The 227221-nt window shown below is 76.0% G+C and carries 206 protein-coding genes, 5 tRNA genes and 6 pseudogenes; 80 read left to right on the plus strand and 137 right to left on the minus strand.

What is annotated here, in order from left to right; genetic code table 11:
- Nucleotides 1–485: pseudogene (pxpA, locus tag WDV86_RS05335) on the minus strand (5-oxoprolinase subunit PxpA); the annotation flags it as partial.
- Nucleotides 482–1768: a hypothetical protein gene (locus tag WDV86_RS05340; RefSeq protein WP_339566564.1), complete on the minus strand. Its 1287-nt coding sequence runs from the start codon at nucleotides 1766–1768 to the stop codon at nucleotides 482–484. The pseudogene pxpA and the gene WDV86_RS05340, both read right to left, overlap by 4 nt.
- Nucleotides 1769–2070: 302 nt before the next feature.
- On the opposite strand from WDV86_RS05340, the gene WDV86_RS05345 reads away from it, so the two are divergent.
- Nucleotides 2071–2688, plus strand: coding sequence for a class I SAM-dependent methyltransferase (locus WDV86_RS05345; protein WP_339566565.1), 618 nt, complete (start codon nucleotides 2071–2073; stop codon nucleotides 2686–2688).
- 44 nt (nucleotides 2689–2732) lie between these two features.
- On the opposite strand, the gene WDV86_RS05350 is transcribed toward WDV86_RS05345, so the two are convergent.
- The 6 genes from WDV86_RS05350 to WDV86_RS05375 all read right to left on the minus strand — a co-directional run bounded on the left by WDV86_RS05350 (nucleotide 2733) and on the right by WDV86_RS05375 (nucleotide 4617).
- Nucleotides 2733–3185 (minus strand): MaoC family dehydratase, encoded by a 453-nt coding sequence (locus WDV86_RS05350; protein WP_339566566.1) that lies wholly within the window; start codon nucleotides 3183–3185, stop codon nucleotides 2733–2735.
- Nucleotides 3182–3682 carry an FAS1-like dehydratase domain-containing protein gene (locus tag WDV86_RS05355; protein WP_339566567.1) on the minus strand — a complete coding sequence of 167 codons (501 nt, stop codon included), beginning with the start codon at nucleotides 3680–3682 and terminating at the stop codon, nucleotides 3182–3184. Before WDV86_RS05355 ends, WDV86_RS05350 begins: the two co-directional genes overlap by 4 nt.
- A gap of 175 nt (nucleotides 3683–3857) precedes the next feature.
- A complete protein-coding gene (rpmG, locus tag WDV86_RS05360) occupies nucleotides 3858–4028 on the minus strand; it encodes a 50S ribosomal protein L33 (protein WP_339566568.1) in 171 nt (56 codons plus the stop codon).
- A 99-nt stretch (nucleotides 4029–4127) separates the two neighbouring features.
- Nucleotides 4128–4199, minus strand: a tRNA-Met gene (locus WDV86_RS05365).
- Nucleotides 4200–4244: 45 nt separating this feature from the next.
- Nucleotides 4245–4317: transfer RNA gene (locus WDV86_RS05370), tRNA-Thr, on the minus strand.
- Between the two features lie 218 nt (nucleotides 4318–4535).
- Nucleotides 4536–4617: transfer RNA gene (locus WDV86_RS05375), tRNA-Tyr, on the minus strand.
- Nucleotides 4618–4756: 139 nt separating this feature from the next.
- Between WDV86_RS05375 and WDV86_RS05380 the strand changes: the two genes are divergently transcribed.
- Together WDV86_RS05380 and WDV86_RS05385 are read left to right on the plus strand one after the other, a co-directional pair.
- Entirely contained in the window at nucleotides 4757–5248 is a 492-nt protein-coding gene (locus WDV86_RS05380) for a YajQ family cyclic di-GMP-binding protein (protein ID WP_339566569.1), read from the plus strand.
- A 101-nt stretch (nucleotides 5249–5349) separates the two neighbouring features.
- Complete coding sequence (locus tag WDV86_RS05385) at nucleotides 5350–6204, plus strand: alpha/beta hydrolase family protein (RefSeq protein WP_339566570.1); 855 nt, start codon at nucleotides 5350–5352, stop codon at nucleotides 6202–6204.
- 21 nt (nucleotides 6205–6225) lie between these two features.
- Here the strand turns inward: WDV86_RS05385 and htpX are convergent, their stop codons facing one another.
- Nucleotides 6226–7089: a zinc metalloprotease HtpX gene (gene htpX, locus WDV86_RS05390; RefSeq protein WP_339566571.1), complete on the minus strand. Its 864-nt coding sequence runs from the start codon at nucleotides 7087–7089 to the stop codon at nucleotides 6226–6228.
- Between the two features lie 217 nt (nucleotides 7090–7306).
- Between htpX and WDV86_RS05395 the strand changes: the two genes are divergently transcribed.
- Genes WDV86_RS05395 through rarD form a run of 3 tightly spaced genes read left to right on the plus strand, consistent with a single transcriptional unit; the run spans nucleotide 7307 to nucleotide 11402 of the window.
- Complete coding sequence (locus WDV86_RS05395) at nucleotides 7307–9328, plus strand: 2-oxoacid:acceptor oxidoreductase subunit alpha (protein ID WP_339566572.1); 2022 nt, start codon at nucleotides 7307–7309, stop codon at nucleotides 9326–9328.
- Complete coding sequence (locus tag WDV86_RS05400) at nucleotides 9325–10416, plus strand: 2-oxoacid:ferredoxin oxidoreductase subunit beta (protein WP_339566573.1); 1092 nt, start codon at nucleotides 9325–9327, stop codon at nucleotides 10414–10416. The genes WDV86_RS05395 and WDV86_RS05400 overlap by 4 nt, the downstream gene beginning before the upstream one ends.
- Nucleotides 10417–10442: 26 nt before the next feature.
- Nucleotides 10443–11402: an EamA family transporter RarD gene (gene rarD / locus WDV86_RS05405; RefSeq protein ID WP_339566574.1), complete on the plus strand. Its 960-nt coding sequence runs from the start codon at nucleotides 10443–10445 to the stop codon at nucleotides 11400–11402.
- A 27-nt stretch (nucleotides 11403–11429) separates the two neighbouring features.
- Here the strand turns inward: rarD and WDV86_RS05410 are convergent, their stop codons facing one another.
- From WDV86_RS05410 to menD, 5 genes are all read right to left on the minus strand, one after another.
- Nucleotides 11430–12362, minus strand: a complete 933-nt coding sequence (locus WDV86_RS05410; protein ID WP_445262955.1) for a polyprenyl synthetase family protein — start codon at nucleotides 12360–12362, stop codon at nucleotides 11430–11432.
- A gap of 157 nt (nucleotides 12363–12519) precedes the next feature.
- On the minus strand, nucleotides 12520–13812 hold the full coding sequence (locus WDV86_RS05415; protein WP_339566576.1) for a geranylgeranyl reductase family protein: 1293 nt from the start codon (nucleotides 13810–13812) through the stop codon (nucleotides 12520–12522).
- 165 nt (nucleotides 13813–13977) lie between these two features.
- On the minus strand, nucleotides 13978–14151 hold the full coding sequence (locus WDV86_RS05420; protein WP_339566577.1) for a CsbD family protein: 174 nt from the start codon (nucleotides 14149–14151) through the stop codon (nucleotides 13978–13980).
- Between the two features lie 101 nt (nucleotides 14152–14252).
- A complete protein-coding gene (locus WDV86_RS05425) occupies nucleotides 14253–14945 on the minus strand; it encodes a demethylmenaquinone methyltransferase (RefSeq protein WP_339566578.1) in 693 nt (230 codons plus the stop codon).
- A 71-nt stretch (nucleotides 14946–15016) separates the two neighbouring features.
- Nucleotides 15017–16942, minus strand: a complete 1926-nt coding sequence (gene menD / locus WDV86_RS05430; RefSeq protein ID WP_339566579.1) for a 2-succinyl-5-enolpyruvyl-6-hydroxy-3-cyclohexene-1-carboxylic-acid synthase — start codon at nucleotides 16940–16942, stop codon at nucleotides 15017–15019.
- A gap of 69 nt (nucleotides 16943–17011) precedes the next feature.
- On the opposite strand from menD, the gene WDV86_RS05435 reads away from it, so the two are divergent.
- Nucleotides 17012–18118 (plus strand): AbrB family transcriptional regulator, encoded by a 1107-nt coding sequence (locus tag WDV86_RS05435; RefSeq protein ID WP_339566580.1) that lies wholly within the window; start codon nucleotides 17012–17014, stop codon nucleotides 18116–18118.
- Here WDV86_RS05435 and WDV86_RS05440 read toward each other — a convergent pair.
- Nucleotides 18087–19214, minus strand: a complete 1128-nt coding sequence (locus WDV86_RS05440) for an o-succinylbenzoate synthase (RefSeq protein ID WP_339566581.1) — start codon at nucleotides 19212–19214, stop codon at nucleotides 18087–18089. The two genes, WDV86_RS05435 and WDV86_RS05440, sit on opposite strands and share 32 nt — an antisense overlap.
- Nucleotides 19214–20686: a hemolysin family protein gene (locus WDV86_RS05445; RefSeq protein WP_339566582.1), complete on the minus strand. Its 1473-nt coding sequence runs from the start codon at nucleotides 20684–20686 to the stop codon at nucleotides 19214–19216. The genes WDV86_RS05440 and WDV86_RS05445 overlap by 1 nt, the downstream gene beginning before the upstream one ends.
- 119 nt (nucleotides 20687–20805) lie before the next feature.
- Here WDV86_RS05445 and WDV86_RS05450 point away from each other — a divergent pair, with 119 nt between their 5' ends.
- Together WDV86_RS05450 and WDV86_RS05455 are read left to right on the plus strand one after the other, a co-directional pair.
- Complete coding sequence (locus WDV86_RS05450; RefSeq protein WP_445262956.1) at nucleotides 20806–21753, plus strand: 1,4-dihydroxy-2-naphthoyl-CoA synthase; 948 nt, start codon at nucleotides 20806–20808, stop codon at nucleotides 21751–21753.
- Nucleotides 21754–21873: 120 nt separating this feature from the next.
- Nucleotides 21874–22341, plus strand: a complete 468-nt coding sequence (locus tag WDV86_RS05455; protein WP_339566584.1) for a hypothetical protein — start codon at nucleotides 21874–21876, stop codon at nucleotides 22339–22341.
- Nucleotides 22342–22347: 6 nt separating this feature from the next.
- On the opposite strand, the gene WDV86_RS05460 is transcribed toward WDV86_RS05455, so the two are convergent.
- The gene (locus tag WDV86_RS05460) at nucleotides 22348–23760 is read right to left on the minus strand and encodes an MFS transporter (protein ID WP_339566585.1); all 1413 of its coding nucleotides are present in this window, start codon (nucleotides 23758–23760) and stop codon (nucleotides 22348–22350) included.
- Between the two features lie 136 nt (nucleotides 23761–23896).
- Here WDV86_RS05460 and WDV86_RS05465 point away from each other — a divergent pair, with 136 nt between their 5' ends.
- The 3 genes from WDV86_RS05465 (at nucleotide 23897) to WDV86_RS05475 (ending at nucleotide 26585) form a co-directional block, all read left to right on the plus strand.
- The gene (locus WDV86_RS05465; RefSeq protein ID WP_339566586.1) at nucleotides 23897–25174 is read left to right on the plus strand and encodes an AMP-binding protein; all 1278 of its coding nucleotides are present in this window, start codon (nucleotides 23897–23899) and stop codon (nucleotides 25172–25174) included.
- A gap of 126 nt (nucleotides 25175–25300) precedes the next feature.
- A complete protein-coding gene (locus WDV86_RS05470; protein ID WP_339566587.1) occupies nucleotides 25301–26182 on the plus strand; it encodes a 1,4-dihydroxy-2-naphthoate polyprenyltransferase in 882 nt (293 codons plus the stop codon).
- 97 nt (nucleotides 26183–26279) lie between these two features.
- Complete coding sequence (locus WDV86_RS05475; RefSeq protein ID WP_339566588.1) at nucleotides 26280–26585, plus strand: hypothetical protein; 306 nt, start codon at nucleotides 26280–26282, stop codon at nucleotides 26583–26585.
- A gap of 1 nt (nucleotide 26586) precedes the next feature.
- Here WDV86_RS05475 and WDV86_RS05480 read toward each other — a convergent pair whose 3' ends face one another.
- Nucleotides 26587–26883 carry a DUF4229 domain-containing protein gene (locus WDV86_RS05480; protein WP_339566589.1) on the minus strand — a complete coding sequence of 99 codons (297 nt, stop codon included), beginning with the start codon at nucleotides 26881–26883 and terminating at the stop codon, nucleotides 26587–26589.
- 164 nt (nucleotides 26884–27047) lie between these two features.
- Here WDV86_RS05480 and WDV86_RS05485 point away from each other — a divergent pair, with 164 nt between their 5' ends.
- Nucleotides 27048–27347 (plus strand): PLD nuclease N-terminal domain-containing protein, encoded by a 300-nt coding sequence (locus WDV86_RS05485; RefSeq protein ID WP_339566590.1) that lies wholly within the window; start codon nucleotides 27048–27050, stop codon nucleotides 27345–27347.
- Between the two features lie 70 nt (nucleotides 27348–27417).
- On the opposite strand, the gene ccsB is transcribed toward WDV86_RS05485, so the two are convergent.
- The 5 genes from ccsB to WDV86_RS05510 form a co-directional block, all read right to left on the minus strand.
- Nucleotides 27418–28401, minus strand: coding sequence for a c-type cytochrome biogenesis protein CcsB (gene ccsB, locus WDV86_RS05490; RefSeq protein ID WP_339566591.1), 984 nt, complete (start codon nucleotides 28399–28401; stop codon nucleotides 27418–27420).
- Between the two features lie 3 nt (nucleotides 28402–28404).
- Nucleotides 28405–30156, minus strand: a complete 1752-nt coding sequence (resB, locus tag WDV86_RS05495; RefSeq protein ID WP_339566592.1) for a cytochrome c biogenesis protein ResB — start codon at nucleotides 30154–30156, stop codon at nucleotides 28405–28407.
- Entirely contained in the window at nucleotides 30153–30917 is a 765-nt protein-coding gene (locus WDV86_RS05500) for a cytochrome c biogenesis CcdA family protein (RefSeq protein ID WP_339566593.1), read from the minus strand. The genes resB and WDV86_RS05500 overlap by 4 nt, the downstream gene beginning before the upstream one ends.
- Entirely contained in the window at nucleotides 30914–31531 is a 618-nt protein-coding gene (locus tag WDV86_RS05505) for a TlpA family protein disulfide reductase (protein ID WP_339566594.1), read from the minus strand. Before WDV86_RS05505 ends, WDV86_RS05500 begins: the two co-directional genes overlap by 4 nt.
- A gap of 85 nt (nucleotides 31532–31616) precedes the next feature.
- Nucleotides 31617–32345, minus strand: a complete 729-nt coding sequence (locus WDV86_RS05510) for a histidine phosphatase family protein (RefSeq protein WP_339566595.1) — start codon at nucleotides 32343–32345, stop codon at nucleotides 31617–31619.
- Nucleotides 32346–32464: 119 nt separating this feature from the next.
- Here WDV86_RS05510 and WDV86_RS05515 point away from each other — a divergent pair, with 119 nt between their 5' ends.
- Nucleotides 32465–33043 (plus strand): dienelactone hydrolase family protein, encoded by a 579-nt coding sequence (locus WDV86_RS05515; RefSeq protein ID WP_339566596.1) that lies wholly within the window; start codon nucleotides 32465–32467, stop codon nucleotides 33041–33043.
- 66 nt (nucleotides 33044–33109) lie between these two features.
- Here the strand turns inward: WDV86_RS05515 and WDV86_RS05520 are convergent, their stop codons facing one another.
- The 14 genes from WDV86_RS05520 to WDV86_RS05585 form a co-directional block, all read right to left on the minus strand.
- Nucleotides 33110–33901 (minus strand): AAA family ATPase, encoded by a 792-nt coding sequence (locus WDV86_RS05520; RefSeq protein ID WP_339566597.1) that lies wholly within the window; start codon nucleotides 33899–33901, stop codon nucleotides 33110–33112.
- Nucleotides 33902–33972: 71 nt separating this feature from the next.
- On the minus strand, nucleotides 33973–35397 hold the full coding sequence (hemL, locus tag WDV86_RS05525; RefSeq protein ID WP_339566598.1) for a glutamate-1-semialdehyde 2,1-aminomutase: 1425 nt from the start codon (nucleotides 35395–35397) through the stop codon (nucleotides 33973–33975).
- 182 nt (nucleotides 35398–35579) lie between these two features.
- Nucleotides 35580–36101, minus strand: a complete 522-nt coding sequence (locus tag WDV86_RS05530) for a MarR family winged helix-turn-helix transcriptional regulator (RefSeq protein ID WP_339566599.1) — start codon at nucleotides 36099–36101, stop codon at nucleotides 35580–35582.
- A 71-nt stretch (nucleotides 36102–36172) separates the two neighbouring features.
- Entirely contained in the window at nucleotides 36173–37165 is a 993-nt protein-coding gene (hemB, locus tag WDV86_RS05535; protein ID WP_445262951.1) for a porphobilinogen synthase, read from the minus strand.
- A 2-nt stretch (nucleotides 37166–37167) separates the two neighbouring features.
- Nucleotides 37168–38790, minus strand: coding sequence for a uroporphyrinogen-III synthase (locus tag WDV86_RS05540; RefSeq protein ID WP_445262957.1), 1623 nt, complete (start codon nucleotides 38788–38790; stop codon nucleotides 37168–37170).
- Nucleotides 38791–39165: 375 nt separating this feature from the next.
- Nucleotides 39166–40404, minus strand: a complete 1239-nt coding sequence (gene hemC, locus WDV86_RS05545; protein WP_339566602.1) for a hydroxymethylbilane synthase — start codon at nucleotides 40402–40404, stop codon at nucleotides 39166–39168.
- Nucleotides 40401–41867 carry a glutamyl-tRNA reductase gene (locus WDV86_RS05550; protein WP_339566802.1) on the minus strand — a complete coding sequence of 489 codons (1467 nt, stop codon included), beginning with the start codon at nucleotides 41865–41867 and terminating at the stop codon, nucleotides 40401–40403. The genes hemC and WDV86_RS05550 overlap by 4 nt, the downstream gene beginning before the upstream one ends.
- Nucleotides 41868–41872: 5 nt before the next feature.
- Nucleotides 41873–42718, minus strand: coding sequence for a redox-sensing transcriptional repressor Rex (locus WDV86_RS05555; RefSeq protein WP_339566803.1), 846 nt, complete (start codon nucleotides 42716–42718; stop codon nucleotides 41873–41875).
- Between the two features lie 132 nt (nucleotides 42719–42850).
- Nucleotides 42851–43240, minus strand: a complete 390-nt coding sequence (locus WDV86_RS05560) for a glutaredoxin family protein (protein WP_339566603.1) — start codon at nucleotides 43238–43240, stop codon at nucleotides 42851–42853.
- Complete coding sequence (locus tag WDV86_RS05565) at nucleotides 43237–44325, minus strand: lysophospholipid acyltransferase family protein (RefSeq protein ID WP_339566604.1); 1089 nt, start codon at nucleotides 44323–44325, stop codon at nucleotides 43237–43239. Before WDV86_RS05565 ends, WDV86_RS05560 begins: the two co-directional genes overlap by 4 nt.
- A 127-nt stretch (nucleotides 44326–44452) precedes the next feature.
- Nucleotides 44453–45631, minus strand: coding sequence for an NAD-dependent epimerase/dehydratase family protein (locus tag WDV86_RS05570; protein WP_339566605.1), 1179 nt, complete (start codon nucleotides 45629–45631; stop codon nucleotides 44453–44455).
- 165 nt (nucleotides 45632–45796) lie between these two features.
- Nucleotides 45797–45895 carry a 30S ribosomal protein bS22 gene (locus tag WDV86_RS05575; RefSeq protein WP_012085056.1) on the minus strand — a complete coding sequence of 33 codons (99 nt, stop codon included), beginning with the start codon at nucleotides 45893–45895 and terminating at the stop codon, nucleotides 45797–45799.
- A gap of 126 nt (nucleotides 45896–46021) precedes the next feature.
- The gene (locus WDV86_RS05580; protein ID WP_339566606.1) at nucleotides 46022–46276 is read right to left on the minus strand and encodes a helix-turn-helix domain-containing protein; all 255 of its coding nucleotides are present in this window, start codon (nucleotides 46274–46276) and stop codon (nucleotides 46022–46024) included.
- 155 nt (nucleotides 46277–46431) lie between these two features.
- Complete coding sequence (locus tag WDV86_RS05585) at nucleotides 46432–47634, minus strand: acetoin utilization protein AcuC (protein ID WP_339566607.1); 1203 nt, start codon at nucleotides 47632–47634, stop codon at nucleotides 46432–46434.
- A gap of 115 nt (nucleotides 47635–47749) precedes the next feature.
- On the opposite strand from WDV86_RS05585, the gene WDV86_RS05590 reads away from it, so the two are divergent.
- Genes WDV86_RS05590 through WDV86_RS05600 form a run of 3 tightly spaced genes read left to right on the plus strand, consistent with a single transcriptional unit; the run spans nucleotide 47750 to nucleotide 50149 of the window.
- Nucleotides 47750–49144 (plus strand): TrkH family potassium uptake protein, encoded by a 1395-nt coding sequence (locus WDV86_RS05590; RefSeq protein WP_339566608.1) that lies wholly within the window; start codon nucleotides 47750–47752, stop codon nucleotides 49142–49144.
- Nucleotides 49137–49802, plus strand: a complete 666-nt coding sequence (locus WDV86_RS05595; protein ID WP_339566609.1) for a potassium channel family protein — start codon at nucleotides 49137–49139, stop codon at nucleotides 49800–49802. The genes WDV86_RS05590 and WDV86_RS05595 overlap by 8 nt, the downstream gene beginning before the upstream one ends.
- Nucleotides 49799–50149: a hypothetical protein gene (locus tag WDV86_RS05600; protein WP_339566610.1), complete on the plus strand. Its 351-nt coding sequence runs from the start codon at nucleotides 49799–49801 to the stop codon at nucleotides 50147–50149. Before WDV86_RS05595 ends, WDV86_RS05600 begins: the two co-directional genes overlap by 4 nt.
- A gap of 134 nt (nucleotides 50150–50283) precedes the next feature.
- Here WDV86_RS05600 and WDV86_RS05605 read toward each other — a convergent pair whose 3' ends face one another.
- Entirely contained in the window at nucleotides 50284–51348 is a 1065-nt protein-coding gene (locus tag WDV86_RS05605; RefSeq protein WP_339566611.1) for a hypothetical protein, read from the minus strand.
- A 314-nt stretch (nucleotides 51349–51662) separates the two neighbouring features.
- On the opposite strand from WDV86_RS05605, the pseudogene zapE reads away from it, so the two are divergent.
- The 3 genes and pseudogenes from zapE to WDV86_RS05615 all read left to right on the plus strand — a co-directional run.
- Nucleotides 51663–51920 (plus strand): annotated as a pseudogene (gene zapE / locus WDV86_RS16230) (AFG1/ZapE family ATPase); the annotation flags it as partial.
- A gap of 181 nt (nucleotides 51921–52101) precedes the next feature.
- Nucleotides 52102–52335, plus strand: a complete 234-nt coding sequence (locus WDV86_RS05610; RefSeq protein ID WP_339566612.1) for a hypothetical protein — start codon at nucleotides 52102–52104, stop codon at nucleotides 52333–52335.
- Nucleotides 52336–52828: 493 nt separating this feature from the next.
- The gene (locus tag WDV86_RS05615; RefSeq protein WP_339566613.1) at nucleotides 52829–55189 is read left to right on the plus strand and encodes a hypothetical protein; all 2361 of its coding nucleotides are present in this window, start codon (nucleotides 52829–52831) and stop codon (nucleotides 55187–55189) included.
- On the opposite strand, the gene proC is transcribed toward WDV86_RS05615, so the two are convergent.
- The 3 genes from proC to WDV86_RS05630 all read right to left on the minus strand — a co-directional run bounded on the left by proC (nucleotide 55186) and on the right by WDV86_RS05630 (nucleotide 57970).
- Nucleotides 55186–56013 carry a pyrroline-5-carboxylate reductase gene (gene proC / locus WDV86_RS05620; RefSeq protein ID WP_339566614.1) on the minus strand — a complete coding sequence of 276 codons (828 nt, stop codon included), beginning with the start codon at nucleotides 56011–56013 and terminating at the stop codon, nucleotides 55186–55188. The genes WDV86_RS05615 and proC overlap by 4 nt on opposite strands.
- A gap of 163 nt (nucleotides 56014–56176) precedes the next feature.
- Entirely contained in the window at nucleotides 56177–56983 is an 807-nt protein-coding gene (locus WDV86_RS05625) for a sugar phosphate isomerase/epimerase family protein (RefSeq protein WP_339566615.1), read from the minus strand.
- 45 nt (nucleotides 56984–57028) lie between these two features.
- Nucleotides 57029–57970 carry a Ppx/GppA phosphatase family protein gene (locus WDV86_RS05630; RefSeq protein ID WP_339566616.1) on the minus strand — a complete coding sequence of 314 codons (942 nt, stop codon included), beginning with the start codon at nucleotides 57968–57970 and terminating at the stop codon, nucleotides 57029–57031.
- 63 nt (nucleotides 57971–58033) lie between these two features.
- Here WDV86_RS05630 and radA point away from each other — a divergent pair, with 63 nt between their 5' ends.
- The 3 genes from radA to WDV86_RS05645 all read left to right on the plus strand — a co-directional run bounded on the left by radA (nucleotide 58034) and on the right by WDV86_RS05645 (nucleotide 61738).
- A complete protein-coding gene (radA, locus tag WDV86_RS05635) occupies nucleotides 58034–59506 on the plus strand; it encodes a DNA repair protein RadA (protein ID WP_339566617.1) in 1473 nt (490 codons plus the stop codon).
- A 196-nt stretch (nucleotides 59507–59702) separates the two neighbouring features.
- The gene (disA, locus tag WDV86_RS05640) at nucleotides 59703–60785 is read left to right on the plus strand and encodes a DNA integrity scanning diadenylate cyclase DisA (RefSeq protein WP_339566618.1); all 1083 of its coding nucleotides are present in this window, start codon (nucleotides 59703–59705) and stop codon (nucleotides 60783–60785) included.
- A gap of 23 nt (nucleotides 60786–60808) precedes the next feature.
- Nucleotides 60809–61738: an A/G-specific adenine glycosylase gene (locus WDV86_RS05645; RefSeq protein WP_445262958.1), complete on the plus strand. Its 930-nt coding sequence runs from the start codon at nucleotides 60809–60811 to the stop codon at nucleotides 61736–61738.
- Between the two features lie 71 nt (nucleotides 61739–61809).
- Here WDV86_RS05645 and WDV86_RS05650 read toward each other — a convergent pair.
- From WDV86_RS05650 to WDV86_RS05660, 3 genes and pseudogenes are all read right to left on the minus strand, one after another.
- Nucleotides 61810–62340: pseudogene (locus WDV86_RS05650) on the minus strand (amino-acid N-acetyltransferase); the annotation flags it as partial.
- Nucleotides 62341–62438: 98 nt separating this feature from the next.
- Nucleotides 62439–64937 (minus strand): ATP-dependent Clp protease ATP-binding subunit, encoded by a 2499-nt coding sequence (locus WDV86_RS05655; RefSeq protein ID WP_339566621.1) that lies wholly within the window; start codon nucleotides 64935–64937, stop codon nucleotides 62439–62441.
- A gap of 258 nt (nucleotides 64938–65195) precedes the next feature.
- A complete protein-coding gene (locus WDV86_RS05660) occupies nucleotides 65196–65549 on the minus strand; it encodes a PRC-barrel domain-containing protein (protein WP_339566622.1) in 354 nt (117 codons plus the stop codon).
- Nucleotides 65550–65692: 143 nt separating this feature from the next.
- Here WDV86_RS05660 and WDV86_RS05665 point away from each other — a divergent pair, with 143 nt between their 5' ends.
- Complete coding sequence (locus tag WDV86_RS05665; RefSeq protein WP_339566623.1) at nucleotides 65693–66640, plus strand: aldose 1-epimerase family protein; 948 nt, start codon at nucleotides 65693–65695, stop codon at nucleotides 66638–66640.
- 158 nt (nucleotides 66641–66798) lie between these two features.
- Nucleotides 66799–68187: a GntP family permease gene (locus WDV86_RS05670; protein WP_339566624.1), complete on the plus strand. Its 1389-nt coding sequence runs from the start codon at nucleotides 66799–66801 to the stop codon at nucleotides 68185–68187.
- A gap of 107 nt (nucleotides 68188–68294) precedes the next feature.
- On the opposite strand, the gene WDV86_RS05675 is transcribed toward WDV86_RS05670, so the two are convergent.
- From WDV86_RS05675 to WDV86_RS05695, 5 genes are all read right to left on the minus strand, one after another.
- Nucleotides 68295–68648 (minus strand): histone-like nucleoid-structuring protein Lsr2, encoded by a 354-nt coding sequence (locus WDV86_RS05675; RefSeq protein ID WP_339566625.1) that lies wholly within the window; start codon nucleotides 68646–68648, stop codon nucleotides 68295–68297.
- A gap of 247 nt (nucleotides 68649–68895) precedes the next feature.
- Complete coding sequence (locus WDV86_RS05680; protein WP_339566626.1) at nucleotides 68896–69096, minus strand: hypothetical protein; 201 nt, start codon at nucleotides 69094–69096, stop codon at nucleotides 68896–68898.
- A 54-nt stretch (nucleotides 69097–69150) separates the two neighbouring features.
- Nucleotides 69151–70758 (minus strand): lysine--tRNA ligase, encoded by a 1608-nt coding sequence (locus tag WDV86_RS05685; RefSeq protein WP_339566627.1) that lies wholly within the window; start codon nucleotides 70756–70758, stop codon nucleotides 69151–69153.
- 10 nt (nucleotides 70759–70768) lie between these two features.
- Nucleotides 70769–71680 carry a pantoate--beta-alanine ligase gene (gene panC / locus WDV86_RS05690; RefSeq protein ID WP_445262959.1) on the minus strand — a complete coding sequence of 304 codons (912 nt, stop codon included), beginning with the start codon at nucleotides 71678–71680 and terminating at the stop codon, nucleotides 70769–70771.
- Nucleotides 71681–71887: 207 nt separating this feature from the next.
- The gene (locus WDV86_RS05695) at nucleotides 71888–72826 is read right to left on the minus strand and encodes a Rossmann-like and DUF2520 domain-containing protein (RefSeq protein ID WP_445262960.1); all 939 of its coding nucleotides are present in this window, start codon (nucleotides 72824–72826) and stop codon (nucleotides 71888–71890) included.
- Between the two features lie 96 nt (nucleotides 72827–72922).
- Between WDV86_RS05695 and WDV86_RS05700 the strand changes: the two genes are divergently transcribed.
- Nucleotides 72923–73654, plus strand: coding sequence for a methyltransferase domain-containing protein (locus tag WDV86_RS05700; protein WP_339566630.1), 732 nt, complete (start codon nucleotides 72923–72925; stop codon nucleotides 73652–73654).
- 36 nt (nucleotides 73655–73690) lie between these two features.
- Here the strand turns inward: WDV86_RS05700 and WDV86_RS05705 are convergent, their stop codons facing one another.
- From WDV86_RS05705 to WDV86_RS05735, 7 genes are all read right to left on the minus strand, one after another.
- Nucleotides 73691–74179, minus strand: a complete 489-nt coding sequence (locus tag WDV86_RS05705) for an SRPBCC family protein (protein WP_339566631.1) — start codon at nucleotides 74177–74179, stop codon at nucleotides 73691–73693.
- Nucleotides 74180–74197: 18 nt separating this feature from the next.
- Entirely contained in the window at nucleotides 74198–75871 is a 1674-nt protein-coding gene (locus WDV86_RS05710; RefSeq protein ID WP_339566632.1) for a PH domain-containing protein, read from the minus strand.
- Nucleotides 75868–76368, minus strand: a complete 501-nt coding sequence (locus WDV86_RS05715) for a PH domain-containing protein (protein ID WP_339566633.1) — start codon at nucleotides 76366–76368, stop codon at nucleotides 75868–75870. Before WDV86_RS05715 ends, WDV86_RS05710 begins: the two co-directional genes overlap by 4 nt.
- Nucleotides 76369–76561: 193 nt before the next feature.
- Nucleotides 76562–77527, minus strand: coding sequence for a glycine betaine ABC transporter substrate-binding protein (locus tag WDV86_RS05720; protein WP_339566634.1), 966 nt, complete (start codon nucleotides 77525–77527; stop codon nucleotides 76562–76564).
- A 134-nt stretch (nucleotides 77528–77661) separates the two neighbouring features.
- Entirely contained in the window at nucleotides 77662–77862 is a 201-nt protein-coding gene (locus tag WDV86_RS05725; RefSeq protein ID WP_339566635.1) for a hypothetical protein, read from the minus strand.
- Nucleotides 77863–78232: 370 nt separating this feature from the next.
- The gene (locus WDV86_RS05730; protein ID WP_339566636.1) at nucleotides 78233–78961 is read right to left on the minus strand and encodes an ABC transporter permease; all 729 of its coding nucleotides are present in this window, start codon (nucleotides 78959–78961) and stop codon (nucleotides 78233–78235) included.
- A complete protein-coding gene (locus WDV86_RS05735) occupies nucleotides 78958–79662 on the minus strand; it encodes an ABC transporter permease (protein ID WP_339566637.1) in 705 nt (234 codons plus the stop codon). The genes WDV86_RS05730 and WDV86_RS05735 overlap by 4 nt, the downstream gene beginning before the upstream one ends.
- 24 nt (nucleotides 79663–79686) lie before the next feature.
- On the opposite strand from WDV86_RS05735, the gene WDV86_RS05740 reads away from it, so the two are divergent.
- The gene (locus WDV86_RS05740; RefSeq protein ID WP_339566638.1) at nucleotides 79687–80847 is read left to right on the plus strand and encodes an ABC transporter ATP-binding protein; all 1161 of its coding nucleotides are present in this window, start codon (nucleotides 79687–79689) and stop codon (nucleotides 80845–80847) included.
- Nucleotides 80848–80935: 88 nt separating this feature from the next.
- Nucleotides 80936–81805: an NAD(P)-dependent oxidoreductase gene (locus WDV86_RS05745; protein ID WP_339566639.1), complete on the plus strand. Its 870-nt coding sequence runs from the start codon at nucleotides 80936–80938 to the stop codon at nucleotides 81803–81805.
- A 55-nt stretch (nucleotides 81806–81860) separates the two neighbouring features.
- On the opposite strand, the gene WDV86_RS05750 is transcribed toward WDV86_RS05745, so the two are convergent.
- The 4 genes from WDV86_RS05750 to WDV86_RS05765 all read right to left on the minus strand — a co-directional run bounded on the left by WDV86_RS05750 (nucleotide 81861) and on the right by WDV86_RS05765 (nucleotide 85895).
- Nucleotides 81861–82370 (minus strand): beta-class carbonic anhydrase, encoded by a 510-nt coding sequence (locus tag WDV86_RS05750; protein ID WP_339566640.1) that lies wholly within the window; start codon nucleotides 82368–82370, stop codon nucleotides 81861–81863.
- 68 nt (nucleotides 82371–82438) lie between these two features.
- Entirely contained in the window at nucleotides 82439–82837 is a 399-nt protein-coding gene (locus WDV86_RS05755) for a hypothetical protein (protein ID WP_339566641.1), read from the minus strand.
- A 99-nt stretch (nucleotides 82838–82936) separates the two neighbouring features.
- Nucleotides 82937–83938: a hypothetical protein gene (locus WDV86_RS05760; protein ID WP_339566642.1), complete on the minus strand. Its 1002-nt coding sequence runs from the start codon at nucleotides 83936–83938 to the stop codon at nucleotides 82937–82939.
- A gap of 64 nt (nucleotides 83939–84002) precedes the next feature.
- Nucleotides 84003–85895 (minus strand): glycoside hydrolase family 13 protein, encoded by a 1893-nt coding sequence (locus WDV86_RS05765; RefSeq protein WP_339566643.1) that lies wholly within the window; start codon nucleotides 85893–85895, stop codon nucleotides 84003–84005.
- Between the two features lie 76 nt (nucleotides 85896–85971).
- Between WDV86_RS05765 and WDV86_RS05770 the strand changes: the two genes are divergently transcribed.
- On the plus strand, nucleotides 85972–86346 hold the full coding sequence (locus WDV86_RS05770) for a VOC family protein (RefSeq protein WP_339566644.1): 375 nt from the start codon (nucleotides 85972–85974) through the stop codon (nucleotides 86344–86346).
- Nucleotides 86347–86373: 27 nt separating this feature from the next.
- Here the strand turns inward: WDV86_RS05770 and WDV86_RS05775 are convergent, their stop codons facing one another.
- The 3 genes from WDV86_RS05775 to WDV86_RS05785 all read right to left on the minus strand — a co-directional run bounded on the left by WDV86_RS05775 (nucleotide 86374) and on the right by WDV86_RS05785 (nucleotide 89800).
- Entirely contained in the window at nucleotides 86374–87315 is a 942-nt protein-coding gene (locus tag WDV86_RS05775; RefSeq protein WP_339566645.1) for an exopolyphosphatase, read from the minus strand.
- Between the two features lie 115 nt (nucleotides 87316–87430).
- Nucleotides 87431–88942, minus strand: coding sequence for an NCS1 family nucleobase:cation symporter-1 (locus tag WDV86_RS05780; protein WP_339566646.1), 1512 nt, complete (start codon nucleotides 88940–88942; stop codon nucleotides 87431–87433).
- A gap of 96 nt (nucleotides 88943–89038) precedes the next feature.
- The gene (locus WDV86_RS05785) at nucleotides 89039–89800 is read right to left on the minus strand and encodes an SDR family oxidoreductase (protein WP_339566647.1); all 762 of its coding nucleotides are present in this window, start codon (nucleotides 89798–89800) and stop codon (nucleotides 89039–89041) included.
- A gap of 320 nt (nucleotides 89801–90120) precedes the next feature.
- Here WDV86_RS05785 and WDV86_RS05790 point away from each other — a divergent pair, with 320 nt between their 5' ends.
- The 3 genes from WDV86_RS05790 (at nucleotide 90121) to WDV86_RS05800 (ending at nucleotide 92795) form a co-directional block, all read left to right on the plus strand.
- Complete coding sequence (locus WDV86_RS05790; RefSeq protein ID WP_339566648.1) at nucleotides 90121–90336, plus strand: hypothetical protein; 216 nt, start codon at nucleotides 90121–90123, stop codon at nucleotides 90334–90336.
- A gap of 149 nt (nucleotides 90337–90485) precedes the next feature.
- Nucleotides 90486–91763 carry an MFS transporter gene (locus WDV86_RS05795; RefSeq protein WP_339566649.1) on the plus strand — a complete coding sequence of 426 codons (1278 nt, stop codon included), beginning with the start codon at nucleotides 90486–90488 and terminating at the stop codon, nucleotides 91761–91763.
- 93 nt (nucleotides 91764–91856) lie between these two features.
- Nucleotides 91857–92795 (plus strand): hypothetical protein, encoded by a 939-nt coding sequence (locus WDV86_RS05800; RefSeq protein WP_339566650.1) that lies wholly within the window; start codon nucleotides 91857–91859, stop codon nucleotides 92793–92795.
- A 103-nt stretch (nucleotides 92796–92898) separates the two neighbouring features.
- On the opposite strand, the gene WDV86_RS05805 is transcribed toward WDV86_RS05800, so the two are convergent.
- A complete protein-coding gene (locus WDV86_RS05805; RefSeq protein ID WP_339566651.1) occupies nucleotides 92899–93981 on the minus strand; it encodes an alkene reductase in 1083 nt (360 codons plus the stop codon).
- Nucleotides 93982–94220: 239 nt separating this feature from the next.
- Between WDV86_RS05805 and WDV86_RS05810 the strand changes: the two genes are divergently transcribed.
- Nucleotides 94221–95006, plus strand: coding sequence for an SDR family oxidoreductase (locus WDV86_RS05810; protein WP_339566652.1), 786 nt, complete (start codon nucleotides 94221–94223; stop codon nucleotides 95004–95006).
- A 52-nt stretch (nucleotides 95007–95058) separates the two neighbouring features.
- Nucleotides 95059–96270 carry a phytanoyl-CoA dioxygenase family protein gene (locus tag WDV86_RS05815; RefSeq protein ID WP_339566653.1) on the plus strand — a complete coding sequence of 404 codons (1212 nt, stop codon included), beginning with the start codon at nucleotides 95059–95061 and terminating at the stop codon, nucleotides 96268–96270.
- A 40-nt stretch (nucleotides 96271–96310) separates the two neighbouring features.
- Here the strand turns inward: WDV86_RS05815 and WDV86_RS05820 are convergent, their stop codons facing one another.
- From WDV86_RS05820 to WDV86_RS05845, 6 genes are all read right to left on the minus strand, one after another.
- Nucleotides 96311–97495, minus strand: coding sequence for a uroporphyrinogen-III synthase (locus WDV86_RS05820; protein WP_339566654.1), 1185 nt, complete (start codon nucleotides 97493–97495; stop codon nucleotides 96311–96313).
- A 126-nt stretch (nucleotides 97496–97621) separates the two neighbouring features.
- Nucleotides 97622–97969, minus strand: a complete 348-nt coding sequence (locus WDV86_RS05825) for a Rieske (2Fe-2S) protein (RefSeq protein ID WP_339566655.1) — start codon at nucleotides 97967–97969, stop codon at nucleotides 97622–97624.
- Nucleotides 97966–100623 (minus strand): nitrite reductase large subunit NirB, encoded by a 2658-nt coding sequence (nirB, locus tag WDV86_RS05830; RefSeq protein WP_339566656.1) that lies wholly within the window; start codon nucleotides 100621–100623, stop codon nucleotides 97966–97968. The genes WDV86_RS05825 and nirB overlap by 4 nt, the downstream gene beginning before the upstream one ends.
- Nucleotides 100623–100970 carry a molybdopterin oxidoreductase gene (locus WDV86_RS05835; protein ID WP_339566657.1) on the minus strand — a complete coding sequence of 116 codons (348 nt, stop codon included), beginning with the start codon at nucleotides 100968–100970 and terminating at the stop codon, nucleotides 100623–100625. The genes nirB and WDV86_RS05835 overlap by 1 nt, the downstream gene beginning before the upstream one ends.
- On the minus strand, nucleotides 100967–103258 hold the full coding sequence (locus WDV86_RS05840) for a molybdopterin oxidoreductase family protein (RefSeq protein ID WP_339566658.1): 2292 nt from the start codon (nucleotides 103256–103258) through the stop codon (nucleotides 100967–100969). The genes WDV86_RS05835 and WDV86_RS05840 overlap by 4 nt, the downstream gene beginning before the upstream one ends.
- Before the next feature lie 15 nt (nucleotides 103259–103273).
- Nucleotides 103274–104641, minus strand: a complete 1368-nt coding sequence (locus tag WDV86_RS05845; RefSeq protein WP_339566659.1) for a nitrate/nitrite transporter — start codon at nucleotides 104639–104641, stop codon at nucleotides 103274–103276.
- A 268-nt stretch (nucleotides 104642–104909) separates the two neighbouring features.
- Between WDV86_RS05845 and WDV86_RS05850 the strand changes: the two genes are divergently transcribed.
- On the plus strand, nucleotides 104910–106433 hold the full coding sequence (locus WDV86_RS05850; protein ID WP_445262952.1) for a glyceraldehyde-3-phosphate dehydrogenase: 1524 nt from the start codon (nucleotides 104910–104912) through the stop codon (nucleotides 106431–106433).
- Between the two features lie 138 nt (nucleotides 106434–106571).
- A complete protein-coding gene (locus WDV86_RS05855; RefSeq protein WP_339566661.1) occupies nucleotides 106572–106964 on the plus strand; it encodes a hypothetical protein in 393 nt (130 codons plus the stop codon).
- A gap of 71 nt (nucleotides 106965–107035) precedes the next feature.
- Here WDV86_RS05855 and WDV86_RS05860 read toward each other — a convergent pair whose 3' ends face one another.
- The 6 genes from WDV86_RS05860 to WDV86_RS05885 form a co-directional block, all read right to left on the minus strand.
- Nucleotides 107036–107908, minus strand: a complete 873-nt coding sequence (locus WDV86_RS05860) for a carbohydrate ABC transporter permease (RefSeq protein ID WP_339566662.1) — start codon at nucleotides 107906–107908, stop codon at nucleotides 107036–107038.
- A 20-nt stretch (nucleotides 107909–107928) separates the two neighbouring features.
- A complete protein-coding gene (locus WDV86_RS05865; protein WP_339566663.1) occupies nucleotides 107929–108879 on the minus strand; it encodes a carbohydrate ABC transporter permease in 951 nt (316 codons plus the stop codon).
- The gene (locus WDV86_RS05870) at nucleotides 108876–110171 is read right to left on the minus strand and encodes an ABC transporter substrate-binding protein (RefSeq protein WP_339566664.1); all 1296 of its coding nucleotides are present in this window, start codon (nucleotides 110169–110171) and stop codon (nucleotides 108876–108878) included. The genes WDV86_RS05865 and WDV86_RS05870 overlap by 4 nt, the downstream gene beginning before the upstream one ends.
- 136 nt (nucleotides 110172–110307) lie before the next feature.
- Nucleotides 110308–111168, minus strand: a complete 861-nt coding sequence (locus tag WDV86_RS05875) for an aldo/keto reductase (protein ID WP_339566665.1) — start codon at nucleotides 111166–111168, stop codon at nucleotides 110308–110310.
- Between the two features lie 146 nt (nucleotides 111169–111314).
- Entirely contained in the window at nucleotides 111315–111869 is a 555-nt protein-coding gene (locus tag WDV86_RS05880; protein ID WP_339566666.1) for a GNAT family N-acetyltransferase, read from the minus strand.
- An 18-nt stretch (nucleotides 111870–111887) separates the two neighbouring features.
- Nucleotides 111888–111960: transfer RNA gene (locus tag WDV86_RS05885), tRNA-Thr, on the minus strand.
- 165 nt (nucleotides 111961–112125) lie between these two features.
- On the opposite strand from WDV86_RS05885, the gene WDV86_RS05890 reads away from it, so the two are divergent.
- Nucleotides 112126–113451: an endonuclease/exonuclease/phosphatase family protein gene (locus WDV86_RS05890; RefSeq protein ID WP_339566667.1), complete on the plus strand. Its 1326-nt coding sequence runs from the start codon at nucleotides 112126–112128 to the stop codon at nucleotides 113449–113451.
- Nucleotides 113452–113555: 104 nt separating this feature from the next.
- Here the strand turns inward: WDV86_RS05890 and WDV86_RS05895 are convergent, their stop codons facing one another.
- On the minus strand, nucleotides 113556–114974 hold the full coding sequence (locus tag WDV86_RS05895) for a helix-turn-helix domain-containing protein (RefSeq protein WP_445262961.1): 1419 nt from the start codon (nucleotides 114972–114974) through the stop codon (nucleotides 113556–113558).
- Between the two features lie 271 nt (nucleotides 114975–115245).
- On the opposite strand from WDV86_RS05895, the gene WDV86_RS05900 reads away from it, so the two are divergent.
- The 3 genes from WDV86_RS05900 (at nucleotide 115246) to cynS (ending at nucleotide 118932) form a co-directional block, all read left to right on the plus strand.
- On the plus strand, nucleotides 115246–117117 hold the full coding sequence (locus WDV86_RS05900; protein WP_339566669.1) for a phosphoenolpyruvate carboxykinase (GTP): 1872 nt from the start codon (nucleotides 115246–115248) through the stop codon (nucleotides 117115–117117).
- Between the two features lie 365 nt (nucleotides 117118–117482).
- The gene (locus WDV86_RS05905) at nucleotides 117483–118397 is read left to right on the plus strand and encodes a formate/nitrite transporter family protein (protein ID WP_339566670.1); all 915 of its coding nucleotides are present in this window, start codon (nucleotides 117483–117485) and stop codon (nucleotides 118395–118397) included.
- A gap of 82 nt (nucleotides 118398–118479) precedes the next feature.
- A complete protein-coding gene (gene cynS / locus WDV86_RS05910; RefSeq protein ID WP_339566671.1) occupies nucleotides 118480–118932 on the plus strand; it encodes a cyanase in 453 nt (150 codons plus the stop codon).
- A 16-nt stretch (nucleotides 118933–118948) separates the two neighbouring features.
- On the opposite strand, the gene WDV86_RS05915 is transcribed toward cynS, so the two are convergent.
- The 3 genes from WDV86_RS05915 to WDV86_RS05925 form a co-directional block, all read right to left on the minus strand.
- Nucleotides 118949–119620, minus strand: coding sequence for a hypothetical protein (locus WDV86_RS05915; protein WP_339566672.1), 672 nt, complete (start codon nucleotides 119618–119620; stop codon nucleotides 118949–118951).
- A 54-nt stretch (nucleotides 119621–119674) separates the two neighbouring features.
- Nucleotides 119675–120268 (minus strand): AAA family ATPase, encoded by a 594-nt coding sequence (locus tag WDV86_RS05920; RefSeq protein WP_339566673.1) that lies wholly within the window; start codon nucleotides 120266–120268, stop codon nucleotides 119675–119677.
- Nucleotides 120269–120462: 194 nt separating this feature from the next.
- The gene (locus tag WDV86_RS05925) at nucleotides 120463–121980 is read right to left on the minus strand and encodes a GntP family permease (RefSeq protein ID WP_339566674.1); all 1518 of its coding nucleotides are present in this window, start codon (nucleotides 121978–121980) and stop codon (nucleotides 120463–120465) included.
- Nucleotides 121981–122120: 140 nt separating this feature from the next.
- Between WDV86_RS05925 and WDV86_RS05930 the strand changes: the two genes are divergently transcribed.
- A complete protein-coding gene (locus WDV86_RS05930) occupies nucleotides 122121–122894 on the plus strand; it encodes an SDR family NAD(P)-dependent oxidoreductase (RefSeq protein ID WP_339566675.1) in 774 nt (257 codons plus the stop codon).
- A 31-nt stretch (nucleotides 122895–122925) separates the two neighbouring features.
- On the opposite strand, the gene WDV86_RS05935 is transcribed toward WDV86_RS05930, so the two are convergent.
- From WDV86_RS05935 to WDV86_RS05945, 3 genes are all read right to left on the minus strand, one after another.
- Nucleotides 122926–123678, minus strand: coding sequence for a DsbA family protein (locus WDV86_RS05935; RefSeq protein ID WP_339566676.1), 753 nt, complete (start codon nucleotides 123676–123678; stop codon nucleotides 122926–122928).
- An 81-nt stretch (nucleotides 123679–123759) separates the two neighbouring features.
- Nucleotides 123760–124131: a hypothetical protein gene (locus WDV86_RS05940; RefSeq protein WP_339566677.1), complete on the minus strand. Its 372-nt coding sequence runs from the start codon at nucleotides 124129–124131 to the stop codon at nucleotides 123760–123762.
- 69 nt (nucleotides 124132–124200) lie between these two features.
- On the minus strand, nucleotides 124201–126420 hold the full coding sequence (locus WDV86_RS05945; RefSeq protein ID WP_339566678.1) for a serine/threonine-protein kinase: 2220 nt from the start codon (nucleotides 126418–126420) through the stop codon (nucleotides 124201–124203).
- Nucleotides 126421–126928: 508 nt separating this feature from the next.
- Here WDV86_RS05945 and WDV86_RS05950 point away from each other — a divergent pair.
- Both WDV86_RS05950 and otsB read left to right on the plus strand, forming a co-directional pair.
- Entirely contained in the window at nucleotides 126929–128455 is a 1527-nt protein-coding gene (locus WDV86_RS05950) for an alpha,alpha-trehalose-phosphate synthase (UDP-forming) (protein ID WP_445262962.1), read from the plus strand.
- Nucleotides 128452–129267, plus strand: a complete 816-nt coding sequence (otsB, locus tag WDV86_RS05955; RefSeq protein ID WP_339566680.1) for a trehalose-phosphatase — start codon at nucleotides 128452–128454, stop codon at nucleotides 129265–129267. Before WDV86_RS05950 ends, otsB begins: the two co-directional genes overlap by 4 nt.
- A gap of 13 nt (nucleotides 129268–129280) precedes the next feature.
- On the opposite strand, the gene WDV86_RS05960 is transcribed toward otsB, so the two are convergent.
- A complete protein-coding gene (locus WDV86_RS05960; protein WP_339566681.1) occupies nucleotides 129281–130489 on the minus strand; it encodes a benzoate/H(+) symporter BenE family transporter in 1209 nt (402 codons plus the stop codon).
- Between the two features lie 72 nt (nucleotides 130490–130561).
- On the opposite strand from WDV86_RS05960, the gene WDV86_RS05965 reads away from it, so the two are divergent.
- The 3 genes from WDV86_RS05965 (at nucleotide 130562) to WDV86_RS05975 (ending at nucleotide 133881) form a co-directional block, all read left to right on the plus strand.
- Nucleotides 130562–131152 carry an XRE family transcriptional regulator gene (locus WDV86_RS05965; RefSeq protein ID WP_339566682.1) on the plus strand — a complete coding sequence of 197 codons (591 nt, stop codon included), beginning with the start codon at nucleotides 130562–130564 and terminating at the stop codon, nucleotides 131150–131152.
- Between the two features lie 245 nt (nucleotides 131153–131397).
- The gene (locus WDV86_RS05970) at nucleotides 131398–132474 is read left to right on the plus strand and encodes an ABC transporter ATP-binding protein (protein WP_339566683.1); all 1077 of its coding nucleotides are present in this window, start codon (nucleotides 131398–131400) and stop codon (nucleotides 132472–132474) included.
- Nucleotides 132475–132633: 159 nt separating this feature from the next.
- Entirely contained in the window at nucleotides 132634–133881 is a 1248-nt protein-coding gene (locus WDV86_RS05975; protein WP_339566684.1) for a DUF4032 domain-containing protein, read from the plus strand.
- A 15-nt stretch (nucleotides 133882–133896) separates the two neighbouring features.
- On the opposite strand, the gene WDV86_RS05980 is transcribed toward WDV86_RS05975, so the two are convergent.
- From WDV86_RS05980 to cysS, 4 genes are all read right to left on the minus strand, one after another.
- Nucleotides 133897–134151: a hypothetical protein gene (locus WDV86_RS05980; protein ID WP_339566685.1), complete on the minus strand. Its 255-nt coding sequence runs from the start codon at nucleotides 134149–134151 to the stop codon at nucleotides 133897–133899.
- 12 nt (nucleotides 134152–134163) lie between these two features.
- Nucleotides 134164–134355, minus strand: coding sequence for a hypothetical protein (locus tag WDV86_RS05985; RefSeq protein ID WP_339566686.1), 192 nt, complete (start codon nucleotides 134353–134355; stop codon nucleotides 134164–134166).
- Nucleotides 134356–134445: 90 nt separating this feature from the next.
- Nucleotides 134446–135420, minus strand: coding sequence for a 23S rRNA (guanosine(2251)-2'-O)-methyltransferase RlmB (gene rlmB / locus WDV86_RS05990; RefSeq protein WP_339566687.1), 975 nt, complete (start codon nucleotides 135418–135420; stop codon nucleotides 134446–134448).
- 73 nt (nucleotides 135421–135493) lie between these two features.
- The gene (gene cysS, locus WDV86_RS05995; protein ID WP_339566688.1) at nucleotides 135494–136900 is read right to left on the minus strand and encodes a cysteine--tRNA ligase; all 1407 of its coding nucleotides are present in this window, start codon (nucleotides 136898–136900) and stop codon (nucleotides 135494–135496) included.
- A gap of 330 nt (nucleotides 136901–137230) precedes the next feature.
- Here cysS and WDV86_RS06000 point away from each other — a divergent pair, with 330 nt between their 5' ends.
- The 5 genes from WDV86_RS06000 (at nucleotide 137231) to WDV86_RS06020 (ending at nucleotide 141650) form a co-directional block, all read left to right on the plus strand.
- Nucleotides 137231–138316 carry an S-(hydroxymethyl)mycothiol dehydrogenase gene (locus WDV86_RS06000; RefSeq protein WP_339566689.1) on the plus strand — a complete coding sequence of 362 codons (1086 nt, stop codon included), beginning with the start codon at nucleotides 137231–137233 and terminating at the stop codon, nucleotides 138314–138316.
- Nucleotides 138316–138948 carry an MBL fold metallo-hydrolase gene (locus tag WDV86_RS06005; protein ID WP_339566690.1) on the plus strand — a complete coding sequence of 211 codons (633 nt, stop codon included), beginning with the start codon at nucleotides 138316–138318 and terminating at the stop codon, nucleotides 138946–138948. Before WDV86_RS06000 ends, WDV86_RS06005 begins: the two co-directional genes overlap by 1 nt.
- A gap of 143 nt (nucleotides 138949–139091) precedes the next feature.
- Nucleotides 139092–139355 carry a hypothetical protein gene (locus WDV86_RS06010; RefSeq protein ID WP_339566691.1) on the plus strand — a complete coding sequence of 88 codons (264 nt, stop codon included), beginning with the start codon at nucleotides 139092–139094 and terminating at the stop codon, nucleotides 139353–139355.
- Between the two features lie 100 nt (nucleotides 139356–139455).
- On the plus strand, nucleotides 139456–140643 hold the full coding sequence (locus WDV86_RS06015; protein ID WP_445262963.1) for a cupin domain-containing protein: 1188 nt from the start codon (nucleotides 139456–139458) through the stop codon (nucleotides 140641–140643).
- Entirely contained in the window at nucleotides 140640–141650 is a 1011-nt protein-coding gene (locus WDV86_RS06020; RefSeq protein ID WP_339566693.1) for a sucrase ferredoxin, read from the plus strand. The genes WDV86_RS06015 and WDV86_RS06020 overlap by 4 nt, the downstream gene beginning before the upstream one ends.
- Before the next feature lie 144 nt (nucleotides 141651–141794).
- On the opposite strand, the gene ispF is transcribed toward WDV86_RS06020, so the two are convergent.
- The 3 genes from ispF to WDV86_RS06035 all read right to left on the minus strand — a co-directional run bounded on the left by ispF (nucleotide 141795) and on the right by WDV86_RS06035 (nucleotide 143592).
- Complete coding sequence (gene ispF / locus WDV86_RS06025) at nucleotides 141795–142280, minus strand: 2-C-methyl-D-erythritol 2,4-cyclodiphosphate synthase (protein WP_339566694.1); 486 nt, start codon at nucleotides 142278–142280, stop codon at nucleotides 141795–141797.
- The gene (gene ispD / locus WDV86_RS06030; protein WP_445262964.1) at nucleotides 142277–142999 is read right to left on the minus strand and encodes a 2-C-methyl-D-erythritol 4-phosphate cytidylyltransferase; all 723 of its coding nucleotides are present in this window, start codon (nucleotides 142997–142999) and stop codon (nucleotides 142277–142279) included. The genes ispF and ispD overlap by 4 nt, the downstream gene beginning before the upstream one ends.
- Before the next feature lie 110 nt (nucleotides 143000–143109).
- Nucleotides 143110–143592: a CarD family transcriptional regulator gene (locus tag WDV86_RS06035; protein WP_339566696.1), complete on the minus strand. Its 483-nt coding sequence runs from the start codon at nucleotides 143590–143592 to the stop codon at nucleotides 143110–143112.
- A 339-nt stretch (nucleotides 143593–143931) separates the two neighbouring features.
- Between WDV86_RS06035 and WDV86_RS06040 the strand changes: the two genes are divergently transcribed.
- From WDV86_RS06040 to WDV86_RS06055, 4 genes are all read left to right on the plus strand, one after another.
- Nucleotides 143932–144612 (plus strand): hypothetical protein, encoded by a 681-nt coding sequence (locus tag WDV86_RS06040; protein WP_339566697.1) that lies wholly within the window; start codon nucleotides 143932–143934, stop codon nucleotides 144610–144612.
- Nucleotides 144613–144915: 303 nt separating this feature from the next.
- Nucleotides 144916–146334, plus strand: coding sequence for a four-carbon acid sugar kinase family protein (locus tag WDV86_RS06045; protein WP_339566698.1), 1419 nt, complete (start codon nucleotides 144916–144918; stop codon nucleotides 146332–146334).
- Between the two features lie 85 nt (nucleotides 146335–146419).
- Nucleotides 146420–147358, plus strand: coding sequence for an NAD(P)-dependent oxidoreductase (locus tag WDV86_RS06050; RefSeq protein ID WP_339566699.1), 939 nt, complete (start codon nucleotides 146420–146422; stop codon nucleotides 147356–147358).
- A 106-nt stretch (nucleotides 147359–147464) separates the two neighbouring features.
- Nucleotides 147465–148967, plus strand: a complete 1503-nt coding sequence (locus tag WDV86_RS06055) for a GntP family transporter (protein WP_339566700.1) — start codon at nucleotides 147465–147467, stop codon at nucleotides 148965–148967.
- Between the two features lie 103 nt (nucleotides 148968–149070).
- Here WDV86_RS06055 and WDV86_RS06060 read toward each other — a convergent pair whose 3' ends face one another.
- The 3 genes from WDV86_RS06060 to WDV86_RS06070 all read right to left on the minus strand — a co-directional run bounded on the left by WDV86_RS06060 (nucleotide 149071) and on the right by WDV86_RS06070 (nucleotide 151625).
- The gene (locus WDV86_RS06060; protein WP_339566701.1) at nucleotides 149071–149481 is read right to left on the minus strand and encodes a VOC family protein; all 411 of its coding nucleotides are present in this window, start codon (nucleotides 149479–149481) and stop codon (nucleotides 149071–149073) included.
- Nucleotides 149482–149629: 148 nt separating this feature from the next.
- The gene (locus WDV86_RS06065; protein WP_339566702.1) at nucleotides 149630–150316 is read right to left on the minus strand and encodes a response regulator transcription factor; all 687 of its coding nucleotides are present in this window, start codon (nucleotides 150314–150316) and stop codon (nucleotides 149630–149632) included.
- A gap of 91 nt (nucleotides 150317–150407) precedes the next feature.
- Nucleotides 150408–151625 carry a sensor histidine kinase gene (locus WDV86_RS06070; RefSeq protein ID WP_339566703.1) on the minus strand — a complete coding sequence of 406 codons (1218 nt, stop codon included), beginning with the start codon at nucleotides 151623–151625 and terminating at the stop codon, nucleotides 150408–150410.
- A 122-nt stretch (nucleotides 151626–151747) separates the two neighbouring features.
- Between WDV86_RS06070 and phoU the strand changes: the two genes are divergently transcribed.
- Nucleotides 151748–152413: a phosphate signaling complex protein PhoU gene (phoU, locus tag WDV86_RS06075; protein WP_339566704.1), complete on the plus strand. Its 666-nt coding sequence runs from the start codon at nucleotides 151748–151750 to the stop codon at nucleotides 152411–152413.
- A gap of 21 nt (nucleotides 152414–152434) precedes the next feature.
- On the opposite strand, the gene WDV86_RS06080 is transcribed toward phoU, so the two are convergent.
- Nucleotides 152435–152863 (minus strand): TetR family transcriptional regulator C-terminal domain-containing protein, encoded by a 429-nt coding sequence (locus WDV86_RS06080; RefSeq protein ID WP_339566705.1) that lies wholly within the window; start codon nucleotides 152861–152863, stop codon nucleotides 152435–152437.
- Here WDV86_RS06080 and WDV86_RS06085 point away from each other — a divergent pair.
- Nucleotides 152856–153551: a CPBP family intramembrane glutamic endopeptidase gene (locus tag WDV86_RS06085; RefSeq protein WP_339566706.1), complete on the plus strand. Its 696-nt coding sequence runs from the start codon at nucleotides 152856–152858 to the stop codon at nucleotides 153549–153551. The genes WDV86_RS06080 and WDV86_RS06085 overlap by 8 nt on opposite strands.
- 27 nt (nucleotides 153552–153578) lie before the next feature.
- On the opposite strand, the gene WDV86_RS06090 is transcribed toward WDV86_RS06085, so the two are convergent.
- Both WDV86_RS06090 and mshA read right to left on the minus strand, forming a co-directional pair.
- Nucleotides 153579–154334 carry a phosphoglyceromutase gene (locus tag WDV86_RS06090; protein WP_339566707.1) on the minus strand — a complete coding sequence of 252 codons (756 nt, stop codon included), beginning with the start codon at nucleotides 154332–154334 and terminating at the stop codon, nucleotides 153579–153581.
- Between the two features lie 113 nt (nucleotides 154335–154447).
- Nucleotides 154448–155857: a D-inositol-3-phosphate glycosyltransferase gene (gene mshA, locus WDV86_RS06095; protein WP_339566708.1), complete on the minus strand. Its 1410-nt coding sequence runs from the start codon at nucleotides 155855–155857 to the stop codon at nucleotides 154448–154450.
- A gap of 111 nt (nucleotides 155858–155968) precedes the next feature.
- Between mshA and WDV86_RS06100 the strand changes: the two genes are divergently transcribed.
- Nucleotides 155969–156859: a class I SAM-dependent methyltransferase gene (locus WDV86_RS06100; protein ID WP_339566709.1), complete on the plus strand. Its 891-nt coding sequence runs from the start codon at nucleotides 155969–155971 to the stop codon at nucleotides 156857–156859.
- Nucleotides 156860–156932: 73 nt separating this feature from the next.
- On the opposite strand, the gene WDV86_RS06105 is transcribed toward WDV86_RS06100, so the two are convergent.
- The 11 genes from WDV86_RS06105 to ftsH form a co-directional block, all read right to left on the minus strand.
- Nucleotides 156933–157253 carry a DUF2516 family protein gene (locus tag WDV86_RS06105; protein WP_339566710.1) on the minus strand — a complete coding sequence of 107 codons (321 nt, stop codon included), beginning with the start codon at nucleotides 157251–157253 and terminating at the stop codon, nucleotides 156933–156935.
- Between the two features lie 237 nt (nucleotides 157254–157490).
- Nucleotides 157491–158405 (minus strand): endo alpha-1,4 polygalactosaminidase, encoded by a 915-nt coding sequence (locus tag WDV86_RS06110; protein ID WP_339566711.1) that lies wholly within the window; start codon nucleotides 158403–158405, stop codon nucleotides 157491–157493.
- 36 nt (nucleotides 158406–158441) lie between these two features.
- Nucleotides 158442–158879: a D-aminoacyl-tRNA deacylase gene (gene dtd, locus WDV86_RS06115; protein WP_339566712.1), complete on the minus strand. Its 438-nt coding sequence runs from the start codon at nucleotides 158877–158879 to the stop codon at nucleotides 158442–158444.
- Between the two features lie 22 nt (nucleotides 158880–158901).
- Entirely contained in the window at nucleotides 158902–159942 is a 1041-nt protein-coding gene (locus WDV86_RS06120; RefSeq protein WP_339566713.1) for an asparaginase, read from the minus strand.
- A gap of 78 nt (nucleotides 159943–160020) precedes the next feature.
- Nucleotides 160021–164343, minus strand: coding sequence for an ATP-dependent RNA helicase HrpA (gene hrpA / locus WDV86_RS06125; RefSeq protein WP_339566714.1), 4323 nt, complete (start codon nucleotides 164341–164343; stop codon nucleotides 160021–160023).
- A gap of 54 nt (nucleotides 164344–164397) precedes the next feature.
- Nucleotides 164398–164706, minus strand: coding sequence for a hypothetical protein (locus tag WDV86_RS06130; RefSeq protein ID WP_339566715.1), 309 nt, complete (start codon nucleotides 164704–164706; stop codon nucleotides 164398–164400).
- On the minus strand, nucleotides 164703–165188 hold the full coding sequence (locus WDV86_RS06135; RefSeq protein WP_339566716.1) for a DUF3180 domain-containing protein: 486 nt from the start codon (nucleotides 165186–165188) through the stop codon (nucleotides 164703–164705). Before WDV86_RS06135 ends, WDV86_RS06130 begins: the two co-directional genes overlap by 4 nt.
- On the minus strand, nucleotides 165185–166165 hold the full coding sequence (gene folB, locus WDV86_RS16235) for a dihydroneopterin aldolase (RefSeq protein ID WP_445262953.1): 981 nt from the start codon (nucleotides 166163–166165) through the stop codon (nucleotides 165185–165187). Before folB ends, WDV86_RS06135 begins: the two co-directional genes overlap by 4 nt.
- The gene (gene folP / locus WDV86_RS06150; RefSeq protein WP_445262965.1) at nucleotides 166162–166995 is read right to left on the minus strand and encodes a dihydropteroate synthase; all 834 of its coding nucleotides are present in this window, start codon (nucleotides 166993–166995) and stop codon (nucleotides 166162–166164) included. The genes folB and folP overlap by 4 nt, the downstream gene beginning before the upstream one ends.
- A gap of 133 nt (nucleotides 166996–167128) precedes the next feature.
- Entirely contained in the window at nucleotides 167129–167737 is a 609-nt protein-coding gene (gene folE / locus WDV86_RS06155) for a GTP cyclohydrolase I FolE (protein WP_445262966.1), read from the minus strand.
- Between the two features lie 39 nt (nucleotides 167738–167776).
- Nucleotides 167777–169867: an ATP-dependent zinc metalloprotease FtsH gene (ftsH, locus tag WDV86_RS06160; protein WP_339566718.1), complete on the minus strand. Its 2091-nt coding sequence runs from the start codon at nucleotides 169865–169867 to the stop codon at nucleotides 167777–167779.
- A 383-nt stretch (nucleotides 169868–170250) separates the two neighbouring features.
- Between ftsH and WDV86_RS06165 the strand changes: the two genes are divergently transcribed.
- Genes WDV86_RS06165 through WDV86_RS06185 form a run of 5 tightly spaced genes read left to right on the plus strand, consistent with a single transcriptional unit; the run spans nucleotide 170251 to nucleotide 173000 of the window.
- A complete protein-coding gene (locus tag WDV86_RS06165) occupies nucleotides 170251–170865 on the plus strand; it encodes a hypothetical protein (protein ID WP_339566719.1) in 615 nt (204 codons plus the stop codon).
- Nucleotides 170866–170883: 18 nt separating this feature from the next.
- Nucleotides 170884–171813, plus strand: a complete 930-nt coding sequence (locus WDV86_RS06170; protein WP_339566720.1) for a GNAT family N-acetyltransferase — start codon at nucleotides 170884–170886, stop codon at nucleotides 171811–171813.
- Nucleotides 171814–171865: 52 nt separating this feature from the next.
- Nucleotides 171866–172030 (plus strand): hypothetical protein, encoded by a 165-nt coding sequence (locus tag WDV86_RS06175; RefSeq protein ID WP_339566721.1) that lies wholly within the window; start codon nucleotides 171866–171868, stop codon nucleotides 172028–172030.
- A 20-nt stretch (nucleotides 172031–172050) separates the two neighbouring features.
- Complete coding sequence (locus WDV86_RS06180) at nucleotides 172051–172419, plus strand: TetR family transcriptional regulator C-terminal domain-containing protein (RefSeq protein ID WP_339566722.1); 369 nt, start codon at nucleotides 172051–172053, stop codon at nucleotides 172417–172419.
- Complete coding sequence (locus tag WDV86_RS06185) at nucleotides 172416–173000, plus strand: dihydrofolate reductase family protein (protein ID WP_339566723.1); 585 nt, start codon at nucleotides 172416–172418, stop codon at nucleotides 172998–173000. Before WDV86_RS06180 ends, WDV86_RS06185 begins: the two co-directional genes overlap by 4 nt.
- A gap of 1071 nt (nucleotides 173001–174071) precedes the next feature.
- Here WDV86_RS06185 and WDV86_RS06190 read toward each other — a convergent pair.
- Together WDV86_RS06190 and WDV86_RS06195 are read right to left on the minus strand one after the other, a co-directional pair.
- Nucleotides 174072–174551 carry a hypothetical protein gene (locus tag WDV86_RS06190; RefSeq protein ID WP_339566724.1) on the minus strand — a complete coding sequence of 160 codons (480 nt, stop codon included), beginning with the start codon at nucleotides 174549–174551 and terminating at the stop codon, nucleotides 174072–174074.
- 184 nt (nucleotides 174552–174735) lie between these two features.
- Nucleotides 174736–175212 carry a hypothetical protein gene (locus WDV86_RS06195; RefSeq protein WP_339566725.1) on the minus strand — a complete coding sequence of 159 codons (477 nt, stop codon included), beginning with the start codon at nucleotides 175210–175212 and terminating at the stop codon, nucleotides 174736–174738.
- A gap of 349 nt (nucleotides 175213–175561) precedes the next feature.
- Between WDV86_RS06195 and WDV86_RS06200 the strand changes: the two genes are divergently transcribed.
- The 4 genes and pseudogenes from WDV86_RS06200 (at nucleotide 175562) to WDV86_RS06220 (ending at nucleotide 178029) form a co-directional block, all read left to right on the plus strand.
- The gene (locus tag WDV86_RS06200) at nucleotides 175562–176116 is read left to right on the plus strand and encodes a TetR-like C-terminal domain-containing protein (RefSeq protein WP_339566806.1); all 555 of its coding nucleotides are present in this window, start codon (nucleotides 175562–175564) and stop codon (nucleotides 176114–176116) included.
- Nucleotides 176117–176220: 104 nt separating this feature from the next.
- Nucleotides 176221–176670, plus strand: a pseudogene (locus WDV86_RS16240) (VOC family protein).
- A 190-nt stretch (nucleotides 176671–176860) separates the two neighbouring features.
- The gene (locus WDV86_RS06215) at nucleotides 176861–177220 is read left to right on the plus strand and encodes an NmrA family NAD(P)-binding protein (RefSeq protein WP_339566728.1); all 360 of its coding nucleotides are present in this window, start codon (nucleotides 176861–176863) and stop codon (nucleotides 177218–177220) included.
- Entirely contained in the window at nucleotides 177193–178029 is an 837-nt protein-coding gene (locus WDV86_RS06220) for a DUF6518 family protein (RefSeq protein ID WP_339566729.1), read from the plus strand. Before WDV86_RS06215 ends, WDV86_RS06220 begins: the two co-directional genes overlap by 28 nt.
- A gap of 72 nt (nucleotides 178030–178101) precedes the next feature.
- On the opposite strand, the gene WDV86_RS06225 is transcribed toward WDV86_RS06220, so the two are convergent.
- From WDV86_RS06225 to dacB, 8 genes and pseudogenes are all read right to left on the minus strand, one after another.
- Nucleotides 178102–181194: an FAD-binding and (Fe-S)-binding domain-containing protein gene (locus WDV86_RS06225; RefSeq protein ID WP_339566730.1), complete on the minus strand. Its 3093-nt coding sequence runs from the start codon at nucleotides 181192–181194 to the stop codon at nucleotides 178102–178104.
- 95 nt (nucleotides 181195–181289) lie between these two features.
- Nucleotides 181290–181844 carry a hypoxanthine phosphoribosyltransferase gene (gene hpt, locus WDV86_RS06230; protein WP_339566731.1) on the minus strand — a complete coding sequence of 185 codons (555 nt, stop codon included), beginning with the start codon at nucleotides 181842–181844 and terminating at the stop codon, nucleotides 181290–181292.
- 111 nt (nucleotides 181845–181955) lie between these two features.
- Nucleotides 181956–182546, minus strand: coding sequence for a TilS substrate-binding domain-containing protein (locus WDV86_RS06235; RefSeq protein WP_445262967.1), 591 nt, complete (start codon nucleotides 182544–182546; stop codon nucleotides 181956–181958).
- Nucleotides 182520–182903: pseudogene (locus WDV86_RS06240) on the minus strand (ATP-binding protein); the annotation flags it as partial. The pseudogene WDV86_RS06240 and the gene WDV86_RS06235, both read right to left, overlap by 27 nt.
- A 60-nt stretch (nucleotides 182904–182963) precedes the next feature.
- On the minus strand, nucleotides 182964–183089 hold the full coding sequence (locus tag WDV86_RS06245; protein ID WP_339566732.1) for a hypothetical protein: 126 nt from the start codon (nucleotides 183087–183089) through the stop codon (nucleotides 182964–182966).
- A gap of 8 nt (nucleotides 183090–183097) precedes the next feature.
- Nucleotides 183098–184246: a zinc-dependent metalloprotease gene (locus WDV86_RS06250; protein ID WP_339566733.1), complete on the minus strand. Its 1149-nt coding sequence runs from the start codon at nucleotides 184244–184246 to the stop codon at nucleotides 183098–183100.
- 154 nt (nucleotides 184247–184400) lie between these two features.
- Complete coding sequence (locus tag WDV86_RS06255) at nucleotides 184401–186146, minus strand: hypothetical protein (protein WP_339566734.1); 1746 nt, start codon at nucleotides 186144–186146, stop codon at nucleotides 184401–184403.
- A gap of 342 nt (nucleotides 186147–186488) precedes the next feature.
- Nucleotides 186489–187970 carry a D-alanyl-D-alanine carboxypeptidase/D-alanyl-D-alanine endopeptidase gene (gene dacB / locus WDV86_RS06260; RefSeq protein ID WP_339566735.1) on the minus strand — a complete coding sequence of 494 codons (1482 nt, stop codon included), beginning with the start codon at nucleotides 187968–187970 and terminating at the stop codon, nucleotides 186489–186491.
- A gap of 250 nt (nucleotides 187971–188220) precedes the next feature.
- On the opposite strand from dacB, the gene WDV86_RS06265 reads away from it, so the two are divergent.
- Nucleotides 188221–188715, plus strand: coding sequence for an inorganic diphosphatase (locus tag WDV86_RS06265; RefSeq protein WP_339566736.1), 495 nt, complete (start codon nucleotides 188221–188223; stop codon nucleotides 188713–188715).
- Between the two features lie 174 nt (nucleotides 188716–188889).
- On the opposite strand, the gene WDV86_RS06270 is transcribed toward WDV86_RS06265, so the two are convergent.
- Both WDV86_RS06270 and WDV86_RS06275 read right to left on the minus strand, forming a co-directional pair.
- A complete protein-coding gene (locus WDV86_RS06270) occupies nucleotides 188890–189342 on the minus strand; it encodes a MarR family winged helix-turn-helix transcriptional regulator (RefSeq protein ID WP_339566737.1) in 453 nt (150 codons plus the stop codon).
- A 165-nt stretch (nucleotides 189343–189507) separates the two neighbouring features.
- Nucleotides 189508–191832, minus strand: a complete 2325-nt coding sequence (locus WDV86_RS06275) for an HAD-IB family phosphatase (RefSeq protein WP_339566738.1) — start codon at nucleotides 191830–191832, stop codon at nucleotides 189508–189510.
- 267 nt (nucleotides 191833–192099) lie between these two features.
- On the opposite strand from WDV86_RS06275, the gene WDV86_RS06280 reads away from it, so the two are divergent.
- The gene (locus WDV86_RS06280) at nucleotides 192100–192657 is read left to right on the plus strand and encodes a type 1 glutamine amidotransferase domain-containing protein (RefSeq protein WP_339566739.1); all 558 of its coding nucleotides are present in this window, start codon (nucleotides 192100–192102) and stop codon (nucleotides 192655–192657) included.
- A gap of 70 nt (nucleotides 192658–192727) precedes the next feature.
- Here the strand turns inward: WDV86_RS06280 and WDV86_RS06285 are convergent, their stop codons facing one another.
- Nucleotides 192728–193393 (minus strand): hypothetical protein, encoded by a 666-nt coding sequence (locus tag WDV86_RS06285; protein WP_339566740.1) that lies wholly within the window; start codon nucleotides 193391–193393, stop codon nucleotides 192728–192730.
- A gap of 184 nt (nucleotides 193394–193577) precedes the next feature.
- Here WDV86_RS06285 and WDV86_RS06290 point away from each other — a divergent pair, with 184 nt between their 5' ends.
- The 3 genes from WDV86_RS06290 to WDV86_RS06300 all read left to right on the plus strand — a co-directional run bounded on the left by WDV86_RS06290 (nucleotide 193578) and on the right by WDV86_RS06300 (nucleotide 194570).
- A complete protein-coding gene (locus WDV86_RS06290; RefSeq protein WP_339566741.1) occupies nucleotides 193578–193745 on the plus strand; it encodes a hypothetical protein in 168 nt (55 codons plus the stop codon).
- Nucleotides 193745–194152, plus strand: coding sequence for a RidA family protein (locus tag WDV86_RS06295; RefSeq protein ID WP_445262954.1), 408 nt, complete (start codon nucleotides 193745–193747; stop codon nucleotides 194150–194152). Before WDV86_RS06290 ends, WDV86_RS06295 begins: the two co-directional genes overlap by 1 nt.
- A gap of 94 nt (nucleotides 194153–194246) precedes the next feature.
- Nucleotides 194247–194570, plus strand: coding sequence for a hypothetical protein (locus WDV86_RS06300; RefSeq protein WP_339566743.1), 324 nt, complete (start codon nucleotides 194247–194249; stop codon nucleotides 194568–194570).
- 217 nt (nucleotides 194571–194787) lie between these two features.
- On the opposite strand, the gene WDV86_RS06305 is transcribed toward WDV86_RS06300, so the two are convergent.
- The 3 genes from WDV86_RS06305 to WDV86_RS06315 form a co-directional block, all read right to left on the minus strand.
- The gene (locus WDV86_RS06305; RefSeq protein WP_339566744.1) at nucleotides 194788–196101 is read right to left on the minus strand and encodes an MFS transporter; all 1314 of its coding nucleotides are present in this window, start codon (nucleotides 196099–196101) and stop codon (nucleotides 194788–194790) included.
- A gap of 91 nt (nucleotides 196102–196192) precedes the next feature.
- Nucleotides 196193–196639, minus strand: a complete 447-nt coding sequence (locus WDV86_RS06310) for a hypothetical protein (RefSeq protein ID WP_339566745.1) — start codon at nucleotides 196637–196639, stop codon at nucleotides 196193–196195.
- Entirely contained in the window at nucleotides 196636–197418 is a 783-nt protein-coding gene (locus WDV86_RS06315) for an SOS response-associated peptidase (protein ID WP_339566746.1), read from the minus strand. The genes WDV86_RS06310 and WDV86_RS06315 overlap by 4 nt, the downstream gene beginning before the upstream one ends.
- 221 nt (nucleotides 197419–197639) lie before the next feature.
- On the opposite strand from WDV86_RS06315, the gene WDV86_RS06320 reads away from it, so the two are divergent.
- A complete protein-coding gene (locus WDV86_RS06320) occupies nucleotides 197640–198398 on the plus strand; it encodes a flagellar brake protein (protein WP_339566747.1) in 759 nt (252 codons plus the stop codon).
- A gap of 83 nt (nucleotides 198399–198481) precedes the next feature.
- On the opposite strand, the gene WDV86_RS06325 is transcribed toward WDV86_RS06320, so the two are convergent.
- The 7 genes from WDV86_RS06325 to tmk form a co-directional block, all read right to left on the minus strand.
- Nucleotides 198482–198558: transfer RNA gene (locus WDV86_RS06325), tRNA-Thr, on the minus strand.
- A 166-nt stretch (nucleotides 198559–198724) separates the two neighbouring features.
- On the minus strand, nucleotides 198725–200107 hold the full coding sequence (locus tag WDV86_RS06330) for an MFS transporter (RefSeq protein ID WP_339566748.1): 1383 nt from the start codon (nucleotides 200105–200107) through the stop codon (nucleotides 198725–198727).
- Between the two features lie 87 nt (nucleotides 200108–200194).
- On the minus strand, nucleotides 200195–202747 hold the full coding sequence (locus WDV86_RS06335) for a putative bifunctional diguanylate cyclase/phosphodiesterase (RefSeq protein WP_339566749.1): 2553 nt from the start codon (nucleotides 202745–202747) through the stop codon (nucleotides 200195–200197).
- 109 nt (nucleotides 202748–202856) lie between these two features.
- Entirely contained in the window at nucleotides 202857–203213 is a 357-nt protein-coding gene (locus WDV86_RS06340; protein ID WP_339566750.1) for a hypothetical protein, read from the minus strand.
- Between the two features lie 99 nt (nucleotides 203214–203312).
- Nucleotides 203313–204938 (minus strand): alpha/beta hydrolase, encoded by a 1626-nt coding sequence (locus tag WDV86_RS06345; protein ID WP_339566751.1) that lies wholly within the window; start codon nucleotides 204936–204938, stop codon nucleotides 203313–203315.
- Nucleotides 204935–206089 carry a DNA polymerase III subunit delta' gene (locus WDV86_RS06350; protein WP_339566752.1) on the minus strand — a complete coding sequence of 385 codons (1155 nt, stop codon included), beginning with the start codon at nucleotides 206087–206089 and terminating at the stop codon, nucleotides 204935–204937. The genes WDV86_RS06345 and WDV86_RS06350 overlap by 4 nt, the downstream gene beginning before the upstream one ends.
- A complete protein-coding gene (gene tmk, locus WDV86_RS06355) occupies nucleotides 206086–209562 on the minus strand; it encodes a dTMP kinase (protein WP_339566753.1) in 3477 nt (1158 codons plus the stop codon). Before tmk ends, WDV86_RS06350 begins: the two co-directional genes overlap by 4 nt.
- Nucleotides 209563–209869: 307 nt before the next feature.
- Between tmk and WDV86_RS06360 the strand changes: the two genes are divergently transcribed.
- From WDV86_RS06360 to WDV86_RS06375, 4 genes are all read left to right on the plus strand, one after another.
- Nucleotides 209870–209998 (plus strand): hypothetical protein, encoded by a 129-nt coding sequence (locus WDV86_RS06360; RefSeq protein ID WP_339566754.1) that lies wholly within the window; start codon nucleotides 209870–209872, stop codon nucleotides 209996–209998.
- Entirely contained in the window at nucleotides 209995–210492 is a 498-nt protein-coding gene (locus WDV86_RS06365; protein ID WP_339566755.1) for a hypothetical protein, read from the plus strand. The genes WDV86_RS06360 and WDV86_RS06365 overlap by 4 nt, the downstream gene beginning before the upstream one ends.
- Nucleotides 210493–210599: 107 nt before the next feature.
- Nucleotides 210600–213125 (plus strand): DEAD/DEAH box helicase, encoded by a 2526-nt coding sequence (locus WDV86_RS06370; protein ID WP_445262968.1) that lies wholly within the window; start codon nucleotides 210600–210602, stop codon nucleotides 213123–213125.
- A 52-nt stretch (nucleotides 213126–213177) separates the two neighbouring features.
- Nucleotides 213178–215463 carry an EAL domain-containing protein gene (locus WDV86_RS06375; protein WP_339566757.1) on the plus strand — a complete coding sequence of 762 codons (2286 nt, stop codon included), beginning with the start codon at nucleotides 213178–213180 and terminating at the stop codon, nucleotides 215461–215463.
- A 57-nt stretch (nucleotides 215464–215520) separates the two neighbouring features.
- Here WDV86_RS06375 and WDV86_RS06380 read toward each other — a convergent pair whose 3' ends face one another.
- On the minus strand, nucleotides 215521–216507 hold the full coding sequence (locus tag WDV86_RS06380; protein ID WP_339566758.1) for a Gfo/Idh/MocA family protein: 987 nt from the start codon (nucleotides 216505–216507) through the stop codon (nucleotides 215521–215523).
- Between the two features lie 390 nt (nucleotides 216508–216897).
- On the opposite strand from WDV86_RS06380, the gene WDV86_RS06385 reads away from it, so the two are divergent.
- The 3 genes from WDV86_RS06385 to WDV86_RS06395 all read left to right on the plus strand — a co-directional run bounded on the left by WDV86_RS06385 (nucleotide 216898) and on the right by WDV86_RS06395 (nucleotide 219993).
- The gene (locus WDV86_RS06385; protein ID WP_339566759.1) at nucleotides 216898–217965 is read left to right on the plus strand and encodes a quaternary amine ABC transporter ATP-binding protein; all 1068 of its coding nucleotides are present in this window, start codon (nucleotides 216898–216900) and stop codon (nucleotides 217963–217965) included.
- Nucleotides 217958–218950, plus strand: coding sequence for an ABC transporter permease (locus WDV86_RS06390; protein WP_339566760.1), 993 nt, complete (start codon nucleotides 217958–217960; stop codon nucleotides 218948–218950). Before WDV86_RS06385 ends, WDV86_RS06390 begins: the two co-directional genes overlap by 8 nt.
- 107 nt (nucleotides 218951–219057) lie before the next feature.
- Nucleotides 219058–219993, plus strand: a complete 936-nt coding sequence (locus WDV86_RS06395; RefSeq protein WP_339566761.1) for a glycine betaine ABC transporter substrate-binding protein — start codon at nucleotides 219058–219060, stop codon at nucleotides 219991–219993.
- A 145-nt stretch (nucleotides 219994–220138) separates the two neighbouring features.
- Here the strand turns inward: WDV86_RS06395 and topA are convergent, their stop codons facing one another.
- From topA to WDV86_RS06420, 5 genes and pseudogenes are all read right to left on the minus strand, one after another.
- A complete protein-coding gene (gene topA, locus WDV86_RS06400; protein ID WP_339566762.1) occupies nucleotides 220139–223009 on the minus strand; it encodes a type I DNA topoisomerase in 2871 nt (956 codons plus the stop codon).
- A 723-nt stretch (nucleotides 223010–223732) separates the two neighbouring features.
- Nucleotides 223733–224251 (minus strand): annotated as a pseudogene (locus WDV86_RS16245) (DUF309 domain-containing protein); the annotation flags it as partial.
- Nucleotides 224248–225861, minus strand: coding sequence for a DUF7059 domain-containing protein (locus tag WDV86_RS06410; protein WP_339566764.1), 1614 nt, complete (start codon nucleotides 225859–225861; stop codon nucleotides 224248–224250). The pseudogene WDV86_RS16245 and the gene WDV86_RS06410, both read right to left, overlap by 4 nt.
- 7 nt (nucleotides 225862–225868) lie before the next feature.
- Nucleotides 225869–226705, minus strand: a complete 837-nt coding sequence (locus WDV86_RS06415; protein ID WP_339566765.1) for a phosphatase PAP2 family protein — start codon at nucleotides 226703–226705, stop codon at nucleotides 225869–225871.
- A 59-nt stretch (nucleotides 226706–226764) separates the two neighbouring features.
- A complete protein-coding gene (locus tag WDV86_RS06420; RefSeq protein WP_339566766.1) occupies nucleotides 226765–227118 on the minus strand; it encodes an STAS domain-containing protein in 354 nt (117 codons plus the stop codon).
- Nucleotides 227119–227221 lie beyond the last annotated feature (103 nt).

Consider the following 227221-nt stretch of genomic DNA (forward strand, 5'->3'; position numbering starts at 1 on the left):
ACGGCCCGGAGGCCCTCCTGCGCGGCGACGTCGAGCAGCCTCGAGCCAGGCAGCCCCAGCACGGGGAGCGTGGCGTCGTAGGCGAGCACGGCCGCGACGACGGCCCTCGCCTGCCCCTCGTCGCGCGACGCCGCGTGGTAGAGCGCGCCGTGCGGCTTGAGGTAGGTGACGCGCGTCCCGGCCGCGCGCGCGAGGCCGTCGAGCGCCCCGAGCTGGTAGAGGACGTCGGCCGTGAGGTCGGCCGCGTCGACGTCCAGGAAGCGCCGGCCGAAGCCGGCCAGGTCGCGGTAGCCGACCTGGGCGCCGACGGCGACGCCGTGGGCGGCGGCGCCCTCGCACGAGCGCCGCAGGGTCAGCGGGTCCCCGGCGTGGAAGCCGCACGCGACGTTGGCGCTGCTGACCAGCGGCAGCAGCGCGGCGTCGTCGCCGAGCACCCAGCGGCCGAAGGACTCGCCGACGTCGGCGTTGAGGTCGACGGTCCTCACGCGGGACCCACCGCGCTCGCGAGGGCCGAGCGGTCGGGCCCGTCGCCGGGTGCCGCCCCGGACCCGGCGCCGGGCTCGGCGCGGGCCGCGGCGCGGGCCGCGGCGACGACGAGGGCGACCGTCTGGTCGACGACGGCGCGACGGTGCTCGGCGACGGCCACCTCGCCGCAGCGGCCGGCGTGCTCGCCCGTGAAGGCCGGGACGTGGAGGTGACCGCCGAGGACGTCGTGGCGACCTGCGCTGCGGCGCAGGCGGTTCGCGCGGTACATCGCCTCGTTGGAGAGGTAGTCCCCGCCGCCGCCCGCGGCGGCGAGCCACCCCGGCTGCGGCGGCTCGCTCGTCGTCACGGGCTCGCCGTCACGGGTGCCCCCGGTCCAGACGCGGATGCGCTCGCGCAGCTCGACGGGGAAGGGTCCCGTGCCGGCCGCCAGCATCTGCGCCGCCGGCAGCGTCGTGCGCAGGAGCTGCTCCACGTGGTCGGGCCCCGGCTGCGGCCAGCCGCGCGCCGGCGGGACCTCCTCCCGGCGCACCTCGCGCTCGTTGTCGGGGCCGCCGCCGCGCCACGCGCCCGCCCAGCCCTCGACCGAGAAGAGGCCGGGCGAGCCCTGGCTGACGGTCATGACGACGTCGGCGTCGCCCTCGCCGCCGAGCAGGTGGGGGCCGACGGCGTCCTCGACGACGCCGTCGTCGAAGGCCTGCCACCGCACCGGCAGGACGACCGCCTGCACGAGCGCGCTGCCGGTGGCCGTCGACACCTGCCGGCCGTGCAGCGCGAGGACGGCTGCGCCGGAGGGGTTCGAGCGGGACAGGTCGTCGTCGAGCCGGAAGGGGTCGAAGCCCGTGACGAGGACGCGCGTCGTCTGCTCCCCGGGCGGGAACGCGACGTCGTCGAGCCCGCGCGAGCTGCGCTCCAGGGCGGCGAGCGCCGGACCGGCGTCCTGCCCGGTGCGAGCCGCCCACTGCTGCAGCCTCACCCGCACCGTCAGGCGCGCCCAGTAGAGGGGCCGGTCGTCGGTGGGGTCGTCGACGGGGTCGCCGGTGAGGCCGGTCCCGCTCGCCGCAGGCCCGCTCGGACGGGGGCGCCGGGCGCGCTCGAGCGCGGCGCGCCACAGCCGGGCGCCCGCGTCCGCGGCGAGCGCGGCCGGGTCCGCCGTGACGCCGCCGGCGCCGCCCGCGTCGTCGTCGAACCGGGCGACGAGGGCGTCGACGACACGGTCGAGGCCGCTGGTGGCGAGCACCCGCGCCGCGAGGGCCTGCGGCTCCCCCGGCAGCCGCAGCCCCACGCGGGCGTCCTCGACGCCCAGCCCTGGCGGCGGGGACCCAGGAGCAGGTCCACGGGCAGGCCCCGGCGCTGAGCCGGCGCAGGGCCCGGACGAGGGCTGGGACGAGGGCTGGGCGGGGGGCGGAGGTGGTCGGTGCATCGTCGAGAACGCTAGGGCCGGGCCGCCTCGGCGGACAGGGGGCGGCGGCCGGTCGGCGGCGGCCCCGCCCGCGGTGGCCGGGAGGGCCGCCGGAGGGTAGACCGGTCGCAGCCGGGACCGGAGCCGGCGTCCCGCCGAGCCCGCAGCCGCCGCTGGAGGTCGCCGTGACCGCTGTGTTCCAGGCCATGTCCGCCGTCCGCGCCGCCCCCTGGGAGGGCACGGGCCGCCAGGGCGTCGACCTGCTGACCGCCGCCTGCGGTCGCCCCGCGGACGGCGCGCCCCCGGTGCGTGCGCTCGACCTCGGCTGCGGCACGGGCGAGGACGGGGCCGAGCTCGCCCGTCGGGGCTTCGACGTCACCGGTGTGGACGACGTCGGGCGGGTCCTGGCGCGGGCCCGGCGCCGGGCCACGGCCGCGGGGGTCGACGTCGACCTCGTCCGCGGCGACGTCACGCGGCTGGAGACCCTCGCGCTGCGGTCGGGAGGCCGCCGGGGGTTCGCGGCGGTGCTCGACGTCGGCTGCGCCCACGGGCTGGGCGAGGCGGGCGTCGCGGCCCTGGCCCGCGGGCTGGACGCCGTCTGCGAGCCCGGCGCCGTCCTGGCGCTGCTCGCGTGGTCCCCGGCGCGCCGACCGCCGCCGCTGCCCCGCGGGCTGGGGCGCGCGGACCTCCAGCGGCTGCTGCCCGGGTGGGACCTCCAGGCCGCCGAGCCGGCCGACCCGGCGACGTTGCGCCGCTGGTTGCGCCCGACGCGGCCCACGTGGTTCGTCCTGGCGCGGCGCTGACCCGCCCCCCGACGAGTCGGGCGGCCTCGGGTGAGCCGGTGGTGTCAGCGGCGCACGACGGCCCTGGCGCGCGCGAGCACGACCACGCCCTCGCAGGAGGCGGTGAGGTCGAGGCGGACCGTCGGCGGCTCGCCGTCGGCGCCGTCTGCCAGCGCCCCGACGACGGCGACGACCTCGAGCTCCGTGCCCTCCTCGGGCACGACGACGGGCTTGGTGAACCGGACGCCGAGGCTCGCGATCCGCCCGGGGTCGCCGCACCACTCCTGCACGAGCCGACCGGCCAGCGCCATCGTGAGCATGCCGTGGGCGATGACACCCGGCAGCCCGACGCCGACGGCGGTGGGCTCGCTCCAGTGGATGGGGTTGAAGTCGCCGCTCGCGCCGGCGTAGCGGACGAGGTCGCCGCGGTGCAGCGGGTAGGTCGCCCGCGCGACCTCCTGGCCGACCTCGAGCGGGGCGCCCGGGTCTGCCACCCCGATGGGCGTCGAGGTGCTCACGCGCTCTCCTGCGGTGCCCGGACCACGAGGAGCGAGACCGCCGTGCACACCGGCTCGCCGTCCTCGGTCGCGATCTCGTTGCGGGTCGTCACCATCGAGTGCCCGCCGGCGCCGCGGACGCCGTCGACGTGCAGCGTCGTCACGAGCCGGTCGCCGACGGCGATCGGCCGGTGGTGGGTGAAGGACTGCTCGCCGTGGACGACCCGGGTGAAGTCGACCCCGGCCGCCGGGTCGGCCAGGAAGCGGGCGTCGCTGCGCTGGGCGAGGACGACGGCGAAGGTCGGCGGCGCGAGCGGCGTGCCGTGCCCGAGCGCACGGGCGGCGGCGGCGTCGACGTGGACCGCCGGCACCTCCGCGGTGGCGAGGGGGCCCCCCACCGCGGCCGCGGAGCCTGCGCCCGCGACGGCGGCGGCGAAGTCGCGGACCTTCTCCGCGCTCACCTCGTAGACGCCGTCCGGCGGGTAGGTCCGCCCGACGAAGCTCTGGTCGACGGCCACGTCAGCTCCTCTGCTGGGGGTGGTCGCCGTCGCGCCGGTGCGACGGCGGGGTCGTGCGCGAGCGGGTCAGCCGTCCGGGGAGGGTGTGCTCTGCGAGCGGGTCAGCTGCCCAGGACGACGACGGCGGGAGCGCCCCGAGGGCGTCCCGCCGTGTCGTCGCCTCGCGACCCTGCGGTCAGCGGGTCTCCCGGTGCGCGGTGTGGTGGCCGCAGCGCGAGCAGAACTTCGCCAGCTCGATCCGGTCGGGGTCGTTGCGGCGGTTCTTCTTCGTGATGTAGTTCCGCTCCTTGCACACCGTGCAGGCGAGCGTGATCTTGGGTCGGACGTCGGTGCTCTTGCTGGCCACGGCGGGTTGCCTCTCGGTCTCTCGTGCGGGTGCGGGCGGTGCCTTGCGGGCGGTCTGCGGCCGGCTCCCGGCGTCACCGCGGCAGGCGGGCACCTGGCGTAGCGAGGGCGGGGATCGAACCCGCGACACAACGATTATGAGCCGTTTGCTCTACCACTGAGCTACCTCGCCGGGTCTCCCGCCGAGGCCCGGTGGGCCCCGGCGGGGAAGCTGCAGAGCCCCAGTAGGGAATCGAACCCTAGACCTTCTCCTTACCATGGAGACGCTCTGCCGACTGAGCTACTGGGGCGGCGCCCGTGACGGGCACGGCAGCCGAGCGTACACGCCGGTGGAGACCAGACCGAAACGCGGCGGCGGCACCGGGGTCGACGGCGCACCGCGGGCCGGCCCGTGTCCCCGCTCGGGAGCCCCGGACGTGTGCCCGTGACGTGCGCCCAGACGTGTGCCCTGTCGCGAGCCCTGACGTGCCGAGGGCGCCCCGCAGGTGCGGGGCGCCCTCGTCTGGCGTGGCAGGTGCAGGATTCGAACCTGCGAAGGCTGTGCCGGCTGATTTACAGTCAGCTCCCATTGGCCGCTCGGGCAACCTGCCTCGCGAGCACGCGACGTCGCGACGTCCGCCGTGCGGTGGCCGAGAGTACAAGGTCACGGCAGGGTGCGTCACGCGAGAAGATGCCGGGCGCCGCACGAGACCAGCGGCCCCGGCACCACCGGGGCGCAGAGGAGGACCCATGGCCGCCGACTCGTCCTTCGACGTCGTCAGCAAGGTCGACCGCCAGGAGGTCGACAACGCGATCAACCAGGCGGCGAAGGAGATCTCCCAGCGCTACGACTTCCGGGGCACCGGCGCGGGGGTCAGCTGGAGCGGGGACCGCGTCGTCCTCGTCGCCAGCAGCGAGGAGCGCGTGGCCGCGGCGCTCGACGTCCTGCAGACCAAGCTCATCCGGCGCGGGGTCTCGCTGAAGGCGATCGACCTCGGCGACGTCCGCCAGTCGGGCAAGGAGCACCGGCAGGAGGGCTCGCTCAAGGAGGGGCTGTCCACCGAGGACGCCAAGAAGATCGCCAAGATCGTGCGGGACGAGGGCCCCAAGGGGGTCAAGACCCAGGTGACCGGGGACGAGCTGCGGGTCAGCGCCAAGAGCCGGGACGACCTGCAGGCCGTCATCGCGCTGCTCAAGGGCGCCGACCTGGACGTCGCGCTGCAGTTCACCAACTACCGCTAGCGGCCTGCCTCGACCGGTCCTCCGACCACGGGAGCGGGACGACGGCACGAGGACGACCACCCGGGTGGGCCCGGGCGGCAGACGTCAGGGACGGGGGACTGGTGGGGCCCAGGTCGGTACGGGGAGGTCCGGGGGCGGCGGCGCTGGCCGACCCGGACGGCTCCTCGGCGCTGCACATCTACGGGCAGCACCCCCGCCAGGTGGCGGAGCTGCACCTGCCCTCGCGGCGGCGGACCGACGGCGTCGCCGTCCTCGTGCACGGGGGCTTCTGGCGGGCCGGTCCTCCCGACGGCGGGCGCGCGTACGACCGTCGGCTGCAGGACCACGTCGCCGTCGACCTGCTCCGGGCCGGCATCCCGGTCTGGCTGGTGGACTACCGGGCGGTCGGGCAGGGCGGCGGGTGGCCCGCCACCCTCGCGGACGCTGCAGCGGCGCTGGACCTGCTCGTCGCGGTGGCGCCGGCGGCGGGGCTCGACGCCTCCCGCGCCGTCGTGGTCGGCCACTCCGCGGGTGGGCAGGTCGCCGCCTGGTCGGCCGGCCGGCACCTCCTGCCCGAGGGTGCACCGGGGGCCTCGCCGGCGCTCCGCCCGCTCGCCGTCGTCGCCCAGGCGGGGGTGCTGGACCTCGTGGCGGCGCACGCGGCCGACCTCGGCCGCGGCGCCGTCGCCGGACTGCTCGGCGGCTCCCCGCGGGAGGTCGAGGAGCGCTACGCGCACGCGTCCCCGGCGGCGCTGGTACCCGCCTGCGCGCCGGTGCTGGCGGTGACCGGCGACCTCGACGAGGTCGTGCCCCCCGACCAGGGCGAGCTGTACGCGCAGGCGGCACGGACGGCCGGTGCCACCGACGTCCGGGTCGCGCTGGTCCGCGGCGAGGGGCACAGCGCCCACCTCGACCCGACGTCCCAGTGCTGGGCGCTGACGCGGGCCGTCGTCCTCGCCGCCCTGCAGGTGCGCTGAGGGCTCCGGCGACCGGGGCCCTCAGCCGCGCCGGCCCGCCATGGCCTCGAGGCGGGCGATGCGCTGGTCCATGGGCGGGTGGGTGGAGAAGAGCGACTTGACGTCGCGGGCCCGGAACGGGTTGGCGATCATCATGTGGCTGGAGTTCACGACGTCCCGCTCCGGCGCGAGGGGCGCCGCCTTGGTGCCGCGCTCCAGCTTGGCCAGGGCGCTCGCGAGCGCCAGGGGGTCACCCGTGAGCCGTGCGCCGTCCTCGTCGGCGTCGAACTCGCGCGTGCGGCTGATGCCCATCTGGATCAGCCCGGCGGCGAGCGGGCCGAGGAAGAGCAGCAGCATGGCCGCGACGGGGTTGCCGCCGTTCTGCCGGTTGCCGCCGAAGAAGAGCGCCGCGTAGCCGAGGAAGGTGATGACGCTCGCCATCGCGGCCGCGATCGAGGAGGTGAGGATGTCCCGGTTGTACACGTGCATGAGCTCGTGCCCGAGGACGCCGCGCAGCTCGCGCCGGTCCAGCAGCTCCAGGATGCCCTGGGTGCAGCAGACGGCCGAGTTCTCGGGGTTGCGGCCCGTCGCGAAGGCGTTCGGCGCCCGCGTCGGCGAGACGTAGAGCCGCGGCATGGGCTTGCCCGCCTGCACCGAGAGCTCGCGGACGATCGCGTACATCTCCGGCTGCTCGGCCTCGGTGACCGGCTTCGCGCGCATCGCCTTGATGGCGAGCGTGTCGCTCTTCCAGTACGAGAAGCCGTTCACGGCGAGCGCGATGACGAGCCCGAGGAGCAGGGCGTTGAGGTTCTGCCCGAAGACGAGGAACGACCCCAGCAGGACGAGCCCGCCGAAGGCGCCGAACAGGACTGCCGTCTTCACGCCGTTGAAGTGCTGGTGACCCATGGACGCCTGGTGCCTCTCCTCGCTGGTGCACCCGCGGGCGAGGAGCCCGCAGGCGACGGCCTCTCGCCGTCTCACCGGGGGCAACGCCGACCGGCCGGCGCTCGTTCCCCACCTACCATGGCGTGGACCCGCTCCCCCGCGCCCGGCGCAGCACTTCTCCGACCGGACCGGTCGACAAGCGGGGATGGCCCCCGACCCCGAAGGTGTTGCCGCTCCCATGCGTCTCGAGTCGCCCACGCCCGACGCCCCGACCGACCCACCCCCGGCCGACCACGACGGCCGCCCGACGTCGCCGGCCGGCGCCACCCCGGTCCAGCGGGTTGCGAGCGTCGTCATCCGCTTCGCCGGCGACTCCGGCGACGGCATGCAGCTCACGGGAGACCGCTTCACCGCCGAGACGGCGACCCTGGGCAACGCGCTCGCGACCCTGCCCAACTTCCCCGCCGAGATCCGCGCGCCCCAGGGCACCCTCCCGGGCGTCTCCAGCTTCCAGCTGCAGTTCGCCGACCACGTCGTCCTCACCCCGGGCGACGCCCCCGACGTCCTCGTCGCGATGAACCCCGCGGCCCTGCGCGCCAACATCGGCGACCTGCCCCGGGGCGGCGTCGTCATCGCCGACAGCGACGAGTTCACCCGGCGCAGCCTGCAGAAGGTCGGCTACACGGCGAGCCCGCTGGAGGACGGCAGCCTCGAGAGCTACCAGGTGCACGCGCTGCCGCTGACGTCGATGACCGTGGAGTCGCTCGCCGGCTCCGGCCTCTCGCGCAAGGACGCCGAGCGCGCCAAGAACATGTTCGCCCTCGGGATGCTGTCGTGGCTCTACGACCGCCCGACCCAGGCGACCGAGCGCTTCCTGCAGACGAAGTTCGCCAAGAAGCCGGAGATCCGCGACGCCAACCTCACCGCCTTCCGCGCCGGCTGGGCCTTCGGGGAGACGACGGAGGGCTTCGCCGTCCGCTACGAGGTGGCCCCGGCCGAGCACCCCGCGGGCACCTACCGCAACATCACCGGGAGCACGGCGCTGGCCTACGGGCTGGCGACCGCGGCGCACAAGGCCGGCCTGCCGCTCGTCCTCGGCTCCTACCCGATCACCCCGGCCAGCGACATCCTCCACGCGCTGTCGGGCCTGAAGCGCTTCGGCGTGACCACGCTGCAGGCCGAGGACGAGATCGCCGGCGTCGGCATCGCCCTGGGCGCCTCCTTCGGCGGCTCCCTCGGGGTGACGACGACGTCGGGCCCGGGCCTGGCGCTGAAGGCCGAGACCATCGGCCTGGCGGTCATGCTGGAGCTGCCGCTCGTCGTCGTCGACGTCCAGCGCGGCGGGCCCTCGACGGGCCTGCCCACCAAGACCGAGCAGGCGGACCTGCTGCAGGCCATGTACGGGCGCAACGGCGAGTCGCCGCTGCCGGTCCTGGCCGCGAGCTCCCCCACCGACTGCTTCACGGCCGCCCTGGAGGCGGTCCGCATCGCCGTCACCTACCGCACCCCCGTGATCCTGCTCTCCGACGGCTACCTGGCCAACGGCTCCGAGCCGTGGGCGCTGCCGGACGTCGCGGACCTGCCGACGATCGACCCGGCCTTCGCCACCGGCCCCAACGGCGCGGGCGACGACGGGACGCCGGCCTTCCGGCCCTACCTGCGCGACCCCGAGACGCTCGCGCGGCCCTGGGCGGTGCCGGGCACGCCGGGCCTGGAGCACCGCGTCGGCGGCCTGGAGAAGGCCGACGTCACGGGCGAGATCTCCTACGAGCCCGACAACCACGAGAAGATGACGAACCTGCGGCAGGCCAAGGTGGACGGCGTCGCCGTCCCGCCGCTGGAGGTCGACGACCCGGTCGCGCCCGACGGGTCACGGGCCCGGGTGCTCGTGCTCGGGTGGGGCTCGACCTACGGGCCCATCGCCGCCGCCGTCCGGGACGCGCGCGCCGAGGGCCTGCAGGTCGCGCGCGCCCACCTGCGCCACCTCAACCCCTTCCCGCCCGGCCTCGGCGACGTGCTGCGCGCCTACGACCGCGTCGTCCTGCCGGAGATGAACGGTGGCCAGCTGGCCCTGCTCCTGCGCGGGCGCTACCTCGTCGACGTCCAGAGCCACGCCCGCGTGCGCGGGCGGCCCTTCACCGCCGGCGAGCTGACCGACGTCGTCCGCGAGGCCGTCGCCGCCCTGCCCGACGAGCTCGCGGCCCGCCAGCTGGTCGGCGCCGGCGCCCCCTTCGAGAGCCCCCAGGAGGCCCGTCGATGACCACCAGCACCCCGCTCGGCATCCCCGCGCTCCGCACCGGCACCGACGACGTCCCGCGCCTGCCCGAGGGCGTCACCCTGGGCAAGAAGGACTTCACCGCCGCGGGCGAGGTGCGCTGGTGCCCCGGCTGCGGCGACTACGCCGTCCTCGCCGCCGTGCAGGGCTTCCTGCCCGAGCTCGGGCTGCGGCGGGAGAACATCGTCTGCGTCTCGGGGATCGGCTGCTCCTCCCGCTTCCCGTACTACCTGGACACCTACGGGATGCACTCCATCCACGGCCGCGCCCCCGCCATCGCCACGGGCCTCGCGACCTCTCGCCCCGACCTGTCGGTCTGGGTCGTCACGGGCGACGGCGACGCGCTGTCGATCGGGGGCAACCACCTCATCCACGCGATGCGGCGCAACGTCAACCTCACGGTGCTGCTGTTCAACAACCGCATCTACGGGCTGACCAAGGGGCAGTACTCCCCCACCTCCGAGGTCGGCAAGGTGACGAAGTCGACACCGGCCGGCTCGGTGGACGCGCCGTTCAACCCCGTCTCCCTCGCCCTCGGGGCCGAGGCGACGTTCGTCGCGCGCACGACGGACTCCGACCGCAAGCACCTCACCTCGGTGCTGCGCGCCGCCGCCGAGCACCGCGGGACGTCCTTCGTCGAGATCTACCAGAACTGCCCGATCTTCAACGACGGCGCCTTCGACGTCCTCAAGGACCGGGACGAGGCCACGGCCCGCCTCGTGCACCTCGTCGACGGCGAGGAGGTCCGCTACGGGCGGGAGGAGGACCGACGGGTCGTCGTCCGCACCGCGGGCGGTGGTGTCGAGGCGGTGCCGGCGGCGGACGCCGACGGGCGCGAGGTGGTCGTCCACGACGCCGGGGCGCAGGACCCCTCGCAGGCCTTCGCCCTCTCCCGCCTCGACGGCCCGTCGATGGCGCACGTGCCGGTCGGCGTCTTCCGCTCCGTCGTGCGGCCGACGTACGACGACCTCGTCCGTGACCAGGTCGCGAGCGCGCAGGCCTCGTCCGGGCCGGCGACCGACGCCGACCTCGACGCCCTCATCGCCGGCGGCGACACCTGGGTCGTGCGCTGAGGTCCCCGGCCGGTGGCTCCCCGCCGGTGACCACGGTCGAGGGAGCCCCGGCGGGCCGGGGGGCGGCAGACGTCCGCCGCGGGACGCTCATGGGCGTCGGCGCCTACACGCTGTGGGGCTCCTTCCCGCTCTACTTCGCCGCGCTCGCGCCCGCCGGGGCGGTCGAGGTCCTCGTCCACCGGGTGCTGTGGGCCCTGCTGGCCTGCCTCGTCCTGACGCTGGCGCTGCGGCAGCTCGGCGCGGTGCGGGGGCTGCTGGCCGACCGCCGCCGGGCGGGCTGGCTGCTCGCGGCCGCCGCGACGATCGCGCTCAACTGGGGCGTCTACGTCTACGCCGTGCAGTCGGGCAACGTCGTCGAGGCGTCGCTGGGGTACTTCGCCAACCCCGTGGTGACGGTGCTGCTCGGGGTCCTGCTGCTGGGCGAGCGGCTGCGCCCGCTGCAGTGGGCCGCCGTCGTCCTCGGCGGGCTGTCGGTCGCCGTCATCAGCGTCGGCGAGGGCCGCCTGCCCTGGATCGCGCTCGTCCTGGCCGCCAGCTTCGGCGTCTACGGCCTCGCGAAGAACCGGGTGGGCCGGCGGACCCCCGCGCTGGCCTCCCTGACGGGCGAGACGCTGCTGCTCGCGCCGCTGGCCCTCGCCGCGCTCGTGGCCCTCGAGGTGACCGGGCGCGGGACCTTCACCGCCGTCGGGCCGCTGCACACCGCCCTGCTCGTCGGCACGGGCGTCGTGACGGTGCTGCCGCTGCTGCTCTTCGGGGCCGCCGCCCGTCGGGTGCCGCTGACGACGATCGGTCTGCTGCAGTACCTCACGCCCGTCCTGCAGCTCCTGCTCGGCGTCCTCGTGCTCGGCGAGGACGTGACCTCGGCGCGGTGGGCCGGCTTCGCCCTGGTCTGGCTGGCCCTGCTCCTGCTCACCACCGACACCCTGCGGGCCGCGCGGCACCGCGCCACGCTCTCGCGCTCGACCCTGTCCGCGACCGGGGTGTGAGGGGCCGGCCGGGCCCGGAGCGCCGGCTCAGCGCGCGCGGTCGGCGATCGCCTCGGCGAAGGCGGCCATGGCGTCCTTGGCCTCGCCGTCCGGCAGCGGCGCCAGGGTGTCCACGGCCTGCTGGGCGCAGTGCTGGGCGCGCGCGTGGGCGGCGTCGGTCGAGGGCAGCGCCCGCAGGGCCGCGACGGCGGCCTCCAGCTCGGCGTCGGTGCCGAGCGGGCCGTCGAGCAGGGCGACGACGGCGGCGGCCTCGGGGTCCCCTGACGCGGCGGCGTCGCGCGCGAGCAGCACGGGCAGCGTGGGGACCCGCTCGCGCAGGTCGGTGCCCGCCTGCTTCCCGCTGTCGTCACCGCGCAGGTCCAGGACGTCGTCGGCGAGCTGGAAGGCGACGCCGACCCGCTCGCCGTAGGCGACGACGACGTCGAGGACGGCAGCGTCGCAGCCGCCGAACATGGCCCCGAACCGGGCTGAGGTCGCGATGAGGGAGCCGGTCTTGTCCGAGAGGACCTGGAGGTAGTGCTCGACGGGGTCGTCGCCCTCGCGGGGGCCGACCGTCTCGTGGAGCTGGCCGAGGACGAGGCGCTCGAAGGTCTCGGCCTGGATCCGCACCGCCTCGGGGCCGAGCCCCGCCACGAGTCTTGACGCCCGCGCGAAGAGCAGGTCGCCCGTGAGGATCGCGACGTTGTTGCCCCAGACCTGCTGCGCGGCAGGGGCTCCGCGGCGCAGCGGGGCCGAGTCCATGACGTCGTCGTGGTAGAGCGTCGCCAGGTGGGTGAGCTCGACGACGACGGCGGCGTCCAGCACCTCGGGCGCCGCGCCGTCGCCCAGCTCGGCCGCGAGCAGGACGAGCTGCGGGCGCACCCGCTTGCCGCCGGCCTCGACGAGGTGCCGGGAGGTGCTGTCGGCGAGGCGGTCGGAGGAGGTGACGGCGGTGCGGAGCCGGCCCTCCACCGCCTCCATCCGCGCGGCCACCCGCTCGGCCGTGGTCCCTGACGGCACGGGCACGCCCCAGCCGTCGCCCGCCGCGGCGCCGAGGGCGGGGGCGGACGGCTGGGGGGTGCGGGGGCTCACGCCACCCAGTGTCCCGGACGCGGCGCGCGCTGCGGTCACCGCCACCTCAGGCCGCCGGCGCAAGACGCTGCAGACCGTTGACGACCCGGTCCAGCGCGTCGCCGCCGCGGGGGTCGGTGAGGTTGGCCAGCAGCTTGAGGACCAGGCGCATGACGAGCGGGCGCGGCAGGCCGTGGCGGGTGGCGATCTCCATGACGGCAGGGTGGCCGATCATCTTCACGAACACGGCGCCGAGGGTGAAGTACCCGCCCCAGGCGGCGCGCACCGCCGCGGGGTAGGCGTCCAGGGCCCTCAGCCGGTCGGCGTCGGGCCGCCCCAGGGCCTGGACGACGACCTCGGCGGCGAGCCGGGCGGACTCCATGGCGTAGGCGATGCCCTCGCCGTTGAAGGGGTTGACCATGCCGCCGGCGTCGCCGAGCAGCAGCACCCCGCGGTGGTGCTGCGGCGTCCGGTTGAAGCCCATGGGCAGCGCGGCGCCGAGCACCTTGCCCTGGCGGTGCTCCTCGTCGAAGTGCCACTCCCCCGGCAACGTCGCCGTCCACCGCCGCAGCAGGTCGCGGTAGTCCACCTTGCCGTAGGCGGAGGAGGAGTTGAGGACGCCGAGGCCGACGTTGCTCGTGCCGTCGCCGACGCCGAAGACCCAGCCGTAGCCGGGCAGCAGCCGGGAGCGGCCGGGCTCGCCGTCCCACAGCTCCAGCCAGCTCTCCATCCAGTCGTCCTCGTGCCGCGGGGAGCGGTAGTAGGTGCGGACGGCCACGCCCATCGGCCGGTCCTCGCGGCGCTCGAGGCCCATGGAGAGGGCGAGACGTGCGGAGACGCCGTCGGCGGCCAGGACGACGGGCGCACGGTGCTCGACCTCCTCGCCGGCCCGCCGCCCGCGCTCGTCGACGGCGTGCGCGCGGACGCCGACGACGCGCCCCGTGCGCTCGTCGACGACGGCGCTCGTGACGGACGTGCGCTCACGGACCTCCGCGCCGGCGGCGCGGGCGTGCTGCACCAGGAGGTGGTCCATGTCCAGGCGGGTGCGGACCAGCCCGTAGGGCGGGAAGGACGCCAGCTCCGGCCAGGGCAGCTCGACGCGCATGCCACCCCCGATGAGCCGCAGGCCGTGGTTGCGGCGCCAGCCCCGCTCGGGCGAGAGGTCGAGGCCGAGCGCCAGCAGCTCGCGGACCGCCCGGGGGGTGAGGCCGTCGCCGCAGACCTTCTCGCGGGGGAAGGACGTCTTCTCCAGGACGAGGACGGACAGGCCCGTCGCGGCCAGGTGGCGGGCGGCGGTGGCGCCGGCCGGGCCGGCGCCGACGACGAGGACGTCGGCGTCGTGCTGCGCAGGGGTGGGCACGTCGGCTCTCGATCTGGATGTCGGCTGGGGGTGCTGGGTGAAGGGCCGGAGGAGCGGCTGGGTGAGGAGCCGGGGCGCCCTCCCCGAGCCTACGGAGGGCCCCTCGCCGGACGCACGAGGACCCCGTCGCGGGGGCGCGGCGGGGTCCGGCGTCGTGCGGGCAGGTCAGTCCTTGACGGCGTCCTTGAGGTGCTCGCCGCGCTGCTTGAGGTCGCCGGAGGTCTGGTCGGCCTTGCCGTCGGCGCGCTTCTCGTCGTCACCCTGGGCGCTGCCGACGACCTCCTTGGCCTTGCCGGACGCCTGCTGGGCAGCGTTCTTGATCTTGTCCGTGGCGCTCATGGGTGCCTCCTCGTCGGCGGGGTCCTGGTGGTCCTACGAAAGCACCGGCCGGTCCCCGCCGCACCCCGGCGTGACGCCGCGACGTCGCGCGCCCCACCGGCTCAGAGCGGGCGTGCCGCCCGGTGGAGCGCGACGACGCCGCCGGTGAGGTCGCGCCAGGCGACGTCGTCCCAGCCGGCGGCACGGATCTGCCCCGCGAGCGCCCGCTGGTCGGGCCAGGCCCGGATCGACTCGGCGAGGTAGACGTAGGCCTCGGGGTTGGAGCTCGTGCGCCGCGCCAGGGAGGGCAGCGCACGCATGAGGTACTCGGTGTAGAGGGTGCGGAACGGTCGCCACGTCGGCGCGGAGAACTCGCAGACGACGAGGCGCCCGCCGGGACGCACGACCCGGAGCATCTCGGCGAGACCCGCGCCGGGGTCGGTGACGTTGCGCAGCCCGAAGGAGATGGTGACGGCGTCGAAGGCGCCGTCGGCGAAGGGCAGCCGGGTCGCGTCCCCGGCGACGAAGGGCAGCGGACGGCGGCGGGCGCCGGCCCGGAGCATCCCGAGGGAGAAGTCGCAGGCGACGACCTTGGCCCCGAGGGCCGCCATCGGCGCGCTGCTCGTGCCGGTGCCGGCGGCGAGGTCGAGCACCCGCTCGCCGGGGCGGACGTCGAGCGCCCGCACCACCGCGCGTCGCCACCGGCGGTCCTGGCCGAGGGACAGGACGTCGTTGGTGACGTCGTACCGCTCCGCCACGCCGTCGAACATCGCGGCGACCTCGGCAGGCTGCTTGTCCAGGTCGGCGCGGCTCACGCCGGGAGTCTGCCAGCCGCCTTCGCGCCGGCTCGCGCGCGCCGCGGGGGCGGCTCGGCGACGACTCCTCCTCAGGGGGCGGGCGCCAGTGCGTCCAGGGCGGCCGTCACGGCGTCGCGCAGGCGTGCGTGGAGCGTGCGCAGCCGCGAGCGGTCGGCCGGTACGACGACCACGGAGAGCCCCGGCTCCGGCGCGCGGAGGGTGGCGCGCAGGTCGCCCGCGTCGTCGACGCGGCGAGCCGGGACGCCGAGGCCGCGGGCCAGCGTGAGCAGGTCGACGCCCGGTGGCGTGCCGAAGAGCCGCTCCACGTCCCCCTCCCGCGCGGGGGACGACGTCGCCACCTCGCCGTGCTCCAGCAGCCCGAAGATGCCGCCGCCGGCGTCGTCGAGGACGACGACCTGCACCTGCGGCGGCGTCGACCACCGCGTGGACCGCCCCCGCTCCCCGGCCGGGACGGCGAGCCCGGCGAGGTCGTGCAGGGCCGCGAGGTCCCCGACGAGCACGCGGGTGCGCCGCCCCGTCGCGAGCGCCGCACCGACCGCGCCGCCGAGCGTCCCGTCGATGCCGGCCAGGCCCCGCCCGGCGAGCACGAGCCGGACGTCGAGCGGCACCCGCAGCGGCGGGGGCGACGGCGAGCGCTGGGCGTCGAGCGCCGGCTCGACGAAGGGGGCACCCGCGAGGTCGGCGTCGCGCACGGCGGTCGAGGCCGCGAGGACGGCGACCTCGTCGACGGCCGTGGCACCGAGCAGCTCGCGCGCCAGCCACGGACCCGTGAGCCGGCCGGCCGCCGCCTCCGCGTCGAGCACCTCGTCGACCGCGGCGGCCGCGGCCGCCCCGGCCCGCAGCCAGGCCGTGAGCCAGGCGTCCGGCGCCAGGGCGCGTCGGGCGTGCCATCCCGCGGGCGCGTCGAGCAGGTCGGCGGGCACGGCCGACCCGACCACGCGGTGCAGCCCCGGGCGAGGCGCCGGCCCGGGGTCGCCGTCGTGCTCGACGACCTGGACGACCTCGACGCCCTCGTCGGCGAGCAGCCGGGTGACCTGGCGGGACAGGGTCGGCCGCCCGAGCACGACCACCCGCTCGACCCGCCCGCCGAGCTCGGGGCGCTCCAGCAGCAACCGGTAGGCCTCGGTCGTGCACGGTCCCGAGCGGGCGCCGGACGTCGGCTCCGCCAGCAGCGGCCACCCCCCGGCCTCGGCCAGCCAGCGCGCCGTCCACCCCGTGCTCGCGGGTGCGTCCCCGGCGACGACGACGGTGCGCGGGCCGGGCTCGAGCGCGTGCACGTCGCGGCCGCGCGGCGGCGGCGCGAGACGCCGCGCCGGCAGCCGCGGGGCCGCGACGACGACGTCGTCCGCGGGCACGAGCGGGTCGGCGAAGGCCAGGTCGAGGTGCACCGGCCCGGGACGGCGGGCGCCGCCAGCCCCGCCGCCGGCCTCTTCGCCGGCCGGCAGCCCCCGTGCCGCCTCGACCGCGCCGGCGACGGCCTCGGCCCACCGCTGCGCGGCCGCCGCGACGTCCTCCCCCTCCCGGGGTGCGGGCAGGTCCACCGCCACGCGCACGGCGCCGCCGAAGAGCCCCGCCTGCAGCTCGCTCGTCTGGTTCGCCCAGGTCCCGCGCAGCGCGTGCGGGCGGTCGGCGGAGACGACGACGAGCGGCACGCCGGCGTGGTGGGCCTCCAGCACCGCGGGGTGCAGGTTGGCCACCGCCGTGCCCGACGTGGTGACGACAGCCGCCGGCACGCCGCTCGCCCGGCCGATCCCCAGCGCGGTGAAGGCTGCGGCGCGCTCGTCGGTCCGCACGTGCACGACGAGGTCCCCGGCCCGCTCGGCGTCGGCGAGGACGTAGGCGAGCGGCGCCGACCGCGACCCCGGGCACAGCACGACGTGGCGCACCCCGCGGGCCACGAGCGCGGCCACCGCGGCGACGGCGCAGGCCTGCGCGGACGGCGGTGCGGCGGGGGGTGAGCCGTCGTCCTCGGCGGCGTCTCGGTCCACGGGCACGGGCCCATCCTGCGGGCTCGACGACGGCGGTGTCGTCGGCACCCGTCGGCGGGCCCCAGGATGGGCCCGGTGCGACGACGGGGGGCCAGGGGCGAGGGGCCGCCGTCGCCGGTGCCGTGGTGGCGCTGGGCCGTCGTCGTCCTGCTCACCGCCCTCGTCGGCGGCGCGCTGGAGCTCGGTGGGGTGCCGTCCGGCGTCCTGTTCGGCGGGCTCCTCGTCGGGGTCGTCGCCGCGCTCTCGGGCCTCTCGGGCCACGACCCGCGCGGCCCCCGACAGGTGCCCCGCCGGGCGGCGCTCAGCGCCCAGGCGGTGCTCGGGGTCCTCGTGGGCACGCTGGTGCAGCCCGGCACGCTGACGGGCCTGGCGAGCGACTGGGCCCCCGTCGTGCTCGTCGTGCTGCTGACGCTGGGGATCAGCGTCCTCGCCGGCGTCCTCCTGGGCCGCCACCGCGACGTCGACCCCCTCACCGGGGCCTTCGCCCTCACCGCCGGCGGTGCCTCCGGCCTCGTGGCCATGGCCGGCGACCTCGGCGCCGACCAGCGGCTCGTCGCCGTCATCCAGTACCTGCGCGTGCTCGTCATCACCGCCTCGCTGCCGCTCGTGCTGCTCGCCACGGGCGTCGGCACGGGCCAGGGCGACGGGGCCGACCCGGCGGGCGCGGGCGCGGCGCCGCTGTGGGCGGGGGTGCTGCTCGTCGCCGTCGTCGTCCCGCTCGGTCGCGGGCTGGGCCGGCTCAGCCGCGTGCCGTCGGGGACGCTGCTGGGTCCGCTCGTGCTGTCGGCGGTCCTCAGCGGCCTCGGCGTCACCGGGGGCGCGCAGGTGCCCTTCCTCTTCGTGCAGGTCGCCTACGGCGTCATCGGGCTGCAGGCGGGGCTGGCCTTCACCCGCGAGACCGTCGTCGTGGTCCGGCGGGTCCTGCCGGCGGCGCTCGTGCTCGTCGCCGGCGTCATCGCCGCGTGCGCCGGGCTCGGGGCGCTGCTGTCGGCGCTCACCGGCACCACCCTGCTCGACGGGTACCTCGCGACGACGCCGGGCGGGCTGTACGCCGTCATCGCGGCGTCGGTGGCCACGGGCTCCGACGTCACCTTCGTCCTGGCCGTCCAGGTGCTGCGGCTGCTGGCGATGCTGGTGCTGGCGCCCGCGATCAGCCGGCTCCTGGCGCGGCGCCGGGGCTGAGCCGCCCGCCCAGGTGGGCGTGCGCCCGCCCCAGCCGCTCCTGCCACCAGCGGCGGCGGTCGGCCGGTGCGGCCAGGTCGGCGAGGGCGGCGGGGTCCACGCCGGCGCGCACGCGGTCGGCCTGGGCGACGGTCAGCGCCCCGGCGTCGACGGCGAGCGGCGTCGAGACGTCGCGGGCGAGCAGGCTGCCGGTGGCCAGCCCGCACGCGTGCGCCAGCGAGGGCAGCGCCGCGGCGGCGTGGACCCCCGCCGCCAGGCCCACCGCGGTGTCCAGCGCGCTGGAGACGACGACGGGCACGCCGTGCTCGCGCGCCAGCCGCTCCGCGAGGGCGAGCAGGGCCCGCATCCCCCCGAGCGGCGGCGTCTTGAGGACGGCGACGTCGGCCGCCCCGGCGCGGACGACGGCGAGCGGGTCGTGCGCGCGCCGGATGCTCTCGTCGGCGGCCACGGGCACGTCGACGCCGGCCGCGGCCAGCCGCGCCCGCAGGTCGACCAGGCCCTCGACGTCCGCGCACGGCTGCTCGGCGTACTCCAGCGGCCCCTGCGCCCGCAGCGCCGTGAGCACCCGCTCGGCCTGCGCCGGGGTCCAGGCGCCGTTGGCGTCGACCCGCACGCACCCGCCGGGGCCGAGCGCCGCGCGCACCGCGGCGACGCGCTCGAGGTCCTCGGCCGTCGACCGCTCGTGCGGCACGCCGGGCTCGGCGACCTTCACCTTGGCCGTGCGGGCACCGGGCGTGCGCGCGAGGACGGCGCCGACGTCCTCGGCCGCGACGGCAGGGACGGTCGCGTTGACGGGCACGACCTCCCGCACCGCCGGCGGCGGGCCGAGCCAGGCGGCCTCGACGGCGGCGGCGAGCCACCAGGCCGCCTCGGCGTCGTCGTATTCCACGAAGGGTGCGAGCTCGGCCCACCCGGCGGGCCCGCGCAGCAGCAGCGCCTCGCGGCGGTCGAGCCCGCGGAAGCGCACCCGCAGCGGCACCTCGACGACGAGGGCGCCGTCGAGCAGCTCGGCCACGGGAGGGAGCGGTGTCGCCGGGTCGACGCCGGGTGGGGGCCAGGCCGCGGGGGTGCGCGTGCCGCCCGTCCAGGCGGGCATCAGCGCCGCTGGTCGCCGTCGCCCGCCCACTCCTCGCGCGCGCCGGAGTCCGCGGGCGAGCCGGCCGTGGCCCCGGTGCTGAGGTGCCCGCTGCCGGCCCGGCCGGGCGGGGGGCCGCCAGGGGCGCGGCCCGTGCCGGCCGCACGCGCCGGCTCGGGCGCGGCGACGTCGTCACCCGGGCCCTCGCCGTCGGGCAGCGGCTCGGGCAGCGGCTCGACCCAGATCCGGTCGGCCCGGCGCCCGTCCAGGCGCAGCACCGTGAAGCGGTGCCCGAGCGCCTCGACCGAGTCCCCCTGCGCGGGCACCCGGCCGAGCTCCGCCATGACGAAGCCGCCGAGGGTCTCGAAGCCGCCGTCGGGCAGCTGCACGCCGGTCGCGTCGGCGACCTCGTCGCGGTGCAGCAGCCCGGAGACCTCCACCTGCCCGCGCCTGGAGGAGCCCTCCTCGGCGCGGTCGTGCTCGTCCTGGATGTCGCCGACGAGCTCCTCGACGAGGTCCTCGAGCGTGACGATGCCGTCGGTACCGCCGTACTCGTCGACGACGACGGCGATGTGGCGGCGGGTGCGGCGCATGGCCGAGAGGGCCGGCAGCACGGCCTGGCTGCCGGTGACGAGGCTGACCTTGCGCATGACGTCGGTGAGCCGGCCGTCGGGGTTGCGGCGCAGCGCGGTCAGGACGTCGCGGACGTGGACGAAGCCGATGATGTCGTCGACCCCCTCCCCCGTCACCGGGTAGCGGGAGTGGGCCTGGCGCTCGACCTGGGCCGCGGCCTCCTCCAGCGTGAGGCTGCCGTCGAGGAACTCGACCTCGGTGCGCGGGATCATCACCTCGGCGACGCGACGGTCCGCGGCGGCGAAGACGTCGTCGATGAGGCGACGCTCGTCGTCGTCGAGGTCCTCGTGCGTGGAGACCATCTCGCGCAGCTCCTCCTCGCTGACCTCGTCGCGCTCCTCGCTGGGGTCCATGCCGAGCAGCCGGACGACGAGGTTGGTCGACTTGTCGAGCAGCCAGATGACCGGCGTCGCCAGCACGGCGATGCGGTCGAGGCTCGGCGCGACGAGGCGGGAGACGGTGTCGGGCTTCTGCAGGGCGATGCGCTTGGGCACGAGCTCGCCGAGCACGAGCGAGACGTAGGAGACCAGCGCGGTGACGAGGACGAGCGCGAGCGTGACGGCCAGCGCGGGCGGCACGCCCCAGCTCTGCAGCTGCGGGCTCAGGCGCTGGGCGATCGTCGCGCCGCCGTAGGCCGAGGCGAAGAAGCCTGCGGCCGTGACGCCGATCTGGACGGCGGACAGGAACCGGTTGGTCGAGGCGCGCAGCCGCTCGACGGCGGCGGCGCCTCGCAGCTTGTCCGCGACCATGGCGCGCACCTGGCCGTCGCGCAGCGAGACCAGCGCCAGCTCGGACATGGCGAAGAGGCCGCCGACCAGGACGAAGACGAGGACGAGCAGGATCTCCCAGCCGAGCGACATGGGCTCATCCTCGCCCGAGGTGGTGCCGTGGTCGGGGACGCGGTGGGCAGGACGGCGCCGCCGGGTGCCCGTGCCATCCTCCGCGGGTGAGCGAGAGCACCGGTCCGTCGTCCGCGGGAGTGCCGACCGGGGGGCCGGCAGTCGTCTCCGAGCTGTTCGACCCGGCGTCGTGGGCGGTCGTCCCCGGCTTCGAGGGCCTGCAGGACGTCACCTACCACCGCTGCACGCGGCCAGGACCCGAGCGCGGGACGGTGCGGGTGGCCTTCGACCGGCCCGAGGTCCGCAACGCCTTCCGCCCGGGGACGGTCGACGAGCTGCTGGCCGTGCTCGACCACGCCCGCCGCACGCCCGACGTCGGCTGCGTGCTCCTCACGGGCAACGGCCCGAGCCCGCGGGACGGCGGGTGGGCGTTCTGCTCGGGCGGGGACCAGCGCGTCCGCGGGCGCTCGGGCTACCAGTACGCCAGCGGCGAGGGCGCCGACACCGTCGACGCCGCCCGCGTCGCCGCCGAGGGCGGGCGGCTGCACGTCCTGGAGGTGCAGCGGATGGTCCGGACGATGCCGAAGGTCGTCGTCGCCGTCGTGCCCGGGTGGGCGGCCGGCGGCGGCCACAGCCTCCACGTCGTCTGCGACCTGACCCTGGCGAGCCGCGAGCACGCCCGCTTCAAGCAGACCGACGCCGACGTCGGCAGCTTCGACGCCGGCTACGGCTCGGCCTACCTGGCGCGGATGGTGGGGCAGAAGAACGCCCGCGAGATCTTCTTCCTCGGCCGCACCTACGACGCCGAGCAGATGCAGCGCATGGGCGCCGTCAACCTCGTCGTCGAGCACGCCCGGCTGGAGGAGGAGGCCCTCGTCGTCGCCGCCGAGGTCAACGGCAAGTCCCCCACCGCCCAGCGGATGCTGAAGTACGCCATGAACCTGCCCGACGACGGGCTCGTCGGCCAGCAGCTCTTCGCCGGCGAGGCGACGCGCCTGGCGTACATGACCGACGAGGCCGTCGAGGGCCGGGACGCCTTCCTGGAGAAGCGGTCACCGGACTGGTCGGCCTACCCCTGGTACTACTGAGGCCGGCGGCACGCCGCGACGTCGGCGGTCCGACGACCGGGACGCCGCGGGCTCTCGCCGGCAGGCGCACCGGCTGACGACGGCCGAGGTCGCAGGGACGTCCCGCGCTACCGTCGCTGGATGGTCGGTCTGCAGCAGGACGACGTCACCCGCTCCCCCGCCGCCACCCGCACCCCGTGGCGGCTGGACGCGCGCGAGCAGGTCGCGGGCTGGGGCCTGCTCGTCGTCGGGCTCCTCGCCCTCGCGGCGGCCACGGCGGGGCTCCTGCCGCTGGCCCTCGACCCCGACCTCGCGGGCTGGGGGGCCGTGACGGCGATGGACACGGGCGTCCGCGAGCCGGTGGCGACCGGCGAGGCGCTAGGCCTCGGCGTCGGCGCCGGTCTCGGCCTGCCGGTGGCGACGGCGCTCGTCGGCGTCGGGCTCTCCGTGCTGCGGAGCGGCCGCGAGAGCACCTGGCGCGGGGTCCTGCCGCTCGTGCTGCTGCCGGCGGCGCTGGTCGCGGCGGCGGCGGGCCTGTGGGCGGCGGCCGCCGCGGCCGTCGCCGTCGTGCTCGCCGTCCGCACCGCGCTGGGGCCGGCGCCCCGCTGAGAGCCCTCAGCCCGCAGGCGGCGGCAGCGGCCGGCGCGTGGCCGCGGCGACCAGGACGAGCGCCAGCAGCACGAGCGCCGCGACGACGCCCACGCCGAAGCCGGCCGTCGGGCTGACCCGCTCGGCCAGCACCCCCGCGACACCCGAGCCGGTCGCGACGCCGAGGACGACGCCGCTGGTCAGCAGCGTGAGCGCCAGGCCAGCGCCGCCCTCGGGTGCCAGGCGGCCGGCGACGTCGAAGATCGTCACGAGCAGCGGCCCGATCGCCAGCCCGGCGAGGACCGTCGTGACCACGAGCAGCGGCAGGCCCGGCGCCGCCCACAGCATGAGCAGCGCACCGACGACGAGGACGGCGGCCGCCCCCGCCCACCGGCGCCACGGGCCCAACGAGGCGGGCAGCGCGACGACGGCGAGCGCCGTCACGGCCGAGCCCACCGCCATGGCGGCGACGACGAGCCCGGCGGCCTCGGCGACGCCGGCGGCGGCGGCCGACGCCGTCAGCGCCGTGTTGCTGCCGCCGAAGAAGGACCCGACGGCGAGCATGCCGACGAGCGGCACGAGCGCCAGGGGCTCTCGCCGGCGGCCTCCGTCGGCGCGGCGACGCTCGCGCACCGCCTCGCGGTCGGCGGCCCGCTCGGCGGCGGTGCGGACCGGCACCGCCTGGGCGGAGGGGTGCAGGGCGAAGGCGCTGACGGCCCCGACGACCAGCAGCGCCGCCAGCACGACCGGCGCCGAGGCTCCCAGCGCCCACGCGCTCAGGCCGACGAGGGCCGGGCCCAGGGCGAAGCCGACCTCGTCCGCCGTGCCCTCGAAGGCGAAGGCGGTGCGGGTGTGCCTCGGCGACATGGCCATCCAGCGCACCCGCGACAGCGGCCCGACCTGCGGGACGGTCGCGCCGACGGCCGCGGCGGCCAGGACGAGGCCGAGCGGCAGCCCCGAGGAGGCGGCGACGAGCAGGGTCACGAGCGCGAGGGCGTGCAGCCCGGCGACCGCCAGCAGGACCCGGCGCTGGCCGAGGCGGTCCGCCAGCGCCCCCGTGGCCGGCGCCCCGACCGCCTCGCCGACCGCCGCCGCGGCGGCCGCCGCCCCCGCGACCGCCGAGGAGCCGGTGGCCACCTGGCCGAGGGTGAGGATGGCGACCGGGACCATCGTCACCGGCAGCCGGGCCAGGAAGGTCACCGGCAGGTAGGAGCGGCCGGCGACCTCGGGCAGGTGGCGGTACTCGCGGAAGGAGTCGATGACAGACCGCCACCGCGTCGGGCGGTGGGCCGCGGCCGCGGCAGGAGGGGCCGCCGCGGCGCCGGCGACGCTGCCGAGCTCGCTGCTCGGCGGCCGACGGTCGACCGTGCCGCCCGACTCGGCGCGACGGCCGGGAGAGCGAGGCGCGAGCGGGCGGCGCGGGGTGGTGGACGAGGTCATGCGAGGGCGCTCCAGTGTCTGCGCGCCGCCCCACCACCAGCACGCGATGCCCTGGAGCCCGAACTGCCGAGCCCGTCACCACGAGCGTACGCGCCGACGCCCCGCCGGCGCCACGGGCGACTCGTAGCCTGCGGACGTGCACGGTTCCGCGGCAGGCGCCCCCAGCGCGGGCCCGGGCACGGGCGCGGCGGAGCCGGTGGGCGTCGACGCCGTCGCCCCGCCGCAGGCCGCGGAGGACCCGGACGGCTGGGCCGCCGGGCTGCAGCACCTCCTGCGGGGACGGCTGGAGCGCAGCGGCGTCGGTGCGCTCCTGCCGCTGCCCGGCGGCCCGGACGACGAGCGGCTGCGGGTCGCGGCGCAGACCTCGACACGCCCGGCGGCGCTGCTGCTGCCGACCTCCGGCAGCACGGGCGACCCGCGCCTCGTCGAGGTGGGCGCGGCCGCGCTGCTCGCGAGCGCCCGGGGCAGCGACGAGCACCTCGGCGGCCGCGCGCACTGGCTGCTGGCGCTCCCGCTGGGCCACGTCGCGGGGTGGAACGTGCTGGCGCGCGGCGTCGTCGCGGGGACGCCGGTGACGGCCCTGCCCCCGGGGCGTCCCTTCGCGGCGTCCGCGCTGGCCGCGGGGCTCGCTCGCCTGCTCGAGCGGGCCGGGGACGGGCCGGCGCGGACGGCGCTCGTGCCGACCCAGCTGGCGCGCGCGCTCGACGACGAGGACGCGCGAGGTGCGCTGGCGCGGCTCGACGCCGTCCTGCTCGGCGGCGCCGCAGCGTCGCCGAGCCTGCTGCGGCGGGCGCGCGAGGCCGGTGTGCGCGTCGTCACCACCTACGGAGCCACCGAGACCTGCGGCGGCTGCGTCTACGACGGCGTGCCGCTGCCCGGGGTGGGCGTGCGGCTCGACGGCGACCGGGTGCTCCTGGGCGGCCCCGTCGTCGCGCTCGGGCTGGCGGGCGGCCCGGGGCCGCAGGTCGACGACGACGGCGTCGCGTGGGTGCGCACCGACGACGCGGGGCGCTGGGAGGACGACACCTCGGCGCCGGGCGGGCGGAGGCTGCGGGTCCTCGGGCGGCTGGACGACGTCGTCGTGACGGGCGGGGAGAAGGTCGCCCCCGCGGCGGTCGAGGCGGTCCTCGCGGCGGTCGACGGGGTCGGCGAGGTGCTCGTCGTCGGGGTGCCGGACGAGCGCTGGGGGCAGGCGGTGACGGCGCTCGTCGTCCCGGCCGCCTCGGGCGCGCCGTCGTTGGAGGCGCTGCGGTCCGCCGCCCGGGGGGCGCTGGGCCGGGCCTCCGCGCCGCAGCACCTCGTCGTCGTCGACGCCCTGCCGGCCCGCGCGCTCGGCAAGCCCGACCGCCGCGCCGCCGCCGCCCTCGCCGCCCGCCGCCTGCCTGCAGCCCCCTGCTCCTCCCCCGACGTGTGACCGTGACGCGCCGGCGCGGAGGGTCCTTCCCCGCGACGAGGTCGCATCGCGGGCAGGGGCGGGCGGGGGCGGCGCGACGAGGTCGCACGTCGGGGGAAGGGGGCGGGGCGGGTAGGTTCGCCGGTCGTGGCGAGCGCGGCGCAGTGGGTGCAGGGTGCCCGGCCCCGGACCCTGCCGGCCGCCGTCGCCCCCGTCCTCGCCGGCACGGGTGCCGCCGCGGCCCTGGGTGGTGCGCACCTGGGACGGGCGGTGCTCGCGCTGCTCGTCGCGCTCGCGCTGCAGGTGGGTGTCAACTACGCCAACGACTACTCCGACGGCGTGCGCGGCACCGACGCCGACCGGGTCGGGCCGCTGCGGCTCGTCGGCTCGGGCGCCGCGGAGCCCGGGGCGGTCAGGCGCGCGGCCTTCGCGGCCCTCGGCGTCGCGGGCGTCACGGGCGTGGTGCTCGTCGCCCTCAGCGGCGCCTGGTGGCTGCTGCTGGTCGGCGCGGCGAGCGTCGTCGCCGCCTGGACGTACACCGGCGGACGACGGCCCTACGGCTACCTCGGGCTCGGCGAGGTGTTCGTCTTCGTCTTCTTCGGGCTCGTCGCCGTGCTCGGGACGACCTACGTGCAGGCCGGACGGGTCGACGCCGTCGCCCTGCTGGCGGCCGTCGGGGTCGGGCTCCATGCCTGCGCGATCCTCGTCGCCAACAACCTGCGCGACGTGCCGACCGACGCCGCCGCGGGCAAGCGGACGCTTGCCGTCCGGCTCGGGACGGCGCGGACGCGGCGGCTCTTCGTCGTCCTCGTCCTGGCGCCGCCGCTGCTGTCCGCGCTCGCGGCCGCCGTCGTCGGCTCGGCGTGGCCGTTGCTCGCCCTGGCGGCGCTCGCGCTCGCGCTCCCCCCGGCCCGGACGGTGCTCGGCGGCGCGCAGGGTCGCGCGCTCGTGCCGGTGCTCGGCGCCAGCGGGCGGCTGGAGCTCGTGCACGCCGCGCTGCTGGCGCTCGGGCTCGCGCTGTCCTCCTGACCGGCCCGTCGGCGCGAGCGCCCCGCACCTCGGGCGCGGCGCAGCGTGCCCACGCGCCCAGCATGCCGAGATCACCTGGGGCTGCGACCATCGCGGCATGGACGCGGACGTGCGGGCCGACGGCGCCGAGGCCTACCTCGTCGTGCTGGACGACGACGGCCCGGCCGAGGCGCTCTCGGAGGACGGTGGGCACCGGACGCGGCTGCTGGTGCCCGACGAGCTGCTCGAGCGGCTGGGGCTGCGGACGGTCGACGCGCCGTTCCTGGCCCGCGCCACCGCCGACGTCCTCGCCGAGGACGCGGGTGCCGGCGGGGGCCTGCTGGCCGGTCAGGTGTCGCTGGTCGACCTCGACCGCGAGCGCCCTGGTTTCCTCGACCGGGTGCTGGCCGCCGCAGGCCGCTGAGTCAGCGCGGAGCGCCGCCGCCCCGGCGCCGTTGGGCGTCGGCCGCGGCGTCCTCGGCGGCGGCGTCCTCGTCGAGGCGGCTGCGCCGCCCCCCCGCGGCGCGCTGCTGCTGCCGCTGGACGAGCGCCTGCGCCATCTGCTCCCGCGGTCCCCGCAGCACCACGTAGGACAGGCCGATCGACACGACGGCGGTCAGCAGCAGCCACACCAGCCCCCGCGCCCCGACGGCGTACATGACGACGGCGACGGCGACGAGCAGGGTCAGCCGCAGGAGCGAGTAGCGCAGGACGACGGCCACGCGGCCAGGGTAGGCCGCCGCCACGCCTGTCTCGTCGACAGGGGTGGCCGCGGACCACCGGCGGGACGGACCGGGCGGCGGCAGCGTGAGGCGAGCCCGGACCCGCGCGGGTGGTGGATGCGCCCGGCAGTGCTGAGCGGGCCTGCCGTCCGTACCATCGAGAGATGTTGCGCCCGGCGCTCGTCCTGCTGACCATCGGCCTGGCCGTCTACGCGGTGCTCGACGTGCTGCGCAGCCGGGACGACGAGATCACCGTGCTGCCGCGGACCGGGTGGGTCCTCGTCTCCATCTTCCTGCCGATCCTCGGCCCGGTGCTGTGGATCACCGTCGGCCGCCAGCGGGCCGGCGGCGGCGGTGGTGGGGGCGGCGGGGGTCGGGGGCCGCGCGGCCCCGTCGGCCCGGACGACGACCCAGGCTTCCTGCGCGACATCGACTCGCGCAAGGACGACGACACGAGGGCCTGAGCCGCCCCGTCCTCGCACCGACGACGAAGGGCCCCTCCCGGGCGGGAGGGGCCCTTCGTCGTCCCCGAGGTCAGCCGATCCCGGCGTAGGAGTGGTTGCCCGGGAAGAAGACGTTGACGACGCCGAAGTTGACGAGCAGGCAGACGAAGCCGGCGATCGCGACGTAGGCCGCCCGGCGCCCGTCCCAGCCGCGGGTCGCGCGGGCGTGCAGGTAGGCGGCGTAGACGACCCAGATGACGAAGGTCCACACCTCCTTGGGGTCCCAGCCCCAGTAGCGGCCCCACGCCCGCTCGGCCCAGATGGCCCCGGCGACGAGGGTGAAGGACCACAGCGGGAAGGACAGCGCGATGAGGCGGTAGGCCGCCCGCTCCAGCTCGACCGAGCCGGGCAGCTTGTCCATGAACTGCCCGCGGCGGGGGGGCGTCCCGGCGAGCGCCAGGCGCTCCCGACGGTCCTGCACCAGCTGGAGGACGTTGGCGGAGAAGGCGATGACGAAGAGCGCCGAGCTGACCGTCGCCACCGAGACGTGGATGACGAGCCAGTAGCTCTGCAGCGCCGGCACCAGCTCGGCGGCCTCGGTGTAGAGCACGGCGAGGGCGACGCCGAGCGAGAGCAGCACGGGCCCGACGACGAAGGCGCCGAGGTACCGCAGGTCGCGCCGCAGGAGCACGAGCACGAAGACGGCGGTGACGACGGCGGAGCCCGTGAGCGTGAACTCGTACATGTTGCCCCACGGCACCCGGCCGGCCGAGAGGCCGCGGGTGAGGACGGCGCCCGTGTGCAGCAGCAGCGCGAGCCACGTCGTCGTGACCCCGATGGCCGCCGCGGCGCGCCGCTCGTGCGCGGGCTCGCCGGCGGCGGGTGCCCCGGTCGTGCCGGTGCTCGGCGCAGGCGCGCCCCCCGCACCGACGAGCGCGCCCGCGCGGGACGGCGCGGCTGCGGCGGCACGCCCGCGCCCCGACAGGTCGAGGGAGAAGGCCACGAAGGCGACGACGTAGACCGTCATCGCCGAGTACACGAGCAGGTTGCTCGTCGAGGCCAGTGACTCGCCCATGTGTCAGCTCCCGGTCCGGTCCGCGGTCTTCGTGGTGCTGGTGGCGCCCGCTCCGCCGGGTGCCGGGGAGGCGGCCGCGGCCGCCTCGGGCGACCGTGCCGCGGGCGCCTCCGGCGGGGGCTCGGCCAGCGGTGCTCCCAGCCTACGGGCGAGCGCGTCCACCTCCTCCGCCAGCCCGGCGTCCTCTCCCCGGGCCAGCGCGGCGACGTCGAGGCGCCAGCGCCCGTCGGGCTCGGGCTCGCGGCCGACCCGCACGAAGGCCCGACGGCGAGGGGTGAACAACGAGGCGACGAGCCCGGCCATCGCGAGCACCGAGAAGACCAGCGCCGGGATGCGCCCCGGGTCGTGCCGGACGGTGAAGCCGGCGAAGCGCGGCAGCGGGTCGACGGCCGACGCCGGCTCCCCCGCCGCCTGCGCCGCGGCGACGACGTCGGGCGGGTACCCGAAGCGCAGGGTGCCGCGGCCCCCGGGCAGCTCGACGGCGTCGTCGCCGGGGCGCAGCGCCACCGACCAGGGCGCGCCGTCCTCCGTCGTCATCTGCTCCATGAGTCGGGTGTCGAGCTCGTAGACGTTGACCGGGCGCCCGTCGTTGACGGGGCCGAGGTCGCCCTCGTAGCCGGTGAGCAGGAGCAGCGGGTCGCGCGCGTCGGGGAAGACCGATCGGGGCCCGAGCACGTCGTCGAAGTCGGCCGTGGGCAGGAACGCGCCGGTGAAGCCCATCTGCTCGGGCCGGGAGCCGACGACCTTGACGACGCCCGTGGAGCTGTACGCGTCGTCCTGGGCCAGGAAGGGCGTCGGCTCGGAGTAGACGAGCCGGCCCTCGGCGTCGGTCACGCTGATGACGGGCGCGTACCCGTTGCCCGCCAGGTAGACCTCCGCGCCGCCGGTGTGCAGCGGCTCGTTGACGCGGATCTGGTCGGGCTCGACCTCGGCGCCCGGGCGCTGGACGAGGACGTCGGCCTGGAAGTCGCGCGGTGCTCCGAGCTGGCCGCCGACCTCCTCCTCGAACTCCACCGACAGGTCCTGCAGCTGGACGGCGAAGGGCGGCAGGTCGTCAGGCTGCACCCAGACGCCGGGGTTGTACGTGTCGTAGCGCGCGACGGTGTTCGTGAAGCCCTGCCCGACCGGCACGACCACCTCGGCGCGGTAGCTCAGCAGGCTCGAGGCCGCGAGCGCCAGCAGCAGCCCGACGAGGGAGAGGTGGAACACGAGGTTGCCGGTCTCCCGCAGGTGGCCTCGCTCCGCGGCGACCGACCCGGAACCGTCGTCGGGGCGCACCTGCACGCGGTAGCGGCTGCGGCGCAGCGTCTCGGCGGACCGCACCAGCACCTGCTCACGGGACCCCTCCGCCAGGACGGTGCGGTGCTCGGGCAGCCGCTCCAGCCTCGCGGGCGTGCGCGGCGGCGCGCTGCGCCAGGCCGTCCACTGCTGCTTGCTGCGCGGCAGGACGCAGCCGACGAGGGAGATGAAGAGCAGCAGGTAGATCGCGGAGAACCACGGCGAGCTGAAGACGTCGAAGAGGCTCAGCCGGTCCAGCCACGGCGCGAGGGCGGGGTTCTCCTCGACGTAGGTGGCGACGCCGGCCAGGTCCTGGTCGCGCTGGGGGAAGATCGAGCCGGGCACGGCCGCGACCGCGAGCAGCAGGAGCAGCAGGAGCGCCACGCGCATGCTCGTCAGCTGGCGCCACACGAAGCGCGCCGTGCCGAGCGCGCCGAGGCGGGGCTGGCGCGTCGCCTCCCCGGACGGGGCGCTCACAGCAGGGCCCACTCGGAGAAGCGGGCACCGACGGCGCTCGTCCACTGCGTCCACACGCCGGTCAGCAGGAGCAGCCCGACGACGACGAGCACCGCCCCGCCGGCGCGCTCCAGGGCGAGGCGGTGCCGTCGCAGCACCTCGACGCCGCGCGCGCCGCGGCTGGCGGCGAGCGCCACGAGCAGGAAGGGCACGCCGAGGCCGACGCAGTAGGCGACGGCGAGGACGACGCTGCGGGGGCCCGAGCCGGTGACGAAGGCGAGGCTCGTGATCGCCGCGAGCGTCGGCCCCATGCACGGCGTCCACCCGAGGCCGAAGACGACGCCGAGCAGCGGCGCCCCGGCCAGCCCTGGGCGGGGGCGCCGGCGGAGCGCCACCTCCCGCCGCAGCCGCGGCAGCACCCCGGCGAAGGAGAGCCCGAGCAGGACCACGACGGCGCCCAGCACGCGCGCGACCTCGTCGCCCCACTGCTGCAGCAGGGCCCCGAGAGCGCCGGCGGTGAAGCCGACGACGACGAAGACGGCGCTGAAGCCGAGGACGAAGAGCAGGGCGCCGAGCAGCACGCGGCCCTGCCGCTGGCGCTCGAGGTCGACACCCGTCATCCCGGTGACGTAGCCGAGGTAGCCGGGCACGAGCGGCAGCACGCACGGCGAGGCGAAGGACACCAGGCCGGCGAGCGCCGCGACGGGAAGGGCCAGCAGCATCGGCCCGGAGAAGGCGGCGGCGCCGAAGGCGTCCGGCGCGGCGAGCAGCACAGGGCTCACGCACCCTCCGCGGCGTCGTCGATGACGGACCGCAGGATCGAGGGCTCGGTGATGGCCCCGCTGAAGCGGGCGGCGACGCGCCCCTGCGGGTCGAGCACCAGCGTGGTCGGCGTGGCGGCCGGCGGCAGCTGGCCGCGCAGGGCCAGGACGCCCTCGCCGTCGCGGTCCTCCAGCGAGGGGTAGGGGACGCCGAACTCCTCCTCGAAGGCGAGGCCCTGGGCGGCGCCGTCGCTCGTGTTGAGGCCGAGGAAGTGGACGCCGTCGGCTGCGGTCTCGGTGGCGACCTCGACGAGCGTCGGCGCCTCGACCCGGCAGGGGCCGCAGGCGGCGTACCAGGTGTTGAGGACGACGGGCGCACCGCGCCAGTCGGTGACGTCGACCTGCTCGCCGTCCAGCGTCGTCCCCACGAGCTCGACGGGGTCGCCGCGGTCCTCTGGCGCGAGCTGCACGAGGCTGCCGTCGCCGGAGACGTAGCCCTGGCCGACGACCTGCTGGCCGTCGCTCGTCGAGCAGCCGGCGACCAGGAGGGCGACCAGCGCGACGACGGTCCCGACGAGGTGGGGGCGCGGTCGGACGAGCCCGCCGTCCTGGCCCCCTCGCTCGGCTCGTCGCATGACCTCCAGGGTTCCACACGCTCCCTGGCAGCCCGCTGGGAGCCGGCGTCGTCCCAGGTGGCGCGGTGCCCGGCCGCCCGCCGGGTCAGGCGCCGGCGACGGCCTTCGCCCCGGGCAGGAGGTCGGCGGCGGGCTCGCGGTAGGTGACGCCCTCCAGGCGGTGCCCGACGTAGTGCAGCGACGTCAGGCTGGCCAGGGAGCACTCGCGCCGGCGCGGGTCGTGGGCGTAGCGGCGGCCCTCGGCGGCGCTGCGGGCCATCCAGATGGGCAGCTGGTGGCTGACGAGCAGGGCGTGCCGGCCCTCGGCGCGCACCCGCGCCTCGTCGGCGGCGGCGTGCATCCGCGTGGCCATCTCGACGTAGGGCTCCCCCCACGACGGGCGCAGCGGGTTGCGCAGCTTCCACCAGTGCTGCGGGCGGGAGAGGGCGCCGTCCCCCACGCCGACCGTGAGGCCCTCGAACTGGTTGCCCGCCTCGACCAGCCGCTCGTCGGTGCCCACCTCCAGGCCGAGCGCCGCGGCCGCGGGGCGCGCCGTCTCCTGCGCCCGCTGCAGCGGCGACGCGACGACGAGGGCGATGTCGTGGCCGGCGGCCACGAGGTGCTCGGCGAGTCGGTCGGCCATGGCCCGCCCGCGCTCGGACAGGCCGTAGCCGGGCAGCCGGCCGTAGAGCAGGCCCTCGGGGTTGTGCACCTCGCCGTGGCGGAGCAGGTGCACGACCGTGCGTGCCGTCGGGTCGGGCAGCGGGGCCGGGCGCCGGGCGGGTCGGCCCGAGGTCGCAGGGGGGTGCGCGTCGTCGGTCGCCGGCGGGGCCATGGCGGCATCCTGCCGGAGAGCCAGGACGGCACTGCCACCCTCGGTCGGCCTGGTCCACGTGTTCGACGAGCGCTAGCGTCAAAGACCTGCTGCCCGCCTGCGTCACGAGGAGCACCGCCATGGCCGTCGTCGTCCTCTTCCACCACGTGCTGGGCCGGACGCCGGGCGTCCGCGAGCTCGCCGCAGCGCTGGCGGGCGAGGAGCACACGGTCCACACCCCCGACCTCTACGACGGGCGCACCTTCGGCTCGGTGGAGGAGGGCTTCGCGCACCTGCAGACCCTCGACCGCGACGCGCTGGCGCGGCAGGCCGACGACGTCGCCGACGGGCTGGCCGGGCCGGTGGTCTTCGCGGGCATCTCGTGGGGCGTCTTCTTCGCCCAGCGGCTCGCGCAGACCCGGCCGGCGGCGGCGGGGGCGCTGCTCCTCGAGGCGTGCCTGCCCGTCGGCGACGACGGGTTCGGCCCGTGGCCGGTAGCCCTGCCGGTGCAGGTGCACGGCATGGACGCGGACGAGTACTTCGCGCACGAGGGCGACGTCGACGCCGCGCGGGCGCTCGTCGCGCAGGCGCAGGACGGCGAGGTCTTCACCTACCCCGGCGGCGCGCACCTGTTCCTCGACAGCTCGCTGCCCTCCTCGGACCCGGCCGCCACGGCGACCGTCGTCGGCCGGGCGCGCGAGCTGCTGGCGCGGGTCTGAGGGGCCGCGCCAGCCGGTCAGGGCGGACAGCGGTCAGGGCGGACAGCGGTCAGGGGCGGACAGCGGTCAGGGCCGGATGTGACGCAGGTAGCGCTCGGGGGCGCCGAGGAACGAGCGCCAGTGCGCGACGACGTCGAGGTCCTCCCAGGCGACCTCGTGCAGCCCCCGCTCGGAGACCTCCATCACCCGGGCTCCCGGGAGCGCGGCGACGAGCGGGGAGTGCGTGGCGACGACGACCTGCGCCCGCCCGGACGCCACCTGCGCGGCGAGGACGCCGACGAGGGCGAGCTGGCTCTCGAAGGACAGCGCCGACTCGGGCTCGTCGAGGAGGTAGAGCCCCGAGCCGTCGAAATGGTCCTCCAGGAGGGCGAGGTAGGACTCGCCGTGCGACATCGCGAGGCGGTCGGGGCTGCCCTGCACCCGTTCGAGCAGCGCGGCGAAGGTCGCGTGCATCGTCTCGGCGCGCAGGAAGTACCCCCACCGGGAGGCGCCGGCGCCGCGGACGAGCTGCAGGTGGCGCTGGAGCGGGGAGACGTCGCGCAGCCGTCCGCCCGGCCCGCCCGCGTCCTCGTCGTCGGCCCAGTGCGCGGTGTTCGCGCTCCCGCCCTCGACGGAGAGGCCGAAGGCGCCGGCGACCGCCTCGACGAGCGTGGACTTGCCCGAGCCGTTCTCCCCGACGAGGACGGTCGCGGGCCCGAGGTCGAGGCCGTCGTCGAGCAGCTGCCGGACGGGCGCGAGGGTCGCCGGCCAGTGGTCTCGGGAGATGGGGTGGGTCACCCGCTCCTGGACGCGCCGGACCGGGAGCCGGAAGCCCGGCAGCACGTCGACGTCACCCCCGCTCCGCCGACGTCGTGCCACCGCGTCAGTACACACCTGCGCCCCGACGACGCCGCACCCCGATGTCGGGTGCCGGAGGGGCGGAGCCGGGCTCAGGTGCCGGTCTGGCCGGCCGTGCTGGTCTGGGCGCGGGCGGCGGCCTGGGCCGCGGCGGGGAGCGCGTCGAGGACCCGGCCGACCGCCTCCTCGTCGTGCGAGGCCGACAGGAACCAGGCCTCGAAGGCGCTCGGCGGCAGGTGGACGCCCGAGGCGAGCATCGACTGGAAGAAGGCCGCGTAGGCGCCGAGGTCCTGGCTGCGGGCGCCGGCGTAGTCGCGCACCGGGTCGGGGCCGAAGAAGACCGTGAACATGTTGCCGGCCGCCGAGACCGTGTGCGGGACACCGGCGTCGGCGAGCGCCGCCGACGCCGCCGACGACAGCCGCTCGGCCGTGGCGTCGAGGTGGGCGTACACCTCGGGCGTGCACAGGCGCAGCGTGGTGAGCCCGGCCGCCGTCGCCAACGGGTTCCCCGACAGCGTCCCCGCCTGGTACACCGGGCCGGCCGGGGCCAGCTGGGCCATGACGTCGGCGCGCCCGCCGAAGGCCGCCGCCGGCAGGCCGCCGCCCATGACCTTGCCGAAGGTCATGAGGTCGGGGGCGCTCGCGTGCACGTCGCCGTCGTCCGCGCCCGGCTCCGCGCCCTGGGGGCCCTCCAGCCCGTACCAGCCGGCGACCGAGACGCGGAACCCGGTCATGACCTCGTCGCTGACGAGCAGCGCGCCGTGCTCGCGGGTGAGGCGGCGCATGAGCGCCGTGAAGCCGGGCCGCGGCGGGACGACGCCCATGTTGCCGGCGGCCGCCTCCGTGACGAGCGCCGCCACCCGGTCACCGTGCTCGGCGAAGACGGCCTCCAGCGCCTCGGGGTCGTTCCACGGGACGACGACCGTGTCCGCCGTCGTCGCGCCCGTGACTCCGGGGGTGTCGGGCAGCGCGAAGGTCGCGAGTCCTGAGCCTGCCGCGGCCAGCAGGGCGTCGACGTGGCCGTGGTAGTGCCCAGCGAACTTCACGACGAGCGCACGGCCGGTGGCCCCGCGGGCCAGGCGGACGGCGCTCATGACGGCCTCGGTCCCGGAGCTGACGAGGCGCACCTGCTCGACCGGGGCCACCCGGCCGATGATCTCCTCGGCGAGCTCGACCTCCCGCTCCGTCGGCGTGCCGAACGAGAAGCCCTGCGACGCAGCCGCGGTGACGGCCTCGACGACCTCGGGGCGGGCGTGCCCGAGGATCATCGGCCCCCACGAGCACACGAGGTCCACGTACTCGCGCCCGTCGGCGTCGTAGAGGTAGGGCCCGCGCGCCGACGTCATGAAGCGCGGGGTGCCGCCGACCGCGCCGAAGGCCCGCACCGGCGAGTTCACCCCGCCCGGCGTCACGCCGCGGGCCCGCTCGAAGAGCGCCTGCGACGTCGGCGCCTCGAAGGGGTACGGCGTCGCCGCGCGGTCGGTCTGGGGCGGTGCCTGCTCGGCCGACGTGCTCATGCCGCCATCCTGCCGTCCCGCTCGGCGCCGTCGGCCCACGGGTGACGACGACCGTCCCCGGACCCGCCCCCGCTCTCCGCCGTCGTCGAGCCGCGCCCTCCCGCCGGTGCGACCGTGACGCGCCAGGTGGCCGGCCCTCAGGGCACGACGAGGTCGCACCGCGGAAGAACGGCCGGGCGGGGTCAGCGCCGGAGGTGGGCGGCGACCTTCTCCATCGCGGCGCCGAGGACGTCCAGCTCGCCGGGCTCCAGGAGGTCGACGAGGGCGGCGCGGACGCTGGCGACGTGCGCGGGGGCGTTGCGGTCCAGGGCCGCCAGCCCCTCGGGGGTGACGGCGCACAGGACGCCCCGGCCGTCGTCGGGGCAGGCGCGGCGCTCGACGAGGCCCCTCGCCTCCATCCGCCCCACCGCGTGCGTCAGACGGCTGCGCGAGTGCACGAGCAGGCGCGCGAGCTCGGACATCCGCAGCGCCCCCTCGGGCGCCTCGGACAGGTGGACCAGCACGTCGTACTCGTGCAGGGGGACGTCCCCCTGGGCCGCGAGGACGTCGTCGAGGTGCTCCCAGAGCCGTTGCGTGCCCTCGAGGTAGCTGCGCCAGACGCCCTGCTCGCGCTCGTCGAGCCACCGCGGCGGCGCTGCGGCCGCCGGTGCTGACGACGGAGCGGCCGGCGACGCGGCGGCCGGCGAGGAGGGGCCCTGGCTCATGATCGGACGTTACGCCGCGGGACGTCGCCGCGGTGGGCGGCCCGTCACCTGGCGCCCGGGACCGCGACCGGTCAGCCGCGCCGCAACCACCGGGCGGCCTCGAGCGCCCAGTAGGTGAGGACGGCGTCGGCCCCGGCACGCTGGATGCTCGTGAGCGTCTCGAGGATCGTCCGCTCCCGGTCCAGCCACCCGTTGGCCGCGGCAGCCTCCACCATCGCCAGCTCCCCCGAGACCTGGTAGGCCCAGACCGGCACGTCGACGGCCGCCGCGACGTCGGAGAGCACGTCCAGGTAGGGCAGGGCCGGCTTGACCATGACGACGTCGGCACCCTCCTCGACGTCCAGGCGCACCTCCCGCAGCGCCTCGCGCCGGTTCGCCGGGTCCTGCTGGTAGGCGCGGCGGTCCCCGACGAGCGTCGACTCCACGGCCTCGCGGAAGGGGCCGTAGAAGGCGGAGGCGTACTTCGCGGCGTAGGCCAGCAGCACGACGTCGTCGCGGCCGGCCTCGTCCAGGGCGGCGCGGACGACGCCGACCTGGCCGTCCATCATCCCCGAGAGCCCCAGCACGGTCGCGCCCGCCTCGGCCTGCGCGAGCGCCATGGACGTGTACCGGGCGAGCGTCGCGTCGTTGTCCACCGACCCCGCCCGCGGCCCGTCCGGCACGAGGACGCCGCAGTGCCCGTGGTCGGTGAACTCGTCGAGGCACAGGTCGGCCATGACCACCGTGGAGCTCCCCACCGCGGCGCGGAGGTCGGCCAGCGCGAGGTTGAGGACGCCCTCGGGGTCGTCGGCGCCGCTGCCCCGCGCGTCCCGCTCGGCGGGCACGCCGAAGACCATGAGCCCCCCGACACCGGCCTCGACGGCCTCGTGCGCGGCCTCGACGAGCGAGGCCCGCGAGTGCTGCACGACCCCGGGCAGGCTCGTCACCTCCCGGGGCGCGTCGAGCCCCTCCTTGACGAACATCGGCAGCACGAGCTGCGCCGGGTCCAGCCGCTGCTCGCGCACCAGCTGGCGCAGCGCCGGCGTCGCGCGCAGCCGCCGGGGCCGCTCCACCGGGAACGGCACGGTCAGCGCGCCCGACGACGCGCGGGCACCCGGCGCTCGCTGGGTCGCTGCAGCGGCTCGCCCGACTCGGCCGCCGCGGCGGCCAGCGCCGCGCCGTGGTCGGCCAGGGCCGCCACGAGCGCGTCGGCGTTCGGCTCGGCTGCGAGGACGTCGACGCGCAGCCCGTTCTCCGTGGCCGTCGCGGCGGTCGCCGGGCCGATGCACGCGACGACCGTGCTCGGGTTCGGCTTGCCCGCGATGCCGACGAGGTTGCGCACCGTCGAGGAGGACGTGAACACCACCGCGTCGAAGGCCCCGTTCTTGATGGCGTCGCGCACCGGCGCCGCGGGCGGGGCCGCCCGCACCGTGCGGTAGGCCGTCACGTCGTCGACCTCCCAGCCGAGACCGGCCAGCCCCGCGACGAGGGTGTCCGTCGCGATGTCCGCGCGCGGCAGCAGGACCCGGTTGATGGGGTCGAGGACGTCGTCGTAGGCCGGCCAGTCCTCCAGCAACCCGCGGGCGGACTCCTCGCCGGACGGCACGAGGTCGGGCTCGATGCCCCACTCGCGCAGCGCCGCCGCCGTGACGCCGCCCACCGCGGCGACCTTGAGCCCGGCGAAGGCCCGGGCGTCGAGCCCGTACTCGGCGAACTTCTCGCGGATGGCGCGGACGGCGTTGACGGAGGTGAAGCCGACCCACTCGTACCGGCCGGTCACCAGACCGGTGACGGCCTTGTCGACCTGGTGCGGCGTGCGCGGCGGCTCGACCGAGATCGTCGGCACCACCTCCGCGACGGCTCCCACCTCGGCGAGCAGCGCGCTCATGCCGCCCGCCTGGGCCTGCGTGCGCGGCACGAGCACCCGCCAGCCGAACAGGGGCCGGTTCTCGTACCAGGACGCCCGCTCGCGCAGCGCCACCCCGGGCCCCGCGACGGCGACGAGCGGCCCCGGCAGGGCCTCCTCGTCGGCGCCCTCGAGCAGCCCGGGCAGCTCGGCGAGCGCCGCCGTCACCGTGCGCTGCGCGGTCGTCGTGCCGCCGGAGGTGACCGTGGCGCCCGCCGTGCCGCTGCGCCCGCCCTCCAGCAGGGCCCGCACCGAGACGGCGATCTCCTCGCGCAGGCCGAGCAGCACGACCGTCTCCTTGGCGGCCGACAGGCCGGCCGCCGCCTGCGGGTCGCGGGCGGCGTCGACGACGTGCACCTGGCCCGTCCCGGCCGTCGTCACCGGCACGCCCGCGTACACGGGCACGGCGACGGCCGGCGAGACGCCGGGCACGACCTCGAAGGGCACCGACGCCCGGTGGCAGGCCAGCAGCTCCTCGGCGAGCCCCTCGAAGGTGGCCGCGTCCCCGGGCAGCAGGCGGACGACGCGCCGGCCGGCGCGGGCCGCGCGGGTGACCAGCCGGGTGGTGGCCCGGGCACGCGCCGAGGGGGTGGTGGCGGCCTCGCCGCCCTCGTCGGCCTCCCGCACCTGGCGGGCGTCGAGCACCTCCACGTCCTCGCGGACGGCCCGCCGCGCCAGGGCGGCGCCGACCGGCCCGTCGACGACGACGACCTCGGCGCGGGCGAGCAGGTCGGCGGCCCGGACGGTGAGCAGGCCGGGATCACCCGGCCCGGCTCCGACGAAGGAGACCGAGCCGAGCGTCACCGGCCGACGGGCCGGCGTCGAGGAGCCGGGCGTGGTGGCGACGGCGGTCGGCCTCGCGGCGCCGTCGAGGACGCCGGGGACCGGTTCAGGCAGGGACCCATGGCGCCTGTCGTCTCGGGTCTCGGGTCGCGGGTCGAGCTGGAGGTCGGTGCGCGCGGTCACGCTTCACTCTCCTGAGAGGTGGGCCACCGGGTCTCGGCGGCACCCGTGGGTGCAAGGTCTGGGATCACTGCTGGGGTCACTGCGGGCTTCGCTGCTGAGGTCACTGCTGGGATCACCACCGGGGTCACTACTGCTGGCGGCGCTGCTGCTGGCGTCGTCGCTGCGTCCGCGGCGGGACTGGCTGCTGGGCTCGTGAGCGGGGTCCTGCCCCGCTCACGTCACGTCCCGTGCGGCTGCCGGGCCTCCGCCGCGTCCGGCCGGCTCGACGGACGCGGTGGGTGAGCCGGCTGGGAGCAGGGCCGGTGAGGGGTCGGGGGTGCCCGAGGGAGCCGGGAGCCCCTCGGTGGTCTCTTCGGGGCCGGACGGACCGGCGGACGCAGCCGGGACCGGGTCGCTGCCCGCCCCGGCGGGCCCGTCGGCCACCAGCATCGGTCCTTGCGGGCCGGCGGCAGGTCCGGACGCCGGCGACCCCAGGTCCACGAGGTCGGCGGCGCCGGCGTCGAGCAGCTGCCGGGCCAGGCGCGCACCCAGGGCGACGGGGTCGTGGTCGTCGCCGCTGGCGGTGGCCCGCAGCACGCGGGAGCCGTCCGGCGCTGCGGCGAGCGCCTCGAGCACGAGCCCCCCGGCGCCCTCGGACCCGCCGGGGCGGGCCAGCGCACCGACCGGGGCGGAGCACCCGGCCTCCAGCGCGGCCAGCACGGCCCGCTCGGCCGTGGTCGCGGCGCGGGCGAGCGGGTCGTCGAGCACGGAGCAGGCGCGGGCGGTCTCGAGGTCCTCGGCGCGGCACTCCAGCGCCAGGGCGCCCTGCGCCGGCGCCGGCAGCATCTGCTCGACGTCGAGGACCTCGGTGACCTCCTGCGCCCGGCCGACCCGCCGCAGGCCGGCGTGGGCCAGCACGACGGCGTCGACCCGCCCGGAGGTCACGAGGGCGAGCCGGGTGTCGACGTTGCCGCGCACGTCGACCACGTCGAGCCCGGTGCCGAGGGCCCGCAGCTGCGCGGCGCGGCGCGGCGAGCCGGTGCCCACCCGGGCGCCGGCGGGCAGGTCGGCCAGGGTGGCGCCGCCGGCGGCCACGAGGGCGTCCCGCGGGTCCTCCCGCGTCGGCACGGCCGCCAGCACGAGCCCGGGCGCGGGCGCGGTGGGGAGGTCCTTCATCGAGTGGACGGCGAGGTCGACCCGCCCCTCCAGCAGCGCCTCCCGCAGCGCGGTCACGAAGACGCCGGTGCCGCCGATCTGGCGCAGGGGCGCCCGGTCGACGTCGCCCTGCGTCGTCACCTCGACGAGGACGACGGCGCGCCCGGTCGCCGCGCGAAGGCGCTCTGCGACGTCCTCGGACTGCGCCAGGGCCAGGGCGCTGCGCCGCGTGCCCAGGCGCAGCGGCGGCGGCGTGGAGCCGCCGACGACGGCCTGCCCACCAGGCCCGGGAGCGGGGGCACCCACCGGCGCGCTCACCGGGTCTCACCGCCGTCGCCGGGGCGGCGCAGACCCAGGGCCTGGGCCAGCGAGCCGTCGCTGCCGCGGACCCCGGGCGCGCTACGCGCCTCGGGGAAGGCCCGGAGGGCGTCCGAGACCACCTCGGGCGCACGCGTGCCCACCGGGTCGAGGTCGAAGAGCTCCCGGACCGCCTCGACGTAGGCGGGACCGTGCGAGGCGTCGGCGGCGAGGGTCTTCATCCGCACCGTCGGGGTGTGCAGCAGCGCGGAGACGACGCGGTGCAGGGTCTGGGCGACCTCGGCCTCGACCCGCTCGTCGAGGTCCTCGCCCAGGTGCTGGCGCAGCCGCGCGCGCAGCCGCTCGAGCTCGGCGTCGGCGACCTCGCGGGCCTGGGTGCGCAGCGCCACCACGGTGGGCGCCACGGCCGCGGCCCGCCGCTCGGCGAGGTAGGCGGCGGCCTCCTCGGCGACGACGGCGCGCGCGTCGGCGAGGTCGGCGGCGACCCCGGCCCCCCGGCCTGCCGCCTCCTCGCCGAGCTCCTCCCCCAGCCCTGCGAGGTCCATCAGGACGACGCCGGGCAGGCGCCCCACCTCGGGGGCGACGTCGCGCGGCAGCGCCAGGTCCAGGACGAGCTGCGGCGCCGCGGTCCCCGAGCCACCGGGGGCGCCGCCGCTGCGCAGCGCCCGCGCCGCGCCGACGGTGGCGGCGTCGACGACGTGCCCGACGGCGCCCGTGCAGGACAGGACGACGTCGGCGGCGGCGAGCTCGCGCTCCAGCGCCCCGCTCTCCCCGAGCGCCCGCCAACGGCCGCCGACGGCCTCGGCCAGCCGCTGCGCCCGGGCCGCCGTGCGGTTGACGACCGTGACGCTGCCGGCGCCCAGCCGGTGGGCCGTCGTGACGGCGAGGGCGCTCATGGCGCCGGCGCCGACGACGAGGACGCGCGCCCCCTCCAGCGGGCCGACGACGTCGCGGGCGTGGGCCAGGCCCGCCTCGACGAGGGAGTGGCCGGCGTGGTCGAGACCCGTCTCGGTGTGCGCGCGCTTGCCGACCCGCAGGGCCCGCTGCAGCAGGCCGTCCAGGACGGTGCCGACGCTGCCGTCCTCCTGCCCGCGCCGCAGGGCCGACCGGACCTGCCCGAGCACCTGGGACTCGCCCACGGCCATGGAGTCGAGCCCGCAGACGACGGTGAAGAGGTGCTCCACGGCGCCGTCGGCGTAGTGCACGTAGAGGTGCTCGGTGAGCTCGGGCAGCGGCACGCCCGTGGCCCGGGCGAGCGCCCCGCCCAGGTCGGCCAGCCCGCCGTGGAAGCTCGCGACCTCGCTGTAGACCTCCAGCCGGTTGCAGGTCGAGAGGACGACCGCCTCGGCGACGTCCTCTCCCCCGCAGGCGGCGACGGCCAGCGCCCGCGCCGAGCCGGCGTCCAGCGCGGCGCGCTCCAGGACCTCCAGGGGCGCGGACCGGTGGGAGAGCCCCACGACCATCGTGCTCACCGGGCCACCCCGCTCCGGCGACGGGCGGACCGGGCCCGGCCCGCGACGTGGGCCCGCACGGGCAGGCCAGGCCCACCGCCGAGGGCGCCCGCGGCACGACCGGCCTCGGCCTTGCGCTGCTCGTGGAAGGCGAGGATCTGCAGCTCGCTGACGAGGTCGACCTTGCGCACGTCCACGCCCGCGGGCACGGCCAGCACGGCCGGCGCGAAGGTGAGGATGCCCGTGACCCCCGCCGCGACGAGCGCGTCGCAGGCCTCCTGCGGCTGCGGGCCGGGGGTGGCGAGGACGCCGATGCACACGCCCTCGCGCCGGACGACCTCCGCGAGCTCGGCCATCGGCCGCACGAGCGCGCCCCCGACCTCCTGGCCCACCACGGCGGGGTCGACGTCGAAGAGCCCGACGACGACCGTGCCGCGCTCGGCGAAGCCCCCGTGGCTGGCCAGCGCCCGGCCGAGGTTGCCGACCCCGACGAGGACGACCCGCCACTCCTGGGTGACGCCCAGCTCGCGCGAGACGTGGGCGAGCAGGGGGGTGACCTCGTACCCCACGCCGCGCACGCCGTAGGAGCCCAGGTGGCTGAGGTCCTTGCGCAGCTTGGCCGACCCGACGCCCGCGGCGACGGCGAGCTCCTCGGAGGAGACGGTGCGCACGCCGCGCTCGACGAGGCCGGTGAGCACCCGCAGGTACACCGGCAGCCGCGCGACCGTGACCCCGGGGATGCCGCGCTCGACGAGCCGCTCGACGACGGGCGTCGCTCCCGTCAGCGGGGGCACTCGCTCACCGGCGGCGAGGGGCGGCTCGGTGCAGGCGGCAGCGGCGGCGCGGCCGGGGTCCTCGGGCATCGTCACGGCGGCGGCCGGCTCCTTCGCGTGCGGCGGCGGGTGGGGCTGCGCGCGGGGGCTCGGCGCTGCTGGAACGGCTCCAGGTTAAGCCTTGTGAAGCCCTGCACAAAGTCGGCGAGGAGCACGGGAGGGTCACGGCCGCACTCGGCGGCCCCCTCGCCGGGGTCCGCGCCGCAGGGCCGCCTCCAGCCGGGCGGCGTCGACGTGGTACACGGCGTGCTGCTCGCCGTCGACGAGGACGACGGGGACGAGCTCGCCGTACCGGGTGGCCAGCGCCCCCGGCGCGTCACCCGCCTCCTCGCCCTCGGCGGGGGCGTCGACGTCGACCTCGCGGAAGGCCTCGCGCGTCCGGGCGGTCACCTCGGCGACCACCTCGCGGGCCTGCGCGCACAGGTGGCAGCCGGTGCGGCCGTAGAGCACGACCCGCTCCTGCGGCCCCTCCCCGGCCGTGGTCGCCGGACCCACGCCGGAGGACCGGCGCCACCACCGGCCGGGGCGCGCACGCGGCGTCGCGGGGCTCACCGGAACACCGACGTCCGGCGCAGCAGCAGCGCGTGGAGCGTCTCCTGGACCGTCTCGCGGACCTGGTCGGCGAGGTCGAGGACGGCCGCCGGGTCCTCCGCCGTGCCCGGCGGCGCGAGGTCGGTGCGGACCGGCTCGCCGATCTCCAGCACCCACTTGGTCGGCAGCGGCACGAGCCCCAGCGGCCCGAGCCAGGGGAAGAACGGCGTGACGGGCACGTACGGCAGGCCGAGCAGGCGGGCCAGCGGGGCGACGTCGCCGATCTTCGGGTAGACCTCCTCGGCGCCGACGACGGCGACCGGGACGATCGGCACGCCGGCCCGCAGCGCGGAGGCGACGAACCCGCCGCGGCCGAAGCGCTGGAGCCGGTAGCGGTCCCGGAAGTGCTTGCCGACGCCCTTGTACCCCTCGGGCCACACCCCGACGAGCTGGCCGGCGCGCAGGAGCCGCTCGGCGTCGCCGGGCGAGGCGAGCGTGATGCCCGCGCGACGCGCCAGGTCGCCCAGCACCGGCGAGGCCAGCACGACGTCGGCGGCCAGCACGCGCAGGTGGCGCCGCCCCGGGACGTCGTCGTGGACGGCGACCATCGTCATGAGCGCGTCGATGCCGACCGTGCCCGAGTGGTTGGACACGAGCAGCGCCCCGGTGCCCTGCGGGACCCGCTCGGCGCCGCGCACCTCGACGCGGAACCAGCGGCGGTACAGGGGGCGCAGCAGGTCGAGGAGCACCTCCTCGGTGAGCTCCTCGTCGAAGCCGAGCTCGTCGACCTCGTAGTCGCCGACCACCCGGCGGCCGAGCAGCTTGCCCGTGCGCACGGCGCGGCGGCCCACGGCGGCACCTGGCCCGGCGGCCAGGTCGGCCGCGCCGCGGGCGGCCCGCGCGGCAGCCACGACGCCGAGGTCGAGGCCCCGGGCGAGCAGGCGCTCGACCCGCCGTGACGACCCGGCTCTCCCCGACGACCCGGCCCCCGACGACGACCCAGCCCTGACCGACGCGTCGGGGCGCCGGGCCGCCCCGCCGTCGCGCTCGCCACGCGGGCGCAGCGGGACGACGACGCCGCCGGGCGAGGGCCGCGAGCCGCTCACGGGCTCCCCCTGCCCCGCCGCCGGCGCGACGTCCGCGGCGGCCGCCGGCGCGCCGGGGCGCGGTCGACGCGCGCCCTCCCCGCGCCCGGGCGGGGCGCCGGCTCGTGGTGGGCCTCCGGCACCGGCCTCACCGGGGCCCACCGGCGGCGGCGAGCAGCCCGCGGGCGCCGCGGACGGCACGCCCCACACGCTCGGCGGCCGCGGCCCGCACCTCCGGCGACAGCGGCCCGGCCAGGCCGCGCCCCCGGGCCAGGTCCTCGACGGCGCCCCGGCTGGTCCAGCGCGGTGCCAGCCCCAGGTCGGCCCGCATGCGGGCGAGGTCCACGACCCGCCCCGAGCGCAGCACCCGGGCCGCGTCCGACCACGGCGGGTCCACCGCACGACCCGACAGGGCCCGGGCGGTCACCGCCAGCGCGGCGGCGGGCACGGGCAGCACCGGCCGCCCGCAGAGGGCCGCCGCCTGCTGCAGCGTCACGACGCCCTCGCCGGCCACGTTGACCACACCGGTGACGTCACCGAGGGCGGCCAGGCGCAGCGCCTCGACGGCGTCGTCGGCGTGCAGCACCTGCAGGCGGGGGTCGTGCCCCCACAGGCACGGCACGGCGGGGACCTCCAGCCAGTCCCCGAGCGGCGTCCGCAGCCCTGGCCCCACGACGTCGGCGAGGCGCAGCACCGCGCTCGCCTGGTCCGGGCGCCGGCGGCCGGCGGCGCGCAGGGCCGCCTCGACCTCGCTGGCGCGCCGCTCCGCACCGCCCGAGGGAGGCGCCAGCTCGGCGTCCTCGCCGCGGACCGACGGTGCGCGCGGGCTCGCGCCGTAGACCCCCGTCGAGGAGGCCAGCACCAGGCGCCGCACACCCCTCGCGCGCTGCGCGGCCGCCACCACGTGCAGCCCGACGGGCGGTCCGCCCCCGCGGCCGCCCCGGGCGCCGGGCAGCAGGGTGACGTCCACCACGACCGCGGCGTCCTCGGCGTCCAGCAGCCGGGGCAGCGCCGGGCCCCGCAGGTCGACGCGGGCCCAGCGCGCGCCGCCCAGGTCCTCGGCGGGCAGCCGGACGTCGACGGCGACGACCCGCGCGGGCGCGAGCGGGCTGGCGGACGCGTCGCCCCGGGCGACCTGCGCCAGGTCCGTCGCCAGCCGGCGGGCGAGCGCGGCCCCGAGGGGGGAGGCCGCCCCGACGACGACGACGGCGCCACCGCCCGGCCCGCCAGCCGCGACGGCTCGGGCCTGGTCGGGGCGGGGGTAGGGGTGGGGCGAGCGGCCGTGAGGGTGGGGGCCACGGGTCGGGCGGCCGGCGTCACCCGCCACGGCGGCCCGCCCGGACGCACGACGCCCGCCCCCGGCGTGCGGGAGCGGGCGTCGTGCTGGAACCTGCCGGCCGGGCGCTGGGCGCACCGCCGACGTGGTGGGCGGGGACGGGGCCGGTGGGAGGGGCGCCGACGCACGGCACGTCCACCCCTCGACCCCGCCGGCTCACTTCTTGTTGCGGCGCTGGTGGCGCGTCCTGCGCAGCAGCTTGCGGTGCTTCTTCTTCGCCATCCGCTTGCGACGCTTCTTGATGACCGAACCCATGGGCCTGCCTGTCGTCTCGGGGGCGACCGGGTCGGCGCCGACGGGTGCCGGCGGACGCGGTCTCTCGTCCACGGGCCAGCCTACCGGTGGCTCCCGGCGCCGACGACGCGCTCGCGGGGCGGTCGCTCAGGCGGTGCCGGCGCGCCGCTGGGGCGCCGGCGCGGTGCGGGAGGCGGCGAGGAAGGCGGCCGCCGCCGCCGTCGGCACGCGGTAGGAGCGGCCGACCCGGACGGCCGGCAGCTCGCCCCGCTCGATGAGCCGGTAGACGGTCATGCGGGAGACGCGCAGCTCCTCGGCCACCTCGGCGACCGTCATGAGCGGGCCGTCCGTCAGCCCCCCGCCGCTCCCGCGACCGTCCTCGCCTCGCCCGTCGGTCGGCACACCGGCCCCCTCGTCTGGTCTGGCCGCGGGTCGCCGCCGGCCTGCACGTCCTGGTCGCCCGACCCTAGGGGACGGGCGGCCCCCGGCGGTGCCGGTCCGGGGCGGACCACCGGGGCAGATCACCGGGACGGCCCCCTCGCCGGCGCCCGGGCCGCTCAGTCCAGCCAGGGGTCGAGCCCTCGCGCGGGGAAGAGGGCCGTCCGGGTGGCGAGGACGGCCCGGTCGACGGCGTCCTCGGGGTCGTAGCCGCTGCTCCAGGGCCTGAACCGGGGCCAGCGCCCGTCGTCGCCGGCGCCGGCGTCCCCGAGCAGGAGCGGCGGCTCGCGGCGCAGGCTCGTGCGGACGTGCTCGCGCCACGCCCGCGGCGTCGGCGTCGAGGGCCGCAGGGGTGCGTGCGCGGCGATGGCGACGACGTGGCTCCACGTGCGCGGCACCACGTCGACGACGGCGTACCCGCCCCCGCCCGTCGCGAGCCACCGCCCGTCGCAGACCTCGTGGCCCAGCTCGTGCAGGGCGTCGGCGGCCGCGCGCTGGGCGTCGACGGACACCGACAGGTCCGCGAGCGGGTCCAGCAGGTGGGTGTCGCAGCCGTGCTGGGTGACGAGCACGTCGGGGGCGAAGTCGCGTACGAGCGGCATCGCGACGGCGTGCAGCGCCCGCAGCCACGCCGCGTCCCCGGTGCCGCGCGGCAGCGCCACGTTGGCCGCCGTGCCCTCCGCCGCCGGGCCGCCCGTCTCCTCGGGGAACCCGGTGCCCGGGAAGATGGTCCGGCCGCTCTGGTGGAGGGAGACGGTGAGGACGCGCGGGTCGTCGTAGAAGGCCGCCTGCACGCCGTCGCCGTGGTGGACGTCGACGTCGACGTAGGCCACGCGCCGCGCGCCGAGGGCCAGGAGCCTCGCGATGGCCGCGGCCACGTCGTTGTAGACGCAGAACCCGCTCGCCCGGCCCGCCATCGCGTGGTGCAGGCCACCCGTGAAGTTGACGGCGTGGGCGACGTCGCCGCGCCAGATCGCCTCGGCGCAGTCGACGCTCGCCCGCAGGACGCGGGCGCCCGCCTCGTGCATGCCGGCGAAGGCGGGGTCGTCCTCGGTGCCGAGCCCCCGCTCGACGTCGACCCGCCGCGGGTCGGCCGAGACGCGGCGGACCGCCTCGACGTACTCGGGCAGGTGGACGGTGTGCAGCAGCGCGTCGTCGGCGACGTCGGCGCCGCGCACCTCGACGCCCGGCCGGGAGAGGAGCCCCAGGGCGTCGAGCAGGCGCGCGGTGAGGTCCAGGCGCACCGGGTTCATGGGGTGGTCCGGCCCGAAGTCGTACGCCGTGAAGGCGCGGTCCCACACGACCCGGGTGCTGCTCCGCATGGCTCGACGCTAGCGTTCCGCCTCAGCATCCGCGGGCGCCCGAGGGTCCGGGCGCGCTGCCGGCCGGCCGTCGCCCTGCCCCCGGCTGGAGCCCGACCCGGCCGGAGGGAGCACGGTGGACCTCGAGACGCCGCCGTCGACCCGGCCGCGGGTGCGTGGCGGCTTCGCCGGTTTCGTGCGCCGCTCGCCCGCGCGCCTGGCGATCCTCGCCTTCGTCGCCGTCATCGCCGTCTTCGCGGTGCTCCTGAGCCTGCCGGCGGCGACGGCCACCGGGGAGCGGGCACCGCTGGCCGACGCCGTCTTCACGGCCGTCTCCGCCGTGTGCGTCACCGGCCTCGTCGTCGTCGACACCGCCGAGTACTGGTCGGACTTCGGCGAGGCCGTGATCATCACGGGGATCTGGGTGGGCGGCTTCGGCGTCCTGGTGCTCGCGAGCCTGCTGGGCCTGGTGGTCTCCCGGCGCCTGGGGCTGTCACAGCGCCTGCTCGCGCAGAACGAGACGAAGGCGCTGCGGCTCGGCGACGTGGGCGTGCTCATCCGCACGGTGCTCGTCGCCTCCGTGGCCGTGCAGGGCACGCTCGCGGCGGTGCTCCTCCCCCGCTTCCTCACGGGCGGCGAGCCGTTCTGGGACGCGCTGTGGCACGCGGTCTTCTACGGCATCTCCTCGTTCAACAACGCCGGCTTCATCTCCCACGCGGGAGGGCTCCCGCAGCTGACGGACGGCCCGGTCGCCGGGGACTGGTGGCTCTCGCTGCCGATCGCCGTCGGCGTGGTCGTGGGCAGCCTCGGGTTCCCGGTGCTGCTCGTCTTGCGCGAGCGCTGGCGCCGGCCGCGGCGCTGGGGGCTGCACACCCAGATGACGGTGGCCGCGAGCGCCGTGCTGCTGCTCGCGGGCGCCGTGGTCATCGGCGCCCTCGAGTGGTCCAACGACGCGACCTTCGGCGCGCTGACCTGGCCGGACAAGCTGCTCGCGGCCTTCTTCGCCTCGGCCATGCCGCGCTCGGGCGGCTTCACGACCGTCGACATCTCCGAGATGTACTCCTCCACGTGGGTGGTCACGGACGCGCTCATGTTCGTGGGGGGCGGCAGCGCCTCCACGGCCGGCGGCATCCGCGTCACGACGCTCGCGGTGCTCGTGCTCGCCGTCGTCGCGGAGGCGCGGGGCAACCGCGACGCCGAGATCTTCGAGCGGCGGGTGCCCCAGGGCACGCTGCGGCTGGCGGTCGCCGTCGGCCTCGTCGGCTCCACGGCCGTGCTGCTCGGCACGGTCGTCATGCTGGCCGTCACCGACGACTCCCTCGACGTCGTCCTGTTCGAGGTGATCTCGGCCTTCGCGACGGTCGGGCTGTCCATCGGCGGCACCGCCGACCTGCCCGACGCCGGCAAGTGGGTGCTGTCGACGCTCATGGTCGTCGGGCGGACGGGCACGATGACCCTCGCGGCCGCGCTCGCGCTGCGCGAGAGCTCCCGCATGTACCGGCTCCCGGAGGAGAGGCCCATCGTTGGCTGACAGGAACCACGACGACGCCGTGCTCGTCATCGGCCTCGGCCGTTTCGGCAGCGCTCTCGCCTCGGCCCTGGACCGCATGGGGCACGACGTCCTCGCCGTCGAGCGCGACCCCGAGCTCGTCCAGGAGTGGTCGGGCCGGCTCACGCACGTCGTCGAGGCGGACGCGACGAACGGCGACGCCCTCGCCCAGCTCGGCGCCCAGGACTTCAGCGTCGCGGTCGTCGGCATCGGCACGTCGCTGGAGGCGAGCGTGCTGACGACGTCGACGCTCGTCGACCTCGGCGTGGGCCAGATCTGGGCGAAGGCCATCACGCCCTCGCACGGGCGGATCCTCACCCGGCTCGGCGCCCACCACGTCGTCTACCCCGAGGCCGACGCCGGCGAGCGGGTGGCCCACCTCGTGGGCGGCAAGCTGCTGGACTACATCGAGTTCGACGACGGCTTCGCCATGGTCAAGATGCGACCGCCGCGGGAGACGCAGGGCTTCACGCTCGCCCAGTCCAAGGTCCGCGAGAAGTACGGGGTCACCGTGATGGGCGTGAAGTCGCCCGGCGAGGACTTCCACTACGCGACGCCCGAGACCCGGGTGCGTGACCGCGACCTGCTCATCGTCTCGGGCCGCACGAGCCTCATCGAGAAGTTCGCGGGCCGGCCGTGAGCGCCGACGAGCGTCCCGGGGCAGGCCCCGAAGCAGGCAAGGGGGCAGGCAAGGGGGAAAGCAGGGACCCCGCGACCGAGCGCGAGCTCGGGTACGTGGCCATGCGCCTGCACGTGCTGGAGGCGCTGCTGGTCGCCGTCGAGCGACGGGCCGAGCTGGTGGACCTCGTCGCCGCGGCGGACGACGTCGCCTCGGCGGCCGCCGCCCTGGAGGGCTGGGGGCTCGACGACGCCCAGGCCCGCGCCGTGCTGGACCTGCAGGTGCGCCGTCTCGCCGGCCGTGAGCGCCAGCGCCTGGTCTCCGAGCGCACGCGCCTCCTGGCGCGGCGGGAGGAGCTGGGCGGCTGAGCGAGCCAGGTCGGCAGGGTCCCCGGCGTCACCCGGAGCCCGCGCAGCCGTCCTCGCCGCCCGGGCCGTGCACCACGCACCCCGGACGCCGACCGGGCAGCCCCAGCCGCGGCAGCCTCAGGCCCGGACCGGCGTCAGGGCTTGCCCCAGTCCTTCTCGACGACCTGCAGCCTGTCCCAGGGGAAGCCCTTCATGACGGCGTAGCCCGGCCGGCCGGCCAGGATGCCGTACCAGGGGTCGGAGCCCGTCCGGGCCTTCGTGGGTGCGCCGCTCTCGGTCGTCACGGCGACGGCGCCCGAGCGGTCCACGACGACGAAGCCGTACCGCTGCGAGGCCTTGGCGACGGCGGCGGCGACGGGGTGCAGCCTCAGCGCGTCGACGTCGACCGACGGGTCCAGGCGCAGCCGGGTGCCCATGGGGATGGCCGCGGACCGCGTGTCCGACCCGTCGCTGCGCTGGGCGGGGTAGCTGATGGTGCTGCGGTGCCCGACGTGCGGGATGGCGAGGGCGATCGCGTGGTCGATGCGGCCGGCCTTGGCCTCCGCGATGCCGACGGCGCCGAGCGAGGTGGCGAGGCCGCTGGCGCTGGCACCCATCCCCGAGCCGAAGAAGCCGGCGCTCCTCGACACCTGGTCGATGCGGCCGCCCCAGCAGGCCGACCAGCCGCTGGCGGTCTTCTTCGCCCGCCAGAACTCCCACAGCTGGTCCGAGCTCGGCGAGTAGATCGTCAGCTGCCCGTCGCGCCCCACCGCGGGGACGGCGCCGGAGGGGATCGGGACCCGGGTGAAGTGCCCGCCCGGCCCGTACAGCTGCTTGGGGGTGTACCCCTTGCCCTGGCAGTCGTCGAAGCGGACGTCGACCCGCCTCTGCGACGCCCCGACGCGGTAGACGGCGGCGTTGTACTGCCAGACGTTGAAGGCGGCGACCCCGCCGTAGCGGGACGTCACCTGCTCGTGGAGGTTGGCCACCATCGCCCGGCTGCCGGGTGCCAGCGGCGCCGAGCGCACGTCGGCGGTCCACGCCGTCGTGCGCGGCAGGGACGACGTCGTCGAGGACGACGCGGCAGCGGCGTCGGGCCCAGAGGACGCGCCCGACGTGCCGGCCGACGCGCCGGCGGACGCGCCGGCCCCGGTGACGAGCAGCGCGCTCGTGAGGACGGCGGCGGCGAGGTGACGGCGAGGACGGCGGGGGCTGGGCATGAGGTGCTCCAGGGTCTCGGACGGGTGAGAAGTCGGTCCTACCACCCATATCGGGACATCTCGGCCGAACTGGAGTGGTTGGCTCCGCCTATCGCCCACCGAGCCGGCAGGACGTCGCTCGGCGTCGACGTCCCACTTTCGTGTCGGTCGGGGTCACCCTCCGTAGGTGGCCAGCGTCGGCTCGTCAGGGACCGAGGTGCGGTACGTCAGCGCCGTCGGTGAGGACGTCGGGTGGCTGCTTGGTGCAGTGGGCGGTGCGGCAGGCTCCGGGCGTGCGCCCTGGTCGTCTGGCGGTCCCTGCCGCCAACGTGCGCGTGCGCTTCGACGAGGCGGCGCACGAGCTCGGGTCGGTGCTCGACGCCGAGCAGCGCCCGGCCGCTGACCGCCTCGCCGTCCTCGGCGCCCAGGTGACCACCGCGCGCACGAGCTCGGCACCGTGGGCCACGTGGCGCCGCTCCCGACGGCCGACAGGGATCTACCTGCACGGCCCCGTCGGGCGGGGCAAGACCTGGCTCGTCGACGTCCTGGTCGACCAGCTGCCCGACGACACGACGCAGCGGCTGCACGCGCACGAGGCCGCCCGGGGCATCGGCGGTCTCAGCACCACCGGAGGATGGCAGGGCGCTCGACGAGATGGCCGGAAGGGAACGAGACGCGCGGGGACGGTTGGCACCTGCAGCACGGTCGTCCAGCGGCACCGGCCCCAGCAGCGGTCCATGTCCGAGGACGGTCGACGACCGGGACGATGGGCTGATGGACGAGTCGAAGTGCAGGCACTTCAGCCTGAGCAACCCGATCGACGACGGCGCCACCGACCTCCCTCGCCTCCTCCGGCGCATCGCCGACCACATGGAGCACGAGGGCATCGGGCCGATGGAGGTGATGGACCTCACCGTCTCCGAGGAGATGACCGAGCACGGTCCCTGGTGGAGCGCCACGGTCTACTGGGCGCCCGGCGAGCCAGCCGAGGAGGGCCACGGCACCTGAGCGCCGGTGCGACCAACAGGCGCATGGGGCAGAGGCCCGACGTCCCGGCAGCAGCCGATCGGTCGTGCCGCTGACGATCGCTGTCTGGTCACGTTTCGCCGCGGGTCCACTGTCACCGGCTCGTGCATCGGTGGCCCCTTCGCCGCCGTGACGGACGCCTCGCCTTGAGACCGGGGCGGGGCCCGGCCGAGGATCGCGACAAGATCCTGAGACGCCGGCGCTGACACAGCCGTGAGACGTCGCAGGTCAGCCCACGGCGCCTCCGACAGCTGCAGCGAGCTCCTACACGGCTGCCCACGACCGCTGCGGCAGGCGGCTGCCTCTCCTCCCCACGCCACCGGGCCTCACCGGGACGGAGGAGGCCGGACGGGTGGCGCTCGCGTCCGCGCCGCGGTCCGGCTGCGGTGAGCGGCCCCGCCGGCCGACACAGCACACCGAGGGTGGCGCCGGAGCCCGCCCACGGGGGCCGAGCCGCTGGAGGACGAGACAGACGATGGGCCGACCTCGCACGACCGCGGCGCCGCCCGCCGCACGCCCTCGGCACCGCCTGGCCACCCGTGCGGCCGTCGGCCCGACGCTCGTCGCCGGGCTGCTCCTGACGCCGGGCCTCGCCGCGCCGGCGGGGGCCGACGACGCCCGGGACGACCGTGCCGAGGTGGCGGTGGTGGCGCTGAGCGGACAGGTGGTCCGGCTCGTCGCCGAGCCCCCGCGGCCCGCGTCGGGCGCACCGGGCGAGGACGGGCACGCCCATCACGACGACACCCCGGGGCAGCCGCACGCCTCCTCCCCGCACGTGGCCGACTCCTGGGGCCTGCAGCTGCCCGACGGCGACCTCGTCGGCGTCGACGGGCTGGCGGGCTCGGGCGCGGGCGTCGGCGAGCGCGTGCGCCTGACCGTCGACGTCCCCGCCGAGGTGACGGCAGCGGTGGTCGACGTCGTCGGCGAGCGCCGCCTGGACGCCGCCCGGCAGCGCCCGGCGAGCCAGGGCTCAGCGCTCGGCGAGGCCGTGCTGGCCGCCGCCGCGCAGGAGGCCGTGGCGCTGCCGGTGACGCCGGGGTCGGTCGAGGTGACCGCGGCGGCACCGGAGCCGCTGGCCGCCGCGGCCACCCCGCCCGCGCGGCCGGTGACGGTCGCCGTCGTCCGCACCGGCGAGGGCTCGGAGCGGGCACCCACCGACGCAGAGGTGGCCGCCATGGTCGCGCGGACGTCGGACTACTGGTCGGACCAGAGCGCCGGCCAGGTCACCTTCCGCCTCGCGGGCCCGCCGGTGCGCTACAGCACGGGCATCCGCTGCACGTGGGGCTGGGACATCTTCACGGAGGCCAAGCGGCGCACCGGGTGGGGCGGCGGCCAGCGCGAGCACCTCGTGCTCGTGCTGGTCGACGAGGCCGGGCAGGGCTGCAGCTACGGCCTCGGCAGCGTCGGCTGGGGCCTGGACGCGGGCGGTGTCTCCTACCTCGCCAACGCCGGCGACCTCTCGCTGAGCGCCCACGAGATCGGGCACAACCTCTCCTTCGAGCACGCGAACGCCGTGGAGTGCACCTCCGGCGCACGCCAGGACTTCGCCGGCGACCTCCCGCAGAGCCCCTGCAGCGCACGGGAGTACGGGGACACCCTCGACATCATGGCCGGCGCGAACCAGCACACGGGCGCCCTGTCGGCCATGGTCCGGGCCCGTGTCGGCTTCCTCACGCCGCAGGAGCGGGGTGACGTGCGAGAGGTGGGCACCTCGGTGGTCGAGCTGGCCCCGCTGGCCGGCCCGCCCGCCACCGGGCTGAAGGACGTGTCGGTCACCGACCCGCGCACGGGCGTGGTCTACCGGCTGGAGAACCGCCAGGCGGTGGGCCGGGACAAGGGCCGCCTCGACATGTTCCGGGCCGCCTCCGGCCTGCGGGTGCTGCGGGCGCAGAAGGGCACCCGGGCCAGCCTGGCGCTCGACGCGACCCCGACCGCCCGCACGGGCAGCCCCGACACCGACCGGGCGCTGCGGCACGGCCAGGTCTGGCGCAGCGCCAGCGGCGGCGTCGAGGTCCGCACCGTCGCCCTGCCCGGCGGCGTCGTCCAGGCCCGCGTGAGCTTGGCGCCCTCCGGGCAGGAGCACGGGGCGCTCACGACGACGACGACGCTCGCCGAGCCGTCGGCCCTGGCCCAGGGCCGCAGCGCGACCGTCACGGGCAGCGTCGCCAGCGCGCCCGGCGCGGTCCGGCCGCAGGGGACGGTGACGCTCCGGCTCGCCGGCGCCACCACCTCCGCGGCCGTGGGCGCCGACGGCACGTTTACCGCTGGGCTCGTGCCCGCCGCCGGCGGCCCGCAGGTGCTCTCGGCCGACTTCGTGCCCGCTGACGCCGCCCGGTGGACGCCCTCAGCAGCCAGCCGGCAGGTGGACGTGGCCTCCGGGACCACCGCGCTCGCCGTCGCGGTGGGCACCGCCGCGGGGGGCGCGCCGGACGCCGCCACCGCCGCGGTGCTCGACGTCCGCCTCGACCCCGCGGCGCCTGACGGCACCGTGACGGTCACCGGCACGGACGGCGTCCTCGCCGAGGTCGGCGTCCGCGAGGGCCGGGCCCAGGCGGTGCTGCCGCTCCTGCCGGCCGGCTCGCACGACCTGCTCGTCGCCTACGACGGCGGCGCCGCGGCCTCGCCGGGCTCGGCGTCGCTGCGCCTGGACGTCGCGCCCGCCGCCCCGCTGTGCCGTGCGCAGGTCGCGTCGCGGGCGAGCGCCCTCGAGGACCTCGGGCGAGGCACGAGGAGGCTGCTGGTGGCTGGGTTCCCGGCAGTGGGGCTCCCGGCGGTGGGGCTGCCCGCGGCTGGGCCTGCCCCGGTCGGCCTGCCCACGACGGCTGTCGCTCGCTAGGCGCCCAGCTCGCGGGCGCGCGCCTGGGCGGCCTCCACGGCGGCCAGGACGGCGGCGCGCACGCCGCGCTCGTCGAGCTGGCGCAGCCCGGCCGCCGTCGTGCCGCCCGGGGAGGTGACCCGCTCGCGCAGCAGTGAGGGGTGCTCGCCGCTCTCGCGGACCAGGGCGGCCGTCCCGGCGAGGGTCCCGGTCGCCAGCTGGGCCGAGACCGTCCGCGGCAGGCCCGCGTGCACCCCGGCCTCCACCAGCGCCTCGAGCACGAGCAGCACGTAGGCGGGGCCGGAGCCGGAGACGGCGGTGGCGGCGTCCTGCTGGGACTCGGGGACGACGACGACGTCCCCCGTGCCGGCGAGCAGGCGGCGCACGAGGTCCAGGTGCTCCTGCCCCGCCCCCGGCCCGGCCGAGACGGCGCTGACGCCCGCACCCACGAGCGCCGGCGTGTTGGGCATGACGCGCACGACGGCGACGCCGGCCGGGAGCGGCTGCGCGAGAGCGGCGCTCGTCACCCCCGCCGCGACCGACACGACGAGGGCCCCGGGGCGCACGTGCACGGCGACGTCGTCGAGCAGGCCCGCCAGCTGCTGCGGCTTGACCCCGACGACGAGCACGTCCCGGGTGGCGGCCTCGGCCAGCGGCACCGCGCGCACGCCGTGCCGCTCGGCCAGCTCACGGGCCCGCTCCTCGCGGCGGACGACGACGACGACGTCCTCCGGCGACCAGCCCGAGCGCAGGACGCCGGCGAGCACCGCCTCGCCCATCGTCCCGACGCCGAGCACGGCGACCGACGGGCGCTCGCCGTGCTCGTACGCCTGCTCGCCGCTCATGCCCCGGACCCTAGGGGCGCGCAGCGGTGGCGAGGTGCGCGCAGTCCTGCCGACGTGACGCGACGGCGGCGCACCCACCCGGCACCTCGTCGTCGAGGTGCCGCGGACGGGGGCCCGGGGCGGAGGAGAGTCGTCGACGTGCCGGGAGGCGGGGCAGGGGGGCTCAGGCCTGGCCGAGGTGGCGCCGGGCGAAGGCGAGGGTGTCGGCGAGGTCCTTCTCGCGGGCACCGGGAGCCTTGGCCCGGCGGGTGTTGATCTCGGCGACGACGTGGCCGGTGAAGCCGCCCGCGGCCAGGTCGGCGAGCAGCTCGGCGACCGGCTGGCGGCCGCGCCCGGGCACGAGGTGCTCGTCCTTGGCCGACCCGTTGCCGTCGGTCAGGTGGACGTGGCGCAGCCGGCCCGCCAGCCGCCTCGCGAGGTCGCGGGAGTCGCTGCCCGACGTCGCGGCGTGCGAGACGTCCAGGGTCACGTCGTCGTAGTCCTCGTCGACGACGTCCCAGCCAGGCGAGTAGGCGAGGACCTCACGGCCGCCGGCGCGCCAGGGGAACATGTTCTCCACGGCCACCGTCGTGCCCGTGCGCGCGACGACCTCCTTGACCCCCGCGACGAAGCCGGCGGCGTACTCCCGCTGCCACCGGAACGGCGGGTGCGCGACGACGACGTCGGCCCCGAGGTCCTGGGCCAGCTCGACCGACTTCTCCAGCTTGGTCCACGGGTCGCCCCAGACCCGCTGCGTCAGCAAGAGCGTCGGGGCGTGCACGGAGAGCACGGGGACGCCGTAGTGCGCCGACAGACGCCGCAGGGCCACCGGGTCGCGGCTGACCGGGTCCGTCCAGACCATGACCTCCACGCCGTCGTACCCGAGGCGGGCGGCCGCCTCGAAGGCGTCCGAGCACGAGCCGGGGTAGACCGAGCTGGTGGAGAGGGTGACGGCGGGCACGGGGCGTCGTGCGTCCCCGGGCTCGCTCACGGCGCCACCCTAGGCCCCGGGCCGGCGTGCCCCCGCGGGCGGGGCTCACCGGCCCAGCAGCGGGGCGAGCGCGTCGAGCCGGCGCAGGATGACGCCCTCCCGCAGGGCCCACGGGCTGAGCGAGAGGCGCTCGACGTCGAGGGCGCGCATCGCCTCCAGGGCGACGACGGAGCCGGCGACCACCTGGCCGGCGCGCGCCTGCGAGACGCCGGCGAGCCGTCGGCGCCCCGCCGGCCCGAGGGAGGCGAGACGGGGCACGAGCTCCTCCAGCGCCTCGCGCGTCAGCTCCCGCGGCACGTGCATGCCCTCCCGTGCCGGGGCCGCCCCCGTCAGGCGCCCGAGGGTGCGGAAGGTCTTGCTGGACCCGACGGCGAGGTCCGGCGGTCCGCCCTCGTGCAGGCGGGCGGTGGAGGCGGCGAGCACCGCGCGCGCGTGCTCGCGCAGGCCGGCCACGTCCCGCGGGCGGGTGACGCCGCCGGCCAGGTGCGAGCGGGTCGTGCGGCCCGCGCCCAGCGGCACGCTGAGGGCGACGTCGGCGTCCTCGTCGCGCCCGACGGCCATCTCCAGCGACCCGCCGCCGATGTCGAGCACGAGCATCCGACCCGCCGACCAGCCGAACCAGCGCCGCACGGCGAAGAAGGTCAGCCGGGCCTCGGCGCCCCCGGAGAGCACCTCGAGGGCCACCCCGGTCTCGGCCCGCACCCGCTCCAGGACGTCGGCGCCGCGCGTGGCCTCGCGCAGGGCGCTCGTCGCGAAGCCGCTGAGCTCCTCGACGCCCTCGGCGGTGGCCACGGCCCGCGCGGACGCGACGGCGTCGAGCAGGTCGGCGACGCCCTCCTCCTGCAGCGCGCCGTCGGCGTCGAGGCGCTCGGCCAGGCGGAGCACCCGCTTGTGCGACGCCGTCGGCACCGGGGTCGCGCCGGGGGAGGCGTCGACGACGAGCAGGTGGACCGTCGTCGAGCCGACGTCGAGGACCCCGAGGCGCATGGTGGCGGACGCTAGCGGCGTGCTCAGCCGGCGCTGTCGGACCCTCCCCCTACCGTCGCGCGCATGGCCTCGAAGAGCTCCGCCGCACCCCGCCAGCCCCGCCCGGCCTACCGCTGCGCCGAGTGCGGCTGGACCACCGCCAAGTGGGTCGGCCGGTGCGGGGAGTGCCAGGCCTGGGGCGCCGTCGAGGAGGTCGCCACCCCCTCCGGGCCGCGCACGGCGCCAGCCCGGGCGGTGCGCCGCGACGCCCAGCCCATCGCCGAGGTCGACGCGCACGAGGCCGCCGCGACGCCGACGGGCGTCGACGAGCTCGACCGGGTGCTCGGCGGCGGCGTGGTCCCCGGCGCCGTCGTCCTGCTGGCGGGCGAGCCGGGGGTGGGCAAGTCGACGCTGCTGCTGGAGGTCGCGGCCCGGACGGCGACGACGGCCCGGACGGTGCTGTACGTCACGGGCGAGGAGACGGCGGCGCAGGTGCGGCTGCGCGCCGAGCGGATCGGGGCGCTGCGCCCGCGCCTGTACCTGGCCGCCGAGAACGACCTCGCCGCGGTCCTGGCGCACGTCGAGAAGGTCGCCCCCGACCTGCTCGTCGTCGACTCGGTGCAGACGCTCGCCTCGGCCGCGGTCGAGGGCACGGCCGGCGGCGTCACGCAGGTGCGCGAGGTGGCGGCCTCGCTCATCGCGGCCGCCAAGGAGCGCGGCATGGCCACGGTGCTCGTCGGGCACGTCACCAAGGACGGGTCGGTCGCCGGGCCGCGCGTCCTGGAGCACCTCGTCGACGTCGTCGCCACCTTCGAGGGCGACCGGCACTCCCGGCTGCGGATGGTCCGGGCCGTGAAGAACCGCTACGGCCCGACCGACGAGGTCGGCTGCTTCGACCTGTCCGAGGGCGGCATCACCGGCCTGCTCGACCCCAGCGAGCTCTTCCTCTCCCGCACCTCCTCCCCCGTGCCCGGCACGTGCGCGACGGTGGCGCTGGAGGGGCGACGCCCGCTGGTCGTCGAGGTGCAGGCGCTGGCCGTGCCCGCCGCGGGCGGCACGCCCAAGGTGCGCTCCAGCGGCCTGGACGCCAGCCGGGTCGCCATGGCCGTCGCCGTGCTGCAGGCGCGGGCCGGGCTGATGCGGGCACCGATGGACGTCTTCACCTCGACCGTGGGCGGTGTCCGCACCACCGAGCCGGGCGTCGACCTCGCCGTCGCGGTGGCCCTGGCCGGCGCCTGCTTCGACGCCGCGCTGCCGGCCGGCACCGTGGCCGTCGGCGAGGTGGGCCTCTCCGGCGACATCCGCGCCGTCCCCGGCATGGAGCGCCGCCTCGTCGAGGCCTCGCGGCTCGGGATGGCGACGGCGCTGGTGCCGCGCGGCTCCCTGGGTCTGCACGGTCCAGGCGCCGACCCCGGCTCGGCGGGCGGGCGCCGGGAGTCGCCTCCGTGGGGGGCCCTGCGCGTCGTCGAGGTGGACGACGTGCGCTCCTGCGTGCTGCACCTCTTCGCCGCGGGCGAGGGCAGGGAGCGCGGCGCCGCGCCGCCGCGCGAGCCCTGACCGGACGTGCAGGCGGCGAGGGGGCGGACCGGCCGCAGGTCACGTCTCGGCGACGACGCGGTGGTCGGCCTCGCGCCGCCCCCGGGCGCCGATAGCGTTCGCCGTGGCCGGGGCACCGCACGGCCTCGACCGCCCGCCCCGCCCGCACCACCAGATCTGCCTGCACCGGCCGACGGCCGCACGCACGAGGGAGCCGATGGCCGCCGACCGATCGCCCGAGGACCTCCTGCTCGCGACCCTGGCCGCCGTCGCCCCGGGCACCGAGCTGCGCGACGGGCTCGAGCGCATCCTGCGAGGGCGAACGGGCGCCCTCGTCGTCCTGGGCCACGGCCGCGACGTCGAGAAGATCTGCAGCGGTGGCTTCTCCCTCGACGTCGACTTCTCCGCCACCCGGTTGCGCGAGCTGGCCAAGATGGACGGGGCCATCGTCCTGGACGCCGGGGTCACCAAGATCCTGCGCGCCGCCGTCCAGCTGGTCCCCGACCCGACGATCGAGACCTCGGAGTCGGGGACGCGGCACCGGACGGCCGAGCGGGTCGCCAAGCAGACCTCGATGCCGGTCATCTCGGTGAGCGCGTCGATGCGCATCGTCGCGCTCTACGTCGCCGACCGCCGGTTCGTGCTGGAGGGGTCGGCGGCCATCCTGGGTCGCGCCGAGCAGGCCCTCGCCACGCTGGAGCGGTACAAGTCCCGCCTCGACGAGGTCGCCGGCACCCTGTCGGCCCTGGAGATCGAGGACCTCGTCACGGTCCGCGACGTCGCCGCCGTCGTCCAGCGGCAGGAGATGGTGCGGCGGATCAGCGAGGAGATCGCCGGCTACGTCGTCGAGCTGGGCACCGACGGGCGGCTGCTGTCGCTGCAGCTGGAGGAGCTGATCGGCGGCATCGGCCCCGACCAGGAGCTCGTCCTGCGCGACTACACCGACCCCGAGCGCGTCGGCCCCTCCGTGTCCACGGTCCTCGCCGACCTCGGCCGGCTGGAGTCCACCGAGCTCGTCGACCTGGCGCAGGTGGCCCGGGCCCTGGCCCTGACCGCCGGCGGCGAGACCCTCGACAGCGCCGTCAGCCCGCGCGGCTTCCGGCTGCTCAGCAACGTGCCCCGGCTGCCCGGTGCCGTCGTCGAGCGCCTCGTCGCCCACTTCGACGGGCTGCAGCAGCTGCTGGCCGCCGGCATCGACGACCTCATGGCCGTCGACGGCGTCGGCGAGCAGAGAGCGCGGGCCGTGCGCGAGGGCCTCTCCCGGCTGGCCGAGTCGAGCATCCTCGAGCGGTACGTCTGAGCCCCGCACCGACCGCGAGGGCACTGGGCGCGAGCCGGGACGCCCCTGGGCGCCCGCAGGTCCCCGAGGACGTCGCCGGCCTGCACGCAGGCGTCCTGGCCTGGTACGACGAGCACGCCCGCGACCTGCCGTGGCGCGCGGACGACGCCAGCGCCTGGGGCGTCCTCGTCAGCGAGGTGATGCTCCAGCAGACGCCGGTCGCACGGGTGCTGCCCGTGTGGCACCGCTGGCTCGCGCGGTGGCCGGCGCCGGCGGACCTGGCCGCCGCCCCGGCCGGCGAGGCCGTGCGCGCGTGGGAACGGCTCGGGTACCCGCGGCGCGCCCTGCGCCTGCACGCCGCGGCGACCGCCCTCGTCGAGCGCCACGACGGCGAGGTGCCCGCCGACCTGGAGGCGCTGCGGGCGCTGCCGGGCGTGGGCGCCTACACCGCGGCCGCCGTCGCGTCCTTCGCCTTCGGCCAGCGGCACGCCGTCGTCGACACGAACGTCCGGCGCGTCCAGGCCCGACTCGTCACCGGCGTCGCCCAGCCGGCGCCCGCGCTCACCGCCGCCGAGAGCGCGCTGGCGCATGCCCTTCTGCCCGGGCCCGGCGCCGCCGGCGACGCCCGGGCCGCGCGCTGGGGCGTCGCCGTCATGGAGCTCGGCGCGCTCGTGTGCACGGCCCGTTCCCCGCGCTGCGGGGCGTGCCCCGTGGCGGCCCGCTGCGCGTGGCTGCTCGCCGGCGCACCGGCGCACGAGGGCCCCGCGCGCCGGGCGCAGCGGTGGGAGGGCACCGACCGGCAGGTGCGCGGGCGGCTGCTGGCGCTGCTGCGCGAGGCCGACGGCGCCCTCGGCGCGGCCGACCTCGCCGCGGCCTGGCCAGAGGAGGTCCAGCGGGAGCGCTGCCTGTCGTCCTTGCTCGACGACGGCCTCGTCGTCCCCGCGCCCGGGGACGCCTACGCGCTGCCGGGCTGAGGGGCACCTGCTCCTGGCGGCGCCGGGGCGAGCCCGTACCGGGCGACGTCGTCCGCCCGTGCCGCGTCGTCGAGGTAGTGGATCATCCGCGCGTTGCCGAGGGTGTTCGGCTTGACGCGGGCCAGGTCGAGGAACTCCGCCACGCCGTCGTCGTGGGAGCGCAGCAGCTCGGCGAAGACCTCCGGCTCGACCGGCGTGCCGTCGATCTCCTCGAAGCCGTGCGCCGCGAAGAAGGCCGTCTCGAAGGTGAGGCAGAAGACGCGGACGACGCCGATGTCCCGCGCCCGCCGCAGCAGCTCCTCCAGCAGCAGGCTCCCGACGCCCCGGCCGCGGGCCTCGCGGGCGACGGCGAGGGTCCGCACCTCGGCGAGGTCCTCCCAGAAGACGTGCAGCGCGCCGCAGCCCAGCAGCTGGCCGTCCGACTCCGCGACGACGAGCTCCTGCAGGCCCTCGTAGTAGGTGACGGCCTCCTTGGCCACGAGCACCCGCTCGGCCGCCAGCGGCGCCGTCAACGCCCGGACGGCGCGCACGTCGTGCGTGCGGGCGGGGCGCACGACGACGGGGGCGTCCGTCACCGGGAGCAGGTCGGGGTCAGGAGCCATGCCCAGGACCGTAACCGGGGAGCGCGAAGGCCCCGCCCCTCCCGGAGGAGAGACGGGGCCTTCGGACGGGACGTCGGGCCGGGCCCGACGGCCGCCGGTCAGTCGGTGGCGGCGGCCTCGACGACCGGGGCGTCCGGCACCTCGCCCTTCGGCGTCCCGGCGAAGGTCAGCTTCTCGGCCGGCCCCTCGCCCTCGGTGTCGACGAGGATGATCTCGCCCGAGGCGATCTCCCCGTAGAGGATCTTCTCGGACAGGACGTCCTCGATGTCGCGCTGGATCGTCCGGCGCAGCGGCCGAGCGCCCAGCACCGGGTCGTACCCCCGGGTCGCGAGCAGGGCCTTGGCCGCGGGCGTGAGCTCGATGGCCATGTCCTGGTCGCGCAGCCGGCTGTCCAGCCTCGCGAGCATGAGGTCGACGATCTGGATGATCTCGTCCTGCGTGAGCTGGGGGAAGACCACCGTGTCGTCGACGCGGTTGAGGAACTCGGGGCGGAAGTGCTGCTTCAGCTCCTCCCCCACCTTGCGCTTCATCCGGTCGTAGTCGGTCGACAGGTCCCCGCCCGCCTGGAAGCCCATCTGCAGGCCCTTGGCGATGTCCCGGGTGCCCAGGTTCGTCGTCATGATGATCACGGTGTTCTTGAAGTCCACCGTGCGGCCCTGGGAGTCGGTGAGGCGCCCGTCCTCGAGGATCTGCAGGAGCGAGTTGAAGATGTCGGCGTGGGCCTTCTCCACCTCGTCGAAGAGCACCACGGAGAAGGGACGGCGACGCACCTTCTCGGTGAGCTGGCCACCCTCCTCGTAGCCGACGTAGCCGGGGGGCGAGCCGAACAGCCGCGAGACGGTGTGCTTCTCGGAGAACTCGCTCATGTCGAGCTGGATGAGCGCGTCCTCGTCGCCGAAGAGGAACTCGGCGAGGGCCTTGGCGAGCTCGGTCTTCCCGACGCCCGTGGGCCCGGCGAAGATGAAGGAGCCGCCGGGGCGCTTGGGGTCCTTCAGCCCGGCGCGGGTGCGCCGGATCGCCATCGAGAGCGCCTTGATGGCGTCCTCCTGGCCGATGACCCGCTTGTGGAGCTCGGCCTCCATGTTGAGCAGGCGGCTGGACTCCTCCTCCGTCAGCTTGACGATGGGGATCCCGGTGGCGATCGCCAGCACCTCGGCGACGAGCTCCTCGTCCACCTCGGCGACGACGTCCATGTCCCCGGCCTTCCACTGCTTCTCGCGCTCGGCGCGCGAGGCCAGCAGCTTCTTCTCGTCGTCGCGCAGCGACGCGGCCTTCTCGAAGTCCTGCGCGTCGATCGCGGACTCCTTCTCCCGGCGGACGCCGGCGATCTTCTCGTCGAAGTCGCGCAGGTCCGGCGGCGCCGTCATCCGGCGGATGCGCAGGCGCGCCCCCGCCTCGTCGATGAGGTCGATGGCCTTGTCCGGCAGGAAGCGGTCGTTGACGTAGCGGTCGGCGAGGTTGGCGGCCGCCACCAGCGCGCCGTCCGTGATGGAGACACGGTGGTGCGCCTCGTAGCGGTCCCGCAGGCCCTTGAGGATCTCGATGGCCTGCGCGAGCGTCGGCTCGGCCACCTGGATCGGCTGGAAGCGGCGCTCGAGCGCCGAGTCCTTCTCGATGTGCTTGCGGTACTCGTCGAGCGTCGTCGCGCCGATCGTCTGCAGCTCCCCGCGCGCCAGCATCGGCTTGAGGATGCTGGCGGCGTCGATCGCGCCCTCGGCCGCACCCGCCCCGACGAGGGTGTGGATCTCGTCGATGAACAGGACGATGTCGCCGCGCGTGCGGATCTCCTTGAGGACCTTCTTGAGCCGCTCCTCGAAGTCACCGCGGTAGCGGCTGCCGGCCACGAGCGCGCCGAGGTCGAGGGTGTACAGCTGCTTGTCCTTGAGGGTCTCGGGCACCTCGCCCTTGTGGACCGCCTGGGCCAGGCCCTCGACGACGGCGGTCTTGCCGACGCCGGGCTCGCCGATGAGGACGGGGTTGTTCTTCGTGCGGCGCGAGAGCACCTGCATGACGCGCTCGATCTCGGTGGCGCGGCCGATGACCGGGTCGAGCTTGCCCTCACGGGCGGCCTGGGTGAGGTTGCGCCCGAACTGGTCGAGCACCAGCGAGCCGGACGGCGTGCCCTCGGCCGGGCCACCGGCGGCCGCGGGCTCCTTGCCCTGGTAGCCCGAGAGCAGCTGCAGCACCTGCTGGCGGACGCGGTTGAGGTCGGCGCCCAGCTTCACGAGCACCTGGGCGGCGACGCCCTCGCCCTCGCGGATGAGCCCGAGCAGGATGTGCTCGGTGCCGATGTAGTTGTGGCCCAGCTGCAGCGCCTCGCGCAGGCTCAGCTCGAGCACCTTCTTGGCGCGGGGGGTGAAGGGGATGTGGCCCGACGGCGCCTGCTGGCCCTGGCCGATGATCTCCTGGACCTGCTCGCGGACGGAGTCCAGCGAGATGCCCAGGGACTCCAGCGCCTTGGCGGCGACGCCCTCGCCCTCGTGGATCAGCCCGAGCAGGATGTGCTCGGTGCCGATGTAGTTGTGGTTGAGCATCCTGGCCTCTTCTTGGGCCAGGACGACGACTCGACGAGCTCGGTCGGTGAACCTCTCGAACATGAAGTGCTCCTCGCGAACGATCTCAGCGAGCGGAGGCCGGTCCCCCTTGCTGCGTCGTTCGATGCTAGCCCGGCAGGTGCGCGGGCGGTCAGCCCGTGGAGCCACCGCTGGCGCGCCCTGCCGGTCGACCTGACCAACGACCCCGCAGGTCACGGCTGTTCCGGCAGGGCGTTCGCCGTCGGCGTAGGTGCCGGGCGGGAGGACGTGCCGCGGGCCTCACCCGTTCGGAGCAGCGAGGGCGAGGCGGCCCGCCCCGGCTCAGCGTCGGGCGAGGCGGCGCCCTCCGCCGTCCCGGGCCTCCTGGCCGTAGTGGGCGAAGACCGCCGGCTCGTCGTCGACGAGCAGCTCGCCGTCGGTGTCGATCGACGGCGCCTCCTTCACCTGGGACTTGGAGAAGGCGACCTTGACGTAGTCGGGGCCGACCGTCGCTCCCTCGAAGGGGACGAAGACGAGCTTCTTGGCACCGAGCAGGCCGCCGAGGGTCACGGTCCCGTAGGCGGGCTGGTCGGTGGCGGTGTCGACGTAGACCGCCTCCAGCTCGCCGATCTTGTCCCCGGACTGGTCGACGACCTTGTAGCCCCGGTACTCGCGGATGTCGGTGGCCTCGAACATGACGTCCTCCGTGGTCCTGCCGGTCGGTCCCGGCCGCGGGTGCCCCTCCGGGGGTCCGGCGGGGTGGCGTCGCGGCCTCGGCGCCGCGTCGCGCGCCAGCCTAGGAGCGCGGCGACGGCGCCGCCCGCCGCTAGCCTCCCCGGGTGCATCCCAGCGGCGAGCAGCACGTCCTCCGGCACGGGTCCTCCGAGGCGGTCGTCACGCAGGTGGGGGCGAGCCTGCGCTCCTTCACCGACGCCGGGCGCGACCTCGTCGTCGGCTTCGGCGCGGACGAGGTCAGGCCGGTCTACCGCGGCGCGGTCCTCGCGCCCTGGCCCAACCGGGTGGTGGACGGCGCCTGGTCCCTGGACGACGTGGGGTCGGCCTCGGGCACCGAGCACCAGCTCGCCCTCACCGAGCCGGCCCGCGGGCACGCCCTCCACGGCCTGCTGACCTGGGCTCCCTTCGACCTCGTCGAGGCCAGGTCGAGCGAGGCCGGGTCGAGCATCCGGCTCACGGCCCGCGTGTGGCCGCAGGCCGGCTACCCCTTCTGCGTCGACGTCGTCGTCGGCTACGCGCTGTCCGACGCCGGCCTCACGACCACCATCACGGGGACCGGCGTCGGCGCGGACCCGGCGCCGTGGGGCTGCTCGGCGCACCCCTACCTCACGGCGGGCACCGGCCGGGTCGACGACTGGGAGGCCTTCGGCAGCGCGGACGCCTACGTCGAGGCGCTCGGCGAGCGCCTGCTGCCCGGGCAGGTGCTTCCCGTCGACGGCACCGACCTCGACCTGCGCGGCGGACGGCTCCTGGCCGGCGTCGAGCTCGACCACGCGCTCACCGACGTCACGGCCGACGCCGACGGGCTGGCGCGCTGCGGCGTCGTCGGGCCCGACGGCCTGGGCGCCGAGGTGGTCTGGGACCCGGCGGTGCTGCCGTGGGTGCAGGTGCACACGGCGGACCGGCCGGAGCCCGAGCTCGACCGCGTCGGCCTGGCCGTCGAGCCGATGACGTGCCCGCCGGACGCCTTCAGCACCGGCGAGGGCGTCGTCCGGCTCGCACGGGGCAAGAGCGCCTCGGCGTCCTTCACCATCCGGCCGCTGCGGGGCTGACCGCAGGCCCCCGCCGGCGCCGCGCCCGCGGGGCTCGGCGCCCCCGGTGACGACCGCCTCGGCGCCCCACCGGCCAGGACCGGCCTCGGCTCGACACCGTTCCCTACAGTGCGGCAGGCGCGACACCGCCGTCAGCCCGACCACCTGTGGAGGCTCCCGTGGAGACCGTCGAAACCGCCCTCAGCGCAGGACAGCTCCTCGGCATCGCCGCGGGCGCCGTCGCCCTGCTCCTGCTGCTCATCATCCGCTTCAAGCTGCACGCGTTCGTGGCGCTGGTCCTCGTGAGCCTGCTGACCGCCGTCGCCACCCGCATCCCGCCCGCCGACCTCGTCGACACGTTGACGTCCGGCTTCGGCAGCACGCTGGCCAGCGTCGCCCTGCTCGTCGGCTTCGGGGTGATGATCGGGCGCCTGCTCGAGGTCACCGGCGGCGCCCAGGTGCTCGCCGACACGCTCGTGGGCCGCTTCGGCGAGAAGCGGGCGCCCTTCGCCCTCGGCATCGCCTCGCTGCTGTTCGGCTTCCCGATCTTCTTCGACGCCGGCTTCGTGGTCTTCCTGCCGATCATCTTGTCGGTGGCCCGCCGTTTCGGCGGCTCGACCCTGACCTACGCACTGCCCTCGGCGGGCGCCTTCGCGATCATGCACGCCTTCGTGCCGCCGCACCCGGGACCCGTGGCGGCGGCGGACCTGCTCGACGCCAACGTCGGCCTGCTCGTGATCGTCGGCGTCGTCGTCGCGCTGCCCACCTGGTACCTCGCGACCTACCTGTTCGGGCAGTACGCCGGACGCCGCCACGACGTGCCGCTGCCCGCCACGTGGGGCGGCGGGACGATGGAGGACCGCACCGACGGCACCGACGCGCCGGCGCCGCCCTTCGGGCTCGTCCTCACCCTGCTCCTGCTGCCGCTGCTTCTGATCTTCCTCAACACGGGCATCAGCGCGGTCGCCACCGCCACCGACCTCGACGGCGAGGCCACGTGGGTGAGCTGGCTGCAGGTCGTCGGGAGCACGCCGGTCGCCCTGCTGATCACCGTGCTCGTGGCGATGGCCGCCCTCAGCCGTGGCCGCTTCTCCGCCGGCGAGGTCGAGAAGCTGGTCAACGACTCGCTCGGCCCGATCTGCGCCGTCGTCCTCATCACCGGCGCCGGCGGCATGTTCGGCGGGGTCCTGCGCGCGAGCGGCATCGGCGACGCGCTCGCCGGCAGCCTCGAGGCGATCGGCCTGCCCGTCGTCGTGGCGGCCTTCCTCGTCTCGCTCATCCTGCGGGTGGCGCAGGGCTCGGCCACCGTGGCCCTCACGACGACGGCTGGCCTCATCGCCCCCACCGTCGCGGCCTCCGACCTCAGCGAGCTCGGCGTCTGCCTCGTCGTCATCGCCATCGCCTGCGGCGCCACCGCGCTCTCCCACGTCAACGACTCCGGCTTCTGGCTCGTCGGCCGGTTCCTCGGGATGGACGTGCCGATGACGCTGCGCACCTGGACCGTCATGGAGACGCTCATCGGGGTCGTGGGCTTCTCGATCGTCCTCGTCCTCAGCCTCGTGGTCTGACGGCGCCCACGTCCGGGCCTCCGGACGTCCGGGGACCCGGGGTCACGACGCAGCAGAGCCCCGCGGCGGTCGCCGCGGGGCTCTGTGCTGCTCGTGCCGTCAGGCGATCAGCCGTTGGCGGCCTTGTAGGCCTCCAGGACCTTGCCGGAGATGCGGCCGCGCTCGCTGACCGTGTGGCCGTTCTGCCGGGCCCACTCGCGCACGGCCCCCGAGTCGAGGCCGCTGCCCGAGGGGCGCGAGGCGGCCGGACGGGCGGTGCGGCGAGCACCGCCGGCGCGGCTGCTCCCGGCGGACTTGCGGGCGTGCCCGACCCACGGGGCGAGGGCGTCGCGCAGCTGGGCCGCCCGCTCGCTCGTCAGGTCGATCTCGTAGCCGACGCCGTCGAGGGAGAAGGTGACGGTCTCGTCGGCCTCCCCGCCCTCGACGTCGTCGATGAGGATGGTCTTGGTCTCCTGTGCCATTGCGGCATCTCCTTGTCGTGCAGCTGTTGTGGTGCCTTCGCCGTCGCCCGTGGTCTTCACCGGCCGTGGTGCCGTCGCCCATGCGCCTCGGCGATGGTGGCGGGAAAAGCCGGTCGCGGCTTCTGGCCTCAAGAGGTCGGCGGGCAGAGATGTTCCCACCGTGATTGCCGCGAGTCAAAACTCGCGTCATTCTCGGGCGAGCCCGCGGCGGCCCGGCGCCCGACCTGGCCGAAGGTGTCGCCAGGAATCAGGAGGAAGGGTGCTCGTCGCCGGAGGAGGTCGTCGGCGCAGGGCTGCCCTGGTCGTCCCGGCGCTCGGCGGCGTCCAGCCGTGCCAGGGCCGCGCGCTCGTTGCGGTCCGCCGCGACCATCTTCCGGACGACGTACACGAACAGCGCGCAGACGCCGATCGAGGGCAGCAACGCCGCGGCCACGGGCCAGATCTCCACGGCACCAGGGTAAGACGGACGCCCCGGTGCGTCCGCACAGGCGCAGGGCCCGGCTCAGCGCTCCGGCCGCACCAGCGGGAACAGGACGGTCTCCCGGATGCCGAGGCCGGTGAGGGCCATGAGAAGTCGGTCGATGCCCAGGCCGATACCGCCGGTCGGCGGCATCCCCGTCTCCATCGCCGCGAGGAAGTCCTCGTCGAGGGCCATGGCCTCCAGGTCGCCCCCGGCGGCGAGCCGGGCCTGCTCGGCGAGACGCTCGCGCTGCACGACCGGGTCGACGAGCTCGGAGTACCCGGTCGCCAGCTCGAAGCCCCGCACGTAGAGGTCCCACTTCTCGACGACCCCCGGCTGCGAGCGATGGGCGCGCACGAGGGGGGAGGTCTCGACCGGGAAGTCACGCACGAAGGTCGGGCCCGTGAGCGTGGGGGCGACGCAGTGCTCCCACAGGTGCTCGACGAGGGCGCCGTGACGCCGGTCAGCAGCCTGCGGGCCGACCGGCATGGCGACCCGCTCGGCCAGCGCCAGCAGGTCCTCGACCGACGTGGCCGGGGTGACCTCCTGCCCGGCCCGCTCGGACAGGGAGCCGTACATCGGCAGGTGCGTCCACTCCCCCACGAGCTCGGCCGCCTCCGGCAGGAGGAGGTCGGGGGCCACCCGCGAGGTGGCGCGGTAGGCCGCCTGCACGAGGTCACGCGTGAGCTCGGCCATGACGTCGTAGTCCGCGTAGGCGAGGTAGGCCTCGAGCATCGCGAACTCCGGGCTGTGCGTGGAGTCCGCGCCCTCGTTGCGGAAGTTGCGGTTGATCTCGAAGACCCGCTCGAGCCCGCCGACGACGCACCGCTTGAGGTAGAGCTCGGGGGCGATGCGCAGGTAGAGCTCGAGGTCGAAGGCGTTGCTGCGGGTCGTGAAGGGCCGCGCGCTGGCGCCGCCGTGCAGCGTCTGGAGCATCGGCGTCTCGACCTCGAGCACGTCGCGGGCCGCCAGCTCGGCCCGCACGCCGGCGACGACGGCGGCACGGGTGCGGACGACGTCGGACGCACGCTGGCGGACGACGAGGTCGACGTGCCGGGCCCGCACCCGCGCCTCCTCGGAGAGCTCGGCGCCCTCGTACAGGTTGGGCAGCGGCCGCAGGGCCTTGGCGGCCAGCTGCCACGACGTCGCGAGCACGCTGAGCTCGCCCGTCCCGCTCGTGATGACGCGGCCGGTGACGCTGACGAGGTCGCCCAGGTCGACGTCGGTCTTCCACGCCGCGAGGGCGTCGGCGCCGACGCCCTCGGGGAGCCCGCGGTCGGGGCGCGCCTCCTGCGCGAGCATGACCTGGAGGCGGCGGGCGGTCATGCGGTCGCCGGCGACCTCGCCCTCCGGGGGCGCCAGGCCGCCGCCCTCCTGCAGGACGGCGAAGAACAGCTTGCCGCGGCCGCGGCGGAAGACGACGCGACCGGTGACCGAGACGACGTCGTCCGTCACGACCTGCTCGCCCAGGCCGGCGTGGCGGGCGCGGACCTCGGCGAGCGTGCTCGTGCGCGGGACGACGACGGGGTAGGGGTCGGCGCCGGCGTCGAGCAGGCGCACGCGCTTGTCGCGGCGGACCTGCTCCTGCTCGCTGATCCCGACGGGGGCCGGCTGCTCGGGCGTCGGGGCGTCTGTCGGGTGGTCCTGCACGGCGGGCAGGCTATCCGCGGCTGGCGGAGCCCCCGCACGCCGCGAGCTCACCGGCCTGCTGCTCGCCGACGTCGGCGCCCGTGGGGCCGGGGTCACCTCGCCCCGGGCCGCCGAGCAGGAGCGGGACGTTGTCGATGAGACGGGTGGCGCCGACCCGGGCGGCGACGGCGAGCAGCGCCGGGCCGACGGCGTCGTCGTCGAGGGCAGAGAGGTCGACGGGGTCGACGAGCGCGAGGTAGTCGACGTCGACGCGCGGCTCCTCGGCGAGGACCTCGGCGGCGACGGCGCGGACCTCCCCCGCCGGGGCGCCGGAGGCGGCGAGGTCGCCGCCGGCGCGCAGCGCGCGCGAGAGCGTCGTCGCGGCCCGCCGGTCGGCGCCGTCGAGGTAGGCGTTGCGCGAGGAGCGGGCCAGCCCGTCGGGCTCCCGGGAGGTCGGGGCGGCGACGACGTCGACGCCCAGGTCGAGGTCGGTGACCAGGCGCCGCACCAGCGCGAGCTGCTGGGCGTCCTTCTGGCCGAAGACCGTGACGTCGGGGCGCGTCAGCGCCAGCAGCTTGGCGACGACGGTGAGGACGCCGTCGAAGTGCCCGGGGCGGCTGGCCCCCTCCAGGACGTCGCCCAGCGCACCGGCGCTGACGCGCACCTGGGGCGGGCCGGCGGGGTAGACGTCCTCGACCCCGGGCACGAAGACGACGTCCACGCCCTCGTCGGCGAGCAGGTCGAGGTCGGCCGCGAGGGTGCGCGGGTAGCGGTCCAGGTCCTCGGCCGGCCCGAACTGCAGGGGGTTGACGAAGATCGTGACGACGACCGACGTCGCCCGTCGCCGGGCGGCCCGGACGAGGCAGGCGTGCCCCTCGTGCAGGGCCCCCATCGTCATGACGGTGGCGACGGGGCCGCCCAGCCCGGCTCTCGCGCGGGCCAGGTCGTCGCGGGTCCCGACGACGAGCGGCCCGTCGGCCCCCCAGCGCGAGCCGTGCCCCCGCGGGTCGTCCCGCCACGGGGTGGCCGCGGCCTCGTCGTCGAGCGTCGTCACCCGTCCATGGTGCCCCCAGGACGCCCCGCGCCCCGAATCCGGGCAGGTGCGTCAGCGCCCCTGCAGGACGAGCCGTCGACGACCCGCCCCCGCCGCTCAGGGTCGGGGCGGCTCGGCGAGGAGGGCGAGCATCTCGGCGGCGGCCTCGGGGCGCAGACGCCCGCGCGCCAGGGTGCGCTCGGCGGTCGCCCTCGCCAGCGCCCGGTGCGTCGCGAGCACCTCCTGCGAGCCCGAGCGGCGCGCCACCTCCGCGAGCGCCTCGCGGTGCTGGGCGAGCGTGCCGACGTCGCCGCGGGCGACCGGCCCGGTGAGGGCGTCGTCGCCCCTGCGCAGCGCGCCGTCCAGGGCTGCCCCGAGCAGCGGCCCGAGCACCCGGCCGGGCTCGGCGACCCCCGCGGCGGCGAGCAGCTCACGGGCCTGCGCGACGACGGTGACGAGGTGGTTCGCGCCGTGCGAGAGCGCCGCGTGGTACAGCGCACGGTCGGCCTCGGCGACGACGACGGGCTCCCCGCCCATCTCGACGACGAGCGCCTGGGCCACCGGCAGCACCGGCCCGGGCGCCGTGACGGCGAAGCAGCAGTCGACGAGGCGGGCCAGGTCCAGCGACGTCCCCGTGAAGGTCATGGCCGGGTGGACGGCGAGCGGGATGCCACCCGCGGCCCGCGCCGGCGCCAGCACCTCGACGCCGAAGCGGCCGGCGGTGTGGACGACGAGCTGGCCCGGCTGCCAGGCGCCCGTGGCGGCGAGGCCGTGCACGAGGTCGGCGAGCGCGTCGTCGGGGACGGCCAGCAGCACGAGCTCGGCCCGGCGGACCACCTCGGGCACCTCCAGCAGCGGCACCCCCGGCAGCAGGGCGTCGACCCGCTCGCGGGTCTGCTCGGAGACCCCGCTGGCACCCACGACGGCGTGCCCCGCCGCCCGCAGCGCCGCGCCCAGCACGGCGCCGACCCGACCACCCCCCACGACGCCGACCCCCAGGCGGCCGGGACGGTCGGCGGACGCCGGTGCGGGCCCGCCCGCCGCGGCGGGAGGCACGCCGTGCTCGCCCGGGGGCGTAGGGCCGTCCACGCCGCGGATGGTGCCACGCCCGCTGGGCGGCCCGCCGGGCCCTCGGCGCCTACTGTCGAGGTCGTGGGCAGGCACGAGAGGGTCGCGGCGCTCGCGGGCGAGGACCTCGCGGGCCAGCACGTCGCCGACCTGGGCTGCGGCGTCGGCCGGACCGTCCGCGCGCTGCTGGCCGCGGGTCCGGAACGGGTCCACGCCCTCGACCACGTCTCCGACCTCGACGACGACGTCCTCGTCGACCCGCGCGTCCGCAACCGGCTCGCCGACCTCGACGAGGGCATCCCCGTCTCCGACGGGGCGCTGGACGCCGCCGTCTCGCTCAACGTCGTCGAGCACCTGGCCTCGCCGACCCGCCACCTCGTGGACTGCCACCGGGTGCTCCGGCCCGGAGGGCGCCTCGTGCTCGCGCACAGCGACTGGGACACCGCCCTGTTCACGAGCAGCGACGACGCGCTGACGCGCGAGCTCGTCGACCGCTTCGGCGCCGCCGCGCACGGCCCCTCCCCCAGCTCGGACGGCTTCATGGGCCGAAAGCTGCTCGGCCTCGCCGACGCCGCGGCCGCGGCCGGCGCGCCCTACCGGCTGCGCTCGGTCGACGTCTGGGCCGATCCTCACCGCCGCTTCGACGACGGCTCGGTCGCCTGGAAGGTCGCCATGGCCGTGCTCGCCGCGGCCGCCGACGACCCGGGGCTCGCCGCCCGCGCGGCCGGGTGGGTCGAGGACCTGCGCGTGCTCGCCGACGCGGGGCAGTTCCTCTTCGCCGTCACCGACGTCGCGGTCGTGCTCGAGCGGGTCTGAGGTCCGGCTCCCCGGGGGCGCCGGCCACTCGGGCGCCTACTCCAGCGTCCGGTGCGGGAGGTCGTCGTCCTCCTCGTCGGCGTGGCGTCGACCGGAGCGCCCGAGCACGACCTGCTCGAGGCGGACCAGGCACTCGGCGTGCCGCGGACGCAGCAGCGCCTCTCGCAGCCTGCGCGGCGCGAGCAGGGCGACGCCCGTCGTGGCGTCCTCCCACATCCGCACGTGCGTCCCGCCGTCCACCGGCGTCAGCTCGATGTCCACCCGGGCGCGCCCCCACGGCCAGGCCTTGGCGAGCAGCTCCAGCCGGTGGGGCAGCTCCGAGCGCAGGACGCGGGTGCTGTCGTCCAGGTGCAGCGGCCACGGCCCGGAGGAGTGGTGCAGGCGCGAGCCCCGGGCGGGCCAGTCGTCCTCGACGCCGCGGATGCGGGCGGCGCCGACGACCCACAGCCCGTACAGCCAGCCGTCCTCCAGCACGGCGACGACGTCCTCCGGGGGGCAGGGGAAGGTGCGCTCGACGGTGGCCACGGCCGCATCCTCGCGCCTCTACTCCTGCGCGAGCGCCGTCATCCACCGTTCAGGGCCCGCGCGGCGTCGCGCGGCGCGCGCCCGGGTGGCCTGCTCCTGCAGCAGCTCGGCGGCGGCCGACGCCGTGAGGTGGTCCACCCGCGGGGTGACCGGCCCGGGCGTCACGTGCGCGACGACGCTGGCGAGGCCGAGCCGTCGCTGCACCGGCCCCTGGTCCAGGGCGAGGCTCTGCGTGCGCTCGTGCGGGACGACGTCGAGGTGGCGCACCAGCCGTCCGCGCCGGGCGAGCAGCGCCGTACCGGTCACGCGGTAGCCGTTGCGCCGCCAGGAGACCGGGTCGAGCCAGCGCGAGGAGCGCGGGGCGCACGTCCAGCCGGCGTCCTCCCCCGTGCCGGTGAGGCCCGCGGCGAGGACACCGGAGGGGTCCTCGACGCCGGGGTCGGGCAGCAGCAGCGAGAGGACCTGCACGGCCTCGGCCCGGGTACCGACCGGCAGCAGGACCGTCTCCTTGCCGACGTCCTCGGCGCTGCCGCCCGCGTAGCCGGCGACGTCCATCTGCATCGACCACCAGTCGGGGCCGCGCCACAGCAGCGGCTGGGTGAGGCGCACGGCTTGCACCCGGCCAGGCGGCACGGTCTGCGCGCGGGTCTCGGTGAGGCCGTGCCGCAGCCGCAGCCCGTCCGCCGACGCGGCGATGCGGAAGCCGAATCCGCGCGAGAAGGCGCCCCACACGCCGGCGACGGCGCCGAAGACGGCGGGGAACGCGCCGACGAGGATGCCCGGCCGGCCCGTGACGGCGACGGCCACGACGACGCCGACGAGCACCAGCACGGCGACCACCGGCCACACCGAGCGCACCATGCTGAGCAGCAGCCGGTCGACCGGGACCTGCAGCACCTCGCGCTCGGGGGCCTCGGGCGCCTCGCCCTGCTCGTCCTCGGTGACGCCGGCGGCGCGCGCGAGCAGGGTCCGGCGCAGCCGCTGGGCCTCCGCCGAGCGCAGGTAGGCGAGCGAGACGTCGGACCCGGCGCCGCCCGCGACCTCCAGCTTGAGCTCGGACAGGCCCGTGAGCCGGGCGACGAGCGGCTGGACGACGTCGACCGCCTGCAGCCGGTCCAGGCGCACCTGCCGCTGCTGGCGGTTGAGGACGCCGGTCCGCAGCTCGACGACCTCCTCGCCGACGCGGAAGCGCGTCACGCGCCAGGTGAGGTAGGCCCAGCCGGCCACGAGCAGCGCACCGCCGAGGACCAGCCCGAGGGAGCCGGCGACCCGGAAGGCCTGCCCCGGCGCGCCGGGGAAGTCCTCGCCACCGCCGAGGAAGGCCTCGCCCTGGCGCTGCACGACGAAGAAGAGCAGCACCGCGAGGACCGCCCAGCCCCGCACCAGCGGGGTGATGGGGTGCAGCCGCTTCCACGTGCCGTCGGCCTCGGGCGCCGGCTCCAGCTCGCCCCGCCGCTCGGCCCGCACGGCCTCCGCGGTCTCGGTCGAAGGAGCGGTCTCGGTCGAAGGAGCGGACTCGGCGGCGCGGGGGGCCGAGGTCGCGGGACCGTCCGCGGCAGGCGCCTCCTCGGCCGCCTGCCGGCCCCCGCGCGCCGTCGGCCGGTCTGCCGGCTCGCCGTGGTGCTCGGGCTCGGCGCTCCCGTCCCGCTCGAGGCCCCACGTGGCGGCCGGCCGCTCGTCGGACGTGCTCACAGCCCCGCCAGCCGCGCCTCACCGCGGGAGGCCAGCCGGTCGCGCAGGCGCTCGGCCTCCTGCGGCGGCAGGCCCGGGATGGTGGCGTCCGTCCCGGCGGAGGCGGTGTGCAGCTGCACGGTGGCGATGCCGAAGCGCCGGTCGACCGGTCCGGCCTGGACGTCGACGAACTGCATCCGGCCGTACGGCACGACCACGAGGCTGCGGAAGAGCAGACCGTGGCGCACGAGGAGGTCGTCCTCGCGCTCGGCGTAGCCGATGGCGTCCACCTGCCGGCCGATGACGAGCTGGCGGACGACGAGCAGCACGAGGAAGGGCAGCCAGAGCAGCACGACCCACCAGCGGTCGAGGGCGAGAGCCAGCACGACCGCCGGCACGAGCGGGAGGAGGTTGCCGATGGCGCTCCCGATGCGCCGGACGGTCGCCAGCCGCGGCGAGACCCGCTGCCAGTCGACGCCCGGGGGGTCGAAGACCCCGTCGTCCGCCCTGCCCGCCATCGCGCCGCCTCTCCCTCACCGGCCGCTCCCCGGCCGGCGTGCTGGGTCGAGCCTGGCACGGACCTCCGCGGGCCGTCGCAGCGCGGGGCGCCCAGGCCCCGACCACCACCCGCACCTCCCGGGCGGTGGACGTCGCCGGCCCCTCGGCGTCGAGGGGCCGGGCGTCGGGTCTGGCGGGGCGGGCGGACCGGCGTCAGCCGGAGATGAGGCCCTGCTCGACGAGGTACTCGCGGGCGACGTCGTCGGGCAGCAGGCGCTGCTGGTCGACCGCGGCGTTGAGCTCGCCGAGGTCCTCGGTCGTCAGCACCGGGGCGAGCCGGTTGAGGACCGCCAGCACCTCGCCGTCCACCGCCTCGGCGTTCGCGACCGGGATGAGGTTGTTGGCGGGCTGGACGTCCTGGTCGTCCTCCAGGAGCACGAGGCCGAGGTCGGCGAGCGTCGCGTCGGTCGTGCCGGTGAGCCCGAGGGGCACCTGGCCGTCGGCCACGCGCTGCTTGCCGGTGATGCTCCCGAAGCCGTCACCTGTCACGCCGCTGATGTCGATGCCGTACACGGAGGTGAGGGCCGCGGCGCACGTCGGCTGCTGCACGGGGTCGAGGCACTCCTCGCCCGCGGCGATCTCGACCGGACCGTCGAGGGTGGCCGCGAAGTCCGACAGCGTCTCGATGCCCTCGGCGTCGGCGCGCTCCTGGGTGATGTAGAAGGCGTTGTCGCTGCTGGCCGCCGCCGGCTCGCCGACGACGAGGCCGGACTCCTCGGCCAGCGAGGTGAGCGTCGTGACGGTCGCGTCGACGTCGGCGTCCGCGACGGCGCCCCCGCCGTCCTGGCCGCTCAGCCAGTCGGCCATCGCCGCCGCGTACTCGGGGACGACGTCGACCTGGCCGTCGATGAGCGCGGGCCCGTAGGTGGCCCGCGCCTCCGTGGCGGTGACGGTGACGTCGTAGCCGGCGTCCTCCAGCAGCGCGGCGTACATGCTCTCCATGAGCGCCATCTCGGTGAAGGTCGCGCCGCCGACGGTGATGGCGCCACCGCCACCGCCGCCGTCGGAGCCGGTGCCGGTGTCGTCGCCGGCGAGCTGGTCACCGCCACCGCAGGCCGAGAGGCCGAGGGCGGCGGCGAAGGTCACGGCCAGCAGTGGGGTACGTCGCAGAGCAGTCATGGTCTCGCCTTCTGTGTCCCGCGGTGAGCACCGCGCGTGTCCGGCGGACCTGAGGTGGCCCGCGCCGCCGTCGAGTAGACATCGCAGCCGTGGGCCGCGCCCGCCAGGGTGGAGCCGTCGGCGTCACGATCGCGTCACACGACCCCCGCCGCGGACCACCTCCTCGCGGGGACGACGGCGTCGCCGGCGACCACGGCGGCACGCGGGCGGGCGATCTCCAGCCGCTGCCGCGCCAGCTCCTCGACCGCCTCGACGGTGGTCCGGCCCAGCGGTCCGGCCCAATGTTCCGGCCCAGCGTCTCGGCCCAGCGTCTCGGCCTCGCCCGGTGTGCTCATCGTCGAGCAGCAGCAGGCCGACGTGGGCGGTGCTCCCCTCACTGCTCGCTGCTCGCAGCGTCGCCCCGGTCGCCCTGGAAGTCCGCGACGCGCGGGGTGCGCGGGCGTGCGGTGACGCGCGGACCTCGCGGGCCGCAGGACGGCGTGGCGGCCCGAGACGTCCGCGCCCACGAGACGAGACGGCGCGGCGACCCGCCACGTCCGCGACGCGCGGACTACGCGGGCCCTCGGTGACGAGTGCGGTCTCGCACGCGGCCCGAGCCGCCGTCGTCACGGGTCGCCGGGCCGACGCTGCGGGCTCGCGACCGCTCCTCGGGGTGCTCCTGACGCGAGGCCCGGGCCGACGCCCCGCTCAGCCCGACGACGCTGCTCAGCCCGACGACGCCGACGCCGCGGCGACCTTCCCGGCCCGGCGCCCCTTCCCGGCAGCGGGCCGGGAGGAGCGGCGCCCGACCCGCTTCTCCAGCGCGGCGAGGGCGAGCTCGACGACGAGCGCGAGCGCCGCGACCAGCAGGGCTCCGGCGATGACGCGCGGCTGGTCCTGGCTCGCGACGCCGGCGGTGATCGTCGAGCCGAGCGTGCGGGTGCTGACGAGCCCGACGACCGTCGTCGTCGCCACCACCTGCACCGCGGCGATCCGCAGCCCGACCATGAGCAGCGGGGTCGCGAGCGGCAGCTCGACGCGCAGGAGCATCTGCGCGGGCGACATCCCCAGGCCGCGGGCGGCGTCGACGGCGGAGCGGTCGACCTCGCGCATGCCCGTGTAGGTGTTCGTCAGCAGCGGCGGGACGGAGAAGAGCGCCAGGGCGAGGACGAAGCTGCCGGTGTTGTCCCCCAGCGGCTGCGGCAGCAGCACGAAGATCACGAGGATGGCGAAGGTGGGGATCGCCCGGCCGATGTTCGAGATGTTGATCGCGAGGGCCCCGCCGCGGCCGGTGTGCCCCAGCACCAGCCCCAGCGGGACGGCGACGAGCGTCGCGACGAGAAGCGCGAGCGCCGAGAGCCCGAGGTGGTCCAGGAGCCGGGCGCCGAGGCCGCTCGTCCCTTCCCAGCTGGCGCCGTCGAGGAGGAAGGAGAGCGCGTCCGTCAGCCAGCTCATGCGGCCACCCCCCGTCGCCACGGCGTCAGTGCCTTCTGCAGCGCCAGCAGCAGCAGGTCGACGGCGAAGGCCAGCAGCACCGTCAGCACCGACGCCGTGAGCACCTGCGCGAAGAAGCGCGTCTGCAGCCCCTCGAACAGCAGGTTGCCGAGCCCGCCGTGGGCGACGACGGCGCCGACCGTCGTCAGGGCCACCGTCGAGACGCCAGCCACCCGCAGGGACGCGACGAGGGAGGGCACGGCGAGCGGCACCTGCACCTGCCACAGGAGCCGCTGCGGGCCGTACCCGACGCCGCGGGCGGCGTCCTCGACGGAGGAGGGCACGCCCTCCAGCCCGGCGACGACGCCGCGGACGATGATCGTCAGGGAGTACAGCCCCAGGGCGAGCACCACGGTCGTCACCGTGAGGCCCGTGTACGGCAGGACGAGGACGAAGAGCGCCAGCGACGGGACCGTGTAGACGATCGTGGCGGCGCCGAGCACCACCGTCTTCAGCCACGGGGTCCGGCGGGCGAGCAGCGCCAGGGGGAAGCCGACGAGCAGGCCGATGGCCAGGCTCAGCACCAGGATCTGCACGTGCTCGCCGACGGCGTCGAGCAGGATCGACGACCGCGTCTCCAGGTAGAGCGGGCAGACCCACTCGTTGCGGGTCAGGCAGTTGTCGGCGAGGCTCGCCGAGTGGATCACGGAGACGACCGGCACCAGCGCGACGCTAGCCCAGAGGCCATGATCCGGCTCGACGGCCTCGGCAAGCGGTACCCCGACGGGACGGTCGCCGTCGACTCGCTCGACATGGGCGTCGGGCGCGGCGAGCTCATCGCGCTCGTCGGCCCCTCCGGCTGCGGCAAGTCGACGACGCTGCGGATGGTCAACCGCCTCATCGAGCCGACGAGCGGGCGCATCGTCCTCGACGGCGACGACGTCACGAAGGTGAGCACCGTCCAGCTGCGGCGGCGCATCGGCTACGTCATCCAGCAGGTCGGGCTCTTCCCCCACCTCACCGTCGGCGCCAACGTCGCGACGGTGCCCCGGCTGCTCGGGTGGGAGAAGGGGCGGACGCGGGAGCGCACGGCCGAGATGCTCGACCTCGTGGGGCTGCCGGCGGGCACCTACGCCGACCGGTACCCGCACGAGCTCTCCGGCGGCCAGCAGCAGCGCATCGGCGTCGCCCGCGGGCTGGCGGCCGACCCCGACGTCCTGCTCATGGACGAGCCCTTCGGCGCCGTCGACCCCATCGCCCGCGACCGGCTGCAGGGGGAGTTCCGCCGCATCCAGTCCGACCTGCACAAGACGGTGCTCTTCGTCACCCACGACATCGACGAGGCCGTGCGGCTGGCCGACAAGATCGCCGTCTTCAGCGAGGGTGGGCGGCTGGAGCAGCTGGCCGACCCGGCGTCGGTGCTGGGTGCGCCGGCCAACCAGTTCGTCGCAGACTTCGTCGGCAGCGACCGTGGGCTGCGGCGCCTGGCCGTGCAGCCGGTGGAGGAGCAGGACCTCGTCCAGCCGCCCGTCGTCCGCCTGGCCGACCGCGCCGCCGACGCGCGTGCCGCCGTCGACCGGGCGCCCGAGGGCTACGCCGTCGTCGTCGACGACGCGGGCGACCTGCGGGGCTACGTCGGCGGTCCGGCGCTCGCCCAGGCCCCTGGTGACGCGGCCGTCGAGGACGTCGCGCGGCGTTTCGGCGAGACGGTCGAGCTCGGGACCTACCTGCGGGTGGCGCTCTCCGAGCTCGTGCGCCACGACGCCGGCTGGCTGCCCGTCGTCGCCGGCGACCGGTACCTCGGCGTGCTCACGCCCGAGGCCGTGTACGCGGCGCTGCGCCGCACCGTGCCGGGCGACGGCGGGGTCGACGCCGAGCAGGAGCGGCCGCTGCTGAAGGCTGTCTGATGCTCGCAGCCGTCCGCGCCCTCCCCCTGCCCGGGCCGCACGGGCCGCGGCACCCCGGCCGACCACCCGGAGAGGCGATGATCGAGGCATGAGCAGCACGCAGCGCCCGGTCGCGGTCCTCGGTGCTGGACTCCTCGGGGCGGCCATGGCCACCCGCCTCGGCGAGCGCGGGCACGACGTCCGCCTGTGGAACCGCTCGCCGGAGAAGGCCGAGGCCGCGGCCGCAGGCCCGGTGCGCCCCGTGGCGGACCTGGCGGAGGCCGTGGACGGCGCGGGGGTGGTGCTCACGGTGCTGCGCGACGGTGACGCCGTCGCCGAGGTCGCCGAGCGCTTCCTGCCCCGGCTCGGCGACGGCGCGGTGTGGGTGCAGGCGAGCACGGTCGGCCCGGCCGCCGCGGACCGGCTGCGGGCGATGGCGGAGTCCGCAGGGCGCGCCGTCCTCGACGCCCCCGTGTCGGGCAGCACGACGCCCGCGCGGCAGGGCGCGCTGACGTGGCTGGTGTCCGGGGACCCCGCGGCCCTCGAGCGCGCGCGCCCGGTGCTCGACGACCTCGGCCAGCGGGTGCTGCACGTCGGCGGCGCGTCCGAGGGCAGCGCGCTCAAGCTCGTCGTCAACGCCTGGATGACGGGCGCGACCGCCGTCATGGCCGACTCCCTCGCGCTGGCGGCGACGCTCGGCATCGACCCCGAGGACCTCCTCGGCGTCCTCGACGGTGGCCCGCTCGGGATGCCCTACGCGCTGACGAAGGCCCAGATGATGCGCGGCGCGTCGTCCGGCGGCGGCTACCCGGCCGGCTTCCCCGCCGAGCTGGCGCTGAAGGACCTCGACCTCGCGGCGGCCGGCGGCGTCCTGCCCGGCTCGCTCGAGCCTGTCCGCGAGCGTCTCCGGGCGCTGGTCGACGCGGGGCACGGGCGCGACGACGTCGCCGTCCTCGCCGAGCGGGGCCAGGGCGAGTAGGCGACGACTCGCCCCGACGCCCCCTCGCACCGCACGGGCGGCGTCACGCCGGCTCCTACTCGGGGACGACGACGGACAGCGCGCCGGTGCGGACGTCGTAGACCGCACCGGCCACCGGCAGGTCCTTCGGCAGGTAGGGCGAGCTCCGGATCCGCTGGACGTCGTGGGCGAGCGTCGCGCCCTGGTCGGCGATGGTCCGGAACTCGAGGCTCCTCGTGTCGAGGCCGCTCCCCTCCTTGATCGTCTCGTGGACCTGCTCGTCCGTCGCCTTCGTCATCCGGCAGTCGGTGTGCGCCATGACGAGGACGCGCTCGACCCCGAGCAGGTGCGTCGCGAGGACGAGCGTGCGCAGCACGTCGCCCGTCACGCGGGCGCCGGCGTTGCGCATGATCTTGGCGTCGCCGGGCCCGAGACCGAGGGCGTGCAGAGGCTCGATCCGCGAGTCCATGCACATGACGAGACCGAGACCCTTGGCCGCCCTCCCGGGCAGCCCGGCGTCGGCGAAGGTGCGCTGGTGCTCGACGTTGCCGAGCAGGAGGTCGTCGAAGGCGCTCACGCAGCGCATCACACCAGGTCAACGACCGTTCGGCAGCACCGCGCCACATCTCGGGCGCCGTCAGGCCTGCGGCAGGGTCAGCCGGCCTCGCAGGTCGCGTCGTCCTCGACGTCGGCCTCGACCTCGCCCGGGTCGAGGTCGAGGTCTGACAGCGCGGCCTCGCCCTGGGCCCAGGCCGCCACGGCGAGCTGGGTGCCGTCGGTCGAGCACAGGACGGTCAGCGCGTACGCGCCGTCCTGCGTGCGCTCCTCCTGCAGCTCCCCGGCGAGGGCGACGACGGCCTCCTCGACCGGGACCTCGTCCACCGTGACGACGATGTCGGTGACCCCCTCGCCCTCCTCCTCGGAGGTGATCTCGTACGCCGGCGCCTGGCCGACGATCTCCGGCTCGATCTCGGTGCCGGTCTCCTGCGACGCGCCGCAGGCGGGCAGCAGGAGGACGAGCGGGGCGACGGCGAGGAGGTGTCGGGCGCGCATGGCGCGACAGTGCCACGCGCGCCCGTACGCCGCACCGCAGGCCGTGCGGGCAGCGAGCAGCGCGCACCGGAGGCGGAGGCGGGGGGCGCGCGAGGGGCCTCAGGCGGTGCCGGAGCGCCCGGCCGCCGCCAGCCGGGCACGGAGGTCGGGCCACGAGCGACCGTGGGCGGCGACGAGCAGCGGCGTGGTCCAGCTGCTCTCCCCGTCGCCCTCGGCGACGTCCTCGCCGCCGACGAGCGCGGTGCCGCCGTCGGAGCGCACGGCGCGCACGAGCGGGTCTGCGGCGCGGCGCGCCTCCGAGCGACGCGACCCCGTGGTGGCGGCGAGCGCCCAGAGCTCCTCGGGCGCGCCGCCCGCGGTCGCCGCGACGACGGCGCCCACCGCCTCGCCCGGGCGCACGTGCCCGCCGGGAGCGGCGCGCGCGGGCCGCGACACCGGGTGGCGCAGCCGGCCACCGACGTCGACGAGCACCTGCCGGCCGGCGGCGGGCACCGGCAGGGCCAGGTGCAGCCCGCCGAGGCGGCACGGGGCGGGCGGCTCGACCCTCGCCTGGCCCCGCAGCGAGAGGACACCCGCCGGGTCGAGCGAGAGCGAGACCTCGACGAGGAGCCGCCGGCCGGCGTCCCGCGCGCGCACCTGCAGCCGTTGCCGCCCGTCTGCCGTCACCGAGAGGGACGTGCGCTCGCGCACGAGCGAGGGCGCCGTCCCGGCGGGCCGCAGCCCGAGCCCGGGGACGGACGGGCAAGGCCCTTCTCCCGCCGCGGGCGACCCGGCGCCAGGACCGCCCGCACCGGGCCGGGCGGGCGGCAGCGCGAGCAGCGGGGCCCCCGCGTCCTCGCCGGGCAGGGCCGCGGCCAGCGCGTCGGTCTCGTCGACGGTCAGCTCGCCGAGGTCGGCGCCCCAGTGCAGCACGCGGGGCAGCCCGGGCACGCCCACGGCCAGCAGCAGGCTCGTGCCGCGCGCCCGCAGGTGGACGACCGAGGGCACGCCCCACGGGTCGGGGACGCCGTCCAGCAGCTCCTCGACCTCTTCGGGCGTCTCGCGCCCCGCGGAGCCGCCCTCGGGCAGCCCGCCCGAGGCCTCGCCCGCCGGCTCGACCACCGCAGCGCACCCCCTCGTGCCGGCGACCACCCCTCGGTCGCGACCTGCCACGAGTGTGCTCCCCTCAGGGCAGCCGCAGGACCCGGGCCTCCCACGGCCTCAGCACCGGCTCGGCGGTGTCGGTGCGCGCCTCGCTGCCCAGCACGAGCTCGGCGCCGACGGCCTCGGGCAGCAGCTCGGCCAGGTCGACGGGGGTCGAGGAGACGTTCGCGACGACGAGCAGCTCCTCGACCGCCGGCTCGCCGTCCTCGCCGGCGCCCTCCAGGCGACGGGTGAAGGCGTAGACCTGCTCGTGCTCGGGCAGCAGCGTCGTGAGGTCGCCGAGCGCCACCACCGGCCACGTGTGCCGCAGCGCGACGAGGCGGCGGTAGTGCGCCAGCACCGAGTGCGGGTCGTCGGCCTGCGCCGCGACGTTCCACTCCCGGTGGTCGGGGTTGACGGCGATCCACGGCTCGCCGCTCGTGAAGCCGGCGTGCGGCGAGCCGTCCCACTGCACCGGGGTCCGGGCGTTGTCCCGGCTCATGAAGGCCACGCCGGGCAGGACGTCCTCGACGGGGACGCCCGCGGCCAGCTGCTCCTGCAGGTGGTTGACGCTCTCGATGTCGCGCAGCTGCTCCGGCGAGGACCACGGGAAGCTCGCCATCCCGATCTCCTCGCCCTGGTAGACGTACGGCGTCCCCCGGTGCAGGTGCAGCAGCGTGCCCAGGCAGCGCGCCGAGGCCGCCCGGTGCTCGGGGGAGTCGTCGCCCCACCGCGAGACGACGCGCGGCTGGTCGTGGTTGTTCCAGTAGAGGCTGTTCCAGCCCCGCTCGGCCAGGCCCTCCTGCCACCGGCCGAAGGAGGCCTTGAGGTCGCGCAGGTCCAGGGGTCTGGCCTGCCACTTGCTGCCGACGTGGTCGAGGTCGACGTGCTCGAACTGGAAGACCATGTCGACCTCGGCGCGCGCCGGGTCGGTGAAGAGACGCGCGTCCTGCACGCCCACGCCGGGCATCTCCCCGACGGCGAGCAGCGCCTCGGGGCGGTCGGCGAAGACCTCCGCGTGCATCTCGGCGAGGTACTCGTGGACGCGGGGCCCGGAGCGGAAGTGCTCGCCGCCGTCGGCGAGCCCGGTCGCCGGGTCAGGGCCTGCGCCGTCGGGCAGTGCGCCGTCGGCGCCGACGGCCTTGCTGACGAAGTTGATGACGTCCATGCGGAAGCCGTCGACCCCCCGGTCGAGCCACCACCGCATCATCGCGTGGACGGCCCCGCGGACCTGCGGGTTCTCCCAGTTGAGGTCTGGCTGCTTGCGGGAGAACAGGTGCAGGTAGTACTCCCCGCTCGTCTCGTCGAGCGTCCAGGCGGGCCCCGAGAAGGCGGACCGCCAGTTGGTCGGCTCGGCCCCGGGCGCGCCGGCCTCGAGCCCGTCGCGCGGTGCGCGCCACCAGTACCAGTCCCGCTTCTCGCTGCCGGCGCCGCTGCGGGACTCGACGAACCAGGGGTGCTCGTCGCTCGTGTGGTTGACGACGAGGTCCATGACCAGCCGCATGCCCCGGGCGTGCAGCGCGTCGGTCAGCTCGTCGAGGTCGGCCAGCGTGCCGAAGGTCGGGTCGACGTCGTGGTAGTCGCTGATGTCGTAGCCGTTGTCGTCCTGCGGCGAGGCGTAGACCGGTGAGAGCCAGACGACGTCGACGCCGAGGTCGGCCAGGTGGTCCAGCCGCGAGGTGATGCCCCGCAGGTCCCCGACGCCGTCGCCGTCCGAGTCGGCGAAGGAGCGGGGGTAGACCTGGTACACGACGGCGCTCGTCCACCAGGGCGCCGGACCGGGACCGGGACCGGCGCCGTCGGGCGCGTGCAGGACGCGCGGCCGCACCCCCGAGGCCTGCACCTTCGAGGAGGGCCCCGCCGACGAGGGCCCCGCTGACGAGAGGTCGGTCGACGAGGCGTCGGCCGTCGGACGGTCGGTCGTGGGCGTCCCCATGCGGGCATCCTGCCCCCCGGGAAGTCCGGCGACTCCGGCACGCCATCTCCGCCGTCGTCTGCGCGAGGATGGCGACATGAGGATCAGGCAGCAGGTCGTGGTCTTCGACGCGGCGGACCTCGGCGCCGAGAGCAGCTTCTGGGCCGGTGTCCTCGGCGGGAGCGTCGAGGCCGACGACGACTGGCACATGGTGCAGACCGACGGCGAGGTGCGCCTCGCGGTCCAGCTGGCGCCCGACCACGTCCCGCCGAGGTGGCCAGACGGGAGCCCGCAGCAGATCCACCTCGACCTCTGGGTGGACGACGTCGACGAGGCCCACGACGAGGTGATGTCGCTGGGCGCGACGCTGCTCAGAGCCGCGGAGGAGACCGACGAGCCCGACGCCTTCCAGGTGTACGCGGACCCGGCCGGACACCCGTTCTGCCTCTGCTGGGTGAAGAAGCGGGACTGAGCGCTCGGCCCCTGTCGCCGCCCGGTCTCAGGCGGCGGCGCGCTCGCCGTCGGCGCGCACGGCTTCCACCACCTCGGCGAGGACCCGCTCGGAGACCTCGTGCGGCACCTGGCAGGTCCCCGCGGCGACGTGCCCGCCCCCGCCGTGGGCCAGGCAGACGGCGCCGACGTCGACCGGCGAGGTGCGGTCGACGATGGACTTGCCCACCGCGAGGACGGTGTTGACCTTGCCGCGGCCCCAGAGGACGTGGACGGAGACCCGCGCCTGCGGGTACAGCGCGTAGACGACGAAGCGGTTGCCGGCGTGGATGACCTCCTCCTCGCGCAGGTCCACGACGACGACGTCGCCGACGACGCGGGAGCACCGTCGCAGCTGGGCCACGAAGAGCTCGTGCTGCGCCCGGTAGAGGTCGACGCGCTCGGCGACGTCGGGCAGCGCGAGGATCTCCTCGACGTCCTGGTGCTCGCGGCAGGCGTCGACGAGCTGCATCATCAGCTGGTAGTTCGAGACGCGGAAGTCCCGGAAGCGGCCGAGGCCGGTGCGGCTGTCCATGAGGACGTTGAGCAGCGTCCAGCCCTGCGGGTCGAGCACCTCCTCGACGTCGTAGGAGGCCGAGTCGGCACGGTCGACGGCCTCCATGAGCGCCGCGGAGACGGAGGGGAAGCGCGCGGCCCCGCCGAAGTGGTCGAAGACGACGCGGGCGGCGGAGTCGGCGTCGGCGTCGATGACGTGGTTCGCCCGCTCGCCGGCCAGCCGCAGCGTCTCGGAGTGGTGGTGGTCGAAGACCAGGTGGGCGCGGGCGTCGTAGGGCAGGTTCGTGAGGATGTCGCGCCCGGTGATCTCCACGACGCCGTCCTGGACGTCCTTGGGGTGGACGAAGGTGATCTCGTCGACGAGGTCGAGGTGACGCAGCAGCACCGCGCAGACCAGGCCGTCGAAGTCGCTGCGGGTGACCAGGCGGTGCGCCACGGGTGCCTCCAGCACGTCACGGGCGCCCGTCCGCAGGCACCCCTCGACCACCCGTCGGCAGGGCGGAGGTCGTGGCTGAGCCCCGGCCGGGCCCGCCCCCCGGCCGGGTGAGCGCTCAGCGGGCCTGCGCGGAGACCGCCGCCGGCTGGGGGGCGCGCCCCCGCATGGCCACGAGGTACAGCGCCGCGCCGAGGACGGCGCCGATGATCCAGGCGAAGCCGGACAGCAGGGCCAGGGCGGGCACCCACACCGCGGAGACCGAGAAGACACCGGCGACGGCCACCGCGACCAGCGCCCGGACGTTCCAGCCCCGCGTGTAGTGGTAGCGGCCCGCCGGGTCCATCGAGAAGAGCTCGTCGACGACGAGGACCTGCCTGCGCAGGACGTAGTAGTCGGCCACGAGCACCCCGAAGAGCGGCGCGAGGACGGCGCCGAGGGTGTCGACGAAGACGGGGAACCCGACCTCGTCGATGAACGCCACCCACAGCGCCCCGATGACGAAGCCGACGCCGGCGGTGATGTAGCCACCGGTCCGGAAGCTGATGTGGCCCGGGGAGAGGTTGGCGAGGTCGAAGGCGGGCGGGATGAAGTTGGCGACGAGGTTGATGCCGAGGGTGGCCGCCAAGAAGGTGAGGGCGGCCACGACCGTGAGGGCGGTGCTGTCGACGAGCCCGACGATCGCCGCGGGGTTGACCTCCGGCTCGCCCGTCCCGCCCTGGAAGACCAGGTAGCTGCCCGTGGTGATGAAGAGCGCGAGGACGGTGAAGAAGGCCAGGCTCACCGGCAGCCCGGTGAAGTTGCCGACCCGCATGGACCGCTGGTCCTTGCTGAAGCGGGCGAAGTCGCCGAAGTTGATGATGACCGCGGAGAAGTAGGCGATCATCGTGCCGACCACGCCGACGAAGGCCGCGACCAGGGCGACCCCCGTGCTCTGGCCCCCGGCGAAGAGGGACCCCACCGCGGGCAGCAGCTGGTCGCCCGCCTGCACCCAGATCGCCACGAGCAGCGCCACCATGACGAGGTAGACGGCCGGTCCCGCCACGTTGAGGAAGCGCTCGATCGTCGCGATGCCGCGTGTGAAGAGCAGCAGCTGCAGGACGGCGACGACGACGTAGCCCGCCCAGTCCACGGGCGTGAGGCCGAGGAAGGTCGGCTGGGCGTCGGCGTCCGTGCCGGTGAGCGCGTAGAGGGCCAGCGCCATGGCCGTCGAGGCGAAGTAGGTCTGCGCGCCGAACCAGAAGATGGCGACGACCCCCCGGATCATCGCCGGCACCTGGGCCCCGCGGACACCCATCGCCGCCCGCGCCAGCACGGGGTAGGGCACGCCGTGCTCGACCGCGGGCCTGCCCGTCATGTTGACGAGGGCGTTGACGACCAGGCCGGCGAGCACGATGGCCGCGAAGACCCACCAGCCGCTGATGCCGGCCGTGACGAAGAGGCCCGCCGCGAGGGTGTACCCGGCGAGGCTCTGGATGTCGTTGGACCACACGTTGAAGAAGGGGAACCAGCCCCAGCGCCGTTCCTGCGGCGCCAGCGGCGCGAGGTCGGCGTTGTGCAGGTCGGGGTGGGGCGATGGGCGCGACGCCACGGCCTCGCGCTGCGGTGCCGGCTCCGTGCTGTGGGCCATGACCCCTCCTCGTCACTCGTCCGGGTGAGAGGAGCACGGTGTCGGCGTCGTGTTGCGCACGGGCCGCACCGGTGTAACGACGAGGTGTCCGCAGGGTCAGGCGGGCACCCAGGTGTCGAGCAGCCAGCTGTCGAAGGTGGTCTCCAGCAGCTGGGCCCGCGGGCCGGGCAGGAGCACCTCGCCCGCGGCGTCGGCGCCGAAGGGTGTGCCGCGCCAGCTCGCGTGCAGGTCCAGCGGCTCGCGGCGGGCGGCCAGGGTGCGCCGGGCCATGTCGACGAGGTCCTCGGTGCGGGGTCCCGCCACCTCGACGAGCCCGCGCGGCGGCCCGACGGCGACGCGCGCCAGCAGCTCCGCGAGGTCGGCCGCCGCGACGGGCTGCACGAGCAGCGGGGGAACCCGCGCCGAGCCGCCCTCGCGGGTGAGGGCGGCGGTGTCGGCGCCCACCTCGTGCGGCGCCGTCGCCCGCACGACGGTCGTCCGCACGGCGCCGCGACGGGCCCGCTCCTCCTGCGCCCGCTTGCCGGCGAAGAGCGGCGGCCCGGCGATGCGGTCCAGCCCGACGACGGACAGGACGACGTGGTGCTCGGCGCCGGCCCGCCGCGCCGCCGCGGCCACCCGGTCGGCACCCGCGGCGAAGAAGCGCTCCAGCTCGTGGGGAGACCGCGTGGACAGCCACGAGGGCCCGCTGACGTCGACGACCGACGCGCACCCCGCGAGCGCGCCGTCGAGCCCCCGCCCGGTGACCACGTCGGCGCCCGTGGAGCGCGCGACGACGACGGGCTCGTGCCCCGCCCGGCGCAGCAGCCCGACCAGCGGGCGCCCCACACGCCCCGTGCCTCCGACGACCGCGACCCTCACCCTGACCTCCTCACGCCGACCTCCTCACGCCGACCTGCTGCCGTCGACCGCTGCACCGGAGCTCCTCGCACCCGGACCACGCACGACCGGGGTGCGGCCCATCCTGCCCACGGCCTCCTGCTGCCAGGCCGCGCCCCGCCGAGACCGCCGGTCCCGGCGCGACCGCGGCACCGGCGAGCCGGCGCTCCCTCCCGCGACGCCCGTGCGTGCGGTGACGGCGCCGCCCGCACCGACGGGACGACGGCCCGCGCGCTCACGCATCGCACCCACCCGGGGGGCAGGTGGTTCCCTTCGACGCCAGTCCGGGTGACACTCGGTGCATGGCCACCTCTGCGCCCCGCCGCCATCTGACCACCAGCCCCTTCGCCCAGCAGGCCGCCCCGCCGGTCGAGCACTACGAGGTCGACGACCGCGTCAACCACGACCGGCACGGCCTCGGCCGCGTCGTCTCCACCGAGGGGGACGAGGGCGTGACCGTCCGCTTCGCCCAGGGTCTCGTGCGGGTGGCCAACAACCGCCGCCTCATGAAGCTCTGACGCGGGCCCTCTCCGCGGACGTCGTAGCCCTTCTCCGCCGCGGGCGCCCCTAGGGGCGGACGTCGTCGCCGTTCTCCGTCGGGGGCGCCCGGGTCGGGCCGGAGGTCGAGGCGGACGGGCGTCGCCCCTCCTCGCCGTAGGCTCGCTCGGTGAGCAGCACCAGGGGGCCCGGCGCCTACCTGCAGGTGCTGGCGCGGCGCCGGGCGGCGCTGCCCTTCGCGGCCTCGGTGCTCGCCCGGCTGCACATCGCGATGGCGCCGCTCGGCCTCCTCGTGCTCGTCGCCGACACCCTCGGCGACTACGCGTGGGCGGGTGCGGTCGGCGGGGCCTACGCGGCCGGCATCGGCGTCGGCTCGCCGCTGTGGGGCCGGGCGATCGACCGGGTCGGGCAACCGCGCGTCGTCGCGCCGACGGCGGCGGCGAGCGGCGTCCTGCTCGCTGCGCTGGCCCTTTGCGCCGCCGCCGGAGGCGGTCCCGCCGCGCTGCTCGCCCTCGCCCTCGCGGCCGGCGCCACGGCGCCGCCCGTCAGCGCGGCCATGCGCCTGACGTGGCGCTCCGCCCTCCCCCGCGAGCGCTGGCGCACCGCGTACGCCCTGGACGCCTCGTCCGTCGAGGCGATCTTCGTCCTCGGGCCCCTGCTGCTCGTCGCGCTCGTGCAGGCCCTCCCGCCGGCCGGGCCGCTCGTCGTGACGGCGGTCGTGCAGGCCGGCGGCGCGCTGCTGTACACGCGCTGCGACGCCGTCCGCCGCCCCGGCCGCGACGTGGCCCTCGACTCCCCGGCCACTCCTGACCCGCTCCCGCGGACCGGGCGTCTCGTCGGGCCGGCGCTGACGGCCGCGCTCGTCGTCGCCCTCGCGACCGCGGTGGGCTTCGGGTTCATCGACACCTCGCTCGTGGCGACGGCTCGCGAGGTGCTGGCGGACGAGTCGCGCCTCGGCGTCCTCTTCGCCGCCATCGCCGGCGGCAGCGTCGTGGGCGGGCTGGTCTACGGCCTCCTGCCGGGCTCGGCGACCGAACGGCGTCGCGTCCCGGTCCTCTCCGCCGGCTTCGCCGTCGGCCTCGCGGCGCTCGCCTGGCTGCTGGCGGGCGAGCCGCCCCCGCTCGCCGCCCTGCTCGGGGCGCTTCTCGCCACCGGCCTGCTCATCGCCCCAGGCCTCATCGTGCTGCAGCAGCTCGTCGACGCCCAGAGCCCCGACGGGCGCCGCGCCGAGGCCCAGGCGTGGCTCTCCACGGCGGTCGTCGCCGGTGCTGCGGCCGGCACGGCCCTGGCCGGCGTCGTCGTCGAGCTCGGCGGCCCGCCCGCCTCCTTCGCGGCCGCCTCCGCCGCCCTGCTCGCCGCCGCCCTCGTCGCCCTGGCCGCGCAGCCCACGTGGCGGCGCCAGACGGCGTCAGCGTCCGTCCCGGACCGCAGTGGTGCGCAGATCTGACCGTGCACGGTCAGATCTGCGCACCACTGCTCTCTGACGGAGCCTGTCCACAGGCCTCCGACGAGACCTCTACCGCTGCGGCAGGCTCTCCGCGTGCGCGAGAACCCGCTGCCGCTCCCGCTCGCCGAGCTCGCCCGCGAGCAGCGCGCGTGCCTGTCCCGTCGCCAGCTGCGCGCGCACAGGGTCGGGCCCGACGTCGTCCGCCGGCGCACGAGCAGCCGGCGGTGGCAGCCGGCCGGGCCGCGCGTGGTCGTGCTGCACACCGGACCGCTCGACGTCGCCACCCGCCGCTGGGTCGCCGTCCTGCACTTCGGGCCGACGGCGTGCCTCGCCGCCGAGACCGCGCTCGCCGTGCACGGGCTGCAGGGGTGGGCGCGCGAGGACGTCCACGTCGCCGTCCCGGCGTGCGTGGACCGGCGGGTGCGGCTGCCCGGCACGGTGCTCCACGTCGGCCGCCGCGTGGACACCGCCTGGCGGACCACACGAACTGGGATGCCCGTCCACCGGGTCGAGCGCGCTGCCCTCGACGCCGCCGCCTGGTCGACGGCGCCACGGACGGCCGGCGGAGTGCTGGCCGCTGCCGTCCAGCAACGCCTGACGACGCCGGAGCGCCTTCTCGCCGCGCTGGACCGGGCCGGGCCCGTCCGGCACCGCGCCCTCATGGCCGCCGTCCTCGCCGACCTCGCCGGCGGCTCGCAGTCGATGGCCGAGGTCGACCTCGTCGCGCTGTGCCGCAGGCACCGGCTGCCTGTGCCTGCGCGCCAGTCCGTGCGCGTGGACGCTGCTGGTCGGCGTCGCTACCTCGACGCCGAGTGGCTCCTGCCCGACGGGCGTCGGGTGCTGGCCGAGGTGGACGGCGTCGGCCACGTCGACGAGCGGGTCTGGTACGACGACCTCTTGCGCGCCGCCGAGGTCACCAGACCCGGTGAGACGGTGCTGCGCCTGCCGGCGCTGGCGCTGCGCGTCGACGCCCGGCACGTCGTCGACCTGCTGCGGGCCCACCTCGGCCCGCCCGCCGTAGCCCTGACCTGACCTGACCTGACCTGACCTGACCTGACCTGACCGCAGTGGTGCGCAGATCTGACCGTGCACGGTCAGATCTGCACACCACCTCCCGTCGGCCGCCCCGCTGCGCTCAGGCGGCGCGGCGCGGGTAGTCGAGGTAGCCCTCGGCGGTGGTGCCGTAGAAGGTCGTCGGGTCGGGCTCGTTCTCCTCCGCGGCCGCCTGCCAGCGCTCGACGAGGTCGGGGTTGGCGATGAGGGCGCGCCCGACGGCGACGGCGTCGGCGTGCTGCTCCTGCACCAGGGCGAGGGCCTCCTCGCGCGTCGTCACCGAGCCGAAGCCGCTGTTGGCCACGACCTTGCCGCCGAAGCGACGCCGCAGGTCGGCCACGAGGGCGTCGGTCGGGTCGGCGCGCAGCACGCTGAGGTAGGCCAGGCCGAGCGGGGCCAGGCCCTCGACGAGAGCGCCGTAGGTCGCGGCGACGTCCGCCTCGTCGTCCTCGACGACGCCGTGGGCGCCGTTCCCGGGCGAGATCCGGATGCCGACCCGGCCGGCGCCGACCTCCGCCGCGACGGCCGTCGCGATCTCGACGCCGAGGCGGGCCCGCGCCTGCGGGCTGCCGCCGTAGACGTCGTCGCGGACGTTGGTGACCGGCGAGAGGAACTCGTGGAGCAGGTAGCCGTTGGCGCTGTGCAGCTCGACGCCGTCCAGCCCGGCGTCCACCGCGCGGCGGGCGGCGGCGACGTGGTCGGCGACGACCTGGCGGACCTCGTCGGTGCTCAGCGCGTGCGGCTCCGCGTACGCGAGCTTCCCCTGCGGGGTGTGCGCCTCCCCCTCCAGGGCGAGCGCGCTGGGCGCGACCACCCGGCCGGTCCCGGTCGTGGCCGGGTGCGCCACCCGCCCGGCGTGCATGACCTGGGCGACGAGGAGCCCCCCGCGCTCGTGGACGGCGTCCGCCACACGGCTCCAGCCGGCGGCCTGCTCGTCGGTGACCAGGCCCGGCTGGCCGGGGTAGCCGCGCCCTTCCTGGGTCGGGTAGGTGCCCTCGGTGATGATCAGCCCGGCGCTCGCGCGCTGGGCGTAGTGCTCGACCAGCAGGTCGTTCGGGACCCCGCTCGCCCCGGCGCGCGTGCGCGTCAGCGGGGCCATGACGACGCGGTTGCGCAGGTGCAGGTCGCCCAGGTCGACGGGGGTGAAGAGCTGCTCGGTGTCCACGGCGGTGCCTCTCGACGCGCGTCAGGGCGCCGTCCGACGGCGCCCGGTCCGGCGATCGGCCGGCGAGGTGCAGAACCGCCTCGAGCGCCTCGCTCTTCCAGCGCTCAACCTCTCGTCGCCGAGAGACCGCGGCGCGACCCGAGGTGGTGCGCAGATCTGACCGTCTACGGTCACATCTGCGCACCACGTCTCTGGGCGAGCGTCCCGGGCGCGCCCGTCGTCGAGCCGCAGGAGGACCCGTGGGACTGCTGGACGGGCGCGTCGTCCTCGTCAGCGGAGGGACGCAGGGCGTCGGCGCCGCCATCGCCCGCGAGGCCGCGCGCGAGGGGGCCGACGTCGTCGTCTCGGGACGGCGGGAGGACGTCGGCCAGGCGTGCGTCGCCGCGCTGGAGCCCCTGCTGGCCCCCGGCCGCTCGGCGTCCTTCGTCCGCGCGGACGTCGCCGTGGTCGCCGAGGCGCTCGCGAGCGTCGCGGCCGTCGTGCAGCGGCACGGGCGCGTGGACTGCCTCGTCAACGCCGCCGGCCTGACCTCGCGCGGCACGCTGCTCGGCACGACGCCGGAGCTCTTCGACGCCCACGTCGCCGTCAACCTGCGCGGCCCCTTCTTCACGATGCAGGCCGCCGTGGGCGACATGGTGCGCCGCGGCGAGCCCGGCACGGTGCTCAACGTCATCTCCTCCTCCGAGCTCGGCGGGCAGCCCTACCTGGCGCCGTACGTCGCCGCCAAGGCAGGGCTGGCCGGGCTCACGCGCAACGCTGCGCACGCCCACCGCCACGACCGGGTCCGCGTCAACGGCCTCGACATCGGCTGGACCCAGACCGAGGGCGAGGACGCCACGCAGCGCGCCTTCCACGGTGCCGGCGACGGGTGGGCGCGCGAGGCCGGCGCCGGCCTGCCCATGGGCCGGCTGACGCAGGTGGACGACGTCGCGCCCGTCGCCGTCCTGCTGCTGTCCGACCGCAGCGGCGTGGTCACCGGCTCGGTGCTGGACTGGGACCAGAACGTGCTCGGCGCCCTGGGCTGACGTCACCGGCCGCTCCCGACGCCCGCCCAGGACGCAGGGCTACCGTCAGCCCATGAGCACCGCGACCCCCGCCGGGCGCACGGCCGCCCGCGCCGACCAGGCCCGTCAGCCCGTCTGGTTCACCGACGCCGACTGCCACCTGGAGGACTTCCGGGCGGTCGTCGAGGTGAGCACCGACCTCGGCGACTACCCCTACGCGGACGCCCTCGAGCAGGGCGTCCTCGTCTACGGGCCGCGCCTGGCCGGGCACGTGAGCACGCCGGAGGGCCGCCGCGACGTCCAGGCCGAGCTCGCCCGGGCGCTGTCCGACGGGCCGGGCGTCGTCGTCTTCCGCCAGGCGGTCGCCACGGACGTCGTCGACCGCGCCACCGCGGTCTTCGAGGCGATGGTCGCCGACCAGAAGGCGTCCGGCGGCGCCGCGGGGGACCACTTCGGCACGCCCGGCGCCAACGACCGCGTGTGGGGCGCCGCCGACAAGCTCGCCGTCCGCGACCCCGAGGTCTTCGCCGACTACTACGCCGCCGACGTCCTCGCCCTCGTCTGCGAGGCGTGGCTCGGGCGCGGGTACCAGCTGACGTCGCAGGTCAACGTGGTCAACCCGGGCGGCCAGGCGCAGACCGCGCACCGGGACTACCACCTCGGCTTCATGGGCGCCGAGCAGGCCCTCGCCTACCCCTCCCACGTCCACGCCCTGTCCCCGCTCATGACGCTGCAGGGCGCCGTGGCCCACTGCGACATGCCGCTGGAGACCGGGCCGACGCTCTACCTGCCGCACTCGCACAAGTACCCGGCCGGATACGTCGCCTTCCACCAGCCCGAGTTCACCGCCTACTTCGACGACCACCGCGTGCAGCTGCCGCTGGCCACAGGCGACGCCGCCTTCTTCAACCCGGCCGTCTTCCACGGCGCCGGCACGAACACGACGACCGACGTGCGCCGCATGGCCAACCTGCTGCAGGTCTCCTCGGCCTTCGGCCGGGCCATGGAGGTCGTCGACCGCACGGCGATGGTCGAGGCGCTGTTCCCCGTGCTCGCCGCACGCTGGGCCGAGGGTGCCGACGAGCAGCAGCTGCGCGCCGTGGTCGCGGCCTCGGCCGAGGGCTACGCCTTCCCCACGAACCTCGACCTCGACCAGCCGGTCGACGGCCTGGCCCCGCCGACGCAGGCGGACGTCGTCCTGCGGGCGGTGCAGGAGGGCTGGGACGCCGGGCGGCTCTCGGAGGCGCTGCACGCCCAGGACGAGCGCCGGCGGTCCGGCGTCTGACCGCTGCGTCCCCTCGGCCGGCGCCCCCGCTCCGACGACCTCAGGCGGTCGTCAGCCGGTACCCGCGCTTGACCACGGTCGTCACGAGACCCGCTGGCAGGACGGCGCGCACCCGCGCGACGGCGACGTCGACGGCGTGGTCGTCGGTCGCCGACGGCAGCGCGGCCAGCAGGTCGGCCCGGGGGACGACGACGCCACCGGCCGCCACGAGGCGGCCCAGCACGGCCAACGGTCCGGGCGCCAGGTCGAGCTGCCGCCCGTCCAGCAGGGCCGCCCGGGCCCGGACGACGAGCGCGCCCGCGGGCGTGCGCGCCCGGGCTCGCGGCTCCTCGACGAGGTGCGCGGACAGCTCCCGCATCAGGGCGCCGAGGCGCCAGCGGCCCGGCACCAGCGGCTCCACCCCGGCGGCCCGCAGCGGCTCGGCCGTGACGTCGCCCACCGCGCAGGCCAGCACCCCGGCACCGGCCCTGCCGCCGGGCCGGCCGTCGACCAGCGCTGCCACGAGCTCCTCGCGCCGACCCCGCGCCTGCGCCGCGTCGAGCAGGGCCGCGGCGGCCGGCGCGGCGGTGAAGGTGACGGCGTCGAGCGACCGGGCGCAGGTCGCGTCGACCAGGCGGTCCACGGCGGCGGGGTCGCGCGGCGGCAGCCAGTGGTAAGGGCTGACGGTCCGCACGCGCGCCCCCGCCAGACGTAGCGGGTCCAGCTCGCCGCTCCCCGAGGCGCCGTGCAGCTGCACGAGCACAGAGCGGCCACCCACGCCCTCGGCGACGAGGTGGTCGACGGCCTCGGCCGTCTTCTCGCTCCGGGCGGCCCAGTGCTCGGGCAGGCCCGCCGCCCGCAGCGCACCGCGCGCCTTCGGCCCGCGCGCCACGACGTAGCAGCCCTGCAGCACGGCCAGGAGCTCCTCGGCCAGGCCGGCGGCGTCGGCGGCGATCACCCAGGCGCGCATGCCGATGCCCGTCGTGGCCAGCAGCACCTCGGGCGGGTCGGCGATGACGGCACGGGTGTCGGCGATGAGCTCGGCGTCCTCGGTGACGGGGACGATCCGCATGGTCGGGGCGTGCACCACCTGCGCCCCGCGCCGCGTGAACGTGCCGACGAGCTCGTCGCTGCGGCGGTCGCTCGTCACCCCGATCGTGACCCCGAGCAGCTGCTCCCGGTCGAGCTCGCCGGGCCGTCCGCCGCCCGGGTCCGAGGTCACCTCAGGGGTCGCGGGCTGGGTCATGGCGGGCCTCCGGCTGGTGGTCGGACGAGCCTCGCTGGGCTGGGACGCGGGTGGAGCCCCATGGTGCCTGGCCCGGGGGGTGCGTGGGGTCCCGTCCGGCCAGGTCGAGGCCGACGGGCGAGCGGCCTACCTCTCCTCGGCGAGCCGGACGAGCACCCGCCCCTCGTGCACCGCGGCCGTGTGCGCCGTGATGTCCGGCTGGCCGCTGCACGCCTTGCCCGTGGCGAGCTCGAAGACGTTGAGGTGCAGCGGGCACACGACGACGCGGTCGTCCATCTGCCCGTCCGCGAGCGGCCCGCCCGAGTGCGAGCAGACGGCGTCCAGCGCCGAGAGGGACCCGTCACGGTGCCGGAACACCGCCACCTGACGCCCCTGCACGACGACGGCCCGACCCTCCAGCACGGCGAAGTCCTCCAGCGGCCCCACGTCGACGCCCCCGAGCACCTCCGGGGCCGCCTCCGCCGCGGCGCTCACGCCTGCGCCCCGGCCGGCACGGCCGCCGAGCTGGAGTGCGTCTGCGGCAGCACCCCGCCCGGTGCTCCACCGGGCCGCTGCGGCACGAGCGGCAGCGGGACGAGCGGCAGCGCCGTGCGGAACTGCCCCGGCGTGCGCGGCTCCGCCCGCTCGGCCCACGGGTCGCGGTAGGCCCCGACGGCCTCCTCCAGCTCGGCGTCCAGCTGCGCGAGGATGCCGTCGGAGTCCTCCAGCAGGACCTTCTGCAGCCGCTCGAGCCCCATCCGCGGGACGAAGTCGTAGGTGCGCTCCAGCCAGTTGCCCCACTGGCGGTAGAACTGCACGAAGCGGCCCACGAGCGTCATGACCTCCTCGGGGCTCTCCACGGTCGCCAGCAGGTCGCCCTTGCGGACGCTCGCGCCCGCCGCGCCGCCGACGTAGACCTCCCAGCGCCCGTTGCCGACGGCGACGACGCCGACGTCCTTGACGTAGGCCTCCGCGCAGTTCCGGGGGCACCCGACGACGCCCATCTTGATCTTGGCCGGGGACTCCAGGCCCTGGAAGCGCGTCTCCATGTCGATGCCCAGGGTCGTCGAGTCCCCCAGCCCGAAGCGGCAGAAGTCGGTGCCCACGCACGTCTTCACCGTGCGCATGCTCTTGCCGTAGGCGTAGCCCGACGGCATCCCGAGGTCGGCCCAGACCTTCGGCAGGTCCTCCTTCTTGATGCCCAGGAGGTCGATGCGCTGGCCACCCGTCACCTTGATCATGCCGACGTCGTACTTCTCGGCGACGTCGGCGATCTTCCGCAGCTGGTCGGGCGTCGTCACGCCGCCCTTCATCTGCGGGACGACGGAGAAGGTGCCGTCGCGCTGGATGTTGGCGTGCACGCGGTCGTTGATGAAGCGTCCGCCGCGCTCGTCGACGAACTCCTCGTTCCACAGCGTCCGCAGCAGCGACGTCAGGCCCATCGTGCTCTTGGCGTCGTGCTCGCCGCCGGGCGCGAGCGCCGCGAAGACGGCGGACACGCTCGTGAGGTGCTGCTCCCGGATGGCCGCGACGAGGGCGTCCTTGCGCAGCGGCACCCCCGGCACGTAGTAGTGCGCCGACGGGTCCTCGGTGAGCCCGCCGTCGGCGGCGAGCTCGACGATCTGGCTGACGAGGCTCTTGCACGAGCCGCAGCCCTTGCCGGCGCGGGTGGCGTCCATGACGCCCTTGACGCTCGTGCTGCCCGCCTCGACGGCGCCGACGATGGTGGCCTTGCTGACGCCGTTGCAGTTGCACACCTGGGCGTCGTCGGCGAGCTCGGCGGCGCCCTGCTCCTCCGAGCCGGACCCGAGGTCGAAGAGCAGCCGCAGCCGCTCCTCGGGCAGCGGCAGCTGGCGGTCGAAGGCCTGCTGGAGCGTCGAGGTCTTGCGGACGTCGCCCAGCAGCGTCGCCCCGACCAGGCGGCCCTCGCGGATGACGACGGACTGGTAGACCCCGCGCGAGGACTCCGAGAAGACGACGAACTCGTCCTCGGCGCGCTCGGGCTCGGACAGCCCCATGGCGGCGACGTCGACGCCGGCGACCTTGAGCTTCGTGCAGGTCCGCGAGCCGTGGTACTCGGCGGTGGGGTCGGCGCCGGTCAGCACGTCGGCCAGGACGCTGGCCTGCTCCCACAGCGGCGCGACGAGCCCGTAGACCACGCCGCGGTGCTGCACGCACTCGCCGACGGCGAAGACCCCCTCGGCCATCGAGCCGTCCCCGACGCGCGTGTCCACGCACCGCATCTGGTCGTCGACGACGACGGCCCGCTCGACGGTCAGCCCCGCCTCCAGCGCCAGCTGGGTGTTCGGGGTGATGCCCGCGGTGAGGACGACCATGTCGGCGTCCAGCCGGCGCCCGTCGGCGAGGACGACGCCGTCGACCCGGCCCTCCCCCGTCACCGCGGACGTGCGGACCCCGGTGTGCACGGTGATGCCGAGGTCCTCGATCTGGCCGCGCAGCACCGCGCCGGCGGCGGCGTCGAGCTGCTGGTTCATCAGGTGGGCCGGGGAGTGCACGACCGTGACGTCCAGCCCGTGAGCCTGCAGCCCTCGGGCGGCCTCCAGGCCGAGCAGGCCGCCGCCGACGACGACGGCGCGCTCGTGCTCGCGGGCCGCGGCGAGCATGCCGCGGGTGTCGTCGATGCCGCGGAACCCCGTGACGCCGGGCAGCAGGCTGCCGTCCTCGCGCCGCACGCCCTCCATGGGCGGGATCCGCGGGCTGCTGCCCGTGGCCAGCACGAGGACGTCGTAGGGGGTGGTCGCGCCGGTCTCGTCGACCACCTCGCGGGCGTGCACGTCCACCCGGTCGACCCGGACGCCGCAGCGCAGGTCGATGCCGTTCTCGGCGTACCACTCCAGCGGGTTCATCACGATGCCGGACTCGTCGTCCTCGCCCGCGAGCACGTGGCTGAGGAGGATCCGGTTGTAGTTGCCGTAGGGCTCCTCGCCGAAGACGGTGATGTCGAACATCTCCCCGCCGCCGCGCTCCAGCAGCTCCTCCAGCGTGCGCGCGCCCGCCATGCCGTTGCCGACGACGACCAGGCGTCGCCGGCCGCCCGTGCCGCCGCGGCGCGGCGCGGGCACGTCGGCGGTGGCCGTCGTCCCGGCCGTCGCGCCGTCCACGGCCCGCTGGCCCACCTCAGCCGCCATCAGACCTCCACCAGGCCCAGGTCGACCACGACGGTGCCGGACACGCCCTCGGGGGCGGCGACCCGCAGCTCCAGGGTCTCGCCCGCCTCGACGTCCTCGACGACCCGCAGCGGCACGTGGACGTCGCCGCGCGCGGCGACGGGGAAGTACCGCATCGGCACCCCGCCGCGCAGGAGGACGACGACCGCGAGCTCGGGCGAGGAGTTGCCGCCACGGAAGTAGAGGACCTGCGCGCGGGCGCCGTCAGGGACGACGTAGCGGAGGGCGGCGTCGAGGGCGACGGGCTTCTCCAGCCCCTCGCCCTCGAAGGGGTGGACGCCCTGCAGGAAGCGGAACGTCGAGCTCATCGGGAACCTCCGGGGATCGGTTCTGCGGTGGTGGTCTGGTCGGTCTCGGGTGCCCTGGCCGCCGCCGTGGGTGCCGGCGGCTCGGCGGACAGGTCGAGGTCGTCGGGGCCGCCGGCGCGCTCCAGGCGTACGGCGCAGGCCTTGAACTCCGGCATCCGGGACGTCGGGTCGAGCCGGGCGTCGGTGAGGCTGTTGGCCCCGCTCAGGCCGGCCCAGTGGAAGGGGACGAACACCGTCCCGCGCACGACGCCGTCGGTGACCCTCGCGCGGAAGACCGCGCGGCCACGGCGGGTCTCCAGCCGCACGAGGTCGCCGTCGGCGACGCCGTGGCGCGCCGCGAGGTCGGGGTGCAGCTCGGCGCGGGCGTCGGGGTCGGCCATGAGGAGCTGGCGCACCCGCCGGGTCTGCGCCCCCGACTGGTACTGCGTCATCGTGCGGCCGGTCGTCAGGACGTAGGGGTAGGTGGCGTCGGGCTGCTCCGCGCGGGGCCGGAAGTCCACACGGACGAAGCGGGCCCGCCCGTCGGGCGTCGGGAAGCCGTCGAGGAACATCCGCGGCGTGCCCGGGTGCGGCTCGTCCTGCTCGCCTGGTACCGCCGCGGGCGCCGGGCAGGGCCAGAAGACGCCGTCCTCGGCGTCGAGCCGCGCGTAGGTGATGCCGGCGTAGTCGGCCTTGCCGCCGGAGCTGGCGCGCCGGAGCTCGGCGAAGACCTCCTCCGGCTCGGTGGGGAAGCCGCGCTCGACCCCGAGGCGGTCGGCCAGGGCGCGCAGGATCCCGAGGTCGTCGAGCACGCCGTCGGGCGGGTCGATCGCCTTGCGCCGCAGGATCACCCGGCCCTCGAGGTTGGTCATGGTGCCGCCCTCCTCGGCCCACTGGGCGGTCGGCAGGACGACGTCGGCGAGCGCGGCCGTCTCGGAGAGGAAGAAGTCGGCGACGACGAGGGTGTCCAGCGCCGCGAGGCGCGCTGTGACGCGCTCGCGGTCGGGCGCCGAGACCGCGATGTTGGACGCGAGGACGAGCAGCGTGCGGACGCCGCCCTCGGTGCCGCAGCGGTCGAGCATCTCGAAGGCGGACAGGCCGGGGGCGGGCAGGTCGTCGGGATCGACGCCCCAGACGCCGGCGACGTGGGCGCGGGCGGCGGGGTCGGCGAGCATCCGGTAGCCGGGCAGCTGGTCGGCCTTCATGCCGTGCTCTCGGCCGCCCTGGCCGTTGCCCTGGCCCGTCGTCGTCCCGAAGCCGGAGCCGGGGGTGCCCGGCAGGCCGAGGGCCAGGGCGAGGTTGGAGAAGCCGAGCACGGTGTCGGTGCCGCCGGCGTGCTGCTCGGCCCCGCGGGCGGACAGGACGACCGCCCGCTCGGCCTCGGCGAGCAGGTGGACGGCACGCTCGAGGTCGGCGACGGGCACGCCCGTCGTGCGCTCCACGCGGTCTGGCCACCAGCTGCTCGCCGCGGAGGCCGCCGCGTCGTAACCGGTGGTGCGGGCCGCGACGTAGTCCTCGTCGACGAGCCCGTCGCGACGGGCCACGTGCAGCATGCCCAGGGCGAGCGCCAGGTCGGTGCCCGGCACCGGGGCGAGGTGCAGGGTCGCGCCCTTGGCCGTCGCGGTGCGCCGCGGGTCGACCACGACGAGCGTGGCGCCGCGGGCGCGCGCGGCGTCCAGGTGCTGCATCGCCGGCGGCATCGTCGCGGCCGGGTTGCCGCCGACGAGCATCAGCGCGTCGACACCGGCCAGGTCCTCCAGGGGGAAGGGAAGCCCGCGGTCGACGCCGTAGGCCTTGTTGAGCGCACCGGCGGCCGAGGACATGCAGAAGCGGCCGTTGTAGTCGATGGCCGAGGTGCGCAGCGCGACCCGGGCGAACTTGCCCAGGGCGTAGGCCTTCTCGTTCGTCATGCCGCCGCCGCCGAAGCAGCCGACGCCGTCGCGGCCGTACCGCGCCTGGGTCTCCCGGACCGCGCCGACGACGCGGTCGAGGGCCTCCTCCCAGCTCGCCGGCCGCAGCGGGCTGGCCCGGTCCCCGTGCACCTCCCGCACCAGCGGGGTGAGCAGCCGTTCGGGGTGGTCGAGCAGCTCGGCGGCCGTCCATCCCTTCGAGCAGAGCCCGCCCTTGTTGGTCGGGAAGTCGTCCGGCTCGATCTCGGCCGGACGCCCACCGGCCGTGAGCCTGATGCCGCACTGCAGCGAGCAGTAGGGGCAGTGGGTGCGGGTGGTCCGGCGCTCGGCCGGGCCGGCCGCCCGGGCCTCCGCGAGCGGGAGGGTCGGGCGACCGGCGGGCGCGGTGGTCGTCGTCACGGTGTCGTCGTCACCTCAGATCCGCTCGCTCATGCCGAGCGCGCCCCTGCGGGCGTAGACGACGACGGTGACGAGGATGCAGACCACGTAGAAGCCGATGAGGGCGACGAGCGCGGGGACGAGCGACCCGAAGCTGCCGAGCGAGGTCGCGAAGCCGCGCGGGATGAAGAAGCCGCCGTAGGCCCCGATCCCGGCGGCGATGCCGATGCAGGCCGCCGCCGTCCGCTTGGCGGTGACCGTGGCGGCGCGGTCTCCCGCCTGGACGCCGCGCCGGAAGATGACCGGGATCATCCGGTACGTCGAGCCGTTGCCGATGCCGCTGGCGAGGAAGAGGACGACGAAGGAGAGGAAGAAGAGCAGGGCGCTGCCGGTGCTGATGGCGAGGATGGCCCCGAGCGCACCGAGCCCCAGGAGGGCGAAGGACGCGACGGTGACGATCGAGCCCCCGACCCGGTCGGAGAGCTTGCCTCCGACCGGGCGGATGAGCGCCCCGGCGAGCGGCCCCAGGAAGGCGAGCCCGATCGGGATGACGGGGAACTGGTTCTGGATGAGGGACGGGAAGGCGCTGGAGTACCCGATGAAGGAACCGAAGGTCCCGATGTAGAGGAAGGACATGATCCACGTGTGCCGGTCCTTGCCGGCCAGCCTCCACGCCCCGCCGTCGGCCTTCGCGTCGCTGAGGTTGTCCATGAAGCGCCACGCGAGGACCGCCGCGAGGACCGACAGCGGGATGAGCGCGATGGCCGGCCTCGCCGTCGTCAGCGCCGCACCCCCGACGATGACGAGCGGGGCGACGGCCTGGATGACGGGGACGCCGATGTTGCCGCCGGCCGCGTTGAGGCCCAGGGCGCTCCCCTTCTCCCGCTCGGGGAAGAAGTAGGAGATGTTGCTCATGCTCGAGGCGAAGTTGCCGCCGCCGAAGCCGGCCGTCGCCGCCAGCAGCAGCATCAGCCAGAAGGGCGTCCCGGGGTTGTAGACGACGTACACGAGCCCCAGGCACGGGACCACCAGCAGCAGCGCGGAGATGATCGTCCAGTTGCGGCCGCCGAACCGTCCGACGGCGAAGGAGTACGGGAAGCGCAGCGTCGCGCCGACGAGGTTGGGGACGGCGATGAGCCAGAAGACGAGGTCCTGCGTGAGGCCGTAGGTGCCCGCAGCCAGCAGGAAGGGGGCCGAGATGCTCCACAGCTGCCAGACCGTGAAGCCGAGGAACTCGGCGACGATGGAGAAGAAGAGGTTGCGCCGGGCCAGCTGGCGTCCGCCGCCGCGGGCCCACTGCTCGGTGTCCTCGGGGTCGTAGGTGTCGACCCACCGCCCCGGGCGGGGGTCGGCGATGGTCCCCAGGCGACCCGCCGGGTCACGCTCGTCGGTCTGGACGGCCATGCCGCACTCCTGTCGTCGAGCCGCCCGGGGACGTGGGCGACCGCTGCACCCCCCGGCCACGGCGCCAGCGTCGACGACGCTAGGAACGGCGCGTTTCAGGCACGTGGCCGCGTGTGACGACTACGGCAACGACTTCTCTCACCCGTCCGGGCTAGCCGAGAGGTGGTCGCGACGACGGCCGGGCACCGGTGCCCGTCGTCGCCGGGACGGCGACGTGACGAGGAACACGTCGGTCGGGGGTCCCTCCGGGTCGGCGTCCCTCGGCGCGATGCCTAGGGTCGGAGGACCGTCGAGCGAAGGAGCACGCGTGCCGACCGAGTCCCACCAGAGATCCCTCGACGCGTGGTCGCGATCGCTGTCGGTGGCCGAGGAGCTCGTGCCCCTCGTCGGGCGGCTGCACCGAGAGCACGGCGTCGTCCTCTCGGTCCACGGCCGGGGGCTCGCGGGCCTGTCCCCCGTCGGCCTCGTCAAGGCGCACCGCTTCGCCCGGCACGCCGACGGCGACGAGCTGCCGCTGGACGACACGCACGCCCTGCTGCGCGTGCTCATGGACCTGGACCTGGCCCCCGGCTCGGTGGACGTCGGCAAGGTGCTCGCCGAGCACCGGGCCCAGGGCGGCGACCTCGAGGCCATGGTCCGCCGGCGGCTCGGCGACCGGGTCGGCGGTGGCGCCGGCGAGCGGCGACCGCCGCGCGACGTCGTGGTCTACGGGTTCGGGCGCATCGGTCGGCTCGTCACCCGGATCCTCGTCGAGCACGCCGGCCCCGCCGCGTCGCTGCGGCTGCGCGCCGTCGTGGTGCGCCCGGGCGGCCCGGAGGACCTCACCAAGCGGGCGAGCCTGCTGCGCCGGGACTCGGTGCACGGGCCCTTCCGCGGCACCATCACGGTCGACCACGAGGCCCAGACCATCCTCGCCAACGGCACGCTCATCCAGGTCCTCCACGCCAGCGACCCCGCGGCGGTGGACTACCCGGCGCACGACATCGACGACGCGCTCGTCGTCGACACGACCGGCCGCTGGCGCGACGCCGAGGGTCTCTCCCAGCACCTGCGCAGCCCCGGCGTCGCCCGGGTGCTGCTGACGGCGCCCGGCAAGGGCGACCTGCCGAACGTCGTCGCGGGCATCAACATGGCCGACGTCGGCGACCACCCGGTCGTCACGGCGGCCTCGTGCACGACGAACGCCATCACGCCGGTGCTGCACGTCCTCCAGGAGCGCTTCGGCGTCGAGCACGGCCACCTGGAGACGGTGCACTCCTTCACCAACGACCAGAACCTCATCGACAACTACCACCGGGGCGCACGGCGGGGGCGCGCGGCGACGCTCAACATGGTCATCGCCGAGACCGGCGCCGCCAAGGCCGTCGCCAAGGCGCTGCCGGCGCTGGCCGGCAGGCTCACCGGCAGCGCGATCCGGGTGCCGACGCCCGACGTCTCCCTCGCCGTCCTCGCCCTGCGGCTGGAGCGCCCGACGACCGTCGAGGAGCTCAACGACCTCCTGCGCCGCACCTCGTTGCACGGTCCGCTGCGCCGCCAGGTCGGCTACATCTCCTCCCCCGAGGTGGTGTCCACGGACTTCCTCGGCTCCCAGCAGGCCGGCGTCGTCGACGGGCTCGCGACGCTCGCCGACGGCCGCGACGTCGTCCTCTACGTCTGGTACGACAACGAGTACGGCTACAGCCACCAGGTCGTGCGCGTGCTGGAGGAGATGGCACGGCCGACGACCACCGCGCCGTCGGGCGCCGACCCCGAGCCGGTCCGCGAGCCCGACCTGGCGGGCACCAGCGCCTGAGTCCCACCCCGGGACTGCGGGGACGACCAGGTGCCGACGGCGCCGTCCTCCGACGGCGCCGTGGTCAGGGCCGGTCGGCGCCGCCGCACGAGGTCGCCCCGCCGGGCACGGCCGGCACCGCGCCCACAGCATGGGTGGATGAGCGCCGCTCCCCGCCCGCCGGGCGTCGTCGTCGTCGCCGCCGTCGTGCTGCTCGTCGTGACCGGGGGCCTGCACCTGCAGATCACGCCCGCCACGCTCGAGGAGGAGACGTGGGTCGGGGTGCTCACCGGGCTCGGCGGGGCGTCGATGCTCGCGGCCGCCGTGGTCCTCGCCGTCCCCGCGGCGGCTCGGCTGCGCGGCCTCGTCGCCGTGCTCGCGGCGCTGGCGGCGGTCGGCATGACCGTCTTCGGCGTCCTCAGCCGGACGACGGGGCTGCCCGAGGACTACCGGTACGGCTGGTCGGCCTTCTTCGTCGTCAGCCTCGTGCTGCAGGTGGCCACCGTCGTCGCGATGGTGCCCTTCGTGCGACGTCGCCGGACCCGGCGCTGAGCGCTCTGCCGGACCCGGCGCTGAGAGACATGCCGGCCCTGCGCTGACGGCGCCTCAGAGCTGGGGCGGGTTCACCGGATGCCGCTGCGCGCGAAGCCCTGGACGAAGTAGCGCTGGAAGAGGAGGAAGAGCACGACCATCGGCGTCACGCTGAGCAGGGCGAAGGCCATGGTCCCGCCGTAGTCGGCACCGAACTGGCCTTGCAGGTAGAGCAGCCCGATGGGCAGGGTGAACAGCGCGTTGTCGCGCAGGGCGATGAGCGGCCAGGCGAAGTCGTTCCACGTCTGCAGCAGCGCCATGAAGAACAGCACCGCGAGCAGCGGCCGGCACAGCGGCAGCACCACCTGCAGGAAGACCCGCAGGTGCCCGGCGCCGTCGATCCGGGCGGCCTCGACCAGCTCCCGCGGGATTCCGAGGATGAACTGGCGCGCCAGGAAGATGCCGAAGGCCGACGCGGCCGAGGGCAGGATGACGGCCCAGTAGCTGCCGTAGATCCCGAGGTCGGTGACGAGGCGGAACAGCGCCACCATGATCACCTGCACGGGCAGCATGAGGGTCGAGAGCGCCAGCAGGAAGACCACCGACGAGCCGCGGAAGCGCAGCTGGGCGAAGGCGTATCCGGCGAGCAGGTTGACGACGACGGTGATCGCCGACGTCACCAGCGCGATGGCGACCGAGTTGCCGAACCACGTCATGACCGGGAACGCCGTGAGCACCCGCTCGAAGTTCTCCAGCGTGAGCGAGCGCGGCACCAGCCGCAGCTGGCCGCCGAGCAGCTCCGCCCGCGTCGACAGGGCGACGACGACCATCCAGTACAGCGGCGCGAGGACGACGAGCGCCACGAGCACCGCACCAGCCGTGCGGGCCACGAGCAGGCGGCGCTCACGGCGACGACGGGCCAGACCCGGCGCAGGGGTCCGGGGGCTGGTCGCCGGCGTCGGCACGGGCCGCCTCGTCGGGGCGCTCACTCGGTGAGGTCCCGGGTCCGGCTCGTGCGCCACTGCACGGCGGTGAAGGCGAGCGTCAGCAGCAGCAGGACGACGCCGATGGCGGCCGCGTAGCCCTGGTCGCGGGTGACGAAGCCGTTCTCGTAGGCGTAGGTGACGAGGACCGACGTCGCGTCCTGGGGCCCACCGCCCGTCATGACGAAGACGATGTCGAAGACCTGGAAGGAGTAGATGACGTTCATGACGAGCAGGAAGAAGGTCGCCGGCCCGACCATCGGCACGGTGACGTAGCGGAACCGCTGCCACGCCGAGGCGCCGTCGAGCGTCGCCGCCTCGTGCAGGTGCGAGCCCACGCCCTGCAGCGCCGCGAGGTAGATGAGCATGTTGAAGCCGACGCGCCACCACAGCGTCACGAGGACGACCGAGGCGAAGGCGCCCGCGCCGCCGGACTGCCACGCGACGTCGGGCAGCCCGAGCGCGCGCAGGACGCCGTCCAGCACACCGCTGTTCTCGTCGAAGACGAGGACGCCGATGAGCGCCGTCGCCACGCCCGAGACGGCCATCGGCAGGATGAGCACCGAGCGGATGACGCCGCGCCCCGGCAGCGCGCCGTCGAGCAGCACCGCGGCACCCAGCCCGAGCGCCATCGCCGTCGGGGTCACCAGCGTCGTGAAGAGGACGGTGTTGACGACGGCGCGCCAGAACTGCCCGTCGGAGACGAGGCGCGCGTAGTTGTCCGCGCCGACGAAGTCGCCGGCGCCGAAGCCGTCGGTCTGCTGGGTGCTGATCCACACCGCCCACACCAGGGGCAGGAGCACGAAGAGCCCGAGCAGCACCAGGTTGGGGGCGAGGAAGCCGTAGGCCGCGAGCGACTCCCCCGGCGAGGCGTCCCGGGCCCGGCCGCGGCGGGGGCGACGTCGCGCGGGCTCGGCCGGCGCGGGGGCGCCGGCCTGCGCCAGCGACGTCACGCCACCGCCGCGGCGATGCCCTCGGACAGGCCGGTGACCGTCGTCTCGACGTCCTGGCCGCCGACGAAGGCCGCCTCCAGCTGGTCCTGCAGCACGGTGATGATCGAGGCCATGTCGGGGCTCGCGACCTGGCCCGAGTCCTCGGGCTGCACGACCGAGGCCTGCCCGACGAAGACGGGCGAGAGGTCGGGCCGGACGTCGAACTCGATGCCCTGCTCCACGAGGTCGGCCCGCGTCGGCAGCAGCGAGGCGCCCACGCAGAACTCGCGCATCGACTCCTCCTCGGTGACCGAGGTGAGGAAGGCCGCGACGAGCTCGGGGTCGGACGCCCCGGCCGTGGCGACGAGCGCGTTGCCGCCGAAGTCCCCGCCGCCGCGCACCTGCTGCGGGGCGAAGGTGGCGCCCCACTCGAAGTCCAGCGTCGCCTCGGCGTCCGGCACGAGGAAGGCGCCGGCCCAGACCATCGCGACGGTCTGGGCGTACCAGGTGTCGCTCGCGTAGGTGGAGGAGGTGATCGTGTCGTTGGGCGGCACCCAGCCCTGGGCGAAGAAGCTCTGCGTGAACTCGACGGCCGCCCTGCCCGCGTCGGAGTCGATGGCCGGTCCCGCGAGGTCCTCGGTGAGGAAGCGCCCGTCGGCCTGGAAGAGCCACGACAGCCAGCGGGTGACGCCGTTGCCCTGCCAGTTGTAGGCGAAGGGGTACCGCTCCGGCGGCATCGCCTCGCGCAGCGTCGTCGCCACCTCGGCGAGCTGGTCCCAGGTCCAGGCGTCCTCGAGCGTCGCCGGCACGTCGGTGATGCCGGCGTCGGCCAGCATCGCGCGGTTGTAGAGGATCACCGACGTGTCGGTGTGGTGCGGGACGCCGAAGGGGGCGCCGCCGTTCTGCACGGCCGCCCAGGCCTGCGGGGTGAACCGGTCGGCGAAGCTGCTCTCCAGGTACGGGGAGAGGTCGAGCAGCTGCCCGGCGCCGGCGTAGCTGCCGAAGGTGTAGTACGGCACCCGGAAGACGTCGGGCGGGTTGCCGGCCTGGATCTGCGCGTCGATGTTGGAGAACATCTGCTCGTACGGCACGACGTTAAGGGCGACGGTCGCGCCCGAGCCCTCCTCGAAGCGGCTGATCGCCGAGCGCAGCCCCGCCACCTCGGCGTCGGTCCCCCACGTCGTGAAGCTGACGGTGCCCTCGCCGCCGCTCGCGGACCCGCCTGAGGTCGAGAAGCCACCGCACCCGCCGAGCGCGGCGGGCAGGGCGAGCGCGCCGGCGGCCCCGAGGAGCCGGCGTCGGGTGATGTCCATGGGTGCCTCCTGACCCGCCGCCGCGGGGCGCGCGGGCGGTCGTGGGCGCCCGGGCTCAGGGGGCGGGACGCCCGGCGGAGACGGTCGGCGTGCCGGGCGGCGCAACGGTAGCCCGCCGGAGAGGAGTCGTCTCGCGTCAGGCCGCGCTGAGCCGGGCGACGTCGTCGGCGGAGAGCTCCAGCCCGGCGGCCCCGGCGGAGCTCGTCGCCGACTCCGGGCGCGAGGATCCGGGGATGGGGATGACGACGGGCGCCAGCGCCAGCTCCCACGCGAGCGTGAGCTGCTGCGGGCTGACGCCGTGGGCGTCGGCGACCTCCTTGAACACCGAGTGGGCGCTGCCCAGCTCGGCCGCCTTGGCGATGCCGCCGAGCGGGCTCCACGGCAGGAAGGCGATGCCGAGGGCGGCGCAGTGGTCGAGCTCGCCACGGCTGGACCGGAACGCCGGCGAGAACTGGTTCTGCACCGACACCAGGCGCCCGCCCAGGACGGCGTTCGCCTCGTCGACCTGCTCGACCGAGGCGTTGGAGATGCCCGCCATCGCGATGACGCCTTCGTCGAGCAGCTCGGACAGCGCGCCGATCGAGTCCGCGTAGGGGACGTCGGGGTCGGGGCGGTGGAACTGGTAGAGGCTGACGGTGTCGACGCCGAGGCGCCGCGCCGACGCCTTCGCGGCCGCCGTGAGGTGCTCGGGCCGGCCGTCCTGCGCCCACGACCCGTCGCCTGGCCGGGTGTGCCCGCCCTTGGTCGCGACGACGACGCCGGAGGTGTCACCGCCGTAGCTGCGCAGGGCCTCGGCGACCAGCTCCTCGTTGTGCCCGACCTCACCGGCGTCGCGGTGGTAGGCGTCTGCGGTGTCGATCAGGGTCACGCCGGCGTCGAGCGAGGCGTGGATGGTCGCGACGGCGCGCTCACGGTCCGGCCGCCCCTCGATGGACATCGGCATCGCGCCGAGCCCGATCGCGGACACCATCCGGCTTCCCAGGGTTCGCTGCTCCATGCCCTCGACCCTGGACCCCGTGCCGGACGTCCGCCAGTCGCCGGCCCGGCCGCCGTCCTCGTCGAGATGGAGGTCGTGGCGAGCTTCTGCGCCAGATGGCGACCACGACCTCCACCTCGGCGCAGCACCAGCCCGCCGGTCCTCGCTCAGCGCGACCAGTCGACCGGCGTCGTCGTGCCCGAGAGCCAGTCCGTGCGCAGCAGCCCGTCGCCGACGCCGTCGTGGACGCCGCCGGCGTCGTCCGGCCACGAGGCGCGCCACTGCGACTCCTGCACGAAGCCGCACCGACCCAGCACCCGGCGCATCGCGGCGTTGTCCACGCGGGTCGTCGCCTCCACACGCGTCAGCCCGGGCTCCCGGGTGAAGAGGTGCTCGGCCGCCCACCGCACCGCCGCCGTCCCCACCCCGCGACCACGGTGACCCGCGTCGACCCGCAGGTCGAAGAGCGGTGTGCCGTCCCCGACGTCGTCCAGCCGCAGCAGCCCGGCGCGGACGACGCCGACGAGCACCCACCAGGACGACGTCGTCGCGCCGGACCAGCGGCCCTCGTCCACGCTGCGGCGCACGTCCTCGGCCGTCGACCGCGAGCGGACGTGGAACGGCCAGGGCGCAGCGGTGAGGAAGTCGGTGAGGAGATCGACGTCCTGGGGGAGGTCGAAGGGCACGACAGCTGCGCGGGGGACGTCGTCCGGCTCGGGCACGTCCTCACCTCCCTCGCGAGCCGACACTCGGACTCGAACCGAGAACCGCCCGATTACAAGTCGGGTGCGCTACCAGTTGCGCCATGCCGGCCGGCCCGGCGCGGGCACCGGGTCCGCCGAGAGCCTAGCGAGACACCTGGTCGACCCGGACGGACGAAGGATCTTCCCCGTCAGGGTCTTGAGGTCGGGCGGCGGTCGCACCAGAGTGGGCGCGACCGCGCCGGGCACCGGCGGCCAGCCGATCGAGGAGGACGACGTGCGCCGCCCCCGCCTGGCCGTCGCCGCGCTCGTCGGTCCTGCGCTCGTCGTCTCCGCCCTAGCCCTGCCGGCGGCGTCCGCAGCCGCGGCGGACCCGCCGCCGCGGGCTGAGCGCGAGCAGCTGAGGAGCAGCGTGGCCGGCACCCTCCCCCCGCCCGCTGGGGCCCCGTACCGGACGGTGCTGCGCTTCGCCACGTACAACGTCTCGCTCAACCGCCCCGAGCAAGGGCAGCTGCTCGCCGACCTGCAGGCCGGCGACCAGCAGGCCCGCGACGTCGCCGAGGTCATCCAGCGGACGCGCCCGGACGTGCTGCTGCTCAACGAGGTCGACTACGACCCTGAGGCCCTGCGGGTCTTCGTGGAGGACTACCTCGGCGTCTCCCAGGGCGGCGCGGAGCCCATCAGCTACCCGTACTCCTTCGTCGACGAGTCCAACACCGGCGTCCCGTCGGGCGTCGACCTCGACGGCGACGGCAGCGTCGGCGGCCCCGGCGACGCCTTCGGCTTCGGCTTCTTCCCCGGGCAGTACGGCATGGCGCTGCTCTCCCAGCACCCCGTCGTCGAGGACGAGGTCCGCACCTTCGCGACCTTCCGGTGGGTCGACATGCCCGGTGCCCGGCTGCCGAGCGACCCGAGCACCCCTGCGGAGGGGGACTTCTACTCCCCCGAGGCGCTCGAGGTCTTCCGGCTGTCGAGCAAGAGCCACTGGGACGTGCCTGTCCAGGTCGGCGAGCGCACCGTGCACGTGCTCGCCAGCCACCCGACGCCGCCGACCTTCGACGGCCCCGAGGACCGCAACGGGCTGCGCAACGCCGACGAGATCCGCTTCTGGCGCGACTACATCACCCCCGGACGCGGCGGCTACGTCTACGACGACGACGGCGTGAGCGGCGGCCTGCCCGTGCGCGAGCAGTTCGTCGTCATGGGCGACCTCAACGCCGACCCCGCCGACGGCGACAGCGTGCCCGGGGCCATCCAGCAGCTGCTCGACGCGCCGCGGGTGCAGGACCCGGCCCCGACCAGCCGCGGGGCGCTGGAGCAGTCGCAGCTGCAGGCCGGCTCGAACCTCGACCACGTCGGGCCCGCGAGCACGGACACCGCGGACTTCGGCGACCCGCCCGGCAACCTCCGGGTCGACTACGTGCTGCCGCGGCGCGACATGCGGGTCACCGGCTCCGGCGTCTTCTGGCCGCTGGAGGAGGACCCGCTGTTCCGCCTCGTCGGCACCTTCCCCTTCCCGACGTCCGACCACCGGCTCGTCTGGGTCGACGCGACCGTCCCGGGCGCCGGTCGCCTGCCCGGCCCGGACGTCGCGGGGTCCTGAGGGCGCGCTCTCCCGCACCTCGTCCGCGACGAGGTCACACATCGCGCAGAAGCGGCCGCGCCACCTCCGCGACGAGGTCACACATCGCGAGGGGGGGCCTCGGGTCACCCCGGGTCGTGCCGGGACAGGAAGGCGTAGACCTCACGCTCGTCGACACCGAAGAACGGTCCCGCGGGCAGCGGCGTGACGACGTGCGAGGCCAGCCGGGCGCTCGGCCAGGCCTGGTGCTGCCAGTCGCGGCGCTGGGAGGCCGTCGGCTGCTGGCAGCAGCCTGCGCCCGGGCACGTCGAGCGGCGGCGCACCGAGGTGTCGCGGCCACGGAACCACCGCGCGTGGGCGAAGGGGACGCCGACGGTGACGGAGAAGGCTCCCGACGTGCTCTCCCCCACCTGGCTCGAGCACCAGTAGGTCCCTGCCGGGGTGTCGGTGTACTGGTAGTTCTCCGTCGTCCGGTCCGTCTCGCCGAAGACCGTCCGTGCCGTCCAGCGCCGGCAGACCCGACGCCCCTCGATGGTGCCGTCCTCGGCCGCCGGCAGCGGCAGCCCGTCCCCGACGTAGCCGCGCAGCAGCGCACCGTCCGAGCGCACCCGCAGGAAGTGCAGCGGGATGTCCAGGTCGTGCGTGGCCAGGTTGGTGAGGCGGTGGGCCGCGGCCTCGTGGGTGACGCCGAAGGCGTCGCGCAGGTCCTCGACCGCGAGGTCACGCGCCGCCTTGGCGGCCGTGAGGTGCTCCAGCGCCGCCGACCTCGGCAGCAGGCAGGCCTGGGCGAAGTAGCTGATCTCGACACGCTGGCGCAGGAAGTCGGGGTGGCTGACGGGGTGCTCGTGGCCGAGGACGCGGTGGGCCAGGGCCTGCAGCGCCAGCGACCGCAGCCCGTGCCCGCCGGGGATCGACGCCGGCGGGAGGTAGATCCGTCCGTTGCGCAGGTCGGTGACCGTCCGTGTCGACCCTGGCAGGTCGTCGACGTGGACGACCTCGAGGCCTAGCGCCGACGCCATCCGCGTGACCGCGCGGTGCGTCAGCGCCCCGCCCGCGTAGCCCGCGGCAGCGACGGCCTCCTCGGCGAGCTCCTCGATCTCGGGCAGGAAGTTGTCGTGCTCCTGCATCAGCAGCCGCAGCTCCGTGTTGGCGCGCCGCGCCTCCTCCGGCGAGGCCGTCAGCGCGCTCTCGCGCCGGGCGAGCTCGGCGTGCAGGCCCACGAGCGCCTCCAGCGCGTCCATCGGCAGACGGCGACCCGCACGGACCTCCGGCACGTCCAGGCTCGCGAAGAGGTGGCTGCGCTGGGCCCGCGCCAGCTCCAGCTCCAGCTCCGCCCGGCGGTCCGGCGGCGGCGCCGGCTCGAGCAGGACGGCGGCGCTGACCCCCAGGGCCGCCGCGACCGCCTGCACCGTCGACAGGCGCGGCTCGCGGTGGCCGTTCTCCAGCAGGCTCAGCTGGCTCGGCGTCGAGCCGACGGCGTCGGCCAGCTCTCGCAGCGTCAGCCCGCGCTCGCGCCGGTAGTGCCGGATCCGGCGCCCCAGCAGCTCCCCGGGCGTGCTGGCGTGCTCGGGGACGCGCGCGTCGTCCTCACCGAGGTGCTGCAGCGCGCTGACGACAACTTTGGCCACACTTGACGGTACCAAGAGGCGCCCCGCCCGCCTCGGCACCGTCGCGGCGTCGTTGTCTGACACCCGCTGGCCGCAAGAATTCCACTTCTCCCTCAGAGAGAAAGTTGGGCGATTGTTGCCGCCGTCCTGCCGCGCGGGTCGGGCACCCAGACGTCAGCCTGGGAAGACGCCACCGACGGAGGAAGCCATGACCCTGATCGCCGACACCGCCCCGAGCTCGACGTCCGGCCTCGTCGCCCCGCCCGAGGGGGCGACCACCCGCGACGTGCGCGCCTGGGTGGAGCGCGTGGCCGCGCTCACCCGGCCGGACGAGGTGGTCTGGTGCGACGGCAGCGAGTCCTCCCGGGCCGAGCTGGTGGAGGTCGGCGTCCGCGCCGGCACCTTCATCCCGCTGGGCGAGGCGCAGCCGGACAGCTACCTCGTGCGCTCCAGCGAGGACGACGTCGCCCGGGTCGAGGACCGCACCTACCTGGCCTGCCCCGACCCCGCCGACGCCGGCCCCACGAACAACTGGCGCGACCCCGCGGAGGCCGAGGCCGAGCTCACCGGCCTCTTCGAGGGCTCCATGCGCGGGCGCACCATGTACGTCCTGCCCTTCTCGATGGGTCCGGTGGGCGGCGCCATCTCCCAGCTCGGCGTCCAGGTCACCGACTCGGTCTACGCCGCGGTGAGCATGCACGTCATGACCCGGGTCGGCGCCGAGTCGCTCGCACTGGTCGAGGGCGGCCAGCCGTGGGTGGCGTGCCTGCACACGGTGGGGATGCCGCTCGTGGACGCCGACGGGAACGAGGTCGAGGACGTCGCGTGGCCGTCCAACGACGTCAAGCACATCGCGCACTTCACGCAGTCGCGCGAGATCTGGTCCTACGGCTCGGGCTACGGCGGCAACGCCCTGCTGGGCAAGAAGTGCTTCGCGCTGCGCATCGCCTCGGTCATGGGCCGCGACGAGGGCTGGCTCGCCGAGCACATGCTCCTCATCCGCGTCACCTCCCCGCAGGGCAAGAGCTACCACGTCGCCGCAGCCTTCCCCTCGGCGTGCGGCAAGACGAACTTCGCGATGATGCAGCCGACGCTGCCCGGCTGGAAGGTCGAGACGCTCGGCGACGACATCGTCTGGATGCGTCCGGGCCCCGACGGGCGCCTGCGCGCCATCAACCCCGAGGCCGGCTTCTTCGGCGTCGCACCGGGCACCGGCTACTCCACCAACCCCGTCGCCATGAAGATGCTCGACGCCGGCGGGACGGTCTACACCAACGTCGCGCTGACCCCCGACGGCGACGTCTGGTGGGAGGGCAAGACGAAGGAGAAGCCCGAGCTGCTCACCGACTGGCGTGGCCGCGCCTGGACCGCGGCCGACGGGGCCGAGGGCCGCAAGGCCGCCCACCCCAACGCCCGGTTCACCGTCGCGGCCGACCAGTGCCCGACGCTCGCCGACGACTGGGACCACCCGGACGGCGTGCCGGTCGACGCCGTCCTGTTCGGAGGGCGCCGCGCCTCCAACGCCCCGCTCGTCACCCAGGCCCGCGACTGGGAGCACGCCGTCTTCCTCGGCGCGACGCTCGCCAGCGAGCAGACCGCGGCCGCCGAGGGGCCGGTCGGCGTCCTGCGCCGCGACCCCTTCGCGATGCTCCCCTTCACCGGCTACAACGCCGCCGACCACTGGCAGCACTGGCTCTCCCTGGGCGAGTCCCTCGGCGAGAGCCGGCCGGAGGTCTTCGGCGTCAACTGGTTCCGCACCGACGACGACGGCTCCTTCATCTGGCCCGGCTTCGGGGAGAACTGCCGGGTGCTGGCCTGGGTCGTCGCCCGGCTGGAGGGGACGGCGGGCGCCCAGGACACGCCGGCCGGCCTGCTGCCGGAGCTCGGCGACCTCGTGACCGGCGACCTCGGCATGCCGGAGGGCGCGCTGGAGAAGCTCTTCGCCGTCGACCCCGAGGCGTGGGGCGTCGAGGCCGACGACACCGAGGAGTTCTTCACGAAGTTCGGCGACAAGCTGCCGTCGGCGCTGACCGCCCAGCTCACCGAGCTCCGCAGCCGGCTCGACGCCCTCAAGGGCTGACCCTCCTCGGCCGGACACCCGTCGCCACCGGCCCACCGCCGACACCGACTGTCGAGCACCGGCACCGGCACCGGCACCGACGCACGAGCGCCCCGACCTCCCGCAGGTCGGGGCGCTCGTGCGTCCACCTCCCTGCCGACACCGCTGTGCACCGCAGGCATCGTCGGCCTCACCTCTCGGAGCACCGCTCGGCGGCGTGAGGCGCTTGTGCGGCCGTCGACACCTCGGCGAAACGCCCCGGGTCGTCCGGTACGTCACGGTCGGTCGACGCCGGGCCCCCGGGGCGCCGCCAGCCGGGCGGCACCGGCCCGGCGTGACGCAGCGGGCTCTCTGGCCGCTGCGGACAGACCGCAGGGAGGTGACCCGTGTCCTACGTCAGCCCGCCGGACTTCGTGACGAAGATGGTCGACGCCGGCCATGCCAAGACGCTCATGTCCACCCGCGACACCCTCATCCGGGCCTACATGGCCGGGGCGATCCTCGCCCTGGCGGCGTCCTTCGCCGTCACCGTCACGGTCCAGACCGGCAACGCCCTCGTCGGCGCCCTGCTCTTCCCCGTCGGCTTCAGCCTGCTGTACCTGCTCGGCTTCGACCTGCTGACGGGGGTCTTCACCCTCGTCCCGCTCGCCCTGCTCGACAAGCGCCGTGGGGTCACGATGCGCTCCATGCTCCGCAACTGGGGGCTGGTCTTCCTCGGCAACCTCGCGGGCGCCGTCACGGTGGCCGTCATCATCGGCGTGGTCGTGACGACGGGTTTCGCGCTGCCGCCGGACGAGGTGGGGCAGCGGCTGCAGGAGATCGGGCGCGAGCGCACCGTCGGCTACGCCGAGTTCGGCGCGGCGGGCATGCTCACGCTGTTCCTGCGGGCGGTGCTGTGCAACTGGATGGTCTCCACGGGCGTCGTCGCCGCGATGATGTCGACGACCGTCTCGGGCAAGGTCATCGCCATGTGGATGCCGATCATCGTCTTCTTCTACATGGGCTTCGAGCACTCCATCGTCAACATGTTCCTCTTCCCCATCGGGCTCATCCTGGGCGGGGAGTACACGGTCGTGGACTACCTCGTGTGGAACGAGATCCCGACCGTCGTCGGCAACCTCGTGGGTGGCCTCGCCTTCGTCGGGCTCACGCTGTACGCCACCCACGCCCGCACCGGCAAGAGCACCCGCGCCAAGCAGCTCGAGGAGGCCGAGACGGCGGAGCAGGCCGAGAAGGCCGAGGTCGCTGCGCCGACGACGGCCGAGGAGCCCGTCGGCGCGGACGCCGCCGGCGGGCGCTGACGTCGCCCCCTGCCCCGCGCCCGCCGCCCCCCGCTCCGCCGTACCGGCACGACCCGACCACCGCCCCAGAAGGAGCTCTCCCATGACGACGCCGATGATGTCCCGCGCCGAGGCCGCTGCCCTCGTCCGCACCGCCCGGTCCCGCCAGGGGGTGACCTGGGCCGCGATCGCCGAGGAGGTGGGCGCCCCCCTCGTGTGGACGACGTCCGCGCTGCTCGGCCAGCACCCGATGGACGCCACCCGGGCGAAGAAGGCCTGCGCCGTGCTGGGTCTCGGCGACGAGGTCGTCGAGGCGCTGCAGCAGCAGCCCTACCGCGGGATCGACCCGGCCCTGCTGCAGGACCCGACCATCTACCGCTTCCACGAGGCGCTGATGGTCTACGGCCCCGCGCTGAAGGAGCTCATCCACGAGGAGTTCGGCGACGGCATCATGAGCGCCATCGCCTTCAACGTCGACATCGCCCGCAAGGAGATGCCGGAGGGCGACCGCGTGGTCGTCACCTTCGACGGCAAGTTCCTCGACTACAAGTGGTGAGCTGACCCGCCGCCGCTCAGGCCCGGGCGCCGCCCGTCCCCTCCTCGGGGCGGGCGGCGCCGCGGCTCCCCGACGTCCGGCGACGCACCCGCTCGGCCAGGTCCGCGGCCAGGTCGGGCCACGCCGACGTCGGCCGCGCCGGGGCCTGGGGGCGGCCCCGCCGCCCGCGCCCCGGCGCACCGCGCGGGTGGTCGGCCCAGCGCGGGGCGTCGTCGGCGGCGACCACGACGCCCGTGCGGGCGCCGACCGCGTCAACGTCGACGTGCGGGACCAGCGCGCACGTCGCCCAGACACCGCCGCGAGGTGCCGGCTCGCCGTCCCCGGCCGTGCGCACGCGGGCGTCGCTGCGCAGGCGCAGCCGGCCGTCGTCCTCGTCGACCCAGCCGATGCGCTCGCCGACCTCCCGCAGCGTCCCGTCGGGCCACAGCGCGTAGCGCCCGAGGTCCCACCCGGTCCCGTGCACCGTCAGGACGTCAGGCAGGAGCACGACGTGACGGACGCTCGCGTGGGTCGCGTCGTGCGGCACGCCCGCCGCCTGCAGCTGCTCGACCGCCGCCGCGCAGAGCTCCTCGACGCGGGCGCGGCACGCGAGCACCCGAGGGGTCGCCGTCGTCTCGGGCGCGTGGCGACGCTGCCCCCCTCGACCACCGGACGCGCCCTCGCGCCCCTGCCGCGTGTCCCGTGCCACCTCTCCAGGGTGCGCCGGACGCACCGCTCTTGTCAGCCCCCGCGCGCCCTGCGGTCAGGGACGACCGCTCCCCGGCGCGGCCGAGGTGCCGACGACGTCCGCCAGGGGACCGGCGCGCCAGCGCCGCACCTCGGCGTGGCTGCGGAGCCGGACGACGACGAGGCCGGGGTGCCGTGACGGCAGCTCGAGCACCCGCACCCTCGTGTGGGCGTGGGTGCGCCAGGCCCACCGCACGATGTGCCCGTCGTCGGTGACGAAGGTCCGCAGCGGCGGCTCCAGGTTGCCGTTCCAGAGCACCTCGCGCCGCAGCCGCCGCCGGAGCGTCCGCGTGACCACCTGCCGCATGACGGTGCGGCGCGGCAGGTCCAGCCAGAGGAGCAGGTCGGCGCGCTCGGCGAGCAGGTCCCGCACCAGCCGGTACTCCCACTCCATCACCCACGTCGGCGCGGCCACCGCGGCGGTGACGTCCTCGACGAAGGTGGGACGAGGCGTCCAGCCCGGGCCGTGGTACAGGGCGTCGACCTCGAAGTGCGTCACGCCCAGATCTCCCGCCAGCGCGGACGCGAGCGTCGTCTTGCCCGCGCCCGAGGTCCCCGCCACGAGCACCCGAGAGGGCCTTCGCGGCAGAGGGTCGTCAACGCCGAGCACGGCCGCCGAGGCTAGCGACGCCTGAGGGTCACCACGCCGTCGCGCGCCGAGATCGTCGACCATGTGCCGGTACCGCGACCTGCGCACGCCGCCGTCACCCCCCGTCAGCACAGCTCAGGAGTCCGGGGTGCGAGGAGCTGCTGAGGTCTGCAGGTCGCTGCGTACGAGGCGACCGCCGGGACTGGCCTGCCTCGCTACAGCACCGCACCCGCGAGGAGCACGAGCGGGATGGAGCCCGCCCAGGCCACGGTGGTGGTGCCGGACCAGCCCTTGAGGGCGTCGGTGCCCTCCAGGCCCAGCAGGCGGGTGATGACCCAGAAGAAGGAGTCGCTGAAGTAGGCGAAGACCATCGAGCCCGCGCAGCAGGCGAACGCGGCCGCCAACGGGGCGAGCCCGAGCTGGGGCACCAGCGGGGCCGACACCGAGGCGGCCGTGATCATGGCGACGGTGCCCGAGCCCTGCGCGAGGCGGACGACAGAGGCGATGAGGAAGGGCACGAGGACGCCTGGCAGCGGGGTCGAGGCGACGGCGGTCGCCAGCTCGTCCCCCACGCCGGAGTCACGCAGCACCTGCCCCAGCGCCCCACCGGCGCCGGTGATGAGGATGATGAGCCCGGCGGCGGCCGCGGCGTCGGCGAGCCACCCGCTGACGCGGTGGCGAGGCACCCACCGAGGCAGCAGGCCGTAGACCGCGATGACGAGCCCGATGATGAGGGCCACGACGGGGTTGCCCACGAAGGCCAGCCCCCGGGCCCACGTGGAGGGCTCGTACTCCCCCGCGAGGACCCCCTGCGCCGTGCGGTCGACGAAGCCGCCCACGGTGTTGGAGATGATGAGCGCGAGCGGCACGAGCAGCGGGACGAAGGCGCGGAAGGCGCCCACCGAGTGCTCGGGCGCCCCGGGCGGGGCCTCGCCCAGCTGCGCTCCGGCGCGAGGCTCCGCCATCCCGCGTCCGTCACCGCCCTCGACGTCCTCCCTGCCCGGGCCCGCGCCGTCCGTCGCGACGGCCCCCGCCCCGGCGCCTGCTGCCCCCGCGCCGGCCAGGGCCTGGGCGCGCGCGGAGCCGTAGACGTCCGCCGCGACCCCTTCCGCGACCCGGCCCTCGAGGCGTGGCCCGACCCACTGCGCGTAGAGGACGACGAGCGGGAGCAGCAGCACCGCGGCGACGAGGCCGAGGAGGATGAACGCCCCGATGTCGGCGCCGATGATGCCGACGACCGCGATCGGCCCTGGCGTGGGCGGCACCAGGTGGTGGGTGAGGATCATGCCGCCGCCCATCGCGAGGCCCAGCGCCACGTATCCGCGGCCCTTGCGCCGGGCGATGGACTTGGCCAGCGGGCTCATGATCACGTAGGCGGAGTCGGCGAAGACGGGGATCGAGACGAGCGCGCCCGTCCCGCCGAGCGCCCACGGCTCGCGCCCCCGGCCGAGGGCGCGCACGAAGGCCCGCGCCAGCGCGTCGGCCGCCCCCGAGACCTCGAGGATCTTGCCCAGCGCGATGCCCAGGCCGATGACGATGCCGATCGAGCCGAGGGTGTTGCCGAAGCCGGTGGTGATCGAGGCGAGCGTCTCCGTCGGGACGGACCCGGCGACGGTGCCGGTGAGCAGAGCCGCGACGAGCAGCGCCACGAAGGCGTCGAGGCGCGTGCGCAGCACGAGCACGACGATGGTCGCGATGCCGAGCACCAGGGCGAGCAGCAGCTGCAGGTCCACGTCGGGCCTCCGAAGACGTCGTCGTCTGCGCCGGCCGGGGCGTCGGCACGGTCGGGGTGCTGCGGTGACGGCCCATCTATACGCTGCCGCCGAGCCCGTGGGAAGACGTCGAGCGGGCCGACGACGACGAAGGAGCCGTCATGACCTCAGGTCCCACCTTCCCCAGCGAGCGCACCGCGGTCGTCACCGGCGCCGGGTCTCCCCGCGGCATCGGCCGGACCCTCGCCGGCCGCCTCGCCCGTGAGGGCTGGTCGATCGCCGTCCTCGACGTCGACGAGGAGGCGGCCCGCACGGTCGCCGCGGAGATCTCCGGCGAGGGTGGGCGGGCTGCCGGCTACGGCGTCGACGTGTCCGACCCCGCGTCGCTCGACGCCGCCGCGAGCCGCGTCGAGGCGGAGCTGCCGCCGGTCGTCGCGCTGGCCAACATCGCCGGGATCAGCTCGCCGACGGAGTTCTTCGACACGACGCCGCAGGAGTGGGACCGCGTCATGGCGGTCAACGCCCGCGGGGTCTTCCTCGCCACGCAGCGCTTCGCGCGTGGCATGGCCGACCGCGGTCTGGGACGGGTCGTGACGATCTCGTCCGTCTCGGCGCAGCGCGGCGGCGGCACCTTCTCCAAGTCGGCCTACAGCGCCTCCAAGGGCGCCGTCGTGAGCCTCATGCGCGCCGTCGCCCGCGAGCTCAGCCCCCTCGGCGTCACCGCCAACTGCGTGAGCCCCGGGCCGGTGGACACCGACATCATGGGCGGCCCGCTCGACGACGAGCGCCGGGCCTCGATGGCCGCGGCAGGCCTCGTCGGCCGGGTCGGCACCGTCGACGACGTCGCCGCCCTCATGGCATTCCTCCTGGGGCCGGACGCCGGCAACATCACCGGCGCCACGTACGACGTCAACGGCGGGCTGCACATGTCCTGACCCCGTGTCCCGGCCTGCGCCGGGGCAGCCGTCAGGACGTCGAGGCACCACCGACGGCCGCGCTGACGACCGCCTGGAACTGGCGGACGTCGATGACCTCGTCGTCGACGAGGACGGTGGGGGTGCCCTCCACCCGCTCGTCGCGGTCGGCGGTCACCTCGTCGACCCAGTCGGTGTAGCGGCCGCTCGTGATGCAGCTGTCGACCTCGCCGGGCACGCCGGCCTCCTCGGCGACCGAGGTGATCTGGGCGTCGGTGAGCCCGCCGCCGCCCTCCTCCGGCTGGTTGGCGTAGAGAGCGTCGTTGAAGGCGACGAACTGCTCCGGCGCCTCCTCGGCGACGCAGACCGCTGCGCTCGCCGCGCGCGAGGAGTAGTCGCCCAGCCGGCTGAGGATGTTGATCGGGTGGTAGGTGACCGAGATGTCGCCCCCGTCGCGCAGCTCGGTGATGAAGGCCGAGTTCTCCTGCTCGAAGGTCGCGCAGAACGGGCACTGGTAGTCCTGGTAGATCACTACCGACACCGGCGCGCTCTCGTCACCGGTGACGAATCCGCCGCTCTCGGTGAAGGACGGAGGTGTCGCCTGTTCCACGGCCGGCTCGCGCCCGGAGACCACGGCGACGACGACGACCGCCACGAGGCCCGCGACCGCGAGGGCGGCCGCGGTGACCAGCCCGAGCTTCTTGCGCCGGGCCGCACGCTCACGCTGCTCGCGCATCGCGCGGGCCTTGGCGCGGGCGTCGGCCTGGCGGTCGGCCTTCGAGGGCTTGCGGGGGTCGGGGCTCATCGGGTGCTCCACGGCTCGTCGGGCGGCGTGACAGGAGACCTCCCCGCGCGAGGCGGTCTCCGAGAGGGAAGGACGAACGGCTCAGAGACGGCGTTCCTCGCGCTGGCGTCGGGTGACGGCGGAGGCGAAGAGCCCGCCCAGCACCAGCAGGCCGATCGCCGACCCCGCGATGATCGGCAGGACCACGCCCGTGCCGGTGTCGTCCCGGGCCTGCAGGGTCGGCTGCTGCGGCGCGGGTGCGGGCGTCGTGGCCGCGGTGGATGGCTCGCCCGCCGGGGTCGTCACGGCCGACGTGACGACGCCGGAGGCGGGTGCCGTCGCGGCGGGCGAGGCGACGGCCGGCCCGGCGCGCAGGCCCGCCAGCAGCACCGCGAGCAGGAGGACGGCGAGGCCGAGGCCCGCCGCGGCGCCGGGCAGCCGCGAGGTCGACGCGGGGCGCGAGGGGGTCGGCACCGCTCCAGGCTACGTGGGCGGCGCGGCGCACCGGGCCCGCTCCGCGCGCGCCCCGCGAGGCGCGGAGGCTCAGAGCCCCGGGGGCACCCAGGGCAGGGGTCGCCAGTCCGGCGTCGTCCCCGTGACGGCCAGCCACACCGCGGCGACGACGACGAGCAGGGCGACGACGACGAGCACGCGCCCGACCGGCCCACCGGGAGCCGCCCGCGTGAGGAGGACGGCACCGCGGCGCAGGCGGTAGCCGCCAGGCCCGTACCAGGCGAGGACGACGCCGCTCGCCGCCCCGGCCGCCAGGGACACCGGGTCACCCGGCACGACACCGGCGTCACCGAGGAGGACGCCGACGAGGAAGAGCACGGCGGCGGCCACCGCGAGGGGCAGCAGCAGCGCGGCGACGGTGGAGACGGTCGCGGGCAGCAGGGACAGCGGCGAGCGCAGGACGGCGAGCGCGACGTCGCCCCGCCGGGGCCCGAGGAGCTCTCGACGACGGTCGACCCAGCGGCCGCCGCGCTCGACGGTCCGGGCGAGGACGACCAGGGCGGCGCCCACGAGCACGCCGACGACGGGCGCGAGCGCGCAGAGGCCGACGAGCGCGGCGGCCCAGGCCGCGCGCAGCCCGGGCCTGTCGCGCCGGGGACGAGGCGGCTGCGGAGGCCCCGCGGCGATGGCCGGCAGCGGGCCGTCGGGGTGGGGCCGGGGTCGCGCCCAGGGGTCGGCGCCGCCGGCCTGGCCTCCCGGCCCGCTGCTGGGCAGCGCGGCCGTCGGGCCGGCCCACGCCTCGTCGGCGGGCGCCGGCACGGAGGGCTGGCGGGGCACGGCCTCGGTCGCGCCGGTCGTCTCGCCGCGGAGGAACCGGTGCCCGGCATCCCTCCTGTGGTCCTGCGAGCCGCCACGGGCCTCGCGGGGAGGCGTCGAGGCCGGGGCGTGGTCGGCGACCGCGCCCTCGTGGGCAGCGACCTCGCGCGCCGCGTCGTCGGCGTAGGTGCCCGCGAGGTCCCATGACCTTCCCGCGTGGTCGGCCCCGTTCGGCAGGTGAGCGGCCCCGGCCGCCGCCGCGGCGCCGGAGGGCTCGTCCCAGCGCCCGCCGCCCACCGCGCCCAGCGCCGTCGTCGGCGCCTCGTCGGCGTCCAGGCCCGTGGTGGGCGCGTCCGCGGCCGCGGGGACCGTGCCCAGCGCGCGGTCCGAGCCGTCCTCGGTCCACCGCACGCGACCTGCGTCCCCCTCGTCCGGGAGCGCCTCGTCCAGGTGCACCTCGTCCAGCTGCACCTCGTCCAGGTGCGCCTCGTCCGGGGACGCCGGGCCCGGGCGCTCGTACGCCGACGTCATCTCGTCGTCGACCCCGGCGCCGGCGAGCGAGGCGAGGGCGCTGGTCGCCGCCGCGTCCCCCGCCGACGGACGCGGGTGGGGCTCGCGCGCCGCAGCGGCGGCCAGCTCCTCGACGGCCTGGCGCAGCCAGCCCTCGCCGGGTCGCTCGCGGGCGTCGGGGGAGAGCGCCGCCGCCAGGACGGCCCGCAGCTCGGGCGGGACGCCGTCGAGGTCCGCCCGCCCGCGGCGCACCCGGTCCAGGACGGCGGTGACCGGGCCGCGCCCGAAGGGCGGGCGGCCGGTGGCGGCGAAGGCCGTCGTGGCCGCCCAGCCCCACCAGTCGGCCGACGGGCCGACCTCGGCGCCCTCCAGCAGCTCGGGGGGCAGGTACCCCGCCGTGCCCATGACCAGCCCGGGGCTCGTGAGGGCGGTCGCCTCGTCGGCGACGCGGGCGATGCCGAAGTCGATGACGACGGGGTCGCCGTCGAGCATGAGGACGTTCGAGGGCTTGAGGTCGCGGTGGACGACGCCGGCGTCGTGGACCGCGGCCAGGGCCCGCCCCAGGCCGTCGGCGAGGCGGGCGAGCGCCGCGGGGGCCAGCGGCCCCTCCTCCTCGACGTGCTCCTGCAGGCTGCGGGCCGGCACGAACTGGGTGACGACGTAGGGCTGCGGCCCGTCGGGGTCGGCGTCGAGGACCTCGGCGACGCGGCGGTGGCGCACCCGCCGCAGCACGGCGACCTCCCGGCGCAGGCGCTCGCGGGCGGAGGGGTCGTCGGCGATGTGCGGGCGCAGCACCTTGACCGCGACGGCGCGCCCGTCGGCGTCCAGGGCGAGGTGGACGACGCCCATGCCGCCCTCGCCGACGCGCTGGAGCAGGCGGTAGGGGCCGAGCCGGGCGCTGCTGACGGGCCTGCTGGCGGCCCCCCTGCCGAGCGCCCCCCTGTCGACGACCCGGGGGCGAGAGGGTGCGTCCACCTCGTCCATGCGTCCTCCCTGCAGTCCACCGGGCCGCCCGTCAGGCAGCCCGGTGGCGGCCTCGCACCACCGTGGACCGGACGCGCCGCACCCGGCTGGGCTCCGAGGGCACCCGGCTGGCCTCCCACGGCCTCGGGGCCCGACGACCGCCAGCCAGCGGTGCTCCACGCTACGGCAGGCGGCGGCGTGCCCGTCGCGGCTCGCGGGGGTCCCCGTCCCGGCACTACGTTCGAGGCGAGCGCGGACCGCTCACCTCGACCGTCGGCGTCGTCTGCGGCGCCGGGGGCGGGCGGCTGCGCCGAACGCCGGGACCCCGGGGTCCGACGACGAGGGCCGCGCCGCGGCCGACGAGGAGAGCTCCGTGCCAGCTGCCGGCCCTGCGACCACGCCCGCACCGACGTCAGGGGGCGGGGCCGGCCCGAGCGCGCAGGACGGCGAGGCCGCGGGGACGGCGGTCACGGACGCCAGCCGGGCCCCGGAGCCGGCCGGCGGTGACCTCGAGACGCTCGCGGAGCCGGTGCCCGTCCCGCCTGCGGGCGAGGGCTACGACGTCGTCGTCGTCGCCAACCGCCTGCCGGTGGACCGGGACGGCTCCCACCCCGACGGCTCGCCGCGCTGGCGGCGCTCCCCCGGCGGCCTGGTGACGGCTCTCGAACCGGTCATGCAGAGCCAGGACGGCGCGTGGGTCGGCTGGTCCGGCGCCCCGAGCACGGCGGAGGAGGAGGTCAGCGAGCCCTTCGACGAGGGCGGGATGCGCCTGGTCCCCGTCGGGCTGTCGGGGGACGAGATCACCGGCTTCTACGAGGGCTTCTCCAACGGCACGCTGTGGCCGCTGTACCACGACGTCATCGTCGCGCCGGAGTACCACCGCACGTGGTGGGAGGACTACGTGCGGGTCAACGAGCGCTTCGCCGCGGCCGCCGCCGACGTCGCCGCCCAGGGCGCCGTCGTCTGGGTGCAGGACTACCAGCTGCAGCTGGTCCCGGCGATGCTGCGGGCCGCCCGGCCCGACCTGTCGATCGGCTTCTTCAACCACATCCCGTTCCCGCCGTACGAGATCTTCGCGCAGCTGCCGTGGCGCCGGCAGGTGCTCGAGGGGCTCCTCGGCGCCGACCTGGTGGGCTTCCAGCGGCCCGCGGACGCGCAGAACTTCCTGCGCGCCTGCCGCCGGTCGCTCAAGCTGGTGCCGCGCCACCAGGGCGTCGAGGTGACGGCGGCCGACGGCTCGCAGCGCCGGGTGCGGGCCAGCGCCTTCCCCATCTCCATCGACACGGCCGCGATGGAGGCCCTGGCCCGCTCCGAGCCGGTCCGGGCCCGCGCGGCGGAGATCCGCGAGCACCTCGGCAACCCTGACACGGTGATCCTCGGTGTCGACCGGCTCGACTACACCAAGGGCATCGGGCACCGCATCAAGGCCTTCGCCGAGCTCCTCGACGACGGCCTGCTGGCCGCCGACGACACCGTGCTGCTCCAGGTGGCGACGCCGTCGCGCGAGCGCGTGGAGCAGTACCGGCTGCTGCGCGAGGACATCGAGCTGCAGGTCGGCCGGGTCAACGGCGCCCACGGGCGGATCGGGCACTCGGTCGTGCAGTACCTGCACCACAGCTACGGCCGGGAGGAGATGGCGGCGATGTTCCAGGCGGCCGACGTCATGCTCGTCACGAGCCTGCGCGACGGCATGAACCTCGTGGCCAAGGAGTACATCGCCAGCCGTCACGACGAGCGCGGCGCCCTCGTCCTGTCGGAGTTCACCGGTGCGGCCGACGAGCTGGGGCAGGCCATCCACGTCAACCCGCACGACATCGACGGCCTGAAGGCCGCCGTGGTGCAGGCCGTCGTCATGTCCCCGCGGGAGCAGCGCCGCCGGATGCGCTCGATGCGGCGCCGGGTCGGGGAGCACGACGTGCAGCGGTGGGCGCACGACTTCCTCACGACGCTGCGGCCCGACCTCGCCGGCCAGGTCCCGGGCGGGGCAGACGAGGCGCGCGGCGACGACGCGGAGGACGAGCACGCCGGGCAGGCGCGAGGGGAGGACCACCGGTGAGCACGCAGGCAGGCACGGGCAGGGCGGTGGGGCTCGACCCGGCGCTGGTGACGGCGCTGGAGCGACTCGCGGGCGCGGCGCGGCCACTGGTGGCGCTGGACTTCGACGGCGTCCTGGCGCCGCTCGTCGACGACCGCGACGCCGCGCGGCCGCTGGGGCGCTCCTCGGCGGCGCTGGCCGCCCTCGCGGCGCTGGAGGGTGACCGGGCGCTCTCGCTGGCCCTGGTCTCCGGACGGCCGCTGGAGCCGCTGGCACGTCTGGCCTCGCCGCCGGAGGGCACCTCCCTGGTCGGCAGCCACGGCGCGGAGGTCCGGCTGGCCGGCCAGGAGGAGCCCGCAGCGCTCCTCTCCGAGCACGAGGAGGCGCTGCTGCACGACGTCGTCGACCGGATGCGGGTCGTCGTGGCGGCGCACCCGGGCACCGACCTGGAGATCAAGCCCGCCGGCGCCGTCCTGCACACCCGCCAGGCCGACGTGGCCGTGGCCTCCGAGGCCGCCCGCGCGGCCGTCGACGGGCCGGGGCGGCTGGCCGGCGTGCGGGCGCTGCGCGGCAAGGACGTCGTCGAGCTCGGCGTCCTGGACGTCGACAAGGGGCGCGCCGTGCAGCAGCTGCGCGCGGCGCTGGAGGCGGACGTCGTCCTCTACGCGGGCGACGACGTCACCGACGAGCACGCCTTCGCGGTGCTGGACCCGGCCTCGGGGGACGTCGGCGTCCACGTCGGGGACGGCAGCACCGCCGCCGAGCACCGGGTCGCCGACCCCGAGGTGGTCGCCGACCTGCTGGAGCACCTGCTGGCGCTGCGCTCGGGCTGACCCTGCGCCGCCCTCAGGCGCCGGCGCGGCGGTCGGCGGCGTGCCGGGCTGGAGGGGGCGGCCGACGGCGCAGCAGCCGCCTCAGGGCGAGCCCGACGACGAGCCCCAGCGGCGCGCTCCCGAGGCCCAGCAGGCTGACGCCGCTGGCGGTCACGAGCACGACGACGGCGGCCGGGAGCCGCTCGTCCTGGTCCTCCAGCGCCGCGTGCGCCGAGGCGGTGAAGGTGGGCAGCAGCGCGAGCCCCGCGGCCGCCAGGACGAGCCCCGTCGGGGCCTGGGTCACGACGGCGGCCGCCAGCGGCGCCACGAGGGCCAGACCGAGGTGGCCGACGCCGGCCGCCGCGGCCGCGACCCAGCGGCGCGAGCGGTCGGGGTGAGCCGCCGGGCCGGCGGTCAACGCCCCGGTGATGGCCGCGAGGTTGGACGTCGGGGCGCCGAGGGGGGCGAGCAGCGCCGACGTCACCCCGGTGCCCACGAGCGCCGCGCCCAGCGGCGGCCGGTACCCGTGGGCGACGAGCACGGCCGCGCCGACCAGGTTCTGCGCCGCCATCGTCACCAGGTAGACCGGCAGCGCGACCTGCAGCACCGCGGCGAGGGTGAAGGACGGGGCCACCAGCACCGGGACGGGCACGACGGCCTCCCCCGCCGGCAGCACGACGTCACCGGCGACCAGCACGAGGAGCACCCCCAGCGTCGCCGGGGCCGCGGCCCGCGGAGCCCACCGCAGGGCCGCCAGCCAGGCGAGCCAGAGCACGCCGACCTGCAGCGGCCGGTCGGCGAGCGCCGTCGCCGGGGCGAGGCAGAAGGGCAGCAGCACCCCGGCGAGGACCGCCGAGCTCGTCGCCGCGGGCAGCCGCTGCAGCGCCCCCGAGAGCGGGGGCACCAGTCCGGTCACCGCGAGGAGGAGGCCGGCGACGACGAGACCACCCAGCACGACGGGCAGCCCGCCGTCGACGTCCCCGAGGCCCGCGAGCAGCGCGAGGCCCGGTGTGCTCCAGACCACGGCGACCGGGACCCGCGTCGTCACGCTGAGGAGCACGCTCGTCACGGCCATGCCCACCCCGAGGGCCAGCAGCGCGGAGGAGACCTGCGCCGTGCTGGCGCCCACCGCCGTCAGCCCCGCGACGACGACGGCCACGGAGCTGGCGTAGCCGACGAGGCAGGCGCTGACGCCGGCGCCGACGGCCTGCGCGGAGAGGTCGTGACGGCGCGGCTGGGGCACGTCCCGACCCTAGCCGCGTCGTTCTGTTCACGGAACGGTCGTCGGTGGCGAGGCGGGCGGGAGACTGTCCCCGTGAGCCAGGTGGGTCAGGACGTCGGGACGCGCCTGCGCCAGCTCCGTGCCCGCGGCGGGCTGTCGCTCTCGGAGCTCGCCCGACGCTCGGGGGTGGGCAAGGCGACCCTCTCGGAGCTGGAGGCGGGCCGGCGCAACCCGACGCTGGAGACCCTCTTCGCCCTCACGACCGCGCTGGGCGAGCCCCTCTCGGCGGCGCTGCCCCCGGCGGCCCCCCAGCGCCCGCCGGCGCCGGACGCCGTCGACGACGTCGTCGACGCGTGGCTCCTCGAGAGCAGCACCGGGGTCGAGGTCTACCGGCTGCGGGTGCGGGCCGGGCCAGGGCGGGTGTCGAGCCCGCACACGGCGGGGGTCCGCGAGCAGGTGCTCGTCGTCTCGGGCACCCTGCGGTGCGGCCCTGCGGCCGGTGACGAGGCGACGGGCGACGGCCCGGCGCCCGAGGCCTTGGGCGGGCGCGTGCTCGCAGCAGGCGAGTCGACCGAGTACCCCGGCGACGTCGCGCACACCTGGCAGGCGTGCGGCGGGCAGGACGTCACCGCCGTGCTCGTCATGCGCTACGACGCTCCCCCGGGCGGCGCTCGTGAGGCATGATGACGCCTGCGGCACAGCGGCCGCCCACCTCGGGCTGCTGGGGTGGCCGTCGACGTGCTCGCCTTCGAGGCCGAAGGGGCGCCCGCCGCGCAGGCTCGGTGCCGAGCCCGCACGCTCCACCCGCACGACGACGTCGGGACCACCGGCGCCGCACCCGGCCACCGAGGAGCCAGCCGAGCACCTCTGGTCGCCGCCAACCCCTACGACGGATCGTCCGGCACGTACCTGCCGGTAGGAGGACAACCATGGCAACGGTCACCTACGACAAGGCCTCGCGCATCTACCCGGGCGGCGACAAGCCCGCCGTCGACGCGCTGGACCTGCACATCGAGGACGGCGAGTTCCTCGTCCTCGTCGGCCCCTCAGGCTGCGGGAAGTCCACGTCGCTGCGGATGCTCGCCGGGCTCGAGGACATCAACGCCGGCCGCATCCTCATCGGCGACCGCGACGTCACCGACGTCCAGCCGAAGGACCGGGACATCGCGATGGTGTTCCAGAACTACGCGCTGTACCCGCACATGTCGGTCGCCGACAACATGGGCTTCGCGCTGAAGATCGCGGGCGTCGACAAGGGGCAGATCCGCACCCGCGTCGAGGAGGCCGCCAAGATCCTCGACCTCACCGAGTACCTGGACCGCAAGCCGAAGGCGCTCTCCGGCGGCCAGCGCCAGCGGGTGGCGATGGGCCGGGCCATCGTCCGCCAGCCGCAGGTCTTCCTCATGGACGAGCCGCTGTCCAACCTGGACGCCAAGCTGCGCGTGCAGACCCGCACGCAGATCGCGCAGCTGCAGCGTCGCCTCGGCGTCACCACCGTCTACGTCACCCACGACCAGGTGGAGGCCATGACGATGGGCGACCGGGTCGCCGTCCTCAAGGACGGCCTGCTGCAGCAGGTCGCGACGCCGCGGGAGATGTACGACCGGCCGAACAACGTCTTCGTCGCCGGCTTCATCGGCTCCCCCGCGATGAACCTCGTCGAGGTGCCCGTCACCGACGGCGGCATCAGGTTCGGCGACTACGTGCACCCGGTGCCGCGAGACGTGCTGTCCGCGGCCGGGGACCGGGTCGTCGTCGGGGTCCGGCCGGAGGACCTGGACATCGCCGACAACGGCCTGAAGGTGGACGTGGACGTCGTCGAGGAGCTCGGCGCCGACGCCTACGTCTACGGTCGCGCCAAGCTGGACGGCACCGAGGGCGAGGTCATCGCCCGCGTCGACGGACGTCGTCCCCCGGAGAAGGGCTCGGTGATCTCGTTGGCGCCGAAGTCCGACCACGTGCACCTCTTCTCGACGACCGACGGCGAGCGCCTCGGCCAGGGCTGAGCGCCAGGGCACCTGAGCACGCCGGAGGGGCCGGCCCACGTCGGGCCGGCCCCTCCGCTGGTCCGACCCTGTGCTGGTCCGACCCTGTGCTGGTCCGGCCCCTCCGCGACCCTCGCTCCGCCGTCCCGGCCGTCACGCCCGGGTGGGAGGATCACCGACATGGCCGGCCTGCAGATCACCGCCGCGCAGCCCGACCCGGCACTGCTCGACCTGCCGTGGGAGACACCGCTCGAGGAGTGGCCGGCCGAGCGCATCACCGCCCTGCCCCGCGGCATCTCCCGGCACATCGTGCGGTTCGTGCGGCTGTCGGACCACGTGATAGCCATCAAGGAGATCAAGGAGGAGATCGCCCGCCGCGAGTACCAGATGCTGCGCAACCTCGGGCGCCTCGACGTCCCCTCGGTGCACCCGGTCGCCGTCATCTCCGGGCGCGAGGGCCGTGACGGCGAGCCGCTGGAGGCGGCGCTCATCACCCGGCACCTGCAGTTCTCGCTGCCCTACCGGGCCCTGTTCAGCCAGGTGCTGCGGCCGGACACGGCGACCCGCGCCATCGACGCGCTCGCCGTCCTGCTCGTGCGCCTGCACCTCACGGGCTTCTACTGGGGCGACGTCTCCTTGTCCAACACCCTCTTCCGGCGTGACGCCGGCGCCTTCGCCGCCTACCTGGTGGACGCCGAGACCGGCGAGCTGCACCAGGAGCTGTCCACCGGCCAGCGCGAGTACGACCTGGAGGTGGCGCGGGTCAACATCGCCGGCGAGCTGATGGACCTGCAGGCCGGTGAGCTGCTGGAGATCGACGTCGACCCGCTGACCATCAGCGAGCACATCATGAGCCGCTACCGGTCGCTGTGGGCCGAGCTGACGGACACCGAGTCCTTCGACTCCGGCGACCGCTGGCGGGTGGCCGCGCGGATCGAGCGGCTCAACGACCTGGGCTTCGACGTCGACGAGCTGTCGATCTCCACCGACCTCGACGGCACGTACGTGAGCATCCAGCCAAAGGTCGTCGACGCCGGCCACCACAGCCGGCGGCTGCTGCGGCTCACCGGGATCGACGCGCAGGAGAACCAGGCCCGCCGGCTGCTCAACGACCTCGACGGCTACGGCGCCGCGACCGACCAGCAGAACGAGGAGGAGGAGCTCGTCGCCCACGAGTGGGTGGCCCGCAACTTCGAGCCGGTCGTCCGCGCCATCCCACGTGACCTGCGCCGGAAGCTGGAGCCGGCGGAGATCTACCACGAGGTCCTCGAGCACCGCTGGTTCATGAGCGAGCAGCAGGGCCGCGACGTCCCCCTGCGAGAGGCCGTCGACGCCTACATCGACCGGGTCCTCGTCCACCGCCGCGACGAGGCCGCCTTCCTCGGCGGCGTCGACACCGCGTCGGTCGACGTCGTCGGGAGGAGCTGACGCCCTACTGGCAGGTCAGCGCGGTCGACGACGGCCGAGCTGCACGCCGAGGGCCAGCCCGGCGAGGACGAGGCCGACGACGACCGCGGCAAGGCCGGCCAGCTGGCGACCACCGAGCACGAGGGGCAGCGGCGGACCGGCGTACCCGTCGCTCCCCGGCGGGGCCGAGGCGAAGTAGCCGAAGGTGACCGGCGGCGCCGTCACGACGACGAGCCCGCCGAGGACTACGAGCACACCAGCCAGGGCGCCGGCGAGTCCGAGTCGCTGCATGCCAGGAGCATCTCAGGCCGAACGAGGCGTCGCGTCGTCGGCCGTCTCGTCCGAGGCCTGCGGGCCGCCACCCACGACGGACTGCCCGTCCTCGTCGGCGCCGTGGTCGTCGACGACCGGGCCGACGCCAGCAGGACCGGGTTCCCGGACGTGAGCGCGGACCTCGTCCTCGCCCGCGCGCTCGTCCATCACGGTGCGCGGCATACGAGAGATCTCGCCTGACGACCGCTCACAATCTGTGCCGTCGTGCCCGACCAGAGGTCCCCATGGCTTCGCCGGGTGGTCGTGGGGCGGTCAGCGACGCCGGCGCGCGACCTCGTACAGCGCCACGCCGGCGGCGATCCCGGCGTTGAGGGACTCGGTCGCCGAGTCCATCGGGATGGAGACGACCTGGTCGCAGGTGCTGCGCACGAGGCGGCCGAGGCCCTTGCCCTCGGAGCCGACGACGAGGACGACGGGCCCCGTGGCGACGTCGAGGTCCGGGAGCTCGACGTCGCCGCCGGCGTCCAGGCCGACGACGAAGAGGCCGGCGTCCTTGAGCTGCTCCAGGGCCCGGACCAGGTTGGTCGCGCGGGCGACCGGGATGCGCGCGGCGGCGCCGGCCGAGGTCTTCCACGCCGAGGCCGTCACGCCGGCCGAGCGCCGCTCGGGGACGAGCACGCCCTGGCCGCCGAACGCCGCGGCCGAGCGCAGGACGGCGCCGAGGTTGCGGGGGTCGGTGACGCCGTCGAGCGCGACGAGCAGCGGCGCGGCGTCGGACTCCTCGGCGGCCGCGAGCAGGTCGCCGACGTCGGCGTACTCGTAGGCCGGCACCTGCAGGGCGAGCCCCTGGTGGACGGCGCCGTCGGTGAGCCGGTCCAGCTCCGTGCGGGAGGCCTCCAGCAGCGGGATGCCGCGGTCGGCCGCGGTCTTGACGGCCTCGCGGGTGCGGTCGTCGGACTCGACACGGGCAGCGACGTACAGCGCGGAGGCGGGGATGCCCGCGCGCAGCGCCTCCACGACGGAGTTGCGCCCTGCCACGACCTCGCTCGTGCCGCCGCTGCGCCGACGTCCGCCCGCTCCGCGGCTGCCCTGGCCGCCTTGGCCGCCCTGGGGACGGGTCTGCTGCTGGGCCTTCTTGTGCGCCGGGTGGTAGACGCGGTCCTCGGCCTTCGGCGTCGGCCCCCGACCCTCGAGCGCCCGCCGTCCGCGACCTCCGCTGCCGACGGTGGCGCCCTTCTTGGACCCGGGACGGCGGACCGCGCCGCGTCGCTGGCTGTTGCCGGCCACTGGGTGCTCCTTGCTGGTCGTGGCGAGAGGGGGAGAGAGGCTGCGGGCGGGGCGAGGACGAGGAGGCGAGCCCTCAGGCCCACGACCACCGCGCGCCCGCCGGGGTGTCCTCGACGGCGACGCCGAGAGCGGCGAGGCGGTCGCGGACGGCGTCGGCGCTCGCGAAGTCGCGGGCGGCCCGCGCCTCCTGGCGCCGGTCGAGCTCGGCCTGGACGAGGGCGTCGACGGCGACCTCGGCGCGGGTCGCCGACGTCGAGGCCGCACCCCACCGCGGGTCGAGCGGGTTGAGGCCGAGCACGTCGAGCATCGAGACCACCTCGCGTGCGTGCCAGCCCGCGGCCTCGCCGTCCCCCGCCTCGAGCGCGGTGTTGCCCGAGCGGACGCAGTCGTGGACGACGGCGACGGCGGCGGGCACGGCGAGGTCGTCGTCGAGGGCGGCGCGGAAGGCCTCGGGGAAGACCGGCTCGCCGCCCGGGGCGCTCGCAGGCCCGACCCGCCGCAGGAAGCCCTCGACGCGCTCCAGCGCCCGCCCGGCCTCCTCGAGGTGCTCGGGCGCGTACTCGACCATCGAGCGGTAGTGCGCCGTCCCCAGCGCGTAGCGCAGGGCGAGAGGGCGTGCGCCAGAGGCCAGCACGCTGTCGACGACGAGGGAGTTGCCGAGCGACTTGCTCATCTTCTCCCCCTTCACCGTCACCCAGCCGTTGTGCAACCAGGTGCGCGCGAAGGGGTCTCCGGCCGCGCGCGACTGCGCCTGCTCGTTCTCGTGGTGGGGGAAGCGCAGGTCGAGCCCGCCGGCGTGGATGTCGAGCTCGCGGCCGAGGTAGCGGCGCACCATCGCCGAGCACTCCAGGTGCCAGCCCGGGCGGCCGCGGCCCCAGCGAGCGGGCCAGCTGGCCTCCTCGCCGTCCTTGGCGCCCTTCCAGAGCGCGAAGTCGCGCGGGTCGCGCTTGCCGCGCGGGTCGGCGTCGGCGGCGGGCTCCATGTCGGCCAGCGCCTGGTGGGTCAGCGCGCCGTACTCCGGCCAGGAGCGGACGTCGAAGTACACGTCGCCGCTGCCGTCGGGCGCGGGGTAGGCGTGGCCGGCGTCGACGAGCTCGTCGACCAGCTCCAGCATCTCGGTGACGTGGCCGGTCGCGCGAGGCTCGTAGGTCGGCCGTCGGACGCCGAGCGCGTCGTAGGCGCGGGTGAAGGCCTGCTCGTTGACCGCGGCCCAGGCCCACCAGGGCACGCCCGCCTCCGCCGACCTCGCGAGGATCTTGTCGTCGACGTCGGTGACGTTGCGGATGAGGGTGACCCGCAGCCCGTGGCCGGCCTCCAGCCACCGCGCGAGGACGTCGAAGGCGATGCCCGAGCGCAGGTGGCCGATGTGCGGCGGGGCCTGCACCGTGGCGCCGCACAGGTAGATCGACGCCTCACCGGGCACGAGAGGCGCGAAGGGACGCACCTGTCCCGTGGCGGTGTCGTGCAGGCGCAGGCTCACCCGCCGAGCCTACCGGCGCGGCCCGGGCCGGCCCGGGCCCGTCGAGCGCCCCCTGCGCCGGCCCCCGGCGCCGCCCTCCCGCGCTGCTCCCCGGGACTCGGCCACGGCCACCAGAGCCGGTGACGGGCGCCCGTCCCGGAGTCCGGGACGGCGGGCCGTCGCGCGAGGACGGCGCCCCCACCTCCTGGCTAGGGTCGGCCGGAGGCCCGGGGCGGCTGGTCCCCCGCGCCGTGCGCCGGCTCCGCCGGCCTCCGGACGGGCACCCGCACGAGACCCCCGCACGAGCCCCCTGCACGGACCCCTGACACCGCACGAAGTGGAGCTCTCCCCATGCCGCACACCGTCCAGGGAGTCGTCTCCCGCACGAAGGGGGCGCCGGTCGAGCTCGTCGACGTCGTCGTCCCGGACCCCGGCCCCGGCGACGCCGTCGTCGACGTGGAGGCGTGCGGCGTCTGCCACACCGACCTGCACTACCGCGAGGGCGGCATCGGTGACGACTACCCGTACCTGCTGGGCCACGAGGCCGCCGGGCGCGTCTCGGCCGTCGGCGAGGGCGTCGTGGGGCTCGAGGTCGGCGACTTCGTCGTCCTCAACTGGCGCGCGGTCTGCGGCGTCTGCCGCGCCTGCGCCGCCGGCAAGCCCTGGTACTGCTTCGACACGCACAACGCCAGCCAGCCCATGACGCTGGCCGACGGGACGCCGCTGTCCCCCGCGCTCGGCATCGGCGCCTTCGCCGCCAAGACCCTCGTCGCCGCCGGCCAGTGCACCAAGGTCGACGAGCGCGTCCCCGCCGCCGCGGCCGGGCTCCTCGGCTGCGGGGTGATGGCGGGCTTCGGGGCGGCCGTCAACACCGGCGCCGTCACGCGCGGGCAGTCCGTCGCCGTCATCGGCTGCGGCGGCGTGGGCGACGCCGCCATCGCGGGGGCCCGGCTCGCCGGCGCCTCGACGATCGTGGCCGTCGACCTCGAGGCGCGGAAGCTGGAGTGGGCGAAGGGCTTCGGCGCCACGCACACGGTCGACAGCAGCAGCGAGGACGTCGTCGAGCGCATCCGCGAGATCTGCGGCGGCGTGGGCGCCGACCTCGTCGTCGACGCCGTCGGGCGCCCCGAGACCTACCGGCAGGCCTTCGAGGCCCGCGACCTGGCCGGCACGGTGGTCCTCGTGGGCGTGCCCAACCCCCAGCACACGGTCGAGCTGCCGCTGCTCGACGTCTTCGGCCGCGGCGGGTCGCTCAAGTCCTCCTGGTACGGGGACTGCCTGCCCAGCAGGGACTTCCCCATGCTCGTCGACCTCACCCTGCAGGGCCGCTTCCCGCTGGAGGACTTCGTGACCGAGACCGTCGGCATCGGCGACGTCGACGAGGCCTTCGCCGCGATGGGCCGCGGCGACGTCCTGCGCTCGGTGGTGGTGCTCTGATGGGCGGCGTTCGCGTCGAGCACCTGACCACCGAGGGCACGTTCAGCCTCGACGGGGGTACGTGGGACGTCGAGAACAACGTGTGGCTGCTCGGGGACGACGAGGAGGTGCTCGTCGTCGACGCCCCCCACGCCCTCGGGCCGATCGCGGACGCCGTCGGCACCCGGAAGGTCGTCGCGGTCGTCTGCACCCACGCCCACGACGACCACGTGACGGTCGCGCCCGACCTCGGCGAGCGCTTCGCCGCCCCGGTGCTGCTGCACCCCGACGACATGGCGCTGTGGACGACCACCCACGCGACCTCCGCGCCCAGCGGGACCCTGACGGACGGCCAGGTGCTGCAGGTCGCGGGCACCGACGTCCACGTGCTGCACACCCCGGGGCACTCCCCCGGCTCGGTCTGCCTGCACGTGCCGTCGCTCGGCGTCGTCTTCACGGGCGACACGCTCTTCCAGGGCGGACCGGGGGCGACGGGACGCTCCTGGAGCGACTTCCCGACGATCATCGAGTCCATCCGCGACCGGCTGCTCACGCTCCCCCCGGAGACGCAGGTGCGCACCGGCCACGGCGGCTCGACGACCATCGGGGACGAGGCGCCGCACCTGCAGGAGTGGGTGGACCGGGGGCACTGAGCCCCGCTCGTCCGCACCTCGACCTCGGCTGGCGCCGCGCCCGTCGAGGTCGTAGGCATGGGCGTGCAGCCCGCTGCGGCGGGTGCGGGCACGGGCCTCACGGGCCCGGGCGCGAAGCGTGAGCACCGACCTCGGGAGGAACCATGAGCACGAACGACGACATCGAGGGCCCCGCCGACAGCGGCGCAGGAGAAGGCGTCCCGGGCCAGCACGACGGCGGCGCCGACGGCGGCGCCGAGGGCCCCGCGGACTCCGGTGCGGGAGAGGGCGTCCCGGGCCAGCACGACGGAGGCGCGGACGGCGGGGCCGACACCGGCGCCGACGACGCGGTCGAGGGGCCCGCGGACTCCGGGGCCGGCGAGGGCGTCCCGGGCCACCACGACGGCGGCGCGGACGGCAGCGCCTGACGTGACGGCGGTGCACGAGGACCGGGTGGTCGGGCAGCAGCCCGACCACCCGGTCTCGCACGTGCAGGGCCAGGCGGACGCGACGTCCACCCGCCCTGCGTTGCGCCGGCTCGTCGGGGACAGGGTCGCCGACTTCGGCGACCTCTGGGGCGAGGACCTGCTCCTGACGCGCTCCGAGGACCTGCCGCAGGACTTCTCCGACCTGCTGTCCGCGGGCGCCGTCGACGAGCTGGTCTCCGAGCGAGGCCTGCGGACGCCGTTCCTGCGGGTGGCCAGGCAGGGCAGCACCCTGCCGGACCGACGTTTCACCGCGGGTGGCGGCGTCGGCGCGACCGTCGGTGACCAGGTGAGCGACGACAAGCTGACCCGCCTGTTCGCCGACGGCTCGACGATGGTGCTGCAGGGCCTGCACCGCACGTGGCCGCCGCTGGTCACCTTCTCCCAGGCCCTGGCCGCCGACCTCGGGCACCCCGTCCAGGTCAACGCCTACGTCACCCCGCCGCAGTCACGCGGCTTCGACGACCACTACGACGTCCACGACGTCTTCGTGCTGCAGGTCGAGGGCGAGAAGCGCTGGCGCCTGCACGCCCCCGTGCACCCGAGCCCAATGCGCGACCAGCCGTGGACGTCGCGGCGCGAGGCCGTCGAGGTCGAGGCCGCCCGCGAGCCGCTGCTCGACGTCACGCTGCGCCCGGGCGACTGCCTCTACCTGCCGCGCGGCTACCTGCACGCGGCGACGGCGCTCGGCGGCGTGAGCACCCACCTGACCATCGGCATCCACCCCTGGACCCGGCACGCCCTGGCCGACCAGCTCGTGCGCACGGCGCTCGCCGACCTCGCCGACGACGAGGAGGTCCGCGGCTCACTGCCGCTCGGCGTCCGCGTCGAGGACCCGGCGGAGACGGCCGACGACCTCGCCCTGGTGCGTGACCGGCTGCTCGCCGCGGTGGCGGCGGTGGACGCCGCCCGCGTGGCGGCACCCCTGGCCGCGCAGGCGCGCTCCAACCAGCGGGCGGCGCCGGTCGGGCCGCTGGCCCAGCTGCGCGCGGCCCAGGACCTCCAGACGTCCGACGACGCCTCCGCGCTCACGCTGCGGGAGCACCTCGCCGCGGAGGTCGTCGAGGGTGAGGACGGCAGCGGTCGCCTGCAGAGCCGGGCGGGCGAGCTCACGTTGCAGGACGACGAGGTCGCCGCGGTGCGGGCGCTGCTCGCCGGCGGCGGGCCGGCGGGGCTCGACCCGGCGCTGGCCCGCAGGCTCGTGCTGGCCGGCGTGCTCGTCCCTCGGTGAGCGAGAGGACGGACCACGCGCCCGGGGCGAGCGTGCCGGCCCAGGTGGACGTCGGCGCGGCGCAGGCCCCGCAGCTGCGGCGTGACCTTCCCCGCTGCTCCGACGGCGCGCGGGCCCGCTGCGACCCGCTCGGGGCGACGGCGGCGTGGACCTGGCGGTGGCTGCTTCTCGAGCACCCGGGGCCGTGGGCGCCCACCGCGCTGGACGGGGCCGGCCTGCCCGACGACGTCCGCGCGGAGCTCGTGGCCGCGGCCGCCGACGCCGGAGGTCGGGTCCTGCTCGTGCGCCGTCCCGCCGTCCGGGGCGGCGCCAGCGCCGCGGAGGCGTCACCCGGCACCCGGCGACGGTGGGCCGTCGTCGACCAGCCGAGCGGCCTGACCCGCTGGGGCGGCTGGGACGCGGCCGACGCGGACGGGCTGCTGGCCGCCGCGGCCGCGATGCGCGCGCCGATGGACCCCGCTCGTGCGGACGCCGGTCTGCTGCTGCTCGTGTGCGCCCACGGCCGCCACGACGCCTGCTGCGCCGTCCGCGGGCGGCCGGTGGCGGCCAGGCTGGCGGCGCGCTGGCCCGAGCAGACCTGGGAGTGCTCCCACCTCGGCGGCGACCGCTTCGCCCCGAACCTGCTGGTGCTGCCCGACGGCGCGTACTACGGGGGCGTCGACCCGAGCGCCGCCGAGCGGGTCGTCGAGGAGCACCTGGCCGGCGCCGTCCGCACGCAGCACCTCCGAGGGGTCAGCAACGGCCCGCCCGTGGCGCAGGCCGCGGTCCTCGGCGTGCTGGCGCGTTTCGGCCCGGCCTCGGTGCGCGACGCCGTGGCGGGGCGGGCGGCGCCGCTCGGCGGGGGGCGCTGGGAGGTGCCCGTGACGGGCACCGGCGCCCTGCCGCCGCGGTGCGTCGTCACGGTCGCGCAGACGCAGCGGCCACCGGCGCGCCTCACCTGCCGCGCCCCGGGCGAGGCCGTCGCCGTCGTCCACGAGGCGGTCGACGTCCGGCTGGCCCCGCTCTGACGCCACCCCCGCTCCCGCCCGTCCACGGCACTGCGTCGTCGACGTGCCCGGCAGAGGAGGCATCTTCCGGCACCTCGTCGTCGAGGTGCCGGGGAGGGGGGGCCCTCCGCGGCACGTCGTCGTCGACGTGCCGGGAAGCCGGCGTCAGGGGCGGGGGACGACGAGGGCGGTGGCGAGGGCGGCGAGGCCCTCGCCGCGGCCGGTGAGGCCGAGGCCGTCGGTCGTCGTGGCGGAGACCGCGACCGGGGCCCCCGCGGCCCTGCTCAGCACCGACTGCGCCTCGGCGCGGCGAGGGGCGAAGCGCGGGCGGTTGCCGAGCAGCTGGACGGCGACGTTGCCGACCTCGAAGCCCGCCTCCCGGACCCGGCGAGCGGCTTCGGCGAGCAGGACGACGCCGGCCGCCCCCGCCCACTGCGGCTCCGCCGTCCCGAAGTGCTGGCCGAGGTCGCCGATCCCGGCCGCCGACAGCAGCGCGTCGCACGCGGCGTGGGCGACGACGTCGGCGTCGGAGTGCCCGTCGAGCCCGCGCTCCCCCGGCCAGCGCAGCCCGGCCACCCACAGCTCCCGGTCCGAGCCCTCCGGCGCGAAGGCGTGGACGTCGACCCCCGAGCCGACCCGCGGGAGGTTCACGACGGCGTCCCCGGCAGCGGCGCGGCGACGTCGGCGCGGCTGACCAGCAGCGCCGCGGCCAGGACCAGGTCCAGCGGCGTCGTCACCTTGAAGGACTCGCCGTGCCCGTCGACGACGCGCACGAGCACCCCGGTCGCCTCGACGAGACCCGCGTCGTCGGTCGCCCCCCGGCCCGCGGCCGGCACGGCGTGCGCGCGGCGCAGCACGTCGACGGAGAACCCCTGCGGGGTCTGCACCGCCCGCAGCCGGCTGCGGTCCACGACCGCGCCGGTGACGTCGCGCAGCGTGTCGTGCACGGCGACGGCGGGGACGACGGCGTCGTGGCCGGCCCGGACCGCCGCCACGACCCGCGCCACGACCTCCGGCGGCGTGAAGGCCCGCGCCGCGTCGTGCACGAGGACGACGCCGGCGTCCTCGACCACCGCCAGCCCCGCGGCGACAGAGGCCTGGCGGGTCGCGCCACCCGCCACGACAGCGCACGACCACGCGCCGGTGACGTCGCGGAGCAGCTGTCGGGTCTCGCCCTCCAGCCCGACAGGGACGACGACGACGAGCCGGTCGACGACCCTGGCGGCCGCCAGCCCTCGGGCGGCGTGGACGAGGAGGGCGACGTCCCCGACGGTCACGAAGGCCTTCGGCCGACCAGCGGCGAGCCGCACCCCCGCACCGGCGGCGACGAGCACGCACGCGACGGGACTCCCCCCGCCGGCGCCCGCCAGCGGCCCACCCGGCCCTCGCCCGCGGGAGGGGACCGGCTCGGGGAGGCCTCCGGCACGGCGAGAGCCCGCCGCCCCGGGGGGGACGGCGGGCTCTGCGGGAGGCTGGACGCTCAGGACGCGAGGACCTCGTCGAGGATGGCCTCGGCCTTCGTCTCCTCGGTCTTCTCGGCGAGCGCGAGCTCGGAGACGAGGATCTGACGGGCCTTGGCGAGCATGCGCTTCTCGCCCGCCGACAGGCCGCGGTCCTGGTCGCGGCGCCACAGGTCGCGCACGACCTCGGCGACCTTGATGACGTCGCCCGACGCGAGCTTCTCGAGGTTGGCCTTGTACCGGCGCGACCAGTTGGTCGGCTCCTCGGTGTACGGCTGGCGCAGCACCTCGAAGACGCGGTCGAGGCCCTCCTTGCCCACGACGTCGCGGACGCCCACCAGGTCGCAGTTCTCGGCCGGGACCTCGATGGTCAGATCACCCTGGGCCACCTTGAGGCGGAGGTAGAGCTTCTCCTCGCCCTTGATCTTGCGGGTCTTCACCTCTTCGATCAGAGCCGCCCCGTGGTGGGGGTACACGACAGTCTCGCCAACAGTGAAAGCCATCTGGTCCTCTCCCCTTTCGCGGCGTCGAGGTTACCACGGCGACAGTGCTCGCCGATGCCGCCGAAGGAGCATCGTCGCAGGTCAGGGACCCGCGGCGCCATGATCACACCCGTTGCGACCCTTGACAGCGGACCCGCGGCCGTGCTCTCGCGCGCGCGTCCCACGGCCGCCGGGCCGGACTGGACGTCGCGGGGCCCGCCCCCGCGGCACCCGCGCGAGAGCCGCAGCAACCGACCCGCAGGCCCGCCCGGCACGTCCGCGTCGCGGGCGCAGGCCCGGCCGATAGGCTCCGCCGCGACCGCCGAGACCACCCCGGCAGCCGAACGCGAGGAGTCGCCCGTGCACCGCTCGACCTCTCCCGCGGTCCGCCGCGCCGCCGCGGCGGTGGCCACGGCTGGCGCCCTCCTGCTGGGCAGCGGGTGCGCCGTCTCCCCCGCGGTCAACCAGTTCTCCACCGAGCTGGAGTACGCGCCCTCCGACGGCGTGCAGGGCTTCTTCCCGCTGTCCGAGACGACGGCCGACGGCCCGGGCACCCGTCTGGACGTGCGCAACCTGCTGCTCATCGGCCCGCAGTCCGACGGACCGGCCCGCCTGTACGGGGTGTTCGTCAACGACTCCCTCGAAGAGGTCACCGTCAGCGTCGAGGGCCCTGGCGGGCTGCGCGCCGACGTCACCGTCCCGCCGCGCTCCAGCGTCCCCCTCGGCGAGGAGCAGACCGAGGACCTCGGCAGCCAGGCGCTGCCCGACGGCGCCGAGATCGTCGGCACCCTGCTCGCCGACCCGGTCGGCTCCATCCCGGGCGAGCTCGTGCCCGTGCGGATGGCGGTCGAGGACTCCCTGCTCGAGATCGGCGTCCCGCTGCTCAACGGCTCGCTGCCGGAGTACCAGACGCTCGTCCCCGAGAGCGCCGCGACGACACCGGCGCCCACCGACGGCGCGCCCCCGGGGAGCACCGACGACACCACCGGCGTCTCCGGGGACCTCATGCCCGGCCAGGAGGCGGACGCCGAGGACGGCTGAGGCCCCAGCCGCCGCAGGAAGCAGCCGGCCCACCAGCAGGTCGGTGCTGCGTCCTGACCCACCTGCTCGACCCGCGCTCCTGGCGGTCACCGGCGAACGCCTGGGCGACGACCTTCTCGGGAGCGCCCGCCTCCCCGGCGACGAGACCATCGCCGGGGCGGTGGCGGCAGAGCCGCCCGGGCGAGCGCCGCAGCACGAGCAGCACGACGACTCGACCCGCACACCGTCGCGCGACCTTCCTTGACGGCGTCTGCGTCATGCTGTCTGATATCTGACGTTGGACCTCGCAGAGGAGGAGGAGCGATGACGCTCGACGACGTCCTGGCCGCCGCTGGCCCGGAGGCCGGCACCACCGCGGCCGAGGTGTCCGAGGCCGTGCGCGCCGCAGGGACCACTCTCGTGGTGCTCGACGACGACCCCACCGGCACCCAGTCGGTCGCGGACCTGCCCGTCCTCACCCGCTGGGAGACCGACGACCTCGCGTGGGCGCTCGGACGCAGCCCGGCGCTGTACGTCCTCACCAACTCCCGCAGCCTCGACCCGGCGGCCACGCAGGGACGGACGCGCCAGGTGGTGCGCGCGGCGCTGGCGGCGGCGGCCGACCGCGGCGACCGGGTGACGTTCCTGTCGCGCAGCGACTCCACGCTGCGCGGCCACTTCCCGCTGGAGACCGACGTGGTGGCCGAGGAGCTGGCGGCCGCCGGCCTGCCCCGCCCCGACCTGGTGCTGCTGGTCCCGGCCTTCCCCGACGCCGGGCGCGTCACCGCGGGCGGCACCCACTGGACCCGCGAGGCCGGCGAGATGGTGCCGGTCGGGGAGTCGGAGTTCGCCCGCGACGCCACCTTCGGCTACCGCAGCTCTGCCCTGCCGGCGTGGGTGGAGGAGAAGACGGGTGGCGCCGTCGCGGCGGAGGACGTCCTCGTGCTCGACCTCGCGACGGTCCGGCGCGGGCCCGACGCCGTCGCCGAGGTCCTGCGTGCCGCCGCGAGCGGCACCGTGGTCTCCGTCGACGCCGCCACCCAGGGCGACCTGCAGGTCACCGCGCTGGCCTGCCTGCGCCTCGAGCGCGAGGGCCGCACCCTGCTCTACCGCACCGGGCCGGCCTTCGTGCGCGCCCGGGTCGGGCAGGACGCGCCCGACGTCGTCGAGCACGTCGACGTCACCGACCGTCCCGGCGCCGGCGGTCTGGTGGTCGTCGGCTCGCACACGGGCCTGACCACCCGCCAGCGCGACCGGCTCGTCCGCGAGCGCCCCGCCACCGAGGTGGTCGAGCTGTCGGTGCCGGCCCTCGTCGACGACGACCGCCGCGCCGCGCACCTGGACGCCGCCGTCGCCCAGGTGGTCGACGTCCTCGCCCGCGCGGACGCGCTGCTGCAGACGAGCCGCGACCTGGTCACCGCCGACGACGCCGACGCGAGCCTCGCGCTGTCCCGGTCGGTCTCGGCCGCCGTCGTCGAGGTCGTCTCCCGCGTGCTCGCCGAGCGGCCGCCGCGCTTCGTCGTCGCGAAGGGGGGCATCACCTCCCACGACGTCGCCGTCCACGGCCTCGGCATCAGCCGAGCCACGGTCGTCGGCCCGATGCTGCCTGGCCTCGTCTCGCTGTGGCAGCCCGCCGACGGACCCGCCGCCGGCGTCCCCTACGTCGTCTTCCCCGGCAACGTCGGGGACGACGACGCTCTGGCGCGGGTCGTCGCCCGCCTCGCGGACGCCGCCGGCGGCTGACCCGCCGGCCCCTTTCGACCCCCGCCGGCGGCTGACCCGCCGGCCTCCCCCGCTCCACCCACCCACCTCGTCACGAAGGAGTGCCATGTCCAGCCCCACCACCGCCCCCGACGGCGGACCAGCCCCGGCGGCCGTCCGCAGCGTCGCCGTCCTCGGCCTCGGCGCCATGGGCCTGCCGATGGCCACGCGGCTGTCCAGCGGTCTGGAGGTCCGCGGCTTCGACATCGCCGCCGAGCGCCTCGAGCTCGCCCGTGAGCGGGGCGTCACCCCGTGCACGAGCGCGGCCGAGGCCGTCGAGGGCGCCGACGCGCTGCTGCTCGCCGTGCGCGACGGCGCCCAGCTCGACGACGTCCTCTTCGGCGACCGCGGCGTGGCCACCGGCCTCAAGGAGGGCGCCGTCGTCGTCCTGACGAGCACGGTCGGCACGACGGCGCTCGCGCCCGTCGTCGAGCGGCTGGAGGAGCAGGGGGTCGACGTCGTCGACGCGCCCCTGTCCGGTGGCCCGGCCCGCGCGGGCGCCGGCGACCTGCTCGTCGTCGTGGGCGCCACGCCGGAGGCCCGCGCCAAGGCCCAGCCGGTGCTCGACCTGCTCGCGAGCACGTTGACGGTCGTCGGGGACCGCCCCGGCGACGGCCAGGCGCTGAAGACCGTCAACCAGCTGCTGTGCGGCGTCCACATCGCCGCGGCGGCCGAGGCCCTCGCGCTGGCCGACGCGCTCGGCCTGGACCTGCGGCGGACGCTCGACGCGCTGATGGCGGGCGCCGCCGGCAGCTTCATGCTCGGCGACCGCGGCGCCCGGATGCTCGAGGCGCACTCCGCCCAGGGCGCCGAGGTGCGCAGCCGCCTCGACATCTTCGTCAAGGACATGGGCATCGTCGGCGACGCGACCCGCACCGCCCACCTCGCGGCCCCTGTCGCGGCCGCGGCCGAGCAGCTCTTCCTCCTCGGCGCCGCCCAGGGCCTCGCGACGGCGGACGACTCAGCCGTCGTCCGGGTCCTGCGCCCCGAGCGCACCACCGCCTGATCCCGCGCGCAGAGCCCCTCCCGGCGCGCGCTCCCGCACGTCCCACCCCGCACGACCTCCCCCGTGCTCCCGCACACCCGCCCGCATCACCGTCGATGGAGCCCTCATGCCCGAGTGGTCACTACCCCTGGTCGGCGCAGCCGGCATCGCCCTGCTGCTCGTCCTCGTCATCCGCTTCAAGGTGCAGGCCTTCGCGGCCCTGCTCGTCACCGCGCTGCTCGTCGGCCTCGTCGCCGGCCTGCCGCTCGCGACCGTCCCGGCCGCGGGCGACCAGCCCGAGCAGCTGGGCGTCGTCCCCGCGATCGTCGCCGGGATGGGCGGGACCCTCGGGTCGGTCGCCATCCTCGTGGCGCTGGGGGCGATGATCGGCAAGATCATCGAGGTCTCCGGCGGCGCCGAGTCCCTCGCCGGCCGCTTCGCGCACCTGCTCGGCCCGCGCCGGGTCGCCGGCGCCCTCACCGCCGCGGCGGGCGTGCTGGCCATCCCTGTCTTCTTCGACGTCGGCTTCATCATCCTCGTGCCGATCATCTACGGCTTCTGCAAGGCCACCGGGGTCTCCCCCGTGCGCTACGGGCTGCCCGTGGCCGGCCTCATGCTCGCCGTGCACGTCGCCGTCCCCCCGCACCCCGGCGTCGTCGGCGGCGCCGCGGTGCTCGGTGCGGACGTCGGCTGGCTCACCGTGCTGGGCCTCACCGTCTGCGTGCCCGTCGGCCTCACCGCGCACCTGCTCGCCAAGCGCCTCAACCGCGCCGACATGGAGATGCTCCCGGCGACCCGAGAGCAGTTCGAGTCCTTCGGCGCCGGCACCGCGGGCACCGCGACGGCGGCCGCTGGCGGGACGAGCGGCGGCGCCACCGCCGTCGCCGAGCGGACCGGCGGGGACGGCACGTCCGAGGGCCGCGCGTCGGGCGGCCTCGCCCCCGGCGAGCGGGCGCCGGGCGCCGCCACCGTGCTGACCATCGTCCTCGTGCCGCTCTTCCTCATCATGCTCGGCACCGTCGGCGCCACCGTCCTGCCCGAGGGCGACCAGCTGCGGGCCGTGGCCGGCCTCGTCGGCGCACCCGTCGTGGCGCTGCTCGTGGCCCTGGCCCTCGCCGGCTACCTGCTCGGGGTCCGGCGCGGCTGGAGCGCGCAGCGGCTCGGCGAGGTCATGGAGGGCTCGCTCCCGCCTGCGGCCGTCGTCATCCTCGTCACCGGGGCGGGCGGCGCCTTCGCCCGGGTCCTCACCGAGAGCGGCGTCGGCGCGGCCCTGTCGGGCTTCCTGACCTCCCTCGGCCTGCCGCTGCTCCTCGCGGCGTACCTCATCTCCCTGACGCTGCGGGCCGCCCAGGGCTCGGCGACGGTCGCCATCATCACCGCCGCCGGCCTCACCGCCGGGGCCGTGGCCGACGCCGGCCTCGGCGTCGCGCACACCGCGCTGCTCACCCTGGCCATCTGCTTCGGCGCCCTCGGCGTCAGCCACGTCAACGACTCGGGCTTCTGGGTCGTGACGCGCTACCTGGGCATGTCGGTGGCCGACGGCCTGCGCCGGTGGACGGTCCTGACCACCGCGCTCAGCCTCGTGGGCTTCGGCGTCGTCGCCCTGCTGTGGGCGGTACTGCCCGGCTGACGCCGCTCCGCCGTCGCGGCGCCGTCCTCGCCTCGGCGAGGGCGGCGCCGCGCTGCGTCACCCGACCCGTGGAGGTCCAGGTCGCCGAGGCGGGAGGCGCTCGTCAGCTGCCCGCACCGCCCTCGACGTCGACCATCCAGCTCACGCCCCACCGGTCGCGGCAGGAGCCGAACAGGCTTCCCCACGGCGAGGGCTCCAGCGGCTGCAGCACCTCACCGCCCTCGACGAGCACCTCCCACGCCGCCTGCAGCGCCTCCCGGTCGTCGCCGAACAGGCACGCCGACCCCGCCGGAGGGTCCTCGCCCGGCGGCACGTCCGAGACCATGAGCGGACCGACCAGCGGCGAGCGGACCACCGCGTTGGCCACGAGGTCACGCACCTCCGGCGCGTCCATGCCGACGTCGGCGTAGGTCGCCAGCTGCGGCTCCTCGCCCCCCAGAGCCCTGCGGTAGGCCGCGAGCGCCTCCCGGGCGCTGCCACGGGGGTGCAGGTACGGGCACATCTCGACGCTCATGCTGGCTCCTCCTCGGTCGGCGGGCCGGGCTGGCCCCCGTGGGTAGGACCGGCCTGGCGGCGGGAGCTCATCGGTGGGCGCGTCGCACATGGGCGAGGCGACGTCACGAGGACGGGCGGGACGATGCCCGTCGGCGGGCCGGAGGCCCTCAGGCCTCCAGCTTGTACCCCAGCCCGCGTACCGTGACGAGGCGCTCGGGCGAGGCCGGGTCGTCCTCGATCTTGGCGCGCAGCCGCTTGACGTGGACGTCGAGGGTCTTGGTGTCGCCCACGTAGTCCGCGCCCCAGACCCGGTCGATGAGCTGGCCGCGCGTGAGGACCCGCCCGGCGTTGCGCATGAGCACCTCGAGGAGCTCGAACTCCTTCAGCGGCAGCGAGATCGGCGAGCCGTCGCGGGTGACGACGTGCCGCTCGACGTCCATGCGGACCGGGCCGGCGACGAGGCCGTCGTCCTCGCCGCTGTCCTCGGGCTCGCCGCCGCGGCGGCGCAGGACGGCCCGGATGCGGGCGAGGAGCTCGCGCGAGGAGTAGGGCTTGGTGACGTAGTCGTCCGCGCCGAGCTCGAGCCCGACCACGACGTCGACCTCGCTGTCCTTGGCGCTCACCATGATGACCGGGACGGTGCTGCGGGTCCGGAGCTGGCGGCAGACCTCCGTGCCCGGGAGCCCGGGCAGCATGAGGTCGAGCAGCACGAGATCGGCTCCGCCGCTGTCGAACTCGGCCAGGGCGCTGGGGCCGTCGGCGGCCACGGCCACCTCGTAGCCCTCGCGGCCGAGCGCGTAGGCGAGCGGGTCGCTGAGGGACTCCTCGTCCTCGACGATCAGGATGCGGGTCACGCGGGTCGTCCTCCTGGTGATGGGCCCGGGCGTCGCCGCGGGCGCGGTGGTCGGTGGGCCTGCGGGCGCGGGCCGCGGGGCCGGCGGTGCCTCAGGGCGCCGCCCCGGCCGTCTCCTGGGGCGCGGGCTCGCCGGCGTCGACGCGCCGCAGCGGCATCCGCAGCGTGAAGGTGGACCCCTCGCCCGGCCTGCTCCACAGCGTGACGTCGCCGCCGTGGTTGGCCGCGACGTGCTTGACGATCGACAGGCCCAGCCCGGTGCCCCCGGTCGCGCGGGAGCGGGCTGGGTCCAGGCGGTAGAAGCGCTCGAAGACGCGCCCGGCCTCGGACTCGGGGATGCCGATGCCCTGGTCGCGGACGACGACCTCGACCCGCTCGTCGACGACGGAGACGACGACGGCGACGCGGGTGCCGGCGTCGGAGTAGCTGACGCCGTTGTCGACGAGGTTGCGCACCGCGGTGATGACGAGCTCGCGGTCGCCCCACACCTGCGCGGGCGGCCCCGGCTCCTGCTCGGCGCCCACCCCCTCGGCCGAGAGCTGGGTCACGATGCGGACACCGCGCCCCTCGGCGACGAGACGCGTGCGGTCCACCGCCTCCAGCACCGCCTCGTCGACGTCGACCGCGACGGGCTCGTGGAAGGCGTCGGTGTCCTGCAGCCGCGAGAGCTGGACGATCTCCTGGACGAGGGCCGACAGGCGCTGCGACTCACGGGTCATGCGCTGGGCGAAGCGCCGGACGGCAGCCGGGTCCTCGGCCGCGTCGTCCATCGTCTCGGCGAGCAGGGCGATGGCGCTCACCGGCGTCTTGAGCTCGTGGCTGACGTTGGCGACGAAGTCGCGACGCACCTCCTCGAGCCGCTTGGCCGCCGTCCGGTCCTCCACCAGGACGAGCACGTGCAGCGAGCCGAGCGGCGCGACCCGCACGCCGACGACGAAGAGCCCCGCCCGCTCGACCCCCGGTGAGGCGAAGGGGTTGCGCGGCAGCGACATCTCCGCGTCGCGGATCTCCCCGTCCCGGCGCACCGCGGCCACCATCGCCGCGAGCTCCTCGTGCGCGAGCTCGTGGTCGCGGACCAGCCCGACGGCGTGCGCGGCGGCGCTGGCGCGCACGACGACGTCGGCCACGTCGATCACGACGGCCGCGGAGGAGAGCACCGAGAGGACGTCGGCGGCCCCGGCGGGCAGCTCGTCGTCGACCACCGCGGCGGGCTCGGGGCGCCGCTCGCTCACCCGGGAGGCGAGCACCGCCCCCGCCCCCACGAGGAGGCAGAGGAGGCCGGCCACGGCCGCCACCCAGGTGCTGTCCACGACTGTCAGCGTAGGGCGGCGTCCACCTCCCGGACGCCCGCCGACGCCCCGCCCTAGGGCTGGACGCCCGCCGTTCACCGGAGGGGTCGACGTCGTTCATGCGTCGGTGCGAGGCTCTTCCCATGCGAGAGGTCTTCCACGACGAGCTGCGGGCCCTGGCCGAGCAGCTGACCCAGATGAGCGGGCTCGTCAGCGCCGCCATGGCCAACGCCACCCAGTCGCTGCTGGAGGGCGACCTCTCGCTCGCCGAGAGCGTCATCAGCGCCGACGCCCAGATCGACGCGCAGCAGCGCCACCTCGACGACCGCGCGGTCGCGCTGCTGGCGCGCGAGTCCCCGGTGGCCACGGACCTGCGGGTCGTCGTCTCTGCGCTGCGGATGTCGACGTCGCTGGAGCGCATGGGCGACCTCGCCCGGCACGTGGCGAGCCAGGCGCGGCTGCGCCACCCCCAGCTGGTGGTCCCCGAGTCCCTCGTGCCCACGATGGCCCAGATGGGCGGGGCGGCGGCGCGCATCGCCACCTCCGCGGGCATGGTCATCGCCACCCGGGACCTCGGGCTGGCGGCCCAGGTGGAGAAGGACGACGACCGCCTCGACGAGCTGCACCGCTCGGTCTTCACGGCCATGCAGAGCCCCGACTGGCACGAGAGCGCCGAGCGCACCATCGACGTGACGCTCTGCAGCCGCTACTTCGAGCGCTTCGGCGACCACGCCGTCTCGGTCGTCCGCCGCGTCGGCTTCCTCGTCACGGGCGACGTCATGAAGCCGGTGCAGCCGGTCGCCAGCTGAGGGCGCCTGCGGCGCCGCGGGTCACCCCGGTCCGTCCGCCGACGCGGCGATCGCCTCGAGCTCCTCCCGCAGCACCAGCACGGCCCAGTCGGTGCCGCCCTCCGGCCCGGCGTGCAGCAGCTGCAGGGACAGCCCGTCGACGAGCGCGTGCAGCCGGCGCGCCCGGCGCCCGTCCGGGTCGGCGTCCTCGCCCGCGAGCGTGGACACGACGGCCCGGCACAGCGCCGCGATGCCCGCGTGCGCGTCGTCGCGGACCGGGAGGAGCGCCGGCTCGGCCGCCCCCTCGGCGACGAGGGCGATGTTGACCTCCAGCTCCGCGCGCCGCAGCGCGTCGAGCGGCATCAGCTCGGCGAGGACGTCGAGGGCGCTGCCCACGCCCGTCACCGGCGGCAGCGCCCGGACGCGGGCCGTGACGACGTCGACCATCCGCTCGGCCGACGCGATGAGCATGTCCGTCCGGATCGCCCTGGCGCTGCTCGTCCCTCCCCAGACGCGCTCCCTGCCGGTCCGGGCGCTCCGTCGAGGTCGGCTGCTCGCGAGCACCGCGGCGCTGGCGGCTCTGGCGCTCGCCTTCCCCGTCGTCGTCGCCGCCGCCGGCCTGCGCGGGGAGGACTACGTGCTGGCCAAGACGGTCGGCGTCATCCTGCTGCCGCTGCTCGTCGTGGTCACGCTCCGCGGCGCCGTGGCCACGGCGACGCCGCGTGCCGCCTGGCGCTGGTGGGCTCCGGTGCTCGTCGTCGCCGTCTGGGCCTCGGCGCGCTCGTGGGTGAGCGAGATGCCCGACTACAGCTCCGTGGCCGCCGCCGACCTGCTCGTCGCGGCGACCGCGACGGCCGTCACCGCCGGCCTCGGCGAGGAGCTCTTCTACCGCCGGCTGCTGCAGACGCGCCTGGAGGCCCTCCTCGGCGGCGGGCCGGGCGTCGTGCTCACCTCGCTCGCCTTCGCGCTCATGCACCTGGGCTCGCACGGGACGGGGGACCTCGTGGCCGACGTCGCCCGCGTCGTCGTCGCCCAGGGGACCTTCGGGCTCTTCGTCGGCGTGCTCTGGTGGCGCTACCGCAACTTCACCCTGGTGGTCGTCGCGCACGTCCTCGCGAACGGCTACCCCGAGGTGGTCGCCGAGGTGCTCAGCCGCTGACGGTGCCTCGGGCTGCGAGGGTCCCGCCTACTTCTTGCTCCCCTGCGCCGCGACGGCGGCCGCGGCCTCGGCGGCCGCCTCGGGGTCGAGGTAGCGCCCGCCAGGGGTCGTCGGGGAGAGTTGCTCGTCGAGCTCGTAGAGCAGCGGGATGCCGGTGGGGATGTTGAGGCCGGCGATGTCGTCGTCGCTGATGCCGTCGAGGTGCTTGACCAGGGCGCGCAGCGAGTTGCCGTGCGCGGCCACGAGCACCGTCTTGCCCCCGCGCAGGTCGGGCACGATGGCGCTCTCCCAGTACGGCAGCATCCGGGCGACGACGTCCTTGAGGCACTCCGTGGCCGGCATGTCGGCGCCGAGGTCGGCGTAGCGGGGGTCGCCGGCCTGGCTGAACTCGTCGCCGCTCTCGATCTCCGGCGGCGGGGTGCTGTAGCTGCGGCGCCAGAGCATGAACTGCTCCTGGCCGTAGGTGTCGAGCGTCTGCGCCTTGTCCTTGCCCTGCAGGGCGCCGTAGTGCCGCTCGTTGAGCCGCCACGAGCGCGTGACGGGCACCCAGTGCCGGTCGGCGGCGTTGAGCGCGAGGTTCGCCGTCGTGATGGCCCGGCGCAGCAGCGAGGTGTGCACGAGGTCGGGCAGAAGCCCCTCGGCGGCGAGCAGCTCACCGCCCCGGGCGGCCTCGGCCTCGCCCTTCTCCGACAGGGGCACGTCGACCCACCCCGTGAAGAGGTTCTTGGCGTTCCAGGTGCTCTCGCCGTGACGGAGCAGGACCAGGGTCATCGCGCTCGACATGGCCGCCACCCTAGGGGCCCGGGACGGGTCGGCACCTGCCCGCGACCACCAGGGTCACGTGGTGGCCGGCGTCGGCGGCGCACGGACGCCCCGTCGCCGGTCGTGCCGACGGCTCAGCAGAACCCGGCGCGGACGGTGCTGGCGACGACGCGCGGCACCCGCGGCCGGGAGCGCTCGCGGCGGACGCGGGCGGCGCGCGCGTAGGCCTCCAGCGTGCGGGCCGCCGTCGCGTCCCAGCTGAAGCGGGCGGCGTGCGCGGCGGCCGCGGCACCGACGCGAGCCCGGCCCTCGTCGTCGGCCAGCAGCCCGGCGAGGGCGTCGGCCCAGTCGGCGGGGTCGGCGCCGCGGACGAGGACGCCGGTGCGCCCGTCGTCGACCGCAGTGCGCAGGCCACCGGTCGCCGTGGCGACGACGGGCGTGCCGCACGCCTGCGCCTCCAGGGCCACGAGCCCGAAGGACTCGGTGCGCGAGGGGACGGCCACGACGTCGGCGGCGCGGTACCAGCGGGCGAGCGCGGCGGGCGCCTGCGGCTCGACGAAGCGGACGACGTCGCGCTCCGGCGCGTCCGCGCCGCGGCGTCCGTCGCGCAGCAGGCCGAGAGAGGAGGCCAGCTCTCGCAGCGCCTCCTTGGCGCTGCCTCCGCTGCCGGAGGGCCCTCCGATGACCACGACGACGAGCCGACCGGCCGGCGCCACCTCCGGGCGTCGCCGCAGGATGCTCGCGGCCGCGCGGAGCAGGACGTCGGGGCCCTTCAGCGCCTGGAGGCGCCCGGCGAAGAGGACGACGCGGTCGTCCGGGGCCAGCCCGAGCGCGGCACGCTCGGCCTGCGCGGAGCCGCCCTGCGGCTGCGGGCCGAAGGCGGACAGGTCCACCCCGGGCGGGACGACGTCGACGCGGGAGGGGTCGGCGCCGTAGAGCTCGACGAGCTCGCTGCCCTCCTGGTGGGTGCTCGCGACGAGACCGTCCGCCTCGGCGACGACCTCCTCCTCCCCCCGGACCCGGTCGGCTGGCTCGAGCGTCTGGCCGGGGCCGCGGTGGAGGTCCTTGACGCGCGCCATCGTGTGCATGCTGTGCACGAGCGGGACCCGCCACGCGCGGGCCAGCTGCGCCCCGACGAGGCCCGAGAGCCAGTAGTGCGCGTGGACGGCGCCGTAGGGACGCGCGGTGGCCGGCTCGCCACCGGGGACGAGCTGACCGCCAGCCAGGTGCTCGGCGAGCACGGTGTCGGCGAAGGGGCCGACGAGCGGCGGCAGCTCTTCCTTGTCCACCGGCCGGGCGGGCCCGGCGGCGACGTGCAGCACGCGGACCCGCTCGTCGAGGGTGACGACGGGCTCCTGCTCCTGCGACGTCCGGCGGGTGAGGAGGTCGACGGCGACGCCGCGCCGGGCTAGCGCCGCAGCCAGCCCCCGCACGTAGGTGTTGAGCCCGCCGGCGTCACCCGTGCCGGGCTGCGCGAGGGGAGAGGTGTGCAAGGACACCAGGGCGACACGGCGAGGCCGGAGCCGGTCGAGCGCGAGGGCCACGGCGCGAACCTACGCCCCCGCAACGCCAGGTGGCGCATCGCCCGGGGCGCGGTCCTCGAACAGGGCCCGCCCTGCCGCCGGCCGCGCGCCGTCACGCGCGACCATCGGGGGGTGCCCGCACCGTCCTCCGCCGCCGTCCCGGCGGGCGCGCTCGGGCGCGGACGACGCGGCGGCCCGGTGGGGACGGCGACGCGCGGCACCACCGGCGTCGACCGGTTGCGTCGCCTGGACCGGTGGATGGCCGGGCCGGGCGCCCGGGTGCTGCTGGCGGCGCAGGACCCGCTCGTCGTCGACCTGGGCTACGGCGCCTCGCCCGTGACGACGCTGCAGACGGCGCGGGCGCTGCGCCGGGTGCGGCCGGACGTCGAGGTGGTCGGGCTCGAGGTCGACCAGGCCCGGGTGGAGACGGCCCGCGAGGTGCTGGCGCGGCTGCCGGCGGAGGCGGTGCGCGGCGTCGCCGTCGGGGTGGGCGGCTTCGAGCTCGGCGGGCCGGTCGCCGACCGGCGTCCGGTGCTCGTGCGCGCGGCCAACGTGCTGCGCCAGTACGACGTCCGCGACGTCCCGGCGGCCTGGGCGATGGTCGGCGACCGGCTCGCCCCGGGCGGGCTGCTGCTCGACGCGACGTGCGACGAGCAGGGGCGTCGGGCGGCGTGGGCGGTCGTCGGCGCGGAGGGGCCGCAGCAGCTGGTGCTGTCGGTGCGGCTGGCCGACCTCGACCGGCCGTCGGAGGTGGCCGAGCGGCTGCCGAAGGCGCTCATCCACGACAACGTCCCTGGCACCGGTGTGCACGCGCTGCTCGCCGCGCTCGACGGGGCCTGGGAACGGTGCGCGCCGCTGTCGCCCTTCGGGCCGCGTCAGCGCTGGCTCGCGACGTGCCAGGGCCTCGCCGACGACGGCTGGCCCGTGCGGGGGCGCGCCGCTGGAGGCGGTCCCCGGCGCTGGCGGCTCGGAGAGCTCGCCGTCGCGTGGTCGGCCGTCGCGCCGGAGCAGGGGCCGAGGTGACGCCGTCGCCGCCGTGCCGAGGGACGGCGTGGCGGCCGGGCGACGTGCGTGGGAGCGCGAGGAGCGGGTCAGGTCACCAGCCGGAGGGGCCGGCGCTGCGTCCACGGCCCCCGCCGACGGAGCGCAGGGCGGGGCGGACGTCGGCCAGGTAGACACCCGCCGCCACGAGGGACAGCAGGAAGAGGAAGCCGAGGCCGCCGAGCGTCGCGAAGCTCACCAGCGTCGCGATCGCGAGGATGGCGACCCACTTCGTCTTCGTCAGCTTGCCCGCGGCGACGTACGCCTCCTGGGGCTGGCGGACGGCGTCGACGAGGGCGTAGGCGCACAGCGCCAGCACGCCGAGGCCGAGGACCAGCAGCACGAGTCCCTGGGCCTGGCCGAGGACGCTGTTCATGGCGCCAGCCTAGGTGCCTGGGGCGGCGTCCTCCCGGACGGCCGGTCGCCCGCCACCCGCACGCGCGTCGAGACGGGTGCGACGACGCCCGAGGTGGTGGCGCGCCAAGCACCGCCCACGGCCCGGAGCCGACGAGGGTGGCGAGCGGTACGACGTGGCCACGCCGGCGAGGGCGAGCAGCCCGCTGCGGCAGGCCGTCGCGGAGACGAGCGCGGTGCCCACCCGCCCCGCTCGACGTCAGCGGCGGCAGCGAGGCCCGGCAGAGCCCGGGCAGTGACGGACGACGAAGCCCGGCTCCCCCGGCGTCAGCAGGTCGTGGTCGCGCAGGACCATGGACGACGGCCGGTCCGGGTCGGCGCAGGCCGCCGGGAAGGCGTCCGCGCCGAGCTCGTCGACGTACTCGACGTCGAGGACGACGTCGTAGTGGGCGAGGTAGGTACCGCACTCCTCGAACTCGACGCAGGACTCCGTGACGGCGAAGTCGTACCCGGCGGCCCGGACCCGCGCCGTCTCCTCCGCGGTGTTCTTCTGGCCGATCGCGAGCCCCGCGTCGTGGGCCAGCGCTGCGTAGTCGGCGGCCAGCGCGAGGTTGTCGTCGGCGCTCAGCCGCCCCGAGGAGCGGGTGAAGGAGTCGAGGTTGTCGATCTCGACGGCATCGTAGCCGTCGTCGGCGCAGCCGTGCACCCACGGCCGGACGAGCTCGACGAGCGCCGCCCGACGGGCCGGGGTGGAGGTGTCGAAGAGGTACTCGTCCGGCCAGCCGGGGTCGACGAGGGGCTTGCCGCCGACGTGCAGCACGAGGTCGGGGTGCTCGCGCAGGAGGGCCGCGGACTCCCCGGGCTGGGTCTGGAAGCCGTTGACGTAGCAGACGTCGTAGCCCACCCCGGCCGGCGGCTCGGTGCGGTCGCGGACGACGACGCGGACCCCGGGCGCGGGCGGGTAGGGCCCCCCGAGCTGGTAGTCGAACCCGGCACCGACCGGGGGCAGCCGCACGCCGGGCCCGCCGCCGGCGCTGGTGGTCGACGTGGGCGAGGGGGTGGGGAACCCGGAGGCGGCGCCGGTCGGCGCGCTGGCGAGCACGAGGACGAGCCCTGCCGCCACCGCGCACGCCGAGCTCGTGCGACGCAGGCGGCGGTCGTCGACAGGGTCCACGCGTGTGGTCATCCGCACCCTTCCAGCATCGGCACGTCAGGTGTCGAGGATGAGCGTCAGCGGGCCGTCGCCGACCATCTCGACGGCCATGTCGGCGCCGAAGCGGCCTGTGGCGACGGGCAGCCCACGGGCGCGCAGACCCTCGGCGACGGCGCGGACGAGCGGCTCGGCGACCTCACCCGGCGCGGCGGCCGACCAGCTGGGCCGCCGGCCCTTGCGGACGTCGCCCTGCAGGGTGAACTGGCTGACGACGAGGACGGGCGCACCGGCGTCCAGCGCCGACCGGTCGCCGGCCAGGACACGCAGCTCGGCGGCCTTCCGGACCAGCGTGGCCACCTGCTCGGGACCGTCGTCGCGGGCGACGCCGACGAGCAGCACGAGGCCCTGCGCGCCGCCGTCGAGGTCGAGAGCGCCGACGACCTCGCCGTCGACGCGGACGGCGGCCGCCGAGACCCGTTGCAGCACGGTCCTCACAGGAGGACCTCGGCGGGGGCGCTCACCGCAGCGGCACGGGGACGCCGACGACCTCGCCGACCGGCTCGCCGTGGCCGAGCACGGGGGCGCTGGCCTCCTCCCGGACGACGGGCGCGTCGACGCCGAGCGCCTGCAGCGCGGCGGCCATGACGACGCGGCGCGCCCGGTCGCCGCCGTCGAGGATCTTCAGCGCGACCGCGCGCCCGTCGGGCAGCGCTGCGGCATAGACCGACTCGGCACCGTCCTTGGCCACGAGCCCCGGGACGCCGCGCAGCAGCGCCGTGACGTCGCGCCGGGTGCCCCCGAGCCACACCGGGAAGTCGCGGACGGCGCCCGCCAGCGTGCCCGCCGGTGAGGACGCCTCCGCCGCGGCCCACCGCGAGAAGGCCCGCGCGAGGCCGGAGAGCGGCAGCAGGGGCAGCGGGGTCCCGCAGCCGTCGGTCGTCAGGTGCGCCGAGAGGTCCTCCGGCGCCGCGCCCGTCTCCCGCGCCGTCGTCGCGAGGACGGCGCGCTGCAGGGGGTGGCTCGGGGCGAGGTAGCCCTCGGTGGGCCAGCCGGCGGCCACGCACGTCGCGAGCATCGCCGCGTGCTTGCCCGAGCAGTTGGCCACCAGGCGTGCCGGCTCGCGGCCCTCCGCCCGCCAGAGCGCCCGCAGGTCGCCGTCGTAGGGCAGGTCGGGGGTGTTGCGCAGGGCGCTCTCGTCGAGGCCGACCGACGCGAGGACCCGGCGGGCGCCGTCGACGTGGAAGTCCTCCCCGCTGTGGCTGGCCGCCGCCAGGGCCAGCAGGTCACCGCCGAGGCGCAGACCCGCCTCGAGCATCGCGAGCGCCTGCACGGGCTTCAACGAGGAGCGCGGCAGCACGAGGGCGTGCGGGTCGCCCAGGGCGCCCAGCACCTGCCCCTCCGGCCCCAGCAGCACGACGTGCCCGTGGTGGGCCGACTCGACGACGCTCCCCCGCCGCACCAGCGCCACCGGCACCGCACCCGTGAGGGGGCCCGGGAGCCCCACCTGTGCGGACGCCGGGTCGACCGGGGCGGAGGCTGGGGCGGGCGGCGTCGGCACGGCGGCAGCGTAGGGCGACGACGCGGCGCCTCCGCGCCGCGACAGCCCGGCCGGCACCGTGTCGGGGGGACCCGACGCTCAGACCTCGACGAGCGGCAGCTTGGCCAGGGCCTTGTGCACCCGCTGCGGCGAGGCGGCACCGCGGGTGCCGAGGGTCTGGGCGAAGAGGTTGACGCGCAGCTCCTCGAGCATCCAGCGGACGTCCCGGACGTCGTCGTCGCCGCGGCGCACCGCGGGCAGGGCGGCGACGGCGCGCTCGTAGTCGGCGGTGGCGCTCTGGACGACGCCGGTGCGGTCGCGGTCGCGCGCCGCGTCGGCGGGCAGGGCCTGCAGGCGGCGCAGCAGGCCGAGGAGGTAGCGCTGCAGGTCGGGCAGGCGCTCGCGGCCGGCGGCCGCGACGAAGCCCACGGGGACGAGCCCCGCGAGCTGCGCGCGGGCGTCGGCGAGCGCCGGCTGGACGGCGAGCGCCTGAAGGCCCGCGCCGGCACCCGAGGAGAGCTCGGCGAGCCGCGCCTCCACCTCGGCGGTGGTGCGCAGCACCCTCACGACCACCGCCACGACGTCGGCGACCGCCGCCGCACCCTCGGCGCGGGCCTGCTCGCGCAGCGCGGCGTGCCCCGCGGGGTCGCCCGGCGGGCCGCCGGCCCGGCGGACGAGGTCGTCGAGCACGGCGTCCCAGCAGTCCTCCAGCAGCGCGGCCGTCGAGCCGTGCGGGCTGCGGGCCAGCGCGAGCAGGTCGGCGTTGGACAGGCCCCGGACGACCGCCGTGCCGGGCGTCGGCACCTCCAGGCGCAGCAGCCGCCGGGTGCCCGCGCGCTGGGCGACCCGCGCCTCGGCCGCGGTCGGGTAGACGCGGACGGCGACGGCGTCACCCTCGTCGGTCAGCGCCGGGAAGCCGGCGACGCCGGCCGTCCGGACCTCCTGCGGCAGCGCACCTCCCTCGAAGGCCGTGGTGGCGTCGCGGACGCCGCCACGCTCGAGGTCGCCCGAGGCCGCCGAGACCGCGCGGCGTACGTCGGCGCTCAGCTCTCGGCGCAGCGCCAGCAGGTCGCGACCGGCGCCGAGCACCGCGGGCGAGGCCTCCTCACGCCCGCCGTCGTCCTCGACGACGAAGCGGACGCGCAGGTGCTCGGGGACCGTCTCGGGCGCGAAGTCGCTGACGGGCACGCTCGTGCCCGTCAGCCGCTCCAGCTCTCGCGAGAGCACCGGCAGCACGGGGCCGTCCGCGGGTCCGGCGACGGCCAGGACGGCGGCGGCACGGTCGGGCGCGGGCGCCAGGTGCCGGCGCACCGCCTTCGGCAGGCTGCGCACCAGTGCCGTCACCAGCTCGTGCCGCAGGCCCGGCACCTGCCAGGCGAAGGGCTCGGGGTCGAGCCCTGCCAACGCCCGCAGGGGGACGTGGACGGTGGCGCCGTCGTCGTCCTCGCCGGGGGCGAAGCGGTAGGAGACGCGCAGCTCCAGGTCCCCGACGCTCCAGGTGAGCGGGTAGTCGTCCACCTGGACGCCGGCGGCGGAGTCGGCGAGCAGCGCGGCGGGGTCGAAGGTGAGCAGGTCGGGGTGGCGGCGCCGCTCGCCCTTCCACCAGCGGTCGAAGTGGGCGCCGGAGACGACGTCGGCGGGGACGCGCTCGTCGTAGAAGGCGACGAGCGTCTCCTCGTCGACGACCAGACCCCGGGTGCGGGTGCGGTGCTCGAGGTCCTCGGCCTCCTCCAGCAGCGCCCGGTTGTCGGCGAGGAAGCGGTGGGGGCTCACCCAGTCGCCCTCGACGAGAGCGTGGCGGATGAACAGGTCACGGCTGGTGACGGGGTCGACACGCCCGTAGGCGACGGTCCGACCGGCGACGAGCGGCAACCCGTGCAGCAGCACGCGCTCGCTGGCGACGACGGAGGCGCGCCTCTTGCTCCAGTGCGGCTCGGAGTAGGTGCGGCGCACGAGGTGCCCGGCGAGCGCCTCGACCCACTCGGGCTGGATGGCGGCGACGCCTCTGGCCCACAGCCGGGAGGTCTCGACGAGCTCGGCGGCCATCACCCACGCCGGAGGCTTGCGGGCGAGCACCGAGCCCGGCCACAGGGCGAAGCGCGCGCCGCGCGCGCCGAGGTACTCCACGCCGCGGCGGTCGGGCCGGGCCGGGCGCTGCTCACGCCCGCCGCGCCCCTGCTGCCCCCGAGGGTCCTTCGACCGCTCCTCGCGCATGCCGATGCTGGACAGGAAGCCGGCGAGCACGCTGGCGTGCACCCGGTCGGCGTCGACCTGCTGCTCGCTGCCGGGCAGCACGTCCTCGCCGTCCTGCCCGGTGTCGTCGTCCGCCTCGGCGAGGGTGTCGGCGGGGTCACCGCCGTCGTCGCGCGGGGCGCCCTCGGGGGTGCTGGAGGCGCTGCTGGAGGCGTCGACGCCGAGGGAGCGGGTGAGCTGGCGCAGCTGGCGGTGCACGTCCTGCCACTCCCGCACGCGGAGCCAGGAGAGGTACTCGCGCTTGCACATCCGACGGAAGGCGCTGCTGGACAGCGTGTCCTGCTGGGCGTGCAGGTAGCGCCAGAGAGCCAGGAGGGTGAGGAGGTCCGAGCGGTCGTCCCGGAAGCGGGCGTGCGCGGCGTCGGCCGCCTGCTGGTGCTCGACGGGGCGCTCGCGGGGGTCCTGCACCGAGAGGGCCGCGGCGATGACGAGCACCTCGGCGACGCAGGAGTTGCGGTCGGCCTCCAGCACCATCCGCGCCAGCCGCGGGTCCAGCGGCAGCTTGGCCAGGCGCCGTCCCACGGGGGTGAGACGCAGCTGCCGGGACTCGGCGGGGCCGCGCTCGTCGGCGCTCTCCCCGCCTCCACCACTCGACGGCGCACCGGTCTCGATGGCGCCGAGCTCGGTGAGCAGGGCGAGGCCGTCGGCGACCTGGCGGCGGTCGGGCGGGTCGAGGAAGGGGAAGTCCTCGACGCGGCCGAGGCCGAGCGCGGCCATCTGGAGGATCACCGAGGCCAGCGACGTGCGCAGCACCTCGGGGTCGGTGAAGCGCGGACGCCCGTCGTAGTCGGCCTCGCTGTAGAGGCGGATCGCGATGCCGTCGGCGACGCGCCCGCAGCGGCCCGAGCGCTGGTCGGCGCTGGCCCGGCTGACCGGCTCGACCGGCAGCCGCTGGACCTTCAGGCGGGCGCTGTAGCGCGAGACGCGTGCCAGCCCGGCGTCGACGACGTACCGGATGCCGGGGACGGTCAGCGACGTCTCGGCCACGTTGGTGGACAGCACGACCCGCCGCTGGACGCCGGGGCCGTGGGCGGAGAACACGCGATGCTGCTCGGCGCCGGACAGGCGCGCGTACAGCGGCAGGACCTCGGTGCCGCGCAGCTGCATCCGCGCGACGGCGTCGGCCGCCTCGCGGATCTCCCGCTCGCCGGGCAGGAAGACGAGGACGTCGCCGGGGCCGGCCGCGGCCAGCTCGCGGACGGCGTCGCAGAGGGCCTCGACGGGCTCCTTGGCCGCGCGGGCGGGCTGATCGTCGTCGTCCTCGTCGTCGTCCGGGCCGCCGGCGTCCTCGACGAGCGGGCGGTAGCGGACCTCGACGGGGTAGGTGCGCCCGGAGACCTCGATGACGGGGACCTCACCGGCGACATCGGCGAAGTGGTCGGCGAAGCGTCGCGGGTCGATCGTCGCCGAGGTGATGACGAGCTTGAGGTCGGGCCGGCGCGGCAGCAGCCGATGGAGGATGCCGAGGAGGAAGTCGATGTTGAGGGACCGCTCGTGCGCCTCGTCGATGATGATCGTGTCGTAGCGCGACAGCAGCGGGTCGCGCTGCACCTCGGCGAGCAGGATGCCGTCGGTGACGACGGAGACGAGGGTGCGCTCGCTCACCCGGTCGGTGAAGCGGACGGCGTAGCCGACCTGCTCCCCCAGCGGCACGGCGAGCTCCTCGGCCACGCGCTCGGCGACGGCGCGGGCGGCGATCCGGCGCGGCTGGGTGTGCCCGACCATCCCGCGGGCGCCCCGGCCGAGCTCGAGGCAGATCTTCGGCAGCTGCGTCGTCTTGCCCGAGCCGGTCTCGCCGGCCACGACGACGACCTGGTGGTCCCGGATGGCGGCCGCGATCTCCTCCCGCGCACCCGAGACGGGCAGCTCGGGCGGGTAGGAGATCGCCGGGACGGACCCCCGCCGGGCGGCGAGGCGCGCACGGGCGGCCTCGACGTCGGGCTCCAGCCGCGTGAGCGCCGGTTCGCGCTCGGGGCCGGGGCGCCGGAGGGCGCCGTCGACCCGCCGGGTGAGGCGCTCGGCGTCCGCGACGCCGACGTCGGCGAGCGCCGCCCGCAGCGCCGCGCTCTGCGGGGTGTCCTGCGGCGCTGGACCGCTGCTGCCGCTGCGGGCCGGGCCACGTCCGCCGCGTCGTGAGCCGCGTCGGGAGCGCGTGCGCTGGTCAGCCATGTCGGCGCCCAGGGTACGGCGACCGCCTGGCGCCCGCGGCGACGTCGCGCGCCGTCACCGCCCCCGGCGGTCAGCCATCTCGTACCGGGCGGCGTGCTCGCGCAGGTACTCCCCGAGGTAAGGGACGGCGAGCTCGACGAGGCCGTGCCCGGCGGGTCGGATGACGCCGGCGGCGATGAGCCGGTCACGGTAGACGCTCTGGTAGCGCATGTCCCGCTCGATGCGGGTGGCGACGTCGACCGTCCGGGAGGGACCGTCGTCGCAGCGCGTGGGGACGTCCGGCACCGTCTGGGGACGCAGAGCCGGGTGGTCGAGGCCGATCCACCCGGCTGCTGGTCCCCGGTCGGCACCCGAGGGGCTCACAGGTGCGGCTCGGCCAGGCCTCCGGGCGGTGGGGCGTCGTCGTCGTCCTCGGGCAGCCGGCACCAGCGCTCGACGAGCAGGCCGGCGACCAGCAGGACCGCCGAGGCGAGCGCGGCGATCGTCAGGTTGATGGCCGAGCGCTGCTGCAGCGGGTAGGCGACCTCGGGCAGCAGGTAGAGCACCTGGCCCACGTACCAGCCGAGCAGCGCCGAGCCGGCGAGCGCCGAGGCCTGCCCGAGCACGACGGTCCGGGCCGCGCGCAGCGGGTCGAGCGGTCGGTCGCGGCGTCCCCGGTTCCACTGCCGCACAGGCCACCCGAGCCCCAGGGTGACGACGGCGAGGACCAGCACCGCGACGACGGCGGTCCACGGCAGCCGGGTCAGCGGCAGGCCCAGGCGCTCCAGCGGGCCGGCCGCGGCGAGGCCGACGACGCCCGCGAGGAGGGCGACGACGACGGGGGTCGTCCAGCGGGTCGGGGTCACGGTGCAGCCTCGTCGGGCAGCGTGAGGACGACGTCGGGCCGCACCTGCAGCGCGGCCGGGTCGGCGGCGAGCAGCCGCGCGGCCAGCTCCCCCACCGACCCCCCGCCGGCGCCGGCGAGCGCGGCGCCCGGGTCGGCGAGCGCCCACGGCACGAGCACGAACGCGCGCTCGTGGGCGCGCGGGTGCGGCAGCAGCAGCGCCTCGTCACCGGTGTCGACCACGCCCCCGAGGTCGACGACGTCGACGTCGAGGGTGCGCGGGCCCCACCGCTCACGGCGGACCCGACCGGCGGCGTCCTCGACCGCCTGGCAGGCGGCGAGCACCGCGCGCGGGGCGAGCGCCGTCGTCCCCAGGGCGACCGCGTTCAGGAAGCGCTGCTCGTCCTCGGCCGGCTCGTGGCCGGGCAGCCGCACCGGCGCCGACTCCACCACCGGGGAGACCGCCGTCAGCGTGAGGCCGGGCACGGCGGCCAGCGCGGCGACGGCGCCGCGCAGGTGCCCGGCGCGGTCGCCGAGGTCGGAGCCGAGCGCGAGGACGACGGGCGTCACGGGCTCGTCGGGGACCGCGGCGGTCCGCCGCACCCGGACGACCACGTCGTCGAAGGGCACGGGGATCGGCGCCTGCGGCTTGTGCACCGCGACCTCGACCGCCTGCACCCGCGGGCGGGCGAGGACGACGTCGGCCACGCGCTGCGCCAGCCGCTCGAGCAGGGCGACCGGCTCGCCGGCGACGACCGCGGCGACGTCCTGGGCGACCTCGCCGTAGTGCACGGTGTCGAGGACGTCGTCGCTCGCGGCGGCGGCACGCGTGTCGACGTCGAGCACGAGGTCGACGACGAAGTCCTGGCCCAGCTCGCGCTCGGCGGGCAGGACGCCGTGGTGTCCGCGCGTGCGCAGGCCGCGGACCTCGATGCGGTCCGTCGAGCTGGCCGCGGGAGCTCCTGGCCCGCTCCGGACGTGCGCGGTCGGGGAGCTCATGCCGGCGACCCGGCCGGTACCGGGGCCACGCACCCGCGGGCCGCGAGGACCCGGGCGACGACGCGGACGGCGTCGGCGCTCGGCCGGACCTCGTGCACGCGCACGCACCAGACCCCGGCGGCGGCGGCGAGCGTGGTGACCGCCGTCGTCGCGTCCTCACGGCGGTCCGCCGGGCGCGGCGTGCCGCTCTCGTCGGCGAGGAGGGCGCCGAGCATGCCCTTGCGCGAGGCACCGACGAGGAGCGGTGCTCCCAGGGCGTCGAGCGCGTCGAGGTGCGCCAGCAGCGACCAGCCGTGCTCGCCCGTCTTGGCGAAGCCGAGGCCGGGGTCGACGGCGAGCCGGTCGGCCCGGATCCCGGCGGCCAGCAGCGCCTGGACGCGCGCGGCGAGCTCGTCCCGGACGTCGGCGACGACGTCGTCGTAGTCGCTGAGGCCGCTCATCACGTCGCTGTGGCCGCGCCAGTGCATCGCGACGTACGGCGCCTCGCGCTCGGCGACGACGCCCGACATCGACGGGTCGGCGAGGCCTCCGCTCACGTCGTTGACCAGCGCGGCACCGGCGTCCAGCGCCGCGGCGGCCGTCGACGCCCGCATGGTGTCGACGCTGACGGCCACGCCCTCGGCGGCCAGCGCGCGGACGACGGGCAGCACCCGCCGCTGCTCCTCCTCGGCGTCGACGCGGCTCGCCCCGGGGCGGGTGGACTCACCGCCGACGTCGACGAGGTCGGCGCCGTCGGCCGCCAGGGCCAGGCCGTGGCGGACCGCCGCGTGGGCGTCGAGCCACGCGCCGCCGTCGCTGAAGGAGTCGGGCGTGGTGTTGAGCACGCCCATGACGAGCGTCCGCCCGGCGGGGGGCCCGGTCAGGCCCGGGACGGGCGGCGGGCTGGACGCCGTCCGGCTCACGAGGTCGCCGCCGGACCCGCGACAAGGTCACAGATCGCGGGGAAGGAGTGCACGGGGAGGGTCACCGGCCGTGGAGGAGGGTGAGGGCCTCGGCCCGCGTCGCGGCGTCGCGCAGCTGGCCGCGCATCGCCGACGTCACCGTCCGGGCCCCGGCCTTGCGGACGCCGCGCATCGACATGCACAGGTGCTCGCACTCGATGACGACGATGACGCCGCGCGGCTGCAGGTGCTCGACGAGGGCGTCGGCGACCTGCGTCGTCAGCCGCTCCTGCACCTGCGGGCGGCGGGCGAAGACGTCGACGAGGCGGGCCAGCTTGGACAGGCCGGTGATGCGCCCGTCGGCCGCCGGGACGTAGCCGACGTGCGCGACCCCGTGGAAAGGCACGAGGTGGTGCTCGCACAGGGAGTAGACCTCGATGTCGCGGACGAGGACGAGCTCGTCGTGGCCGAGGTCGAACGACGTCGACAGGACGTCGGCGGCGTCCTCGTGCAGGCCGCCGAGGACCTCGGCGTACATCCGGGCCACGCGCGCGGGGGTGTCGCGCAGGCCGTCCCGCGACGGGTCCTCCCCCACCGCGGCGAGCAGCTCACGGACGGCGGCCTCCGCCCGTGCGCTGTCGAAGGGGCGGGGCGAGGGCGCCGTCAACGCCTGCGTCTCGAGCCGGCCGATCCGCGACGGAGCCTCCGTGAGCGAGTCCGTCACGACTCGTCAGCCCTGCTGCCCCGGGTCGACCCGACCGCCGTCAGGGACCTCGGCGGTGCCCTGCGCCGGGTGCTCGGGCCGGGCGCTGGCCGCCTGGTCCTGCGGTGCGGGTGCGTGGTGACCGTTCGCGGAGCCGTTGGCCGACCCGTTGAGCGCGCCGTTCGCGGAGCCGTTGAGACGACGCCGCTCGGCAGGTGAGAGGACAGGCGGCTGGTCGGAGACCGCACGCCGCTCGCTGGAGAGCCACACCGGCCGCAACGGCCGCTTGGCGACAGGCTCGAAGATCTCCGCCAGCTCCTCCCGGTCCAGCGTCTCCTTCTCCAGGAGCCGCTCGACGAGCGCGTCGAGGACGGGGCGGTGCTCGACGATGACCTCCCAGGCCTCGTCGTGGGCGGCCTCGACGAGCCGGCGGACCTCGTCGTCGACGACGGAGGCCAGGCTCTCGCCGTAGCCGCGGTCATGGCCCATGTCGCGGCCCATGAAGGGCTCACCCGCGCCGGACCCGAGCTTGATGGCGCCGACACGCTCGCTCATGCCGTACTCGGTGACCATCTTGCGGGCCATGCCGGTGGCCTTCTCGATGTCGTTGCTGGCGCCCGTCGTCGGGTCGTGGAAGACCATCTCCTCGGCGACGCGACCGCCGAGGGCGTAGGCGAGCTGGTCGAGCAGCTCGTTGCGCGTCGTGGAGTACTTGTCCTCCGCCGGCATGACCATCGTGTAGCCGAGGGCACGGCCGCGCGGGAGGATCGTCACCTTCGTCACGGGGTCGGTGTGGCGCATGGCCGCGGCCACGAGCGCGTGCCCGCCCTCGTGGTAGGCGGTGATCTTCTTCTCGCTCTCGTTCATCAGCCGGGTGCGCTTCTGCGGGCCGGCGATGACACGGTCGATCGCCTCGTCGAGCGCGGCGTTGTCGATGATCTTCGCGTGCGTGCGCGCCGTCAGCAGCGCCGCCTCGTTGAGGACGTTGGCGAGGTCGGCGCCGGAGAAGCCGGGCGTGCGGCGGGCGACGGCGGCCAGGTCGACGTCGTCGGCGAGCGGCTTGCCCTGGCCGTGGACGCCGAGGATCTTCTCGCGGCCCTTCATGTCCGGCGGCTCGACGGAGATCTGCCGGTCGAAGCGCCCGGGGCGCAGCAGCGCGGGGTCAAGGATGTCGGGGCGGTTGGTGGCGGCGATGAGGATGACGTTGGTCTTGACGTCGAAGCCGTCCATCTCGACGAGGAGCTGGTTGAGCGTCTGCTCGCGCTCGTCGTGCCCGCCGCCCATGCCGGCGCCGCGGTGACGGCCGACGGCGTCGATCTCGTCGACGAAGATGATGGCCGGGGAGTTGTTCTTGGCCTGCTCGAAGAGGTCGCGCACACGGCTGGCGCCGACGCCGACGAACATCTCGACGAAGTCCGAGCCGGAGATGGAGAAGAAGGGGACGCCCGCCTCGCCCGCGACGGCGCGGGCCAGCAGCGTCTTGCCCGTACCCGGCGAGCCGTAGAGCAGCACGCCCTTGGGGATCTTCGCGCCGACCTCCTGGAAGCGTGAGGGGTCAGCGAGGAAGTCCTTGATCTCCTGCAGCTCCTCGACGGCCTCGTCGGCACCGGCGACGTCGGCGAAGGTCACCTGCGGGGTCTCCTTGGAGACCATCTTCGCCTTCGACTTGCCGAACTGGGCGATGCGGCTGCCGCCGCCCTGCATCCGGGACAGGATGAACCAGAAGAGCGCCACGAGGATGATGAGCGGCAGCAGGGTCGCGAGCAGCGACCCGAGGAAGGACGACTGCGGCACCTCGTCGTCGACGGACGCGATGTTCGCGTCGTTGATGGCCTGGACGACCTCGTCGCCCCGCGGCTCGACGTAGTAGAACTCGACGGTCCGCGTCGGCGTGCCCTGCTCGGTCTCGTACTCCTGCGACAGGCCGAGCTCGACCCGCTGCTCGCCGTCGACCAGCAGGGCGCTCTCCACCGTGCCACCACGGATGAGCTCGAGGCCCTGGGAGGTGACGACCTTGGTCGGCGCGCCCGGGTCGAGCAGGCGCAGCGCCAGGAGGACCGCGGCGAGCGCGAGGAGCACCCAGAGGATGGGTCCGCGGGCGATCTTCTTCGCGTTCATGTGCTGCAGGGGGCGGGCCCCCGTCCCTCCTGGTCGCGCGGGCGTCGGACGACGGTACACCGGTGCTTCTGGCGCACTTCGAGCTCGGCGCCCGCTCGCTGGCGGCAGCTCGGGGCCCGATGGACGCACCTACCTGCCGAACGGGCGGCCCGGGAGCGCTGTTCCGCTCGGGCTGTTCGCCGACGGCGGAGCAGCCTGCCGCTGAAGCCCGCTCCGGCGAGAACCATGACGGGCGCCCAGCCGCCGTCACGCGCGGACGGGCCCTACGGTCGGGCGACGGGCACGACGCCGGAGGAGACACCCGACGCCCCGCTGGCCGGCATGAACCTGGAAGGAGATAGATGGCGCCTCACCTGCTCGCTACCGCCGAGGTGCCCGCGCCGGTGGCAGAGCTCCTCCGGGCCGGTGTCTCCGGCCGGCTGCTCGTCGACGTCGACGCCATGGCCGGGCACCTGGACGCCGCCGGCTGGGTGCGTGGGCTCCTGTCAGGCTCCTGGGAGTGCCCGGACGCGCCGGCGTGGTCGGTGGGGTCGTCGGACCACGACCCGCACGTGTCCGTCTTCGCCCATGGCAGCGACGACCTGGTCACCCGGACCAGCGAGGGCCTCAAGGCCCTGCTCGACAGCGGCGACGCCGGCGCCGTGCGGCCCGGCGAGCCGGACTCGCACTGGATCCTCTGGCACACCGACGCCGTCGTGGTCTCTCTGCACGCGTCCGCCGGGCGCCGCTTCGGGCGACGGTGGGTCGACGCGTCGCTGCACCTGGCTCTCGAGCGCACCGACACCCCGCCCGAGGGGCGCCCGCACGACCCCGACCGAGACCTTGCCGTGGCCCGCACCGGGTCGCCGGTGGCGCGCTGGTACCTCGCCGGGCAGGACGTCCTCGCCGACGACGTCGTCGCACAGCTCGCCGGCGACGACGACCCGGCGGTCCGCGCGGCGCTGGCCGCGGGGGCGGAGGAGCGTCAGATCACGAAGGAGCAGCAGGAGCAGCCCTGAGCAGGGCTGTCGTCGAGCGTGGAACGGGCGGGTCGCGGAACGCTCCGGGTACTTCGTCTTCCTCGCCGGCGACGTCCTGGCGACGGTCGACCTCCTGCTCAGCCTGCGGGCCCCCGAGCCGTACGAACGGCTCCACGTCCTGCCCGGGGTAGAGGTGCGTGGACCTGGACCACCCCGAGCGGGCCGTCGGTCCCCCTTCGGGCACGGCCCGGCACCCCTCTGGCTGGGGCTGCTAGGCGGACCCGCCGCACGGAGAGCGACAGCCGGGAGGTCGAGTCCAGATCGTCCCAGCAGACGACCGCCTGCCGGCGACCCGACGGCCGCTCGAGCACCGCGCCAACGCTTGCCCGCGGCAGTCCCACAACCGATCCCCCACCGGAGCAGCCAGGCGGTCATGCTGCCCAGGCGGACGCTCTCGTCTGGCCCTCAGCGCCCGAGCTTGAGACCGCCCGACTCCTCCTCGAACCGCTGCGCGTCGAGCACGCCGACGAGGCAGACGTCGCCTTCGCCGACCCGGCCCTGCACCGCCACACCGGCGGACACCCCGCCACCTCGGACGAGGTGCGAGCCCGCTACACCGGCCAGGTCGTCGGCCACTCCCCCGACGGCCAGCACGGCTGGCTCAACTGGATGCTCCGCGAGCACCGCACCACCCGGCTCGTCGGCACCGTCCAGGCGACCACCGGCCAGGCTCCCGACGGCACCCGCAGCGCCGAGCTCGGCTGGGTCATCGCCACAAGCCACCAGGGACAGCACCTGGCCGCCGAGGCCGGCGCCGCCGTCGCCTCCTGGCTGCTCCACCGAGGCTTCACGGTCCTGGTCGCCCACGTCCATCCGGACAACGTCGCCTCGGCCGTCACCGCCTACCGCCTCGGCATGACCCCCACACCCGGGCTCCTCGACGGCGAGGTCGAGTGGCGCGGCCGGCTTCATCTCCCTGCCGGCTGACGATCGGCATCCGGGATGGCCCCACATTTCGCAACGCTGCTTTACTAAGTCCGTGGCGCGACCTAGGACGATGACGGACGAGGAGGTCCTCGATCGGATCTCCGCCGCGGTGGGCGACTCCCCCTGGACCCTCACCGGCGCCGCGCAGGCCGCCGGGCTGCACCCCGCCACGCTGATCAAGCGCTTCGGCTCCCGCGAGGGCGTCCTGCTCGGCTGAGTCGGCGCTGGGGCGAGGCCGTGCCGAACGGTCCCGTCGATAAGGACCCCCACGGCGAGCTGATGGCATGGGCGGCGTCGCTCAACGTCCGAGGCCTCGGCACCGCGGCGGTGCTCGCGCGGCTGGACATGCTCGCCGAGGACCTGCGCACCCCCGCGCTGCGCGACCTCCTGCACCAGGGCTGGCAGCGCCAGAGCGACCACCTCGCCGTCCTCGTCCAGGCGGCGGTCGACCGCGGTGACCTCCGCACGACGACACCACCGGCCCTGGTCGCGCGCCTGCTGATGAACACCGCCACCGGGGCGCTGCTGCGCGCCGCCGTGGTACCCGACCCGGCCGAGGCCGACCCCTGCACCGCCGTCCACGACCTGCTGGAGGCCCTCGCATGACCACCCACCGCACCTGGAGAGCCGCGGTGTTCATCGCCGCGAGCGTCGACGGGTACATCGCCCTGCCCGACGGCGACATCGACTGGCTCACCGACCCACCGCACGAGCCGCGGCACGTCCCCGCCCAGCCCGGCGAGCATCCCCCGCCGGACTACGAGCAGTTCACCGCCGGCGTCAGCCACCTCGTCATGGGCCGCGGTACCTACGAGAAGGTCCTCACCTTCGGGTTCTGGCCCTACGAGGCCCTCCGCGTCCTCGTCCTGACCACCACCCTGACCGCGGGCGAGGACCCGCGGATCACCGTCGTGCGCTCCACCACCGAGGCCCGGCAGTTCCTGGATGCCGAGCACCCCACGGGCGTCTACGTCGACGGCGGCCGAGTCCTCACCGACTTCCTGCGCCAGGGGCTCGTGGACGAGCTCACCATCACCCGCGCCCCCGTCGTCCTCGGCCGCGGGCTACCGCTGTTCCACGACCTGCCTGCGCAGGTCCGCCTCGTCCACCGCGGGACCGCCAGCCTCGGCGCCGGGATGGTCAGCACCCGCTACGACGTCACCCGCGACGACCAGTACGAACGCTGACCGCCGTCCCCCGGCTACAGGGTCGTCACTGAAGAGACCCCGATCGGCAGCTGCGCGCCCCTGTCCTCCGCGAGTGAGCACGACGACAGGCAGCTACACGTCCGGCCGTCTGCGTCGCGGTCCTGCCTCCCGCGCGCGGTAGGGGCTGAGGACGCGGCTGGTGATCGCCGTGGCCGTGCTCCTCGTCACCATCGTCACCGCCGTGGCGGGCGTCCACCCTTCCTCCCTGGAGCGGCTGCGCGCAGACGTCGCGGCCGGTGACGTCACGACCGTCCAGGCCTTCGGTCCCCCGCGTGCCCGACATCGAGGGCGCCGACACCTACTCGACCCAGGAGATCCGCTGGCGCACCGGCTCTACACCTGCTCAGCTGAGGTAGACCGCACGACCCCTCAGGGAGTCGAGACCGACGCCACTACCGGGCTGCGCCAGCTCGCCCCCGACCTTGAGGTGGAGCGCCGGGCGCCATCACCAGCTCCTGGCTGCTCTATGAGGTCGACGTCCCCGGATGGATCCCGCTGCTGGCGGCCGCAGCACGGCTCAGCGCTCTCGTCACCCTCATCCGCGGCACCGAGCCCGGGCGTCCGAACCGCTGGGGCTGGGCAGGGTCCTTCTTCCTCGTGCCGCCCGTGGGCGTGCTGGCCTTCTGTCTCCTGTCGGGCCCGACGCCGCCTGTCCCGCGGCCTCGCCGTGCCCGACGGATCGGCGGCCTCGGCGGCTTCCTTCTCGCCCTGGGGCTGCTTGTCGTGATCTTCGGGCGCTGAGCGAAAAGGATATCCCGCTGACGATCGGCACCTGGCACGCTTCGCGAGCCCATCGCCATACGGCACGACTACCGGGCCCTCCGCTACCGGGTGAGGTCGTCCAAAAGCGTCGCCATCTCCCTGCGAGGGCACCGACGATGCACAGACCTAACTACCAGGCCCGGCCTATCGGGCGACCTCCACCGGGTCCACTGACGGGAGGCTCCCCTGGGCTTCGAAGTTCGGCGATGAGAGTGCTCATCCACGGGCGAGGACGTGGGCGTGCGGTTCACCGCACGCAACGCCCCCGCGACCGCCCCCCGATGGCGGTCAGGACACCGAAGCGTCAACGACCTCCCGGGCCTGCTCCTCCTCGTCCTTACGTACCCCGCGCTCGAGGAAACGCACGAACGGCCAGTACAGAACCAGCGCGATCGCGGTGGCCAGCAGCGCGCCGGCGAGGTCGACGAAGAACACCACGAACATGATCGCCGTCAAGGACGCCACCATGATCGTCGTCTCGACCGCCAGCACCGTGACACGGCTGCGGCCGCGGCCCTTGAGGCCCTTGCCGACACCCGAGGCCACCATCCCTGCCACGAACAGCCCCGGGTAGGCCCATACCAGGTTGACCAGCCGCGCCAGACCACCATCGGTGCGCAGCTCGCCCACACCCGGGAGGGCATCGACGACGAGCACCGCGGCGATCAACGGCAACGACGCCGCTAGGACCGCTCCCAGGAGCAACCCGCCCATGATCAGCCCACCCGTGAGCCCACCACGGACCTGACCGTCACTCGTCGCGCTCACCGTCCACCTCCTACTGAAGTTCCACCGTGCGACAGCCGCTGCCAGCTCCGCCACCGGGCGCCCTGCGCACGGCCCGGCCGTCAGCCGGCCACTGGGCCCCGTCAGTCGACGTCGCGCGAGCGACCCGGGCAGGTGACCAGTGCGATGGGGGCACCCGCCCGGGCGCCAGACCGACGACCTCGAGTCAGAGGAAGGTGACGATCCACTGAGCCGCGAAGCGGGCCTGGTCCGGCGGGAGCCCACCGGCCGACAGCGTGCCCGCGATGGCGATCTCACCGGTGTTCTCGATCGAGTCGATGAGGTTGTACAGCTTGTCGGCGTAGGGACGGATCTGCTTGGGCAGCGCCCCCCTCCCGTACTTCAGGGCCGCCTTGACTGCGTTCTTGGCCAGCATCGGGAAGACTTGCGGGGAGGCCACGTTGCCCCGGGCCTTGGCCGCCATGTCGGCCGCGGAACGGGAGGCGGTCTGGTCACCGGCCGCGGACGCAGCCCGCGCCACCTCGTCCCACTGCTCGGCACTCAGGCCTCCGGCGCCGCTGACAGCCGAGGCACTCACCGGCGCCGCCGCCCCCGTGGTCGCCGAGGCCGTCGCCGTCAGCCCCGTCACGCTCAGCGCGCAGATGGCCGTGATGGCTCCGGAACGTCGCATCGTGCGGTTCATGTCCGTACCCCTCCGATAGACACGTCGTGCGGTGCGAGACCTACGCCAACACAACTACATTCAGAATGCAAATCCCGTCGAGGTCTTGAATCGAGACCACCACTTCCCTTACCGTCCGCGCCCGCCGAGCACAGCACGTCACCAACCGAGGGCCTGCCCGCGTCAGCGGCGGACCAGCACGGCACCGCACGATGACCGCCCCCTGCGGCTCGCTAGCGTGAGGTGATGCTGCGCCGGCCCCCAGCCCTGACGGCCATCGCCAGCGCCTTTGTCGCCGCCCTCGTAGGCCGCGACCGCTCCCCCGCCGTCTCGTGGACGCCCGCGGGACGACAGCCGCGACGGCGTCATCCTGGATGCCGCGATCGACGTGCTGGTCGAGCAAGGTTTCGACGGGATGACCGTGGACGCCGTCGCCGCCCGCGCCCGAGCAGGCAAGGCAACGATGCATCGGCGCTGGCCGTCCAAGGTCGTCCTGGCGCTCGAGGCGGTAGCCCGCCTGGAGGCGGCCGACGTCGACCTCGACGCCCTGCCGGACACCGGGTCCTTCCGTGGGGACATCACCGGGTTGATCCGGCCGAAAGCGCTCGAGGACGGCCAACGACGTCTGCGAATCAAGGGGGCCCTGGTCACGATGACCGCCCGGAAGCCGCGCCTGGCCACGGCGGCCGCCGAGGTCAGCACCGGTCCATGGGTCCGCGCCAACCGGGTGCTGATCGAGCGCGCCCTCGACCGCGGGGAGTTCCCCCGCGAGCACGTCGACGTCGCGGTCCTCTCGGAGGTCGTCCCGCAGCTGTGCTCTGCGAGGGCCTGCCTCCGACTCCTGCCCATCACGCCCGAGTACCTGCTGTCGGTCATCGACGGCGTGCTCATCCCCGCCCTGCACGGATCTGCCCCCGGCCGCTGAGTCCCGTCGCCGGCCCAGCGGGCCGGCGCGGTGCTCCAGCCCTCCGACGCCCGGCCGGGGACCACCGGCACCACCAGCGCACCACCGACCGGAAGGACCGTCTCATGAGCCTGAGCACCACCACCCACCTGAACTTCCACGGCCAGGCGCGCGAGGCGCTGCAGGCCTACGCCGACGCCGTCGGCGGGCAGGTGACGATCGCGACCTACGCCGACTTCGGCGCCCCTGCCCATAGCCCCGACGCCGACGCCGTGGTCTGAAGCCAGGTCGCCACCGACGACGGCTTCCGTGTCATGGCCTACGACGTGCCCTCCGCCGGCGGCGAGCAGCCTGTGGCGACCACCACCCGCCAGTACGGCACCACCCACACCACCTCAACGTTCTTCGTGTCCCTGCGCGGCGCGAGCCTCGAGGAAGTCACCCCGGCGTGGTCGGCTCTGGCCGAGGGCGCGACCGTCACCGAGCCCCTGGCCGCCTCCGCCTGTTCCCCGGCCTTCGGGATGCTCACCGACCGCTTCGGCGTCACCTGGGTCGTCGACGCCGCGACCCCCTAACCCGGCCCGCCCCCTGGCGCCTTGGGTCCCACCCACCCGGGTGGGACCCCAAGGCCTGCGCCCCCAAAGCGGCGCGTCACGGTCGCCCCTCCCTGTCGAGACGGCGACCGCCGCCACCCTCGCGAATACCTCGACCTCTCGGCCCGCCAGAACCGGTACGCCCTCCTCCCCGACCCGAGCGGGGGCACCGATGACGAACGCAGGAGCACCGACCGTCGCCCCGCGTCCGTACGCCGTGCTCGGCGCGACCGGCGAGCAGGGCGGCGCGACCGCGCGGACGCTGCTCGCCGCCGGCGCCCGCGTCGACGCCCTGGTCCGTGACCCCACGTCGACCAGGGCCAGGGCACTTGCCGACGACGGATGCCGCCTCGCGCAGGCCGACCTCGACGAGGACGGCGGTCTGCCCGAGGCCCTCGCCGGCACCCAGGGCGTCTTCGCCGTCACTACCTTTGACGGGCCCGGCGGTCCCCGAGGAGGAAGTCGCGCAGGGCCTATGCATCGGCCCCGCGGCCGCCGCGCGCTGTGCTCATACCCGCCCTCCTGGCCGTAGGGGTAGGCCTCGTCGTCGGCGTCCCTACCTTCTACGCCCAAGGCTGGCTGCCCGAGCAGATCGCGCCCCTGGCCAACTCCTCGACGTCGTGGTGCGTCGTCGCGGCGCTGCTCGCCCTCACGGCCCGGTCCGCGCCGGTAGCCGCCCTCACGTTCGCCCTCGCCCTACTGTCGAGGAACATCGGCTACGGCGTCGGGTCGGAGCTGCGGGGCTACCTCTACGGCGCTGCAGGCTTGACCTTCTGGTCGATTGCCGCCATCGCCGCCGGCCCGCCGATCGGCGCGGCGGCCCACTGGACCGCGCAGGGACGGCGGCGACTCGGCCCGCCCGTGGCAGGCGTGCTCACCGGTGTCATCGCCGGCGAGGGCGCCTACGGCCTCCTGGTCCTCGCCGGCAACACGCCCTACGGCCCCTACTACGGCCTCCAGCTCGCCCTCGGCGTCGCCGGCTTGGCATGGGCTGGCGCGCGACTACGCCGACCGACCGCCGTCGCCGTCGCCGCGACCACCGCGACCGCCTTCGTCATCCTTTACGCCAGCCCGGACCTCTTCACCCTGCTCACGGGGTGGACCGTCCGTTGTCCTAGAACCACCGTCCATCACCGTCCATCGGAGGATCGCCTGGTAGCACGGTCGCGGCAGCTGGGAGCCGGCGCCGCCGCTCCCACGCAGCCGTCCCACATGACGACCCCAACCGGCGACGGCGAAGGTCACGGGCGTGCCGAGGTGGCGTCCGACCTCGGCGTCCCAGATGACCTGTCCGGAAGGTCAGTCCCGGACAGGGGCGTCGTACGGCACACCGTCCCGTGACCGGACTGCGACCGCCGAAGTCGCCGCGACAAATGCTCCTCGCGGGGGCGCAGCGAGGCACCCGCCCGCGTCTCAGGGGCGAGCAGTCTCCTCGCCGAGCCCCTGCGCCAGCAGCTCCGCCAGATGGACGCCGCGACGCTCCGACAGCTCGGCGAGCTGCGTGCGGCAGGAGAAGCCGTCGGCGAGGACGACCGTGTCGGCGTCGGCGGCCTCGACGGCGGGCAGCAGGGCGGTGCGGGCGACGGCGACCGAGACGTCGTAGTGGCCCTGCTCGACGCCGAAGTTGCCGGCGAGCCCGCAGCAGCCGCCGAGGGCCGTGACCTCCATGCCGTTGCCGCGCAGCAGCTGGGTGTCGGTCTCGAAGCCGAGCACGGCGTGCTGGTGGCAGTGCGGTTGCGCCACCGCTGTGCGCCCGTCCAGGTGCGGCCACGTGACGTCGCCGGCGTAGGCGGCGAGCACCTCCGCGAGCGTGCGGCTGCGGGCGGCCAGGTCGGTGACGACGTCGGCGGGCACCGCGTCCCGGTCGGAGCCCTCCGCCCCGGACAGCAGCGCCGAGGCGTCGTGCCGCAGCACCGCCAGGCACGAGGGCTCCAGCACGACGAGCGGCACGGGCGCGCCGCCCGGCTCCCCCGCCGTGACCTCTGCGAGCCGCCGCACGGTGCGCCGCAGCTGGCGGCGCGCGAGGTCGAGCTGGCCGGTCGAGACGAGCGTGAGCCCGCAGCAGACGTCCTTGGGCGCCAGCTCGACGTCGAAGCCGGCGTGCTCCAGCACCCGGACCGCCGCGTGCCCGACCTCGGGCGAGAAGTGCTCGGTGAAGCTGTCCGCCCACACGACGACCTTCTGGCCGCCGGCGCCCGGACGTCCGTCGTCGCGGGCCGCCGCGGCGGTCTCGCGGGCGGCGGCCAGCACGCCCGGCGCCGAGGCGCTGAACCGCCGACGGGCGAAGCGCGGCAGGCCGCGGCGCTCGTCGATCCCACCGAGCCGCTTGAGCACGCGCGCCAGCGGCCGCACGGCGAGGACGCCGTTGGCCAGCGCCGGCACGAGCGAGGCGGCCCGCGAGAGGTACGGCAGCCACCCGAGCACGTAGTGGTTGGCCGGGCGCAGCCGCCCCTTGTAGGCCTGGTGGGTCGCCTCGGCCTTGTACGTGGCCATGTCGACGCCGGTGGGGCAGTCCGACAGGCACCCCTTGCACGACAGGCACAGGTCGAGCGCCTCGCGGACCTCCGGGGAGCGCCAGCCCTGCGTGACCGTGGTCCCCGCGCCGAGGGAGCCCGCGACCATCTCCTGCAGCACCCGGGAACGCCCCCGGGTGGAGTCCTTCTCGTCCTTCGTCGCGAGGTAGGAAGGGCACATGACGCCGCCGGAGCCTGTGGTGTCGGCCCGGCACTTGCCGACGCCGACGCACCGGTGCACGGCCGCGGCGAAGCTGCCGTCGTCGGCGCGGTAGCCGAAGGCCAGCGGCTGCGGCCGGCGCGGCGCTCCCGCGGCGCCCGGCGCACCACGGCCGGTGAGCGCGGGCGGCGCCCAGGGCCGCGGCCGCAGGTCGGCGTCCAGCGCCCGCGGACGCACGAGGACCCCTGGGTTGAGCACGCCCTCGGGGTCGAAGAGGTCCTTGACCTGCGCGAAGAGGTCCAGCACGCGCGGGGAGTACATGTGGTGCAGCAGCTCGCTGCGTGCGCGTCCGTCGCCGTGCTCCCCCGACATCGAGCCGCCGTGTGAGGCGACGAGAGCGGCTGCGGCGTCGACGAACTCGCGGTAGACGCCCTCGTGACCCGGCTGCTCCAGCGGGTAGTCGATGCGAACGTGCAGGCAGCCGTCCCCGAAGTGGCCGTAGGGGATGGCCGTGAGGCCGTGCTGCTCCATCAGCGCGTCGAAGTCGCGCAGGTAGGCCGCCAGCCGCTCCGGCGGCACGGCCGTGTCCTCCCAGCCCGCGTGCCCCGGCCGGCCCGACGGCGCCCGCGTGGCCAGGCCGGCGCCGTCCTCGCGGATGCGCCAGATGGCCCGCGCGGCGGCGGGGTCCTCGACGACGTCGGTCGCGCTCGTCCCGCTGTCGGCGACGACGGCGCGGGCCCGGTCGGCGAGGTCGGCCAGCCCCTCGGGGGTGGCTCCGCGCTCGTCCGTGCCCAGCTCGACGAGCAGCCAGCCACCGCCGGCCGGCAGCGCCGGCACGGGCGCCCGCAGGCGCTGCTCGATCGCCTCGACGATCCGCCGGTCCAGGCCCTCGCAGGCCACCGGGCGGTGCCGCAGGATGGCGGGCACGGCCTCGGCGGCCTCGACCATGTCGCGGTAGCCGAGGACGACGAGCACCGTGCGCGCGGGCTGGCGCACGAGCCGCAGCTCGGCGCGGGTGACCAGCGCGAGCGTCCCCTCGCTGCCGACGAGCAGCCGGCTCGCGTCGAAGCCTTTCTCGGGCAGCAGGTGCTCCAGGGCGTACCCCGAGACCTGACGGCCGAAGCGGCCCAGCTCCGTACGGATGGTGCCGAGGTCGCCCGCCACGACGTCGCGCAGGCCCGCCAGCAGCGGCGAGGTCTCCGGCGTCGAGAGGTCCGGCGTCTGCTGCGGGCGGTCGGGACGCTCCCCGCCGGAGCTGCGCAGCACCAGCCGCTCCCCCGTGCCGGCGACGGCGGACAGCCCGAGGACGTTGGCGTCGGTCCGCCCGTAGCCCAGGGCCCGTGAGCCGCAGGCGTTGTTGCCGATCATGCCGCCGAGGGCGGCGCGGCTGCCCGAGGAGGGGTCGGGCCCGAAGCGCAGGCCGTGCGGGGCCAGCAGGCGTTGCAGGTCACCCAGCACGAGGCCGGGCTCGACGACGGCGGTCGCGGCCTCGGCGTCCAGCTCCAGCAGGCGGTTCAGGTGCCGGGAGGTGTCCAGGACGACGCCGGTGCTGACGGCGTTGCCGGCGATGGAGGTGCCACCGCCGCGGGCGACGAGCGGCGCACCGGTCTCGCGGGCGACGTCGAGCGCGGCGGCGACCTCGTCGGCCGACCGCGGGAAGGCGACGACCTGCGGCACCACCCGGTAGATCGAGCCGTCGCTGGAGTACTCGGCCCGCCGGCGCGCGGAGGTGTCGACGTCCTCCAGCCCGGCACGGCGCAGCGCGGCCTCGACGTCACGAGGGGTGGGCTCCCCGGCGGCCGGGGCGGCGGGCGGCGGGGCGGTGGTGGTCACGGCAGACCTTCCGGTGCGCACGAGCGGTGGCCCGGCGAACGGGTCATGGCTCGACGGTCGGGGCTCCCGGCGGGCGGCACGGCCGGGACGGGCGCTCAGCTCTCGTAGACGTGCGGGGCGAGCGTGCCGACGAAGGGCAGCCCGCGGTAGTGCTCGGCGTAGTCCAGGCCGTAGCCGACGACGAACTCGTCGGGAATCTCGAAGCCCGTGTAGCGGACGTCGACGTGGACCTTGGCGGCGTCGGGCTTGCGCAGCAGCGCGAGCACCTCGACCGAGGCCGCGCCGCGGCTGGAGAGGTTGGCGACGAGCCAGGACAGGGTCAGGCCGGAGTCGATGATGTCCTCGACGACGAGGACGTGGCGGCCGGTGAGGTCGGTGTCGAGGTCCTTGATGATGCGGACCACGCCGGAGGACTTGGTGCCGGAGCCGTAGCTGGACACCGCCATCCAGTCCATCTGCGCCGGCAGGTGCAGCGCCCGGACGAAGTCGGCCATGACGAGCGCCGCCCCCTTGAGGACGCCGACGAGCAGCACGTCCTTGTCGGCGTAGTCCTCGTCCACCTGCGCGGCCATCTCCGCGAGCCGGGTGCTGATGTCGTCCGCCGACAGCAGGACCTTCTTCAGGTCCGCTCCCATGTCCGAGGCGTCCACGCGCGGGGGGCTCCTTCTACCGGTCTCGCCGGTCCCGCGGGATCTCGGCGGGCGGCTGGTCGGGCCGACGCGGAGCCGGGCGGGGGCCGAGGCGCTCGCCGGACCACGGGCTCAGCGGGAGGCTGACGCCAGGAGCAGCCTGCCACAGGCGCGGCGGCCCTCGACCGCCCCGGGCAGGTGCACGGGCCCCTGGCCGTGCCAGGCGGTGACGAGCCGGTCGAGGGCCTCGACGTGGACGGCGGCCAGCGTTCCCGCCGGGACGCCCGCGCACGTGGCCGCCTGGTGGAGCGCACGCGTGCGCAGGGCCGCGTGCGCGGCGGCGAGGGCGTCGACGTCGAGGGACAGGCCTCCCTCGGACGCGACGTCGACGGCGCCCGGCGGGCCGCCCGGGTCTGAGGTTCCACCGGCGTGGTCGGTGGCGTGGTGCGGGGCGACGGCGGCGGCGAGCAGCTCGGCGGCGAGGGCGTCGAGGAGGTCGGCGTCCTCGCGCAGCAGCGCGGCCGAGCGCGCGAGCGCGGCCGCGACGCCCGGGCCGAGGTCCGCCTCCAGGCGCGGCAGCGTCGAGGCGCGGACGAGGGCGCGCCGGCGGCCGGGGTCCTCCGGCGCGGTGTCGCGGGGGTCGGCGTTGGTCGGGTCGTGCCACGGCTGCAGACCCAGCGCGGCGCAGACGGCCTCGGTGGTGGCGCGGGGCAGGTCGAGCAGGGGGCGGCGCAGCAGGCCGCGCCGGGGTGGGATGCCGGCGAGGGAGCGGGCGCCCGAGCCGCGGGCGAGGGCGAGCAGCACCTGCTCGGCCTGGTCGTCGCGGGTGTGGCCCAGCAGCACGGCGACGGCGCCGGTGCGCTCCGCCGCGGCGGCCAGGGCGGCGTGCCGGCCGTCGCGCGCACGGGCCTCGGGGCCGCCACCGGTCGCCTCGTCGTCGGCCAGGCGGACGACGTCGACCGGGTCAAGCCCGAGGGAGCGGCAGGCGCGGGCGGCGCGGGCGGCGACGTCGGCGCTGCCGTCCTGGAGGGCGTGGTCGACGACGAGCGCACCTCCGCGGCCGCGACGCCCCCCGCGGCGGCCCGGCCGGGCCCACCACGCGAGCCCCGCGGCGAGGGCGAGGGAGTCGGGCCCACCGCTTCAGCCGACGAGGACGAGCGCGTCGCGGGGCAGGTCGGCGAGCGAGCACTCCACCGCCCGGCGGACGGCGGCGACCGCGGGGTCGGGCGAGCGGGGGCGCCCCGCCGTCGTGCCTGCCTCCGTCACCGGAGGGCCTAGCCGTGCACCCGGGTGACCCACGCGCGCGGGTCGGCGATCTCGCCCGGCGTCGGCAGCGCCTCGGGCCCGGACCAGACCGCGTTGAGGCCCTCGTGGCCGACGTCGGCGACGACGCCGCGGACGAAGCCGGCGCCGTCGGTGTACTGGCGCATCTTGGCGTCCATGCCGAGCAGGCGGCGGACCACGCGGTCCAGCCCCGGCCTGCCCCCGCGGCGGGCGCTGAAGCGCCGGCGGATGGTGTCCACGGACGGCACGACGCCCGGGCCGACCTCGTCCATGACGACGTCGGCGTGCCCCTCCAGCAGGGACATGACGGCCGTGACCTCCTCGATGACGGCGCGCTGCTCCGGCGTCGCGAGCAGGCCGACGAGCCCGTCACCGCCCTCGCCGAGAGCGGCGGGCAGCCGGGCCGCCGCGTCGCGCAGCCGCGCGGCGAGCTCGCCCGGGCCGCCGACGACGTCGCTGACGAGACCTTCGGTGCGCGAGCGCAGGTGCCCGGCGAGCCAGGGCGCAGAGGCGAACTGGACGCGGTGGGTCTCCTCGTGCAGGCAGACCCACAGGCGGAAGTCCCGCGGCCGCAGGCCCAGCTCACGCTCGACGTGGACGACGTTGGGCGCCACGAGCAGCAGCCGGCCGGGCTCTGCGGGGGCCTCCGGGCTCGGGGTGGGCGAACCGGTCGGGTCGGGCCCGAAGGGGTCGTACTGGCCGAGCACCCGGGGCGCGAGGTAGGCCAGCAGCGCCCCGACCTCGGCCCCCGACGCGCGCCGGGCCAGCGCCGTGGCCGCGGCCGCGCCGGGACCGTCCTCCCGGCGGGTGCGGCCGCTCTCGGCGTCCTTGGCCCGGCGGGCGTCACGGGCGGCGACGAGGGGGGCGGCGAGCAGCTCGCGGAAGGCCGCGACGTTGGCGCGCACCCACCCGGGGCGGTCGACGACGACGGCGCCGGTGTCCGGGGCGACGTGCAGGCCCGTCGTCTCCCCCACGTGGCCGGTGGCGCGCTCGGCCAGACGGCGCAGCTGGGCGACGGCGCGGTCGGCCTCCGCGCGGCTCACCGGCGGCCCCGGGGCCACGAGGCGGCCGGCGACGGTGACGGCCAGCTCCCAGTCGACGAGCTGGTCGACGAGCGGGGTCTGGCCTGAGGAGGTCACCGGCGTCACGGTACGGCGGGCAGCACGGGGTGCTGATGGCGAGCACGGCGAGTCCAACCTTCTCCGCACCGCCTCCAGCGCCGAGTTGGACGCAGTGTCGGCGGCAGGTCCCCCGGCCGGGCGACCCGGTCAGCAGGCGCGAGCCACGACCCACTCACAGGTCAGGGGCGGGTGCCCGGCCGTCGAGCGTCTCGACGCCGCGACTCGAGACGGTGAAGCCGTCCTGGCTCCCGTCGCGTGAGCAGCTGACCCCCGTCTCGGCGACCGAGCAGGTGTACCCGCTGTGCCGCACCGACACCCCGTACGGGACGACGGCCACGTCGGACTGGGGTCCCGGCCGCGTCTCGGCGGGGAACTCCAGCGTCCAGGGCTGCCCGGCGGGGGCCGACGGCCCCTCGCCCGTGCAAAACCAGCTGACCCCCTCCTCGCCGACCTGGACACCGCCCAGCCCGTAGGACGCCGGGTCGGAGCACACCTGCTCGTCCGGCGGCAGGGTCGAGAAGTCCATGAGCTCGGAGATGTAGCAGCTGGCGGGCCACCAGCCGTCCATGGTGCACGACACGGCTCCGGACGGGGACACGAACGAGACGTCGTCGTAGGCCGACACGTCCCACACGCGACTTCCGGCCAAGCGGTCGGGAGTGTCCACCCACACCGCCAGCTGCCAGGCCTCGGGCGGCAGGAGTCGGTCTCCGGCCCAGCTGAATGTCTGGAGCGCCGGTCCGACGACCCCGAGGTAGACGTTGACCGTCCTCAGCGTCTCCGCCGCACGACCGACGGCAGCCGCCCCCTGGCTCAGGCCGGCTCCCCTCATCACGGCGGTCACCGCGGGGCCGAGGCTCCTCTCGGCCGCGTCGAGGCACGCCTTGAAGGCTCTTGCAGTCCCGGCGGCTCCGTCCGCGCCCTCGATCTCGTCCGCGCAACCGGCCACGGCGACGACCGCGGACACCGCGCTGACGTCGAGGCCGACGCCGGTGGTGACCAGCTGCTTGGCGATCACGCCCACCAGGAAGGTCGGTGCACTCGGGACGAGGACCTCGACCAGGGGCTCGTCGCCGACCGCGCTCGCCTGCTCGCGGGTGAAGGTGAACGTCATCTCCTCCCCGCCCCCGAGCAGCTCACCCCCGCCGGTCAACGCCTGCACGGCCGTCGCGAGGGACTCGGCTACCGGACTGCCCGGCGTCGCCGTGGTCGCCAACGCGCCCTGCAGGTCAATGGCGTAGGTGCTGTTGGTCCGCGACGCGGGGACGGCTCCGGTGCGCACGAAGTAGCCGTACCCACGGTTGGCCCGGACGACGACATGCAGGAGGTCAGGGTCGTCGGCGCTCTGGCCCGTGCACCAGCGCAGCGGGTTGTTCGCGTGGTCGGCCATGACGGTGACCGTGTGCACCCACTCCGGGGACCCGCCCGAGCACGTGGGCGCCGCGACCCGGGTGTCGAAGAGCGCACCGACGACGTAGTAGGCGCCGTCGCCGACGGAGACGACCGCGCGGCCGGCTGCGTCTCGCACCGCCCGCGCCCTCCGCGCCGCGCCCTGGCCGAGCTCGGCGACCTGGGCGCCGCCCCGCTCCAGCGAGTCGCGGACGTCCCCGAGAGCTCCAACGGCCGAGCTCACCACGTCGGTCCATAGCGAGAGGTGGTCTGTCGTCGCGCTGAGCGTCGTGCGGTCCGGCGACAAGACCGAGTCGACGGGGAGCCAGAGATGGAGCTCCGGGTCGTAGAAGGCGAAGGTGGCCTGAGCCCCCGCGGGGAGGGGCTCCCGGTAGTGCCGCTCCAAGACCACCCCACCGAGAGGGATGGCCTCCGCGGTGATCTCCACCGGTGCGGCGACCGCGGCGCCCAGGTCCGCCCAGTCGGCCAACAGCGTGAGCGGAAGGTCGTCCTCGTCCGGGACCGTCATGGCGATGTCGGCCTCGCTGCCGACGAGCCTTGCGCTGCGTCCTGCCAGGGATACCTCGCCGGCAGCGACGACGCCGGTACCGGTGGGCGACGGGTCCCCCGGCGCCTCACCGACCGGCTCGACAACCTCTGGAAAGGTCTCGGGCCCCTGCGACGGTGCGGACGTGCACCCGCTCATAAGGAGCACTGCCAACACGACCATGGCGAGGTACCGCGCCCGGAAGACCACTCGTCGCATGCCCGGCATCCTGGCGTCTCGGTGCCCGCTCCGGGGACACCCCCGGGGACGCGGCCTCTCGGCCCGCGGGATCCATGCTCCGTGCGCCGTCGCCGCGTCAGCTGCCTACCGGCAGCCGCAGCCGGCCAGCGCCCCGGCGACGTCGTCGAAGGCCGCGCGGGCACCCGGCGTGGACGTGATCTGGTCGGCGGAGAGGGCGAAGACGAGCAGCCGTCCGTCGGCGTCGACGACGACGCCGGCCAGCGACGTGACGCCGAAGAGGGAGCCCGTCTTGGCGCGGACGACGCCGCGGCCGGTGGGGTCGTCGACGAGGCGGTCGGTGAGGGAGCCGGTGAGGCCCGCGACGGGCAGGCCGGCGAGCAGCGGCCGGAAGGCCTCGTCCTGGACGGCGACCTCCAGCACACCGGCGATGGCCCGCGGCGTCAGCCGTCCGCCGTCCCCCAGGCCGCTGCCGTCGGGCAGCGCGACGCCGGTGACGTCGACGCCGAGGTCGGCGACGGCGTCCGTGATCGCCTGCGCCGCACCGACCGGCGTCACGGGCGCGCCCCGCTCGCGGGCGACGAGCAGGCCGAGGAGCTCGGCGGAGGTGTTGTCGCTGACGCGCAGCATGTGCCCGACGACGTCGGCGACCGGCGCCGAGGAGACCTCGCCGAGGACGGGCGCGTCGTCCGGCACGGCGGCCGGGTCGACCCGGGCGGGGTCGCCGGCGACGTCGACGCCGCGCTCGCGCAGGAGGTCGGCGAGCCGGTCGGTGGCGGCGAGCCCGGGGTCGGCGGCGCGGCGGGAGTACTCCTCGTCCAGGAGCCGGCCGCCGTTGACGGCGACGCCCGTGACGTCGGCGGCGTAGCCGTTGGCGACGTCGACCGCGAGCCAGCCGGGCGGGCGCACCGGGCCGGTCGGGGCGAGCGGGTCGGCCAGGCGTAGCGCCAGCGCGCCGGTGCCCCGCGCGGCGAGGGAGGCGGCGACGTCGTCGGCGAGGTCCGCGAGCCCGGCGTGGCCGACGACGGCGCCCGGGTCCCCCGCGCCCGCGGACAGGAAGTTGTCGCCGTCGGCGAGCAGGACGGCGGTGGGGGTCTCGGCGCCGGCGTCGGTGAGCACGACGGTGGTGGGGAAGGTCGCCGCCGGGTCCAGCTCGGCGAGGGCGGCGGCCGCCGTGAGCAGCTTGACGGTCGACGCCGGCTCCAGGGCGGCGTCGGCGCCGACGTCGAGGAGCACCTCGCCCGTGAGCCCGTCGGTGACGAGGGCGGCGCGGGAGGGGCCGAGGGCAGGGTCGCCGAGGAAGGGGGCGACGACGTCGGCCAGCACGGCCGGGTCGGGCACGGGGGCGTCGGTCCCGGCGGCGGCCAGCACGGGATCACCGGGCAGCGCGGGGGGCAGCTCGGCGCCGGGGGCGGCGGGCCACGGGTCCGGGTCGGGCGGGGGCGCCGTCGTCAGCGGGCCGGGGACGACGTCGGCCGCGTCGCCGAGGGCGTAGCCGCCGCCGAGGACCAGCAGCGCGGCGACGGCGAGGGCGGCGCGGCGACGGCGGGCGCGCCGACGGGGCGGTGCGGAGGGTCGCCGACGGGCGGGTGCGCGGCTGGGCGTCACGCCACCTCCTCGGCTCCTCGTGCGGGACGGGCGGTCTCGCGGCCGACGCCTCGGGCTGCGCACCGGGGCCGGCTGCCGGCTGCGGGGCCCCGACGGGGCTCGCGGCCGCCGTCGATAGGCCAGACTACGAGGCCAGCCCCGGCCCGACGCGGGTGCTCAGCACCTCCAGCAGCACTTCGCAGAGGCGGGCACGGGGCGGATCGACGTGACCCAGACGAGCACCAGGACCACCGCCGGGAGGGCGTGCACCGTGGACTTCGACGTGACCATCGAGATCCCCAAGGGGAACCGCAACAAGTACGAGGTCGACCACGAGACGGGACGGATCCGCCTGGACCGCACCCTCTTCACGGCGACGCGGTACCCCGCGGACTACGGCTTCATCGACGGCACGCTCGGCGACGACGGCGACCCGCTCGACGCGCTCGTCATGCTCGACGAGCCGACGTTCCCGGGCTGCGTCGTCCGTGCGCGGGCGGTCGGGATGTTCCACATGCGGGACGAGGCCGGTGGCGACGACAAGGTCCTCTGCGTGCCCGCCGGCGACCCTCGGCTGGAGCACATCAAGGACCTGGAGGACGTCGGCGAGTTCTACCGCCAGGAGATCGACCACTTCTTCCGGATCTACAAGGACCTCGAGCCGGGCAAGTCCGTCGAGGGCTCGCACTGGGTCGGCCGCGCCGACGCCGAGGCCGAGATCGAGAACTCCCGCAAGCGCCTCGAGGAGGCCGGCGGCCACCTCTGAGCCGTCGGCGGTGGCACCGGCGTCCGCGTCGGTGCCACCGCTCTGGCCGGGGCGACGCACGCCCTGGCCGCGCGGTCACCCGCGATGTGACCTTGACGCGCCGCTCCCCCTCGCGATGTGTGACCGTGACGCGCCGAGCGCCCGACAAGGTCACACGTCGCGGGGCAAGGCGGCTCAGGGCAGCGGGGCGACGGCGTCGTTCAGGCGGCCGAGCAGGGTGGCGAGGGTGAGCACGTCCTCGTCGGTCCAGACGTCGAGGCGCGCGCGAAGCGTCGCGCGGCGCACCGAGCGCACCCGGTCGAGGCGCTCCTGGCCCTCGTCGGTCAGGCGCACCAGCGACGCGCGGCCGTCGCTCGGGTCCTCCGTGCGCTCGGCGAGGCCGAGCTCCACCAGCTGGGAGAGCTGGCGCGACGTCGTCGGCTTGCCGATCCCGAGGAAGGCCGCCAGGTCGGTGGTGCGCTCGGCGCCCACGGCGGACAGCCGCAGCAGGATGCCGTAGGCGGAGTGGTCGAGGTCGGGGTGCACCTCGCTGGCCCCTGACGTCGACAACGCCCGCGCGCGCCGGACCAGCAGCCCCACCTGCGTCTCCAGCGCCGCCACCGCCTGCTCGTGCGCGTCAGCACCCACCCTGAACGACCTCCTCCTGCGACGTCCCGCCCGTGGTCGACCGCACGTCCGACACCGAGGCGCTCACCCGCTCGGCACCCGACGAGTCGACGTCCCCGCCCATGAGACCCCGACCCTCGTGAGCCCCACCACTCACGGGCTCCCGACCCTCAAGAGCGAGGACCCTCAAGAGCCAGGGCCCCTCGGCGGCCGCAACGGCCGAGGCAGCGTCGTGCGCGCGGCCCACAGCTCCACGGGCCACCCGGCGCGCCGCGCGGCGCGCAGCAGCGGGACGTCGGGCGAGACCGCCGTCGGCAGCCCCACGCACCGCAGCAGCGGCAGGTCGGAGTGGCTGTCGGCGTAGGCGTAGCTGCCCGCCAGGTCGAAGCCGTGCACCTCGGCGTACCGCTTGACCCACGCCGCGCGCCCCTCCCCCACGAGCGGCGGCGCCACGAGGTAGCCGGTGGCACGCCCGTCCTGGTCCGAGGCCAGCCGCGAGCTGACCACCTCGTCGAAGAAGGGCACGAGCGGGCGGGTGAGCTGCTCGACGGCGCCCGTCAGCAGCACCGTGCGGTGCCCGGCGGCGCGGTGGTCGGCGACCCGGGCGAGCGCGGCGTCGCTGGTGCGCTCCAGCAGGGCCGGCGCGAGGACGGTGTCGGCGAGCTTGTCGAGCACCGCGAGGTCGGCACCCCGGTAGCGCCGGTAGACCTGCCGGAGGAAGTCGCTGCGGTCGCGCCGCTCGGCGAGCAGCATCGACGGCAGCCGGCCGGCGAGCGCGACGACCTCGCGGGCCGCGCGGGCGCTGCGCAGGCCGGGCAGCCGGGTCCACAGGTAGGTCTCGACGACGTTCGCCGTCAGCAGCGTCCCGTCGAGGTCGAAGACGGCGAGGACGTCCGACGCAGGTGCGCCGGCAGCGGCGGGCACGAGCGGACGTCGCACGCCGCCCGGGCCGCGGCGGGCCCGCATCGCGCGCAGGGCGTCCTGCTTGCGCACGGGCGCGGTGACGCTCGGGGCGTGCACGTCGCGGATGTAGTGCTCCCAGTCCACGACGGCGGTGTCGAAGCCGAGCGCGGGCACGTCGGCCGGGTCCAGCGCGCGGTGCAGGGCCAGCGTCGCGTCGTCGACGAAGTGCAGCTCGGACTGGGTGTACGGCTGGTACAGGTCGGAGTAGCGGCGCAGCACCTCCAGCCGGGTCCCGAGCCGGTCGAGGTCACGGCTCCACCCGCGCACCCGCTCCGAGCGCGGCACGTAGGTCAGGGCCCGCTCGGCCGCACCGTGCACCCGCTCGCCCAGCGCGAGCCGCCGCTCGACGTGCGCGGCACCCGGGAAGTCCCACACCGGCAGCTCGCCGACGTCGGGGGCGTCGAAGGGGTGGGCGAGGAAGTGCTCGCGCACGAGCTCGTAGAGCCGCCGGAAGGTCAGCGGGTTGCGGGCCCCGGAGGAGACGTGGAAGTACGCCGGGGAGCCGGGCTCCGGCGTCGTCGCGCACACCGCGACGAGGGCGCCGACGACGTGGTCGACGGGCACGATGTCGATCGTCGAGTCCGGCGCCGCGGGCACCTCGGGCAGCTCGCCGCGGCCGTAGCTCATGATGAGCGGCTCGGCCATCTTGAAGCCCTCGATCCACCCCGGGAAAGGGTGCACGAGAGCGGACTCCACGATCGAGGGCCGCACCACGCTCACGGGCAGCGGCGCGCCCAGCTCCTCGACGACGCGCTCGCCGAGGGCCTTGGTGAAGGTGTAGACGTCGGTCCAGCCGAGGCTGTGCCCCCGCTGGCGGCCGGCCTCCTGCTGCTGCTGCGCGACCCACTCCCGGCGCCGGCGCTCGGCGTCGGCCGCGACCGTCAGCGGCCCGGCGCGCCCGTGCAGGGCCTGGGCCTCGGCGTTGAGGCGAGCCAGCACCGCGGGCGTGCGGGAGTCCTCCTCCAGCCGGGCGGCGAGACGGTCGGCCGCCTCCAGCTCGGTGCGCCAGTCGACGTCGTGCTCGACGGAGGCCTCGGGGACGGGCCCGCGGCGGCGGCCGCCGACGTACGCCGTCGAGACGTGGACGTAGTGGACGCCGGGGCGGGGGCGCCCGTCGGCGGCGACCCGGTCGGGGCCCGGCGCGCTGGCCTCCAGGACCCGCTCGAGCAGCCGGCCGGTGCCGACCACGTTGACGGCGAAGGCTTCCTGCAGCGGCGGCGCGAAACCGACCTCGCCGGCGCAGTGGACGACGACGTCGAGGTCGCGCGGCAGCCGCGGGACGTCGGCGAGGTCACCCTCGAGGACCTCGACGCGGGCGGCCAGCTGCTCCAGGCCGCCGGCAGCCTCCACCGCGGGTGCGAAGGTGCGACGACGCAGCAGGCGGACCACGCGGTCGGCGGCCGGCTGGCCGGCCTTGGGTCGTACGAGGACCACGGGCCGGACCTCGGGCGCCTCGACGAGCAGCGTGCGCAGCAGGGCCTCGCCGATGAAGCCCGTGACCCCGGTCAGGAGGATGCGCCGCCCCGCGAGGGCGTCCTTCAGACGCACAGCCGCGTCACCTCGCGCCCCTCTCGAGTGCCCCCGGGACGGCTCCCGTCCGGGTCGGCGCCCGCAGGCTGGAGCTGCGCCGCGCCGGTCGGCGCAGACCTTACGGGAGCCCGTCCCGCCCCGTGACGCTCCGCCGGGCGCGCGACGACAGGACGTGCCTACCGTGACGGGCATCTCCCACCGCCCCGGTGGCCCTGGCGTCCTCGACGACGCCCCTCGGGGCGCCCCGGTCCGCCCCCGCGGACCACGACTTCTCAGGAGGACCCCATGGCAGGACAGCTGGACGGCGTCAAGATCGCGTTCCTCGCGGCCGACGGCGTGGAGCAGGTGGAGTACGTCGAGCCGCGCCAGGCGCTGGAGGGCGAGGGCGCCACCGTGCACCTGCTCTCGCTGGCGACCGACCCGATCCAGGCGATGAACGCCGACGTCGAGCCGGCCGACACCTTCACCCCGGACGCGGCCGTCGGCGGCGCCCAGGTCGCCGACTACGACGCGCTCGTGCTGCCGGGCGGGACGGTGAACCCGGACAAGCTGCGTCTGGACGCGGACGCCGTCGCCTTCGTCCGCGACTTCGTCACCTCGGGCAAGCCGGTCGGCGCCATCTGCCACGGCCCCTGGACGCTGGTCGAGGCCGACGTCGTCCGCGGCCGGACGATCACGTCCTGGCCGAGCCTGGCCACCGACATCCGCAACGCCGGCGGCACCCGGGTCGACGAGGAGGTCGCCGTCGACGGCAACCTCGTCACGAGCCGCAACCCCGACGACATTCCCGCCTTCAGCGCGAAGCTCGTCGAGGTCTTCGCCGGAGCCCGCCAGCCCGCCTGACCCCGACGGCGACCCGACGGCGCGTCCCCGCTGGGGGCGCGCCGTCGGCGTCTGCGGCCGACGCGGGTGCTCAGGCCGCCTCGACGGTCGAGACGACGCGCACGAGCGAGGGCTGCGTCGGCGTCGACCCGAAGCCGAAGCGCACCGGCGGGTCGACGGGTGCGAGCGGGCCGAGGTCGACGCCGTCCCACCGGGTGTCGGCGCCGGCGAGCACCCGGACGTCACGGGCGCCGTACCACTCACGCCGCCCTCCGCCGGCGCTGCCGCGCGTGCTCACCCCGCGCACGAGCCGACGGGCGACCGGGTCGACGAGGCTCGCCCACGCCGGCGCCGCCGCGAGCGGGCCGGGGACGGCGCGCAGCAGCCAGCCCAGCCCGGTCCGGCCGCCGACCTCGAGACGCAGCCGCAACGCGCCGGCGTCGACCTCCCACACGGCGCCGGTGCGCACCGGCTCGGTGCGCACGCGGACGTCGACGACGTGGACCTCGTCGAAGCGGTAGACGGCGGAGACGTAGTCGGCGACAGCGCGTGTCGGCGCGAGCAGGAGGCGGGTGCCGTCGGCGCGCTCGACCATCGCGTCGGTGAAGGCGCCGGCGGCGCCGCCCCCGAAGGGCGAGCGACGCCAGTGCCCGACGACGACGCGGGTCCCCTCGCGCGTCCCGAGGCCCGCGATGGCGCCCTCGAAGCGCTCGCGCGCCCGCGCGGCGCGGGCAGGTCGGTCGGGTGCGTGCTCCATCGCTGCCCCTCGGGTGCGGTCGACCTGCGCTGCGGTCGACGTCGGCGGCCAGCGTCGCCCGTCCCGACCGTCGCCGTGAGCCCGACCGTCGCCGCGAGCCCCCACCGTTCCCGCGAGCCCCCACCGTTCCCGCGAGCTCCCACCGTTCCCGCGAGCCAGGGCGGTGGCTGCGACCATCGGGGGCATGGACGTCACAGCCGTGGTGAGCCTGGCCCTGCTGCTCGGTCTCGTCGCCGTCGTCATCAGCCTGCTCGGCAAGCTGGAGCGCATCGCGACGTCGCTCGAAGAGCTCGCGGCGGCGCGGCGCGAGGAGCGGTCTGGCTCGGGTGACGGCAGCGGACCTCGCGCCTGATGACCGCGGACGGCTCCGTACCGGGACGCCGTCGCGTCAGCAGCGGCGCGACCTGGGAGCCGGTCGTGGGGTACTCCCGCGCCGTGCGCGTCGGGCCGCTGGTCTGCGTCGCCGGGACGACGGCCGCGCTGCCCGGCGGTGACGTCGTCGGCCCGGGGGACGCCGGTGCGCAGACCCGGGAGGCGATCCGGCGGATCCGGTTGGCGCTGGAGGAGCTCGGCGGCGGCCTCGACGACGTCGTCCGCACGCGCCTGTACGTCACCGACATCAGCCGGTGGGAGGAGGTCGGCCGCGCGCACGGGGAGCTCTTCGCCGACGTCCGCCCGGCCTGCTCGATGGTCGAGGTCAGCGCCCTCGTCGACCCTGCGCTGCTGGTCGAGGTCGAGGCGGACGCCTGGGTGGCGTGATGGTTGGCGCGGCCGGCCCGGTCCACGGAGCCGTTCGATGACGACGTCACGGCCGAGCCGCCTCGAGACGGCGACGCACGCCAGATGTCTGGACATGACGACTCCGTCGCTCGCGAACGCCCGGGCGAGCTCGTCGAAGCTGGTGGACCCTGACGGCGACGACGTCGTCCTGGTCGCAGCAGCACGACGCGCCGTGCAGGAGGGCCTGCTTGAGGCCGTCGCCGCAGCCGCCGTCAAGGTCATCGTCGAACCCCTGCGGTCGGACCCGCACCAGGTCGGCAAGCCTCTTCGCGAGCCCCTGGCTCCCCTCTGGTCGGCTCGTCGCGGCGAGCACCTCGTGCTCCACCGCCTCCTCGACCGACGCCTCGTCGTCGAGGTCGTCTCCGTGGTCCACCGCCGCCACGCCTACGACCGGTGACCACACCTCGCCGGCGGGCCGCTCCTCACGCCGGGGCGACGTAGACCCGGTGCGAAGGCCCTCGGGCGCGAGCCAGCCGGCGTCCCGAGGACGTCGACGCCCGGCGTGCGCACAGGAGCCGGGCGAGAGCGTCCCCAGACGGCGACGCACCCGCCTCCGGCGACACCGGCGCCCGCCGTGAGACGACGAAGGTGCCGGTGAGGGCGGCGTCCGGGCCTCAGCCGGCGCCGGGCGCCGCCGAGGCCGGGCTGGGAAGCAGCGAGCGGGTCCGGCGCAGCAGGAGGGTCAGCACCAGGGCACCGAGGACGCCCGCGGCCGCGAGGACGACGACGCCCGGCCAGCGGGCCTGCTCCCAGGCCAGCCCCGCGAGCGTCCCGCCGACGGAAGAGCCGGCGTAGTAGGCGACCAGGTAGGTCGAGGCCGCCTGCGCCGTCGCCCGCCCGCCCGCGCCGGCGCGGGCCCCGACCCAGCCGCTGGCGACGCCGTGGGCGGCGAAGAACCCGGTCGTCATGACGGCGATGCCGGCCACGAGCAGCCACAGCGGCTCGGCCAGGGTGAGGGCCAGGCCCGCGGCGACGACGAGGACGGCGACGGGCACCACCGCCCTGCGCCCGACGGCGTCCGCCAGGCGCCCGGCGGTCGTCGAGGACACCGAGCCCAGGGCGTAGGCCACGAAGACGAGTCCCGCCAGGCCCGGGCCCAGGGCGTACGGCGGCGCGGCCAGGCGGAAGCCGACGGCGTTGTAGACGGCCACGAAGGCCCCCATGAGCAGGAAGGACACGCCGTACAGGGCGAGCAGCGCCGGGTCGGTGAGCACCCCGCGGCTGCGGCGGGCGAGCTGGCGCAGCCCGGCCGGCGCCGGCACGAAGCGCCGCGACGTCGGCAGCAGCCGCCGGACGGCGAGGGCGACGACGAGGCTCAGCGCGCCGACCACCCCGGTGGCCACCCGCCAGTCCGCCAGCTCGGCGAGACCGCTGGCGACGAGCCGCCCGCTCATCCCGCCGACGGCGTTGCCGCCGATGAACAGGCCGGTCGCCCAGCCTGCAGCCGTCGGGTGCACCTCCTCGCGCAGGTAGGCGACGGCGACGGCGGGCAGTCCCGCGAGGACGAGCCCGAGCAGCCCGCGCAGGCCGACGAGCGAGACCCACGTCGGCGCGAACGCGCACGCGACCCCCAGCACCGACCCGCCGAGCAGGGAGGCGTGCACGAGCGGGGTCCGGCCGACGCGCTCGGAGATCGGGGCGGCGACGACGAGGCCGACGGCCAGGCCGGCCGTCGTCGCCGACAGGGCGAGGGTGGACGCCGTCGGCGAGACGTCGAAGTCCGCGGCCAGCAGCGGCAGCAGCGGCTGGGGCACGTAGACCAGGGCGAAGGTCACCAGGGCGCCGAGGAACAGCCCCACCGAGGCCCGGCGCAGACCCCGCTCACCCCGGCGGTAGCCCACGACGTCCGCGCCGTGGGCCGCCGGCGCCGCCGCGCCGGAGGTCCCGGCCGCCCGCCGGTGGCGGCGGCGACGACGCAGGCGAGGCACAGCGCGACGCTACCGGGCGCCCCGACGCCGGCCCCGGCGGCACGAGGTGGGCCGCCTCACCTCGGGTGGGCCGCCGGGAGCGGCGACGGCCTCAGACCAGCGGCGGGAGCGGCCCGCGGGTCCGCGCCGCGCGGGCGAGCCCGGCGACCCGCACGAGCGCCAGGACCGCGCCTCCCCCGGCCAGGGCGGGCCCGACGAGCAGGTCGCTGAGCAGCGCCGAGACGAGCAGGAGCAGCGCGAGCGCCACGAGACCGGCGACCACGAGCACCGGCAGCGACCGCACGCCGTTGCCCGACTCCACCTGGGCGGCCACGAGCCGTCCACCGACGGCGCCGGTGATCGAGCCCACCGCCGCCGACAGCACGACGGGCGCGAGCACGAGCAGCGCGCCGTCGCCGCTCCCGGCGCCGGGCGTCAGCAGCAGGAGGGCCACCCCGGTCACGGCACCGGCCACCGCGCCGAGGACGGCGCCCGAGCGGGCCCCGCGGCCGACGAGGGCGGCCCGCTCGCCCGCCGCGGCCGGGTCCACGCCGCTCATGAGCCACTGCTCCCGACGTCGCCCTCGCGTCGCCCAGGCTGGTCGGCGACGGGCTCGACGAGCTCCGGGCCGTCCCGTCGGACGTCGCCGACACCGGGGCCGACGACGTGCGGCACCAGGCGCGGCTCGGGCAGGGACGCGACGAGCGCCCGCACCTCCTCGGCGTCGGTGGTCGCGGTGCACAGCCAGTCCGCGCGCCGGTCGGCGGGCACCAGCAGCGGCGTGCGGTCGTGGATCTCCCCGAGCGCGTCATGGGCTGACGTCGTCACGACGGTCACCGACCACAGCCACCGCGCGGGGTCGTCGTCGGCGCGGGAGCGGTCGCGCCAGAGCTCGTAGAGGCCGGCGAAGGTGAGCAGCGAGGAGTCCTCGGCGCGCAGGAACCACGGTGTCTTGCGCTTCTGGCCGGGGACGGCCTGCCACTCGTAGTAGCCGTCGGCGGGCACGAGGCACCGTCGCCGGCCCGCGGCGGCCTTGAAGGCCGAGCGCTCGGTGAGCGTCTCGGAGCGCGCGTTGATCATGCGGGCGCCGCCCGTGGCGTCCTTCGACCACGACGGCACCAGGCCCCACCGCGCCGTGCGCAGCTGGCGGCGCGGCGCCCGAGGCACCTCCTCCGGGCCGTCGCGGCCCTCTCGCGGCGGGCGCTCGACCACGACCCTGACGGCGTCGGTCGGCGCCACGTTCCACGACGGCGCGAGCTCCTCGCCGACGACGTCCTCGACGTCGAGCTCCTCGACGACCTGCGCGTCCCGCACCGAGCTCGCGTACCTGCCGCACATGTGACCAGTGTGCCCGGCGTCGTCGGTGCCGCTGCGACACCTCGACCCGCGCCGCCCTCGGCCGGCGCCGGCACTTCAGGTCCTCGTGCGCGCTGCCGATGTGACGGCGAGCAGGTGCGCCGTCGCGGGCCGCGACGGCACCGCCCGGCCAGCTCCCCGCGGGGTCGGCTCGTTGGCGCGGGGTGGCCGGCGCAGAGGTCAATGACGGGGAGGGGGACGACATGGGCTCGGCACGGGGTGCGACGACCGCTCGGCTGCTGCCCGCCGACGACGTCCCGCCGGTGGGCGCGCTGCTGGACGTCGCGCCCCACCGTGCGTCGGCGGCCCTGACGGCCCGGTTGCTCGACGTCGGGCCCGACCGTCTCGTCCTGGCGCCGCCGACCGACGTCCTCGGCACGCCCGCCGCCCTCGCCGAGGGCGAGCAGGTCGACCTGGTGTGGGGCGAGCACGGCGAGGTCCTCGGCGTCAGCGCCGTCGTCGCGCGCCGCGCCGACACCGAGTGGACCGCCACGATCACCTCGACCCTGCAGAAGGTCCAGCGGCGTGACGCCGTCCGCGTGCGGGTGGACCTGCGGGCCACCATCGCCCGGGCCCGGCTGACGAGCGGCCCCGTACCGGTGCAGGGCGGGTCGGCGGCGGTGCCGGCGAGGGAGATGGCGGAGCCAGCCGAGGGCCTGCACGCCAGCGCGCCTCCCCCGCTGCTCGTGCCCGTCGACGACCTCAGCGAGACGGGCGCGCGCTGCGTCGTCGACCCCGTGGTGCTGCGACTCGACCAGGGCGAGCGCGTGCTGCTGGACCTGCCCGTCGACGGGCTCACCGGCCCGGTCACCGCCACGGTCGTCCACCGCCGCTTCCGCCCGGGCGCCCGCGGCGTCCTCGTCGGCCTGCGCTTCACCGACCTGCCGACGGGCGACGCCGACCTGCTGCGCCGCTACGTCTTCACGCGCCTGCGCGAGCTGCGCCGCCGCGGCGCTCTCTGACGCCGGCGCGGCGTCGACGACGAGACGCCCGTGGACGCACGTCGGCCCCCGCGGCAGGTGCCGACGGGGGCCGTGCGTGCTGGTGGAGCCGCCTGTGGGAGTCGAACCCACGACCTACGCATTACGAGTGCGTCGCTCTAGCCGACTGAGCTAAGGCGGCGGGACGCGCAGGGCGCGTCGGGCGTCGATGCTACCGGGCCGGGCGCCGTGGTCTCGACCCCTCGACCCCTCGACCGCTCGACCTCGGGGCGCGTGCAACGTCGCCGAGGCGGGCTCCTGCCCGTCGAGGCTCTGATGCGCGGCGCCGCACGCCCAGGGCGCCGACCTTAGGACCGGCGGCCGCCCGGGCCGCCGGGGGCGCCCGTCCCCGCGAAGTCGCTCTCGCGCGTCTCCTTCGAGACCAGCAGGGCCACGAGCGTGACCGCGGCGACGACGACGAGGTACAGGCCCACCCAGCCGAGGCCGCCGCGCAGCAGCAGCCACGCCGCCAGGTACGGCGCGATCGAGGCGCCGAGGATGCTGGCGAGGTTGTAGGACAGCGACGCCCCCGTGTACCGCACGTGCGGCGGGAACAGCTCGGGCAGCAGCGCGCCCATCGGGCCGAAGGTCATGCCCATGAGCGAGAGGCCCACGAGCAGGAACAGCAGCACCCGCGGCGTCGACCCGTCCCCGAGCAGCAGCGGGAAGGCCAGGCCGAAGGCGATGATCGCGACCGTCGTCAGCAGGAGCGGGCGCCGCCGGCCGAAGCGGTCGGCTACCAGGCCGGCGACCGGCACGAGCGCCCCGAAGGCCAGCACGGCGAGCATGAGCAGCAGCAGGAACCGCTCGCGGGAGTACCCCAGGCCGCCGTCGGCGACGGGCGTCGTCCCGTACGTCAGGGAGAAGACCGTCATCAGGTAGAAGAGCGTGTAGGTGGCGAGCATGACGCCGATGCCCACGACGAGCGGCTTCGGCGAGCGCGTCACGACCGTCGCCAGCGGCACCCGCGCCTGCGAGGAGCTCTCGACCACCTTGGCGAAGATCGGCGTCTCCACGAGCTGGAGCCGCACGTACAGGCCCAGGACGACGAGCGCGGCCGAGAGCAGGAAGGGGATGCGCCAGCCCCAGGCGAGGAAGGCCTCGTCGGGCAGCAGCGCGGAGAGCAGCAGGAAGACGCCGTTGGCCACGAAGAAGCCGATGGGCGCCCCCAGCTGGGGGAAGGAGCCGAAGAGGGCCCGCCGGCCGCGCGGGGCGTTCTCGGTGGCCAGCAGCGCCGCACCGCCCCACTCCCCACCCAGGCCGAGGCCCTGGCCGAAGCGCATGACGCACAGCAGCACCGGCGCCCACACGCCGATGGCGGCGTAGGTGGGCAGCAGGCCGATGAGGACTGTGGCCACGCCCATGACGAGCAGGGACGCCACGAGCGTCGCCTTGCGCCCGACCCGGTCGCCGAAGTGCCCGAAGAGTGCCGAGCCGAAGGGCCGGGCGACGAAGGCGATGGCGAAGGTCGCGAGCGACTGCAGCTGCGCCGTCACCGGGTCGTCCTGCGGGAAGAACAGCACCGGGAAGACCAGCACCGCGGCGGTCGCGTAGATGTAGAAGTCGTAGAACTCGATGGCCGTCCCGACGAGGCTCGCCGTCAGGACGCGGCGCGGCGGGTTGGTGGGAGCCTCGCCGGCAGCGGGGCCGCCCGGGGCGGGCTGGTCGAGGTCGGGCGCGGGGGTGCTCACAGCAGGCCTTCCGGGCGGCTCGGTAGGGTCGCCCGAGGCTAGGCCGGTCCCACTCGTCGAGACCCGTCGTCCCACATCCCGGACGCCTCAACCGACCAGCGGACCGGGCGCGTGCTCGTCGACCCAGCGCGGCACCTGGTCGCCCGGCATGGGGCGCGCGACGACGAAGCCCTGGACGAGCTCGCACCCGAGCGCCTGCACCCGCTCGCGGGCGACGTCGCTCTCGACGCCCTCGGCGACGACGCGCATCCCGAGGTCGTGGGCCAGCAGGACGATCGAGCGGACGACGGTGGAGTCGGTGGCCTCCAGCTCCAGCCGCTTGACGAAGGACTGGTCGATCTTGACCTCGTGCACGGGCAGCCGCTCGAGGTAGGCCAGCGAGGAGTGACCGGTGCCGAAGTCGTCGACGCTGAGCCTGACGCCGAGCCGGCCGAGGGCGGCGAGCACCTCGAGGCTGCGCTCGGGGTCGCTCATGACGCCGCTCTCCGTGATCTCCAGGACGAGCGCCGACGGCGGCGTCCTCGTGGCAGCGAGGAGTGCGCCCACCGAGTCCGGCAGCGTGAGGTCGGAGATGTCCCGGGCCGTGACGTTGACCGAGACGTCGATCTCGACGCCCACGTCCAGCCACGCGGCACGCAGCCGCAACGACTCGGCGAGCACGGAGAGGCTCAGCCGCCCGAGCAGACCGGTGCGCTCGGCGATGGCCACGACCTCGCCGGGCGGGACCCAGCCGTAGAGCGGGTGCCACCACCGCAGGAGGGCCTCGACCCCGGTGACGACACCCGTCCGCGCGTCGATCTGCGGCTGGCACCAGACCTCGAAGCGACGCTGCTCGATGGCGCTGGGCAGCTCGCCCGCGAGGGCCAGCCGGCGGTGGACGGCGTCGGTGTCCTCCGGCACGTACGAGGCGACCCCCTCGCCGGTCGCCTTCGCGGCGTACATGGCGACGTCGGCGTGGACGAGCAGCTCGTCGCTGTCGCGCGCCCCCTCGGGGATCGGGGCGACGCCGAAGCTGGCGGTCGTGGTGAGCGTGATGTCCTGCAGCGGGACCGGGGCGGTGACACGCTCCAGCAGCTCGTGCGCCCGCTCGAAGGCCTCTGCCGGGCACACGCCGGGGAGCAGGACGGCGAACTCGTCGCCGCCGAGGCGGGCGACGGTGCCCTCGTAGGCGTCCCCGGGCCGGTCGAGCACGACGGCCGACCGCAGGCGGCGGCCCGTGACCTGCAGCAGCTCGTCACCTGCGCGGTGGCCCAGGGTGTCGTTCACGTCCTTGAAGTCGTCCAGGTCCATGAGCAGGACGGCGCCGCCGATGCCGGACGCGAGGGCCCGGCCGACCGCCTCGTTGAAGGCGCGACGGTTCGGCAGCCCGGTGAGGGCGTCGTGGAGGGCGTCGTGCTCACGCTCGGCGGCGACCCGGCGCAGGCGGTCGACGAGACGCGCCTTCTCGAGCGTGACGGCGGCGTGTGCCGCCAGGGTCTCGAACAGCCGCACGTCCTGCTCGCGGAACGTCTCCTTCTCGAAGGTCCGGTCGGCGACCATCAGGACCCCGGAGAAGGCCTCGGAGGTGATCGGCACCGCGATGCCGTCCCGGGGGCAGTCGACGGTCCGCGCCTCGGGCGCGGCGTCGCTGGGCAGCAGGACCGAGCGTCCCGCCAGGGCGTCGGACCACCAGACCTCCGCCGCGTCGGCGTCGTCGACGTCCCGGCGCCCCACCTCCACCCCACCCTCGACCTCGACGAAGGTGTGCGGCTCGCCGCTCCCTCCGGAGAGGACGAGGGCAGCCCGCCGGGCACGCAGGAGCACGGCCGCCTCGGCGAGCACGACGGTGACGGCGTCGTCGAGCTCTGCCGCCCGGCCGGTCGACCCCACGAAGCGGTACAGCGCCTGGAGGCGGGTGTGGCCGTCGACGAAGGAGGAGTACGCCCGGTAGCCGAAGAGGAGGAGCACGACGACGACGAGCACGAGCACGAGACCCGCGGGCCGCTCGACGAGCAGGACGACGACGAGGAGCCCCATGCAGGTGTTGATGAGCGCGCCAGCGAGCCCCGCGACCAGCATCTGCCGCAAGAGCTGGCGGTCGAAACCACCCTCGATGAGACCGACAGCGGCGCCGACGGCCACCCCGGAGATGACGTTGCCCGACAGGGCGGCAGCGAGAACCGCTACCCACGTGCCGACTCCGACGTCGTCGCCCGGGGGGGCCAGCAGCACGAAAACCGCGACGGTGACGGAGGCCTCGAGCAGGTACAGCGCGGTGTTGAAGGTGAGCTTGCGTCCTCGTTGACCTTCCCAGACCACCAGGGCGAGGAAGCCGCCGGCCAGGTAGGCGACGACGTAGGCCGAAGGGGTGAGGAACACGAGCCCCAGCACCACAGGCAGCTCACGCAGCGAGAAGGTGTAGGCCGTCCGGGTGGTCGGCAGGTGGATGACGGCGGCCTCGGCGACGGCGAAGGCAGCGAGGAGCCCCAGGAGGGAGGAGAGGGGGGTCAGAGACTCCCACCCCTGAGGCGGTCGGGCGAGGACGAGCAGGGGGAGCGACAGGAAGACCAGGAGTGCTGACAGCAGGCAGACCCTCCGTCCCGGCGAGGGGCCCGGAGCGGACATGTCGAGCGGCGTCGAGGTGCTGTCGGGTGCGGCCACGGCCCCTACCCCTCCTCCTCGACCTCAGCAGACCTTGGCCCTCATGGGACCAGGTGAGGAGCCTCTTGGCCAGCGTTTCGAGGGAGCGACGTCACGACGCGCTGACCACTCACTCCCAGCGGAAGCCCTTGCGGTCGGTCCCGGCAGCCTCCCAGCGGAAGCCCTTCTTGGCCACGCCGGCCCTCTCCCAGCGGAAGCCCTTCCGGTCGGTCCCGGCACCCTCCCAGCGGAAGCCCCGGTCCACGCCGGCGCTCTCCCAGCGGAAGCCCGTCCGGTCGGTCCCGGCGCCCTCCCAGCGGAAGCCCTTCTCGACGCCGGCGCTCTTGGGTGCGGCGGAGGCGACACCGGCAGTGCCGAGGAGCGAGACGGACAGGACGACCGCACCGGCGAGGGCGGCGAGGACGCGGCGGACGGGGCGGTTGCTCTTCATGGTCATGGTGGCGTGGTCGGTGATGTGAGCGCTCATCTTGACTCCTCTGGGAGACAGCCACCCGGTCGGGCGACATAGCAGATCTGGCTCCATCAAACCCTCAAGTTCGGCCCGCGTCACGCCCGAGGTCCGATGTCAGCTGCGACACACCGCCCCTGCGGCGGGGAGGCGTCCGTCCACGAGGTAGTCGTCGACCGCCCCGTCGACGCAGGCAGAAGCACGCCGGTAGGCCGTGTGGCCCTCTCCCTCGAAGGTGAGCAGACGTCCGCTGCTGAGCTGCTCGGCCAGCGCCCGAGACCACTCGTACGGGGTAGCCGGATCACCCGTCGTGCCGACGACCAGGACGGGCGGAGCCCCTGCTGCCGTCACCGGTGAGGGCGTCCGCGTCGCCGGCACCGGCCACACCGAGCACGTGGGGTCACCCGCCCCGAGCAGCCCCGCGAAGGTCGGTGCCGCCTCCGCGAGCTGGGCCCGCAGCGCCTCCTGCGCGCCCGGGTCGTCCGGCGGAGCCGGGTAGTCGAGGCAGTTGACGGCCGTGAAGACCTCGAGAAGGTTGCTGAGGTAGCGGCCGTCGGGCGCCCGGCCGGCGTAGAGGTCGGCGAAGGCGAGCAGCGTCGTCCCGTCCCCGTCCTGCGCGTCGGCGAGCGCGGCCGCCAGGTCGGGCCAGGCGCTGTCGTCGTACAGCGGGGCGATGACGCCGGTCGCCGCGAGCGGGCGGGTCAGCGGCCGCTCGGGGTCGGTCGTCGGCAGCGGGTCTTCCTCGGTGGCCGCGAGGAGGTCGGCGACCTGACCGAGCGCCTCGTCGACGTCTGCGGCGTCCTGCAGCGGGCAGTCGTCCAGCTCGCCCGCGAGGCACGCCGTGACGAAGGCCCGCAACGCCCCCTCCAGGCCCCGGGCCTGCCCGACGGCGACGTCGACGGCCGAGCTGGCCGGGTCGAGGCCGCCGTCCAGGACGAGACGCCCGACCCGCTGGGGGAAGAGCCGCGCGTACTCGGCGCCCAGCAGGGTGCCGTAGGAGGCGCCGAGGTAGTGCAGCCGTTCCTCGCCGAGGGCCGCGCGGACGACGTCGAGGTCGCGCGCCACCGAGGGCGTCCCGATCTCGCCGAGCAGGTCCCCGGCGTCCTCGAGACACCCCTGGCCGAGCTCCTCGGCGCGCTCTCGCGCCCGCTGCTCGCCCTCGGGGGTCGTGGTGTCGACGTCCTCGGCCAGGTAGGCGTCCAGCGCCGCGTCGTCCAGGCAGTCCACCGGGGCGGAGCGGCCGACCCCGCGAGGGTCGACCCCGACGACGTCGTAGCGCTCGCGGACGTCCTCGCTCGCGACCCGGCTGGCGTCGGTGCCCACCCAGTCCACGGCCGAGGCGCCCGGGCCACCCGGGTTCACGACGAGCGCCCCGAGCCGGTCGTCCTCCTCGCCCGCCGGGACCCGCGAAACCGCCAGCTCCAGCACCTCGCCGTCGGGGGCGGCCCAGGCGACCGGGACGGTCACCGTCGTGCACTCCAGCACCTCACCGCACGGCACCCAGGCGAGCTCCTGGTCGTAGAAGCGCGCCAGCGCCGGGTCCTGCGCCGGCTCGCCGGCGGTCTGCGTGACAGGGCCGGGCGCGGGCAGGTCCTCCGCCGGCCCGCCCTCGGGCTCGGGCGGGCCCGCGCAGCCGGCGAGCAGGGCCACCCCCAGCGCGACCGGCAGCAGCCGCGGGCGCAGGCCCGCACCGGCCGCCAGCCGGGTCGGTCGGGCGGCGTAGGGGGGCGGCGCCAGGCTCACGCCGCGTCCGCCGCCTCGGGCAGCAGCCGCACGCAGAGCGCCTCCAGCGTCAGCAGCGGGTTGACGTTGTTCTGCAGCCGCTCTCGCGCCACCCCGATGTCGTCCATGCGGGCAAGCGTCGCACCTGGCCCGTCGCGCCCCGCGAGCGCCTGCAGATCGGCCGCCATGGCGGCGTTGACAAGGTCGACGCCGGCACCGAGCTGGAGGACCAGGACGTCGCGGTAGACCGACAGCAGGTCGAGCAGGGCACGGTCGAGGACGTCGCGGCGCAGCCGGGTCGCCCGTCGTTTCTGCTCCTCCTCCAGCTGGCGGACCTGCGAGCGCAGCGCGGGCGGGGCGCTGCGGCCGGGCTCGACCCCGAGCGTCCGCAGGAGCTCGGAGCGCTCCCGGGCGTCCCGCTCGGCGCTGGCCGAGGTGGCCTCCTCGGTCGCCACCTCGACGAGGTCGCCGGCTCGGGCCACCGCGTCGGCGACGCCGCCGAGCTCCCACGGCGTCCGGACCACCTCCCGACGCCGCGTGCGCGCCCCCTCGTCGAGCGCCAGGCGCCGGGCGAGCCCGACGTGGCTCTGCGCGGCGCGGGCCGCGAAGGCCGCCATCGCCGGGTCGACGCCGTCGCGGCGGACGAGGAGGTCGGCGACGTCGGCCACGGGCGGGACGCGCAGCCGCACGGCACGCGAGCGCGAGCGGATCGTCGACAGCACGTCCTCCGGGCTCGGCGCGCAGAGCAGCCAGACGGTGCGCTCGGGCGGTTCCTCGATGGCCTTGAGCAGGACGTTGGTGGTGCGCTCGAGCATCCGGTCGGCGTCCTCGACGAGCACGATCCGCCACCGGCCGGTCGAGGGGCGCCGCTGCGCGGACTGCACGAGCTCGCGGACGACGTCGATGCCGAGCGTCAGGGTCTCGGTGGCGACGACCCGCAGGTCGGCGTGCGTGCCCGCGACGGCCGTCCGGCAGGCGTGGCAGCGCCCGCAGCCGGTGCCGTCCTCGCACAGGAGAGCCGCCGCGAAGGCGCGGGCGGCGACCGACCGGCCCGACCCGGGCGGGCCGGTGAACAGCCAGGCGTGGGCGTGCGCCCCGGCCCCCGGCGTGGCCGCGCGACGCAGCACCTCCACGGCCTCGGGCTGGCCGACGACCTCCTCCCAGACGCTCACCGCCGGTGCCGTGACGAGCCGCGCGCCGCGGGCCCCTCGACCTCCGGCCGCTCCTCGCCGTCGCGCTCCTGCATCCCGAACAGCTGGTCGGCGAGGGCACCGCTGGAGGGGGAGGCACGGTCGGGCCCGCGGCCGCCGAGGACAGGAGAGGAGGCGGACTCGCCCTCGGCCCTGCGCCGGGAGGCCGCCGCGCGGCGCCGGGCTCGCTGCTGGGCCTGCCGCCGCCGGTCGGCCGCCTGCAGCTCGTGGAGGGCGGGCCGGTCCTCGCCGTCCTCGGTCGCCACGGGCAGCTCGGCGGTGCGCGGCGGCCGCCCGGACGCCGGCGCCTCCTCGTCGACGGTCTCCTCGTCGACGGTCTCCTCGTCGACCTGCTCGTCGACGGTCTCCTCGTGGGGGGTCGGCCCGTCGACGGTCTCCTCGTGAGCCGTCCGCTCGTCGACGGCCAGGTCGTCGGCAGCGCGAGCGCCGGCCCCGACCGGAGCGCTGCGGGCGAAGATCTCCTCCGCGAGCGCGTCGTCGGCGGGGTCGTCCCCGAGCGGGCGCAGCCGGCCGACGTCGACGCGCTCGGTCTGCGCCCGACGGCGAGCGCCGGCCCGGCGCTCGGCCTCGGCCCGCTCCTCCTGCTGCTCGCGGCGGACCATCTCCTGCGCGCGGCGGCGCTCCTGCTCCTCGGCCTCCTCGCGGGCGGCGCGCTCCCGCTCGCGGCGCTCGGCCTCGCGCGCCTGCGCGGCGGCGTGGCGTCGGACGCGCTGCTCCTCCAGGCGGCTGCGCTCCAGCTGGGCGAGCGCCTCGCTGCGTGCGGCGCTCTGCGCCTCCGCGACGTCCTCGGCGGACCGGCGGACGACCTCGGGGAGCTGCTCGAGCCGCTCGGCGGGCAGCCGGACAGGCGGAGGAGGCGACGCCGCGACGGCCGCGCCGACCTCCGGAGCCGGTGCCACGGCGACCCGGGCGTCACCCAAGGTCCTCGCCGTCGCGACCGCGGTCTCGGCGGAGCGCACCGACGTCGCCGCCCTCTCCTCGGCCCGACGGTGCTCGGCGCGAGCGCGCACCTCCTCGGCCCGCTCGAGCTCAGCCCTCTCACGCTCAGCCTGCTCACGCTCGGCCTGCTCACGCTTGGCCTCGACGCGCTCTCGCTCAGCCTGCTCGGCCCGCCCGCGCTCCTCTGCGGCCTCACGCTCGCGGGCTCGGGCCGCCGACTGCTCCGCGGCCTCCTCCCGCGCCGCCCGCTCGGCATCCCGCTCCTCGGCCTCCCGGCCCTCGACCTCCCCCTCGGGCTGCTGCGGCCCGGGCGTCCCCCCACCCGCCTCGACAGCCGTCTGCGGGCTCGTCGGCGCCTCGCCGTCACCAGGCCCGCCGGCTTGCCGCTCGGTCGTCACCACCGGCACCGGACCGGTCGGGCTGTCGTCGTCCCGCTCCGTCTCGCCGCGGTCGTCCGCAGGCGCCGGCAGGTGGGGCGAGAGGGCCTGCACCACGGCCGCGGTGACCTCGACGGCGGGCGCCGCGGCGTCGAGCACGAGGTAGCGATCACCGCCTGCGCGGGCGAGGTCGAGGAAGACCTGCCGGACGCGGGCGTGGAAGTCGTCGGGCTCGGCGTCGAGCCGGTCGTCGGCCCCAGCCCCTCGGCGGCGCTGCCACGACGTCGACGGGTCGACGTCGAGGACCACGACGAGGTCGGGCACGAGTCCCTCGGTCGCCCATGCCGACAGGGCGAGGACCTCCTCGCGCGGCAGCGACCGCCCGGCGCCCTGGTAGGCGAGCGAGGAGTCGACGTACCGGTCAGTGATCACGACGGCGCCGCGTTCGAGCGCGGGGCGCACGACCTCGGCGACGTGCGAGGCGCGGTCGGCGGCGTACAGCAGCGCCTCGGCCCGCGGGGTGACGGCCGCCCCGCCCTCGGCGAGGACGAGCCGGCGCAGCTCGGCGCCGAGCGGCGTGGCTCCCGGCTCCCGCGTGAGCACCACGTCGACGCCCTCCTGCTGGAGGGCCTGGCCGAGGCGGGCGGCCTGGGTCGACTTGCCCGAACGCTCCCCGCCCTCGAGCGCGACGAGGACCCCGGGCAGCCCGTGCGCGTCGACGGCGTCGCCGGCCAGAGGAGGTGCCGCAGCGCCACGCGCGGCGGTCGGCCGGCCACCGACCAGCTCGCCGTCGTCCGGACCACGCAGCAGGAAGGGAAGCAGCGGGCCTGCCAGCCGGTCGGAGAGAGGGCGCACGACGAGCAGCGAGGTGAGGACGGCGGCCAGGCCGACGAGGAGCAGGACCACGCCGGCCCCTCCGACGACGACCGTGCCGGCGGAGCCGACGGGGAAGGCCACCGTCCCCACGACGCCCGCGAGCACCGGCGCGAGGACGGCGACGAGGGCGAGGACGGCCGCCTCCGCCGCCCGGACGTCGGGGGCGGGCCGGGTGTCGACCGACCCGGTGGCGAGGACCGCGCACGCTGCGGCGGCGGCCGCCAGGGCGAGCAGCAGCGCGACGAGGACGAGATCACCCACCACGCCTGCGAGCAGCACGAGCGAACCTGCGGCGCCGGCGCCGAGGACGAGGACGCTGCCGGGGGCGGCGGAGGCGGCCGGCCAGCGGAGGACGCCGGCGGCTCCGGCAAGTCCCCCGCCGGCGAGAGCGAGCAGCAGCAGCGCGGCGCCGGCCCCCCCGGCCGAGAGGCCCTGCGCGTGCAGCGGCGCGAGGGCGGCCGCCGCCACGACCGGTGTGAGCGCGGCGCACCGCGCCGCCCCGCGGGCCGTCGCGACCACTGCCCGCAACGCCCGAGGCGACAGCCGATCACGGCTGGGACGCGCGACCGGCGTCTCGCGCGTCCCCCTCGGCCTGGTGCGCACGGCGAGGGCGGCGACGGCGAGCGCGACGGCGAGCAGGGCCGGCGCCGGAGCCGCGAGGACACCGGCGACGGCGTCGACCGCGCGGCCGACGGCCCCGAGCACGAGGGCGACCGACAGCGCAGGCAGGGCGAGGGCCAGCAGGCGCCGTGGTCCTCCTGGCGTGCCGCCCGGCACGGGCGGGCGCGCGAGCTCGGCGAGCAGCACGAGGACGACGACGGCAGGCGGGGCCCAGGCGGCGAGCGCCGGGGCCGGGAGCGCGACGAGTGCGGCGAGCAGCAGGCCCGAGACGGCCCGTGCCGCGTGGCCCCAGCGGGTCGCCAGACGCTCCCGAGGGCCTGCCGCTGCTGCCGGCAGCAGCGGGACGGTCAGCAAGCGCACCGCCAGCACCAGGGCGAGAGCGAGGGCCCCCGTGCCGGGCGAGTCGGCCACGACGACGGCGGCCGTGGCCCCCGAGGCCACCCAGAGGACGTCGAGGGCCCCAGCCGCCCCTCCGGCGGGCAGCACGCCGGCCGGTCGGTGCAGGGCCAGCCGCTCGGCCGGGACCTCGGGGGCGCCGGGCGACCCGGCACGCCCTCGGCGCGGCGCAGCCGGCCGCGCACCCCCGCGGGGCACGGGCTGGGCAGGGCGTGCGGCGCTCACGCGGCGAGCGTATCGACGGGCTCCGACACCGAGGGGGCGCCGCGCTGGCGCCGCGCAGGGCAGGCGCCGACCGGCCCGGACGAGAGCGTGACGGCTGGGCTCCATGAGACTCCTGGGCTTCGCGCGATGCCTCGCGGCCCTCCGGAGCGAGGGCTGCGGGCATCCAGCTGCTGGGCGACGAGGAGCGCGACGCCGTCGTGCGCGCCCGGAGGCTGCTCGAGGCCGAGGTGGCGCCTGAGGCGGCGCGACGCCGACGCTCGGGGACCTCATGGCCGCCGTCGGAGCCCCTGTCGCCCCGGACCTCCCCGTGCACCAGACGGGACGCTCGTACACCACGGCGGTCCTGCGGGCCTACGCCGACGGCGCGGTGCGCCTCCTGCACGGCACGTCGGTGGAGGCCGAGCTGCCCGACGTCGACCTGCCCGAGGTCTGGTGAGTCTCGACCGGCGCCCGTGGGTGTGGGACGCGAGCCCGCTGGTGCACGCGGCACGGGCGGACCGGTTGGACCTCCTCGTCGACCTGGCGCAGCACCGGACGCAGGACCACCGGACGACGAGCGTGGTACGTCGGGAGGTGCTCGACTCCGCCGGTCTCGACGTCCGCACGCTGCCAGGCTTCTCCGTCGACGCACGCGACGACGTCGGCTGGTACGAGGCCGTCGAGAAGTGGGCGGTCGCCCCCGGCGTCGCCTCTCGGCACCGCCTGGCCAAGATCGGGACGCTCGGGGCGCTGTGCGACGCCGCCCGGCTCGGCCACCACACCGAGGCCAGCGCCAGCGCCTTCGTCCGCGACCTGGCCTGGACCGTGGCCGCTACCCCTCGTCGGCGCTCGACGACCTCACGGAGTGGTGCCGCTGCGGGCGCGCCGCCCTCGGCCTGCCGTGACCGGACCGTGACCCACGTGCCCGGGTGTCGGCTCCTCCTGCGATAGTCGATCGGGTGAGCAGCACCACGACGGCGACGGGCACGGGCCAGACGTCCGCAGAGCCCGCCCCGTCGCGGACCGCCCCGCGCCCGGCCCCCTCCCTCGTCACCGCCCTGGAGCCGCTGCGAGAGGCCGCTGCGGCGGCCGGCTCCGGCACCGACCCCGACGCGCTGCTGGCAGCCTTCGCCGGCTGGACCGCCGAGCAGGGGCTCACGCTCTACCCGCACCAGGAGGAGGCGCTGCTGGAGCTCGTCACGGGCTCGCACGTCGTCCTCGCCACCCCGACCGGCTCGGGCAAGTCCCTCGTGGCCACCGGGGCCCAGGCATTCGCGCTCGCCGAGGGCCGCCGGTCCTTCTACACCGCCCCCATCAAGGCGCTGGTCTCGGAGAAGTTCTTCGCGCTGTGCGCCGTCTTCGGCGCCGACCGTGTCGGCATGCTCACGGGCGACGCCAGCGTCAACGCCGGCGCGCCGATCATCTGCTGCACCGCCGAGGTCCTCGCGAACCTCGCGCTGCGCGAGGGTGCGGACGCCGACATCGGCCTCGTCGTCATGGACGAGTTCCACTACTACGGCGACCCCGACCGCGGGTGGGCCTGGCAGGTGCCGCTGCTGGAGCTCCCGCGGGCGCAGATGCTTCTCATGTCCGCCACGCTGGGGGACACCACCGCCATCCGCGAGGACCTCGCCCGGCGCACCGGCCGCGACGTCGCCCTCGTCGCCTCCGCCGAGCGCCCCGTGCCGCTGCACCACTACTACGCGACGACGCCGGTGCACGAGACCATCGCCGAGCTGCTGGAGACCCGGCAGGCGCCCGTCTACGTCGTGCACTTCACCCAGGCCTCAGCGCTGGAGCGCGCGCAGGCGCTGACGAGCGCCCAGGTGGCCTCGCGGGCCGAGCGAGACGAGATCGCGGCCTTCCTCGGCGGCTTCCGCTTCACCACCGGCTTCGGGCAGACGCTCTCGCGCCTCGTGCGCCACGGCATCGGCGTCCACCACGCCGGGATGCTGCCGAAGTACCGCCGCCTCGTGGAGCAGCTGGCCCAGGCCGGGCTGCTCAAGGTCATCTGCGGCACCGACACCCTCGGCGTCGGCATCAACGTGCCCATCCGCACCGTCCTGCTCTCCGCGCTGAGCAAGTACGACGGCACCCGCACCCGGCTGCTAAGCGCCCGGGAGTTCCACCAGGTCGCCGGGCGGGCCGGGCGCGCGGGCTACGACACGGCCGGGACCGTCGTCGTCCAGGCCCCCGAGCACGAGGTGGAGAACCTCAAGGCGCTGGCCAAGGCCGGCGACGACCCCAAGAAGCGGCGCAAGGTCACCCGCAAGCAGCCGCCCGAGGGCTTCGTCGCCTGGACGAGGGCCTCCTTCGACAAGCTCGTCGCCGCCGACCCCGAGCCGCTGCGCCCGCACTTCGCCGTCTCGACGTCGATGGTGCTGAACGTCCTCGCCCGCCCGGGCGACCCCGCGGCGGCCATGCGGCACCTGCTCACCGCCAACCACGAGCCGCGGGCCCGCCAACGCCGGCACGTGCTCGAGGTCGTCGGCATCACCAAGGCGCTGGTCGCCGCGGGCGTCGTCGAGCGCCTGGAGGAGCCCGAGCCGGACGGGCGCCGCTACCGGCTCACCGTCGACCTGCCGCGCGGCTTCGCCCTCGACCACCCGCTGTCGACGTTCGCGCTCGCGGCGGTCGAGCTGCTGGACGCCGCGTCGCCCACCTACGCCCTCGACGTCCTGTCCGTCGTCGAGGCGACGCTGGACGACCCCCGGGCGGTCCTGGCCGCCCAGCAGCACAAGGCCCGGGGCGAGGCCGTGGCGCAGATGAAGGCCGAGGGGATCGAGTACGAGGAGCGGATGGAGCTCCTCGACGACGTCACGTGGCCCAAGCCGCTGGAGGAGCTGCTGGAGGTCGCCTTCGCCGCCTACGCCTCCGGGCACCCGTGGGCCTCGCGTGCCGTCCTGTCGCCCAAGTCGGTGGTCCGCGACCTCTTCGAGCGGGGCATGTCCTTCCGCGAGTACGTCTCCTACTACGGGCTCGTGCGGGCCGAGGGCGCCGTGCTGCGCTACCTCACCGACGCCTACCGCTCGCTGCGCTCGGGCGTGCCGGGCGAGGCCCGCACCGAGGAGGTCCTCGACCTCGTCGAGTGGCTCGGCGAGCTGGTGCGCCAGGTCGACTCCAGCCTGCTCGACGAGTGGGAGCACCTGACCGACCCGGCCCGCCTGGAGGAGGCCGTGGCGGAGGTGCGGGCGCCGGCCTCGCCCACCCGCCCGGTCACCGGCAACGAGCGGGCCTTCACCCGGATGGTGCGCAACGCGCTGTTCCGCCGCGTGGAGCTGGCGGCGCTGCGGCGCACCCACGACCTCGGCGAGCTCGACGCCGCCAGCGGCTGGGACGCCGTGGCCTGGGCCGAGCAGCTGGACGCCTACTACGCCGAGCACGACGAGATCGGCACCGGTGCCGACGCGCGGGGCCCACAGCGGCTGCTGTGGCGCAAGGATGCGGAGGTCTGGCACGTCCGGCAGGTCTTCGCGGACCCGGCGGGCGACGGCGACTGGGGCTTCTCCGCGGAGGTGGACCTGGCCGCCAGCGACGCCGACGGCACCGCCGTCGTCCGTGTCGTGGGGGTAGGACGCTTGTGAAGGTCACGGCCGGGGCGTCGGCAGTGACGGTGGACGTGTGCCGGGGGGCGATGTGAGACACCTGGGGGGCGTCGGGGGGCCGAGCGCCACGCCCGGCGGTGACCTGGCGACGGGGGACCTCGCGACGGGTGACCTGGCGACGGGTGACCTGGCGACGGGTGACCGGACGGGCGAGGTGACGGTCGTGCCGGCCGACGAGCGGGTCCGGGACTTCGCCTCGGCGGCCGGGGCCGTCCTCGCCGACCTGCGCGCGCGCTTCGGCATGGACTCGTGGCTGGTCGCGCGCCGCCGGGGCGAGGAGTACGTGGTGCTCGCGACGGCGAGCGACGACGCCTTCGGCCAGCACCCGGGGCTCGTCCGCCGCTGGGAGGACACCTTCTGCGCCCGCGTCCTCGACGGCTCGGCCCCGGTGGTCACCCCGGTCGTCGACGACGTGCCCGCCCTGGCCGACATGCGGGCCGTCACGGGGATGGACGTCCGCTCCTACCTCAGCGTGCCGCTGCGGGGCGCCGACGAGACCCTCCTGGGGGTGCTGTGCGCCGCGGGGACCGAGCCCCGCGGCAGCGAGCTGCACCAGGCCCTGCCGTCCGTCCGCGTGCAGGCCGACGTCCTCGCGACGCTGCTGGACCTCGAGCTCGGCCTGGCCCGGGAGGTCCGACGCCGTGAGCGCGCCGAGTCCGCCGCCGCCACCGACGCCCTCACCGGCGTGCCGAACCGCCGCGCGTGGGACGCCGCGCTGACCGCGGAAGAGGCCCGGGCGGGGCGCTACGCCACCATGGCGAGCGTCGTGGTGCTCGACCTGGACGCCCTGAAGGACGTCAACGACGCCAGCGGCCACGCCGCCGGGGACGCCCTGCTCCGGCGCACGGCCGACCTCCTGCGCGAGCGGGTCCGCGGCAGCGACCTGCTGGCCCGGCTCGGGGGAGACGAGTTCGGCCTACTGCTCGTGGAGACCTCGCCCGCAGAGGCCGCCGAGGTCGCCCGGCAGGTGCGCGACCTCCTCGCCGCCGCAGGTGTCGAGGCCTCCGTCGGCGTCGGCGCGCGGACGGGGACGCACGACCTCTACGCCGCCTGGCGAGCCGCCGACGCCGCCATGTACCGGGACAAGAGCACCCGCAGCGTGTCCCCGCGCCGGGTGCCTGTGGCAGACCCGGCCACCGCCGCGCACCGGCTGCCGCAGACCGCGAGGGTGCACCTGTCCTCCGTCGACGCGCTGCTCCAGCTCGTCAGGGAGCAGCTCGACATGGACGCCGCGTACGTGACCCGCTTCGGGACGGGCGCGGACGCGACCTTCCGCAACTTCGTCGCGCGCGGGTCGACGCCCTTGCGCGTCGGCGAGCGGTGGTCGTTGGACGGCTCCTGCTGCGGGGCGCTGGTGGACGGGCGGATCGAGTCCGTGGTGCCCGACACGGGAGCGCACCCGACGACGCACGCCATGGCGGTCACCGACGCCTTCGGGGTCGGCGCCTACGTCGGCGTGCCGCTCTACCGGTCGGACGGCTCCGTGTACGGGACGCTCTGCGCGAGCTCGACCCACGCCGACCACCGCCTCCAGCAGCGTGACGCCGAGGTGCTGCGCAGCGTCGGCGGCGTCATCGTCGAGCTCGTCGAGGAGGAGGACCGCCGCGAGGACGCCCGGCGCGCGGCGCTCAGCAGGCTCGACGCCCTCAAGGCCAGCGGCGGGCCGGGCACCGCGCTGCAGGTGGTCGTCGACCTGCGCGACGGCTCGGCGTGCGGGGTCGAGGCGCTCAGCCGCTTCCCGGAGCCGCGCACCTCGCCGAGCTGGTGGTTCGCCCGCGCCGCCCAGGTGGGGGCCACCGAGTGGCTCGACCTGCTCTGCCTCGAGGCGTCGCTGGCCCACGCCTCCACCCGGAGCGGGCGGTACGCCGTCAACGTGCTGCCGACGACCCTGCTCTCCCCCGCCTTCACCCGCCTGCTCGGCGAAGGGTCGTTGGACCACCTCGTCGTGGAGGTCAGCGAGCACGAGCGGGTCGAGGACTACTCCTCCATGCTGTCGGTGCTGAGGCCGCTGCGGGAGCGGGGTCTGCTGCTCGCCGTCGACGACGCCGGCGCGGGCTTCAACGGCCTGCGGCACGTCGTCCACCTCGAGCCCGACGTCGTCAAGCTGGACGCCGAGGTCGTGCGGGGCATCGAGCGCTCGACAGCCGGCGCCGCCATGGCGGCGGCCGTGGTGGGCCTCGCCCGCAGCACCGGCGCCCTCGTGCTCGCCGAGGGGGTGGAGACCGAGGCCGAGCGCCAGCACCTGCTCCGCCTGGGGGTCGCCCTCGGGCAGGGGCACCTCTTCGGCCGCCCGGAGCTCGTCGAGCCTGCGACCTGAGTCGACGAAGGACCTCGGTGGGGACGCCTGGCGCACGCACCCCCACGCGGGGGACGCTCAAGGCAGGGGCAGGTCGTCCTCGCGCACGACGCCGAGCTGCTGCAGGGCGTGCTCCAGCGTCGTCATGACCGAGAGGGTGCTCGCCAGCGGCCACAGGTCGCTCTCGGTCGCCCCGGCGGCGAGGCGCTGCTGGACGTGCTCGAGCATGTGGACGTACCCGCGCCCGCGGTGCTCGACCACCACGCGCTCCGGCGCGGCGTCCGCGCGGTGGACGACGTAGGCCCCCGGCACGTGCAGCGGCGCCTCCACCTCGACCCGGCCGAGGGTGCCCGTGATGACGGCACCCCGCGGCGGAGAGGCGACGAGGGTGCTGTACGTCGTCGCCGTCGCGCCGCCCGGGTGCGTCAGCAGCAGCGTCGTCTCGGCGTCCACGCCGGTGGGCGTGAGCGGCCCCCGGGCGAGAACCTCGGACGGCGGGCCGAGCACCATGGCGGCGACGGTCGTCGGGTAGACGCCCATGTCGAGCAGCGAGCCGCCGCCCTGGGCGGGGTCGTGGAAGCGGTTGGTGGGGTCGACCGGGACGGGGACGCCGAGGTCGGCGTGCACGTGACGTACCTCGCCGACGGCACCCGACGCCAGCGCGTCGAGCAGGTGCCGCCACAGCGGCAGGAAACGGGTCCACATCGCCTCCATGGCGAAGAGGCCCCGCTCGCGCGCGAGGTCGACCAGCTCGTGGGTGCCCTCGAGCGTCGTCGTGAAGGCCTTCTCGACGAGGACGTGCTTGCCGGCGCGCAGGGCCGCCCGGGCCACGGCCCGGTGCTGGGCGTGCGGCGTCGCGACGTACACGACGTCGACGTCAGGGTCGGCGAGCAGATCGGCGTAGGACCCGTAGGAGCGCTCGAAGCCGTGCTGCCGGGCGAAGGCCGTGGCCCGCACGGCGTCCCTGGAGGCGACGGCGAGCGCCTGCGCTCCCGGGACGAGGGCGAGGTCGCCGGCGACCGTGGCCGCGATGCTGCCCGTGGCGACGAAGCCCCACCGCGTCATGGACCGACCCTAGGAGAGGTCACGCAGGGTCCGTGGGGTCACCCGTCCGTGAGGGCCGCAGGCCCAGGCGGGTGACGCCGGGCCCTACGGGTCACGATCGGGTCTCTGATCTGGCCCTCAGCCCGCTTTCGTCGCTCGTGCCCCCCACCTCTCGGCCTAACGTCGAGGCAGACCGCGGGTGACGGCCGTCCCGACCATCGACGGCTCGAGCCCTGCCTGCGGCCGGCGCCGCCGTCCGTCGACGCCCGGGGGCTGCCGCCGGCACCCGGTGGTGCACGTCCTGGACGACCAGACCTGCCGACGCACGAGCCGTCGGCGACGTGGGCGTGCCCGCTGAGGCACGCGACCACCTGACACCTGGCCCACCCGACGGGCTGACGAGAGGACGACGTGAGCGCAGTCTCTGCCCGCGGCCTGCACAAGGTCTTCGGCCCCCGGCCCCAGGAGGCCGTGCGCCAGCTGCAGCAGGGCGCCTCCGTGGCCGACCTGCGCTCCACCGGCCACACCGCCGCCGTCGTCGACGTCGACCTGGAGGTCCGGCCCGGCGAGATCTCCGTCGTCATGGGTCTCTCGGGATCTGGCAAGTCCACGCTCATCCGGATGCTCAACGGGCTGCTCGAGCCCACGGCGGGCACCGTGCACATCGGCGACACCGAGCTGACCGGCCTCTCGCCGGAGAGGCTGCGGGCCCTGCGCCAGCAGCGTCTCAGCATGGTGTTCCAGCACTTCGCCCTCCTGCCGCACCGCACCGTCCTCGACAACGCCGCCTACGCCCTGGAGATCCGCGGGGTGGACCGGGCGGAGAGGCGGCGCAAGGCGGGCGAGGCGCTGGAGATGGTGGGCCTCGGCGACCGCGGCGACGTCCGCCCGTCCGAGCTCTCCGGCGGGATGCAGCAGCGCGTCGGCCTGGCCCGGGCGCTCGCCTCGGGCACCGACGTCATGCTCATGGACGAGGCGTTCAGCGCCCTGGACCCGCTGATCCGCCGGGAGATGCAGAGCCAGCTGCTGGAGCTGCAGGCCTCGATGGGCCAGACCATCGTCTTCATCACCCACGACCTCAACGAGGCCATGCGCATCGGCTCCACGGTCGCCGTCATGCGCGACGGCCGCGTCGTCCAGAGCGGCACCCCGCAGGAGATCCTGCGCTCGCCCGCCGACGACTACGTCTCGCGCTTCCTCGCCGACGTCGACCGCGGTCGCGTCTTCACCGCCGGCGACGTCATGAGCCCGCCGGGGCACCTCGACGGCGACCTCGGCCGGCTGCCCCGCACGACGGCGTCGACGCCGGTCGCCGAGCTGCTGCGGCCCGCGTCGCAGGCGGGCTCGGTGCTCGTCGTCGACGACGAGCGGGTCGTGGGCGTCGTCACCGCCGGCGCGCTGCTCGCGGCGCTGGGCCCTTCGGGCAGCGACGCCGAGGAGACCACCACGACGCCAGAGAAGGAGGCCCTCCGTGGCTGAGAACGTCATCGTCCCGCTGCCGCGACCGCCCGTCGGGGACACGATCGACGCCGCGGCGGACTGGGTCGCCGTGACCTTCGAGCCGGTCCTCGACGGCTTCGCCGCGGGGGTCAGCGCGGTCATCGTCGGCCTCACCGACGTCTTCCTCCTCGTCCCGCCTCTCCTCGCCGTGGTGGTGCTCGCGCTCCTCGCCACCCTCGTCCGCTCGGTCCGCTTCGGTGTCCTCTCCTTCCTGGCGCTGCTGCTCGTCGCGAGCATGGACCTGTGGGGGCCGACGATCGAGCTCCTCTCGCTCATCGTCATCGCCACCGCGGCTGCCTGCGCCATCGGCATCCCGATCGGTATCGCGGCCGCTCGGAGCGAGCGCACCAGCTCGGCTGTCAAGCCGGTGCTCGACTTCATGCAGACGATGCCGGCCTTCGCCTACCTGATCCCTGCGGTGACCTTCTTCAGCCTCGGCGCTGTCCCGGGCTTCGTCGTCACGGTGATCTTCTCGCTGCCCCCGGCGGTCCGGCTCACCGAGCTCGGCATCCGCCAGGTCGACGCGGAAGTCGTCGAAGCCGGGACGGCCTTCGGCGGCTCGCAGCGGCAGATCCTGCGAGGCATCCAGCTGCCGCTGGCCCTGCCGACGATCATGGCGGGGATCAACCAGGTCATCATGCTGGCGCTCTCGATGGCCGTCATCGCCGGCTTCATCGGCGCTCCCGGGCTGGGCAGCGTGGTCGTCGAGGGCATCACGCGACTCAACCTGGGCCTGGGGTTCGAGGCCGGTCTCGCCGTCGTCATCCTCGCGATCTACCTCGACCGCCTCACGGCTGCCTTCGCGACGGACGTCCCCCGCAGGCGGCTCGCCCGTGCCCGCTCCCTCCTCGGCCGCGGCAGCACGAGCGGCGCGGCCGGCGACCAGGGCGAGGACGGCTTGAGCCAGGAGGCGCAGGTCGAGGCTGGGCATCACCGGTCCCGCCGGGGCTTGGCGACCCGCTGACCACCACAGACTCCTGCCGCTTGGCCGCGGCGGGTGCACGACCGACCACCGGTGGGTCCTCCCTGCACCACGAGGGCGCACCGCACGCACCACGAGAGGACATCACCGTGCAGAAGCACATCACCCGCGCCGCCCGTCTGGCCGCCGGCTTCGCCGTCGCCGGCCTCGCCCTCACGGCCTGCGGCAGCGACGACACCACCGCCGGTGGCGACACCGGCGCCGGCACCGACACCGCCGCTGGCGGCGGTGGCACCGTCACCCTCGGCTTCCTGCCCTCCTGGACGGACGGCCTCAGCACCGCCTACGTCTGGCAGCACGTGCTCGAGGAGCAGGGCTACGAGGTCGACTTCCAGGAGATCAACGACGCGGCTCTGCTCTACGCAGGCCTGGCCGGCGGCGACTTCGACGTGTACCCGTCCGCGTGGCCCGAGGTCACGCACGAGGACTACATGGACGAGTACGGCGGCCAGATCGAGGACCTCGGCACCTGGTACGACGGCGCCGTCCTCACCATGGCCGTCCCGGACTACGTCGAGGGCGTCGAGTCCATCGCCGACCTGCAGGGCCAGGCCGACCGCTTCGACGGCCGGATCGTCGGGATCGAGCCCGGGGCCGGCCTCACGCGCGTGGTGGGCGAGGACGCCATGCCGACGTACGAGCTCGAGGGTGACTACGAGCTCGTCACCTCCTCGACCGCGGCGATGCTCGCCGAGCTGCAGTCAGCGGTGAACTCCGAGGAGGACATCGTCGTCACGCTGTGGCGGCCCTTCTGGGCCAGCTCGGAGTTCCCGGTCCGCGACCTGGCGGACCCCGAGGGCGCCATGGGCGATCCCGAGGGCCTGCACGAGCTCGCCCGGAGCGGCTTCAGCGACGACATGCCCGAGGTCGCCGAGTGGATGGGTAACTTCTCGCTCACCGACGCCCAGTACGGCGAGCTGGAGGACATGGTCGTCAACGAGTACGGCGAGGGCCAGTACGAGGAGGCCGTCGACGCCTTCTTCGAGGCCAACCCCGACGTCATGGACCAGATCATGGGCAGCTGACGTCCCAGCACCCTCTGCGCTTCTCCGGGCCGCGCCCGGTGCGCTGAGCACGAGAAGGGCCGCACCCCGCGAGCGGGGTGCGGCCCTCCGTGCGTCGGCTGCCTCTGCCGGGCTTGACGTCCTCGCCCGTCACGGCCCGGCGGGCCTACTTCTTCGCGGCGGGCTTCTTGGCCGCAGGCTTCTTCGCGGCAGGCTTCTTGGCGGCGGGCTTGCGGGCCGGCTTCTTGGCCGGGCCGCGGTCCCGCTTCTCCTGCAGCAGCTCGGCCGCGCGCTCGGGGGTGATCGACTCGGGCGCGTCGTCCTTGCGCAGCGTCGCGTTGGTCTCCCCGTCGGTCACGTACGGGCCGAAGCGGCCGTCCTTGACGACGACCGGCTTGCCCGAGACGGGGTCGTCGCCGAGCTCGCGCAGCGGCGGCGTCGCCGTCCGGCCCCGCCCCCGCTTGGGCTGGGCGTACAGCGCGAGAGCCTGCTCGAGCGTGACGTCGAAGAGCTGCTCCTCGGTCTCCAGCGAGCGGGAGTCGGTGCCCTTCTTCAGGTACGGCCCGTAGCGGCCGTTCTGGGCGGTGATCTCCTGCTCGTCGGCCGGGTCGACGCCGACGACGCGCGGCAGCGAGAGCAGGCGCAGCGCCTGCTCCAGGTCCACCGTCTCGACCTGCATGCTCTTGAACAGCGACGCCGTCGGCGGCTTGACCTTGGCGGGCGCCTTCTTGCGGCCCTTGGTCGCGCCCTCGGCCGGCGCGGTCGCCGGCTCCTCCTCGAGGACCTCGGTGACGTACGGCCCGAAGCGCCCCGAGCGGGCGACGACGGAGCGCCCCGTCGCCGGGTTGACCCCGAGCACGCGGTCGCCCTCGGCCTGGGTCGCGAGCAGCTCGCGGGCCCGCTCGACGGTCAGCTCGTCGGGGGCGACGTCGTCGGGCACGGACGCGCGCTGCGGCTCGCCGTCCTCGCCGGTCGCCTCCAGGTAGGGCCCGTAGCGGCCCACCCGCAGGGTGATGCCCTCGCCGATCGGCACCGAGTTGATGTCGCGGGCGTCGATGTCGCCGAGGTCGTCGACGAGCGGCTTCAGGCCCTCGGGCAGGGCCTCGCCCGCGGCACCGGCGGGGCTGGGGCCGGAGCCGTCCGCGCCGGCCTCGGCGCCCTGGCCGTCGTCGTCCCCGCCGCCGCGCGGGCCGTCGGGCCCGAAGTAGAAGCGCGCGAGCCACGCGCGGCGCTCCTGCGCGCCGGCGGCGATGCGGTCGAGCTCCTCCTCCATGGAGGCGGTGAAGCGGTAGTCGACGAGCTGGCCGAAGTGCTCCTCCAGCAGCCTCGTGACGGCGAAGGCCAGCCACGAGGGCACGAGGGCCGAGCCGCGGTGCGAGACGTAGCCGCGGTCGGCGATGACCGAGATGGTCGCGGCGTACGTCGACGGCCGACCGATCCCCAGCTGCTCGAGGGCCTTGACGAGGCTCGCCTCGGTGTAGCGCGGCGGCGGGGAGGTCGTGTGGTCGTCCGCGACCAGGTCGGCGAGGTCGACGGCCTGGCCCCGCGCCAGCTCGGGCAGGCGGCGCTCGTCGTCGTCCCCGCCGCCGTGGCGGTCCTCGTCGCGGCTCTCCTCGTAGGCGGCGAGGAAGCCGCGGAAGGTGATGACGGTCCCCGACGCCGACAGCTCGACCTGCTGGCCGGCCACGCCCGCCTCCGTGGTGGCAGCGGTGGCGGGCACGGCCGCGCCGAGGCGGACGGACGCCGTCGAGCCGCGCGCGTCGGCCATCTGGGAGGCGACGGTGCGCTTCCAGATGAGCTCGTAGAGCCGGAACTCGTCGCCGCGCAGCTCGCGCGAGACCTGCGCCGGGGTGCGGAAGCTGTCCCCGGCGGGGCGGATGGCCTCGTGCGCCTCCTGGGCGTTCTTGGCCTTGGAGGCGTAGACGCGCGGGGCGTCCGGCACGTGGTCGGCGCCGTAGAGCTCGGCGGCCTGCCGCCGCGCCGCACCCACGGCCTCGGAGGACAGCGCGACCGAGTCGGTGCGCATGTACGTGATGTAGCCGTTCTCGTACAGCGACTGCGCCGTGCGCATCGTGGCGCGCGCGTTGGAGCGCAGCTTGCGCGAGGCCTCCTGCTGCAGCGTCGAGGTCGTGAACGGCGCGGCCGGGCGGCGCGTGTACGGCTTGGTCTCCACCGAGGTGACGACGGCGCCGAGGTCGGCACCCGCCTCCTCCAGGGCGGTCGCGACAGCGCCGGCGACCGCGGCGTCGAGCACGACGGCGTCACCCGTGAGACGACCGCTGTCGTCGAAGTCCCGGCCCGTGGCGATGCGGCGTCCGTCGAGGCGGGTGGCCCGGGCCCGGAAGGACTGCGCGCCGGCCTGCCCGCGCTCCTCGGCGGCGGAGACCTGCGCGGTGAGGTCCCAGTACTGCGCGGCCCGGAAGGCCATGCGCTCGCGCTCGCGCTCGACGACCAGGCGGGTGGCCACCGACTGCACGCGCCCGGCGGACAGGCCCGCGCGGACCTTGCGCCATAGGACGGGCGAGACCTCGTAGCCGTAGAGCCGGTCGAGGATGCGGCGGCTCTCCTGGGCGTCGACGAGGTCGGTGTCGATGTCCCGGGTGGCCGCCAGCGCCCGCTGGATCGCCTCGCGGGTGATCTCGTTGAAGACCATGCGGCGCACGGGGACCGACGGCTTGAGGGTCTGCAGCAGGTGCCAGGCGATGGCCTCGCCCTCGCGGTCGCCGTCCGTCGCGAGGAAGAGCTCGTCGGCGTCCTTGAGGAGGCGCTTGAGCTCGGTGACCTTCTTCTTCTTGTCGGCGTCGACGACGTAGTACGGCTCGAAGCCGTTGTCGACGTCGACGGCGAAGCGCCCGAAGGGGCCCTTCTTCATCTCCGCGGGGAGCTCGCTCGGCTGCGGCAGGTCGCGGATGTGGCCGACGCTGGCCTCGACCTCGTACCCGGCGCCGAGGTACCCGGCGATCTTGCGGGCCTTCGCGGGCGACTCGACGATGACGAGCCGGCGCGTGCCGCTGCTGGTCGCGGTGGTGCTTGCCACGGTGCCTCGTCCTCCTCGGCGGTCTCCTCGGCGCGTCGCCCCGCCCCTGCTGGTCGCGGGTGGAGCCGCTGCCGCCCGAGGGATGACCGTACGCGGCGAAGAGCCGTGCTCGTGCACGGCTTCGGCCGGGCGGCGTCGCCGAGGCCCCGGGACGCCGACGGCTCAGGGCACCAGGTCGGCGAGGCGGGCGCGCATCTCGACGAGCACCTGCGGGCCCGCGGCGCCAGCCGGCGTGGCGCCGAACCGCTGGTGCGCCCTCAGTCCCGCCCGGGCCAGGAGGGCGAGGGCGCGCGGGTCCTCCTCGCGGGCCACCGCCCGCACGGTGCGTGGGGCCGAGGGGCTCGCGGCCAGGGCGAGGAGGAGCGCGTGCAGGGCGGCCGACCCGACCCCGCGGCCCAGCAGGTCCGGGCGGACCCCGAGCCCGACGTCCAGCACCCCGTCCTCCGCCGTCGCCCCTGCGGCGCGGTGCGGCTGGCCGGGCACGGTGGCCTCCGGGCCGAGGCACACGAACGCGACCACGGCCTCGCCGTCCAGCACCGGCTCGTAGCCCTCGTCACCGCCGGGCGAGCGCCGCACGAGGTCGGCAGCGGCGGCCTGCGGCACCTCGTGGCGGTCGTGCGGAGGGGGGTAGCGCCAGGCGACGACGCCGGCAGCCTCGTCCGGCGTCATCGCGCGGCGCTCCAGCCTCAGCCGGTCTGCCGGCCCACCGGGCGGGCCGGCGGTCGGTCGGCGCAGCCGGGGCGAGCGGGGCGGCACCGGGGCGGTGCCCACGGCCGCGGCGACGCGGGCGTCGAGCACCTTCAGCAGCTCCGCGGACCAGCCGAGCAGCCCGTCGACGTCGGGCAGACCGGCGTCGCCGGCCGCCACCGCGGGACCGGACCAGGGCGCGATCCGGCCGCGACCACGCCGCAGCAGGACCGCGGCCCCGCGGTCGTTGCCGCGCAGGTGGTGGGTGAGCCCGACGGCGAGCTGGGCGAGCCCCTGCCAGAGGTCGCGGTCGACCTCCGGCGCCGCCTTCCACCCGGCCTCGAGCACCTCGTGGGCGTGGAAGGGCATGCCCGCGTCCAGCAGGCGCTGCGCCTCCGTGAGCAGCTGGGGCGCCGGCAGGTCGAGGTCCTCCGGCACCCGGGGGACGCCGGCAGCACCCCGAGGCAGCGGACGGCCCAGGTGGTCGCGCGGGCGGGCGTTCTGGGCCCGCCCCCGCTCGTCGCGCTCCCGCGGGCCGGGACCGCCGGTGCTCACCCGTCCACCAGCAGGAGCAGGCCGTCCGCGACCAGGTGCCGCACGACCGGGAGCACCTCGTGGGCGACGTCGTCGGCGGGCTGCTCGAGCAGGGCCGCGACGGCACCGACCAGGACGCCGAGGGCCAGCTCGCCGTCGCAGGCGCCGACGACGCCGGCCGTCGCCGTCCCCACGCGGACGACGCGCCCGAAGCCGCCGCCCTGGCGCAGGAGGACGACCTCGGGGTGCTCCGCGCCGGGCCGGGCGTGGCGCTCCTCCGTGACGTCGGCGGCCACGCGCAACCGCTGGCCGGCGAGGGCGGCGTCGTCGAGGCCGGCGAGCGCCTCCTCGGCCGCCAGCACGTCGGCGACGTGCCCACCGAGGGGCCCGGTGACCGGGCCGGGCAGCTCCTCCAGCCGGCGCAGGCGGGGGCGGGCGCCGTCGTGCGGACGGCGCAGGACCACCAGACCCAGCCCCACAGCCTCGACCCGGCGGGCCCCCAGGTCGTCGAGCCAGGCGGCGACGAGGGCGTCGGCCCCCGGGCCGTCGGGCTGGCCGCCGTCACGCACCCAGGTCTGGGCGTAGGCGGCCGGGTCGAGCAGGTCCCGCTGGACCACCCAGCCGTCGAGGCCGCTCGCGTCCAGCCAGGCGCCGACGCGCTCGGTCCACGGCTCGCCGGCGCGGTGCTCCCAGTTGCCGAGCATCTGCGCGGTGCCGCCGGGGGCGAGCGCGGCGCCGACCCCCTCGACGAGCTGCTGGACGAGGGCGTCGCCGACCAGCCCGCCGTCGCGGTACTCGTAGGCCGGCACGCCGGCGCCCCGCGGGGTGATGACGAAGGGCGGGTTGGAGACGACGAGGTCGAAGGTCTCCCCCGCCACGGGCTCCAGCAGGGACCCTCGGCGGAGGTCGACGGCGGCGCGGGCGAGCCCGCCGTCCTGGCGACCGGCCGCGGCGTCGTCGAGCGCCAGGGTCAGCGCGGCCACGCGCAGCGCTCGCGCCGACACGTCGGTGGCGACGACGGAGCGGGTGTGCCGGCGCAGGTGCAGCGTCTGGACGCCGCAGCCGGTCCCCAGGTCCAGGGCCCGGCCGACCGGCGTGCGGACGGTGGCGCCGGCCAGCGTCGTCGAGGCGCCGCCGATCCCGAGGACGTGGTCGGTGCGCAGCGGGCCTGGCCGCCCGCCCGCGCCGAGGGCCATCTCGCCGAGGTCGGAGGCGACCCACCAGTGCGCCTCGCCGGCGGCGTCGACGGCCGCGTAGGGCCGCAGCTCCAGCAGGGGGCGCACGCGGTCGCCCGGTGCGCGGGTGAGCAGGCCGAGCGCGGCGGCGCCCTCGAGCCCGCAACGGGGCAGCGCCGCGGCGAGGACGTCGGCCGGGACCTCCTCGCCGAGGACGAAAGCCCCCACGAGCGCCGCCAGCGGGTCCCGCCCGGCCAGACCGGCGGCGACGGCGCGACGGGCGGGCAGCGCGTGCTCGCGGTGCAGGGCCGCGGCGGCGACGGGGCCGAGCAGGGCCTCGACGGCCTCGACGCGGTAGCCGTCCCCGCCGACGGCGCCGAGGTCCTCGGCGAGGTGGGCCGCATGGGCGGGGTCGACGAGCGGGACCTCGACCTCCGCGCGCGCGGTCTTCGGCACGGTCACCTCAGGAGGGGGTGCGGCGCAGCAGCGACAACGCCGCCCCGAGCAGGACGGCGGACCCGCCGGTCGAGGCGAGGACCCCGCCGGCGTAGGAGAGCAGCTGCACCGGGCGGCTCGCGTCCTGCGCCGCGCTCCAGACGACGACCGTCCCGGCGGCGTCGATCGCCAGCCCGGCGGCGACGAGGGCCAGGACGCCGCCGGCGGCGACGACGGACCCGGCACCGACGAGCAGCGCCGCCCAGGCCCGGGCGCCCGAGCCCGCGAGCGGGCCGCCGCGGGCGCGCAGGCCGGCGACGACGAGCCCGGTCCACACCGCGGTGACGAGCACGGCGGCGACCACGTCGCTCGGCCGGTGCCAGCCGGCGACGAGGGTCGAGACGCCCGTCGCGGCCGTGTAGGCCGCCCCGAGGATCGCGACGGGCCCCCGGACGGCGGCGGGGACGACCAGGAGCAGCGCGACCGCGAGCGACGCCGCGACGGTCGTGTGACCGCTGGGCAACGAGTTGGCGCTGCCGAGGCCGAGGTCGGGGCGCTCGAGCAGCACGTGCTTGAGCAGCTGGGTGCTGGCGTTGGCCCCGCCGACGAGGACGACCGCGGCCACGGCCAGGGCGAGCCGGCGGCGCAGCACGGCGAGGACGACGACCGCGACGACGCCGAGGACCAGCGTGCCCTCGGACACGACGGACAAGACGCTCGTCGCGCTGTCGTCGAGCAGGTCCCGACCTCGGGCGCTGCCGGCGAAGGCCACCTCGTCGACGACCTGGCCCGGGCCGGTCCGGACGAAGGCGAGGTAGGTACCAGCCAGGCCGGCCGCCGCGAGGGCCGCGAGCAGGAAGGGCACCGCCGACCCCCGCGTCGTCGCGCGCCGCGGGGGTGCGTCGGGGCCGACCGCCGTCGCCGTCAGTCCTCGGTGCCCGCGGACGCCGTGACCGCCTCCTCGACGGTCTCGTGGATCGGGAAGACCTTCGTCAGGCCCGTGATCCGGAAGACCTTGAGGATCTTCTCCTGCGTGCAGACCAGGTGCAGCGACCCGTCGTGGGCGCGGACCCGCTTGAGGCCGCCGACGAGGACGCCGAGGCCGGTGGAGTCGAGGAACTCGACCCCCTGCATGTCCACGACCAGGTGGTACTGGCCGTCCGCGACGAGGTCGTTGAGCCGCTCCCGCAGCTGCGGAGCGGTGTAGACGTCGATCTCGCCGCCGACGGCGACGACGGTGCGACCGCCCTGCTCGTGGCTGGTGACGGACAGGTCCACGCGTTCTCCAAGCGTCGGGCGTCACGGCCCGGGGGCGGACCGCCCGGCGGTGGCCGGTGGCGGCATTAGACCATCCGACCCGTCGGCCGCGCGCGTCGCGGCC

The organism is Pseudokineococcus sp. 1T1Z-3 (genome assembly GCF_037482365.1).
In the GTDB taxonomy this organism is placed as follows: domain Bacteria; phylum Actinomycetota; class Actinomycetes; order Actinomycetales; family Quadrisphaeraceae; genus Pseudokineococcus.

Coding starts and splice junctions, on each gene's coding strand:
- WDV86_RS05380 (WP_339566569.1), top strand. CDS start 4,757: ATGGCCGCCGACTCGTCCTTCGACGTCGTCAGCAAGGTCGACCGCCAG.
- htpX (WP_339566571.1), bottom strand. CDS start 7,089: ATGGGTCACCAGCACTTCAACGGCGTGAAGACGGCAGTCCTGTTCGGC.
- WDV86_RS05395 (WP_339566572.1), top strand. CDS start 7,307: ATGCGTCTCGAGTCGCCCACGCCCGACGCCCCGACCGACCCACCCCCG.
- WDV86_RS05400 (WP_339566573.1), top strand. CDS start 9,325: ATGACCACCAGCACCCCGCTCGGCATCCCCGCGCTCCGCACCGGCACC.
- WDV86_RS05410 (WP_445262955.1), bottom strand. CDS start 12,362: ATGGAGGCGGTGGAGGGCCGGCTCCGCACCGCCGTCACCTCCTCCGAC.
- WDV86_RS05420 (WP_339566577.1), bottom strand. CDS start 14,151: ATGAGCGCCACGGACAAGATCAAGAACGCTGCCCAGCAGGCGTCCGGC.
- WDV86_RS05440 (WP_339566581.1), bottom strand. CDS start 19,214: ATGCCCGCCTGGACGGGCGGCACGCGCACCCCCGCGGCCTGGCCCCCA.
- WDV86_RS05445 (WP_339566582.1), bottom strand. CDS start 20,686: ATGTCGCTCGGCTGGGAGATCCTGCTCGTCCTCGTCTTCGTCCTGGTC.
- WDV86_RS05455 (WP_339566584.1), top strand. CDS start 21,874: ATGGTCGGTCTGCAGCAGGACGACGTCACCCGCTCCCCCGCCGCCACC.
- WDV86_RS05460 (WP_339566585.1), bottom strand. CDS start 23,760: ATGACCTCGTCCACCACCCCGCGCCGCCCGCTCGCGCCTCGCTCTCCC.
- WDV86_RS05475 (WP_339566588.1), top strand. CDS start 26,280: ATGGACGCGGACGTGCGGGCCGACGGCGCCGAGGCCTACCTCGTCGTG.
- WDV86_RS05485 (WP_339566590.1), top strand. CDS start 27,048: ATGTTGCGCCCGGCGCTCGTCCTGCTGACCATCGGCCTGGCCGTCTAC.
- ccsB (WP_339566591.1), bottom strand. CDS start 28,401: ATGGGCGAGTCACTGGCCTCGACGAGCAACCTGCTCGTGTACTCGGCG.
- WDV86_RS05505 (WP_339566594.1), bottom strand. CDS start 31,531: ATGCGACGAGCCGAGCGAGGGGGCCAGGACGGCGGGCTCGTCCGACCG.
- WDV86_RS05510 (WP_339566595.1), bottom strand. CDS start 32,345: ATGGCCCCGCCGGCGACCGACGACGCGCACCCCCCTGCGACCTCGGGC.
- WDV86_RS05515 (WP_339566596.1), top strand. CDS start 32,465: ATGGCCGTCGTCGTCCTCTTCCACCACGTGCTGGGCCGGACGCCGGGC.
- hemL (WP_339566598.1), bottom strand. CDS start 35,397: ATGAGCACGTCGGCCGAGCAGGCACCGCCCCAGACCGACCGCGCGGCG.
- WDV86_RS05530 (WP_339566599.1), bottom strand. CDS start 36,101: ATGAGCCAGGGCCCCTCCTCGCCGGCCGCCGCGTCGCCGGCCGCTCCG.
- WDV86_RS05550 (WP_339566802.1), bottom strand. CDS start 41,867: ATGGTCGTGGGGCTCTCCCACCGGTCCGCGCCCCTGGAGGTCCTGGAG.
- WDV86_RS05555 (WP_339566803.1), bottom strand. CDS start 42,718: ATGCCCGAGGACCCCGGCCGCGCCGCCGCTGCCGCCTGCACCGAGCCG.
- WDV86_RS05575 (WP_012085056.1), bottom strand. CDS start 45,895: ATGGGTTCGGTCATCAAGAAGCGTCGCAAGCGGATGGCGAAGAAGAAG.
- WDV86_RS05585 (WP_339566607.1), bottom strand. CDS start 47,634: ATGCGGAGCAGCACCCGGGTCGTGTGGGACCGCGCCTTCACGGCGTAC.
- WDV86_RS05605 (WP_339566611.1), bottom strand. CDS start 51,348: ATGCCCAGCCCCCGCCGTCCTCGCCGTCACCTCGCCGCCGCCGTCCTC.
- WDV86_RS05610 (WP_339566612.1), top strand. CDS start 52,102: ATGGACGAGTCGAAGTGCAGGCACTTCAGCCTGAGCAACCCGATCGAC.
- WDV86_RS05615 (WP_339566613.1), top strand. CDS start 52,829: ATGGGCCGACCTCGCACGACCGCGGCGCCGCCCGCCGCACGCCCTCGG.
- proC (WP_339566614.1), bottom strand. CDS start 56,013: ATGAGCGGCGAGCAGGCGTACGAGCACGGCGAGCGCCCGTCGGTCGCC.
- WDV86_RS05630 (WP_339566616.1), bottom strand. CDS start 57,970: ATGCGCCTCGGGGTCCTCGACGTCGGCTCGACGACGGTCCACCTGCTC.
- radA (WP_339566617.1), top strand. CDS start 58,034: ATGGCCTCGAAGAGCTCCGCCGCACCCCGCCAGCCCCGCCCGGCCTAC.
- disA (WP_339566618.1), top strand. CDS start 59,703: ATGGCCGCCGACCGATCGCCCGAGGACCTCCTGCTCGCGACCCTGGCC.
- WDV86_RS05655 (WP_339566621.1), bottom strand. CDS start 64,937: ATGTTCGAGAGGTTCACCGACCGAGCTCGTCGAGTCGTCGTCCTGGCC.
- WDV86_RS05660 (WP_339566622.1), bottom strand. CDS start 65,549: ATGTTCGAGGCCACCGACATCCGCGAGTACCGGGGCTACAAGGTCGTC.
- WDV86_RS05675 (WP_339566625.1), bottom strand. CDS start 68,648: ATGGCACAGGAGACCAAGACCATCCTCATCGACGACGTCGAGGGCGGG.
- WDV86_RS05715 (WP_339566633.1), bottom strand. CDS start 76,368: ATGGCGGGCAGGGCGGACGACGGGGTCTTCGACCCCCCGGGCGTCGAC.
- WDV86_RS05720 (WP_339566634.1), bottom strand. CDS start 77,527: ATGACTGCTCTGCGACGTACCCCACTGCTGGCCGTGACCTTCGCCGCC.
- WDV86_RS05725 (WP_339566635.1), bottom strand. CDS start 77,862: ATGAGCACACCGGGCGAGGCCGAGACGCTGGGCCGAGACGCTGGGCCG.
- WDV86_RS05730 (WP_339566636.1), bottom strand. CDS start 78,961: ATGAGCTGGCTGACGGACGCGCTCTCCTTCCTCCTCGACGGCGCCAGC.
- WDV86_RS05740 (WP_339566638.1), top strand. CDS start 79,687: ATGATCCGGCTCGACGGCCTCGGCAAGCGGTACCCCGACGGGACGGTC.
- WDV86_RS05745 (WP_339566639.1), top strand. CDS start 80,936: ATGAGCAGCACGCAGCGCCCGGTCGCGGTCCTCGGTGCTGGACTCCTC.
- WDV86_RS05750 (WP_339566640.1), bottom strand. CDS start 82,370: ATGCGCTGCGTGAGCGCCTTCGACGACCTCCTGCTCGGCAACGTCGAG.
- WDV86_RS05755 (WP_339566641.1), bottom strand. CDS start 82,837: ATGCGCGCCCGACACCTCCTCGCCGTCGCCCCGCTCGTCCTCCTGCTG.
- WDV86_RS05765 (WP_339566643.1), bottom strand. CDS start 85,895: ATGGGGACGCCCACGACCGACCGTCCGACGGCCGACGCCTCGTCGACC.
- WDV86_RS05770 (WP_339566644.1), top strand. CDS start 85,972: ATGAGGATCAGGCAGCAGGTCGTGGTCTTCGACGCGGCGGACCTCGGC.
- WDV86_RS05780 (WP_339566646.1), bottom strand. CDS start 88,942: ATGGCCCACAGCACGGAGCCGGCACCGCAGCGCGAGGCCGTGGCGTCG.
- WDV86_RS05790 (WP_339566648.1), top strand. CDS start 90,121: ATGGCCACCTCTGCGCCCCGCCGCCATCTGACCACCAGCCCCTTCGCC.
- WDV86_RS05815 (WP_339566653.1), top strand. CDS start 95,059: ATGAGCACCGCGACCCCCGCCGGGCGCACGGCCGCCCGCGCCGACCAG.
- WDV86_RS05820 (WP_339566654.1), bottom strand. CDS start 97,495: ATGACCCAGCCCGCGACCCCTGAGGTGACCTCGGACCCGGGCGGCGGA.
- nirB (WP_339566656.1), bottom strand. CDS start 100,623: ATGGCGGCTGAGGTGGGCCAGCGGGCCGTGGACGGCGCGACGGCCGGG.
- WDV86_RS05835 (WP_339566657.1), bottom strand. CDS start 100,970: ATGAGCTCGACGTTCCGCTTCCTGCAGGGCGTCCACCCCTTCGAGGGC.
- WDV86_RS05845 (WP_339566659.1), bottom strand. CDS start 104,641: ATGGCCGTCCAGACCGACGAGCGTGACCCGGCGGGTCGCCTGGGGACC.
- WDV86_RS05850 (WP_445262952.1), top strand. CDS start 104,910: ATGCCTAGGGTCGGAGGACCGTCGAGCGAAGGAGCACGCGTGCCGACC.
- WDV86_RS05855 (WP_339566661.1), top strand. CDS start 106,572: ATGAGCGCCGCTCCCCGCCCGCCGGGCGTCGTCGTCGTCGCCGCCGTC.
- WDV86_RS05870 (WP_339566664.1), bottom strand. CDS start 110,171: ATGGACATCACCCGACGCCGGCTCCTCGGGGCCGCCGGCGCGCTCGCC.
- WDV86_RS05875 (WP_339566665.1), bottom strand. CDS start 111,168: ATGGAGCAGCGAACCCTGGGAAGCCGGATGGTGTCCGCGATCGGGCTC.
- WDV86_RS05900 (WP_339566669.1), top strand. CDS start 115,246: ATGACCCTGATCGCCGACACCGCCCCGAGCTCGACGTCCGGCCTCGTC.
- cynS (WP_339566671.1), top strand. CDS start 118,480: ATGACGACGCCGATGATGTCCCGCGCCGAGGCCGCTGCCCTCGTCCGC.
- WDV86_RS05930 (WP_339566675.1), top strand. CDS start 122,121: ATGACCTCAGGTCCCACCTTCCCCAGCGAGCGCACCGCGGTCGTCACC.
- WDV86_RS05935 (WP_339566676.1), bottom strand. CDS start 123,678: ATGAGCCCCGACCCCCGCAAGCCCTCGAAGGCCGACCGCCAGGCCGAC.
- WDV86_RS05945 (WP_339566678.1), bottom strand. CDS start 126,420: ATGGACGAGGTGGACGCACCCTCTCGCCCCCGGGTCGTCGACAGGGGG.
- WDV86_RS05970 (WP_339566683.1), top strand. CDS start 131,398: ATGGCAACGGTCACCTACGACAAGGCCTCGCGCATCTACCCGGGCGGC.
- WDV86_RS05975 (WP_339566684.1), top strand. CDS start 132,634: ATGGCCGGCCTGCAGATCACCGCCGCGCAGCCCGACCCGGCACTGCTC.
- WDV86_RS05980 (WP_339566685.1), bottom strand. CDS start 134,151: ATGCAGCGACTCGGACTCGCCGGCGCCCTGGCTGGTGTGCTCGTAGTC.
- WDV86_RS05985 (WP_339566686.1), bottom strand. CDS start 134,355: ATGCCGCGCACCGTGATGGACGAGCGCGCGGGCGAGGACGAGGTCCGC.
- WDV86_RS06000 (WP_339566689.1), top strand. CDS start 137,231: ATGCCGCACACCGTCCAGGGAGTCGTCTCCCGCACGAAGGGGGCGCCG.
- WDV86_RS06005 (WP_339566690.1), top strand. CDS start 138,316: ATGGGCGGCGTTCGCGTCGAGCACCTGACCACCGAGGGCACGTTCAGC.
- WDV86_RS06010 (WP_339566691.1), top strand. CDS start 139,092: ATGAGCACGAACGACGACATCGAGGGCCCCGCCGACAGCGGCGCAGGA.
- WDV86_RS06035 (WP_339566696.1), bottom strand. CDS start 143,592: ATGGCTTTCACTGTTGGCGAGACTGTCGTGTACCCCCACCACGGGGCG.
- WDV86_RS06045 (WP_339566698.1), top strand. CDS start 144,916: ATGACGCTCGACGACGTCCTGGCCGCCGCTGGCCCGGAGGCCGGCACC.
- WDV86_RS06050 (WP_339566699.1), top strand. CDS start 146,420: ATGTCCAGCCCCACCACCGCCCCCGACGGCGGACCAGCCCCGGCGGCC.
- WDV86_RS06055 (WP_339566700.1), top strand. CDS start 147,465: ATGCCCGAGTGGTCACTACCCCTGGTCGGCGCAGCCGGCATCGCCCTG.
- WDV86_RS06060 (WP_339566701.1), bottom strand. CDS start 149,481: ATGAGCGTCGAGATGTGCCCGTACCTGCACCCCCGTGGCAGCGCCCGG.
- phoU (WP_339566704.1), top strand. CDS start 151,748: ATGCGAGAGGTCTTCCACGACGAGCTGCGGGCCCTGGCCGAGCAGCTG.
- WDV86_RS06085 (WP_339566706.1), top strand. CDS start 152,856: ATGAGCATGTCCGTCCGGATCGCCCTGGCGCTGCTCGTCCCTCCCCAG.
- WDV86_RS06080 (WP_339566705.1), bottom strand. CDS start 152,863: ATGCTCATCGCGTCGGCCGAGCGGATGGTCGACGTCGTCACGGCCCGC.
- WDV86_RS06090 (WP_339566707.1), bottom strand. CDS start 154,334: ATGTCGAGCGCGATGACCCTGGTCCTGCTCCGTCACGGCGAGAGCACC.
- WDV86_RS06105 (WP_339566710.1), bottom strand. CDS start 157,253: ATGAACAGCGTCCTCGGCCAGGCCCAGGGACTCGTGCTGCTGGTCCTC.
- hrpA (WP_339566714.1), bottom strand. CDS start 164,343: ATGGCTGACCAGCGCACGCGCTCCCGACGCGGCTCACGACGCGGCGGA.
- folB (WP_445262953.1), bottom strand. CDS start 166,165: ATGAGCTCCCCGACCGCGCACGTCCGGAGCGGGCCAGGAGCTCCCGCG.
- folP (WP_445262965.1), bottom strand. CDS start 166,995: ATGGGCGTGCTCAACACCACGCCCGACTCCTTCAGCGACGGCGGCGCG.
- ftsH (WP_339566718.1), bottom strand. CDS start 169,867: ATGAACGCGAAGAAGATCGCCCGCGGACCCATCCTCTGGGTGCTCCTC.
- WDV86_RS06185 (WP_339566723.1), top strand. CDS start 172,416: ATGACCACCCACCGCACCTGGAGAGCCGCGGTGTTCATCGCCGCGAGC.
- WDV86_RS06195 (WP_339566725.1), bottom strand. CDS start 175,212: ATGAACCGCACGATGCGACGTTCCGGAGCCATCACGGCCATCTGCGCG.
- WDV86_RS06215 (WP_339566728.1), top strand. CDS start 176,861: ATGACGAACGCAGGAGCACCGACCGTCGCCCCGCGTCCGTACGCCGTG.
- WDV86_RS06255 (WP_339566734.1), bottom strand. CDS start 186,146: ATGACGGTCCCGGACGAGGACGACCTTCCGCTCACGCTGTTGGCCGAC.
- WDV86_RS06280 (WP_339566739.1), top strand. CDS start 192,100: ATGGCAGGACAGCTGGACGGCGTCAAGATCGCGTTCCTCGCGGCCGAC.
- WDV86_RS06285 (WP_339566740.1), bottom strand. CDS start 193,393: ATGGAGCACGCACCCGACCGACCTGCCCGCGCCGCGCGGGCGCGCGAG.
- WDV86_RS06290 (WP_339566741.1), top strand. CDS start 193,578: ATGGACGTCACAGCCGTGGTGAGCCTGGCCCTGCTGCTCGGTCTCGTC.
- WDV86_RS06295 (WP_445262954.1), top strand. CDS start 193,745: ATGACCGCGGACGGCTCCGTACCGGGACGCCGTCGCGTCAGCAGCGGC.
- WDV86_RS06300 (WP_339566743.1), top strand. CDS start 194,247: ATGACGACTCCGTCGCTCGCGAACGCCCGGGCGAGCTCGTCGAAGCTG.
- WDV86_RS06310 (WP_339566745.1), bottom strand. CDS start 196,639: ATGAGCGGCGTGGACCCGGCCGCGGCGGGCGAGCGGGCCGCCCTCGTC.
- WDV86_RS06315 (WP_339566746.1), bottom strand. CDS start 197,418: ATGTGCGGCAGGTACGCGAGCTCGGTGCGGGACGCGCAGGTCGTCGAG.
- WDV86_RS06320 (WP_339566747.1), top strand. CDS start 197,640: ATGGGCTCGGCACGGGGTGCGACGACCGCTCGGCTGCTGCCCGCCGAC.
- WDV86_RS06340 (WP_339566750.1), bottom strand. CDS start 203,213: ATGAGCGCTCACATCACCGACCACGCCACCATGACCATGAAGAGCAAC.
- WDV86_RS06380 (WP_339566758.1), bottom strand. CDS start 216,507: ATGACGCGGTGGGGCTTCGTCGCCACGGGCAGCATCGCGGCCACGGTC.